The sequence below is a fragment of the Chitinophaga sp. G7 BAM 1005 genome (assembly GCF_057126945.1).
In genome coordinates, this window is sequence record NZ_CP181478.1 from 2,133,843 (window position 1) to 2,364,528 (window position 230,686).

General features: G+C 46.5%; 166 protein-coding genes (2 of these 166 only partly in view). 108 read left to right on the forward strand and 58 right to left on the reverse strand.

Features of this window, described 5'->3' with window-relative positions; genetic code table 11:
* The 3 genes in view from ACMXI2_RS08605 to ACMXI2_RS08615 are tightly spaced (at most 37 nt apart) and all read left to right on the forward strand, a layout consistent with a single transcriptional unit that may run on beyond the window.
* A protein-coding gene (locus ACMXI2_RS08605; RefSeq protein ID WP_483781279.1) for an outer membrane protein assembly factor BamB family protein crosses the window boundary here: on the forward strand, positions 1 to 950 show its 3' portion. The gene continues 1,192 nt to the left of window position 1, outside the view; only the last 950 of its 2,142 coding nucleotides appear in the window; its start codon lies off the left edge, out of view; the stop codon is at positions 948 to 950.
* A 34-nt stretch (positions 951 to 984) separates the two neighbouring features.
* Positions 985 to 1,899 (forward strand): sugar phosphate isomerase/epimerase family protein, encoded by a 915-nt coding sequence (locus ACMXI2_RS08610; RefSeq protein WP_483781280.1) that lies wholly within the window; start codon positions 985 to 987, stop codon positions 1,897 to 1,899.
* 37 nt (positions 1,900 to 1,936) lie between these two features.
* Positions 1,937 to 3,712, forward strand: coding sequence for an SGNH/GDSL hydrolase family protein (locus ACMXI2_RS08615; RefSeq protein WP_483781281.1), 1,776 nt, complete (start codon positions 1,937 to 1,939; stop codon positions 3,710 to 3,712).
* A gap of 6 nt (positions 3,713 to 3,718) precedes the next feature.
* Here the strand turns inward: ACMXI2_RS08615 and ACMXI2_RS08620 are convergent, their stop codons facing one another.
* A complete protein-coding gene (locus ACMXI2_RS08620; protein WP_483781282.1) occupies positions 3,719 to 4,006 on the reverse strand; it encodes an SDR family NAD(P)-dependent oxidoreductase in 288 nt (95 codons plus the stop codon).
* 266 nt (positions 4,007 to 4,272) lie between these two features.
* Between ACMXI2_RS08620 and ACMXI2_RS08625 the strand changes: the two genes are divergently transcribed.
* The 5 genes from ACMXI2_RS08625 to ACMXI2_RS08645 all read left to right on the forward strand — a co-directional run bounded on the left by ACMXI2_RS08625 (position 4,273) and on the right by ACMXI2_RS08645 (position 8,416).
* Positions 4,273 to 5,871 (forward strand): beta-N-acetylhexosaminidase, encoded by a 1,599-nt coding sequence (locus ACMXI2_RS08625; protein WP_483781283.1) that lies wholly within the window; start codon positions 4,273 to 4,275, stop codon positions 5,869 to 5,871.
* Between the two features lie 77 nt (positions 5,872 to 5,948).
* A complete protein-coding gene (locus ACMXI2_RS08630) occupies positions 5,949 to 6,443 on the forward strand; it encodes an anthrone oxygenase family protein (RefSeq protein ID WP_483781284.1) in 495 nt (164 codons plus the stop codon).
* Between the two features lie 38 nt (positions 6,444 to 6,481).
* Positions 6,482 to 7,276, forward strand: coding sequence for a DUF6597 domain-containing transcriptional factor (locus ACMXI2_RS08635; protein ID WP_483781285.1), 795 nt, complete (start codon positions 6,482 to 6,484; stop codon positions 7,274 to 7,276).
* An 84-nt stretch (positions 7,277 to 7,360) separates the two neighbouring features.
* Positions 7,361 to 7,732 carry a VOC family protein gene (locus tag ACMXI2_RS08640; protein ID WP_483781286.1) on the forward strand — a complete coding sequence of 124 codons (372 nt, stop codon included), beginning with the start codon at positions 7,361 to 7,363 and terminating at the stop codon, positions 7,730 to 7,732.
* Between the two features lie 81 nt (positions 7,733 to 7,813).
* Positions 7,814 to 8,416 carry a DNA alkylation repair protein gene (locus ACMXI2_RS08645; protein WP_483781287.1) on the forward strand — a complete coding sequence of 201 codons (603 nt, stop codon included), beginning with the start codon at positions 7,814 to 7,816 and terminating at the stop codon, positions 8,414 to 8,416.
* 31 nt (positions 8,417 to 8,447) lie between these two features.
* On the opposite strand, the gene ACMXI2_RS08650 is transcribed toward ACMXI2_RS08645, so the two are convergent.
* On the reverse strand, positions 8,448 to 9,677 hold the full coding sequence (locus tag ACMXI2_RS08650; protein WP_483781288.1) for a thioredoxin family protein: 1,230 nt from the start codon (positions 9,675 to 9,677) through the stop codon (positions 8,448 to 8,450).
* 343 nt (positions 9,678 to 10,020) lie between these two features.
* On the opposite strand from ACMXI2_RS08650, the gene ACMXI2_RS08655 reads away from it, so the two are divergent.
* Positions 10,021 to 10,947, forward strand: a complete 927-nt coding sequence (locus ACMXI2_RS08655) for an AraC family transcriptional regulator (protein ID WP_483781289.1) — start codon at positions 10,021 to 10,023, stop codon at positions 10,945 to 10,947.
* Between the two features lie 90 nt (positions 10,948 to 11,037).
* Here ACMXI2_RS08655 and ACMXI2_RS08660 read toward each other — a convergent pair whose 3' ends face one another.
* Complete coding sequence (locus tag ACMXI2_RS08660) at positions 11,038 to 12,075, reverse strand: aldo/keto reductase (RefSeq protein WP_483781290.1); 1,038 nt, start codon at positions 12,073 to 12,075, stop codon at positions 11,038 to 11,040.
* A gap of 227 nt (positions 12,076 to 12,302) precedes the next feature.
* Here ACMXI2_RS08660 and ACMXI2_RS08665 point away from each other — a divergent pair, with 227 nt between their 5' ends.
* The 3 genes from ACMXI2_RS08665 to cfa all read left to right on the forward strand — a co-directional run bounded on the left by ACMXI2_RS08665 (position 12,303) and on the right by cfa (position 16,200).
* Positions 12,303 to 13,259, forward strand: a complete 957-nt coding sequence (locus tag ACMXI2_RS08665) for a bifunctional helix-turn-helix transcriptional regulator/GNAT family N-acetyltransferase (protein ID WP_483781291.1) — start codon at positions 12,303 to 12,305, stop codon at positions 13,257 to 13,259.
* A gap of 110 nt (positions 13,260 to 13,369) precedes the next feature.
* Positions 13,370 to 14,650 (forward strand): L-fucose:H+ symporter permease, encoded by a 1,281-nt coding sequence (gene fucP, locus ACMXI2_RS08670; protein ID WP_483781292.1) that lies wholly within the window; start codon positions 13,370 to 13,372, stop codon positions 14,648 to 14,650.
* Positions 14,651 to 15,075: 425 nt separating this feature from the next.
* Positions 15,076 to 16,200, forward strand: a complete 1,125-nt coding sequence (gene cfa, locus ACMXI2_RS08675) for a cyclopropane fatty acyl phospholipid synthase (protein WP_483781293.1) — start codon at positions 15,076 to 15,078, stop codon at positions 16,198 to 16,200.
* A gap of 3 nt (positions 16,201 to 16,203) precedes the next feature.
* Here cfa and ACMXI2_RS08680 read toward each other — a convergent pair whose 3' ends face one another.
* The 6 genes from ACMXI2_RS08680 to ACMXI2_RS08705 all read right to left on the reverse strand — a co-directional run bounded on the left by ACMXI2_RS08680 (position 16,204) and on the right by ACMXI2_RS08705 (position 24,627).
* Positions 16,204 to 16,659: an SRPBCC domain-containing protein gene (locus tag ACMXI2_RS08680; RefSeq protein ID WP_483781294.1), complete on the reverse strand. Its 456-nt coding sequence runs from the start codon at positions 16,657 to 16,659 to the stop codon at positions 16,204 to 16,206.
* A gap of 94 nt (positions 16,660 to 16,753) precedes the next feature.
* The gene (locus ACMXI2_RS08685; RefSeq protein ID WP_483781295.1) at positions 16,754 to 18,022 is read right to left on the reverse strand and encodes a DUF5689 domain-containing protein; all 1,269 of its coding nucleotides are present in this window, start codon (positions 18,020 to 18,022) and stop codon (positions 16,754 to 16,756) included.
* Between the two features lie 28 nt (positions 18,023 to 18,050).
* Positions 18,051 to 19,502 (reverse strand): SusD/RagB family nutrient-binding outer membrane lipoprotein, encoded by a 1,452-nt coding sequence (locus ACMXI2_RS08690; protein ID WP_483781296.1) that lies wholly within the window; start codon positions 19,500 to 19,502, stop codon positions 18,051 to 18,053.
* A gap of 24 nt (positions 19,503 to 19,526) precedes the next feature.
* Positions 19,527 to 22,940, reverse strand: a complete 3,414-nt coding sequence (locus ACMXI2_RS08695; RefSeq protein WP_483781297.1) for a SusC/RagA family TonB-linked outer membrane protein — start codon at positions 22,938 to 22,940, stop codon at positions 19,527 to 19,529.
* A 9-nt stretch (positions 22,941 to 22,949) separates the two neighbouring features.
* Entirely contained in the window at positions 22,950 to 23,921 is a 972-nt protein-coding gene (locus ACMXI2_RS08700) for a FecR family protein (RefSeq protein ID WP_483781298.1), read from the reverse strand.
* 115 nt (positions 23,922 to 24,036) lie between these two features.
* On the reverse strand, positions 24,037 to 24,627 hold the full coding sequence (locus ACMXI2_RS08705; RefSeq protein WP_483781299.1) for an RNA polymerase sigma factor: 591 nt from the start codon (positions 24,625 to 24,627) through the stop codon (positions 24,037 to 24,039).
* A gap of 397 nt (positions 24,628 to 25,024) precedes the next feature.
* Here ACMXI2_RS08705 and ACMXI2_RS08710 point away from each other — a divergent pair, with 397 nt between their 5' ends.
* Positions 25,025 to 25,972 carry a terpene synthase family protein gene (locus tag ACMXI2_RS08710; protein ID WP_483781300.1) on the forward strand — a complete coding sequence of 316 codons (948 nt, stop codon included), beginning with the start codon at positions 25,025 to 25,027 and terminating at the stop codon, positions 25,970 to 25,972.
* On the opposite strand, the gene ACMXI2_RS08715 is transcribed toward ACMXI2_RS08710, so the two are convergent.
* Positions 25,957 to 27,717, reverse strand: coding sequence for a hybrid sensor histidine kinase/response regulator (locus ACMXI2_RS08715; protein WP_483781301.1), 1,761 nt, complete (start codon positions 27,715 to 27,717; stop codon positions 25,957 to 25,959). The two genes, ACMXI2_RS08710 and ACMXI2_RS08715, sit on opposite strands and share 16 nt — an antisense overlap.
* 282 nt (positions 27,718 to 27,999) lie before the next feature.
* Entirely contained in the window at positions 28,000 to 28,245 is a 246-nt protein-coding gene (locus ACMXI2_RS08720) for a hypothetical protein (RefSeq protein WP_483781302.1), read from the reverse strand.
* Positions 28,246 to 28,605: 360 nt separating this feature from the next.
* Between ACMXI2_RS08720 and ACMXI2_RS08725 the strand changes: the two genes are divergently transcribed.
* Complete coding sequence (locus tag ACMXI2_RS08725) at positions 28,606 to 29,559, forward strand: terpene synthase family protein (protein WP_483781303.1); 954 nt, start codon at positions 28,606 to 28,608, stop codon at positions 29,557 to 29,559.
* On the opposite strand, the gene ACMXI2_RS08730 is transcribed toward ACMXI2_RS08725, so the two are convergent.
* Positions 29,556 to 31,292: an ATP-binding response regulator gene (locus ACMXI2_RS08730; RefSeq protein WP_483781304.1), complete on the reverse strand. Its 1,737-nt coding sequence runs from the start codon at positions 31,290 to 31,292 to the stop codon at positions 29,556 to 29,558. The two genes, ACMXI2_RS08725 and ACMXI2_RS08730, sit on opposite strands and share 4 nt — an antisense overlap.
* Positions 31,293 to 31,501: 209 nt before the next feature.
* Between ACMXI2_RS08730 and ACMXI2_RS08735 the strand changes: the two genes are divergently transcribed.
* Positions 31,502 to 31,759, forward strand: a complete 258-nt coding sequence (locus tag ACMXI2_RS08735; protein WP_079467939.1) for a hypothetical protein — start codon at positions 31,502 to 31,504, stop codon at positions 31,757 to 31,759.
* Between the two features lie 96 nt (positions 31,760 to 31,855).
* Complete coding sequence (locus ACMXI2_RS08740; protein ID WP_483781305.1) at positions 31,856 to 32,935, forward strand: glycosyltransferase family 9 protein; 1,080 nt, start codon at positions 31,856 to 31,858, stop codon at positions 32,933 to 32,935.
* Positions 32,936 to 32,961: 26 nt separating this feature from the next.
* On the opposite strand, the gene ligD is transcribed toward ACMXI2_RS08740, so the two are convergent.
* The 5 genes from ligD to ACMXI2_RS08765 form a co-directional block, all read right to left on the reverse strand.
* Positions 32,962 to 35,547: a DNA ligase D gene (ligD, locus tag ACMXI2_RS08745; protein ID WP_483781306.1), complete on the reverse strand. Its 2,586-nt coding sequence runs from the start codon at positions 35,545 to 35,547 to the stop codon at positions 32,962 to 32,964.
* Positions 35,548 to 35,858: 311 nt separating this feature from the next.
* Positions 35,859 to 36,413, reverse strand: coding sequence for a hypothetical protein (locus ACMXI2_RS08750; RefSeq protein WP_483781307.1), 555 nt, complete (start codon positions 36,411 to 36,413; stop codon positions 35,859 to 35,861).
* A gap of 39 nt (positions 36,414 to 36,452) precedes the next feature.
* A complete protein-coding gene (locus ACMXI2_RS08755; RefSeq protein WP_483781308.1) occupies positions 36,453 to 37,415 on the reverse strand; it encodes a SphA family protein in 963 nt (320 codons plus the stop codon).
* A gap of 802 nt (positions 37,416 to 38,217) precedes the next feature.
* Positions 38,218 to 38,832 (reverse strand): outer membrane beta-barrel protein, encoded by a 615-nt coding sequence (locus ACMXI2_RS08760; protein WP_483781309.1) that lies wholly within the window; start codon positions 38,830 to 38,832, stop codon positions 38,218 to 38,220.
* Positions 38,833 to 38,853: 21 nt separating this feature from the next.
* Positions 38,854 to 39,480: a DUF4136 domain-containing protein gene (locus tag ACMXI2_RS08765; protein WP_483781310.1), complete on the reverse strand. Its 627-nt coding sequence runs from the start codon at positions 39,478 to 39,480 to the stop codon at positions 38,854 to 38,856.
* Between the two features lie 952 nt (positions 39,481 to 40,432).
* Here ACMXI2_RS08765 and ACMXI2_RS08770 point away from each other — a divergent pair.
* The 12 genes from ACMXI2_RS08770 (at position 40,433) to ACMXI2_RS08825 (ending at position 53,504) form a co-directional block, all read left to right on the forward strand.
* Positions 40,433 to 42,490, forward strand: a complete 2,058-nt coding sequence (locus ACMXI2_RS08770; protein WP_483781311.1) for a hypothetical protein — start codon at positions 40,433 to 40,435, stop codon at positions 42,488 to 42,490.
* Positions 42,491 to 42,506: 16 nt separating this feature from the next.
* Entirely contained in the window at positions 42,507 to 43,040 is a 534-nt protein-coding gene (locus ACMXI2_RS08775; RefSeq protein ID WP_483781312.1) for a hypothetical protein, read from the forward strand.
* A gap of 40 nt (positions 43,041 to 43,080) precedes the next feature.
* Positions 43,081 to 44,283, forward strand: coding sequence for a BamA/TamA family outer membrane protein (locus ACMXI2_RS08780; protein ID WP_483781313.1), 1,203 nt, complete (start codon positions 43,081 to 43,083; stop codon positions 44,281 to 44,283).
* Positions 44,284 to 44,300: 17 nt separating this feature from the next.
* The gene (locus ACMXI2_RS08785) at positions 44,301 to 45,014 is read left to right on the forward strand and encodes an outer membrane beta-barrel protein (RefSeq protein WP_483781314.1); all 714 of its coding nucleotides are present in this window, start codon (positions 44,301 to 44,303) and stop codon (positions 45,012 to 45,014) included.
* A gap of 5 nt (positions 45,015 to 45,019) precedes the next feature.
* Positions 45,020 to 45,874 (forward strand): hypothetical protein, encoded by an 855-nt coding sequence (locus tag ACMXI2_RS08790; RefSeq protein WP_483781315.1) that lies wholly within the window; start codon positions 45,020 to 45,022, stop codon positions 45,872 to 45,874.
* Positions 45,875 to 46,344: 470 nt separating this feature from the next.
* Positions 46,345 to 47,364, forward strand: coding sequence for a hypothetical protein (locus tag ACMXI2_RS08795; protein WP_483781316.1), 1,020 nt, complete (start codon positions 46,345 to 46,347; stop codon positions 47,362 to 47,364).
* Positions 47,352 to 48,419: a DUF481 domain-containing protein gene (locus ACMXI2_RS08800; RefSeq protein ID WP_483781317.1), complete on the forward strand. Its 1,068-nt coding sequence runs from the start codon at positions 47,352 to 47,354 to the stop codon at positions 48,417 to 48,419. Before ACMXI2_RS08795 ends, ACMXI2_RS08800 begins: the two co-directional genes overlap by 13 nt.
* 17 nt (positions 48,420 to 48,436) lie before the next feature.
* Entirely contained in the window at positions 48,437 to 49,249 is an 813-nt protein-coding gene (locus ACMXI2_RS08805) for a hypothetical protein (protein ID WP_483781318.1), read from the forward strand.
* Positions 49,250 to 49,280: 31 nt separating this feature from the next.
* Positions 49,281 to 49,841, forward strand: a complete 561-nt coding sequence (locus ACMXI2_RS08810) for a DUF4136 domain-containing protein (protein ID WP_483781319.1) — start codon at positions 49,281 to 49,283, stop codon at positions 49,839 to 49,841.
* 23 nt (positions 49,842 to 49,864) lie between these two features.
* Positions 49,865 to 50,842, forward strand: coding sequence for an HAD family hydrolase (locus ACMXI2_RS08815; protein ID WP_483781320.1), 978 nt, complete (start codon positions 49,865 to 49,867; stop codon positions 50,840 to 50,842).
* Positions 50,843 to 50,875: 33 nt separating this feature from the next.
* Entirely contained in the window at positions 50,876 to 52,000 is a 1,125-nt protein-coding gene (locus tag ACMXI2_RS08820; RefSeq protein WP_483781321.1) for a formylglycine-generating enzyme family protein, read from the forward strand.
* Between the two features lie 16 nt (positions 52,001 to 52,016).
* Positions 52,017 to 53,504: a DUF1254 domain-containing protein gene (locus ACMXI2_RS08825; protein ID WP_483781322.1), complete on the forward strand. Its 1,488-nt coding sequence runs from the start codon at positions 52,017 to 52,019 to the stop codon at positions 53,502 to 53,504.
* Positions 53,505 to 53,562: 58 nt separating this feature from the next.
* On the opposite strand, the gene ACMXI2_RS08830 is transcribed toward ACMXI2_RS08825, so the two are convergent.
* The gene (locus ACMXI2_RS08830) at positions 53,563 to 54,036 is read right to left on the reverse strand and encodes an RDD family protein (RefSeq protein WP_483781323.1); all 474 of its coding nucleotides are present in this window, start codon (positions 54,034 to 54,036) and stop codon (positions 53,563 to 53,565) included.
* 273 nt (positions 54,037 to 54,309) lie between these two features.
* Between ACMXI2_RS08830 and ACMXI2_RS08835 the strand changes: the two genes are divergently transcribed.
* From ACMXI2_RS08835 to ACMXI2_RS08850, 4 genes are all read left to right on the forward strand, one after another.
* Entirely contained in the window at positions 54,310 to 54,705 is a 396-nt protein-coding gene (locus ACMXI2_RS08835; protein WP_483781324.1) for a hypothetical protein, read from the forward strand.
* A gap of 76 nt (positions 54,706 to 54,781) precedes the next feature.
* On the forward strand, positions 54,782 to 55,600 hold the full coding sequence (locus tag ACMXI2_RS08840) for an MbnP family protein (protein ID WP_483781325.1): 819 nt from the start codon (positions 54,782 to 54,784) through the stop codon (positions 55,598 to 55,600).
* Between the two features lie 11 nt (positions 55,601 to 55,611).
* Complete coding sequence (locus ACMXI2_RS08845; protein ID WP_483781326.1) at positions 55,612 to 56,652, forward strand: cytochrome-c peroxidase; 1,041 nt, start codon at positions 55,612 to 55,614, stop codon at positions 56,650 to 56,652.
* A 12-nt stretch (positions 56,653 to 56,664) separates the two neighbouring features.
* On the forward strand, positions 56,665 to 57,591 hold the full coding sequence (locus ACMXI2_RS08850) for a transporter (protein WP_483781327.1): 927 nt from the start codon (positions 56,665 to 56,667) through the stop codon (positions 57,589 to 57,591).
* Positions 57,592 to 57,603: 12 nt separating this feature from the next.
* On the opposite strand, the gene ACMXI2_RS08855 is transcribed toward ACMXI2_RS08850, so the two are convergent.
* Both ACMXI2_RS08855 and ACMXI2_RS08860 read right to left on the reverse strand, forming a co-directional pair.
* Entirely contained in the window at positions 57,604 to 58,887 is a 1,284-nt protein-coding gene (locus ACMXI2_RS08855) for a sensor histidine kinase (protein WP_483781328.1), read from the reverse strand.
* A gap of 35 nt (positions 58,888 to 58,922) precedes the next feature.
* A complete protein-coding gene (locus tag ACMXI2_RS08860) occupies positions 58,923 to 59,597 on the reverse strand; it encodes a response regulator transcription factor (RefSeq protein ID WP_483781329.1) in 675 nt (224 codons plus the stop codon).
* Between the two features lie 287 nt (positions 59,598 to 59,884).
* On the opposite strand from ACMXI2_RS08860, the gene ACMXI2_RS08865 reads away from it, so the two are divergent.
* The 9 genes from ACMXI2_RS08865 to ACMXI2_RS08905 all read left to right on the forward strand — a co-directional run bounded on the left by ACMXI2_RS08865 (position 59,885) and on the right by ACMXI2_RS08905 (position 80,911).
* Positions 59,885 to 62,278 (forward strand): TonB-dependent siderophore receptor, encoded by a 2,394-nt coding sequence (locus tag ACMXI2_RS08865; protein ID WP_483781330.1) that lies wholly within the window; start codon positions 59,885 to 59,887, stop codon positions 62,276 to 62,278.
* 311 nt (positions 62,279 to 62,589) lie between these two features.
* The gene (locus ACMXI2_RS08870; RefSeq protein ID WP_483781331.1) at positions 62,590 to 64,017 is read left to right on the forward strand and encodes a hypothetical protein; all 1,428 of its coding nucleotides are present in this window, start codon (positions 62,590 to 62,592) and stop codon (positions 64,015 to 64,017) included.
* A gap of 109 nt (positions 64,018 to 64,126) precedes the next feature.
* Positions 64,127 to 64,654 carry a GNAT family N-acetyltransferase gene (locus ACMXI2_RS08875; protein ID WP_483781332.1) on the forward strand — a complete coding sequence of 176 codons (528 nt, stop codon included), beginning with the start codon at positions 64,127 to 64,129 and terminating at the stop codon, positions 64,652 to 64,654.
* 827 nt (positions 64,655 to 65,481) lie between these two features.
* The gene (locus ACMXI2_RS08880) at positions 65,482 to 65,643 is read left to right on the forward strand and encodes a hypothetical protein (RefSeq protein ID WP_483781333.1); all 162 of its coding nucleotides are present in this window, start codon (positions 65,482 to 65,484) and stop codon (positions 65,641 to 65,643) included.
* Between the two features lie 63 nt (positions 65,644 to 65,706).
* Entirely contained in the window at positions 65,707 to 76,674 is a 10,968-nt protein-coding gene (locus ACMXI2_RS08885) for an Ig-like domain-containing protein (protein ID WP_483781334.1), read from the forward strand.
* Positions 76,675 to 76,702: 28 nt separating this feature from the next.
* Positions 76,703 to 77,701 carry a PorP/SprF family type IX secretion system membrane protein gene (locus tag ACMXI2_RS08890; protein WP_483781335.1) on the forward strand — a complete coding sequence of 333 codons (999 nt, stop codon included), beginning with the start codon at positions 76,703 to 76,705 and terminating at the stop codon, positions 77,699 to 77,701.
* 38 nt (positions 77,702 to 77,739) lie between these two features.
* A complete protein-coding gene (locus tag ACMXI2_RS08895; protein WP_483781336.1) occupies positions 77,740 to 79,332 on the forward strand; it encodes a tetratricopeptide repeat protein in 1,593 nt (530 codons plus the stop codon).
* Between the two features lie 257 nt (positions 79,333 to 79,589).
* Complete coding sequence (locus ACMXI2_RS08900) at positions 79,590 to 80,105, forward strand: hypothetical protein (protein ID WP_483781337.1); 516 nt, start codon at positions 79,590 to 79,592, stop codon at positions 80,103 to 80,105.
* A 32-nt stretch (positions 80,106 to 80,137) separates the two neighbouring features.
* Entirely contained in the window at positions 80,138 to 80,911 is a 774-nt protein-coding gene (locus ACMXI2_RS08905; RefSeq protein WP_483781338.1) for a hypothetical protein, read from the forward strand.
* Positions 80,912 to 81,367: 456 nt separating this feature from the next.
* On the opposite strand, the gene ACMXI2_RS08910 is transcribed toward ACMXI2_RS08905, so the two are convergent.
* Both ACMXI2_RS08910 and ACMXI2_RS08915 read right to left on the reverse strand, forming a co-directional pair.
* A complete protein-coding gene (locus ACMXI2_RS08910) occupies positions 81,368 to 81,739 on the reverse strand; it encodes a response regulator (RefSeq protein ID WP_483781339.1) in 372 nt (123 codons plus the stop codon).
* Between the two features lie 152 nt (positions 81,740 to 81,891).
* Complete coding sequence (locus tag ACMXI2_RS08915; RefSeq protein ID WP_483781340.1) at positions 81,892 to 82,560, reverse strand: 4'-phosphopantetheinyl transferase family protein; 669 nt, start codon at positions 82,558 to 82,560, stop codon at positions 81,892 to 81,894.
* 292 nt (positions 82,561 to 82,852) lie between these two features.
* On the opposite strand from ACMXI2_RS08915, the gene ACMXI2_RS08920 reads away from it, so the two are divergent.
* The 6 genes from ACMXI2_RS08920 to ACMXI2_RS08945 all read left to right on the forward strand — a co-directional run bounded on the left by ACMXI2_RS08920 (position 82,853) and on the right by ACMXI2_RS08945 (position 88,166).
* Positions 82,853 to 83,632, forward strand: coding sequence for a COG1470 family protein (locus tag ACMXI2_RS08920; protein ID WP_483781341.1), 780 nt, complete (start codon positions 82,853 to 82,855; stop codon positions 83,630 to 83,632).
* Between the two features lie 6 nt (positions 83,633 to 83,638).
* On the forward strand, positions 83,639 to 84,658 hold the full coding sequence (locus ACMXI2_RS08925; protein ID WP_483781342.1) for an ABC transporter ATP-binding protein: 1,020 nt from the start codon (positions 83,639 to 83,641) through the stop codon (positions 84,656 to 84,658).
* Positions 84,600 to 85,625, forward strand: a complete 1,026-nt coding sequence (locus ACMXI2_RS08930; protein WP_483781343.1) for an ABC transporter permease — start codon at positions 84,600 to 84,602, stop codon at positions 85,623 to 85,625. The genes ACMXI2_RS08925 and ACMXI2_RS08930 overlap by 59 nt, the downstream gene beginning before the upstream one ends.
* 108 nt (positions 85,626 to 85,733) lie before the next feature.
* A complete protein-coding gene (locus ACMXI2_RS08935) occupies positions 85,734 to 86,423 on the forward strand; it encodes a potassium channel family protein (RefSeq protein ID WP_483781344.1) in 690 nt (229 codons plus the stop codon).
* On the forward strand, positions 86,401 to 87,417 hold the full coding sequence (locus tag ACMXI2_RS08940; protein WP_483781345.1) for a bestrophin family protein: 1,017 nt from the start codon (positions 86,401 to 86,403) through the stop codon (positions 87,415 to 87,417). The genes ACMXI2_RS08935 and ACMXI2_RS08940 overlap by 23 nt, the downstream gene beginning before the upstream one ends.
* Before the next feature lie 5 nt (positions 87,418 to 87,422).
* On the forward strand, positions 87,423 to 88,166 hold the full coding sequence (locus ACMXI2_RS08945) for a hypothetical protein (RefSeq protein WP_483781346.1): 744 nt from the start codon (positions 87,423 to 87,425) through the stop codon (positions 88,164 to 88,166).
* Between the two features lie 8 nt (positions 88,167 to 88,174).
* Here ACMXI2_RS08945 and ACMXI2_RS08950 read toward each other — a convergent pair whose 3' ends face one another.
* From ACMXI2_RS08950 to ACMXI2_RS08965, 4 genes are all read right to left on the reverse strand, one after another.
* Positions 88,175 to 90,094: a sialate O-acetylesterase gene (locus ACMXI2_RS08950; RefSeq protein ID WP_483781347.1), complete on the reverse strand. Its 1,920-nt coding sequence runs from the start codon at positions 90,092 to 90,094 to the stop codon at positions 88,175 to 88,177.
* 68 nt (positions 90,095 to 90,162) lie between these two features.
* Positions 90,163 to 90,912 (reverse strand): SDR family NAD(P)-dependent oxidoreductase, encoded by a 750-nt coding sequence (locus ACMXI2_RS08955; protein WP_483781348.1) that lies wholly within the window; start codon positions 90,910 to 90,912, stop codon positions 90,163 to 90,165.
* Between the two features lie 28 nt (positions 90,913 to 90,940).
* On the reverse strand, positions 90,941 to 93,091 hold the full coding sequence (locus tag ACMXI2_RS08960; RefSeq protein ID WP_483781349.1) for an alpha-glucuronidase family glycosyl hydrolase: 2,151 nt from the start codon (positions 93,089 to 93,091) through the stop codon (positions 90,941 to 90,943).
* Positions 93,092 to 93,269: 178 nt separating this feature from the next.
* Positions 93,270 to 94,310, reverse strand: a complete 1,041-nt coding sequence (locus tag ACMXI2_RS08965; protein WP_483781350.1) for a LacI family DNA-binding transcriptional regulator — start codon at positions 94,308 to 94,310, stop codon at positions 93,270 to 93,272.
* 166 nt (positions 94,311 to 94,476) lie between these two features.
* Between ACMXI2_RS08965 and uxuA the strand changes: the two genes are divergently transcribed.
* The gene (gene uxuA / locus ACMXI2_RS08970) at positions 94,477 to 95,640 is read left to right on the forward strand and encodes a mannonate dehydratase (protein WP_483781351.1); all 1,164 of its coding nucleotides are present in this window, start codon (positions 94,477 to 94,479) and stop codon (positions 95,638 to 95,640) included.
* Positions 95,641 to 95,865: 225 nt separating this feature from the next.
* Here uxuA and ACMXI2_RS08975 read toward each other — a convergent pair whose 3' ends face one another.
* The 4 genes from ACMXI2_RS08975 to ACMXI2_RS08990 form a co-directional block, all read right to left on the reverse strand.
* Positions 95,866 to 97,251, reverse strand: a complete 1,386-nt coding sequence (locus ACMXI2_RS08975; protein WP_483781352.1) for a RagB/SusD family nutrient uptake outer membrane protein — start codon at positions 97,249 to 97,251, stop codon at positions 95,866 to 95,868.
* 11 nt (positions 97,252 to 97,262) lie between these two features.
* Positions 97,263 to 100,484: a SusC/RagA family TonB-linked outer membrane protein gene (locus ACMXI2_RS08980; RefSeq protein ID WP_483781353.1), complete on the reverse strand. Its 3,222-nt coding sequence runs from the start codon at positions 100,482 to 100,484 to the stop codon at positions 97,263 to 97,265.
* A 96-nt stretch (positions 100,485 to 100,580) separates the two neighbouring features.
* A complete protein-coding gene (locus ACMXI2_RS08985; protein WP_483781354.1) occupies positions 100,581 to 101,621 on the reverse strand; it encodes a FecR family protein in 1,041 nt (346 codons plus the stop codon).
* Between the two features lie 87 nt (positions 101,622 to 101,708).
* Positions 101,709 to 102,269, reverse strand: coding sequence for an RNA polymerase sigma factor (locus ACMXI2_RS08990; RefSeq protein WP_483781355.1), 561 nt, complete (start codon positions 102,267 to 102,269; stop codon positions 101,709 to 101,711).
* A 300-nt stretch (positions 102,270 to 102,569) separates the two neighbouring features.
* On the opposite strand from ACMXI2_RS08990, the gene ACMXI2_RS08995 reads away from it, so the two are divergent.
* The 10 genes from ACMXI2_RS08995 to ACMXI2_RS09040 are packed head-to-tail and all read left to right on the forward strand — an operon-like array spanning position 102,570 to position 113,240.
* On the forward strand, positions 102,570 to 103,202 hold the full coding sequence (locus tag ACMXI2_RS08995) for a hydrolase (protein ID WP_079467887.1): 633 nt from the start codon (positions 102,570 to 102,572) through the stop codon (positions 103,200 to 103,202).
* Between the two features lie 52 nt (positions 103,203 to 103,254).
* Positions 103,255 to 104,619, forward strand: coding sequence for an alginate export family protein (locus tag ACMXI2_RS09000; protein ID WP_483781356.1), 1,365 nt, complete (start codon positions 103,255 to 103,257; stop codon positions 104,617 to 104,619).
* An 18-nt stretch (positions 104,620 to 104,637) separates the two neighbouring features.
* Positions 104,638 to 105,399, forward strand: a complete 762-nt coding sequence (locus ACMXI2_RS09005) for a M17 family peptidase N-terminal domain-containing protein (RefSeq protein ID WP_483781357.1) — start codon at positions 104,638 to 104,640, stop codon at positions 105,397 to 105,399.
* 11 nt (positions 105,400 to 105,410) lie between these two features.
* A complete protein-coding gene (locus tag ACMXI2_RS09010) occupies positions 105,411 to 107,291 on the forward strand; it encodes an amidohydrolase (protein ID WP_483781358.1) in 1,881 nt (626 codons plus the stop codon).
* A 10-nt stretch (positions 107,292 to 107,301) separates the two neighbouring features.
* A complete protein-coding gene (locus tag ACMXI2_RS09015) occupies positions 107,302 to 107,736 on the forward strand; it encodes a DoxX family protein (protein ID WP_483781359.1) in 435 nt (144 codons plus the stop codon).
* Positions 107,737 to 107,742: 6 nt separating this feature from the next.
* The gene (locus ACMXI2_RS09020) at positions 107,743 to 108,216 is read left to right on the forward strand and encodes a Dps family protein (RefSeq protein WP_483781360.1); all 474 of its coding nucleotides are present in this window, start codon (positions 107,743 to 107,745) and stop codon (positions 108,214 to 108,216) included.
* Positions 108,217 to 108,260: 44 nt separating this feature from the next.
* Complete coding sequence (locus tag ACMXI2_RS09025; RefSeq protein ID WP_483781361.1) at positions 108,261 to 108,956, forward strand: YoaK family protein; 696 nt, start codon at positions 108,261 to 108,263, stop codon at positions 108,954 to 108,956.
* Positions 108,953 to 111,226, forward strand: coding sequence for a tetratricopeptide repeat-containing sensor histidine kinase (locus ACMXI2_RS09030; protein ID WP_483781362.1), 2,274 nt, complete (start codon positions 108,953 to 108,955; stop codon positions 111,224 to 111,226). The genes ACMXI2_RS09025 and ACMXI2_RS09030 overlap by 4 nt, the downstream gene beginning before the upstream one ends.
* Entirely contained in the window at positions 111,223 to 112,587 is a 1,365-nt protein-coding gene (locus ACMXI2_RS09035) for a sigma-54-dependent transcriptional regulator (RefSeq protein WP_483781363.1), read from the forward strand. Before ACMXI2_RS09030 ends, ACMXI2_RS09035 begins: the two co-directional genes overlap by 4 nt.
* Before the next feature lie 35 nt (positions 112,588 to 112,622).
* A complete protein-coding gene (locus ACMXI2_RS09040; RefSeq protein WP_483781364.1) occupies positions 112,623 to 113,240 on the forward strand; it encodes a TMEM175 family protein in 618 nt (205 codons plus the stop codon).
* Between the two features lie 2 nt (positions 113,241 to 113,242).
* Here ACMXI2_RS09040 and ACMXI2_RS09045 read toward each other — a convergent pair whose 3' ends face one another.
* Entirely contained in the window at positions 113,243 to 114,922 is a 1,680-nt protein-coding gene (locus ACMXI2_RS09045) for a sigma-54-dependent Fis family transcriptional regulator (RefSeq protein ID WP_483781365.1), read from the reverse strand.
* Between the two features lie 163 nt (positions 114,923 to 115,085).
* Between ACMXI2_RS09045 and ACMXI2_RS09050 the strand changes: the two genes are divergently transcribed.
* The 10 genes from ACMXI2_RS09050 (at position 115,086) to ACMXI2_RS09095 (ending at position 129,183) form a co-directional block, all read left to right on the forward strand.
* Positions 115,086 to 116,084 (forward strand): alpha/beta hydrolase, encoded by a 999-nt coding sequence (locus ACMXI2_RS09050; RefSeq protein ID WP_483781366.1) that lies wholly within the window; start codon positions 115,086 to 115,088, stop codon positions 116,082 to 116,084.
* Between the two features lie 63 nt (positions 116,085 to 116,147).
* Entirely contained in the window at positions 116,148 to 117,047 is a 900-nt protein-coding gene (locus ACMXI2_RS09055; protein WP_483781367.1) for an alpha/beta fold hydrolase, read from the forward strand.
* Between the two features lie 158 nt (positions 117,048 to 117,205).
* Positions 117,206 to 117,757, forward strand: a complete 552-nt coding sequence (locus ACMXI2_RS09060; RefSeq protein ID WP_483781368.1) for an RNA polymerase sigma factor — start codon at positions 117,206 to 117,208, stop codon at positions 117,755 to 117,757.
* 107 nt (positions 117,758 to 117,864) lie between these two features.
* Positions 117,865 to 118,791 carry an ABC transporter ATP-binding protein gene (locus ACMXI2_RS09065; protein WP_483781369.1) on the forward strand — a complete coding sequence of 309 codons (927 nt, stop codon included), beginning with the start codon at positions 117,865 to 117,867 and terminating at the stop codon, positions 118,789 to 118,791.
* Between the two features lie 7 nt (positions 118,792 to 118,798).
* Positions 118,799 to 121,075: a Gldg family protein gene (locus tag ACMXI2_RS09070; protein WP_483781370.1), complete on the forward strand. Its 2,277-nt coding sequence runs from the start codon at positions 118,799 to 118,801 to the stop codon at positions 121,073 to 121,075.
* A gap of 54 nt (positions 121,076 to 121,129) precedes the next feature.
* On the forward strand, positions 121,130 to 122,245 hold the full coding sequence (locus ACMXI2_RS09075; RefSeq protein ID WP_483781371.1) for a FecR family protein: 1,116 nt from the start codon (positions 121,130 to 121,132) through the stop codon (positions 122,243 to 122,245).
* A gap of 30 nt (positions 122,246 to 122,275) precedes the next feature.
* Positions 122,276 to 126,046 (forward strand): SusC/RagA family TonB-linked outer membrane protein, encoded by a 3,771-nt coding sequence (locus ACMXI2_RS09080; protein WP_483781372.1) that lies wholly within the window; start codon positions 122,276 to 122,278, stop codon positions 126,044 to 126,046.
* A gap of 11 nt (positions 126,047 to 126,057) precedes the next feature.
* Positions 126,058 to 127,455, forward strand: a complete 1,398-nt coding sequence (locus ACMXI2_RS09085; protein WP_483781373.1) for a RagB/SusD family nutrient uptake outer membrane protein — start codon at positions 126,058 to 126,060, stop codon at positions 127,453 to 127,455.
* A 142-nt stretch (positions 127,456 to 127,597) separates the two neighbouring features.
* Entirely contained in the window at positions 127,598 to 128,533 is a 936-nt protein-coding gene (locus ACMXI2_RS09090) for a ring-cleaving dioxygenase (RefSeq protein WP_483781374.1), read from the forward strand.
* A gap of 11 nt (positions 128,534 to 128,544) precedes the next feature.
* The gene (locus tag ACMXI2_RS09095) at positions 128,545 to 129,183 is read left to right on the forward strand and encodes an alpha/beta hydrolase (protein WP_483781375.1); all 639 of its coding nucleotides are present in this window, start codon (positions 128,545 to 128,547) and stop codon (positions 129,181 to 129,183) included.
* A gap of 92 nt (positions 129,184 to 129,275) precedes the next feature.
* Here ACMXI2_RS09095 and ACMXI2_RS09100 read toward each other — a convergent pair whose 3' ends face one another.
* The 6 genes from ACMXI2_RS09100 to ACMXI2_RS09125 form a co-directional block, all read right to left on the reverse strand.
* A complete protein-coding gene (locus tag ACMXI2_RS09100) occupies positions 129,276 to 130,688 on the reverse strand; it encodes a TlpA family protein disulfide reductase (protein WP_483781376.1) in 1,413 nt (470 codons plus the stop codon).
* Between the two features lie 15 nt (positions 130,689 to 130,703).
* Positions 130,704 to 131,738: a TlpA family protein disulfide reductase gene (locus tag ACMXI2_RS09105; RefSeq protein ID WP_483781377.1), complete on the reverse strand. Its 1,035-nt coding sequence runs from the start codon at positions 131,736 to 131,738 to the stop codon at positions 130,704 to 130,706.
* Between the two features lie 10 nt (positions 131,739 to 131,748).
* Positions 131,749 to 133,137 (reverse strand): RagB/SusD family nutrient uptake outer membrane protein, encoded by a 1,389-nt coding sequence (locus ACMXI2_RS09110; protein ID WP_483781378.1) that lies wholly within the window; start codon positions 133,135 to 133,137, stop codon positions 131,749 to 131,751.
* A 19-nt stretch (positions 133,138 to 133,156) separates the two neighbouring features.
* The gene (locus ACMXI2_RS09115) at positions 133,157 to 136,414 is read right to left on the reverse strand and encodes a SusC/RagA family TonB-linked outer membrane protein (protein ID WP_483781379.1); all 3,258 of its coding nucleotides are present in this window, start codon (positions 136,412 to 136,414) and stop codon (positions 133,157 to 133,159) included.
* 304 nt (positions 136,415 to 136,718) lie between these two features.
* Positions 136,719 to 137,717 carry a FecR family protein gene (locus tag ACMXI2_RS09120; protein WP_483781380.1) on the reverse strand — a complete coding sequence of 333 codons (999 nt, stop codon included), beginning with the start codon at positions 137,715 to 137,717 and terminating at the stop codon, positions 136,719 to 136,721.
* Positions 137,718 to 137,805: 88 nt separating this feature from the next.
* A complete protein-coding gene (locus ACMXI2_RS09125) occupies positions 137,806 to 138,402 on the reverse strand; it encodes an RNA polymerase sigma factor (RefSeq protein WP_483781381.1) in 597 nt (198 codons plus the stop codon).
* 119 nt (positions 138,403 to 138,521) lie between these two features.
* Here ACMXI2_RS09125 and ACMXI2_RS09130 point away from each other — a divergent pair, with 119 nt between their 5' ends.
* The 3 genes from ACMXI2_RS09130 (at position 138,522) to ACMXI2_RS09140 (ending at position 141,884) form a co-directional block, all read left to right on the forward strand.
* Positions 138,522 to 140,582 carry a tetratricopeptide repeat-containing sensor histidine kinase gene (locus tag ACMXI2_RS09130; protein ID WP_483781382.1) on the forward strand — a complete coding sequence of 687 codons (2,061 nt, stop codon included), beginning with the start codon at positions 138,522 to 138,524 and terminating at the stop codon, positions 140,580 to 140,582.
* A gap of 95 nt (positions 140,583 to 140,677) precedes the next feature.
* Positions 140,678 to 141,058, forward strand: a complete 381-nt coding sequence (locus ACMXI2_RS09135; RefSeq protein ID WP_079467858.1) for a helix-turn-helix domain-containing protein — start codon at positions 140,678 to 140,680, stop codon at positions 141,056 to 141,058.
* 70 nt (positions 141,059 to 141,128) lie between these two features.
* On the forward strand, positions 141,129 to 141,884 hold the full coding sequence (locus ACMXI2_RS09140; RefSeq protein WP_483781383.1) for an SDR family oxidoreductase: 756 nt from the start codon (positions 141,129 to 141,131) through the stop codon (positions 141,882 to 141,884).
* Positions 141,885 to 141,967: 83 nt separating this feature from the next.
* Here the strand turns inward: ACMXI2_RS09140 and ACMXI2_RS09145 are convergent, their stop codons facing one another.
* The 3 genes from ACMXI2_RS09145 to ACMXI2_RS09155 form a co-directional block, all read right to left on the reverse strand.
* Positions 141,968 to 143,329, reverse strand: coding sequence for a DNA/RNA non-specific endonuclease (locus ACMXI2_RS09145; protein ID WP_483781384.1), 1,362 nt, complete (start codon positions 143,327 to 143,329; stop codon positions 141,968 to 141,970).
* Between the two features lie 30 nt (positions 143,330 to 143,359).
* Positions 143,360 to 143,761 (reverse strand): nuclease A inhibitor family protein, encoded by a 402-nt coding sequence (locus tag ACMXI2_RS09150; protein WP_483781385.1) that lies wholly within the window; start codon positions 143,759 to 143,761, stop codon positions 143,360 to 143,362.
* Positions 143,762 to 143,884: 123 nt separating this feature from the next.
* A complete protein-coding gene (locus tag ACMXI2_RS09155) occupies positions 143,885 to 144,724 on the reverse strand; it encodes an AraC family transcriptional regulator (RefSeq protein ID WP_483781386.1) in 840 nt (279 codons plus the stop codon).
* Positions 144,725 to 144,862: 138 nt separating this feature from the next.
* Between ACMXI2_RS09155 and xylA the strand changes: the two genes are divergently transcribed.
* The 8 genes from xylA to ACMXI2_RS09195 all read left to right on the forward strand — a co-directional run bounded on the left by xylA (position 144,863) and on the right by ACMXI2_RS09195 (position 161,630).
* Positions 144,863 to 146,191 carry a xylose isomerase gene (gene xylA, locus ACMXI2_RS09160; protein ID WP_483781387.1) on the forward strand — a complete coding sequence of 443 codons (1,329 nt, stop codon included), beginning with the start codon at positions 144,863 to 144,865 and terminating at the stop codon, positions 146,189 to 146,191.
* 178 nt (positions 146,192 to 146,369) lie between these two features.
* On the forward strand, positions 146,370 to 148,346 hold the full coding sequence (locus ACMXI2_RS09165) for a family 43 glycosylhydrolase (protein ID WP_483781388.1): 1,977 nt from the start codon (positions 146,370 to 146,372) through the stop codon (positions 148,344 to 148,346).
* Positions 148,347 to 148,751: 405 nt separating this feature from the next.
* Positions 148,752 to 151,889: a SusC/RagA family TonB-linked outer membrane protein gene (locus ACMXI2_RS09170; RefSeq protein WP_483781389.1), complete on the forward strand. Its 3,138-nt coding sequence runs from the start codon at positions 148,752 to 148,754 to the stop codon at positions 151,887 to 151,889.
* Positions 151,890 to 151,900: 11 nt separating this feature from the next.
* Complete coding sequence (locus ACMXI2_RS09175; RefSeq protein WP_483781390.1) at positions 151,901 to 153,778, forward strand: RagB/SusD family nutrient uptake outer membrane protein; 1,878 nt, start codon at positions 151,901 to 151,903, stop codon at positions 153,776 to 153,778.
* A gap of 47 nt (positions 153,779 to 153,825) precedes the next feature.
* A complete protein-coding gene (locus tag ACMXI2_RS09180) occupies positions 153,826 to 156,642 on the forward strand; it encodes a SusC/RagA family TonB-linked outer membrane protein (RefSeq protein ID WP_483781391.1) in 2,817 nt (938 codons plus the stop codon).
* Between the two features lie 21 nt (positions 156,643 to 156,663).
* Complete coding sequence (locus tag ACMXI2_RS09185; protein WP_483781392.1) at positions 156,664 to 158,433, forward strand: RagB/SusD family nutrient uptake outer membrane protein; 1,770 nt, start codon at positions 156,664 to 156,666, stop codon at positions 158,431 to 158,433.
* A gap of 54 nt (positions 158,434 to 158,487) precedes the next feature.
* Positions 158,488 to 159,441, forward strand: a complete 954-nt coding sequence (locus tag ACMXI2_RS09190) for a DUF5627 domain-containing protein (protein ID WP_483781393.1) — start codon at positions 158,488 to 158,490, stop codon at positions 159,439 to 159,441.
* Positions 159,442 to 159,473: 32 nt separating this feature from the next.
* Complete coding sequence (locus ACMXI2_RS09195) at positions 159,474 to 161,630, forward strand: endo-1,4-beta-xylanase (RefSeq protein ID WP_483781394.1); 2,157 nt, start codon at positions 159,474 to 159,476, stop codon at positions 161,628 to 161,630.
* A 60-nt stretch (positions 161,631 to 161,690) separates the two neighbouring features.
* Here the strand turns inward: ACMXI2_RS09195 and ACMXI2_RS09200 are convergent, their stop codons facing one another.
* Complete coding sequence (locus ACMXI2_RS09200) at positions 161,691 to 165,800, reverse strand: hybrid sensor histidine kinase/response regulator transcription factor (RefSeq protein WP_483781395.1); 4,110 nt, start codon at positions 165,798 to 165,800, stop codon at positions 161,691 to 161,693.
* A 320-nt stretch (positions 165,801 to 166,120) separates the two neighbouring features.
* Here ACMXI2_RS09200 and ACMXI2_RS09205 point away from each other — a divergent pair, with 320 nt between their 5' ends.
* The 9 genes from ACMXI2_RS09205 (at position 166,121) to ACMXI2_RS09245 (ending at position 178,979) form a co-directional block, all read left to right on the forward strand.
* Positions 166,121 to 168,097 carry a family 43 glycosylhydrolase gene (locus ACMXI2_RS09205; protein WP_483781396.1) on the forward strand — a complete coding sequence of 659 codons (1,977 nt, stop codon included), beginning with the start codon at positions 166,121 to 166,123 and terminating at the stop codon, positions 168,095 to 168,097.
* Between the two features lie 30 nt (positions 168,098 to 168,127).
* Positions 168,128 to 169,201, forward strand: a complete 1,074-nt coding sequence (locus tag ACMXI2_RS09210) for a glycoside hydrolase family 43 protein (protein WP_483781397.1) — start codon at positions 168,128 to 168,130, stop codon at positions 169,199 to 169,201.
* A gap of 34 nt (positions 169,202 to 169,235) precedes the next feature.
* Positions 169,236 to 170,336, forward strand: a complete 1,101-nt coding sequence (locus ACMXI2_RS09215) for an endo-1,4-beta-xylanase (protein WP_483781398.1) — start codon at positions 169,236 to 169,238, stop codon at positions 170,334 to 170,336.
* 441 nt (positions 170,337 to 170,777) lie between these two features.
* The gene (locus ACMXI2_RS09220) at positions 170,778 to 171,395 is read left to right on the forward strand and encodes an RNA polymerase sigma factor (protein WP_483781399.1); all 618 of its coding nucleotides are present in this window, start codon (positions 170,778 to 170,780) and stop codon (positions 171,393 to 171,395) included.
* A gap of 48 nt (positions 171,396 to 171,443) precedes the next feature.
* Positions 171,444 to 172,412: a FecR family protein gene (locus ACMXI2_RS09225; RefSeq protein ID WP_483781400.1), complete on the forward strand. Its 969-nt coding sequence runs from the start codon at positions 171,444 to 171,446 to the stop codon at positions 172,410 to 172,412.
* 163 nt (positions 172,413 to 172,575) lie between these two features.
* Positions 172,576 to 175,713 (forward strand): TonB-dependent receptor domain-containing protein, encoded by a 3,138-nt coding sequence (locus ACMXI2_RS09230; RefSeq protein ID WP_483781401.1) that lies wholly within the window; start codon positions 172,576 to 172,578, stop codon positions 175,711 to 175,713.
* Between the two features lie 11 nt (positions 175,714 to 175,724).
* Positions 175,725 to 177,140 (forward strand): helix-turn-helix domain-containing protein, encoded by a 1,416-nt coding sequence (locus tag ACMXI2_RS09235; RefSeq protein ID WP_483781402.1) that lies wholly within the window; start codon positions 175,725 to 175,727, stop codon positions 177,138 to 177,140.
* Positions 177,141 to 177,157: 17 nt separating this feature from the next.
* Entirely contained in the window at positions 177,158 to 178,498 is a 1,341-nt protein-coding gene (locus ACMXI2_RS09240) for an alkaline phosphatase family protein (protein ID WP_483781403.1), read from the forward strand.
* Positions 178,499 to 178,592: 94 nt separating this feature from the next.
* A complete protein-coding gene (locus ACMXI2_RS09245) occupies positions 178,593 to 178,979 on the forward strand; it encodes a hypothetical protein (protein WP_483781404.1) in 387 nt (128 codons plus the stop codon).
* Positions 178,980 to 179,013: 34 nt separating this feature from the next.
* On the opposite strand, the gene ACMXI2_RS09250 is transcribed toward ACMXI2_RS09245, so the two are convergent.
* From ACMXI2_RS09250 to ACMXI2_RS09310, 13 genes are all read right to left on the reverse strand, one after another.
* Positions 179,014 to 179,721: a hypothetical protein gene (locus ACMXI2_RS09250; protein WP_483781405.1), complete on the reverse strand. Its 708-nt coding sequence runs from the start codon at positions 179,719 to 179,721 to the stop codon at positions 179,014 to 179,016.
* Positions 179,722 to 179,819: 98 nt separating this feature from the next.
* Positions 179,820 to 181,913 carry a xanthine dehydrogenase family protein molybdopterin-binding subunit gene (locus ACMXI2_RS09255; protein WP_483781406.1) on the reverse strand — a complete coding sequence of 698 codons (2,094 nt, stop codon included), beginning with the start codon at positions 181,911 to 181,913 and terminating at the stop codon, positions 179,820 to 179,822.
* 18 nt (positions 181,914 to 181,931) lie between these two features.
* Complete coding sequence (locus tag ACMXI2_RS09260) at positions 181,932 to 182,372, reverse strand: (2Fe-2S)-binding protein (protein WP_483781407.1); 441 nt, start codon at positions 182,370 to 182,372, stop codon at positions 181,932 to 181,934.
* Positions 182,373 to 182,602: 230 nt separating this feature from the next.
* A complete protein-coding gene (locus ACMXI2_RS09265) occupies positions 182,603 to 186,736 on the reverse strand; it encodes an insulinase family protein (RefSeq protein WP_483781408.1) in 4,134 nt (1,377 codons plus the stop codon).
* Entirely contained in the window at positions 186,733 to 187,914 is a 1,182-nt protein-coding gene (locus ACMXI2_RS09270; RefSeq protein ID WP_483781409.1) for a DUF4369 domain-containing protein, read from the reverse strand. Before ACMXI2_RS09270 ends, ACMXI2_RS09265 begins: the two co-directional genes overlap by 4 nt.
* Positions 187,915 to 187,936: 22 nt before the next feature.
* On the reverse strand, positions 187,937 to 189,391 hold the full coding sequence (locus ACMXI2_RS09275) for a RagB/SusD family nutrient uptake outer membrane protein (protein WP_483781410.1): 1,455 nt from the start codon (positions 189,389 to 189,391) through the stop codon (positions 187,937 to 187,939).
* A gap of 19 nt (positions 189,392 to 189,410) precedes the next feature.
* On the reverse strand, positions 189,411 to 193,004 hold the full coding sequence (locus tag ACMXI2_RS09280) for a SusC/RagA family TonB-linked outer membrane protein (protein ID WP_483781411.1): 3,594 nt from the start codon (positions 193,002 to 193,004) through the stop codon (positions 189,411 to 189,413).
* A gap of 116 nt (positions 193,005 to 193,120) precedes the next feature.
* Positions 193,121 to 194,332 (reverse strand): FecR family protein, encoded by a 1,212-nt coding sequence (locus ACMXI2_RS09285; protein WP_483781412.1) that lies wholly within the window; start codon positions 194,330 to 194,332, stop codon positions 193,121 to 193,123.
* 62 nt (positions 194,333 to 194,394) lie between these two features.
* Entirely contained in the window at positions 194,395 to 195,003 is a 609-nt protein-coding gene (locus ACMXI2_RS09290; protein WP_483781413.1) for an RNA polymerase sigma factor, read from the reverse strand.
* Between the two features lie 415 nt (positions 195,004 to 195,418).
* Positions 195,419 to 197,107, reverse strand: coding sequence for a hypothetical protein (locus tag ACMXI2_RS09295; RefSeq protein WP_483781414.1), 1,689 nt, complete (start codon positions 197,105 to 197,107; stop codon positions 195,419 to 195,421).
* Positions 197,108 to 197,117: 10 nt separating this feature from the next.
* Positions 197,118 to 198,797, reverse strand: a complete 1,680-nt coding sequence (locus tag ACMXI2_RS09300) for a RagB/SusD family nutrient uptake outer membrane protein (protein ID WP_483781415.1) — start codon at positions 198,795 to 198,797, stop codon at positions 197,118 to 197,120.
* 12 nt (positions 198,798 to 198,809) lie between these two features.
* Positions 198,810 to 202,196: a TonB-dependent receptor gene (locus ACMXI2_RS09305; protein WP_483781416.1), complete on the reverse strand. Its 3,387-nt coding sequence runs from the start codon at positions 202,194 to 202,196 to the stop codon at positions 198,810 to 198,812.
* Positions 202,197 to 202,447: 251 nt separating this feature from the next.
* A complete protein-coding gene (locus ACMXI2_RS09310; protein WP_483781417.1) occupies positions 202,448 to 203,602 on the reverse strand; it encodes a FecR family protein in 1,155 nt (384 codons plus the stop codon).
* A 178-nt stretch (positions 203,603 to 203,780) separates the two neighbouring features.
* Here ACMXI2_RS09310 and ACMXI2_RS09315 point away from each other — a divergent pair, with 178 nt between their 5' ends.
* The 3 genes from ACMXI2_RS09315 to ACMXI2_RS09325 all read left to right on the forward strand — a co-directional run bounded on the left by ACMXI2_RS09315 (position 203,781) and on the right by ACMXI2_RS09325 (position 207,074).
* Entirely contained in the window at positions 203,781 to 204,413 is a 633-nt protein-coding gene (locus ACMXI2_RS09315) for an RNA polymerase sigma factor (RefSeq protein ID WP_483781418.1), read from the forward strand.
* Between the two features lie 300 nt (positions 204,414 to 204,713).
* Positions 204,714 to 206,282 (forward strand): DUF6119 family protein, encoded by a 1,569-nt coding sequence (locus ACMXI2_RS09320; protein WP_483781419.1) that lies wholly within the window; start codon positions 204,714 to 204,716, stop codon positions 206,280 to 206,282.
* A gap of 516 nt (positions 206,283 to 206,798) precedes the next feature.
* Entirely contained in the window at positions 206,799 to 207,074 is a 276-nt protein-coding gene (locus tag ACMXI2_RS09325) for a hypothetical protein (protein WP_483781420.1), read from the forward strand.
* Positions 207,075 to 207,156: 82 nt separating this feature from the next.
* Here ACMXI2_RS09325 and ACMXI2_RS09330 read toward each other — a convergent pair whose 3' ends face one another.
* The gene (locus tag ACMXI2_RS09330) at positions 207,157 to 207,972 is read right to left on the reverse strand and encodes an IS3 family transposase (protein ID WP_483782389.1); all 816 of its coding nucleotides are present in this window, start codon (positions 207,970 to 207,972) and stop codon (positions 207,157 to 207,159) included.
* Positions 207,973 to 207,995: 23 nt separating this feature from the next.
* On the reverse strand, positions 207,996 to 208,283 hold the full coding sequence (locus ACMXI2_RS09335; protein WP_111580750.1) for a transposase: 288 nt from the start codon (positions 208,281 to 208,283) through the stop codon (positions 207,996 to 207,998).
* Positions 208,284 to 208,400: 117 nt separating this feature from the next.
* Between ACMXI2_RS09335 and ACMXI2_RS09340 the strand changes: the two genes are divergently transcribed.
* The 3 genes from ACMXI2_RS09340 to ACMXI2_RS09350 all read left to right on the forward strand — a co-directional run bounded on the left by ACMXI2_RS09340 (position 208,401) and on the right by ACMXI2_RS09350 (position 210,504).
* The gene (locus ACMXI2_RS09340) at positions 208,401 to 209,129 is read left to right on the forward strand and encodes a hypothetical protein (protein ID WP_483781421.1); all 729 of its coding nucleotides are present in this window, start codon (positions 208,401 to 208,403) and stop codon (positions 209,127 to 209,129) included.
* Positions 209,130 to 209,374: 245 nt separating this feature from the next.
* On the forward strand, positions 209,375 to 209,734 hold the full coding sequence (locus tag ACMXI2_RS09345) for a hypothetical protein (RefSeq protein WP_483781422.1): 360 nt from the start codon (positions 209,375 to 209,377) through the stop codon (positions 209,732 to 209,734).
* Between the two features lie 89 nt (positions 209,735 to 209,823).
* Positions 209,824 to 210,504 (forward strand): hypothetical protein, encoded by a 681-nt coding sequence (locus tag ACMXI2_RS09350; RefSeq protein ID WP_483781423.1) that lies wholly within the window; start codon positions 209,824 to 209,826, stop codon positions 210,502 to 210,504.
* 441 nt (positions 210,505 to 210,945) lie between these two features.
* Here the strand turns inward: ACMXI2_RS09350 and ACMXI2_RS09355 are convergent, their stop codons facing one another.
* Positions 210,946 to 211,098: a hypothetical protein gene (locus ACMXI2_RS09355; protein ID WP_483781424.1), complete on the reverse strand. Its 153-nt coding sequence runs from the start codon at positions 211,096 to 211,098 to the stop codon at positions 210,946 to 210,948.
* Positions 211,099 to 211,300: 202 nt separating this feature from the next.
* Entirely contained in the window at positions 211,301 to 212,233 is a 933-nt protein-coding gene (locus tag ACMXI2_RS09360; RefSeq protein WP_483781425.1) for an ATP-binding protein, read from the reverse strand.
* A 331-nt stretch (positions 212,234 to 212,564) separates the two neighbouring features.
* On the opposite strand from ACMXI2_RS09360, the gene ACMXI2_RS09365 reads away from it, so the two are divergent.
* The 14 genes from ACMXI2_RS09365 to ACMXI2_RS09430 form a co-directional block, all read left to right on the forward strand.
* Entirely contained in the window at positions 212,565 to 213,386 is an 822-nt protein-coding gene (locus ACMXI2_RS09365) for a hypothetical protein (RefSeq protein ID WP_483781426.1), read from the forward strand.
* A gap of 263 nt (positions 213,387 to 213,649) precedes the next feature.
* Complete coding sequence (locus tag ACMXI2_RS09370; RefSeq protein ID WP_483781427.1) at positions 213,650 to 215,596, forward strand: ATP-binding protein; 1,947 nt, start codon at positions 213,650 to 213,652, stop codon at positions 215,594 to 215,596.
* A 176-nt stretch (positions 215,597 to 215,772) separates the two neighbouring features.
* Entirely contained in the window at positions 215,773 to 216,411 is a 639-nt protein-coding gene (locus ACMXI2_RS09375; RefSeq protein ID WP_483781428.1) for an alpha-ketoglutarate-dependent dioxygenase AlkB family protein, read from the forward strand.
* 1,171 nt (positions 216,412 to 217,582) lie between these two features.
* Positions 217,583 to 217,906 carry a DUF6660 family protein gene (locus ACMXI2_RS09380; RefSeq protein WP_366520248.1) on the forward strand — a complete coding sequence of 108 codons (324 nt, stop codon included), beginning with the start codon at positions 217,583 to 217,585 and terminating at the stop codon, positions 217,904 to 217,906.
* Positions 217,907 to 218,100: 194 nt separating this feature from the next.
* Entirely contained in the window at positions 218,101 to 222,420 is a 4,320-nt protein-coding gene (locus ACMXI2_RS09385; RefSeq protein WP_298939061.1) for a CusA/CzcA family heavy metal efflux RND transporter, read from the forward strand.
* A 6-nt stretch (positions 222,421 to 222,426) separates the two neighbouring features.
* Positions 222,427 to 223,719 (forward strand): efflux RND transporter periplasmic adaptor subunit, encoded by a 1,293-nt coding sequence (locus tag ACMXI2_RS09390; RefSeq protein WP_298939060.1) that lies wholly within the window; start codon positions 222,427 to 222,429, stop codon positions 223,717 to 223,719.
* 18 nt (positions 223,720 to 223,737) lie between these two features.
* Positions 223,738 to 224,325 (forward strand): HD domain-containing protein, encoded by a 588-nt coding sequence (locus tag ACMXI2_RS09395; RefSeq protein ID WP_298939059.1) that lies wholly within the window; start codon positions 223,738 to 223,740, stop codon positions 224,323 to 224,325.
* A 1-nt stretch (position 224,326) separates the two neighbouring features.
* A complete protein-coding gene (cmoA, locus tag ACMXI2_RS09400) occupies positions 224,327 to 225,100 on the forward strand; it encodes a carboxy-S-adenosyl-L-methionine synthase CmoA (protein ID WP_483781429.1) in 774 nt (257 codons plus the stop codon).
* Complete coding sequence (locus tag ACMXI2_RS09405; protein WP_298939057.1) at positions 225,069 to 225,791, forward strand: methyltransferase family protein; 723 nt, start codon at positions 225,069 to 225,071, stop codon at positions 225,789 to 225,791. The genes cmoA and ACMXI2_RS09405 overlap by 32 nt, the downstream gene beginning before the upstream one ends.
* Positions 225,792 to 225,832: 41 nt before the next feature.
* The gene (locus ACMXI2_RS09410; protein WP_298939056.1) at positions 225,833 to 226,714 is read left to right on the forward strand and encodes a bestrophin family protein; all 882 of its coding nucleotides are present in this window, start codon (positions 225,833 to 225,835) and stop codon (positions 226,712 to 226,714) included.
* Between the two features lie 33 nt (positions 226,715 to 226,747).
* The gene (locus ACMXI2_RS09415; protein ID WP_298939055.1) at positions 226,748 to 227,203 is read left to right on the forward strand and encodes an MgtC/SapB family protein; all 456 of its coding nucleotides are present in this window, start codon (positions 226,748 to 226,750) and stop codon (positions 227,201 to 227,203) included.
* Complete coding sequence (locus ACMXI2_RS09420) at positions 227,200 to 228,177, forward strand: hypothetical protein (RefSeq protein ID WP_298939054.1); 978 nt, start codon at positions 227,200 to 227,202, stop codon at positions 228,175 to 228,177. The genes ACMXI2_RS09415 and ACMXI2_RS09420 overlap by 4 nt, the downstream gene beginning before the upstream one ends.
* A 5-nt stretch (positions 228,178 to 228,182) precedes the next feature.
* Positions 228,183 to 230,219: a heavy metal translocating P-type ATPase gene (locus tag ACMXI2_RS09425; RefSeq protein ID WP_298939053.1), complete on the forward strand. Its 2,037-nt coding sequence runs from the start codon at positions 228,183 to 228,185 to the stop codon at positions 230,217 to 230,219.
* Between the two features lie 95 nt (positions 230,220 to 230,314).
* Positions 230,315 to 230,686, forward strand: the 5' portion of a protein-coding gene (locus ACMXI2_RS09430; protein ID WP_298939052.1) for a restriction endonuclease. 483 nt of this gene lie beyond the right edge of the window; only the first 372 of its 855 coding nucleotides appear in the window; it begins with the start codon at positions 230,315 to 230,317; its stop codon lies beyond the right edge, outside the window.

Genomic DNA, 230,686 nt, shown 5'->3' on the forward strand with positions numbered 1-230,686 from the left:
ACACATTGATACCGGATTCGTCTTACGCGGATATCAGGGCGCGGCTGGCATCCTATAAAACCGGCCGGCTTTTCATGCAGCCTTCCAAACAGGGCACGGTGATCTTTCCCGGCTTCGATGGCGGTGCAGAATGGGGTGGGCCGGCAGCAGACCCGGAAACGGGCATCCTATATGTAAACGCCAGCGAAATGCCCTGGGTGCTCACGATGGTGGAAACAAAGGACCCGCATATCCCGGTTACGGAAACACAACTCCAGGCAGGTAAACGGTTGTATACCGCCAATTGTATGTCGTGCCACGGACCGGAGCGAAAGGGGGGTGGTAATTTCCCATCTCTCTTAAATATTCATACAAAATACACAGAAACAACGTTAGCGCAACTGGTAAATACCGGCAGAAGAATGATGCCCGCGTTCAAACAACTGGACAGCATCGAACAGCAGGCGCTGGCTGTTTTTTTACTGGATGTAAAGCCGAAACAACAACAACCGTTTACAGCGCCGCGGAAAAACGTAGACGCATATACGAATTTACCTTACCGCAATACCGGTTATAATAAATTTTTAACGAAAGAAGGATACCCGGCTGTAATGCCGCCCTGGGGCACACTGAGCGCCATTGACCTCAACACGGGAAATGTGTTATGGAAAGACACCCTGGGCGATTACCCCGAACTGAAAGCAAAAGGTATCCACAGCGGTACAGAAAATTACGGGGGCCCCGTGGTAACCGCCGGCGGACTCCTGTTTATTGCGGCTACCGCCGATAGTAAGTTCCGGGCGTTTAATAAAAGAACAGGACAGCTGTTGTGGGAAGTTGATTTGCCCGCCTGTGGTTTTGCCACACCGGCAGTATATGAAGTGGAAGGAAAACAATTTGTGGTGATCGCCTGTGGTGGTGGTAAACTGGGAAAGAAGCCGGGAGATACATACCTGGCATTTGCCCTTTAATAGCAATCATTCAACAATCAAAATATCTTTTATTATGAGCATTTCAAGAAGAAATTTCCTGTTGAAAGGGAGCCTGGCGATCGCCGGCTCAGCACTACTGTCAAAGGATCTGCTGGCTGCCGCTGTACGCAGGCCGGTGCTGGGCATACAGCTGTATTCTATCCGCGATGATATGAAAAAAGATCCGTCGGGTACGCTCAAACAGATCGCGGCTATGGGCTATAAAAATGTAGAACATGCCGGATACAGCTCACGGAAATTTTATGGGTACTCCGCCGCAGCATTTAAAAAACTCCTGGACGATCTCGGGTTATTGATGCCAAGCGGACATACCGTAATGGGCAAACAACATTGGGATGCCGCAAAGAATGACTTCACGGACGAATGGAAATATACCGTGGAAGATGCTGCCATCGTAGGACAGCACTATGTGATCAGCCCGTGGCTGGATGAAAGTCTGCGTAAAAACTACGACGACTTCAAAGCCTATATGGACGTATTCAATAAAAGCGGCGCCTTATGTAAAAAATCAGGTATGAAGTTCGGCTATCATAACCATGATTTTGAATTCAGCCAGCAACTGAACGGACAAAAAATCTTTGACCTCATCCTGCAAAACACCGATCCTTCCCTGGTAGCGCAGCAACTGGATATTGGCAATATGTATCACGCCGGCGGTATCGCATTGGATATTATAAAGCAGTACCCTGGCCGTTTTGAGCTGATGCATGTAAAAGATGAAATTAAAACAGACAAAGGTGAAATGGGCGGTAAATACGAAAGCACCGTATTGGGCAAAGGTATTATACCGGTGAAAGAAGTAATTGATCTCGGTAAGAAATCCGGTGGGACCAAACATTTTATTATTGAGCAGGAGTCCTACCAGGGACAGGCCCCGCTGGATGCTGTGCGCGACGACCTGGTCGTAATGAAGAAATGGGGTTATTAAAACCAGTAAAATAATTTTTAGGAACAACGATTGTGTTATGAAGATGAAAATGATGCCCGCTATTGCGGCGCTGCTGTTATCCGCAGGCATGAGCTTTGCGCAAGCGCCCCGTGCTTTTAAAACATGGACACCAGCCACCACCGACAGTGTATATGCGCTGGAAGGACAGGGATGGAAAACAGGACTGAAAAACTATTACGACCGCCTGCCGGCTATATCAGAAAAAGAAGTACGGCCGCCGGTGTGGAACTTGTCTAACAACAGCGCAGGACTCAGTCTCCGCTTCAGAACAGACGCGGATGAAATAGTGATCAGGTATACCGTTTCCGGGCCTGCGGCCCTGCCACATATGGCCGCCACCGGCGTAAGCGGGGTAGACCTCTACGCCAAAAGCATCGACGGACAATGGATGTGGTGCGCCGGGAAATATAACTTCCGCGATACCATCGTATACCGGTTTACACGCCTGAAAAAGCATGATCAATATGTAAAGAATATCGATTATACGCTTTACCTGCCGTTGTATAATTCCGTAAAGTGGCTGTCTGTTGATGTACCGGAGGAAAGCATATTAAAACCCCTGCCCGTACGTAAAGCCGCGCCCATTGTGGTATATGGTACCTCCATTGCCCAGGGCGCCTGCGCATCGCGGCCCGGTATGGCCTGGACTAATCTCCTTTCCCGGCAGCTGGAAACGCCCGTGATTAATCTCGCGTTCTCCGGCAACGGCCGCCTGGAGAAGGAAGTGCTCGACCGGGTGGCCGAACTGGATGCCCGTCTCTTTGTGCTGGATTGCCTGCCCAATCTCACCGGCGCCCAATACGCCGGCGCTGAGCTGAAAAAACGTATCACCAATGCCGTTACATTTTTGCAGCAGCAACGGCCCGGCACACCCATCCTGCTCACGGAACACGACGGGTACACCGACGGTGAAATGGACTCCACCCGCAAGGCCGCGTATACGCAGGTGAACATCACCCTGCGCGAAGTAAGAGACTCCCTGTTGAAAGCCGGCGTGAAAAATATCAGCCTGCTCACAAAGGAAGAAATAGGGCAGGACATTGAAAGCATGGTAGATGGTACTCATCCCAACGACATTGGCATGATGCACTACGCTAACGCCTATGCGGAAAAAATCCGTGAAATTTTTCATGAAGAAAGTGGTAATACGGTTACCACCACGCCCATCACGCAACGCCGCGATGCCGCTAACTACAACTGGGAAACCAGGCATGAAGAAGTATTGGCCTGGAATAAAGCACACCAACCCAAAGTAGTGTTTATAGGCAACTCTATCACCCACTTCTGGGGCGGCAACCCCGTGGCAAAATTGCGTACGGGCGCCAGCTCATGGGATAAATATTTTGAACCCAAACAGGCCGTGAATATGGGTTTTGGCTGGGACCGGGTGGAAAACGTATTATGGCGTGTACAGCACGGCGAGCTGGATGGTATTAGGCCGGGCTATATTGTATTAATGATTGGTACCAACAACCTGCAGGCAAACACCGATGAGGAGATTGCTGATGGCATCAGGTACCTGTTGCAGCAAATACGGGCCAGGCAGGACGCTGCTAAAATTATACTGATGGGCATCCTGCCCTGCCGCAATAAGGAAAGCAGGGTAGTACGTATCAATCAGCTGATCGCAAAACGCGCCGCCGGTAAAAATATCCGGTATGTGGATGCGGGAAAACTGTTCCTGAAACCGGACGGAAAAATTGAAGAACAATTGTTTACCGATGGGCTGCATCCTAATGAAACGGGATATGAGAAATTAGGCGCGCTGATCAACAGCTTCCTGAAAATGTAATGTGAATCAGCGCCGCAGGTGATCATCCTGCGGCGCTTTCGCTTTTCCCTTCGAGCCAGTTTTTGAATTCAGAAACCCTTTCACGGCTAATAATAACATCAGTATCAGTAAAACGGTGCCTCTTACATTGAGCATAATAATATCGTCTATCCGTTCCAGTGAGGTGTGGGTAATGGAAGAAGTACCGCCGATGCCGGCGTTGTTGATCAGGAAATTGATGTCGTGCCCGCACGTAATGATCTGCAGTTGTTGTTTCAGTACATCGGCGATGAGCGTGTATTTAATATCTGGCATACATTTTATTTTCAAGCAGGCTTTTGAATTTTGTCATGGTCCTGAACAGGTTATCATGAATAATAGGATCGGATACCTATGCCACTGGTATACCAGCCGGCCATTGATTACCTGTTGAACTGTAGGATTAAGCCGTTGACCTGTAACTAAACCGGGGATATGAATAATAGAGAAATATTTATATATCATTTTATGGAGAAGTACTGGCGATATTTTATTATTTTGTTCGCCGGCGCGCCATTTGCTCCTGAAAATCAGCTTTGAACATGAAAAAATACCTGCTGGCCATCGCCATTGTATCTACTGCTATTCCCGTTACTGCACAGCAAATATGCCCGGTGATCCCTTTGCCCGTAAAAGCAGAGAAGGGGCGCGGCGTTTTTGAAATCAACGCACAATCCACTATCAGCTGGGAAGACACTTCCCTGATTTCGCTGGCTACCTGGCTGCAGCAGGAACTGCTCCGCCGTTATCATATCAATGTTCCGCTGCAACGGAAGTCCGGCAGCACCGTTATCTTACTGGAAAAGAAATCCGCTGCTAACATAGATGCCTATACGCTTATCATGAATAAGCAAACCGCCACTATTTCGGCAGGCGCACGGGAAGGCGTGTTTAACGGTATCGTCAGCCTGTTGCAGCTGACCGCTGTGGCGCCGGCATCCGGAAAAGCTTTACACGTATCCTGCTGGAACATTACCGATGCCCCGCAATACGCATGGCGCGGCCTGATGCTGGATGAGTCGCGGTATTTTTTTGGTAAAGAGAAAGTGAAGTCCATCCTCGACTGGATGGCGTTTTATAAACTGAACCGTTTTCACTGGCATTTAACAGATATGCCCGGCTGGCAGCTGGAGATCAAAAAATATCCTTTGCTCACCACCGTTGGCGGCATCGGCAATATCAGTGATCCCCAGGCGCCTGCGGCCTATTACACCCAGAACGATATCCGGGAAATAGTAGCCTATGCGAAAGCGCGGTGCATAGATATTATTCCTGAAATAGATATGCCGGGTCATGCCGGGGCCGCCAACAGGGCTTATCCTGCATTCGACGGTGGCGGTACGGCAAAGTATCCGCAGTTCACCTTTAATCCCGGCAGGGAAGGAACTTACTCCTACCTGGCGGATATACTAACGGAAACGGCTCAACTGTTTCCCGCAGGGCTCATTCACCTCGGCGGCGACGAAGTAACCTTTGGCAATGCCGGCTGGGACCAGGATACCGGTATCATCCGGTTAAAAGAAGCACACGGCCTGAAAGACCGCAAACAGGTAGAGGATTATTTTATTCAACGTATGGCCGATACCGTTTTAAAATTGCATAATAAAGTAATGGCATGGGATGAAATAGCCACCGCCTCCCTGCCGGCCGACAGTACCATTGTATGCTGGTGGCGTCACGAAAAGCCGGAGAACCTGGCAATGGCATTCAAGAAAGGGTATTCCGTAGTACTATGTCCACGGTTACCGTTTTATTTTGATTTTGTCCAGGACAGCAGTCACAGAATCGGGCGCAGATGGAAAGACGGTGAATTTAATCCTTTACAATCTGTATACGATTTCTCCGCTGCTGCTGTTCCTGCCACACGGGGGAATGAATCCCTGATATCAGGCGTGCAGGCATGCCTGTGGTCAGAAACCATTCATAGTAACAACCGGCTGGATTTCCTGCTTTTTCCCCGCATTGCTGCGCTCGCGGAAACCGCCTGGACCCAATCCCCGGCAAAAGACTTTAACGGCTTTAAAACCCGTTTAAAAGCGCAGCTGCCGCTATATGCAAAGGAGCATCTCTATTACTTTGATATTTTCCAGCCGGGCAAACACCATGAGTCGGGCAAAGCGGCTGCTGGTTATATTGACTGATGTGTCGGTTTTGTTCTATTTCCGGAAATGGGAGGGAAGTAATATTGCAATGGGATTAAAAATACCCGGTTAGCGTAATGAAGACTTTTATACTGGCGCTTGCCACCATCACCACCGCCCTGGTAGCGGGTTTATTTTATGCGTTTGCTGTTTCCGTGAATATTGCATTTGCGCAATTGCCGGATGCTGCCTATATAACAGCTACCCAGGCAATCAATGTGGCCATTGTGAACCCGGCCTTTATAGTGAGTTTTTTAGGCGCGCCGGTATTGTTGCCGCTGGCTACCTGGCTCAATGCCCGGCCTGCTTTTACCCGCCGCAGCGGGTACCTCCTGGCCGCTACGCTGATATTTGTGATTGGTTCTTTCGGGGTAACGGTACTCGCCAATATTCCCCTCAACGATAAGCTGGCGGCCTTTCATACAGAAGGGGCTTCGGCGGCGCAACTGCATGATATGCGCGCGGCGTTTGCCACGCCGTGGAATAACTGGCATCTTGTGCGCACGCTGGCAGGGATTGCCGCATTGGTATTGCTGGTGATGGCCTGTTTACAACGCGATGCCAAAAGCTAATCACGCGAAGCTTAAATGCTTTTTGTAAATTTAGGGTAATGCATTACCAAACCATTCCACCACCACCCCATCTTGCACACGTCATCCGGTTCTTCTGGGTGCTGGAAGGGAACACGGGTTACACGCATTACAATATGGCCGATGCCTGCGTGGAGCTGGTGTTTCATTACCGCGGGCTGTTCGATGAAATAGCGGATAACGGCGATACCAGTAAATCGTTTACCTCCGGCGTGCAGGGCGCCACACACATCCTGCGCAGGTATATCATTAATGCAGGCTTCAGTATTTTTGGTGTGTATTTTTACCCGCAGGCCATTCCATTGCTGTTTAATATCTCCGCCGCGGATCTCGCCAATACTACCGCTGAATTAAGATACCTGCTGAAAGGTGAAGGCAGCATCCTCGAAGAAAAGATCATGCTGGCGAAAAATAACCGGGAGCGTTGTGATATCCTTTGCCGGTTTACAGAGCAGCGGCTGGCAGCCAGCCGCGTAGCGGATCTGCCGGTTTTTGCGGCTATCAGGGATATCATTCATCACCGGCCTTCCATGAACATACAGTCTCTTTCACAGGCATACTATTTGTCGGAGCGGCAGTTTGAGCGCCAGTTCAAACAGTACGCAGGACTATCCCCCAAATTGTTTTCAAGGATTGTCCGTTTCCAGTCGGCCACCGCCTTTTACAACCGGCAGGTGATGAGCCTGGGCCGCCTTGCGCTCGAATGCGGGTATTATGATCAGTCGCATTTTATCAGCGACTTCCGCGCTTTTTCAGGTATGCATCCCAAACAGTATTTCTCCGGCCGCTCCGGGGCCACCGACTGGCGCGACTAACAAGAATGTCGGTTTCTTCCAATTTTATCAGGGGATACTATTGCAATTTTGTGCAAGAGACGTTTAACCTTAAAATAAAATGTTATGAAATTACCAGAAAGACATCAACAGGTAATGCCGTATCTGATCCTGAAAGATGCAGAAGGCTTTTTTGATTTTACCGGTAAGGTATTTGGAGCAAAAGAGCATCACCGGAGCTACAGGGAAGGTACCAAAGAACTCATGCATGGCGAAATCAGTATCGGCGGCAGTGTTATTATGTTTGGCCAGTCAAACGCCAACTGGGGTACCGACAATGCAGGACTGTTCATTTACGTGGAAGATGCCGATGCTACTTTTAAAAAGGCGCTGGCAGAAGGCGCTACAGAAGTAATGCCGGTAACAAAGCAGTCGTACGGCAAATCCGGCGGTGTAAAAGATCCGTTTGGAAATACCTGGTGGATTACAACGCCATAAAGGATAATTTTTTACATGGAAAGGACTGGCAGAACGCTGGTCTTTTTTACATTTGCTAACTGAACCCAAATCACTCCAATCATGTTATCTACCGTTATTACCGAAATAAAAAAAGTAGAACATGGCTTTAAACATATCCTGGAAGCAGGTGATAACTTACTAAAAGACACCAGCCAGGATCACCTGAAAACAGCCGCCATACTGATAGCCGGGGAAAGCTACCAGGAACGTATGCTGGGCACGTGGTTGCTCGGACTCCTCTCTCCGGCAAACAATAAGGCATTAACATGGCTGAAAACAAAAATAGTGGCAGACGATAACTGGCGAGTACAGGAAATGCTGGCCAAAGCCTTTGATCACTATTGCAGCAGTATCGGCTATGAAAAAGCACTCCCGGAAATCAGGCTATGGCTGAATGATCCGCATCCCAACCTGAACAGGGCCGTGGTGGAAGGGCTCCGTATCTGGACCGCACGCCCTTATTTTAAGGAACATCCGCAAACGGCCATCCGGATGATCAGTAAACTGAGATCGAAGGAAAGTGAATACCTGCGTAAATCTGTGGGAAATGCTTTAAGGGATATCAGCAAAAAGCACCGGGAACTGGTGCTGGAAGAGGTGGAAGGGTGGAACCTGGAGCAACCGCGTATCGCATTTGTTTATAAACTTGTTATGAAGGAATAAGCGGAGGGAATTCCCTCCGCTTATGTTTTTGCTATTCCCAGTATTTCTCCCCCTTCTTCATTTTCTCCAGGGTAGTTTCGTAGTTTTTCTTTTCGTCGCCGCTGGCTTTGTTCAGGGCTTTTTCCTCCCATGCGAGGGCGTCTTCTTTTTTGCCGGCTTTATACAACAGGTTGGCGTAAGTGTCCATGAACGCAGGTACTTCGTTGTCTTTGAATGAGCGTTTGCTCCATTCCAGGGCCTGTTCTATACATTGCATGTCGTTGCATTTTTCGAAGATGGTCCATGCATATTCGTTTAATGCCTGGGGATCAGCTTTGTGGCCATATTTTTTCATATAGGCAACAATGTTAGCCACCGCATTATCCGCATCTTTTACATAGCTGAAGTATTGCACTTTGGTTTTCAGGAGTAATTCTTCCGCGAAGGCAGGATATTTTTTTGTCAGGCTGCTTTCAAGGGTAGCCCAGTCGGGTTTGCTGCCATCTTTCTTCATCAGCTGCGGATATACTTCTTCCTGTGCTACAATGCCCATTACTTTTTCTTCTGCCTTACCGGGTCCCAGTACTTTATTTACTTTATCGGCATGGTGCAGGAACATATCAAACCCTACATCTTTGCTGCTGTTGGTAAATTTAGTGATGAAGCTGAGGTTTACAGGAGTGTAAAGATCTTTCTGCTGAGCAAGATATTCTTTGGAAATGATGGACGCATTTTCCTGGTCATATTTGTTCAATGCCAGCAATGCCATCTGGCGAAGGAAGGCGGTATCTTTCTTTCCTTTTTTATAAAGATCCAGCTGTGTGTAATATTGTGTGGCCGGGTTCAAGGAAGCAGCGCATCTTTCAATGAACTGATCTGCTTCGGCGCCGCCTATCTGGCGGTCAACAATATGCCCGTCGGGTGCAAACACCAGGAAGGTGGGATATGCACGGATGGCGTAGTCTTTCTCAATTTGTTTGGCGGCAGCATACCAGCTTTTTACTTCTTCATTGTCTTTGTCCGTTTGATCCATCTGTACCTTTACGCTGATGTATTTATCATTCATAAAGCTGCCTACTTTTTCCTGCGGGAAAATATTGGCCGACATAAACTTGCAGGGACCACACCAGGTAGTGAAACAGTCCATGAAGATGTATTTGTTTTCAGCTTTGGCTTTGGCCTGCACATCGGCCCAGCTGCTGCCATGCTCGAAATGAATGCCTTTGTCCTGCGCTGCCGCCAGTAGTGGCAACAGGAAGGCGAGGAGGAGTAGTTTTTTCATAATGCTGTTTATTGGTTTTGATTTGTAGGCCACTAATTTAACGCAGTTCAGGAAGAAAACCGGGAGTGAAGCCAATTAATTTGACAGGATAAGTTGGGGTAAAGTCATTAGCCGGCGGCGTTTGCACCAAAAAGTCATCCGGCAGGACGACTTTTTTGGTGCAAAATTGTATTACCCCGGTGGATGTTATTTGAGGAAAAAAGATGGTTTCCGTCCATGTATGCCCAATATGGTAAAGATTTGACATTCAATTGCAAAATTTCGTACTTATCTTTAGCACATTCGTACCTTTTTCTGAGTTCGGTTAAATTATACTAACTTGTTGTAGCTAAAAATATTAGCCATGCCGGTAAAACATTTTGTACAGCCGATAGACCTGACACATCCGAAGCAACTGCAACGCCTGGTCGAGAACAGGCGGGTTTATAACCTGAATAATTGTGAACTGAATATATTTGAAAGTTATCAGCAGGATTACCGGGTGCCGCTTACTTTTGGAGATTTTGTCATTACAAGCATGGTGCAGGGCAAAAAGATCATGCATCTTTTCGATCAGCCTTCCTTTGAATATCAGCCGGGAGAAACCGTAATTGTACCGGCCAACGAAACAATGGTGATTGATTTCCCCGAAGCCTCGGCAGAAAATCCTACACAGTGTATTGCCCTTTCGGTGGATGAAACCTATATCCGCAGCACCCTGCAATATCTCAACGAATATTATAACGGCGAGTACACCGACAAAAATGACTGGCGCCTGCAATTCAACCAGTACCATTTTAATAATGATGTGGACCTTACAGACCTGATCAATAAATTAATCCGTATCTGCAGCAGCTCCGACCTGTCCAGGGATATTTACGCCGATCTTAATATGAAGGAACTGCTGATCCGTATCCTGCAGAGTCAGCACCTGCAGCTGATCGCAGATGAAATGGATACCAACAGCAACAACAGCCGGCTCCATTTTGTGCTGCATTATATCAATGAACATCTCACAGAAAACATCTCTATAGATACGCTTTGCCGGAAGGCTTACCTGAGCCGCAATATCTTTTTCAAGTGGTTTAAAGACCAGTTCGGCATTACTCCCCTTCAGTATATTAACAGGGAAAGACTAAAGCTGGCAAAGCAGCTGCTGGCCGACCGCAACAACAGCGTGGGCCAGGTAAGTATGCTTTGCGGTTTTAATGATACCAACTATTTCATCCGCCTCTTCAGAAGCGCGGAAGGCATTACTCCCGGCACCTATCAGCTGATCTGCACCCGATGATATTTCCCATTTTTATGTAAAGGGTTCTCCGTGCCCACTGCCATCTGTTTAAATAAATGCGGAGGGAACCACTCCCTCCGCTGAAAAATATTAGTAGAAAACCGGCGGCGGATTCAGCGTAAGGTTCTGCCGCTGATGCCAGTAAGGATAAATGGTAGGGACTTCACTTGCCGTATCCAGCTTTTTAAGCTGGTCGGTGGTCAGATTCCAGCCGGTGGCGCCGAGGTTTTGGATCAATTGCTCTTCATTACGCGCACCGATAATAATGCTGGATACAGTAGGACGCTGCAGCAGCCAGTTCAGCGAGATCTGTGCCACCGTTTTGCCCGTTTCAGCGGCTATTTCATCGAGTGCATCAATGATGTTGTAAAAAACTTCCTCATTTACCACAGCCTCCGGTACAGGACTGCCTCCCTGTGCTATGCGGCCGTTCTGCGGCGGCGGACTGTTACGGCGGTATTTACCTCCCAGTCTGCCTGCTGCCAGTGGCGACCATACAATGGCGCCCACTTGCTGGTCAAGGCCCAGCGGCATCAGCTCCCATTCGTATTCGCGGTTGGCAAGTGAATAATACACCTGGTGCGCCACATAACGGTTCCACCCATACTTTTCTGCGATGGACTGCGATTTCATCAGGTGCCAGCCGGAGAAGTTGGACGCGGCAATGTAACGTACCTTGCCGCTTTGCACAAGGTCGTCCAGCGTACGCATGGTTTCTTCCACAGGCGTGTTACCGTCAAATCCATGCATGTGGTAAATATCGATATAGTCGGTTTGCAGCCGCTTCAAACTTCCTTCTATCTGCCGCAGTAAATGAAACCGCGATGAACCCTGGTTATTGGGACCCTTTCCAAAAGTGAAGGTGGCTTTGGTGGAGATCAGCAGCTGATCCCTCTTGCCGGCAATGGCTTTGCCCAGGATCTCTTCCGAAAGCCCATCGGAGTAAATGTCGGCGGTGTCGAAAAGGTTTACGCCTGCATCAAGACAAAGATTCACCATGCGGGTGGCTTCATCCGCCAGTGTGCTGCCCCAGGCTTTGAAAAAATCATTACCGCCGCCAAAAGTGGCAGTGCCGAAACTCAGCACCGGTACCTGTAAACCGGATGCGCCTAATTGTCTGTATTCCATCAGATAAGTTTTATTACGGTTGTTATGAAAGTGTAAATATCGGGGAAAAGCAGCAGGACTGATTTGTATATTCAGAGTATAAAATTGTATTTTTATGAGATAAGGAAGTCACCAGGTGAGTCCCTCCTCTTTCCACAACCGCTTGCTGGAATAGTACTCAAATAAAAATTTGCTGCTTTTAAACTACTTCCTATATTTGCGTAACTGATTACGTAATTTATTACAATATGGAATTCTTCAACAAAACAGGCAAGGTAGCGCTCGGAAGCAGATTACGCATGCTCACAGAAAAGATCACAGAAGATGCCGCACAGATCTACCAGTTGTATAACATCGAAATGCAGCCGAAATGGTTCCCGGTATTCTATGTACTATCCGTAGGAGAAGAAAAAACAATCACCGCCATCGCAAAAGAAATTGGCCATTCCCACCCGTCGGTAAGTAAAATTATCGGCGAAATGGGGAAGAAGGGACTGGTAGTGGAAAAGAAAGACAAAACAGATGGCCGGCGTAATATGGTAAGCCTCACCAAAAAAGGACTTGAAATTACCGTCAAAATACAGGACCAGCTCACAGATGTAAACACCGCGATAGAAGCCATTTCCGCCCAAACCACGCACGACCTGTGGAAGGCAATGGAAGAATGGGAATACCTGCTGGAACAGCAATCCTTACTCAGTCGCGTAGTGGAAGCGCATAAAAAAAGAGAAGCGGAAAACGTGACCATAGTGGACTATCGGCCTAAATATAAAGCCGCCTTCAAAGCACTGAATGAAGAATGGATTGCCAGGTGGTTTAAACTGGAAGCGGCAGACCATAAATCACTCGATCACCCGGAAGAAAATATCCTTAAAAAAGGCGGACATATTTTTGTGGCGCTTTATAACGATGAACCTGTAGGGGTTTGTGCATTAGTAAAAATGGACGACCCGGACTACGATTACGAACTGGCTAAAATGGCGGTATCTCCCAAAGCCCAGGGAAAAAGCATTGGATTTTTATTAGGACAGGCTATCATCGCAAAAGCAACATCACTCGGAGCGAGGAATATTTACCTCGAAAGTAATACCATCCTGAAACCGGCCATCAGCCTGTATAATAAGCTGGGCTTTAAAAAGATAGCCGGCAGAGCTACTCCATATGAACGTTGCAATATCCAGATGGAACTGATATTGCCGGTTTGATTTAACGGGCAGATGATTGGAGTTTATAAAAATGGAAATGTATATTAGAGCTTCGGATGCATGCTCTAACCATCATTCCACGTTATAAAAAAATTTTAAAAACTCTGATCATGATATCACCCGACTCCCTGGAACAGGAAGCCTTAGAAACCGCTAAAAATTCCAATTCATCTGCCGCGTCCTTACCCGCAAAATTCACGGAGAATAAATATGTCATCACCCTCATATTCGTTACCTCCCTGTTCATGTGCTGGGGGATCGCATTAACAATGGGTGATGTACTGAATAAACATTTCCAGAATGTACTCGGATTATCCAAATCCCAGTCCGGCCTCGTACAGTTTTCTATCTTCGGCGCCTACGCGCTGATGGGTATCCCGGCAGGATTGTTTATTAAAAAGATGGGATATAAAAACGGTGTGCTACTTGGGCTCACACTCTATGCCCTGGGCGCCTTCCTGTTTGTGCCCGCCGCCAATGCAGCCTCGTTTGGTATTTTCCGCGTAGCCCTCTTTGTGCTGGCTTGTGGAATGGCCACACTGGAAACCGTGGCGCATCCGTTCATGGCTGCTTTGGGCGATCAGCGCACCAGTGATCAGCGTATCAATTTTGCACAGTCGTTTAACGCGGTAGGCGCTATAGTAGGACCAACGCTTGGTTCCTATTTTCTCCTCAGCGCAGGACATAATGCCGGCGAAGAATTACTGTCTGTAAAACAATTATACATCTATATCGGCGCAGTTATCGCAGCCATTGCTATTGCATTTGCTATGGTGAAGGTACCGGCGTTGACAGATCCGCATGATGGGCCCGCAGATGCAGGCGGCGTGACAGGCGTACGCAAAAAATTATTCCAGCAGAAGCATTTTGTATTTGCAGTCGTCGCACAGTTCTTTAATGTAGCCGCACAGGCAGGCACCTGGGCCTTCTTCATCAACTACGGACATGAAGTGATGCGGTTCTCTGATCAGAAAGCGGGTTACTTTATGACAGTGTTTATGGGCATGATGCTGGCCGGAAGATTTGCAGGCACTGCACTGATGCGTTATATCGCACCTAACAAACTGCTCGCCGCTTTTGCACTTGGCAACATCCTCATGTGCATCCTCGCGGCGCAGGGCTGGGGCTGGACTTCCTTCATCGCCCTGCTGATGATCAACTTCTTTTTCAGTATCATGTATCCTACTATTTTCAGTCTTGGTTTAAAAGACCTGGGACCGCAAACACAACAGGCTTCCTCTTTCATCGTAATGGGAATGTTTGGAGGGGCCATTTTTCCATTCATCATGGGCCGTATCGCAGATACCAATATCGCTACAGCCTACTACCTGCCCATTGTATGCTACATCGTTATTTTCCTGTTTGGTTATAAATTATATAAACTCAGATAATGGGTATCCGTTACCGTTATACATTACTCGGGCTGCTGTTACTTGGCAGCCCTGCTTTTGTAATAAATACTATCTCTGTCCAACCAACAATACCAGCATATACGCAGCGATGGCCGGCCGGAGGGCCCCTTCAAACTGCTGAATGGCGCCGATACCCTGCACGGACCTGCCGCTATGGGCGGATAAAATGAAGCAGTGCGGAGGTCACGAAAACAGTATCATGCAATCACCACATGTAGATCATCTCTCCGGAAAAATAAGATACCTGCGGGTAACAATACTCAGCGGTATACCCGGGCTATGGGAGTTTAAAGTATATTGATAAATGCGGGGCTCCATATAAGCGCCACCTTTTTATTCCCCGAATTCTGCTAAACAATGGCATGTCATTGGGTGTTAAATCTCTGGACCAAAACCGGTTGGCGATGTTCCGTAAACCTGAATATATGGTCACCCGTTTGCTGGCAGCCGCAGGTGTTGCAGTAAATGGCCCTCATTCCTGGGATATAACAGTTTATGATCCTTCCTTTTACGCGAACGTATTGGGCCGGGGCTCATTAGGACTGGGAGAATCCTACATGCAGGGATGCTGGGACAGCCTGCAGCTCGATGAGTTTTTCCACCGGGTATTGCGCGCGGGTATCGACAGCCAACTACCTGAAAGCATTGGTTTTAAAACAGATGTCTTGCTGGCGCGTCTGCTCAATTTCCAGTCGCGGACAAGAGCGTATCACAACAGCCATAGTCACTATGATACCGGCAACGACCTGTTTGAGGCGATGCTCGACAAAAGAATGACATACACCTGCGCCTTCTGGGAAAATGCCGCTACGCTTGATCAGGCGCAGGAAGATAAGCTGGACCTTACCTGCCGCAAATTAAACCTGCAGCCAGGTATGCAGGTGCTCGACATTGGCTGCGGCTGGGGAAGCTTTGCAAAATTTGCTGCAGAAAAATACGGGGTGCAGGTAACCGGTATTACTATTTCCACCGAACAGGCGGAGTTGGCGCGGGAACGCTGCAAAGGCTGGCCTGTGGAAATCAGGCTGGCAGATTACCGCACACTGAATGAACAGTATGATGCCATCGTATCACTGGGTATGTTTGAACACGTGGGGTATAAAAATTACCGGTGCTATATGCAGGTGGTGCATCGCTGCCTGAAAGAAAAAGGGCTGTTTCTCCTGCACACCATTGGTGGCAACAGCGCCCGCGCCTTTACCGACCGGTGGCTGAATAAATATATCTTCCCCGGCGCCATGATCCCAACCATACAGTTGATAGGGAAATACATAGAAGGATTGTTTGTGATGGAACATTGGCAGAATTTCAGTGTTGACTACGACAAAACTTTAATGGCCTGGTACAGTAATATCTCCAGAAATTATGATCAGCTGAAAGCAAAATATGATAATACCTTTTTCCGCATGTGGAAATATTACCTGTTGTCCTGCGCAGGTTCTTTCCGCGCAAGACAAAGCCAGCTATGGCAGGTAGTGTTGTCTAAAAATGGTGTGCCGGGCGGTTATCACATTAGCAAACCAGCCTGATTGTTATTCCGCTTTCATATAATCAAACGCTCCCTTTCTCAGGTTAATATTATACTCGAGGTAAGCCTTCAAACAGGCAAGAAAATTAGCCCAGCCTTCTGTATTTCCCTTCAGCCACTTAATTCCTTCTTCATTATTTTCCATACTGCCTTCGGTAATCTTCACCAGGGTGGCGTTTCCAAATCTTTCGGAAAACAGGATGTCTACCTGCAGCTGATGATCTTTAGCGCCTTCCCATTGAAAGGAGATGAGTGCATCCTTCTTTACCTGTAATACCTGCACCGGAACAATCACATCAAACTCCGGGAATTTCCAGATCACCTGCTTTCCTTCTTCCATTGGTCCCGATCCGTTGGCAATAAAATAGTTGGACATCTTTTTAGGATCAATAACAGCATCAAAAACTTCGGAGATGGGCTTGGAGATCTGTATCGTTGCAGTTGTTTGTAATGGCGCCATAAAATACAGTTTTGAGTGAACCGAATGAATGATAAATATACAAAAAAAGAGGCCGCCAGGGGCCTCTTCTCTCATTATCTGTAACAAGTGCCGGTTAATAATTCAATTGCTGGAATACGGCAATATCTTCAATGCTCAGGCGGCCATTCAGAATATCTACGCCATTGGTGGCGCCTAAGCCGAGCTTGCAAATACGGAAGCGTACAGGCCCCTTGATATCCATTAAAAAAGTGGCGGTTTTTGCCGACGGCCCGGCATCTTTGATGTTATTACCAATCACAGTCCAGCTTGCTCCCTGGTTGGTGGAATACTGTAAATTCCAGGTACTGCTGGCATCTGTATAGTACGAGCCATACGACAACGTTACTTTGGAGGCGCCATTGGGCAAATCATAGTTCATCTGCACATACGCGGGCTTAGCCAGGTTTTGCTGCATACGGATACATTGTTTACCGGTTGGATTAAACCGGTCACGGTCTTTGGTAGTGGCCAGTATGGCCTGGTCCAGCAGCCATAAACCTGTTTTCAGGTTCACGGTTGCGGCGGCATAACTGCCCTTCGCTGATGCATCCGGCGATTCAAAATCTTCCGGGTAACCATTGTATAACGGACCGCTGGCATTGCTTACATCACTACTGTTACGCAGGTATAACTGTTTAACAACGGCTGCGCCGTTGCCGCTGTTATACAACGGTATGCCGGTAAAGGTAGCACTGGCGGGCATTTTATCGCTCGCAAAGGTGGCGCTGGTTTCGGTATGCAATACAATGGAAGAATCCAGTCCGTCGTACAATAACTTATCCCCGGCATACACATCGGTAGGGACAGGTAATTGTTTAAAGTCGGCGTTTACCTTTACCAGTGTGCCTTCATAGCTGGCAAAGTTAGCAGAGAGATCGGAAAGAGAAGTGGATTTTACCACTATCTTAACGCCCTTCTTTAACAGCGTAATTTTATCAGTTCCAATGCCTGTAAGCTGAAGCGAGCCTTTATTGCTCAACAGCGTACTACCGATAACGTTAACAGCCACGGAATCGCCTGCACTCACCGGTGCAGCAGCATTCCCGCTCAGCGCAATAGTAATGCCCCGCATATTTCCCCTGCCGATATCCTGTATCACAAAATTGCCCGCCGGCAGGTTATGGGAGCTGGTATCAGAAATCACCACACCGGTGATCCGCTCTGCACCCATCAGCTCACCGGTGGTAAGTTGTAAGGCTGCTCCGCGGTAGGTGCTGCGCAATACTTCCACGGAAGCCACCGGGCTTGGGGTGCCATGTGCATAGTCAATATCTTTTTTTAAACAACCACCCAGGGCCAGGCATGCTAACAATGCCGCCGCGGGAAAATGTATATGTTTCATTCGTTGTTATATTTATCTGCTTAAAAAATCAGTTCTTGTTCCACCACACTTTTATGTTCAGATCATCACCACCCATCGCTTCTACCGCTTTCTGGTAGTTGGTGCGGTTCAGCGACTGCACATATACCGGGTATTTGAAGCGGGAAGGCATTTCACCGTTATTCCGCAGGCCGGGACCTTTGGGCAGCACGGGATGGCCGGTACGACGGTATTCATGCCACTGCTGAAAATCAGTAAAGAAGAGGGCATAATATTTCTGCAGCATAATCATCTCCATCTTGTTGTCGTCTGTGAGCGCATTATTCCATTTGATGCCTTCTTTATCAAGATAACCTGCCGGCATAGCCACACCCCATAGCGTAATACCAGCTTCCACACCTTTATCGTAATAGATTTTAGGATCTGTGGAGATATAACCCTTCATCGCCGCTTCTGCCAGTATAAACTGTATTTCTGCGTAGTTGATGATGTTACCCAGCAACGGTTCATTTTTCAAAGCAGCCAGGTAATAGGACTGGCGTACCGGGATATCGCCGGGTGCATAACCGCTCGGTATACCTTCATAGGTACCGTTAACGGTGGAGGCCCATTTGGCAATACGCGGATCACCCCATTCTTTCAGGTTGTTGATGAAAAAAGTAGACAGGCCATTGTCGCCGTTAAAGTCAAAGTCGCGGTAAGAATTGAAGGCCGAAGTATACGGCGGCACCGTCGTAAACCGCAGTATCGCCGACTCATCGTTGTTGCTGAAGATGGGGTAATTGGCGGCATTGGTTTCTACGATCTCTTTGATTTTGGCGGCTGCATTCATGTCCGTTTTACCGGATACGCGCAATAACAAACGCAGGTAGAGCGAGTTGCCGAATTTTCTCCATTTAGCCGGATCGCCATTGTACAGCGGGTCCATCGGCTTGTCGTCGGCATTCACTGCCTGGCCGGCGGCCAGCAATGTATTGGCATCTTCCAGTTTACGGAACAGGTCTGTATAGATATCTTTCTGCGGATCAAATTTAGGCTGATAGATAGTATCGCGTCCGCGGTTGGCTTCTGTGTAAGGCACATCGCCAAACATATCGGTGAGCAGCGAGATGGTCCATACATCCATTATCTCACCAATACCCATATACGTAGATGACTTGATCACCTGTCCGCCTTTATACATATCCAGGAAGTTGGTGCGCTCCTGGTACCAGTTGTTCCACATGTTATCGGATTCACCCGGGCGGATCACATAACGGTGAATTTCATCCGAGTTGGTAGTGGTAACGTGGTCCTGCATCAGCTCATTGGTGAGGCGCAGGGCACGTGTCTGGTTATTGTTCACCACATTATACAAAGCAGGCGCCAGCAAGGTTTCAGGTGTTGCCACCGGCGCTGTATTGGGATTGTCGTTGATTTTTATGAAGTCTTTTTTACAGGCAGCAGTGCTTATACTGATGACTGCAAGAAGAGAAAAAGTATTGATCCGGATATTTTTCATGATGCATCTTTTTGCGGTGAAATATTAGAATGAAGCAGTAAGGTTAATCCCAAAGCTCCGGGTGGAGGGGAACTGACCGATTTCAAAACCGGCGCTGATATCTCCATCTCCCAGGGTACCAAATTCGGGATCAAACGATGGCCAGTTGGTAATTACCAGCAGGTCGCGTCCGTAAATACCAATGGTGCCTTTGGAGAAGCCTATCTTCCGCAGGAAAGAAGGTGTCAGTGAGTAATCGAACCGCGCTTCCCGCAATTTGATAAAGTCGGTGCTGAAAAGATTTGATTCAATATTATCACGCTTGAAATGCTCTGAATAATAGGTTTGAATATTAGCTGCTACTACATCGTTGGGGCGATAGGTACCATCTTTGCTTACCTGTACGCCGTCGCCAATAATACCGTTGTAACGGCCGGGGATCGTCTTTTTCAGCTTGCCTTCTTCTGCCAGCACGGAGTGCGTGAGGGAATAGGCTTTACCACCGGTTTGACCGTCAAACAAAAAGCTGAAGCGGAATTGTTTGTACTGGAAAGTATTGTTGATGCTGGCCTTCCAGTCGGGGTTAGTATTTCCCAGGTATTGAGCCGTTTCTGTCAGCAATGGGTACCCCTGCGAACTATAGATGATCTGACCATCCGGGGAGCGTTGGTAGCCCAGTCCGTAGATATCGCCCATACGGCCGCCGGGACGGGCTTCAATGGAGCCACGGCCCGCAGGTCCGGTAGACATCACAAACGTTTCAATACCATCCGGCAGAGAGCTGATACGGCTGCGGTTAGCTGCAAATGTACCGGTGGCAATCCATGTAAGCCCGTTGGCCTTTTTTACAGGAGTACCGTTGGCTTCAATTTCAATACCCTTGTTAATAACCGTACCCGCGTTCACGATAGTACCCTTAAAGCCGGTGGCTTTATCCAATGGCGCCTGGATGATCTGGTTATTGGTATTGTTCTGATACAGGGTAACGCCAAAGCCTATACGGTTTCTGAAGAAACTGGCATCCACACCGGCTTCTACACTGATGGTTTTCATTGGCTTCAGATCCGGGTTGGCAATGTAGTCCGGGTTGGAAAGGCCACTCAGGAACAATTCCTTCAGGTAACCAAAACGGGTAAAGTAAGGCGTGGTGCCGCCACTGCCTACACCGGAAACGGATGTACGAAGTTTCAGCAGGGAAATGGCTGCGGGCAACTTCAACATATCCGACAGGATGGCGGAGGCATTTACAGAAGGATAGAAGAAAGAAGTATTATCGGTAGATGTTTCCGATGCCAGCGTACTGCTCCAGTCGTTGCGCGCCGTGATATCCAGGAACAGGTAGTTATTATAACTGAACTGTGCCAGGCCATAGAAGCTGTTTACAGCATATTGAGAACTGTAGGGAAGCGTAATCAGCGTGTTCTTACTATTGGCAAAATTATATACGCCCGGGTATCTCAGCTTATCCGCGCGCACTTCATCACGGTTGTAAAAGTTGCGCATCTGGCTGCCGCCTACGGATACGGTAGCGTTAAATTTACTGCCCAGCGTACGGTTGTAACGTAACAGGAAATCACTGTTCAGCTCACGGGAATAAATGTTCTGCGTTCTGTACATCCCGTCTATAAATTTCTGTGTGTTTTTCGGCCGTTGCTGGGAGCGGCTTTCGGTGCTGTAATCCAGAGAGGTACGCACCATCAGGCTGAGATCTTTTGTGAAATTATAGGTGGCGGAAACATTCCCTATCACACCATTGCGGTTCACTTTATTGAGCATTTCATACGCCTGCAGGTAAGGGTTGTCGAGTAAACTGCTGAAGGGCCGGTTCTGCGCCAGCTGCTCCTGTCCGGGTAGCCAGTATTCCTTGAACCAGTCGAGGTTGGCATTAGGCACCATTCCCCGGATAAAATACATGATGGTTTGGTTATTGTAACCGGAAGAAGGCAGGTTATCGCTTTTTTTGTTGGTGTAATTCACCTTTGTAGAAATCTGCAGTTTATCAGATACTTTATGATTTACGGATAGCGCTACGGTGTTCCTGTTATAACCGGTATTGGGTACAATCCAGTTGTTATTAAGATTGGTATAGGATAAACGGATATTGGTTTTATCATTGCCGCCTTCCAGCGTTACGCTGTTGGTAAATGTTTTGGCGGTTTCAAAGAAATCTTTACGGTTGTTTTTATAAGGTACCCACGGTGTTCTTTCTGTGCCGCCGGTATGTGTAACCGGGTTGTATTGATAGTACATTTGTCCGTTGAACTTTGGTCCCCAGGCGGAGCTGGTGCTGCGGGTGCTGCTGCCGTCAGCGGTGGCGCCGTAGGAATACCAGGTATCCTGACCGGAAGCGCCCTGGCCGTATTCATACTGGTAATCGGGCCAGCGGTTAATGGTTTCAAAGGTAGCATTGGAATTAACGGTAACGCCTAAACCCTTTTTAATTTTACCGGTTTTAGTGGTAATGATGATAGCGCCGTTGGCGCCGCGTGCGCCGTACAATGCTGCTGCACCCGGCCCTTTCAGTACCGACACGCTTTCAATATCATCGGGGTTAATATCATTCAGGCTGGTACCGAAATCGGTGGGAGAGTCGCTGTCCAGGTACGACCCGCTGCCGTTGCCCGTTTGCTTACCACTGCTGCCATTGATGATCACGCCATCGACTACAATCAGCGCTTCGCTGCTGCCGGTGATCGTGTTTTCACCACGCAGGATAATTTTGGTAGAACCAGCCGGTCCGCCATTGGATTTCAGCATATTCAAACCGGCTACTTTACCGGTGAGGGCATTGGTCCAGTTATTACTCATGGCATCTGTGAGCTGTTCATTGCTCACTTTGCTCACAGCATAACCCAGCGCTTTTTCATCGCGTTTAATGCCCAGTGCCGTTACCACTACGCCTTCCAGCTGGGTAACATTCTGCTGCATATTAACTTTGAGGTTAGTGGCGTTGCCGGCTACAGGGAGTGTATAAGGATCAAGACCGATAGCCCGGAAAACTACTTTACTGCCGGTGGGGGCCTTCAGGTCGAAAATACCATCTTCCGCCGTCACTGCTACCATCCTGCCGTTTACGCAGATGCTCACGCCGGGTAAGGCGCCGTCGTTGCCGGCGCCCATTACCACGCCTTTTACGGTGACGGTTTCTGCTGCGGTAGTATTTTTATTTTTTATGTAGATGTTATTATTTTGCCACTTTACTTCCAGCCCGGTTTGTGCTTCGATGAGCGACAGCAGCTTTTCGAGCGGCACATTTTCTTCCGGCAGCTGTAATGGGTGTGGTGCCGCCAGGATGTTGTCGTCATACATCACAGCGATCTTTTCTTTTTGCTGTAGTGTGGTGATCAGCTCCTTCAGGGAGATGTTTTTCCTGTTTAACCGGATCATACGGGTGGCCGTTTGTGCCCAGAGAGAACCGGTTAGTAACAGGCAGCAAAGTCCGCCAATAATTTTTTTCATATTGGTTGTTTATTTTTTGTGATTGCGTTTTAAAGAAAGAATGATACTGTCTGCCGTAATTTTATATTCTACGCCGGCCAGGAAGCTTAAACCTTCCAGTACAGGCTGAATGCCATTGTCCTGTACACTACCGGTAAAGGATACACGATGTGGTGTTCCACGGATAATCACATCGCGGTTATACCATTGCGATAGTTTGCGTGCGATGCCGGGCAGATCATCGTTTTCAAATACCAGCAGGTTATCTCTCACCCCGGTAATATGATCCAGCGAGGTGCTGTCGCTCAGCAACGTATGCGTTACGGGGTCATATTTAATCCGCTGCATCGGCAGCAGGTTGATGTTGAGTTGCGCTGCCTGCACATTGATCTTCCCGGTGGCCACGGCGATTTCCTGCATTTCATGTGCGCGTGCATGGATGCTGAAAGAGGTGCCAAGTACGGTTACGGTAGTTTGATGGGTGCTGATGCGGAAAGGCTTATCCGGACTGCCGTTCACATTAAAGAAGGCGGCTCCGTTCAGGATCACCTGCCTGTTGGAGCTATTAAAGGCGTGTGCATCATACTCCAGGGAAGAGTTGTATTGCAGCCACACCCGGGTGCCGTCGGGCAGCGTGATCACCTGTTTGTTTTTACCGGTGGTCGCTAATTTTACCGGTTGCGTGGCAGGCGTATGTTGGTGCTGCCATAACCAGCCTATACCCATAGCCACTGTTACCAACGCTGCGGCCGCACTATACAGCCACCACGGGCGGATATTTTTTACACCGGGCATTTCTTCATTCATCGCAGCCTGTACCTGTTCCCAGTGCTTGTCTGCAGTTTGCTGATCAGCAGCGCCTTCCAGCTGTTGCTTTCGTTTTACCAAAGCCACCAGGATGTCGCGGTTCCTTTCCGATTGCTGCAGCCAGGCAGTTACCATCTCCCGTTCTGCGGCATCTGATAACTCATAGATATAGCGGAATAATATTTTTTCGTTCAATGTGGACCCTTTATTACAGAGGAGGCGGCGGCCCGGGGAAATTCCTGTGAATGTGTGTTAAGGAATTATTAACAAGGGAAAATGCAGGCTGGGTATGTCTTTTAGGGAGATGTGATTATGCAGGCAGCATCAGTATCAGGGTACCTATCATCAAACCTGCTTCGCAATCGTGTACCGTTAACCGCCGGGTTTTAATTGCTGCCTGTAATAAGCGGATCGCGGCATTCAGCTGGTACTCTACTTTTTTGGGTGTGATGTGTAAGATATGCGCTATCTCTTTATTGGTGAGTCCCAGCAGTTTCAGGTCTATAATTTCCTTCTTTACCGCATCCAGCAGGGATAACAGCTGATGCAGCTTTTCCCTGGATTCCTTCCCTGCCAGGGCGGCATCGGGCGTATGTGTGGAGAGCGCCTGATCCAGGTGATCGTCGCTGATAGTGAAGGTACGTTGTAATTTATCGGCGTGTTTTTTACAGCTTCGCCGGGCGGCTACCAGCAGGTAATTCTTCATACTGGTATTAACCCGGATGCCTGCACGCTGCCGCCACAGGTTGGCAAACAGTTCAGCCGCGATATCCCGTGCCGCTTCATAATCGCCCGTAAATGAATAGCAATAGCGGCTCACCAATACAAAATACTCATCATACAGCACCTTAAAGGTTTGCTGATCCCATGCCGCGCCATTTATTACAGATACCGGTTCCATATAAGGCCGCAAAACTAGAAAAGCTCCTTTTGAATTACGAAGGAACAGCGGGAAATTAATATAAACTTCACATAGCAGGCAGCCCGTTTTTCCACGTCTTCCCCGGCACATGTCCCGCTGCGCCGGGCTATCCCATTTGTGCTATTTCCCCCCGTCCCAAAATCCAATCTGCCCAAATGGGGGCTTTTTCGTAATATTAGTTTGTCCAATTTAGCTTTTTGGATAATCTTCAATATCAGATAACATTATTATCCTATATAATATAACTCTGAGTTTTGTCTGTAGAATCAGGTGCACAGGAATATTAGCAAATAGATTGTTGCATCCGCACTGAATAACCATTACTACGCCTAAATATTAGTTATCAATCTTTTATTCACTTTAAAAATTAACATTTATGTCAGATGCTTTAACTTCCTGCGTCACTATCCCGGGACAGTCTAAGATTAATTCCTGTTATCAGGATACTCAGAATGATACCTTGAAGTGGGTACAAAAATTTGATATTGCCCCAAAATTTAAACCCCTCAGTTGGTACTCCAAAGCCCGTTTCGGGTTCCAGGCAGCCAGGGAATACCCTGATGCCACCTATGCACAGGTAAGTCTCGCCGGAGATTTGTTATCCTGGCTGTTCACAGTAGACGACAGCTGCGACCGCGGTTCCTCCGACGCAGTAACCGCATTGGAAATGAGACGTCAGCTGGAAATATTCATCTCCATCCTCGATGATAAACATATCAGGGACGACAATAGCCTCAGTATCGCCCTGAAAGATATCCTGCGGCGTTTCAGCGACATCAGCAGTCCTTTTTTATACCGCAAATATTGCATGCATATGACCGACTATCTTAATGAATGTTTCTTTGAGATCGACATGCAGATCGATGGACTCATGCCCTCTATCGACCGGTATTACAAGGAAAGGCCCTACACCGGGTTTTATATCATGTTTCCGCTGGTGGCCATTTTTGAAAAACTGAACCTGCCGGATGAAGTGTATGACCACAGCAGCATCCAGGAAATAGAGCTTGTCTTAAACCTGCTCGGCTGCCTTTCCAATGATTTGCATTCGATTGTCCGCGAAGCAAAACTGGAGAAGCCAGGTTTTAACCTGATCTTTATTGCACAAAAGGAACTGGATCTGGCCAGGGAAGAGGCAGTGCAGTATGTGATCAATGAACACAGGGCACACCTGCTCCGGTTTGAACAGCTCCGTAAGGAACTTCCTTATTGGGGTAAGTCTGTTAATATGCAGGTGGACCGCTACATACAGGGCTTATATACCATCGTGAGAGGCTATGATGACTGGGCGGTAATTGATACCGGTCGTTACGAAAATATATGATGAGGTAAATACTTTGCTAATTCAAGGTGTAAGTCGCTGATGAAAACCGGTTTCGTTATGAAACCGCAGGCGCCTGTCGCCAGCATCTCATCTTTCAAAAAGGCATCTCCTGAAATGATCAGTACGGGGGTGCCTTTTAATTCAGGATCATTTTTTACGTATTGCAACAGATCCCTGCCATTAAAGCCGGGCATATTCAGATCCGAAATGATCAGGTTGGGTTTTTCTGTATGGATCACATCAATCACAGATGCATGCTCCTTGCATAATACCGGGTCTATCCCCATTTCTTTCAGGAACTTTATCAGCAATTCAGCACTCAGCAGGTCGTCTTCTATGATCACCACTTTTCCTCCCATAAAGCAACCCTTCATAAATTTAGGAGGTAGCTGCTGCCTGGTTTTTCCCACACCCGCTTCATAAGGAATATTAAAGGTAATGGTAGTGGTAAAAGGAGAGGAGGGATCAACGGGGTCCAATGCAATTTGTCCGCCGAAAAGGCCGATCAGGTGTTTGGTAATAGACAAACCCAACCCCGTTCCTTCAAACTGCTCCCGCTTTGATACAAACCGGTCGAACATCTTCGTGGCAATGTCCGGATCTACCACTCCCTGGTTCTTTACTTTAAAAATGATCTGGTCTGCTTCTTTTGTACAGCTGAGGTAGATCATTGAATTACCACTGGCAAACTTCACCGCATTGGACAGGATATTATTCAGGATCTTGGTTAACAGCAGACTGTCACTGCTGACCGGTTCACCCAGCTGCCTGTCGAACTGCAGGTCAATTTTTATTCCCCTGGATGCCGCCAGGTAACTGTTAACCGCTATACAATGGGATACGCAATCCTTTAAATTTATGGCTTCCTTCATCACGGGATAAAAATTCCCGGACTCAATCCTCGACATTTCCAGCACATGATTAATGATGTTACGGGCCAGGTAACAGGAGGCAAACAACTGGTTAATTTCCTTTCTTTCTGCAACCGAATATTTGGACTTCCGCAATTCAAACAGCTGGCCAATAGAGAAAATTGCATTCATCGGCGTCCGGATCTCGTGAAATACCTCCCGCAAAAAAATGCTTTTCTTTTCAGATGCCTCCCGGAGTTTCTGGGCCGATGCAAGCAAACTTCTGATCTGCGCCACATAAGACATCATCACACACAATATAAATACCAGCAGCGCAATAGTGGTAGACCACTTCATGGTTAACGATACATCAGGCGAAAGCTGTATCGGCTGGATAAAGTTATAATGGGCATTGGCTACCATCCACGCGGCAAATACCACGGTTGCTGCTATACAAGCCAACAGGGCGCCGCTTCTTTTGTACAGAAAAAAAGCAGAACTTAAATGGAATATGATGATGGTGTTGAATGCCAGCAGTAACTCCAGGGAAATGCTTGATCCCAGTACGGTGGACCAGTACGCAATAAAAATGGCATTCGTGCTCAGCATGAGTAAGTTTGCATTAAAATATTGCCTTACCTGGTTTAACCGGATAACGGTAAAAAAACTAAGCGTTTCCAGTGGAATACCGATTAAAAAAAACACCGAATTCTTAAGAAAATAAAAATAGCAGCCAATGCCGATAACCAGGGCACTTAATACAATGGCCATCGCATTGATAATAATAACCGGACGTTTTTCTTCCGCTTTTTCAAAATGCTGGGTTCCGGCAAAAATAGGTTTGATGAGTGTTGTTGTAATGGCCGCAGTTGTAGGATAGTTACCAGTTCTCATGTAATAATTATTTAGAGGATTAGGCAAGTTCGGGCTGTAAAATGATCATAGTTAATTTGCTTTAGCGTCATCCAATCCCGCTACCCGCAGAAATACCGGTACGGAATCGGGATACGCATTCAGGCATGGTCTGCAGGTTCTTCGAATCATATCAGGCATGTAGATTTTCATTGGGTTCAGGTAAATCTAACGAGATATGCATCGGAATGAGTTAATTGAATGTTAATATAAGCATATTTTTTTTCAAAAAAAGAATATTACATAAAATAAAATATAAATATGTTAGGCGTGCACCCCAACTTTTATATTGATGTTTTTGGAATACTGGTACAGCATGGCCGTCGATAACGCATCGTTGCTCCGGCACTCCACACAAACAGCCCCAGAGGCCTCCCATAGTTTTAAAAAACATTCACCGGCAAATTTCCGGTAAGGCTTCACTACATAAAACTCAAAAATAGCATCCCGGTCGCTGCGGTTATTTTGACCCCATACCGCCCCATAGCCTACAGCTGTCCCATCCAGCATGAACAGGTAAGTATCTGCCCAGCCATAGGCATGACACTTGTTGTAAACAAACTGAAAGGAGAAACAGGGAACGGAAAACCCGGATCTTCTGCAACGTCGTTTTTATTGCCTGCACTTTCATCGCCTTATTTGAATACCCGGTATGAAGGTATATAAAATGTAAAGCCCCATAAACTCTTCCCGGCTAAAACATTTTTATAGACTTTTGTCAGCGTGTATTTCGCTCATCCTTGCCGGCTGAGCTGCGTATTATGCTCAATGTCTGAATGTCAACCATTTATCCATTTTGATGCCCTTTATCCCGGTAAAAACCGGCTGGTCTCTTATACAGATTCTTTTTACTTAATAAACACTAAAAACATGGAAACACACACCCTTCACATTCCAGCCCTGGAATTTCCGACCCCTTCTGCCATAAGTCCGCTTGCGGAAGAGGTACAGGTACACACTTTCAAATGGGCCCATGAATTCTGTCTGGAGTCGCCCGAAAAACTCAAACGGTTTAACAAAGGCAAATTTGGGTGGTACGCCGCCCGGGAATATCCTGCCGCAAACTATGAAGAACTATGCCTGGTGGGCGATCTGATCACCTGGCTGTTTACCATCGACGACAAATGCGACCGCTTTTCCTCCGGCGCCCTGGAAGGCGCCTGGCTACGCAACATGCTGAACGGCTTTATCGCCATCATGGAACACGGGGAAAGCTCCGTGGAAACGCCCCTGAATAATGCGCTGACCAACATCCGCTCCCGCTTTCAACGCCTCAGCCCCCCGTTCCTGTATTCCCTGTTCTGTAAAGAAATGGTGTCCTATTTTGAAGAATGCCTATGGGAAACAGAAATGCAGGAAGGAGAGTATAGCCCCAGCATCCGGGAATATCTCCAGTGGCGACCCAAAACCGGCTTCTACATTATGTTCCCGCTGGTAAGCATCTTCGGGAAAATTGACCTGCCGGAAGAAGTATATGAACACTGGCTGGTAAAGAAAATAGAGCTGTTGCTGAACCTGACGGCCAACCTGGCAAACGACCTCCACTCCCTGGAACGGGAAAGGGAACTGAAAACGAAAGGACTGAACCTGGTACTGATCTATGAACAGGAACTGAGCATTTCCCTGGAAGAAGCCATTCAGCAGATTTCGGACGAATACCACCGCAATTTGCTCACGCTGGAAGAACACCGCGCCAGCCTTCCCTTCTGGAGCCCTGAAATAAATGCACAGCTGGATGTGTATATCGACGGCCTGTACATCGCCATCAAAGCCTATTTCGACTGGGCGCTCATCGATACCGAGCGATACAAAAGTAAAGTTTAGACTTTTATAGATTTAGACGGGAGATGTTTTATCATTTCAGTATGCAGATCCTCAAAAGAAAAAGGCTTATTAAAGAATGCATTCGCACCTGCCTTTAAAAGCTCCTCGGATTCATTACTGTATTTGTTGAAAGCATCTCCCGATATAACAATAAACGGGATGTCGGAAAACGCAGGAATAGCCCGCAACTGCAGCAAAAATTCCCGGCCGTTCATCACCGGCATCTGCGAATCAGTGATAATGATATCCGGCCTCTCCGCCAGTACGGCTTCCATCGCCTCCTTCCCGTTACAGCACAACAGGGCGGTTGCACCTCCTTTGGTCACAAATTTTTCGATCACATACCGGTTCATCTGGTTGTCATCCACAATCAGCACCTTCATCCCCTCAAATTCATCTTTCCCGATCTCAAATTTCTTTTCAGCGGTAGTTTCCGGATGCGCGGACCGGTAAGGAATAAAAAACTCAAAAATAGTATGATGATCTTCACTGATCACCCGGATCCTGCCCTCCAGCAACGTAACCAGTTGCTGCGTCAGATGCAGGCCGATGCCCGTGCCGGATGTAATATGGTTCCGCTCCGACTCATAGGGAAGAAATAGTTTCTCCTGCCGCTCAGGCGCTATCTCGCCTTCATTTTTAACACGGAAATAAATGTGGTTGCCCTCCCGGTAAACACTGATCACCACCTGTTCGCCCGGAGGGGAAAACTTGACGGCATTGGATGTAAGGTTATTGATGATTTTAATAAGAACGATTTCGTCACTTTCTATAAATTGCTGGGGCAACTGGTAGTTCAATACGATGCTAACGTTCTGCAAAGCGCCGGCGTACTGGTTCATTGCCATACACTGCTCAATACAGTTCTGCAGGTGAACAGTACCCATCCTGATTTCGAGGAACTTGCCGGCCTCAATCCGTTTCAGATCCAGTACGTTGTTTACAATGTCCCGCGATAGCTGGGCGGCGCCTGATAGGTTCTTCAGGTCTGTGCTTATTTCCTGCATGACGGGCGCCTGCTTATTTTCCTTCCGCACCATATCCAGCAGTTGCGCAATGCCGTAAATACTGTTCAAAGGTGTCTTCAGCTCGTGAAATGTTTCCCGCAGGAAAGCAGCATTGGTAGATAATACCTTGTTTGATTTGCTAAGATCATCCATCAGCCGGGTGATCTCCTTTATAAACTCGAAGATGACAAACAATATAAAAGTAAGCATACCACCGGTGGTACAAAGCCGCATAATATAAGCAGAAGTAGGGTGGATGTCTATCGGTTTGATAAAGCCAAAAAAGGTATTCAGCTGTGTCGCCACCAGCAATATGGCAATCGCCAGCAATAATCCTATTCTTGCCTTGTGCCGTTTGTATACCAGGAAAGAGCCGCAAATGAGGAAGACCAGTAGAAAAACAATCACCACTTCAATAGGGATAGCATTGCCCAATAGAATTGTCCAGTAACCTGCGGCTACATAATGTATGGCAAACATGCTGAAGTTGGCGCTGTCCTTCTTCCCCAAACCATTTAAAACAATCACGCCAAACATCCCGATACCCTCCAGTAATAATGGCAACAGGATCAGTAAACTGTGTACCAGCAGGTAAAAAACACCTCCAAGGATGAAAACGAGCATGCCGGTCAGAAATGCCAGGGAATTGATAATAATGAGGGTACGTTTCTCTGACTCCGTGGAATATTGGGTGCCAGCGTTTTTAATAATATTCAAAATATGCATGCGTCATTTTTGAGGGTTGTAGGCGTAGAAAACGTATACATTCTGGTGTACCTTTCATGATAAATTAAAACCAATATACGAATTACTGATAACATACGTAAAAGCCGGGTATATCCTGCTGACCCGCAAAACGCCAAAAGAAAAAGGCCAGCGGAAATAATACCTGTTTTGGTGTTATTCTTGATACCTTTCCTAAAAAACCTTTTGTTATGATACAGCACCTGAATGCGAATGTAAATGGTCAGTCGTATTCCCTGGATATCCAGCCGGATACCTACAACGGCCGTTCTGTGTATTACTTACTGAACAATAACATAGGAGAACTGTTCCATCATGCAGTACCGGATAACCTCATGCTGATGGAGAACGGTGATGGCTTTACCTGCTCCCCGCGGCTTACGGAAATGGAGGGCGGCTACATCGTACAACAGATCTGGGAGGCTATTCAACACAGTAAGAAACCGTAGTTCAACGGTAAAGAAAATGGATGCATCAATATGTATCCATTTTTTATGAGCGTAAAGTATTGTAGAGATTAATACTTGTTGTGTGAATTTTATTCTATGAATATACTTTGGAACGATTGCAGGAAAATACTCTGTGTCCGCCTGGATAATATAGGCGATCTGCTGATGAGTACACCGGCTTTCAGGGCATTAAAAGAATCCTTTCAATGTCGCCTCACTCTCCTGACCTCTGCCGCTGCTGCACCGGTAGCAGCGGATATCCCGGAAATAGATGAGGTTATTGTATTTAATGCGCCGTGGGTAAAGCATGATCACGTAGTGATGCCGGAAAACTACCAGCAACTGGTAGAAACACTGCGTAAGGAACATTTCGATGCGGCTATTATATTCACCGTATACAGCCAGAACCCATTGCCCACCGCCATGCTGGCTTTCGAGGCGGGCATCCCCCTGCGGCTCGCCTATTGCCGGGAAAATCCCTACCAGCTGCTTACCCATTGGATTCCGGATGAAGAGCCGCTGCATGCCATGCATCACCAGGTGGAAAGAGATATAAACCTGGTAGCATATACCGGCGCCAAAGCAGGGAGTACAAAGCTTTCGCTGCAAACGCATGAAACGCATTGGCCCGGTATCATTAAAAAAATGAGATTGTACGGCGCCGATCACCAGCGTCCCTGGATCATCATGCATCCGATGGTGCAGGACGTTAAACGACAGTACAACTTTCATAAATGGGTGGAAATCGGTCAGCAGGTAATCGCACATCACCGGTGCCAGTTGCTGATCACCGGCAACACAGGTGAAGAAGCTGCCGGGGATGCCCTGAAAGAAGCAATCGGCCCCGGCGCTATCAATTTTGCAGGGGCTTTATCTGTTGCGGAGTTCGCCCTGCTGATCCGCAAAAGCCCGCTGGTGATTTCGGTAAATACCGGCACTATTCATATTGCTGCCGCTACGGCTACGCCGGTAGTGGTGTTATACGCACTAACAAATATACAGCACACCCCCTGGCGGGTAAGAAGCGAAGTATTATATTTTGATATTCCCCCTGCACTCCAGAGCAAAAATGTATTGTTGCAATATTCCTATCACCAGATCCCTAAAAATCAGTTGAAGAAAGCTACTGTGGAAAACGTACTGAAAGCAGTGAACAAACTGATGCAACCTGTGTAGATACCCCTGCAAAAGGCCACCTTATCTTATAATAAATGCTGCAGTTTGTTCAGCACAGTTTTCATGTTAATACCCTTCCCCAGCAAACCTTTCAGCAGGTCGCCTTCTTCCGCAATCCGCTGCGGCATGTTGTAAATATTGAAGTCAGATACCTTTAATCCTTTCTTCACTTCTTCCCATCGCAAAGGCGCCGACACGGTTGCTCCCGGCCTGGGTCGCAGGGAGTAAGCCACCGCCATCGTTTGTATTTGCCGGTTCTGCATAAAATCGAGATAGATCCGGCCTTTCCTTTTGGCCGGCGTTCTCAATACACTGGTGCGGTCCGGTAATTGTTTATTGGCAATGTTTACAATCAGCTCCGCCAGCATTCTCGACTGCCCGAAGCTGTATTTAGCTCCCAGCGGAATCAGTATATGCATGCCCGTAGCCCCGGAGGTTTTTACAAAGGAGGACGCGCCAATCTCATCCAAAATATCTTTAATCACCAATGCGGTTTCAATCACCTCGTTAAAGGAATTGGTGTCGGGATCCAGGTCTATCAGGCAATAATCCGGTTCATCAGGATGCTGTATCCTGCTGTGCCAGGGATTTAATTCAATACATCCCAGGTTGGCCATGTACAAAAGGGTAGCCCTGTCTTTACAAACAAGAAATGATTTTGTTTCCCCATCGGATTCGCTGGCATAGGGAAAAGTCGGGATCCAGGCAGCTACCTTGTCTTCCACATTCTTCTGGTAAAAATTAAAACCCCTGATGCCTTCCGGGAACCTGTTGAGCGACTGTGGCCGGTCTTTCAGATAAGGCAGTATATAATCAGCGATGGCCGCGTAGTAGTTGATCATATCCCGCTTGGTGATGCCTTCATCCGGCCAGTATAATTTATCAAGATTCGTAAATTTCAGCAGTTTTCCATCTACCTTTATTTCTGCCTGTTGCTCCTCCTCCGGTAAAAATCTGCCCGCCTCTTTTTTCCGGTTGGCTATTTTTCTGCCGGCAGGAGGGGGAACAACTTTTACTCCCTTTTCATCTGCTGCTTTTTTATCTTCCCGTAATCCCATGAATACCGGCTGACGAAGAATTCCTTCCCGCGTTATTTCCGCAAACTTCACTTCACATACCAGCACTGGCTTTAGCCAGGTGGCCGGCATGTTTGTCTGCGGCGTTGTTTTAAACGGATGCTTTGGCGCGAGGAGCGACTGGAACTTTGCAAAAAGTTCTTTTAGTAGTTTATCATTAAACCCGCCGCCGGTATGACCAATATATTTCAGTTCTTTCCCTTCATACTTTCCCAGTATAATTGCACCGAAATGCTTGCGGCTGTTCCTGCCGGCCGTATATCCGCAGATGATGGCTTCCATCCGGTGACTGTTTTTTATTTTCAGCCAGCTCTCTGTTCTGCGCCCCATAATGTAGTTGCTGGCGGCTGCTTTGGCCATTACGCCTTCCAGTCCTTTATCTATGGCGGCGTTATAAAACGCGGTGCCTTGCCCGCTGATATGATTGCTGTACCGGATGATATCATGATCTGCTGGTATAATCTCCGCCAGGATAGCCTTTCGTTCTTCCAGTGGTAAATGCGTAAGATCTTTACCGTTATACCAGGGCAAATCAAAAAGGTAGTAAACAAGATGCGCACTTTTGCCGTGTTTGAAATAGTTCTGCAAAGCCTGGAAGTCGGGATTGCCTTTTTCATCTACCGCCACAATTTCGCCGTCTGTTACGGCCTTTACTTTCCATTGCTGCAACGCTGCTGTGATCACACTGAATTTCTCATTAAAAGAAAGCTGGTTCCGGGAAAGCAGGTCTACCTTGCCATTGTTGAGATACCCGATGGCGCGGTAACCATCCCACTTTATTTCATAGAGCCAATCCTCTTTATCAAATGGCCTGGAAGTAACCGTTGCCAGCATAGGTTTTATGCCTTTAGGCATCGGAGCGGTTTTGCCTTTTTTCAACAGCGCGGTAAGATTATCTGCTGGTGCAGTTGTTTTCTTAGCAGTGGTCTGCTTCCGGTTGCTTTTCCAGATCTTGTCCGGATTTTTTGCTATCTGCTCAATGGTTTTTCCTGAAATTACCGATTTGTTTTTGGTGGTAATATCTGTCTTCAATGCGTAACGGTCTTTTACTTTCATCAGCAGCCAGGCATTGTCGCCTCTGCCGGTAGCCTTTACCAACGCAAAAGCGCCCCTGAGTTTTTTTCCTTTGAGTATCAGTTTCAACTTGCCGCTGTGCAGCTGGTGCAGCAGGTTTTTTGTTTGGTGTTTTTTATCGGCGCCGTCAGCATCCGCCATTTCATAGGCGCCTTCATCCCATATGATCACAGTGCCGGCGCCATAGTTGCCTTCCGGAATAATACCTTCAAAATCCTTATAGTTATACGGATGATCTTCTACCATCATGGCCAGCCGTTTCACTCCGGGGTCCATAGAAGGGCCTTTGGGCACTGCCCAGCTTTTCAGTACTCCCCGCATTTCCAGGCGGAAATCGTAATGCAGGTGGGACGCATCGTGCTTTTGTACAACAAAGTGTAGCAACTGATCCTCACCTTTCCCACCCGTAGGTTCAGGTGTTTTACTAAAGCTTCTTTTCTGCCGGTATTTTTCCAGGCTCATGGCCAGCATATTTTAGATACTATATATACGCTTTCGGGATACATCCGGTTGTTCCAGTCCCTGATGTGCCAGAGGCCGATGGAATAAGTATCTCGCGTTATTATAACTATTGGTTTAATATACACAAGTAAATACTATGCCACGGAAGGGGAGACGGGTTGTTTATAGCTCATGCTGCTGTTCATACTGGCATGATTTGCCGATTTTTTTAGTGATAACATTTCATTTTTTTATTGTTATAAAAAGATAGGTTATGGAACTGTACGATCAAAAAAAGGAACCGGCGTACCAGGGCTTTTCTTTGGTCTGTGTTATTTCTTCTCTTTGACAAAATTACCGGCGTTATCAAAAAATAATCTCTTTTTATCACTGCCCTTATGAACGCCCACTTCTATCTGTTGCGCTGTTTTATCAGGCCGGATGGTTCTTTTAATTTTGTCGGAATCTATCAGGTATCCCTTATAGTTCTTCACAATATAAGTAGATACATTTTGCGGCAGCCGGGAATTGATAATCAGCTCTTTGGCTTCTATCAGGTGCCCGCTTTCATCATAAGAAGCCTCCAGGTTGCCGCCCCGTTTACCGGTAATATTGAGGACATACACATTGAAATCGCCGCTGCTTACCTCACTGAGGTTGTTTTCTGTTACCTCCCAGTTCGACTTATATGTTTTCAGCGGCATTTTCAGTACCTGTTTCAGGGTCATGTTGGGGAAGTTTTTTTTCAATGAGTCCTGTACAGATCTCGGAACAGCATTGTTGTTGATTTTTTTGGCGTCAACGATTACCTCGTCGTCCTGTGCCCGGAGGGCGCCCGTAATGCAAAATAGGAACAGCAGAATAAATGATAAGTGAAGTGCTTTCATGATATTAGATTTATGTGAGAAATGTGGATGGTATCCTGGTCATTTTTTTTCAAATGACTTCAGGTTATACGCAAGCGTGAGCATAAAAGTGTTGCCCTGTATCCTGTTCTGCGCGCCCATTTCAGCTATCCAGCGGAAGTTGAATAACGTTCTGATATGAGGCGCATAATAACTGCCCTCCAGGCCGGCGCCAAAGATCTGGTCTTTGGCTGGATCCAATGCGTAGCTGCCCGCCAGCGGAATTTTATCCGTGGTGGTTTTAAACTGCATATAGTACACAACGCCGGCATTGATGATACGGGGAACCGGACCGGCAGCTGCTTTTTTATACCATGTTTTGCCTAAGCCGCCTTCAATGCTGAGGTTATCACCGGTTTTAATACCGGCATCTTTCTTTTCGGAGTTGAATGCATACGATAGTAATGCAGAGAAGTGAATGAGTTTTGCTTTATCAAGAAAAACGGTGCTGCCGGCAGAGAATTCATTTGCCAGCTGTCCGAGCCCACTGTTGTCATCGCCCCCCATTTCATACTTTCCGCTGGGGAAATACAGGGCGTAGCCGAACAGGAAATCGGCATGTTTGGTATGCCACCCAAGCTGAACAGGCTGGAAATAAATGTCACTGAAAGCAAATGGCGATTTGGTGGTAGTCACCGTAGATTCCAGCCGGTTGCTGGCAAACGGAAACAATACCGATCCGCCGTAGTGAGCGCCCAGTATTTTTAAATTGGTTACCCAGTTGCCGCCAACACCGGTAACAAACATATTAAGACCCAGATTGTCTGTAATAACATCGCCCTTGCTGTTCTTTAATTTGGAGGCGGAATAAAAATATACAGGTACTATCAGTGCAAAGCCGGGAGGCGCCTGTGTACCGGATTGCAGGCCCGCATCGCCCAGTAAATGATCGCCTTTCAGCTGAGCAGATGCAGGAGCAAGTACACATAACAATACCGATAAAGCTGTTAGGAGAGGAGTGCGCGTAATCTCTTTGTTCATCATCTTGCAGAAGTTTAAAAAATGCAATAAAAGAGATGAGAGAGATTTGTATATGCCTGGGAGGAAAAATTCTACCTGCAAGGTAAACAGATATTTTTAAAGTGCCATAAATTTTTATAAAAAAAGAATAAAGTTGTATAACTTTTTCTGGCATCGTGATGTTATAGAAAGACAAGATTACAACAATCTTCCCTCGGCATATGCTATACTGGCAAATCATCTTCACTGTAACAAATACTTTGTCTTTTTATATACAGCCATCACGAAGTAGCCTAAGCATGTCAAAGCAACGGGTGGCCGGTCAGCAACTGGGTAACAGTTGCCCATCGCCTGAGATACTTAATCAATAATACAGGCAGAGCCGGTCCGGAAGATCACGGATGGTAGTGGGGTTGTATAAATCGTGCAGGCTCCGGGCCGACACTCTGCCCATTTTTAGCATCAGTCAATATAAAAACGGTATATAAAATGATTATTTCATCACGATACAAGTTCTTTACAACCCGCCATCGTGATTCATTCCTGTACGGTTTCTCAATAGTACACTAGCGTGGAATCTACAGGCGATGAAGATTGCGGGGTGTTCTCACCCTGCATGTTTTTTTAAATCACATTTTACCTCCTGAATACTTATAACGGTTGAGTGAATGAAAACGGCAGGGAATTTCCCCCCCTGCCATTATTTTTTTATGTATTTAAAGAAAATCTGCCGCAAATAAAAAGGCTGCGTCTTAGACAAGACACAGCCGTTCCTAAGCATAAACAAATTAGCAATCATCAATTCTTAAATATTCTTATTAATTTTTTAGTTGTTCAGGAATAGCCCGATATTGAAGTTGAAACTCTTGAGATTATCGTTCCGGAAGAGATCATTTTTGTTGGTAGCATAAGAATAGGCTGCTCCCAGTAAAATGCCCCAGTTACCGCCGTTAGGACGTATCAGCACCCCTATTTCAGGCCGTACTGCAAACCCCCAGTTGTTTTGCGTGTCCTCAAATATATTGTAGTAAATATTCTGCTCTGCATACTGCGTACCTATACCCAGGCCAACATAAGGCATGGCTTTTTTACCATAGTTAAAATAGTAGTGCGCGGTGGCCATAACAGGTACAGTATAAATCACGCGATCCATATCCGTTGTAATGGCCGAATTACCATCCTTGTAAACGATCGTTTGCGTAGGGATATATTGCTCATAGGAATTCCAGCTCACCGCAATGCCAAATGATACAGGCGCCTGTTTCAGAAAATGACGGTACTCTGCTTTGCCGCCGGCGAAACTGGTTTTGTCGAGGAAGTCGTTGTTGGTGGGTATCGCTATTTCCCAGGATAAACCAAACAGGTTATTCATTCTGCCCTGGGCAAAGCTGCTCCCGAAACCCAACGTAAGCACTAATCCCAGTATAATATACTTTTTCATAATTTTCTTTTTAATAGTGAACTATTGGGCACTCAGGTATGTCGATTGAACAAATGCCTGATCAATACCATCCAGCGCACGTTGCAGGTTAGTGGATGCTGAACTGCCTAAAGCGCCGTTCAGGTTCATCGTCCAGGCAACATCCAGCTTCTGGTTTGCCTGCGCATTTTTCACATCAATGATTTCTGCAATCACACTACCGGTAGTGACAGAGTAGGTAGTAGCCCAGGGATAATAATAAGGATAGTACCAGCCCCAGTCCCAGGGATCCCAATAGCCTGGATAACCCCACCAGTAGCCAGGGTAAACAATACCTACGGTTACATCTTTCACTGCTACGGTATTAATACCCAGATCCGGGTTCCTGTTTCTGCCTACATAAGTATAACCTCTTGCTTCCATGTTCTTCCTGATCTGCGCTACCAGCGATTTTGCGGTATTGTCTGTCAGGATACTGTCCTTGGGATTACTGCTGATATAAGCAACGGTATCTGAAATATAGAACGTCTTATAGGTGTTGAACTGAGCAGCCGGGTCCTTATCTGTTTGCACAACAAAGTTGCCCGAAAGCTCCGAGAGATCCGGCTCTTTCCGACAAGCAGCAAATATTACCAGCGCTGTTAACAGGAGATGATTAAATTTTTTCATTGCGGTTATTTTTGAGTCATTACAATAACTATCCCTTCGGATACTGCTGATCCGTTACCATTGGAAAATACCTGCTATCGTTGCATGTACAGGCATGCCACAGTGATTATGGACCCTGGTGGATGGTGGAAGTAAAAGTATTTGCATTCATAGTTATGCCTTGAGTTGTTAAGAATACATCAATTATTTTTTTATCCATCAGTATAAACGATACGCTGCCGTATCTTATCCTGGAAGATAAAAAGCCGTGTTCTACAGATGGCCATTGCGGCTACATCGTAAAAGGCAATGTTTGATGATGCTACATAACTATGCTTAGGGATATGCTATTTATTGCTTTGGTTTTGTTGTTTATTTTTAATTGTTAAGTGTATTACGGTAAATCCGGATAGCGCCTTTTAATAATGTCTTGAATGGTGCTTTTGGTGACAATGTTCTTATTCTAACACAGCGGATCGCAGAAATGTTTAAACATATTGATTTTTATTTTTTATAGATAATTTCGGTGTTTTGGATACCAGAGAAACAGCACCAACCACATAATTGTTTAGCTGATTTTTAATATTTTTATTTTTTGGCAGATATAAAAGAAGCGATTATCTTGCAGATATCACTCCGGTTATTTTTCTCCTGAGCATTCCGCATAACAGCAATTCATCTCCCTTATTCAGTAATATTTATTTTCAGTAATGATTCCTTTCCGTGTGTGTATGATTACCTTGTATTGTTTACTGGCAGAGCATTACAGAAAAAATTAGAATACTTCTTTTTCGTAACGTGGAATTTAAAAAGGTATACATGCGGCGTGTTCACACGCTGCATTATTTTTCTTCTTCACGGATTTTTCCAGGCATAGACAATACATCATCTAACCCATGTTCATGCAAATGATTTATTCATTTCCCGGACATGACAGCTTTTTTCTTTTTCAAAAAACGAAAAGCAAAAGCATATGATGTTATACCGCATATTTTTATTGATGTGCTGCCTCAGTAGCTTCTCCCTCCGCACAGCAGCGCAGCGGTGGCCTTATCATATCACTGCCTCACAGGGTACCATTACCGTGTATCAACCCCAACCACAATCATTCCGTAGTAATAACCTGTCTGCTATTGCAGCCATATCCTTTCAGAAAGCAGGCGCAGACCCGGTTTTTGGGGCAGTATGGCTGGATGCAAAGGTGGAAACAAACAGGGATACGCGCATCGTTACTATGCAGGAACTGAAAGTGGAAAACGTAAAGTTTCCGGGGAATACAGATACCACAAAAGTGTTACAACTAAAAAGTTTACTGGAGCAGGAATTACCAAAGCACGATCTGCACGTAACATTGGATGAGTTGCTGAGCGGGCTGGCCGAAAATAATCCCGCCGCCGTTGCTGCACTAAAGAATGATCCTCCGAAGATCATTTTCAAAGAACAAAATTCTTTACTGGTTACTATCGACGGAGAACCGAAAACGCAACCGGATAAAAGTCTCGGAATGTCGCGTGTAGTGAATACTCCTTTCCTGATTGTACAGGAGAAAAGCGGTCACCCTTATTATCTGTTTATAGCAGGGAGATGGTTCAGCGCATCTAACCCCACCGGCTACTGGGCCTTTGTAAAGAATCCTCCGTCTGCCATACAAAAAGCAGGAAAGAAAATAACGGCTGATAATAAGGAAACACCTATCCCGCTGGACTCGCTGCCGCAGATCGTGGTAAGCACCGTACCCGCAGAATTGCTTCAAAGCAGCGGCACGCCCGACTTTGCACCTGTTGCCGGTACCTCGCTGCTCTACATGAGCAATTCCCCCGATAACATCTTCCTGCAGATCTCCACACAGGAATATTATGTGCTGCTGTCGGGCCGATGGTACTTGTCGCGCAGCCTGCAGGGCCCGTGGGATTATGTAGCGCCTGACAAGCTGCCGAAAGACTTTGCCCAAATACCGGAAGGAGCCAGAAAAGATGTGGTGCTGGCCAGCGTGCCTGGAACACCCGCCGCAAAGGAAGCGGTGATGGATGCACAAGTGCTGCAAACAGCCAAAGTAGACCGTAAAAAGGCCACAACTACGGTGACCTATGATGGGGCGCCAAAGTTCGCCGCGGTGTCAAATACGGGGCTGGAATACGCCGTTAACACGGCTTCCGTCGTTTTGAAGGAAGGCAACATGTACTATGTAGTGGATAAGGGCGTATGGTTTACCGGCAACACCCCCAACGGCCCCTGGACCGCCGCCACCAGCAGACCCGCAGACGTGGATAAAATACCTCCGGACTCACCGGTGTATAATGTAAAATATGTGTACGTGTATGACGTAACCCCCGACGTAATTTACATGGGTTACACACCGGGTTACACCGGTTGCTACGTAATGGGACCCACGGTGGTATACGGCACGGGCTATGCCTACGCGCCGTGGTACGGCAGTATGTATTATCCCCGCCCGGTTACCTGGGGATTCGGGATGTCATATAGTCCCTGGACCGGCTGGAGCATCGGCTTCGGTGTAAGCGTAGGGTTCTTTCATTTTGGTATCGGCTACAACTTTGGCGGCGGATGGTGGGGACCACCCATTTATCGCCCGCCGTTCTTTTATCCTTATCCGCATGTATATGGCCGCGGATCAGTGGTGATCAACAACATCCATGTCAATAACTTTTATAATCACACCAACAATATTTACAACCACCGCACAGACGTGGTAACAAGAGATCGGAATCTCTCGGGCGCTACACAGGGCCGCATCTCCCGCGCTACCCAGGGCAATTTATCAGCCGTTACCCAACGCCCTGACATCCAGGCCGACCACAACGGGAACGTATTTCAAAGAAACAATTCCGGCGGCTGGCAGCAACGGGAGGGCAATCAATGGCGCCCCGCTTCAAACGGCGCAAGCCGCCAACAAATGGAACAACAGTTTCAGCAAAGACAACGGGGCTGGCAGCACAACGAAAACTTCCGGCAATCGTTTCAACGCCCGCAGGGAAACTTCCGCTCCGGCGGATTTCAAAGAAGACATTAACTCTAAAACGTAGTATATGAGAACACTGATTTCCTGGTTGCTGATGATGAGCATCACGTATAGCGTTACTGCCCAAACCGCTATTACAGTAAGTAACAACATGGTGGAAGATGATCTTGTAACCACCATCTTCGGAAAAAACAAACTCTCCCTGCTGGCCGATAACCTGAAGATTTCCCCGCTGGAAGAAAGGGCTTTTGAAGAAGCATTCCTGGAATATGAAACAGAAAAAAGCCCCTGGTTGTCGGAAAGAATCGCCCTGCTGAAGATGTACAACGAGGAATTTACATCGCTCGACAACGCAAAGCTGAATAGCCTTACCAAACAGCTGATCAACAACGACCTCGAATTTGGCCGCCTGCAGATGCGCTACTTCCGGAAAATGAACAAGGTGCTGGGCGCTACCCGCGCAGCCAAATTCTTTCAACTCGATAGTTATATAGAACAATCCACCCGTGTATACATCCAGCAGCAACTGCCCTTTATCAAAGAACTGGAATCAGACAAGGCAGGAACAGTGCAGCATATAAAAGGCCTCACTCACAGGTAATGGGAGTATACCAGGCATTATCTGGTTTAAATGAAGCGGCATGCATATCACATCTTCCTTAATAAAAATAAAATGGCTGGTCCTCCAGTGGCTGATCGCAGGGATCTCCCTGCCCGCAGCTGCACAGGACTCCCTGCCAAAGGAAATAAAACCTCCCAAAAAGAAGATCAGTCTGCACGATTCATTGGATCATGCCATTGATTTCAGCGATTTTATGATCGATGCAAACGGATTTATACCCATCCCCATCCTGATTACAGAGCCTGCTGTTGGCATTGGTGGCGCTGTTGCACCCGTGCTCCTGAGAAAAAGACATCAACCAGCCAGTTACAAAAAACATAAGAACATGGCTGCTATACCACCTGATGTTACCGGCGGATTCGGTTTTTATACGGCTAACAAAAGCTGGGGAGGCGGCGCCGGCAGAAGTGGTACCATCATCCCCTGGGGTGTGCGCTATAAAGTATTTGCGGCCTACCTCGATATGAACATCGATTTCTACAAAACACTCCCCGTAAAAGGAGAAACAGAATTTGGCGTGAACATTAAAACCATCCCGTTTTTTTTACAAGTGCAGAAACAACTCGGCTTCTCTAACTGGCATGCAGGTGTCCGGTACATCTTTACCAAAACCACCGCCAAACTGGAAGAATCTATTCTGCCGGATTCATCATTTAAACCAAAGGAAATGGATAATATCAGCAGCATTGTGGGTGTATTCGTGGAATATGATAAAAGGGATAATGAATTTACACCCGGTAAAGGCACCAAATTACACGTAGGCGCCAATTTCTCCAGCCATATTTTCGGAAGCGATTTCGATTACACCAACCTGGAAGCATATGCTTATCACTACATCCCCATCGGCAGAAAAAAGAAATGGGTATGTGGCCTCCGGGCAGACATGCAGCAGGTGTTGGGCGATATTCCCTTTTATTACAAACCATCCATCGATTTAAGAGGTATTCCCAAAGGACGTTACCAGGGAGATGTAAACATGCTCATAGAAACAGAGCAGCGATGGAACGTTGCCAGGCGCTGGAGCGCCGTATTTTTTACCGGTGTGGGTAAAGCGTTTGATGATTATCCGGATTTCGGATCAGCCTCCTGGGACTATAGCTATGGTACCGGTTTCAGGTACCTGATGGCCCGCAAATTTGGCTTATACATGGGCGCAGATATTGCCAGGGGCCCGGAACAATGGGGCTTTTACATACAGTTCGGCAGCGCATGGCTGAAGTGACCATTTAAATTTCTTATATGCCTTATTTAAAAAAATACAGTCTCGTAGTATTCCTGTTATTGATAGGTTGCCAGGCGCTGAAAGGCCAGGCACTGATCGCATTGCTGTTTGGAAAAAAGATCACCAACGACCGCCTGAAGCTGGGAATTATACTCGGCGCCTCTTCCAGCTGGCTGGAAAATGCCACGGGGCAACACACCCGTAACGGGTTTGCTATCGGCGCCTATACCAGTTATGATTTTAATGATAAATGGCAGGGCGTAATGGACATCGTGATGAAATCACCCAAAGGAGCAAAAAACATCCGGTATGAAAATACATTTATTACCCCTGATGATCCGCAACTGGTTGGAACGGAAATAGACCGCAACATTACTTACATCACTGTAACGCCATTGATACGTTACAAGTTCAGCCCTTCCTTCGGACTGGCGATAGGACCACATATCGGCGCAAGAACAAACGCAAAAGACACTTATCAGAAATCAATGGATCAGGGCGACCTGTCGTACCGGTATAACAATAAAGACCATACGCACCTCGCCGATGCAGGCGCCACCTTCGATGTGCAGTATGTATTAATGAAAGGCAAAGGCCTGCGGCTGAATGCACAATTCAATTTCGGGTTCGTGAATATTTATAAAGACACCGACATGAGCGCGTATAACCGGCAGGTGCTGCTGGCAGTAGGAATCCCCATTGGCGGTGGCAATAAATCAGGTAAAAAATAATTCTTATGAAAACAATGATCCTCCTGTTTTTATTATTGATCGGTGGAACGGCGGTCTTTGCACAAGCCACTGACGACACTCATCATAAACACAAAGCTACGCCTCCGTGGTATGTAGACCGATTCCGTATTGCTGCAGGCTTCTTTGTACCGTTTAATCACACCAGCATCAGTATAGGCAATACCTCCGGAACCCGCGGTACAGAAATCAGTTTTGAAAACACATTGGGATATAACACTGCCAGCTATACGTTTCTGGGCGACTTCCAATGGCGCGCCGGGAGACGATCCCGTTTCGATCTGGCCTATTACCGCATCCAGCGTAACACGGCCCATGTGCTCGACCGCAATGTTACATTCGGTGATCATATCTACCCGGTAGATGCAGGCATCACCAGCTTTTTTAATACAGATATTTACCGCTTCTCTTACGGTTATGCGTTACTGAGCAAACCAAAGGCAGAAGCCGGCATCATGATAGGCGCACATATTATAAAAGTAGACGTAGGACTGGCAGGCTATGCGAACAGCGCAGGTTTCGCCGCCAGCGATAGTTACGGCTTCACCGCGCCACTACCCGATATCGGTATCTGGGGCGGCTACACGTTTGCGCCGCGATGGGCCATAACAGGTGAACTAAGTTATTTCTCACTGGACATAGATAATATCGACGGACGCATCATTGCAGCCAACCTGCAGGTGATGTACCGCGTGGTGCAACGCCTCAGCGTTACCGCCGGTTACACCGGCTTTAATTTTAAAGTAGATGCCACAAAGAAAAACCTGGTAGGACACCTGGTATGGGGCTTCAACGGACCTTCCGTATCTGCAACCTGGTCGTTCGGACATAAACCCTGGTAATTGAAATATACACAGGATCAATTCAAAAAAAAATAAACAAAAGATCTGGTGTTTATAAGACAAAGATCCCCCTCTTAAGTATAAACCAAATTGCATCATCCCAGTTCTTTATTCCAAATGGACAGAAAGTTGAAGTATTATTTTTTATATCAGAACTTTTTTCTTTTATGAGATGTTAATATTCAGACAAGGGAAACATATTCCCTTCCACGCAGCAGCAATCCGTTGCGAAACCGGGTATCACACCCGCTGCATCCTGAGCATATCAAGCAAGCATCATCCTGACATTGATTCCTTTTAGTGTTGTTATTTGCCGAACCGGCATGCCCCGTCATGCCACAAACGCCTGGATGTTCATGCAAAATTTTTCTATCGTCATAAGTCTAAGATTAACGGATACAATAGTTGGCAAAACCTATGTAGCCGGCAGGGAGTTCTCTCCCTGCCATTCACTTTAATTCATACCTGCCATGTGGAAACATACACTCATATCATTTTCATTGGTACTGCTGGAAGCCACGGCAATGGCCCAGGCAGGAGCCGGTATGAAAATAGGTGACAAGGACAAACATTACAAAGACAGTTTGCGCCGGGCCGGGTACCCCTATCGCTTCCCTATACTCGGAAGCAGGATGGTGGAGAAAGGCTTCAGCGTTCAATACCCTGTAGGAGCCATGCTCAACCTCAACGGTGGGCAACAGGAGGTTAATATCACAGATTTGAAGGTGGGCTTTAACGACATGGAGCCGGTACCACTCGACTTTATAAAGTTTGGCGATGTAAAAGCGCATATGCAAAGTGTAACCACCCGGTTGGATCTCTGGATACTACCCTTCATAGACCTCTATGGTATTATAGGCCTCGTGCAGGCGAAAACAAATGTAAATATCAATGCACCCTTTCAGTTTTCCAGCGAAGCGGATTTCAAAGGATATACGATGGGGCTCGGCACCACACTGGCTGGCGGTTATCATGGTATCATCACCATCACAGATGTTAATTACACCTGGACGCATCTGGACAAGCTGGATGATGTGGTAAAAGCATTCATGGTAACCCCCAGGATAGGATATAATTTTCAGTTTACAGAAAAACCTGGAAAGTCCGTAGCAGCATGGATAGGAGCCACCGGTTTTTTTGTAAATAAAGGCACCAGTGGCTCCATTGATCTGGCAGATCTCAAACCCACAATGGACCCGGCCCAGGCACAAAAGATCATCGACGAAACAGAGCAATGGTACCAGGCATTACCCCGCCCGCAACAGGTAGTAGTAAAGCGTATAGCCCAGGCCGTACAAAACAAAATGAATAATCTTCCTGATGATATCACTATTAATTACTCGCTGAAGAAAAACCCGGTATCTAACTGGAGCATGGTTATAGGCGCACAGTATCAGTTTAATAAAAGATGGCAGGTTAGAACAGAAGCCGGCTTCCTCGGCGGACGAAAATCGCTTTTGTTATCAGGAAACTACAGATGGCGCTGGTGAAATGGGTATATACCATACTACTATTTGCGGCCGGTTGTTTCACGATGCCTGTTTTAATATATGCGCAAACGTTACACCCGGAGGAAAGCGACCTGATTGAATTTATGGATGGCGACCGGGTTAGGGGTAAAGTAAAACAAATCCAGCGGGGAGAACTCTCCCTGGACCCCGATAAACTGGAAGACCTGGTAACTATTAAACTGAGAAATATAAAATCAATTACAGCGCGCAGGAAGTTATACCGGATAGAAAGTGTGGCGAACATCAGGTACCTGGGCATCCTGGAACCTGGTCGTGGCCCCGGATGGGTAAAGATCATACAGGAAAACGATACCACCGAACTGTTCATTGAAGACCTGGATAATATAGAAAACATGGATGATAATTTTTGGAAACGGCTCGATGGATCTGCCAGTCTTGGTTTTTCGTACTCCCGTTCCAGTAATATAGGCCGTATGAATGAGAGCCATAATATGACCTACAGTACAAAGAACTGGTTGTTCTTAACATCGGGAGACCTGATGTATACGATCGACAATGAGTTTAAAGGAATAGAAAAGGCAGATCTGGCCGTGCAGGCATATATCGAATTCTGGAAAAATTGGTTTGCCTTGTCTTCCGTTCAGTTCCAGCGCAGCACAGAATTAGGGTTGAGTGCACGTATGCAGCTGGCGGAAGGAGCAGGACCCATACTCATTAAAAACCGGAAGAATGATTTAAGGGCAGCTGCCGGGTTTTCTATTCAAAAGGAATACAGCACAGACAGTACAAATACGAATCGCGCAATCTCTGCTGAAATTCCGCTGTTTGTGAATTATTACCTGTACGAGCTGGGCACGCCCTACCTCACTTTGCAGGCAACTAATTCATTGTTCTTTAGCTTGTCGCAGAAAGGCCGCTGGCGCGTTGATCAGAGCATTACACTGTATTGGAAAATTGTAACGCACCTGAACCTGAACGTACAGTTTTATTTCGATTATGATAGCAACCCACCGGATGTAAGCGCACAGAAAGTGGATTTCGGAACGGTGTTCAGCATAGGATATTCATGGTAATATTTAACTCTCCTCAAATGAAATGTAACAAACTACTGGTACTGTGCAGTATACTGCTGACACCCGCTTTAATCAGGGCGCAACAGGCGCCTCCTCCCGGCGGCGCCCTGTCGCAGGAGGAAATTGCCAAATCCAATAACCCCCTGGCGGAACTGAACCAGATCAGTTTTCACGACTATATAACCATGCACCAGCGTGGCACTACGGAAGTATCCAATACCATGAACCTCAGAGGAGTAATGGTAGCCGGGCGGCAAATCATCCGTGCCACTATTCCGTTTACCACGCTGCCGGCAGACAATAAGATGGGCTATAACTCCGGCCTGGGCGATATCCAGCTCTTTGACGCAATCCGCTTTTCCAAAAACGGCGCTTCCACCGATCTGGCCGTAGGCCCTATGATTGTATTCCCCACCGGCAGTAATGATTATCTCGGTACAGGCAAATGGCAGGCCGGCGGCGCATTTATCGCCATACATCATATCCCCGGCGGACATGTACTGGGTTCACTGGTTACTTATCAGCATTCGTTTGCCGGTCAGGCAGACCGCGCAGAGGTGAGCGTACTGGCTTTTCAGCCAACGGTGACCTTCAACATCGCAGCAGGATTGTATGCACGGAGCGCCGGCGCTACCTGGACGTTTGATTTTGAAAACCACCGCACCCTCGTTCCATTTGGGTTAGGCATGGGTAAAGTATTCAAGGCGCATCATACAATGGTGAATATTTTTATAGAGCCACAACTCACTGTATACAGCGAAGGCGCCGGCCAGCCTGCCTACCAGGTGTTTTTTGGAATGAACCTGCAGTGGGCAAAAAAAGCTAAATAATTCTTTTACAACCTCACATAAACTGAATATCATGAAAAAAGCACTCCTCTATTCTGTCATCGCACTATTGATGCTGGCGGCCTGCGGACCCACGTTGAAAGTAACATCAGACGTGAACAAACAGGCCAGCTTTGCCGGTTATAAAACTTTCGCCCTGTATAATCCCGCCGGTCAGAAAAGCCCGGTCAGCGAATTAAACAGGGATCGTATCAATAGTGGCGTGGTTGCCGCTATGATAGCCAAAGGCTATACCCAGTCTGATACTACCGGCGCCGACCTGCTCGTGAATCCAATCACCATCGCCAAACAAGGCCAGAACGTAACAGCTAATACCGACTACTACGGCTACGGCGGCTTCTACCGGCCTTACTACTGGGGCGGCGGTATGGGTATGGCGTCCAGCAACACTACCTTCTCTGTAGATAAATACATTGACGGCTCCCTCATTATTGACGTGATAGACCGCGAAAAAAGAAATCTGTTATGGCAAGGTGTAGGTAACAGCCAGATTGATGGACCCATCAAAGATCCGGATACAAAGATCCCTGCCGCCGTAACAAAGATCATGGCGAGCTTCCCGGCAAAAATGTAGCATGCAGCAATAAAATAATTGTTATGGTAACAACCCACATGAAAGCATGGTGGTGTTTATCTGTCGCATTGTTCTTTTCCCTCCGTCTATCGGCCCAGGAGGACCCGTTGCCCTCCTGGAACGATGGTGCAGTAAAACAATCCATCATCAGTTTTGTAAAAATGGTAACCACGGAAGGAACAACACAATTTGTACCGATAGAAGACCGCATCGCCACCTTCGATAACGATGGCACGCTATGGGCGGAGAAACCCATTATACAGGGACTCTTCGCCGTGTTCCGCGTTCATCGCATGGTACAGGCCAACCCGGCCCTGAAAAGCAAAGAACCGTTTAAAGCAGTGTTGGAAAATGATAAAACCTGGTTTGCCAAAGCCGGGGAAAAAGGACTGATAGAACTGATTGATGTTACGCATACCGGTTTAACACAAAAAGAATTTGCCGCGGAAGCAAAACTCTTTTTTGAAACAGTGAAGCATCCTTCGCTCAATGTGCCATTGTCGCAGGTACTATACCAACCCCAGCTGGAACTGTTAATGTATCTGCGCATGAACGGATTTAAAACATTCATCTGCTCAGGCGGCACCGTTGAGCTGATGCGCGCCATCAGCAGGCCCTGGTACGGCATTCCGCCGGAACAGGTAATAGGAACGGAATTCAAATACCGGTACGTGGACAGCGCCGGTGTGAACGATATCTGTCGCCTGTCCGGCATCAGCACCCTCAACGATAAACAGGAAAAACCCGTCAATATCCAGTACCATATTGGCAAAAGACCTATCCTGGCATGTGGCAATGAAGGCGGGGAAGGCGATGTGTATATGCTGCGTTTCTCCCAGGGAAATACTTATCCTTCTCTTCAGTTGCTGGTGAATCATGATGACGCCACACGCGAATTCCGGTATGAAGAAAAGAGTAATAAATCGCTGGGCATGGCTGCAGAATATCACTGGCAGGTAATCAGCGTAAAGAAAGACTGGAAAACAGTTTTTAATAAGTGAGGATTGTTTTTTTATCTGTTAAAGAAAGTTGAAATGATGATTAGAAGCAGATATTTTCCGTTACTGTTAATAGTTATTTCCTGCAACCGGCAACAGCCGGAAAAGCAGGCAGCCGACCTGGTAGGAAAGGCGGTCTGCTGCGCGGCGCCGTCAAGGTATGCCGCCGCCGCAGATAAAAAAGATCCAGCTAACATGGTATGGGTCGCCGGTGGACAATTTATGATGGGCACCGATGAAAAAGATGCTTACGACCAGGAAAGACCCGCACATCCCGTGAAGGTAGATGGCTTCTGGATAGATAAAACAGAAGTCACCAACGAAGACTTCAAAGCTTTTACAGACGCTACAAAGTATATAACGGTAGCTGAACGGAAACCTGTATGGGAAGACATCCGCAAGCAATTGCCCCCGGGAACTCCCAAGCCCGACGACAACCTGCTGGTACCCGGCTCCCTGGTATTCATCGTCCCGGATCGCCCGGTAAACACAGACGATATTTCCAACTGGTGGAAATGGGTGGCCGGCGCCGATTGGAAACATCCCGAAGGCCCCGGCAGTAATCTTGATGGCCGCTGGAAACACCCCGTAGTGCAAATTGCCTGGGAAGATGCCAACGCCTATGCAAAATGGGCCGGCAAACGCCTGCCCACAGAAGCAGAATGGGAATACGCGGCGAGAGGCGGACAGGCGGAAAAACGCTACGCCTGGGGAAATGATTTTAAACCCGGTGAACATTATATGGCCAATACCTACCAGGGCCATTTTCCGGATAAGAATTCAGGAGAAGATGGATTTACAGGAACCGCCCCGGTAGCCAGTTTCCCGGCCAATGCCTACGGACTGTTTGATATGACCGGTAATGTATGGGAGTGGACCGCCGACTGGTACGACGCTTCTTTCTATAAAAAAATAAACGTCCGCGCCGTACAGGTAGACCCGCAGGGCCCTGCCGGTACCTACGATCCGGATGACCAGTACGCCATCAAAAGAGTCACCAAAGGCGGCTCCTTTTTATGCGCCAATAACTATTGCGTAAACTACCGCCCCAGCGCCAGAAGAGGCACCTCCTGCGATTCAGGGGCTTCTCATATCGGCTTCCGCTGCGTGAAAGACAAGGAAAACGACAAGGGGAAAACAATACTGGTGCAAAATAAATAACACTAAAATACGAATCATGAAAAATGTATTAAGTGGCTTGCTGGTTGGCCTGACTCTGTTTTCCTGTAACTCTCAGAAAAGCACTACACCGGCATCGAACAACAGGCAAAATAATGTAGTAACCGCCGGCGATCCCGATACAGCTGCGGTATACATGGATAAGGATATTCCCGCCAGGAGATCCATTAATACCCTGTTCGATAAAATGGATTACCAGGAGGCCGTACAGTGCTACCTGTGGGGGCTGCCCATCGTTGCTTTTGCAGAATGGCAGCACGTTCATTTTGATGTATTCGGGGCCGGCAGCAACGACCTCGTATTTTATAATACCTATGAGGATAAGCTGGGTATCTTAACCGCAAATGCGACCACCCCATATATCATAGATTTTATAAACCTGGCAAAAAATGGCCCCACCGTTATCGAAATGCCCCCAGGACATACTGCAGGCGGATTAGCGGATTTCTGGCAACGGGAACAAACCGTGATTGGTGAAATGGGCCCCGACAAAGGCACCGGCGGTAAATATGTTTTAGTGCCACCGGGACAAAAAGACTTTAAAGCCCCCGGATTTTTTATTATTCCCTGTAACACCATGAATATGTTCTTCGGCTTCAGATCGCTCGACCCCGATCCTCAAAAAGCAGCAGCACTGGTGCACGCTGTTAAAATATATCCGTATGCACAACGTGCGAATCCTGCGCCTACAAAGGTAGTAAGCCCTTCCGGCAAAAAGTATTTTGGCGGACAGCCGGATGGACTCGCCTACTGGGAAAGGCTGCACGCTATCATCCAGGAAGAACCGGTAGAGGAGCGCGACCGGTTTTTTATGGCATGGCTGGATAACCTGGGCGTCAAGAAGGGTAAACCATTTGCCCCCACAGAAAGACAAAAAAATATACTGATCGCGGCCGCGGAAAGAGGAAAACAAATGGCGATGGTAAATTCATTTGCCAAACGTTTTGATAGCGTATATCATTGGCCCGACCGGAAATGGGATTATGTGACAATCATCGGCGATCCGTTCCAACGCGCAGTCAACTACGATGAATTTTTCCAACGTACTTCCTACTTCTTTGAAGCCGTTACCTACTCTAAAGCCATGACCACTAAAATACCCAATGTAGGTCAGGCTTACCTCGGCGCCTATGAAGATAAAAACGGAGAATGGCTGCTGGGGGACCTTAATTATACATTACATATACCCGCCAATCCACCGGCCGTAAACTTCTGGTCGCTCACGGTATACGACTCTAATACCCGCTGCCTGATAGATAATCCACAACAGAATGCAGATCTTTCTTCCCGGAAAGACCTGATCAAAAACAACGACGGTTCTGTGGATCTTTACTTCGGTCCAAAAGCGCCGGAAGGAAAAGAAAAGAATTGGGTGCAAACTTTACCCGGTAAACACTGGTTTGCCTATATGCGCTTCTATGGCCCAACCGCAGCATATTTCGATAAGAGCTGGAAGATGGATGATATTACGCAAGTGAAAGAGTAACTACATCTCAGAAAAATAAAACAAAAAAGCTCCGTTATCATGACGGAGCTTTTGCATACTATTTCCCTGCCGGTAAAATCGATTTCTTGACATCAACTACATACGTATCCGTCCACCGGTCGTGCCACGGATGACACCAGCTGCCAAATGCACTGAATGCATTGAACGGAACCGCACGGCTCAATCCCCTCAGGAAAGCGGTTTTCCCCGATATCTCCGTACCATCTTCATTTACGGCACGGGTGCCTGTGATAAGTTTGCCGAGCGACTTCCCCTTGAATATCGCTTCTACTGCACCCATATAGATGCCATACGCCAGCATGGCGAGCAACCTGTCCAGGAGGTTTCCACCCGGCGAATCTGCATAGTCCAGTAAATCCGGATATGCAACAGTAATAGGTATCGTCACAGCTATCAGGACAAGATAAAAGCTGAGCAGGTCTATGATGTAATTAGCAAGGCGCCGGCCATGACCTGCCATCTCAAGCGATGCTTCATCGGTGAATATGGATTCTTGTGTTTGTAATTCCATAGGTTAAAAGGATTTGATAGTAAAATAAGAAATAATAATCTGATTTTATTGCTCCGGAAGAATTAATTCAACTTCGTCTTTATAATTTCCCTGATCTTCACTTCAACATTATTCAGCACAAAACATACAGATATCTGCGGAAGCAGCGATTTAATCGCCGGAAGCCATTTTTTATTTAAAAAAGTCCCTTTATCTAAATGATTGTCCCGTTCATTTTCAGGCAAACATTTATGAAATAAATAACTTTGCCCCGGAATTTAACCCACGTAAGGAATGAGGAAACAAATGATAACGGTACTTTTAATGCTGATCTGGCTTTGCCAGCTATCAGGCCGTTATGTGGTGATGATTGGGTTTTATGTAAACCAGGAATACATCGCCAAAAATTTATGTATTAACCGCAATCAACCACAACTGCATTGTAACGGTAAATGTCACCTTACCAAACAACTCCGTGAAGAAGACCGGAAAGAACACGAAAGCCCCTGGAGCAAAACAGATAACAGGAGCGAAATATTCTATGCCCATCTCCCTGGTAATAATATTTTCAAACCCGCATTCACTGCTGTGGATACAAACTACCCGCTATGTTTTAATATAGGCGTTCCCGTTGATCAGCCATCAGCCGTTTTTCGTCCACCCATCGCGGGAGTTCCGCATATGCTTTAAAAGCCTGCATCCCTTGCAGGCAGGGCTATCTATTGCCCGTGCCATTCATAATTATTTCTTCATAACACCATTTAACATGTATCGTATCAGGCAAATTATACTCACCATCCTGGTGATCAGCAGTGGCATATCCGCCTGCAAAAAAGACAATACCACCCCGGTAGCAGATGAAACCGTGAAAGCCACCTTATCTATTCAGTTTGATAACATCGCAGGCGATAAAAATCTCCAGCTGAATACCGGCACTTATATCAACGCAGCAGGAGAAACCTTTAAAGTAGACCGCCTGAAATATTTCATCACCAATATTAAAGTGAGAAATGCAGGCGGACAGGAATATATCGTTCCCAAAGACAGCAGCTATTTCCTCGTATCAGAATCAGAAGCAGCATCGCAATTTGTAAAAGTGCGTGTACCGGAAGGAGAATATACGTCCCTGAGTTTCATCCTGGGGGTAGATAGCCTGAGCAGTGTAATGGAGGTGAGTAAGCGCACCGGCGTGCTCGACCCTTCCGCCGGAATGGACGATGGCATGTACTGGAGCTGGAACATGGGATACATCTTCTTTAAAATGGAAGGCATCTCTGATGCCGCCCCAACAGACCCCAGCGGGCAACACAAATTCCGGTACCACATCGGCGGCTTCGGTGGATACAGCGCACCTACCTTAAACAATAACAGGACCATTACTATTAACCTCACCGCCGGCGGCGCAGCAAAAGTGCGGCAGGGCAGGGAAGCGAACATCCACCTCATGGTAGACATCCTGAAAATGTTCAATGGCGCTACTACCGTCAGCATTTTAACCAATCCCACGGTGATGTTTGGCGACTTCAGCGCAAAGATCGCGGATAACTATACACATATGTTCCACCACGATCATACGGAGAACTAAAACTAACGGTCATGACTAAACTAAGATGGGGTATCTTCCTGGTACTCCTTTTACCGGCATGCAGCAAAAGCGATGAACTAAAGGAACCGGCCGGCACATTTACCGGTTTTCAGCAGCCCGCAGGATTCCCTGCGCCGGTATATAAACTGGTCAGCAATCCCGTCACCAAAGAAGGCTTTGAGCTTGGACGCAAGCTGTTCTATGAGCCGCGGCTTTCCCGCAATAACACCATTTCATGCGGCAGCTGTCACATTCAAACCGCGGCCTTTACCCATCACGGGCATGATGTAAGTCATGGTATCGACGACCGGCTGGGCAGCCGCAATTCTCCGCCCATCATGAACCTGGCATGGAATACTACCTTCATGTGGGATGGCGGTGTTTTTGACCTCGACCTGCAGCCGGTAGCGCCCATCACCAACTTCGTGGAAATGGATGAAACAGTGGGGAACGTGCTGAATAAACTACGTCAAACATCGCCTTACCCGGCGCTGTTCAAAAAAGTATTCGGCACAGAAGAAATCACCACCGCCCGGATGATGAAAGCACTCTCGCAATTTATGGTAATGGTGGTCAGCGACCAGTCGAAATACGATAGCGTAACCCGTAAACAGGCCACCTTCACACCGGCGGAACAACAGGGCTATACCTTGTTCCGGCAGAAATGCAGCAGCTGCCACCAGGAGCCGCTGTTCACCGATCATTCCTTCCGGAACAATGGTATCGGCATCGGTCCCAACAACGACGAAGGCCGGTACCCGATCACGCTGAACCCTGCCGACCGGTATAAGTTCAAAGTGCCCAGTCTGCGTAACCTCGCTTACACCGCCCCTTATATGCACGATGGCCGCTTTTATACGCTCCAGGGCGTACTAAATCACTACGCATCGGAAGTGCAGGACGGCCCAACACTCGATCCCCTGATGAAAATAAATACGAAGCCCGGAATTCCGCTCAGTGCAGCAGAACAGCAATCACTGCTGGTATTCCTCAACACACTGAACGACCGGTCTTTTGTTAAAGACAAACGGTTCTCAGAAGAATCACAATAAAATATCCAACTAATGAAAAAAATACTACTGTTGATGATGGGTATAGCCACCGGCATCTATGAGGCCAGGGCCTGTGATATCTGCGGCTGTGGCGTAGGAAGCTACTACATCGGCCTGCTGCCGGATTTTAAAAAGAAGTTCATCGGTGTCCGGTACCAGTATAAAACACTGCGTTCTCACCTGGGGCCTGGAGGCACAACTTCCTATCTTACTACCAACGAAATCTACCAAACAGCAGAACTCTGGGGAGGATGGAACATCGGCAAACGCTTCCGGGTGCTGGGGTTTATACCGGTTAATTTCAACAGCCGCGAAAACCAGGGCGCCACCCTGCGTAAATCCGGTATCGGCGATATAGCAGTGGTAGGCTACTACCAGCTACTGGATAAACAACATACTACCGGCAATGGTAAACTGTTGGTACAATCGCTATGGATAGGAGGGGGCATAAAAGTACCCACCGGGAAATATGAGCCCGCAGAGCACAAGGAAAATGAAGACACACCTAATAATTTCCAGCTGGGCACTGCCAGCACCGACTTCACTCTAAATGCCATGTACGATGTGCGGCTAATGGACTTCGGCGTAAATGCGAATGTAAGCTACAAGATCAACACCGCTAATAAATACGACTACCAGTATGGAAATAAATTCACGGCAAACATACTGGCCTATTATAAAATAAGAACAGCAGAAAAAGTAACGCTGGCGCCCAATGCAGGCATACTGTACGAAACAGCCGAAAAGGATACGGAAGCAAAAAAGTATGCAGTGGATATTTCAGGCGGGCATTCGCTCCTGGCTACGGCGGGGCTGGAAGCCACTATGGGCGTTGTTTCCGTGGGAGGTAATTTTCAACCCGTTATTTCACAACAGCTGGCCGATAGCCGGATTAAAGCCGGAAATCGTGTAATGGTACACGTTACTTATTTGTTTTAGTCCGCATATAAATTATGCCCACGCGATGGTAAACAGGTGAAAGCCATTTTCGAAACGATAGCTTTCCTGCCAGCCATGTAGCTGGCAAATCTGGCGCACAATAGCCAGTCCCAGACCGGTGCCGGTTGTGTTGGGGGAGGAAGTGCCAAAACGCCGGAAAAGCATTTTCTCCTCCAATGGCATGGCGCCTGTATTGGATATTTCCAGCAATTGTGCCTTCAGGGTAATGGTAACCGTATCTTTCGGATGACTGTGCCGCACAGCATTCATGATCAGGTTGGTGAGCATGATCTCTGCCAGTATTTTATTGCCTGATAACACAACGTCCGGTGCAATGTGTTTTACTACCTGCAGTTGTTTGTCTTCCAGGAAATCGTCCAGTAACGAAATATGATTTTCCAACAGCGCCGATAAGTTGATGGCTTCTTTCCCGGAAAACTGGCTGTTCTCAATTTTGGCCAGTAGCAGCAGGTTTTTATTGATGCGTGTTACCTTCGACAACGATTGATGCGCCTCATCGATGAGCGCAGATTGTTCGCCTGTGATGGGTTTGCTCTGGTGCAGCAGGTCCAGCTTGAACTTCACAATAGATAACGGCGTTTGCAATTCGTGCGATGCATTTTGAGTGAACTCCTTTTGTTGTTTGTATACCGCAATATTACCCGCAATGAGTTTTTCCAGGTGATGATTGAGCGTCTCAAATTCTTCAATCCCGGTTTTTTCAAATTCAATGGCATATTGCTTGTGAAGGTCAAACGACTGGATCTTTTGCAGGCTGCTGTAAAAAGGACGCCACAATTTTTCCGATGTTCGGTTATTGATAAAAATAAGACCGCCCAACAGGATCAGGAAGAAAAGAAATGCCACACCTGCAATGGCGATAATGGTTTCATGCGATTCTTCCATATTCACTTCCTGTGTAAGCCGGAGTACTTTTCCATTGATCGTAAAGTAGGTAACCAGCCCCTGGAACCTGTCCCGGCCCTTTGCGGGGATGTATTTATTTTTCCGGTAGATGTTATACGTGGAGTCCGGCCGCAGTGCGGCAACAGGTTGTAATTGTGTTTCCGGCTGCAGTTTATTCCAGAGTGCCACGCTTTCAGTGAGTTCTTTATCAGTAAGGGAAAGTGCCTGCAGGTTTTGCCGGGTGGTGGCGCTTACAATGCGGTTATGTTCTTTTAATTCATGTGCCCATATGAAATCTATAATAGCGTAATAGGCGGGAATGCTGCACGCCAGCACAATTCCGGCGTATAGCACAAATGCCCTCATCGATTTATTAAGCAACTTATTCATAGCCTTGCAGGATGCTTTAAGGCTGCTAAGATAAACTATACTTCCCACCTGTACCCGGTGCCGTAAATAGTTTTCAGGTAATGACTGCACCCTGCTTCGCCCAGTTTCTTTTTCAGGTTTTTGATGTGGGCGTAAATGAAGTTATGATCATCGAGCATCCCGGCAATGTCACCCGACAGGTGTTCTGCCAGCGCGTTTTTAGAGATAACTTTATTTTTGTTGCCGATGAAATAGAGTAACAGGCCAAATTCTTTTTTGGTGAGAATCACCGGTGCATTATTGATGAGCACTGTTTTCGACAACAGGTTAATGGTGAGTTCATTTTGCCGGATAATATTGCTGTTATTGAATTTCCTTCTCCTGATAATAGAAAAAATCCTGGCCGATAGTTCCGGTAAATGAAAGGGTTTGGCGAGGTAATCATCCGCCCCGGTTTGTAGTCCCTGTATCTTATCTTCATAAGAATCTTTCGCGGAAATGATAATAATGCCTTCTTCCTTATCCCTTTTTTTTATTTCTTCCAGCAGCCTGATGCCATCGCCGCCGGGTAGCATCAGGTCCAGCAGGATGCATTCATATTCAAACATTTCTATTTTTGCCAATGCCTGTTGGTAGGTACCGGCATATTCACATACATAATTTTCACCTGACAAATAAGAGATAATGCTTTGTGCCAGCTGTATCTCGTCTTCTATAATCAGTAATTTCATGGCACTAAATTAGGTTTCAATTCTGAATAAATTCTGAATTTATCCACTGCCAGCATGGACTTGATGCCGTGTAGTCATCCTGTTTATCTTTCTTTATAATTCTTAATTAATTGTATAACATGCATTTATGAATTGTATTGTGTTTTTATTTATCTTTCAGGAGATGAATAACGGCGGGATCGCCCAATTTATAGGAGTAAATCACGGTACACAGGGGAGTGGAACTTTTCCCGATCCGTCTGAGCTAATCGATGGGATTGATTTTTCTTTGCACAAAATTAATCTCGTTGAAACATTTATACCTTATTCTCGGCCTCATTTTTATCAACCTTACTGTACTGGCACAAACGGGTGTCATTAAAGGAAAGATCAGCTCCGCCGACGGGCAGCCTGCAGCATTTGTAACGATTGGATTGAAAGATACTAAAAAGGGTACCCTGACAGACGAAGCTGGTCAGTTTACATTGAAAAATGTAAAGCCCGGTAACTATACACTGGTCATCTCTTACACCGGCGCTAAAACACTGCATCAATCCGTAACTATCGGCACAGATGAAGTAACCGCCGTAAATATAGCACTGGAAGCTACCGCCAGCCAGTTAAACGAAGTAGTGGTAGATGGCACTAAAACCAGAACGATTAATAAAAGACCGGTAAGCATCGGGAAATTACCGGTACCGGTAATGGATCTGCCGCAAAGCGTGGCGATCATTGGTCATGAAGTACTGGAAAACCAGCAGGCACAACGCCTCAGCGATGTGGTAAAGAACATCAACGGCGTATACATGGCCTCCATGAGAGCTGGTACACAGGAAACATTTAACGCCCGGGGCTACGGATTTTCCAGCACCAATACCTTCAAGAACGGCGCCCGCGTTAATTCCGGCGCTATGCCCGAAATGAGCTCTCTCGAAAGGGTAGAAGTGCTGAAAGGCAGCGCGGCCATCCTGTATGGCAACGTATCTCCCGGCGCTGTTATGAACATGGTTACGAAACAACCCAAATTCAATTTTGGTGGTGAAGTAAATCTCCGTGCCGGCAGCTACGGATTGCTGAAACCCGCCTTTGACATATACGGCCCTCTGTCGTCCAAAATAGCCTACCGCGTAAACGGTACCTTTGAAACCGCCGACAGCTACCGCGATCAGGTACACTCCAAACGCTACTATGTAAATCCCTCCCTGTTGTTCAAACTGAGCGACCGCACGGAATTAGTGGTGCAGGCAGATTACCTGAAACACGACTTCACACCGGATTTTGGTACCGGTTCCATCGGCGATACGGCATTGATCAAAACGTCGCGCAACACTTTCTACGGCGCTCCCTGGCAGTATGCACACACGCAGCAAACCACTGCATCTGCCAACATCAAACATAAACTGAACGATAACTGGGCAATCACCGGTAACATTGCTTACTCTAAATATTACCGGGACTATTATTCCATAGAAAGGATCCAGGCGAAAGGCGACAGCACCTGGGCGCGCCCGCTGGGAAGAAATGGCACCAATGAAGATTACTACGCCGCACAGGTGGATTTAACCGGCAAAGTAAGGACCGGCGCCATAGAGCATACGATCCTCGCCGGCGTGGATGCCGACAGGTACCTCACAGGCACTTATGGATACACCGTACCATCTATCAACAAAACAACCGGTATCTATGATATCATCAATGTATACGAACCCAATAAATTCCCGCGTCGTACCGATATGCCGGTAGATACACTGAAAACGATTCTCAATGCACCGGTTAACCGGTTAGGCGCTTATGTACAGGATCTGATCAGCATCTCAGAAAAGATCAAAGTACTGGCAGGTGTGCGTTTCTCTTACCTGCAAACAGAAGCCCCGGTTACCTACAACTTTAAAGGTGGTAAAACCTCCGGTAAATCTAAATATGATCACGCATTTTCACCCCGCTTCGGCCTGGTGTATAAGCCTGTTGCATCTACGGCTGTATTTGCAAGCTACTCCACTTCGTTTACCCCTAACAGTGGTCAGGATATCTATGGCGCAAACCTGGAACCATCCATTATTGAACAGTATGAATTGGGCGTGAAAAACGATATTCTGAAAGGACGTTTGTCCGTTAACGTTACTGCCTACCGCATCCGGAATAACAACTATGCACAAATGGCAGCGTTTAAGAGCGATGGTACAATTAACAGCAACACCAGTGTAAAAACCCTGATCGGTGAAACCCTCAGCCAGGGCGTGGAACTGGATGTCGCAGGTCATCCCGTAGCAGGTCTGGATCTCGTAGCAGGCTACAGCTATAACAGCATGACGATCGAAAAAACGCCTGGTCTTACCGGCAGCTCCATAGAAGGAGAACGCCTGGTAGGTAACCCGAATCACACCGCCAATGCAAGCGCATTTTATACTTTACAGGAAACAAAACTGAAAGGACTGAAAGTGGGTGTTGGATATTACTACCTCGGTCAGCGCTATGCGGGCTGGAACAATACTATCAATCAAACACAAAAATACAACCGCCTGATTTCTGTTCCCGGCTTCTCTACCCTCGACCTGAGCGCAGGATATGTTTTCAAACGCTTTGCAGTAATGGGTAAAGTATCCAATGTTACCAATACTTATAGCTACTACGTACACGAAAACTATAGCATCAACCCAATACCGCCTACCCAGTTTACCGGAACGGTGTCTTACAAGTTCTAAGAGATCGCCTTCGGCGATTTTAAATTGTCTTGGAGCAGGATTACGCTGATTATACTGATTTTTTTGATTTTTATTTTTTTGATTTTATAAAGGATTAAGGGAGATATAAGCGGATATATTCGCTTTTATCTCCCTTAATTATTATTAAATCATAAAAAATCAAAAGAATAAAAATCAAAAAAATCAGTATAATCAGCGTAATCCTGCTCCAAGACAATTTAAAATCGCCGAAGGCGATCTCCTCCCCAAACAATTTCCCGCCTTAGTTGTTCAGTAAGGAACCGTCTTATTCACCCGTTAAGTACAACATGATGATCAGAGTAATACTCACCTCTATTCTTTTTTTATGCATAAGCCAATTGTTGTTTGCCCAGGATGCCAATTATTGGTCCGGTAACTATGGCCCCGGTGGCTTTTTTACTCCCGGCGCTGTTATCGCCAACAACAGGGACAGCGGCGTCCTTTTTTATAATCCCGCATTGCAGGCGCTTACCAGAAAGAAAACCGCTTCTATCTCAGGAACAGTGTACCAGGTGGAATCCATCAAGGTTAAGAATGGCGCCGGTACCGGGAAAAACCTGCATTCACGTATTACCTCCAGTGTCCCCCAGATGTTATCCGGTATCGTATCGGTGGGCCGCAGGAAACCCCTTTATATAGGCTATGCACTTACACACACCTCTGTGCTGAATTACAATGTATCGCAGCAACAGGATACAAAGCTCAATGTGGTAGGTGGCAACGGAAATCCCGCGTTGGAATATTATATCGGCCAGTATAATTTTCAGAACATTACCCGGGAAACATCTGCCCTTATCAGCTCGGGATTTAAACTTTCCAACCGCTGGGCAATCGGTTTTATGGCGGAAGGACAATCCCGCTCTCAGCACTACAGCGAAAATTTCACCGCCCGTGCGCTGTTGGGCGACAATACCTCCAGCACCATGCCGCTGGCCAGTAATGAGGGCGCCTACCAGGTAGATTATCATCACATCGGTTTGAAATTGAGGGTTGGTTTTAGCTATGAAGCAGAGAAACATCATTTCGGACTATTACTTTCTTCCCCCCTTATTCACCTGCAAGGAAAAGGAACTTTACTGAGTAATAATGCTATCGCAAATGTCCATTACTTAGATCAGGAAGCCATCAACCTGCTGGCAAACACCCGGCAAACAAATCTGAAAACAAACTATAAAATGCCCGCCAGCATAGCTTTAGGCTATGCATACGACTATCGCAAAGGTCAGGTATATATGGCGGCAGAATACTTCCTGAAAGTAAAAGATTACAATATTCTTACCCCGCGTCCTGAAATTTTTGAAAGACCAGACACCGGGAATAATAATTCAACTGCCATCGCATTGCTGGAAATGCGGGAAGGCAGAAGAGCTATTTTTAATATGTCCGTTGGCGTTAGCTACCTGCTGAAACCACAATTAACGGGCTATTGTTCCTTCAGAACTGATTTTAATTATGCTGATAGAAAAGATACCAATGGATTTTCACCTAATACATCTACCTGGGATAACTACTATTGCCAGCTGGGAGTAAACATCAAAAGAAGCCGATACAATCTCCGTACAGGTATTTTATTGGGTTACGGCCACACCGGCAACTATCAGCAACCCATTAACTTCGATGATCCAAAAGAGTCTAACCTGCTGACTGGTGTCATTGGCACGGTACCGGCTACACGAATGACTGCTGCTTTGATGATCGCCTTTATTCATAACCTGTAAATATCCTTTACACGAAAAATGGTTTCGTAGCGTTTGATAAATACATTTTCAACCCAGGCGAAGATGAGCAGACAGATATCATGGTGAAAAAAAATTTAAATTCTGACAAATGAGTTTCAATACACAACCCATATTAGAAAACGAAAAAGTGATCCTTTACCCGTTGGAAGGAAAAGATTTTGAAGCTTTATACGCCGTAGCATCAGACCCGGAAATATGGCGGCAGCATCCGAATCAGGATCGTTGGAAAAGAGAAGTATTCCAGGTGTTCTTCGACGGGGCAATGCAAAGCGAAGGAGCATTTAAAGTAGTGGATAAAGCCACAGGGAACATTATAGGAAGTACACGGATTTATAACTATGATGAACAGGACAACAGCATATTCATAGGCTATACATTTTACGCTACATCGTGTTGGGGAAAGGGTATTAACCAATCAGTAAAAACGATCATGTTGGATTATGTTTTTCAATTTGTTGAAAAAGTTTATTTCCATATCGGAGCCGGCAATATCCGTTCACAAATTGCCATTGGCCGTATTGGTGCAGAAAAAATTGCAGAGGAGGAGGTGATTTATGACGGAGAAACGCCCAGGTTAAATTTTGTGTATGAAATCAGTAAAGGAAACTGGAGATGAAGTGATTTAAGGAAATCTCCCGCTAGTGGTGACCCCGGAAACGATGCTAAATATTTTTTGATGATTAGCAGTAAGATGGATGCCAGTTAGTGGTCGTTATCTCTCTGTTTGCCCAATTGTATCTCTCTGTTCATTTTGTTCATTACTGCCAATTATTATTATTGTTTGTTGGACATTTTAAATGTTTTTGTATATTCGTACAGCCTTCGATGTAATGCAAATAGAGCTTACTGTAAAAGTGCCTTACCACTCTGCTATTCTTCAATTTAATGTCGCTATGCATTTAAAGATGTATTAACCTAAAGTGTCTCTCCCTTTGATTTGGGGGCTGGATTCGCTTTTTCTTTAACAAACCGTTTTTATGAAAACCTTTTAGCAAATCATCATCAGCAATGAAGAACCCGACCGCGACAGCTAATTGTCTTAATGTTTATTGTTACTTGAGTAAGTAACAGGTTATTGTTATTGTCATGTGGATAGTTTCGTTTATACTATAACGTTATATGTCTACCCTGTTTAGAACAAGGAAAGCTATTATTTAACCTTGTGATTTGAATGGCCGGAAGGTCATACTGGCTATGTATTGCCGCTGCTGCATTAGTGGAGCATCCGGGGATGCAGGCAGGACAGGAGTTTTTTGCCTTGTGAAATCAAAATCATTGAAAAATATACAGTATAGTCCAGGCATAGTAAACACAATGCAGTGATATGAGGAATAAATACATCCGGATCTTGTCTACGTCATTGCATAATAACAGGAATTTTCTGTAAAAGCTATTCTATTACACCCATTGAAATCAATTTATTGAAAAGATAAATCCCATTATATGAGAACCATAATCTTATTCCGCATTGTTGTGGTGTTGCTCTCCCTGTTTAATTTTTATACGCAGCATAATGCTATTGATACTGGCACTGATAAACCCTGCAGTAGTCCACGTTCAGGAGATATTACCCATCATGATGATATACTTATTCCGGAGCGATAGTCGCCGTGCCGGAATGCTCCATCTAATAATGAAACCGTCTTCCCTCATCAAACTTTTATGATAATGATCCAGGATAATTCTACTCTCAGTAAATCACGGATTGACGTTAAATGGTTATTATATTTATTCGCCGGATCCCATAAAACGGCCAGCAGCGTTTTCGTTGCCATGTTGTTACACTGTATATTCATTTATAGCGTAAATGCACAATCTTCCTGGACGGTGCAAACAACAGCCACTCCGCCGCAAGGCAGTCAGTTTAATTGTCAGACATTATATATATCCTACGGGGCGAGTAATATCGTCGGCCTGGTAAATGATGCAAATGGCAGCCCTTCACTGACCAATCCCGTTGGCCGCTTTGTGGCTACTATTGGCGCACCTAATGCCGCTCCCGCGGATGGTTTCAGCTATTGGGTGGGCAGCCTCGCAATAGGCGTCGATCCTGTAAGCGGACAACCCGCAGCCTTCGGAACTACCTGGGGACATGGCGGACAATCGAACAGACCTATTTATAAATTAGTCAACGGAGCAGCTACAATTACGGACTCCATTTATAACGGATTGAAACGAACCACCCCGGATTTAGATCCGTGGGGTGGATTATCCTTTAACAGCGTAGATAGAAAATTATACGGCGTTGTAAATAACTCGCAACAACAGAATGCTGACTACGTAGTGTTTAGAATGGATCTGAAAACGGGAGTAGTGGAGAAACAAGCCATTTCGTTACCAGGTGCTACAAATGCGCTTCAAAGTTTGGTGCCGGATATGTTTTTTGATCAGGCTGGCGCCGGATATCTCGGCGCTAAAACAAATGCAGATCCCGGCAATAACTCCTGGACCATATACCGGGTGGACTTCACTAAATCTACCTGGGTAGGAGAGCCCTTTATTAATCTCACCGGGCTGAATAGTTTTGACTTCTACGGCGCCGCTTATCTCAATGGTAATATCTACCTGGGAGCCAGTGCCGGCGCTATTTATCAGGTGCCCTTCCAGCGGAATCTGCAGGGCATAAATCTCACTGCTGCTTCTCCACGTATCGCTAATTATACAACAGGCATTGAAACGCCTCCGAATATGTCGCCGTCAGTAGACGGCTTTGCTGTTTCAGATCTGGGCTCCTGCGCATTGGCGCCGGTACCGCCGGTTCAGCCTAAGTTTGCATGTACGTCTGTTATAGGTTACCTGGTACAAGGTACCGTAGCAAGCGCCTATGAAGTGAATTTGGCCACAGGTACATCCACATTGGCTAAAGCAGGTCTGATAAATGATGTAGCAAACCAGGAGATAAATGCCATCGGTTATAACATAAAAGATAATTATGTCTGGGGCCATCGGCCCAATACGAATCAGATTGTTCGCATTGGCAGCGACTGGTCGGTTGAGTTAATTACCATTCCGGGGCTGCCGGCAAATGTCAATCTGTATATTGGAGATGTAAGTAGTAATGGGGTACTGTTTTTATACAACGGTCAGGCCAATACTATTTACAGGATAGATGTAGACCCGGCCTCGCCGACATATCTTCAACTGCTGCCTGATCTGACCACTACCTCTTCCAATATCTTCGACTGGGCATTTAGCCCCGTCGATGGAAACCTGTATACAATAACGGCCGGAGGTGGCGCCGGAGATGCTGCATACCAGTTACTTCGTTTTGACCCTTCCTCCGGCGCCCGTACAATCGTAGGCGCCATCACCGGCGGCGGTATCCAGATAGATAATCCCAACGCGCAATTCGGCGCAGTTTATATGGACGATGAAGGTAGCTTGTTTATGAGCGCTAATACATCCGGTAAGATCTACCGGCTCCGCAATCCCCATACCGGTAATCTGACTGCCGAATTTATAGCCAACGGGCCCAGCTCAACACAAAATGACGGCGCCCGTTGTCCATTGTCGCCGATAGGCGGAGTACCTCCGAAAGCAATAAATGATACTGCCGTTACAGATGTGAACGTACCGGTATCCATTGGTGTGCTGACAAATGATATCGCCGGGGATTCTCCTGTAAATACAGGTAGCGTTGCTATCATCACCCAACCGCAAAACGGAACCGTAACCATTGGCGCAGCTGGTGTGCTGCAGTATACCCCAACTAACGGTTACGTGGGTACGGATAGTTTGAAATATACTGTTGCCGATACAACTGGTGCTATATCCAATATAGCTACCGTGTATATCACTATTAATCCGCCGAAAGCGGTTGACGTGGCCATTGTGAAAAGTGGCCCGGCAATGGTGTTGCCTAATGGCGCTTTAAGTTATAAATTGTATGTCACTAATGCCGGACCTGTTAATGTTAGTAATGTAGCAGTAACAGATTCGACAGTTGCAAACTTTACAGCTACCAGTGTTACATGTGTTGCAGGAAGTGGGACAGGAGGAAACGCCGGTTGTCCGGTTACACTCTCTGTTGCAGCTCTTCAGGGTGCTGGATTGATCATACCAACATTACCTGCGGGTAGTTCAGTAGAACTAACAGTAACAGGTACGGCAGGAAACACCGGAACGATTTTTAATTCAGCTGCAGTAAGTGTTTCCGGAGGCTTAACGGATTCTATTCCCGGAAATAACAGAAGTACGGCTATAACTGCAATTAGTCCGGCCTGTACGGGAACACAAACCATTTATATGCTCGATCCGCAAGCTACGCTTGCAGCAGCAGGTGCAGTAGGCGCCAATGGAGGAACTGTAAACCTGGTGTATAACCTGACAAGTGGTACCGCCATACCCGGTATAGGTAACAGCTTTACGGTACCTGTGCAGTATTCAGATTTTAACCAGCACTTCGCAGGCTCCAACCATACCTGGGGTAATTATTTTGCCTATGCGCCTAATGATTGGGATGGAGTTAGAAATACGCCGGCCTTTGGTATAGTACCCAATCATGCAAGTCAGTTTGTTGGGCTACCTGCAAACAATACCACACAGGAGCCAACTACTTCTCCCAACGTAACGGACCTGTTTTTTACCAACTATTTGGCAAACAATACCCTCACGCAGTTGGGTACCTTTAATATCACAATAGGTACATTGCCTGCTCCTCCGCCAGGAGTAACGCTGATATCTGATACCATACGCATATTCTCCTCCAATAATTTAAGCACCAATGGCAATGGTAATAACCAGGCCGGTTTCTGGGTGAAACTAATTGCGCAAACAGGCGTGCATACATTCAGCAACACAGCTCAAACTGATCCGCTCGTAGTTGCTTACGGTAATACCTATACGTATAAATACAGTTCTTTCTCAGATGGAACAACTCCAACTGGCGCCGACAGGGGAGTAATAATTGATTACGGTAAAGTAGTATTCTGTACTCCGCTGGATCCTGTTGCTAAGAGCGATACGGCCGACACAGATGTTAATAAACCGGTGCAGATAGATATATTGGCCAATGATTCAGCTACCGGTGCACCAATCAATAAAGACAGTACCGCTATTACACTGCAACCTCAGCATGGTACTTTAACTGTTGACACGAGTGGTAAGATTACTTATACGCCGGCAACAGATTACACGGGAACAGACAGCCTTAAGTATAGGGTGAAAGATACAGCCGGTGCAGTATCTAATATCGCTACGGTGTATATCACGATTCATGCTCTTCAGCCTCCTTTTGCATGTACTGCCGTTTTAGGTTACCTGGTACAGGATACCGTAGCAAGCGCATATGAAGTGAATCTGGCTACAGGCGTATCCACACTGGTTAAATCAGGCTTGATAAATGACGTGGTGAATCGGGGCGTAAATGCCATCGGGTATAACGCAAAAGACAATTACATCTGGGGACAGCGGGGTAATACCAATCAGCTCGTTCGTATCGGCAGTGATTGGTCAACCCGGTTATTCCCAATTGCAGGATTGCCTTCAAATCCGAGTGCATACATCGGAGATGTAAGTAGTGATGGAGTACTGTTCATGTACAGCGGCACAGCCAATATTATTTACAGGGCAGATGTAAACCCGGCTTCGCCTACTTATCTGCAACTACTACCTAATCTTACCACTACTACTTCCAATATCTTCGATTGGGCGTTCAGTCCTGTTGATGGAAACCTGTATACCATCAGCGCAGGTGGTGGCACAGGAGATGCTGCGTTCCAGCTCCTCCGCTTTAACCCTTCCACCGGGGCCCGCACCATAGTAGGTGTTGTAACAGGCGGCGGTATTCAGGTAGATAATCCCAACCCACAGTTTGGAGCTGTTTATATGGATGACGAAGGGAGTTTGTTTGTGAGCGCCAATACGTCCGGTAAGATCTACCGGATCCGTAATCCACATACTGGCGGTATCGTAGCGGAATTTATGGCGAACGGCCCCGCTTCCACCGGAAACGATGGCGCCCGTTGTCCTTTATCATCCATTGCGGGTACACCTCCTAAAACAATAAATGATACGGCTACCACAGTTGTTAATATACCGGTGCTGATAGATATATTAGCGAATGATTCAACATTTACTTCACCACTGAATAATGATAGTGTTACTATCATCTCACAACCACAACATGGTACTGTGAGCGCTGATACCAGTGGTAAAGTTACCTATACGCCAGCCGCAGGTTACATAGGAACCGACAGCCTGAAATATACAGTGAAAGACACCAGCGGACTGGTATCCAATGTGGCTACCGTGTATATCACCATCGATCCGCCGCCACAGCCGGTATTTTCGTGTACCACATCTTTGGGCTACCTGTTCCAGAACAGTCCTACGGATGCCTTTGTGGTAAACCTGGCAACAGGAACATCTTCACTCGGTAAGAGCGGGCTGCTGGGTACCACCAATGCAACAATGAATGCGGTTGGATATAATGTGAAAGATAATTACCTGTGGGCCTCCCGCATCGGCACCAATGAGATCGTGCGTGTTGGCAGCGATTGGTCTGTGAGAACATACCCGATAGCTGGCTTCCCGGCTAACAGCAATTCTAATATAGGAGATGTAAATAGCAATGGCGTGATGTATTGGTATACAACCAGCACAACTACCATCTACCGGATCGATCTTGATCCGGCATCCGCCACCTACCTGCAGTTATTGCCTTCACTGACAACAACAGCTACTAATATTTCTGACTGGGCATTTAGTCCGATAGATGGTAATCTTTATGCGCTCAACAATAATAACAACGATCCAACGAATGCTTTCAATTTATACCGCTTTAATCCGGCTACAGGCGCACGTACTAACCTCGGAAAAGTTGCCGGTGGTGGTATACAGGCCGCTGGTAATCTTGCCTTCGGCGCTGCCTATATGGATAACGACGGCAACTTGTATGTAAGTAATAATGAAACCGGTAACATTTACCGGATCGCCAGTCCGCATACAGGAGGCATCGTTGCCAGCCTTGTTGCTCAGGGGCCGCTTTCCGGCAATAATGATGGTGCCCGGTGTCCATCTACACCGATAGTAAATCCGCCGGTGGCAGTAAATGATATCGCCAGCACCCCTGTTAATATGCTGGTGCTGATAAATATACTCGCTAATGATTCGGCATCCACTTCACCGCTGAATAACGATAGTGTTGCTATCATCACACCACCACAACATGGTAGCATAACTGTTGACACCAGCGGTAAAGTTACCTACACGCCGGCTCCGGGTTATACAGGAACAGACAGCCTCACATATACCGTAAAGGATGCAGCTGGCCTGACTTCTAACATAGCTACTGTAGTAATCACAATAACCGCAGCACCAATGCCACCGGTAGCTGTGAACGACTCAACAACTACCCCTCTGAATACCCCCGTAACAATACCGGTATTGTCTAACGATTCCACAAAAATGAATCCGATAGATACCGCCGGTGTTGTTATTATCCAACAGCCTAAACATGGTACGGTAACAGTAAACCCTGACGGCACAGTCACATACACACCAACGAATAACTACGCAGGTTTAGATACATTGCTGTACACCGTGAAAGATACCAGCGGCTTAGTATCCAACCCGGCCACTGTAGTCATCAAAACCTCTGGCGTAGCGCCTACACCGGTTGATGATGCAGGCGCCACACCGCCAAACACACCAGTGACCATACCGGTGCTGAACAACGACGGCGGTCCGCTGGACAGCACCACGGTAACCATCGTAACGCCACCAACACACGGTACGGTAGTCGTAAATCCTGATGGCACCGTGACATACACGCCAAACCCAGGATATAGCGGTCCGGATACACTCACCTACACGGTGAAGAGTCCAGACGGTACCACATCAGTACCTGCGAAAGTAGTTATCACTACCACACCGGCGCCAATACCACCGGTAGCAGTGAACGATTCTACCAGTACGCCACTGAATACGCCAGTAACTATACCAGTACTGAGCAACGACTCGGCGAAAACATACCCGATAGCACCAGCTACGGTAGTGATCACGCAACAACCTAAACATGGTACGGTAACAGTAAACCCTGACGGTACAGTCACATACACACCAACGAATAACTACGCAGGTTTAGATACATTGCTGTACACCGTGAAAGATACCAGTGGCTTAGTATCCAGTCCGGCCACCGTGATCATCACCATACCAGGCGTAGCGCCTACACCGGTTGATGATGCAGGCGCCACACCGCCAAACACACCAGTAACCATACCGGTGCTGAACAACGACGGCGGTCCATTGGACAGCACTACGGTAACCATCGTAACGCCACCAACACACGGCACAGTAGTCGTAAATCCTGATGGCACCGTGACATACACGCCAAACCCAGGATACAGCGGGCCGGATACACTCACGTACACGGTGAAGAGTCCAGACGGTACCACATCAGTACCCGCGAAAGTGATCATCACCGTAACCGCAGCGCCAGTGTCGCCGGTAGCGGTAAACGATTCTACCAGTACGCCACTGAATACGCCAGTAACTATACCAGTACTGAGCAACGACTCGGCGAAAACATACCCGATAGCACCATCTACAGTAGTAATCACGCAACAACCTAAACATGGTACGGTAACAGTAAACCCTGACGGCACAGTCACATACACACCAACGAATAACTACGCAGGTTTAGATACATTGCTGTACACCGTGAAAGATACCAGTGGCTTAGTATCCAGTCCAGCCACCGTGATCATCACCATACCAGGCGTAGCGCCTACACCGGTTGATGATGCAGGCGCCACACCGCCAAACACGCCAGTAACCATACCGGTGCTGAACAACGACGGCAGTCCATTGGACAGCACTACGGTAACCATCGTAACGCCACCAACACACGGCACAGTAGTCGTAAATCCTGATGGCACCGTGACATACACGCCAAACCCAGGATATAGCGGTCCGGATACACTCACCTACACGGTGAAGAGTCCAGACGGTACCACATCAGTACCTGCGAAAGTAGTTATCACCACCACACCGGCGCCAATACCACCGGTAGCAGTGAACGACTCAACTACCACGCCGGCGAATACACCGGTAACCATCCCGGTACTGGGCAACGACTCAACAAAAACAAACCCGGTTGATCCATCTACAGTAGTAATCACGCAACAACCTAAACATGGTACGGTAACAGTAAACCCTGACGGCACAGTCACATACACACCAACGAATAACTACGCAGGTTTAGATACATTGCTGTACACCGTGAAAGATACCAGTGGCTTAGTATCCAACCCGGCCACTGTAGTCATCAAAACCCCTGGCGTTGCACCTACACCGGTTGATGATGCAGGCGCCACACCGCCAAACACGCCAGTAACCATACCGGTGCTGAACAACGACGGCGGTCCATTGGACAGCACCACGGTAACCATCGTAACACCACCAACACACGGTACGGTAGTCGTAAATCCTGATGGCACCGTGACATACACGCCAAACCCAGGATATAGCGGTCCGGATACACTCACGTACACGGTGAAGAGTCCAGACGGTACCACATCAGTACCCGCGAAAGTGATCATCACCGTAACCGCAGCGCCAGTGTCGCCGGTAGCGGTAAACGATTCTACCAGTACGCCACTGAATACGCCAGTAACTATACCAGTACTGAGCAACGACTCGGCGAAAACATACCCGATAGCACCATCTACAGTAGTAATCACGCAACAACCTAAACATGGTACGGTAACAGTAAACCCTGACGGCACAGTCACATACACACCAACGAATAACTACGCAGGTTTAGATACATTGCTGTACACCGTGAAAGATACCAGCGGCTTAGTATCCAGTCCGGCCACCGTGATCATCACCATACCAGGCGTAGCGCCTACACCGGTTGATGATGCAGGCGCCACACCGCCAAACACGCCAGTAACCATACCGGTACTGAACAACGACGGCGGTCCATTGGACAGCACCACGGTAACCATCGTAACGCCACCAACACACGGCACAGTAGTCGTAAATCCTGATGGCACCGTGACATACACGCCAAACCCAGGATATAGCGGTCCGGATACACTCACGTACACGGTGAAGAGTCCAGACGGTACCACATCAGTACCCGCGAAAGTAGTTATCACTACCACACCTGCGCCAATACCACCGGTAGCAGTGAACGACTCAACTACCACGCCGGCGAATACACCGGTAACCATCCCGGTACTGGGCAACGACTCAACAAAAACAAACCCGGTTGATCCATCTACAGTAGTAATCACGCAACAACCTAAACATGGTACGGTAACAGTAAACCCTGACGGCACAGTCACATACACACCAACGAATAACTACGCAGGTTTAGATACATTGCTGTACACCGTGAAAGATACCAGTGGCTTAGTATCCAACCCGGCCACTGTAGTCATCAAAACCCCTGGCGTTGCACCTACACCGGTTGATGATGCAGGCGCCACACCGCCAAACACGCCAGTAACCATACCGGTGCTGAACAACGACGGCGGTCCGCTGGACAGCACCACGGTAACCATCGTAACGCCACCAACACACGGCACAGTAGTCGTAAATCCTGATGGCACCGTGACATACACGCCAAACCCAGGATATAGCGGTCCGGATACACTCACCTACACGGTGAAGAGTCCAGACGGTACCACATCAGTACCTGCGAAAGTAGTTATCACCACCACACCGGCGCCAATACCACCGGTAGCAGTGAACGACTCAACTACCACGCCGGCGAATACACCGGTAACCATCCCGGTACTGGGCAACGACTCAACAAAAACAAACCCGGTTGATCCATCTACAGTAGTAATCACGCAACAACCTAAACATGGTACGGTAACAGTAAACCCTGACGGCACAGTCACATACACACCAACGAATAACTACGCAGGTTTAGATACATTGCTGTACACCGTGAAAGATACCAGCGGCTTAGTATCCAGTCCGGCCACCGTGATCATCACCATACCAGGCGTAGCGCCTACACCGGTTGATGATGCAGGCGCCACACCGCCAAACACGCCAGTAACCATACCGGTACTGAACAACGACGGCGGTCCATTGGACAGCACCACGGTAACCATCGTAACGCCACCAACACACGGCACAGTAGTCGTAAATCCTGATGGCACCGTGACATACACGCCAAACCCAGGATATAGCGGTCCGGATACACTCACGTACACGGTGAAGAGTCCAGACGGTACCACATCAGTACCTGCGAAAGTAGTTATCACTACCACACCTGCGCCAATACCACCGGTAGCAGTGAACGACTCAACTACCACGCCGGCGAATACACCGGTAACCATCCCGGTACTGGGCAACGACTCAACAAAAACAAACCCGGTTGATCCATCTACAGTAGTAATCACGCAACAACCTAAACATGGTACGGTAACAGTAAACCCTGACGGCACAGTCACATACACACCAACGAATAACTACGCAGGTTTAGATACATTGCTGTACACCGTGAAAGATACCAGTGGCTTAGTATCCAACCCGGCCACTGTAGTCATCAAAACCCCTGGCGTTGCACCTACACCGGTTGATGATGCAGGCGCCACACCGCCAAACACGCCAGTAACCATACCGGTGCTGAACAACGACGGCAGTCCATTGGACAGCACTACGGTAACCATCGTAACGCCACCAACACACGGCACAGTAGTCGTAAATCCTGATGGCACCGTGACATACACGCCAAACCCAGGATATAGCGGTCCGGATACACTCACCTACACGGTGAAGAGTCCAGACGGTACCACATCAGCACCCGCGAAAGTAGTTATCACTACCACACCGGCGCCAATACCACCGGTAGCAGTGAACGACTCAACTACCACGCCGGCGAATACACCGGTAACCATCCCGGTACTGGGCAACGACTCAACAAAAACAAACCCGGTTGATCCATCTACAGTAGTAATCACGCAACAACCTAAACATGGTACGCTAACCGTGAATCCAAATGGTACGGTCACTTACACACCAACACCAGGATACAACGGCCAGGACGACTTTAAGTACACCGTGAAAGATAACAAAGGCACGATATCCAATCCGGCTACTGTTGTTATTGAAGTAACACCGGTGATCGCTCCGCCTGTAGCACAAAGAGATAGCAGCTCTACGGTTACGAATAAACCGGTAGTAATACCAGTGATCGATAATGATTCCGACAGTATTGGAATAGACCGCGGCAGCATCATCATCACAGAACAACCTAAACACGGTACGGTAATCGTGAACCCCGACGGCACCATTACCTACACGCCGGATCTGGGTTACACAGGACCAGACAGTCTGAAGTATGTCATAAGGAATACAAGTGGCGTATCGTCAAACCCGGCTACGGTTGTGCTCACGGTGGAAAGCGAAGCATTGTCTGTACCAAATGCACTCTCGCCAAATGGAGACGGTAAGAACGACAAGTTTATAATAAGAGGACTGGAACGTTATCAGGGCGTAATACTGGATATCTACAACAGATGGGGTAACCAGGTATATCATTCCACTAACTATAGTAATACCTGGGATGGTAACGGACTTAACGAAGGAACTTATTATTATATTCTTAAAGTGAAAGATGCCTCCGGCGAGAAAGCCTTCAAAGGCTGGATACTATTGGTACGGTAATCATTCGCACAACACTAAAAATTATTCTATGAAAAAGGTAATCATCATCGCAATAATTGTAATAATAAGTTTTGCCGCACACGCACAGCAAAACCTTCAGTTCAGTCAGTACGCATTCAACGGCCTGAGCGTGAACCCTGCTTATGCAGGCTATAAAGAGATGTGGTATGTGAACGCAACGTACCGCGACCAATGGACCAGTTTCCCCGGAGCCCCTAAAACGGGCTCCGCATCTCTCGATGGCGTTACAAATGCTCCTGAAAACAGGGTAGGACTCGGCCTCCAGTTTATGTACGATAAACTGGGGCCGCAAAATACGCTGTCGCTCTACGGAAGCTACGCCTATAGAATACCATTGGACGAAACTGGCGACAGACGCATCTGCATCGGTCTCGGCGGAGGCTTCTCCCAATATTCAATAGATGGAACTACCTTAAAATACGGCGATGATAACGACGTGGCACTGCCACAGGGAAAAGTGAATAAAATTATCCCGGATTTTCGTTTCGGCGTGTATTATTTCACACCAAAATATTATGCAGGACTCTCTGTAATGGACCTCATGTCTACCATTACAGACGGTACCCGCTACAACTGGAATGGAAATGATTACTCCACGATCCGGAAAACAAGACATTACTATCTCACCGCAGGCGCCATGTGGCCCTTGTCAGAACAGGTATCTTTTAAACCTTCCTTTCTGGTGAAAGAAGATTTTAAAGGCCCCACCAATTTCGACCTGAACGCCTCTTTCCTTTTGGCAGAAAGAGTGTGGGTAGGCGCCTCCTGGAGAACCGGTGTGCAGATATGGGACAAACCCCATCTGCAGAACAACCTGAGCAAACAAGACGCCGTTAGCTTCCTCGTTGAATTTTTTGCAACAGAAACCATCAGGATAGGCTATGCATACGATCATACCTACAACGGCCTTTCCAATTACGCGGGAGGCTCACACGAGATATCCATAGGCTTCGCTTTCCCATCCAGGAAAAACCTGGTAAGAACATTAAGTCCGAGGTATTTCTAATACTGTATTCATTCATTTATCAGACAAATTGTACCAATATGAAGAAAATTCTCCTTACTATAATTGGGGCATTGATGCTGTTGAACGTTTGGGGACAGGAGCAGAAGCCTATGAGAAGGGTGGCAGATGAATATTTCATGCGTTATGAATATGGCGAAGCTGCTATCCGCTACGAAGATATCCTCCGTCACCGGAAAAAAGCCGATCCTGATCTGCTGCAAAACCTCGCTACCTGCTACCGCAAAATGAATCAGTACCAGGATGCCGCAGATACCTATGCAAAGGTAACCGCCGGTACAGACACTAAAGTGGAAAACTACCTGTACTATGGCGATATGCTCAAAAGCCTCGCCCGCTACGAAGACGCAAAAACACAGTATAATCAATACATACAAAAAGGTGGCTCGCAGCCAATGGCGCAGGACAGGATCGCCGGCTGCGAAGCTGCCATGATGTGGAAAGCACATCCCACCGGTCACATCATAAAAAATGCCCGCAGCATCAATAGCACTTACGCGGAATGGGGTGGCGTCTATTTTAAAAATAATATCCTGTTCACGTCAGATACCTTACGTAAAGATGAACTGGACAGCCGGAGCCGCCGCAACAAACAATCCTACGGATGGACCCTACAGGACCAGGCAAAACTATACGCACAGGACACCCTGAGCAACGGCGCTATCAGGATCAGGGATCTGTCGCCGGTACTGAACAGGTTTAAATATCACGTAGGACCACTGGTATTTACCAATAGCTATGATACCGTGATATTCACCGTCACAGACCCTTCCAAACCCCATCTGAAAAAAGTAAAACACTGGCCATTGTATGGTACCCGGCGGCTCATGATGTACCGCTCTGTCAACAAAGACGGCGCATGGCAGCCCGCTACCTCTTTCCCCTATAACAAACCCGATCAGTATTCAGTAGGACATGCTGCCCTCAGCAGGGATAATCATATTCTTTACTTCGCTTCTGATATGCCGGGTGGAAAAGGAGGTACCGATATCTGGTATTGTGTAAGACAGGCTGACGGCACTTTAGGAACGCCTATGAACTGCGGCGATGCCGTCAATACCCCGGAAGATGAACAGTTCCCCACCATCGATGAAGAAGACCATCTGTATTTCTCCAGTAAAGGCCACCTAGGGATGGGAGGCTTCGATCTGTTCAAGGCAGAAGGATCAAAAGATCAATGGTCTAAACCGGAAAACCTGGGCTCCCCCCGTAACTCACCCGGTGACGATTTTTATTACATCACCCACGGACCCAATGCGCTGTTATCTTCCAACCGTGCGGATGGAAGGGGAGATGATGATATTTATTACATGCAGCTTCCACAACCATACACACCGCTTACAGCAGTGCCTATGCTTACCATCAAACTGGAAGGCAGCATTTGTCCGCAACTGAGATTCCCCTGCGTGTATCTGTATAACAGGCAACGGAACATCGGCTGGTGCTTTGTACCCGGCCCCGATGGCCGGTTTGATGCCATGTTACAGGAAGAAACGGATTATGTGATCAGAAGCTACCAGGGAGGCGTGGTGCGCGACAGCCTCGAGTTTAATACCCGTGGCGTAAAAGGACCTGTCACCCTTCAGAAATCCCTTTGCCCCGCTAAACCATAGTCACCAATCAACTCAATAATAAATCATGTAACTGTAACTTTTATTCATTGCGCGGCCTCAGGAAAATAACAAATTGTTGTACATAGCATACGGCAATTTGAGGAATAGCATTATGGTAGAGAGCTGTCTTTCCAGACAGCTCTGTTTTTTCTACCACCTGGGCCGGAAGCTGCTTCATCCGTAAAAACCGCCTCCCGTTAACGGGTTCTGCAAATTGGCATTCCATTTGACTCTACACGGTTATAAATAACAAGGTCATGAAAAAGATATTGATAGTCACTTGTTTGGCCATAGCCGGTTTGTTCATTGGAAATAACGGCTATGCGCAGGTAAGGGTAAATGTAAACGTTAATATTGGCAGCCAGCCTTTATGGGGCCCTGTTGGTTACGATTATGCAGAATACTATTATCTGCCCGATGTGGATGCCTACTATTACGTGCCCGAACGACGCTTTATATACCTCAACGGCGGACGATGGATCTTTGCACCGTCTTTACCGGCCAGCTACCATTACGATTTAAACAGGGGATATAAGGTAGTAGTCAATGAACCTAAACCATACCTTCATCCGGATGTGTACCGCAGCAAATACGGAAGGTATAAAGGTAACTATGGCAAACAGCAGATCATCCGTTACAGCAACGATGAAAAATATTACGTGGTAAAAGGACATCCAAAGAATGGTAAATACAAAGAAGGAAAAGATAATAAGGGCTATAAAGACAAAGGCAACAAGGGTAATAACGGAAAAGGACATGGCAAAAAAGACTAGTTTTTCTCATTTTAAAACAAAAGTTAACCTCTATGGCAAAACAAACAGGGTTGCTCCGCTTTACCGGTAAGCTGGGCAATATCATCGGATACCGGAGGAACGGAAACTATTTCGTTCGCACCCTGCCGGAAGCAGTACGGCAAACCGCCGCTACCCGGCAGGCTTCACGGAATTTTGGCGCCGCCAGCAGGAAAGGAAAACTGATCCGGCGGGCCATCGTCCCACAGCTGCATATTCACCACGACGGCTCGCTTGTTAACCGCCTGAACAAAGCGTTGATACAAACAAACAGTGAATCGCTCCGTGGCATCGAAGGGTTTCGTATAAACCGCCATACCGGTACAGAGCAGTTCTTCTGTCATCAGCCGGTGGTGTCGCAACACGGAGTGGTGTACATACCAGCGCAAACTTTACCATCGCAGGAAAATTTCTCCCACCTGGAAATCACCGTTACCGCTGTACGTATCAGTTTTACAGAGCGGCGCATCACAGGCCATAGCAGCACAACAGCCACCATCGGCTTAAACCAGCCTTTCAGCGGCATGGAGCTGGAAACCGCTACCCCGGGAAAAGGAACGCTGCTGGTCATCTTACAGGTAAGAAGCTTTAAAGGAACAGATGCAACAGGAAACCGCCGCTTCTTTGCCGCGGATATAATGGCTGTATTGCCGCCGGCGGCCACCAGACAAAAACGTTTCAAGGCCAATGGCGTTCCGGATGTAAGAAAGCTATTGTCCCTTCAGCCAGAACCCCATTGCAGTATTCCCCGCCCCAAACACCCGGAGGTTCAAAGGCAGCGCGAGTGAAGCAGCTTTTTGTTCTCATCGGAAATGTTTTTTTTTGACAACGAAGCAGCTTTCTTCGTGAATCGTTATGCGCATAAGTGCCAAATCACCCGGTTCTCAATAGGCGGATACGCTATATCTACAAAAATTCTCCCCGAAAACTACATTTTTAGTCTCCTTTTTACCGGTTTATTGAAAGCATCTTATCTAAAAGACAACTCCTGATCAAGTCCACCCTGAAAGCACGTTAAAGCTAATCCTGCTTCGTATCTCCCCCTATCTCACCGTAGCTCCCCGGCTATCCCAAAGTAAACTAATCAGTATAATCAGCCTGATCCTGTTCAAATCCAGGCCTCATGATTTTCCTGTCCCTGGTGGTTTGGTATGCCTGGACCTGTCCCTGCCAGAAAGCATAGCATAAAAAAAGCTATAAAGCTAATGATTCGTTAGCTTTATAGCTCATACAAAACAGCTTAATTATTTGCTGGTAATATTTGTATTAATGGCGCCATGCACCTTCGCCAGTAATTCAAACCCTGAGAATGGTTTCCTGATAAAATCATCACCCGGACATGCTTCCATAACGGAATCAATATCTTCCGATGCGGAAATGATCAGTATGGGTATTTGCCTGGTGTCAAAGCCTGATTTCAGGCGCCTGCATACTTCCTGTACACCAACATCCGGTAACTGGCTGTTTAAGATAAACAGATCTGGTTTCTCAAATGAACCCTCCAATAAAAGCTTTGCATCATTCAAAAAAAATATCTGGTAATGCCTTTTAAGCAATGATGATAAAAGCAATTTTGTATCAACATCGCTTTCTGTGATGAGGATCTTCCTGGTCATAGCAATACGATTTGATGTGCAGGTACTTAAACCAATACCGCACCAAAAAAAGCAGCCTATTTTCCTGATGTTTGAATATCAATTATTTAAAGAGGATGATAAAGGTATGGCTTTAAGTGTTTTGTGGAGATGATATGCTACACACCGGGGTGTTACACGTACATCGATACCAGTTCACTGATACTCACGGCATGGGTATTAATAACAGTATTCATTTCACCCGATGCCAGGTGACAGATATAGCCGGGCATGATGGTTACGGGGTTCAGTTGCCAGGTGTGCTGATGATAGGAAACGGTATCCTCCATGATATTCAGCTGATGCAGTTCTTCATTCAAACCGGTGCCGGCGGCTTTTAATACCGCCTCTTTCCGGGTCCAGTACCGGTAGAAAATTTCAGGCGCCGCCGGATCATTAAGGATGGCGTTCCATTCTTCCGGGGCAAACTGCTGGTGGAAATCTTCAACGTGCAGCGGAATGGGCTTTTCAATATCAATACCCACATATCCTTTGCCGGCAATGGCACATACGGCAATATTACCGGAATGGGAAATATTGAAATCGGGCGCCCCTTTAATAAACGGGCGTTTGTAGCGAGTGTATCCGATATCAGAAAGGGTACAGTTGAGGTGCTGGCGCCGGAAAGCGTATTGCAACAAATGCTTTCCCAGCAAAGCAGCATGCGCGTCTTCCCAACGTTTGTACCGGTATATACCCGGCCTGGTATCTTCAGGCAGCACGGACACCAGCCGGCTGAAAGTGTCTGCCGGCAATGGGGTATCATAACAACTATAATAAACAGAAATGTGGGTCTTCGGCATTTTTATTATCAGGTTTAAGAAGAAGACTTGCAGATGCAGCACCCGCAATCTACCCCGTAATTTTCACATTTTTTTTGCAATTGCATTTAATATTTCTTACTAAATTGACGGCCGTTTAGAAACATCGGATCACTATTCTCCACCGCTGTATGGAGAAGTAAATAGCTATTATTTCATCAGAATATAATTATTATTTATTAATCTAATGTTAGCAATGTCAGCACGGAACAACCACCATCGCTTGCGGATTAAGCTGAATCCGCCTTTTCTCTTTTGTTTTTTTCTTGTATCCATGTTATGCAGTAAACAGGGACTTGCCCAGGTAAACAATCATTTGTCACCACCTTTTACGGCAAGGCTCATCAACATTGAAGCCGCTACCAATACCACGTTTACCTACAACACCAGGCTTCATAACGGATCTGCCGCATCCCGTGTCTATCAACTTTCTGCAGGCCTGCCTCCCGGATGGAGTTCATCCTTCAAAGTGGAAGGCGTACAGGTAACGTCGCTGAATATCGATTCAGAAAAGACCCAGGACATCACCCTGGAAATTAATCCTGCTATAGAAACAAAACCCGGTAAATACAATATCCCGGTGCTGGCTGTTACCGGAACAGATTCTGCCCGGTTAAACCTCGAGGCAGTAGTGAAGGGCGCCTACACGGTAACACTCACCACGCCATCCGGACGGCTCAGCGATGAAGTAACCGAAGGAAACCGGAAAGAGATCCACCTGCTGGTGAAGAATACGGGCACTATTACGCTCGACAATCTCGACCTCTCCGGGCAGGCGCCTCCGCAATGGGAAGCCGCTTTTGTTCCTTCCACTATTACCCGCCTGGAACCCGGAAAAGATGCAGAGGTGATCGCCACACTGAGCGTGCCCGATAAAACGCTCGCAGGCGATTATGTTACAAACTTTGCTGTTAAAAACCCCAATGCCTCCGCTACGGCAGCTTTCCGCATGACGGTAAAAACATCTGCGCTCACAGGATGGCTGGGCATACTGGTGATAGTGGCTGCACTTGGCGCCGTTTATTACCTTATCCGTAAATATGGCAGGAGATAGCAGCTTATGGAACATCCAATTATTGAAATGAATGGGCTGACCAAATACTACGGCTCTTTAAAGGCCGTGGACAACCTGCATCTGTCCATCGGGAAAGGCGAAATATTCGGGCTGCTCGGACCTAATGGCGCCGGCAAGTCAACCACCATATTAATGCTCCTCGGCCTCACAGAACCCTCTGCAGGTGAGGCGCGTATCTGCGGCATCAACGCCTCCCGGAATCCTATCCCGGTAAAACGCAAGGTTGGGTATATGCCGGACAGCGTTGGTTTCTACAATGAATTAACCGCATTGGAAAACCTTGCCTACATTGGGCGGCTCAATGGCATTCCTGAAACAGAAGTGACAGACGTTGCGCGGAATATGCTGGAGGAAGTGGGCCTCGGCGCAGCCATACATAAAAAAACAGGCGCCTTCTCCCGCGGTATGAAACAGCGGCTCGGCCTGGCGGAAGTACTGATCAAACAGCCCGAAGTGATTATCCTCGACGAACCTACGCTGGGTATTGATCCTACAGGCGTCCGGGATTTCCTGGAACTCATCAGGCAATTAAACGAGCGTCAGGGCCTCACCATATTGCTGTCGTCCCACCATCTCCACCAGGTGCAACAGGTGTGTAATCGTGTAGGCATATTCGTAGCAGGACGGTTACTGGCGGAAGGCAATATTGAAACGCTGGCCGCCAACTTATTCCAGGCTGCGCCCTATGTGGTGCAGGTAACCGTAAAAACACCGGTTGGCGATACGGGCACATTGGAAAAGGAACTCCTGCAAATGCAGGCGGTGAGTAAAGTAACTGTCGATGGGGCAGTAGTGGAGATCTCCGGCCAGGAAGATATTACGCCCGGCATTGTACGTTTCTTTGTAGGCAAAGGTTTTGATGTTACCGGTGTACAACAGAAAAGCTATGGCCTCGATGAAATCTATCAGCAATATTTTGAAAATAATTTAAAGGAAAATACATCCAATGAAAAGTCAGGTGGCTTATTTCAACGGTCCTTTTTCGGCAGGTTCAAAAAACGTTGAGAAAAAACAAAGCAGCGCAACGAATCCATTTTTTGTGATGGTGCGCAAGGAAGTAGCCGACCAGGTACGCAGCTGGCGATTTATCATTTTAGCTTTGCTGATACTGCTTACGTTCCTGGGCTCTATGTATGTGTCTTTGACCAATATCAGCAAGGCGGTTTCAAATGCGGGGGATCCCGACAGGTTGTTTCTATACCTGAAGTTACTCACCACAACGGATGGCACACTTCCTCCCTTCCACGTATTTGTTGGTTTCCTGGGGCCGTTGCTGGGGATTAGTCTTGGCTTCGATGCCATTAACTCCGAACAATCCAACGGCACCCTCATCCGGCTGATGGCGCAACCGGTTTACCGCGATTCGGTGATCAATGCAAAATTTGTGGCCTCGCTGATGGTGGTCAGCACCCTTTTCCTGTCATTGAACTTACTGATGATCGGCGGCGGCCTCATTATTACCGGGGTAAGGATAGAGCCTTCGGAGGTGATGCGTATCGGGTGTTTTGTGGTGTTAAGCGTTATCTATGTATCGTTCTGGCTTAACCTTTCCATCCTGTTGTCTGTAAAGTTCCGGCAAACGGCTACCTCCGCGTTAACGGCCATCGCCATCTGGCTGTTCTTTACAGTCTTCTACCAGGTGTTGCTGAATATCATCGTAAAGGCATTCCTGCCCGATCCTGATGTGCTGAGCCAGGACCAGTTGCTGGCTTACAACAGGATCATCTTAACCTTCCTGCGCTTTATACCAAGCCAGCTGTATACGGATGCCACTACCACATTGCTGATGCCTTCTGTCCGCAGCCTGGGGCCTCTCACAATGGAGCAGATGGCCGGGGCTATTCCTTCACCGCTTTCCGTGCGGGAAAGCCTGCTGGTGGTATGGCCGCAGGTAAGCGGTTTGATTGCAGCCACCGTGGTGTGCTTTGCGCTTTCTTATTATCTTTTTATGCGGAGAGAAATACGTACCTGAGTATCCGGGAAGAGATTATTAAGTTGGGAGACTTTGATTTTTAATTTATATTTATCGTCAGTAGCAAGTGAACAGCCGCCATCCGGACATTAGATAAGCATTATGCTGATGATCGTAAAACAATTCTTACAGAAGTATAAATATGAAGTGTTGCTCATTGCACTGATGCAGCATTTATTTATTGGTATCTTTTTAAAAGACCTGCCCTTTTATACAGAAGTAATCTGGCCAATCAATATGCTTATCCTGGGCCTGGCAAGCGTGGGCGTTTTTATTGGAAAAGGCGAATGGAAAAATATCACCCGGAATGCCCTGTTCCTGCTTGTACTGGCTTTACCCATCGGGTTGCGGATTTTTGGCCGCTATCCCGGGTATTTCCTTTTTCTCAATGTGGCCTACGTCATTTTTTTTACTTTTATCTTCTGGCAGATAGTCGGATTCCTTATCAGGCCGGGCTACATCAATGCCGACATCATTTCTGCTTCCGCCTGTGGTTATTTGTTGCTGATTGAAATATCTACTTTCCTGTTGCAGTATTTCCTGTACCAGAACCCCGCATCATTCAAAGGGATTGATATGTCAAACCCTGCCGCCACTTATATCGATCTGGTTTATTTCAGCAGTATTACCTTAACAAGTATCGGTTATGGAGACATTACACCCAGTGCGCATTATACAAAGCTGATCACCTCCGTTTTTGGTATTGCAGGACAGTTTTATACCGTGGTACTGGTAGGAATAATCATCAGTAAATTTTCTTCAAAAAATAGCACAGATGAACACAGCAAGCCGTTATAAATTACAACACTTCATTCCGTGGACACAAACGAAGATTTACACAATGCTTGTTTTAAGTATTGTTCCTACGTTGTTATTTTATTTTTTTAACTGGAAATGGCTCGCTATTCCCTGGGTGCCGGTGGCATTGCTGGGTACCGCCGCAGCTTTCATCTCCGGGTTCAGAAATACACAAACCTATAACCGTACCTGGGAAGCCCGGCAGATATATGGAGCCATCATAAACAGCAGCCGCGCATTTGGCATCATGATAAGGGATTTTATAAGAGTAACAGACAAAAACCAGGAAGCTGCATTACATCAGCAAATCATCTATCGCCATTTTGCATGGCTTACAGCACTTCGTTTCCAGTTACGGGAAATAAAAAGCTGGGAGAATGTAAAAACAAGAAGCTATAACCGCGCATACCTGAAATACTATAAAGTACCGGAATGGGAAAGCAGTTTGGAAGAAGAATTAAAAGCGTTTTTGCCGGAAGAAGAACGGCAGCAGATACTGTCGTCCAAAAACAGGGCTACCCAGATCATTGCCCTTCAATCAGCACATTTGAGAAGTTTGAATGAAGCCGCCAATATTTCAGATTATAATTATGTTGCCCTGGAAAATCAGTTAAGAGATTTATACGATCACCAGGGTAAAGCAGAACGCATCAAAAACTTCCCGTATCCACGGCAGTTCTCCAGCATCAACCTTTATTTTACCATTGCCTTTTGTGCCTTGTTGCCTTTAGGCTTTATCGGCGAATTTTCAAAGCTGGGAGAAAAACTCGGAGACGGCATTATCTGGCTCACCATCCCCTTCAGTGTATTGATTGGTTGGGTATTCCTGGTATTGGAACAAATAGGAGAAAGTACAGAAAATCCTTTTGAAGGAAATGCCAATGACGTCCCCATTACACAGATCAGCCGGAATATTGAAATAGATCTAAGAGAAATAATGGGCCGGAAAGATTTACCTGCTCCCATCACCGCTATTAATAACATCTTAATGTAATAAATATGAATAACGAGCATCTTAATACCGTGAGAAAATGGTATCCCCGGGCGCTGACTTCCATAGATACGGTTAACCGTTTACTGGATACGATTGAAAAACACCTGGACTTAAAGCCGCATCAACTGATGCATGCCGATAGTATGTGTTGCGATGATGTGAATGCCATACAGTACCCCCCACGGGCATACGAAATGCTTGGACCATTTCATCTCGGCGGATTGGACGGCTTCCCTTTTGCCGGCATTACGGGAATGAACGCATTTGCCCACCACGTACCGGAAAACGGCGCGGTAATCATCTTCTATGCGCCGCACATCGGTATCACTCAGGATGGCGCCATTGGTGAAATCAGCCGTATCGGGCAATCCAAAAACTCCGCCTGCTGTGGGGCTGCCAAAGGAGCGTTGAACAAACTGTTAAACAACGAAATCATCGATGGTAATATCAGTTCCCTGGATTTCCAGATGAACACCATTGAACAGATTTTTCTGCATAACAAATACCGCATCACCACCGCAAAGAACCAGGTATTTGAAGCCACGGAAGTAATGTACGAAGCCATTGACCAACGCATAGAAGTGCTGGTGAAGGAAACCGGCTATCCATGTAAATACGTGATTCTGGCAGGCGCCATTTTTATTAATGGCGACAAGGATATGGGCTCATTCTGTCAATACAAAAAATTTGATTACATTAACCTTGAAACAAAAGAAAGAAGAAGCCTGATGAAAGAATATTATGAATAATGCCTCCCTTACTCATCCGTTCTGAAGGGGGATGCAGGCAGTTGCTCCCGGTTATATAAATTAGGGTTCACCGGGTTGTCGGACCACGCATAACGAACGTACATGGGTACACTGATTTCATCACTCCATACTATAACTTTATTACCTTCTATTTTCGCACCGGCCCATACAAATTTTTTATCAGCGCCTGCAATCTCAAAGGTGGAGGGCATCTCATCGTCATTGGTGATCAATCCACTGCCGGTATCGGTGAAGCTAACAACCATTTTATTCCCTTCCACCACGGATGATTGATAAAGCGGACCGCTGGAGGTAATATTTTCTTTATAGGCCACTTTCATGGCGGCAACGGCCAGGCGTTCGCCCACGTCTCTTTTATTATCAGGATGAATGTCGTTCCATTCGCCCAGGTCAATGGCTACCGCCATCGCCGTATTGGGAACAGACAACGCCTTGAATTGTGACTCTCTGAACATGGCCCAGCTGCTTTCTGTTGGCAAATAGGTATAATCCATAAACCCCGGCAGCTGTACATAGAGAAAGGGGAGCGGCCCCTGGCTCCATGCAGTTCTCCAGTCGCTGATCAGGGCCGGTAACAGTTTTGCGTACAGTTTGGGTTCACCGGCATTGCTCTCGCCCTGGTACCAGCAAAATCCTTTTATAGTATAATTGAGTTCCGGAAATACCATCGCGTTATACAATGCCGCCGGTTGATTTTGCCGGTTGATGTTCCCTGTAAAATTTTCGCGGGGCATTGGCGGAAAAGCCGCGCCCACTTTATAGTGCCAGTCGCCTTTTAAATCAATGGTGTCCGTACCTGAAAAAATACAGTAAGGTTTATCCGGTACAAAACCACCTTTACCGCCGTTATTGGTAACACGTACCACAAACAGGTTTTTACCCGCTTTCAGTACCTCCGCAGGCACGTAGTACCTGCGTTGCGGATACAGGTAAGTGGTGCGCCCCACCTGTTTGCCGTTGATGTATAGTTCATCTGCATCCACGATCCGTCCCAGGAAAACTTTGGCAGGTTTGCCGGCCATAGCGGCAGGGATTTCAATTTCCCTGCGGTACCACACCACGCCATTCAAATCCTTAATGCCCTGGTCTTCCCAGTAACCGGGAATATTGATCCTGCGCCATCCTTTAGGAATATAGGCGGCATCGTACCATTTATAAGTGCCTGTCAGTCCTGCGTCTGCCGGAGGTTTGGCGGTGTTTGCCGGCAATCGTTTGAAACTATTGAGATAAGCGGTGTCTTTATTTTTCCGGATCGTTGCAGTTGGCGCAGGGAATGCTTTCAAACCTTCTTCACTCATCCATGCTTCAATCGGTGTGCCGCCCACGCTGGCATTAATGATGCCTATCGGCACTTTATATTTTTCATAGAGCTTTTTTGCAAAGAACCAGGCTACCGCTGAAAATGGCCTGATATCTTCTCCTATAGCAGGTTTCCAGTAACCGGCAGGTAAGTCGGGCAGAGGGCCGGATAAGCCGGTACCCGCGGGTACCAGGAACTGCCGGATCTGCGGGTAATTCGCGGCAGCAATTTCGCCGGCATAGGTTACGTCGTGAATATTCAATTGATGCACCATGTTCGACTGCCCGCTGCAAAACCATACATCTCCAAACAAAATATCATGCAGGGTAATTTTATTACCCGCAGTAATCTCCATGTTGTACGGGCCGCCGGCTTTAGTGGGTGGTAAATGTACCGCCCAGTTGCCGTTTGCATCCGCTTTGGTTTGATATGTTTTACCATTGAAACGGATCTGCACTTTTTCATTGACAGCTGCCCATCCCCACAATTTTATTTTTTCATCCCTTTGAAGGATCATACTGTCGCGGATAAGCCGGGGCAATTTCAACTGCGCGGACCCGCTGAATGCAGCGAGGAGGAATAACTGGATGATGATTATTTTTTTCATACGATGATATACCGTTATTAAAAATTGTTGCTAAGAAAGATATTGTTCGTTTCATCGGTTAAGGGTTGCTAAAAACCAATACTGTTTCCGCCATCTACGGGCAACACTACGCCCGTAATAAATTTTGCGGCATCACTGGTGAGGAAGTAAGCAGCCTCGCCTATGTCGGCAGGTTGCCCCATTGTTCCCATCGGCGTTCTGCCAAATACCTTTGCTTTTCTCTCCGGGTCGCTGTCCAATGCCTTTGCGGTCATGTCGGAATAAATAAACCCCGGCGCAATGGCGTTTACCCGTATGCCTTTGGGCGACAGCTCCACGGCCATCGCCCGGGTCATCCCGTCAATAGCGGTTTTGCTGGCGGAATAGGCAATCACTTTAGGGATGCCATACTGCGCGGCCATAGAGCTGATGTTGATGATGCAGCCCGCCTGCTGCTGCAGCATGTTTTTTACCACTTCACGGCTCATCGTGAAAACGGCCGTAAGATTGGTAAGGATGATGTGCTGAAAGTCTTCATCCGTTACTTCCGTGAAATCCTTTTTCATATTGGCGCCGGCGTTGTTCACCAGTATATCTATCGGTCCATAGCGGTCAATCACTCCCTGTACAAAACCAGGGATGGCAGCAAGATCGGTTACGTCACATGCCATCGCATGACACAGCGCTCCCAGTTTTTGTTGGGCTGCATCCAGTCTTTCCTGGTTTCTTCCGGCAATCACCACCTCAATGCCCTGCTCCACAAACTTTTCAGCGATGGCCAGCCCAATGCCTGAACCGCCGCCCGTTACAATAGCTAATTTTCTTTTTGTTGCCGTCATCTTCTTTCGCTGGTTTAATATGCTGTGGCTAAATACCCGGTGCAAACGGGAACCGCAGACTTTTATAGTACTCCAATGTTTTACCTGGTTGTTCGTATGATGCCGGAATGGGCATGTTGCTGAAAGTCTGGAAATACAAGATACAGGCATTTCTCCACCAGATAGCTTCCGTATGTTGAATTTTCAGCAGCATGTTTACCTGTTCAAATCGCTGTTTATCTACAAATGGCTGTAAACTTTTCCAGGTATCCTGCATCTTTCCTGCGCGTTCAGCGCCTTTGTAGTATTGATAGCATAGTTCTTCCCATAAGTTCTTCCCGCTTTTCATCCGGAAATTCCAGGGCACATGATGAAACCACAACAGGTATTTTTCGTCGCAGGTGTGTATGTTCTCCCATTGTTCTCTTGCCGCCGGCTGATATTGCGCAAGCGCATTGCTGCCGGTTGCTGTGCGGTTAAAGCCGATGCCCGCGCTGTCGGCTTTGTGATAGTAAACCGGGTTCCATTCAGGACGTTGCTGGTTATTTACCCAGGGCGCGGGGCCGTAGTGGTGACTGGTACCCATGATATGATGCAGCCCTACCGGGTTGGAATATTGTACAATGATATCGCGGCTTTCCAGCATTAACCGGGATGCGGTTTTCAGAAACCAGGGGTTATTGGAATACGTCATCCGCAGCCATTCATCCGCAATCTGTTCGCTGGAAATGGTGTGATCCCACGCCAAACGGCCAAGTGCATACCAGTTTGCCTGCGCAAATGGATGGCCGCACCAGTTGATGTCATTGCCAATATTAGCCACGCCGGCCATGCCGGTTAAAGGATGATGATCCAAACTCCCGTCGATCACTTTTGCTACGGTGCTGCCTTTGCCTTCAGCATAGGTATCGCTTTCCAGCGTTTCTTTAAACAAGGGCGCGAGGAATACAAGGCTTGTACCCTGACCGAGGTATTCCTGCGTTACCTGGAATTCCATCATCAGCGGCGTTTTGGGCATGGCGCCAAACAACGGGTGAAAGGGTTCTCTTGGCATGAAATCAATGGCCCCGTTTTTCACCTGTACCAATACGTTTGGTCTGAACGTACCATCAAGTGGAACAAAGTCGTCGTAGGCTTGCTTATGGCGGTCCAGCGGGTTCTCATTGCTGTAAACAAACGCCCGCCATATCACTACTCCTTTAAAAGGAGCGATAGCATCTGCGAGCATATTGGCGCCGTCGGCATGGGTGCGTTTATAATCCTGCGGGCCTGGTTGTCCTTCACTGTTGGCTTTCACCAGGAAGCCGCCGAAGTCAGGAACATAGGTATATATTTCTTTTATTTTTTCCTGCCACCAGTGCTGTACGGATGCATCCAGCGGGTCAGCGGTTTTTAGTCCGCCTATCTCCATAGGAGCGCTGAACCTTGCGGTGAGATAGATTTTGATCCCGTAAGGCCGCAACACATCCGCCAGTGCTTTTACTTTTTCCAGGTAGGGTTGGGTGAGCACAACAGCGTTCGCATTTACATTGGTCACTACTGTGCCGTTGATGCCTATGGATGCATTTGCCCTTGCATAGTCGATATAGCGCTGATCAATATAACCGGGCAGCATATGCCAGTTCCAGATAGAAAAGCCGGCGTAGCCTCTTTCCACGGTTCTGTCGGGGTTATCCCAGTGATCCAGCATGCGGAGACGGATCTTGGGCGCTGAAATAATATTTAATTGTTGAACAGGTTGCTCCGTTTGCAGGAGCCGCAGAAAATGAAAGGTGCCATACAGCACGCCTTTTTCCGTGTTACCGCTGATGAGGATACACCGTTTGCCATTCAGTATTTTTGAGAGAATAACGAATCCTTCTTCACCGGCTTGTTGCAGTGGTACAGAAATCCCGGCGTTGCTGATCAGCGGAGAGGAGCGGGGAGTACCTGCAATGATGGCGCCGTGGCCGTTAACGGTGGCGCCATGATCTATTGTTGTTTGAAGCAAACCCTGCAAACCTGCAGATAGTTCATTGCTTACAATGTTCATCGTTGCAGATGATCCGCCGGTAATGATCGTGGTAATATTTTCGCGGTAGGATTGCAGGAGTGTTTTATTTCCGACAGGTTTATATCTCAGCCAGAGATCATAACCATTTTCTCCTTTTGTTATAAGGACGCAGCAGAGGCATAAAATCAATAACGTGTGGTTTTTCATACAGACGACAAACTATTTTATGGAATCAGTTTCTCAATAATGTCTTTCTGATAAATGCTGCCGGAACTGCTCATCATAATCGTGGAATAATTCTTTAGTGCCGGGTCCGGAAAGGTAGCAAATTACCTATTTTACGCATTATTTTCGCAATCGGTTGCGTAAATATCACAAAAAAAATCTATTCCGGTAATTTTTTCAGGGAAGAAGCCCTGATAACCATTTCCGCGCGGAGTGTAATGGCATCGGTGGTATACAGGTTGCTGATACCTTTAAGATGGTTGATCAAATAGGTGGCGGCGGTATCGCCTATACTGTTGCCGGAATAGTCCATAGTAGTAAGATTGGGCTCAATTACCCTGCTGATAGGGTCGTTGTTAAAGCCGGCAAAGGCAACATCCTCCGGGATGCGCAGGCCTGCCGCTTTAAGGGCCAGCATGCAATACACGGCGGCCGTGTCGTTGGCGGAGAAAACGGCATCCGGGCGTTCACCAGGAGGCAGGTCCAGGATATACCTGGCGGCATCTGCGCCTGCCTGCTCTGAAAGCGTACCGGATAAATAGAGCTTTTTCGTAAAGGGCAGGTTGTGGTCCTGCAGTGCTTTCTTGTAGCCGTTAAGTCTTTCCTGGTACACATTCCGCAGTAAATTTCCCCCCAGGTGCATGATCCGTTTGCAGCCTTGCCCTATCAGGTGTTTGGTAATATTATAGGCGGCTTCGTGGTTATTGATGCCAACGGAGGTGCTTTCCTCATGGGGAAACACGCGGTCGAAGAACACCACCGGTATTTTCCGTTTAAAGAAAGGCTCCAGGTGGTTGATGTCCTGCGCATTGGACGACAGGGAGATCAGGAGTCCGTCTACTCTTTTATTAAACATCGTGGCCGCATTGCGTTTTTCCTTCTCCACATCTTCCAGCGATTGCGCAATAATAAGGGTGTAACCATGCCGGTTGGCGGCATTTTCCATGCCGGCCAGTGCCGACGACATAAAGTGACTGTTCAGGCGTGGCACCAGCACGCCCAGCGTGTGGGTATGCCTGCTCCTTAAACTGCTGGCAAATGTATTGGATTGATAACCAAGCATTTTTGCAGCCTCCACAATCTTTTTCCGGGTGTTTTTGCTGATCATAGGGCTGTTTTTCAACCCCCTGCTCACCGTGGCGGCCGAAACATTCAGGTATTTGGCTATGTCGTATATCGTTACTTCCCGGTCTTCTGGCATTTCAGTACAGCTTGTTGCTCAAAGGAAATGAACTTTTTCTGAATAAAAAAATGCAATCGGTTACGTAGATATTGTTTTTTCCTATATTCGTTTTGCAGGACGAGTCATGACCATCAGCCAGTAATCAAATAAAGGGCTGGTACATCTTCAGAAAAATATAATTTGTATGTTAATGCATGAAACGATGCGCTGGTTTGGGCCGCATGATATTGTTAGTTTAAAGGACATCCGCCAATCCGGTTGCGCAGGTGTAGTTACCGCGCTGCATCATATCCCGGTGGGAGACGTTTGGCCGGTAGCAGCAATACAACAACGGAAATCCCTCATTGAAGCCGAAGGCATGAGCTGGACGGTAGTAGAAAGCCTGCCCGTAAGTGAGGATATAAAACGGCGCAGTGGTAATTATCCTGCGCATATAGAAAATTACAAGAAAAGCCTGCAACACCTTGCCGCCTGCGGCATAAAGGTGATTACGTATAACTTCATGCCTGTATTGGATTGGGTCCGTACTGATATCAGCTACACCATGCCCGACGGCAGTAAGGCCCTCTGTTATGAACGCGCTGCCTTTGTAGCGTTTGATATCTTCATGCTAAAAAGACGGCATGCAGAAAAAGACTATAGTGCAGCAGAAATTGAAGCGGCAGAAAAATGGCTGCATACACATACGGAGGAACAAAAAAATGAAGTATTCCGGAACGCGCTGCTGGGGCTGCCGGGCAGCACCGGTCGCTTTGCACCGGAAGAAATTCTGGCGGCACTGGAAACCTATAAAGATATCAATGCATCAACATTACGGGAGCACTTATTTTATTTTTTGAGAGAAGTGGTGCCGGTGGCGGAACAACTGGAGCTGAAAATGGCGATACACCCTGATGATCCGCCTTATGCAGTGTTGGGGTTGCCCCGTGTTGTCAGCTCAGAACCCGACTTGCTTGAAATTGTGCGGGCCGTTCCTTCACCGGCAAACGGACTGTGTTATTGTACCGGCTCACTGGGCGTACGACCCGGTAATGATCTTACCGGAATCATTCAGCGATTGGGAGCACACATCCATTTTCTACACCTGCGCAACACCCGGCGCGATGCGTCCGGGAACTTTTATGAGGCAGATCATTTAGATGGAGATGCTGATATGGTGGCTATTGTGCGTGAGTTGTTGTTGCTGATGAAACAACGGAATGTTTCCCTGCCGGTACGGCCGGATCATGGTCGCCAGATGCTGGATGATTTGGCTAAAACCACTTATCCGGGCTATTCCTGTATTGGACGGCTGAAGGGGCTTGCTGAACTCCGGGGGCTGCAAATTGGTCTTGCCAGCGTGCTATAACCGTGCCTCGTTATCCTAAATAGATAGACTATTCCACTGCCTTCTTACAAAAAGTTTTCAAAACAAGAAGGTAATCCTGCCTGCAAATCTGTAGGGGCCCGTGGCTGTCAGCAATGCTGCAAGTCTTCATGCTGTCAATTACTAAGGTGAAGGATAGCTAAAAATACGACACCGGTTACTCCCTGGAGAAGTAACCGGTGTCGCTTATAACATTCTTCTGCTTTATCAATCATATCCCGGGTTCTGCGGGAAGGTAGCTTTGTTATTCATGATATCTATTTCCTGCTGTGGTATGGGGTAAATGAGACGGAAGGCCGGCAGGCTCACCTTTTTATTGGCCAGTATTTCGGAAACGGCGCGGTTGGTACGCAGCAGGTCAAACCAGCGGTCGCATTCAAAGGGCAGCTCCAGGCGGCGTTGCCGGTATATTTCATTCCGGAAGCTGGCCTGGTCCGGCAGGTTGGTGGCTGTTAGCTGCGGGAGACCGGCGCGGGTACGTATCATGTTCAGGTAAGTGAAGGCATTGCCTGCGGCGCTATATCCCTGCTCATTGAGGATCTCTGCCTGCATCAGCAATACGTCTGCAAAGCGCAGTACCGGGAAGTCGTTACCGGCGTTTCCGTTGATGGGTTCGTCCAGGAATTTACGCGGCATCATGTTGGCGTTGCCGGTTGGCTTAACAGATTCCGACAGCGGTTTGCGCAGATCTGCGTTGTCATAGGCTTTCAGCAGTGTGGTATCTACCGTGATCGTTTGTGAATTGGCGAACCAGAAGCCATGATCCTGGTTGGCTACACCCTTTGCATAGCGTACGGCGAACAGTATTTCCGCATTGTACTTATTGGTAGTGCTGAATACATCTGCTACTTTGGGTAGCAGCGTAAATACGTTACTGTTTATTACATCCTGCAGCACGGTTTGAGCAGCGGCATATTTTTTCTGGTAGAGATATACCTTGCCCAGCAATCCTTTTGCCGCACCGCTTGTAACACGCCCCAACTCTGTAGCAGCGTATGTTGCGGGTAAGTTAGCGGCGGCGAAAACGAGATCTTCTTCTACCTGTTTGTAGATAGATGCTACGTCGTCACGTTTAAGGCTTGCAGCATTAACCGGATCTGTGGCGGTGGTCAGCAATGGTACTGCTCCCCACAACCTAACCAGGTTAAAATAATCCAGCGCCCTGATAAAACGCGCTTCTCCCTTAATCCGGTTTTTCAATGTTTCATCCATGCTGATGCCATCAATAGCAGCCAGCAATGTGTTGCACCGGAAAATGCCGTTATATACGCCTACCCATGCATTATAAAAGTTGGTATTGCCGGGATTATCTGAATAGCGGTTGATCTGGTAGTTTTGACCCGCATTGGAAGAAGGATCCTGGTCTGTAAAGTTGTCCGCGCGGGCTTCCATCAGTATTTCAAAGGTGGAGCCGTATTGACTGCCCTGCGCAAGCGAAGCATAACAGCCGTTTACCGCAGTTACTGCATCGCCGGCGGTTTTAAAGAACTGGCCCGGCGCGATGGTAGACACCGGGTTGAGATCCAGGAACTCTTTATTACAGGAGGCAAAAATTAATACCAGTACCGGAAGATAAAGTTTATATTTTTTCATGTTTTGCTGCATTAAAAAGTGACGTTAAGACCAATCATGTAAGTACGTGCCAGCGGGTAGGAACCGTAGTCCTCTCCGGCTGTAAGCGCGTTTTCTGTACGGTTGCTGATCTCTGGATTGAATAAAGAATATTTGGAGAAGGTGAACGGGTTTTGAACGGCGCCATAGATCCTTGCAGATGAAATGCCCGCCCTGCCCAGCAGCGCGGTGGGGAAGTTATAGCCGAGTGCAATGTTCCTGACCCTCACATACGATCCGTCTTCCACATGCCAGGAGGAAGTGATCCCGTTACCGCCTGTAGCCAGCCTGTTGGCGCGGTTCACTTTGCCATTACCCGGATCTTCCGGAGAAACATAATGATCCTTTACCTCGCTGAGGTTATTGAAGTTACCCTCCACATTGGCGATGTAACGTCTGAAGAGATTGAGGATCTTGTTACCCTGGCTGCCCTGGATGGAAATGCTCAGATCTACATTTTTATAACGCACCGTATTGCTGAATCCAAAAATGTATTTTGGCTGGAAGCTGCCCACAATAGCTCTGTCGCTGGCATCTATCTTCCCATCGCCGTTGATATCCTTAAATTTAAGATCGCCCACGTGTGTAGGATTGCTGGTTTTAGCGGATGTGTCCAGGTCGCGCTGATCCTTGTAAATACCATCTGCTACGTAGAGATAGTAAGAGCCAATTGTTTCACCGATTTTGGTAATGAAATAAGTATTGCCGGTGCCGCCTGTGGCAATGATAGGAGCGCCTGAAGAACCCAGCCTGGTCACCTTATTGGTGTTAAAGGAAATGTTGGCATTTCCTTCGAGTTGCCAGTCCTTCCCGATCTTTTTGTTGTAAGACAGTGATATTTCCACCCCTTTATTGTTTACCGCTCCTATATTCTGCAGATAGGTACTAAAGCCGGATGCGCCGGGAACAGGCAGGTTGAGCAACAGCTTGGTGGTTTTCGCATTATAATAGTCAACCGTAAAGTTCAACATCTCGTTAAACAAACCTATTTCCAACCCCAGGTCAAAGCTGGCCATACTTTCCCAGGTGAGGTTGGGGTTAGCCGGACTGGTAACAGATACTCCGTTTACCAGCGTCTGGTTCCCCAGGATGTAGTTACTGTTTGCATTACTCATTTGTGCCAGCGATCCGTAGTTCGGGATCTGGAAATTACCGGTAAGACCATAACTGCTCCTGATCTTTAAAGAACTGATTTGTTTTACGCTGCGGAAAAAAGGTTCATTGGAAACCTGCCATGCGCCTGATATGGCGGGGAAGGAAGCCCACTTGCGGTTGATACCGAAACGGGAAGATCCGTCGCGTCTGATAGAGGCGGTCAGGTAATATTTGTTGGCGTAGCTGTATTGCGCCCTGCCCAGCCAGGAATTGAGGCTCCATTGTTCCAGGCTGGAACCGCCTGCGTTTACCTGGCCCGCGTTGAGGGTGGTAACGATATCCGTGGGGAAGTTGTTGGCAGTAAGCGTATTGTGTTCCTGGTTTTCTTTCTGTACAGTAAACCCGGTGAGTATATCTAATTTATGTTTACCAAACGTTTTATTGTAGGTAAGCGTATGTTCGGTAAGCCAGTTGGTGTACATATCCGTGTTAGAGAAACCTGTTGCTACAGATGGCAGCGTACCGGAAGGAAGCGGCAAATTGGACGGCCGGTAATAATCCCTGCGGAAGCTGTTCAGGTCTGTACCTGCAGAAATGCGGTATTTCAGATTTTTAATGAATTCATATTCCATATAGGCATTCGCCGTTAAGCGAAAGTTTTTGATCCGGTCTTTCACCAGGGACGCTACTGCCACGGGATTCAGCTGGTTGGTTTGTCCGTATCCCCACACATTCACCGAGTCAGCAAAGGTGCCATCCGGGTTCCGTACCGGGAAAATAGGAGCATAACCCAGTGCCAGGGCAATTACGCCGGAATTAGGTGCAAACCAGGGGCCTTCGGCATTCACTAAATGGTTATCTGTATAAGAGGGCGTCATGTTCACACCAAAGCGGAATTTTCCGGAGCCGCCATCCACGCGGAAGCGGCTGGAATAGCGCTTGTAGTTGTTGTTGATCACAATACCATCCTGGTTAAAGTAGTTGGCAGAAAAATAATAGGAGAGACTTTCGTTGCCACCGGATACGCTAACCGTATGACTTTGCATAGGCGCCCGTCTGAAAATTTCCTTTTGCCAGTCGGTATTGGTAAGCCCGGGTTTACCTTCCAGGTAAGGAAGTATTTGTGGTGGAATCTGCGTAGAGGGATTTTGTGGTCTTACACTGTTTGGGTCCGTTGGTTTGCCGGTAGGCACGGCATCCAGGTAAGCGTTGTTATGACCTTCATACACCAGTTTAGCATAATCATATGCATCGAGTACATCTACATGCTTGTTTACTTCCTGCAGGCCGTAACTGCCGTCGTAATTAACAGTCATTTTACCGGCTTCTCCTTTCTTGGTACGGATCAGTACCACGCCGTTAGATCCCCTGGAACCATAGATGGCAGCAGATGCGGCATCTTTCAGTACATCGATGGATGCAATATCATTCACATTAATAGATGCCAGCGGGTTAAAAGGCTGCTGATAATTATTTACACCGGGAGAAGCGTTGCGGGTATCGTTGGTAATAGGTACGCCATCTATAACAAATAATGGATTATTACCGGCGCTGATGGAACCTACGCCACGCACGCGGATAGAAACGTTCCCGCCGGGTGCGCCATTGGTTTGCATCACCTGGATACCGGCCATTTTACCGGCCAGCGCCTGGTCAAAAGAGGTAACTGCCTGCTGTTTCAGGTCAGATGAACGCAGTGAGGACACGGAGCCTGTCAGCTCTTTCTTTGTACGCGTACCATAACCCACTACCACCAGTTCATTCAATCCTTTGCTGGCTTCTTTCATACGGATCAGCAACAGGTTGCTGTTCCCGTCTTTTACCTGGAACCCGTTTAACAGGTTGTTCTCATAACCAATAAAACTAAACGTAAAATCATAGAAGGCGCCGGGTTTCATCCCTTGCAATCTGAAAACCCCTTTTTCATCTGTGGTGGTATTTATCTTATCGCTGCCATTACGCTGTTTAACCATTACAGACACGCCAGGCAGTGGTTCGCCACTTTCACTCATAACACTACCTTTAATAGTTACGGCGATATTTGTATCCTGCGCATGGGCATGCAGCATACAGATGAACACTAAAAGCACAGAGAGGTACCTTTTTAATAGTCTGATCATTTTTTGACAAGTGTTAGTTAGAGTTTAGAAATAGATAGCCTGGCACGTGCACATGCTGCAGGTGTTAATACATTATATAACTGTAGATGAATGATTTTATCTGATCTTCCTGATTGACATATTTCCCTCTCCCGGCGTAAGTTCCAGGTTGTTTAGCTGACAAATAACTTCCAGGATATTCTGTAATGAATCTGTTTTCAATATCTGGCCGGTGAAATAAGCGCCGTCAACATCGCTGTGCTCATAACGGATGTTGATGCCAAAAGCAGTTTCAAGTTTACCGAGTACGCTGTCCAGTGGCGCATTATTGAATGCCATCAGTACCGCATGTTTTGTGTAAGCATTTCCTTTGGCAGAACGTGCGGCCGCCGGCGCTTTCGCTACTGAATACTGATGCAGGGTACTGTCGAAATGAAATTCTTCACCAGGTTGCAAATAGATGTCTTCTTTAGTAGTTCCATCTTTTGTACGTACCAGTACTTTACCCGTTTCCAGTTTTACGGTTACCATCTGCGGATGCTGCGCATCTACTGTGAACAAGGTTCCCAATGCCATCGTAACAGTATTGCCGGCATACACAGTAAACGGATTATTCCTGTTTGCCTTCACACTAAAAACAGCCTTACCCTGCAGGGTGATATTGCGTACAGCGCTATCTGCATAAAGTAAAGCGGCGCCGGGTTCCATTGTTACCAGGGAACCTTCCGGCAAAGTGATGGTCACTGTTTTGAGGGTAGTGTTGCGGATGAATTTCAGGTGCTGCTGCGCTACATCAATATTGTTATGTCCTTTTTTCTGCAGATGGATGTACATGGTTGCCAGGCCCGCCAGCAGCATCAATCCGGCAACAGCTGCGGCGTATGGCAGTAACCTGCTACGCAGACTGCGTACCGGCAAACGCTGTATATGCGCCTCCTGCACTCCCATCCTGTTGTGGAGCTGCATTAATATGGAGGCGGTTTTTTCAGGTGTCAGCGTTTGCTCGCCGGTGGCCACTGTGCGGTCGAAGGCTTCCCGCAGTGATTGCCGCAGCACTGCATCTTCTTCCTGCTCCAGCATTGTTTCCAGGAGTACCACGTCAGACGCGGTAGCCTTTCCGTCTTTTATTTTCTGTATCAGTGCAATAATATGTTTCATGTCTTTCAGGTATAAAAAGTAAGAAGAGGGGAAAAAGAGGGGGGAGATGAAGGTTACGGAATTGTTAACAAAAAGGAGGCGTTCCTGTTACAGGTAAATAGTAAGGAAGATTGCTCCCAAAACCGGTATGGTAGGCTGGTTAGCGGCAATGTAAGATCGGATGGACTCGGAGGAGGACTGAAGATATTCTTTTACCGTATGATGTGAAATGCCGAGGATCCGGGCGGCCTCATTGGCGGTTTTACCTTCCAGCCGGCATAGCTGGAACACTTTCTTTTTGCGGGGAGAAAGATTTTCGATAGCCTCGTCAATCAGCGTCAGCCGGCTTTCCCGGAGGCCTGGACTATCATCTTCCATTGTATCACGGATAGCAGGATATACGGACAGTTTTGACTTTTCAAGGGCCAGCTTCTTTAAGTACTGTAATGATTTATTATAGCTAACCGCAAACAGCCAGTTGCCGGCGCCCTGTGTAAGGTCCAGCTGGTGGCGGCTGTCCCAGAAGCTGAGGAATACTTCCTGCAGGATATCTTCCGCAATATCATGACGGTCAACCAGCCGGCAGATGTTCTTAAAAACGGCATGGTGATACTGATGATAGATGCTATCAAATGCTATCACGTCTACAGGATTTAAAAAGGAACTCAAAGCGGTGATCATTTATTTTATCGAAAGTAGCAGGACAATGTTACTCCAACGTTAAATCCGGGAAAGGCAAATACAAAATAAAAACGCCGACTCATCGGGAGAAACTTTAAAGATGATTTGGAGAAGATATTGAATGCCCGGTGAACAGAAATACTTCTTCCGCCCTGTATTTATGTACGATCATAAATTTACGATATGTCGTATGTTTTTTATTAAATAGATGCGATTATAATATTGATTATGAGTTATTTGTGAGGTGGCATCTTTGTTGTCTTACCGCGCGCAAAAACTATTTAATTTATGAAACCATCTCCCAATCTATTATCTCCCGAAAACCATGCGCTGGTATTAATTGATTTTGAAGGCCAGATGGCTTTTGCCACCAAAAGCATTCCACTCAGCGAACTGCGAACCAACACTGCTATTGTTGCAGGCGCTTCAAAGATCTTTAATATCCCTACGATTGTAACAACAGTGGCCGAAGAGAGTTTTTCAGGCCCGGTATTTCCTGAAATAGAAGAATTTTACCCACAGGCTACTTCAGGATATATTGACCGCACATCCATGAATACCTGGGAAGATGAAGCAGCGTATAAAGCCATTACAGGCACGGGGAAAAAGAAGCTGGTACTTGCGGGCCTTTGGACGGGCGTTTGTATCGTAGGCCCTGCGCTGTCGGCAATAGAAGAAGGTTATACCGTGTATGTTATTACCGATGCCTGTGGCGATGTTAGCCCTGAAGCGCATGAGCGGTCCGTACAACGCATGGTACATGCAGGCGTTAAACCTATTACCTCCATTCAGTACCTGCTGGAATTGCAAAGGGATTGGGCAAGGCAGGAAACTTATGTAGCAGTTACTGATCTGATGAAAAAGTATGGCGGCTCCTACGGTATCGGCATTCATTATGCCCACCACATGCTCAAACACTAATTATCTTCTGTAAAATCCTTTACCAGCTTTGCGAGTTTCCAATTTCTATTTATTGCAAAAGTCAGCGGTGCTGATCATGCTCTTGCTGATCGGCCATGCAGGTTATGCGCAATCGTTTAAACTGATGCGTTTTGATGAGAATTATGCCTACCTGCGTGATTCTGCTTCCACTTTTTATCATAAGATAAAGTATACCTCACTCTCTGCTAAAAATAACGTGTACGTTTCTTTTGGCGGATCGGCGAGGTGGGAATATGTTGATTTTCACGATGAAGATTGGGGGCGGCTGGGAACAGGTCACAATAATTTCTTATTGCAGCGCTACGACCTTTATGCCGACGTTCACTTTGGAGAAAAGATCCGGGTGTTCACGCAGCTGCGAAGCGCCTGGGAAGGAGGTCGTAAAAACGGTCCCAGGCCGATTGATGAAGATCATCTGAATATCCAGAATCTCTTTGTTGATGCACAGCTGTATAAACGGAATACAAAAAGTCTCACTGTCCGCGCCGGCCGCCAGGAGCTGGACTATGGCAGCGGGCGACTGATCTCTGTCCGCGAAGGACCCAACCTGCGGCTTTACTTTGATGGTCTTAAACTGATGTATGCTGCTGCGGGTTTTACCGCAGACGCATTCGCTATGGCGGCGGACACCGTGAACACAGGCGCGTTCGACAATAAAACCAGCAAACAGGTGAACCTGTGGGGACTATACGCCAAACGCATTTTTCCCCGGGCAGGTAACCTCGATATTTATTACCTGGGCATCCGGCGGGATCTCGCGGTTTTTGAAGAGGGAGCTGCAAAGGAAGTAAGACATACACTGGGCGCCAGGCTTTGGAAATACGGCGGCGGCTTCATCTACAATTTTGAGGCGGCCTGGCAGTTTGGGAAGTTTGGCGCTGCTGATATCAACGCCTGGACCGCATCCGCAGATATCGGCTATATGTTTGAATCTGTAAAAGCCAGGCCAACGATCAATTTGCGTAATGACTACATCTCCGGCGACCGCAACAAAGGAGACGGCAAACTGGGAACCTTTAACCCGCTGTATCCCAAAGGTGGATATTTTGGATTCAGTCCGCAGATAGGCCCCGTGAATCTCATTGACATCCATCCTTACGCCACGGTGAATCCTGGCTCCCGCCTGGTGTTGCAGGCAGATGTGGTGTTCAACTGGCGTTATTCCCTGCAGGATGGTGTATATCGCCCCAGTGGCAATTTTAACCTCGCAGGTTCATCTTCCAAAAAAAGATATATCGGCACCGCTTACCTGGCTAGTGCTGTATACACGCTGAACAGGTTTATCTCACTGAATGCCGGTGTACAATATTTTAAGACAGGCGCTTTTATAGATGATCTGATCAAAGATCATAAGGACGGTTTATTCATTAACACCAGGGTGGCGTTCAAATTTTAATGAAAAAAAATATTCATCATGAGAAACTATAAGAACAATCGTGGTTTGCGGGCAATAAAAAGAAGCCTCTTGCCGGTACTGTTTATGTTGCTGTCGGGAACAGCCGCCTACGCCCAACAGGCTGTAACCGCAGATACCACCGTGAAAACAACGCCGGTGGGCACTTCAAAGATCTGGGGGAAGGTAGACGGCATCGCCTTTGAAGGGCTGGTACAGGGCCCCTCTGCCGCAGAATCTCCTTTGCAGGTGGCCTGTGTATTCGAGTACACGGAAGGGGATATTTTTAATCCGCCTGCATTGCCGGCAGCACTGAATGGCATGGTGCACCTCGATGAGGCACTGCACGGACAAATTACGGAACTGCGAAAAACCGGGAAGTTTGCCGGGCATGCGTTGGAAACCATATTGATTACCCCCGCCAAAGGCGCGCTGAAAGCGCCCCGGTTATTATTGATCGGTATGGGCAACCGCAATAATTTTACCCCGGACCTTATGACCTCAGTGGCAAGTGTAGCTACGCGAGAAGCACTGAATTTAGGAGTGAGCAGTTTTTCTTTTGCCAGCGACATCAAAGATGGCGGCATCGATTCTCCTACCGCCCTGGTTGCGGGCAATGTCACTAAAGGCATCATTGAAGCATACAGAACGCAGCTTTATCTCCATAAAAATAATTTAGCGGCCCCCAAAAAAATAACCAAAGTAATACTGCTTGCTGGCCCCGCATTTTTCGTCACAGCCGGCGAAGGAATCAAAGAAGCCATTGCTTCATTTCATAACTAAAACAGACTACAATGAAAAAGGCCGATTTAGTTCTTTATAACGGTAAGGTCCATACCGTAGACCGGCGCCAGCCTGCAGCAACAGCAGTAGCTATTAAAGAAGGCAAATTCATAGCTGTTGGGGACGACGCTACGGTGCTGAACGGGTTTCAGGACCAGGACACCGTACTGATTAACCTGGAAAACAAAAGGGTGATCCCGGGATTAAATGACTCACATATCCATTTAATCCGGGGCGGACTAAATTATAATCTTGAATTAAGATGGGATGGCGTTCCCTCCCTGGCAGATGCGCTGCGGATGCTGAAAGTGCAGGTTGCGCTGACGCCTTCGCCACAGTGGGTAAGAGTGGTAGGGGGATGGACTGAATTTCAGTTCGCGGAAAAAAGAATGCCCACCCTGGATGAGATCAATGACATTGCGCCGGACACGCCGGTGTTTATCATGCACCTGTACGACAGGGCATTGTTAAACCGTGCAGCGCTGCGCGCAGTTGGATTTACAAAAGATACGCCTGCGCCGCCGGGAAGCAGGTTGGAAAAAGATGCGAAAGGTAACCCCACCGGGCTGCTGATTGCAACACCCAATGCCCTGATCCTGTATTCCACACTCGCCAAAGGACCGAGGCTGTCGTACGAACACCAGGTAAATTCCACCCGGCACTTCATGACCGAGTTAAACCGCTTTGGCATCACCAGCGTGATAGACGCTGGTGGCGGATTTCAGAATTTTCCGGATGACTATAAAGTTATCAGCGACCTCAATGAGAAAAAACAACTGACGGTTCGTATTGCCTACAACCTTTTCACACAAAGGCCCAAACAGGAACGCGAAGATTTTGAAAACTGGACCAACTCCGTAACCCTTCACCAGGGAGACGACATGTACCGTCACAACGGCGCCGGTGAAATGCTGGTGTTTTCTGCCGCCGACTTTGAAGATTTTCTTCAGCCGCGGCCGGAGCTGGCTGATACAATGGAAGAGGAGCTGGAACGGGTAGTAAGGTTACTGGTAGAAAAGCGCTGGCCTTTCCGTTTACACGCCACGTATAACGAAAGCATTACCCGGTTTTTAAATGTATTTGAGAAGATAAACCGGGAGATTCCTTTTGACGGACTACCCTGGATCTTCGATCATGCTGAAACCATTGATGAGCGCAACATCGACCGGGTAAGGGAACTTGGCGGGGGCATTGCCATTCAGAGCCGGATGGCTTTCCAGGGCGAATACTTTACCGATCGTTATGGAGCCGCCGCTGCTGCACATACCCCGCCTGTTAAGCAAATGCTCCAGGCAGGTGTACCGGTGGGCGCAGGAACGGATGCCACGCGGGTGAGCAGCTACAACCCCTGGGTGGCTTTGTATTGGCTCACAGCCGGTAAAACCCTGGGAGGCCTGCAACTGTATGGCGATGCCAATAAACTGAGCCGGGAAACCGCACTGGAACTGTATACAAAGGGGAGCGCATGGTTTTCCGGCGAGCAGCAAAAGAAAGGCAGTATCAGGGTAGGACAATTTGCCGACCTGGCAGTACTGGACAGCGACTTTTTTGAAGTACCCGATGAAGAGATTAAATCCATTGAGTCCATCCTTACCATTGTGGGCGGAAAGATTGTATACGCCAAAGATGATTTCGCCACGCATGCTCCGCCAACGATACCTGTTTTGCCTGATTGGTCGCCCGTAAAAAATTACCCGGGTTACTATAAAGATGCTGCCATTGTTGCCAAGGCATCAGGCGCTGAAGCAGTGGCGGCTGCCGGGATACACAGCTGCAAAGGCAGTTGTGATGTTCACGGCCATCATCATGATATTGCCCGTAAAAGCAACATCCCGGTTAATAATTACACCGCATTCTGGGGCGCGTTTGGCTGCTCCTGTTTTGCATTTTAACGCGCATATTATGAACGATATTATCATATCCATCCTTTACTCCGACCTGGGCAGCACCTGGAATAACGCTGCCATGCTGGTGTTCCGCTGCCTGCTGGCACTGGAGCTGTTCAGGGTACACGGCATGAAAAAGTTTCGCGTGGTGGACGGGCAAAAAGAGCATGTACCTAACCCGCTCCATTTACCGGAGAAACTCAACGCATTGGTGGCCACATTTTCAGATACCGTGGTGCCTTTCCTGTTGATGCTCGGCATTGGCACCCGGTTGGTGATCCTGCCAACAATAGGGGTTACCGCCATCGGTTACTTTGTAGTACACCGGAATGACAACCTGGAAGTACGCGATGTACCCTATATGTACACGCTCTCCTTACTTTTTTTACTGGCGCTCGGCGCCGGGACTTATTCTTTGGATAACTTTTTATTGCTTCAACTATTTAATTAAAAGAAAATGATCACACGCATTGGCATTAAACCAGAACACCTTTCCGGCGTAGCCCATTCATTGGGAAAAATAATGGCAGATGAATTTGTTCTCTACACCAAAACACTCAAAGCTCACTGGTGTGTAACAGGCCCGGATTTTCACAGTAAGCACTTATTTTTTGAATCGCAGTACGGGCAGATGGAAGAAATGGTGGATGATATGGCAGAAAGGATCAGGTCTTTAGGACATTTTCCACCGGCCACACTAAAGGAATTTTTAAGTCTGACACACCTTACGGAACAGTCGAGGGAAAAAAATGATGCGACCGGGCATATCAAAGAACTGCTGTCGGATCATGAAAGTATATTGATCCACCTGCGGGAGAATATAGACGGGTATGTAACCGCGTTTCATGATGCAGGAACCAGTGACTACATCACCGGGTTAATGGAAAAGCATGAAAAAATGGCCTGGATGCTCAGAGCGCACCTTGAATAGGCGGCTGCTGATCAAAAGGAATTTAAACATCACAAAATTAAAACATGACAGAGGCTACACACAATATTAACTGGGTAACATTTTTACTCGCATGGGTAGCAGGCTTTTGTGATACAGCCACCTTTGTATCGGGGGATAGTATTTTTTCTGCACACGTGACCGGCAATTTTATTGTGTTTGCTGCGCAGATTGCTGCGGGGGGCGATAACATGGATTCGTGGATGAAATTAGTAACGTTCCCCGTGTTTGTACTCGCTGTAATGGCCGGTGGATGGGTGGTTGAGCAAACGCAGAGAAAGTACAAAATACTTCTCGCAGAGGGCATTATATTAATGATTTGCGGAATTGGTGCTATCTTGCTACCCATGTTAACGGGAGGGGAAGAAAAAGTAATGATCTATTCAATTGTAATGACTACCGCGGCAGCAATGGGGTTGCAAAATGCTTTTGGGAAATTATTTGCCAAAGAAACACACGGACCAACCACCATGATGACGGGGAATGTTACCCAGGCGTCGCTGGATCTGGGAAACCTGATCCGGAAGGGGCGGAGTGGCGATGCATTGGCATGGAAGGATTTTCAGGGCCAGGTGTTCACCATCGGGGGATTTTTAGCGGGTTGCGTGATAGGCGCAATAATGGCAAAATGGCTGGGCCTTAGCGCTATTTTGCTGCCGGGTGTGGCAATTGTTGTTTGTTATTTGCAGGGAGAAGCAATGGCGCGTAAATTTGAGCAATGAGGAAAGGTGTTCCCGGAAAAATATGGATGGCCATCGGACTGGCTGTGATACTCCCGGTCATTGCGGGCGCGCAATCAGCTGGTCCCGAAAGAATAGGCCGGTTGGTGCAAAGCAGCAAAGGAGATACGTCTACCATTACAGCATGGATGAAGATGGGAGAGTCGTTCCTGGATAAACCGGAATCACTGGACTCCGATATGAAAATGGCTTTTCGTATCGCGGGCCAAATGGAAACATTAAGTAATGAACTAAAATACCCGGTGGGGCTTGGGCTCAGTAAACTGTTACTGGCAAAAGCCTACCGGGAATCCGGACGTGCCGGCGATGGAAGAAAGACGAGTGAAGAAGCAGTTCGTCTTTTAAGTGCTTACGGAACACCCGGGTTAAAGGCACAGGCGATAGTGGAATTAGGAGGTACCTATTCCAATTCTGGAGAAGATCTTCCAACAAAAATCAGCCTGTACAGGCAGGGCATAGGTATTTACCAGAGTTTGGGCGACAGTCTTTCTGCAGCAAAACTGAATGAGTTTGTGGGAGATCTGCTACTGCTGAACGGGCAGTTTACACAGGCGCTGGAGGTGTTAACCGCAGCTTTAGCCGTTTACCAGCAAACCGGTTATCCGCGCTTACAGGGAATTTATTCGATTATGGCGGAAACTCATCACGAGTTAAACAATTTCGCCCAGTCACTCCAGTATAATTTGCTGGCGGTAGAAGCCGGGGAGAAGATGAAGGATACAGGACCACTGATGGCCACCGTTTATAACCGTGTTGGACTGAATTATTACAGCATTAAATATTACGATCAGGCAATTGATTATTTCAATAAAGCCCTGGTACTGGCCCGGAGCAACCGGGATACCGTGACTATTAAAACCATGCTTATCAATATTGCGGACGCCTGTCGTAATAAGGGTATGTACAGAAGAAGCCTTGACACATTGTTTGTCAGCACACGATATGGGGCCTATACCAGTGAGATGGAACGGATGCTGGAACCAATGATCTATATGAAGGTCTATGTGGCGCTCAGGGAGTTTGATAAAGCGGACTATTACTTCAGGCGCCTGGTAAGCTCTTATCAGCATCACCGGATATCCGACAGAAGCAGCCAGCTTTTGCGCCTGGCGATTATTTATTATCTGCAGGCAGTTGACCGCTTTACTGAAACAATTCCCTATCTCAGGAGTTACGCCTATTACAGGGACAGTATATCATTGGGGCTGGTACGGCAGGTAGAAGGCGAGTACCTGTCCTACAGAACAGACTCGGCGATGGGCAATCTTTCCTCAGCTATCAGCCATTTCAGGCAATATAAAGTACTTTCCGATTCCCTGACCAGTGTTGCACAGGCTAAACAACTGGGAATGCTGCAATTGCAGTTTGAAACCAGGCAAAAAGATAAGAATATAGAATTACTTACGCAGAAAAGTGAGTTACAGGAAGTGTTGTTGCAGAACGAAAAAGTATCCCGGAATGCTTTCGCTGCGGGCGTTGCCATGCTGGTGCTTTTTTCCGCGTTAATGTATAACCGCTACCGGCTCAAGAAGCGTTCCAACCTGGAGTTGGAAAGCAAACAACGGGAAATAAACGATCAGAATGAAGTGTTGAAAAAAGTGGTGGAAGAAAAGGAATGGCTGTTGAAAGAAGTACATCACCGTGTTAAAAATAATCTGCAGATTGTGATCAGCCTGCTCAATACACAATCTGAATATCTTGATAACGCAGACGCAATAGCCGCTATCCGCAACAGTCAGCACCGTATGTACGCCATGTCGCTGATTCATCAGCGGCTTTACCAGGTTGATAATCTCGGGAAGATTGATATGAAATGGTACATCGGGGAACTGATTGGGTACATGCAGGAATCGTTTGAGAAAACAGATAGAATTTCCTTCACTACAGAAACCGATCCGCTGTTGCTCGATGCCATTCAGGCGGTGCCCATTGGGCTGATCATCAATGAGGCGGTGAGCAATTCGATCAAATATGCGTTTCCGGCGGAGCACCGGGGTAACATTCGTGTTTCATTGAAAAGTACAGGCGAAGCGGCTTGTTTGCTGCTGATTTCAGATGACGGCATTGGCTTTTTGCAGGAACAGGACCCGCAGCACACGCAATCGCTGGGAATGAGCCTGATGCACGGACTTTCCGGCCAGCTCGATGGCAGCTTCAGTATATCCTCTGCCGCCGGCAGAGGAGTAAATATCAGGTTATTATTTCAATGCAGGACCTTTAGTACCATAACAGTTAAAACGTCCGCAGGATGAGTTTAAAGGAAAAAATATTGATCGTGGAAGACGAGTTTATCGTTGCCAACGATCTGCGTATTATGCTCGCCAAAGCTGGTTATACCATGTGTGGTATTGCATCTTCTGTTGAACAGGCCCGGGAGCTGATTGCGCTTAAAAATCCCGACTGGGTGCTGCTCGATATTACGTTGAAGACGCCTGTGTCAGGGATTGAACTGGCCAAAGAATTGTTTCTGCAGAAAAAACCATTTTTATATATCTCCGCAAATACAAATCAGGCTACGCTGGAAGCCGCGAAAACAACGCAGCCATATGGATTCCTTGTGAAGCCATTCCGCGAGCGGGATTTGCTGGTGATGCTGGACATTGCCAGGTACCGTTACAGTGCAGAACATAGTGCTGTTCAAAACAACCAGGCTGTTGTAACCGATAATGAAAATAATTTCCCTGATATTATTGGTAAGGGCGCTGCATTGAAAAAAGCCCTTGAAAAGATCGGTGCAGTAGCGCGTAGTAATAGCTCCGTATTGCTGTTGGGAGAAAGCGGAACCGGTAAAGAAAGGTTTGCACAGGCTGTTCACAGGGCCTCCGGCCGGAAAAATAAACCCCTGGTAACGGTCAATTGTGCAGCGTTGCCGTTGTCTCTTTTGGAGTCAGAACTATTTGGCCATGAGCGGGGAGCCTTCACCGGCGCTAATCAGAAACGGATTGGTAAGTTTGAGCAGGCTAACGGAGGTACTATCTTCCTGGATGAAATCGGCGAACTACCCTTGGACGCACAGGTGAAGTTGCTGCGCGTATTACAGGAAAGGGAAGTGCCCCGCCTGGGCGGCGATATGCCTGTACCTGTAGATGTGCGGGTAATTGCGGCAACGAATCGTAATCTTGAAAAGGAAGTGGCCGAAGGAAGGTTCCGGCTGGACCTCTATTACCGGCTGAATGTTTTTCCCATAGAGCTGCCGCCCTTACGCGAAAGGACGGAAGACATCCCATTGCTGGCCGCCTATTTTCTCAAAAAATTTGCGCTGGTGTTGGGAAAACCAGTACCTGAAATCAGCAGGGAGGCCATGCAATCGCTGATGGAATACCGCTGGCCGGGCAACATCAGGGAGCTTGAACATATCATTGAACGGCAGGTTATTTTGACCATGAGCAATAAGATCACCGATTTTGATCTGCCGGTATATCTCGAAAAAAATACCGGCTCCACTTCTTTTGAAACGATGGAACAGATGGAGAGAAACCATATCATGAATGCGTTAAAGCTGTGCAAAGGCCGGGTTTCAGGCGTTAATGGCGCTGCCGAAATGCTTGGGTTACCTGCGCAGACAGTGTATTCCAAAATGAAAAAACATGGAATTGAATCCGGTTATAAATAGTATTTGTTGCACAATTATTTTTTGAATTCAGCAACATGGAGAAAGAAACAACGAGGATAGAAGCCTTCAGTGATGGGGTTTTCGCCATTGCTATCACTTTACTGGTATTGGAACTGCATGTGCCATTGATGGAGGAAACCGGGGGAGGAGATTCACTTTTGAAAAAGCTGGCGGCGGAATGGCCTTCTTTCCTGGCTTTCAGCCTGTCTTTTTTCAGTATTTTTATTATGTGGGTCAACCATCACAAAATCTTCAAGCAGATCTACCGGCGCAATACCCCGCTGATGTTTGCCAATGGGCTTATCTTATTCCTTGCTACCTGCGTTTCCTATCCTACCGCATTACTCTCCAGCTATTATCATACGGCATCGGTTCATGTTGCAGTGGCCATCTACACCGCTTTATTTGTATGCATTAACCTGGCATTTAACCTGCTTTGGTGGATTGCGAGCCAGGACAGGCAACTATTAAGACCGGATATAACTGATGAAGGTATTAAGCGTATAAAAAGAAATTACCTATATGGCATCCCGGTGCATACGCTGGCTTTTATCCTTTCTTTTGTGGAACCCACCGCCGCTTTATTTCTTTGTGTTGCCTTATGGATTTACTGGGCTTACACCTCTGGTAAGCTTGAACTTAAAAGGAAGTAGTTTCAGACTTCCCCGTCTTCTTTGCCGGTAACGAAATGTTCTTTTTGAATGCCTAGTCTTTGCATTTTTGAAATAAGGGTGGTAGCCGGCATCTTTAACTTTGTAGCAGCGCCATTGAGGCCTGAAATTCTTCCCCTGCATACTTTAAGCACCTTCAGGATATACTCCCGTTCTATTTCTTCCAGCGGCCGGATCTGAAAGGCTTTGTCGTTTGAGTTGCCTTCAATACCTATTTGTTCCGGAAGCTGGATCATTTTAATGATGCTTTTATTAGTCAGTAGTACCGTACGTTCGATCAGGTGTTCGAGTTCACGGATATTACCCGGCCAGGCGTAGGAAATTAATTTTGCCATCGCTTTTTGAGAGATGCCCGAAATTTTTTTTCCGGAATTCCTGGCGAAGCGTTCTATGAAATAAGAGGTGAGCGCGGGAATATCCTCTTTACGTTTCCGCAAAGGAGGGAGGGTAATGGGGAATACATTTAATCTATAGTATAAGTCGCTCCGGAAGCGGTTTTGCGATACTTCCTTTTCCAGGTTTCTGTTCGTTGCCGCGATGATTCTTACATTCACGCTAATTGTTTTTCCGCCGCCAACCCGCTCTATTTCTTTTTCCTGCAACGCCCTTAATAATTTCACCTGTAGCTCTGGCGGCAGTTCCCCGATTTCATCAAGAAACAAGGTGCTGTTATTGGCCAGTTCAAACTTTCCGATCCGGCGGTCGGCTGCGCCGGTAAAGCTTCCTTTCTCATGTCCGAATAATTCGCTTTCGATCAGGTTTGCCGGCAGGGCGGCGCAATTTACTTTGATCATGAGCTTTCCGCGGCGGGGAGACGCCTCATGTATGGCGCGGGCAACCAGTTCTTTGCCGGTGCCGGTTTCCCCGAGTAAAAGCACGGTTGCATCTGAGGGAGCTACCTGTGAAATTAAACGAAAAACTTTTTGGATTTCGGGTGAATGACCAATGAACCCGGAAAAGCGGTTGCCCGATTGTTCCTCTATCAGGTAAGCCTTTTCTTCTTCCAGTTGTTGCCGGTATTGGTTTATTTCTTCGATCTGTTGTTCTATTTTTTCATTTGCCAGCACATTGCACATACCTGTTCCCAAAAGATCTGCCACACCGGAGAGCAGGTTGAATTTTCCAGGAGAAAATGCGCCTGCTTTGTTTGAATAAAGAAATAACACGCCCCTGTCCTGGTTAGCATTTGTAATTTTAACCAGCATCATTTCTTTGATGCCGAGTTTATACCAGTAGTGAACATAGGGAGCGATATCTTTTTGTTGGGTGAGTTCAGCAAGTTGAAAGATCACAGGTTGCCCGGCAGACAGCGCGATATTGAAAACCCCGTCATTCACGGGATGCTGGCGGTGAATGATGGGACTGTCCACTTTATCATTCTCCAGTCTTTTATCGCGGCTATGTAAAAAAGGATAGTGCGTGTCTGCACCTTCAGACAATAAGCATAAAGTATAATACTGGCTGTCAAACAGATCCAGTATTTCGTTATTGATAATGTTCCAGAGGTCGGCGCGGCTGCGCACAGCAGCGATTCTGCCTGCCACGCAAAGTAAACTTACCTGTTCGTTTTCTTTTTGAATGAGTTGATTTTCAAAGACGGCATTTTTGTCCGCATGATTGCCTTCGTCTATACCCATTGGACCAGTGTGATTGGTTTTCTGCATGACCGAAATTACTGAATTTCAGAGAGCCGCACAAGGATGCAGTATCATAATATTACGACATGCCGTATTTTTTGAAATTAAATAATTTTATAAGTTTTTGATTGTTAGTTAGTTGAAGGTGGGCACACGGTTTGACTTGCCTGAGCAAAACAAATCAAAAACTATGAGTACAAAAGAACCTACACTACAGGTACCTGCCGTAGAAAATGATCCGGCCATTTCAAAAGACATCAAAGCTTTTTTAAGCGTGTTGAATGTACCGGGGGCGCCGGGATTGGAAACCCTTTTTGTAAACGATGCCCGCCAGGTGTTAATCAACGCGCAGGCCTCTGTGGATGTTGATTATTCCGGCATTGAAGAAAGTGAGCAAACCATCAGCGCCGGTGGTTTTTCAATCAAATTAAATATTGTAAAGCCGGCGGGAAACAAGGAGCAACTCCCTGTTTTTATTTTCATTCATGGCGGCGGATGGGTATTGGGCGATTATCCCACGCATAAAAGAATGGTGAGAGACCTGGTGGTATTATCCGGGGCAGCGGGTGTTTTTGTGAATTATACGCCTTCGCCGGAAGCGCGTTATCCCCAGGCGGTTAATGAAATTTATGCAGCTACCAAATGGGTGGCGGAGCATGGAGCCGAAATTGGCGTAGATGGTAGCCGTCTTGCTGTTGTGGGCAACAGCGTGGGAGGCAATATGGCTGCTGTAACAGCCATCAAAGCCAAAGAAAACAAAGGACCTGAGATCCGTGTACAGGTGCTGTTCTGGCCGATTGTTGACGCCGGCTTTGAGCATGATACCTATAAACGATTTGGACAGGACCGCTTTCTCACCACGCCTTTAATGAAATGGATGTACAATCAGTACACTACCGATCAGGCGGAGCGCGAACAGGTGTATGCATCTCCACTGAACGCTACTGTCGATCAGTTAAAGGGACTTCCTCCTGCTTTAATACAGGTAGCCGAAGCAGATGTGCTCCGCGATGGCGGCGAGGCATATGGCCGCAAACTCGATGAAGCAGGCGTGGTGGTAACCACCGTTCGATACAATGGAACGATCCATGATTTCGGACTATTGAATGCTTTGGCTAACACTCCCCAAACAAGATCACTTTTTGTTCAGGCCGCGGCAGAACTCAAAAAATATCTGGGGCTGAAGTAAGCGACGTTCTGCACGTCAGTAAACCCGTTGAAATCATCTCTGGTAATTCAAAAAAAAAATAACATGAAATTAATTTTCTCAGTAGTTACTTCCCTCGCGTTTTTGCTGGTGGTTACCGTTAGTTCCGGTCAGAATAAACCAGCGGCCAGGGCCGAATATATTGAAGTGGAGCCCAACGTAAGATTGCATGTTACCGATCTCGGAGAGGGAACGCCTGTTGTGCTCATTCACGGATATCCTTTAAGCGACGCCTGCTGGGAATACCAGTATCACGCCCTGGTGAAAGCCGGCTACCGGGTTATTGGCATTACTTTGCGGGGATTTGGCTTATCGGATAAGCCTTATGGCAAGTATAACTATGATCAGTTTGCAACAGATATCAAAACCGTACTCGATAAGCTGAACATTAAAGATGCCATCCTCGGCGGGCACTCTATGGGCGGAGCGATATCGCTGCATTATGTGGCCAAATTCAATGCGGCACATGTGAAGAAACTGGTATTGTTTGACGCGGCAGCTCCCTGCCACACGAAGAAACCGGACTATCCTTATCCATTGTTTACCAAAGACCAGATTTCCAGCTGGATTGAGTTACACAACAACAACCGCCCGGCCTTATTTGATGCCGTAGCGGCAAAGTTCACGCTGTCGCCAACTTCGCTGACACCTGGCCTGGGTAACTGGCTGGGAGGTATTGAAGCGCAGTCTTCTCCATACGCCACTGAGCAGGCGCTTATTGCACTCAGGGATGAGGATCTGAGATCAGATCTCCCAAAAATAAAAATACCCACACTCATCTTACATGCCACGCAGGACAGCATCGTATCTTACGCATTGGCAGAGCAGATGAAGGCCGGTATTAAGAACTCCACACTGGTACCCTTTGAAAAAAGTGGCCACGCTGCGTTTGTGGAAGAAAAAGATAAGACCAATGCTGAGTTGATCAAATTTATCAAACAATAGCAGGAGTATTTTCAGGAAATGTAACGGGGACGGCCATCTGGCAGGGTCCCCGTTATATTTTATTGCGGGAAACCAGGCCGGTTTACGATATATTTATTATAATTGCAGGACTGGTCTATACGCATATGGTTAATTACAGCAATTATTCCGATCCTGATTTGGTCTTATTACTTAAGGAAGGAGACCGGAATGCCTTTGCAGAAATTTATCACAGGTATAAACTTATACTGCACCACCACGCCTGGAACAAAACCCGGAACGACGTTGAAGCGCAGGATGTGATCCAGGAGATTTTCTCTAATCTCTGGGTAAAAAGAGAAGCCATACAAATTGAGAGTAACTTATCCGGTTACCTGTACAGCAGCGTAAGGAATCATATCCTTAACCTGTTTGCGAGAAAGCAACTCCAGCAAAAATATATTGACTCTATCAGGGATTATTCCCAAAACGGGACCGCTATCACTGATCATAAGGTACGTGAGTCTATGCTGGCGGAGGTGATCGGGAAAGAAATTGCAGCACTTCCGCCAAGAGTAAGGGAAGTGTTTGAGTTAAGCCGGAAACAGCACCTGAGCCATAAACAGATCGCTGAAATCATGGGCACTACCGAGCAAACCGTGAAGAAACAAATGTCTAATGCCTTAAAACATCTCCGTAAAAAAATAGGTTTCCTCCCTTACCTTTACCTGCTCTGGATGCTGAAGCACTAGTGGCTGCTGGTCCGTTTAAGAATATTTTTTCCCTGCCCATACCACTTTTAGTCTGCTAACCTGTCTTATGATGCATAAAGCACTTTTTTAAAGCTAATCGTAAGAAATTGGACAACAGCATTGTAAAAGTATCACACCTGTCTCATAGATACAGCCGGGAATGGGCCATCCGGGATATTAATCTTGAAATCAGCCAGCTGGGCGTACTTGGCCTGCTCGGTTCCAACGGCGCCGGCAAATCAACCACTATGAACATCCTGTGCGGGGTATTGAGTCAAACCGAAGGTACGGTTCAGATAGACGGCATTGATATCAGGAAACATCCCGAAGAAGCTAAAATGAGAATAGGTTTCCTCCCTCAGAACGCCCCGCTGCACCTTGATTTGACCGTTGGTGAATACTTAACGTATTGCGCTTACCTGCGCAACATCCATCGCAGGCATGTAAAAGCGGCAGTTGCCTCCGCTATGGAGAAATGCGGCGTTGCCCATTTCCGCACCAGGCTTATCAGGAACCTCAGCGGCGGCTACCGGCAACGGGTGGGGATCGCACAAAGCATTATACACCGGCCCAAACTGGTGGTGCTGGATGAGCCCACAAACGGGCTGGATCCTAACCAGATCCTGGAAGTACGCAAGCTGATCAAAGAGATTGCCGCTGAAAGGGCCGTTATTTTTTCGTCTCATATTTTATCTGAAGTGCAGGCCACATGTGATGATGTACGTATGATTGAAGGAGGAAGAATGGTATTTGCAGATACCATGAAGGCTTTCAATAATTACATTTTACCTAACTCCCTGCGCGTTTATATGCACAATCCGCCGCCAATGGAAAGGATGGCGGCCATACCCGGGATTACCGGCGTGGAACCCTTAAATGACGGCGGTTTCAGGATGCATTTCGATACAACTTCACTGGTGTCTTCTTCCATCATTCAACTGGCCGTTGATGATAACTGGCAGCTTACCGAAATTATGCTGGAAAAAAGCAGCCTGGACGAAATTTTTGCACAGTTATCAAATAAAACTTCCTGAACCTGTTATGACTAAAATATTTAAAATAGCTAAGCTGGAACTTAGCATACTTTTTTATTCCCCGGTTGCCTGGCTGGTGCTGGTGATTTTTATGGTGCAATCCGGGATGGGCTTTTTCGGAATGCTTGGCAGCTTCCAGGAATTGTTTATGATGGGAGAGAAAGCAGATAATTTAACACAGCTTCTCTTTCCCGCTACCAACGGGTTGTTCGACAAAGTACTGCAAAATCTTTATTTATATATCCCGTTGCTTACAATGGGATTGATAAGCCGGGAAATCAGCAGCGGGTCCATCAAATTATTACTGTCGTCCCCGGTGAAGATCAGCGAAATCATTTTGGGTAAATACCTGGCCATGATCTATTACGCGCTGATGCTGATGGCTATCCTGGGCATTTACTGCCTGATTGGCGTGTGGGTAATTAAAGATGCTGATATGGGTTTGATTGGCGCGGGATTATTGTCTTTATTCCTGTTAACAGCCACCTATGCGGCTATCGGCCTGTTTATGTCGAGCCTTACGGGTTACCAGGTGGTTGCCGCCATCAGCACCCTTGCTGTGTTTGCGGCCCTGAAGTATATTGGAACGGTTGGTCAGCGTATTGATTTTGTAAGAGATCTTACCTATTTCCTGTCGTTATCAGGACGAACAGAAAGCATGTTGAACGGATTGATCACCTCTCGTGATATCGTTTATTACCTGCTGATTATTTTGCTTTTCCTGGGTCTCACTATTTTGCGGTTTAAAACAAGCCGCGAGTCCAAACCCTTTGCCATACAGGCTGGCAGCTATGTGACGCTCATGGCATTTGTGTTGCTGGCAGGATATTTAAGTGCAAGACCCACCGCTATCCTGTACCGGGATGTTACCGCGCAAAAATCCCAGACACTGACACCGGCCAGTCAGGCTGTTGCCAAACAAATTGAAGGCTCCCTGGTGATCACCACTTATGTAAATCTCCTGGACCAGCATGTATATGCCGGGTTGCCGGTATCACGAAATACGGACCTGTCCCGTTTTGAAGATTTCCGCAGGTTTATACCCGGTATCAAAATGAACTATGTTTATTATTATGACGCTACTGATCTTGCCGGTAATCCCAATATGATTTACCAGGGAAATATTAGCGGTTTGAATACAAAACAGGTGGCCGAAAAAGTGGCGGATAATCTTGAAGTTAATCTTGATGGTTTTTTAACTCCCGGCCAGATCCATAAGATCATTGATCTTGCGCCGGAAGAAAATACTTTTGTCCGCCAGCTCAGCTACCGGGGCCATACCAGCTTTCTCCGGCTGTATAATGAACAGAACCAGTTCCCGGAGGAAGCAGAGATTACCGCCGCTATAAAAAAGCTGGTTGTGCCACATCAGAAAATAGTTTTTATAGAGGGAGATGATGAACGTAGTATCCGGGTAAAAGGAGACAGGAGTTATGATTTGTTCAGCAACGCCAGGAAAACGAGGAAGTCGTTGATCAACCAGGGTTTTGATGTGTTGAGCGTAAACCCGGATGCGGCAGATGTGCCTCCCGGCACAACCCTGCTTATACTGGCAGATCCGGCCAAACCTTTTAGCAGCCATGCTGCCTCCAGGATACGCAGTTATGTAGATGCTGGGGGCGATATGCTGATTACAGCGGAGCCTTCACACAGAGAAGTGATCAATCCTTTTCTGCGTCAGTTTGGTGTTCAGCTATCCGCGGGGATGATGGTGAACCCTGATAAAAATGCGCCGGCAGATCTTATCCAGGGCCGCATTGCTGCGGAGAATAACGAATACCTGGATCAACTGATGTACCTGAATGCCTCGGTGGCGATGCCTTCTGCGGCTATGCTGGAGTTAACGGGGAGTGATTTCACTGCCGACACTGTGCTGCAAAGCAGCGCCCTGGGCTGGAACAAAAAGAATGGATTTGATCCTTCATCGTCTTCAGTATCCTATCAGCCGGAACAGGGCGATCAGAAAGGGAGCCAACCGTTAATCGTCCTGCTCAAACGTAAAGTGGCCGGCAAAGAGCAAAAGATCCTCATCAGCGGAGATGCTGATTTTATGAGTGATAATTCTATTCCGCAAGCCTATAATTTCTCATTTATTAATGGCATCTTTAGATGGTTCAGCGATGGCCTGTTTCCTGTAAGGGTAAGCCGCCCGGCGCCACAGGATGATGCCATTTTAACCAGCAGAAAGGAATTGTCGGCTTACCGGTCAGGTGCGCTGTGGGGCGTGCCGGCATTGATGATCGCCTGTGCTGCTGGGCTTTTGATCAGCAGAAAAAGAAAATAAAAAAGATATACCTCCTGTGGAGATGTTGATTGTCTTACATAATATACGCAAGTTATGAGCGAACTAACCGAACAACAAATCCGGACGATGCTGGAGCATTACAGGCTTGGGAAAGCCACTCCGGAGGAATTGGCATTGTTGGAATCATGGTACTTAACCTACCGGGAAGAGGGCGCCGCGGCGCCTGATTTGATGGCGCGGCTTGCGGCTGTTGACCAGGTATGGGAGCGGCTGGAAAATGAATACCGGCCCGTCAGACGCCTGTCCGGATGGCGGCGTAACCTGGCGGCAGCAGCAGCAGTTGCTGCTTTAGTGATTGGAATAGGCGCTTATTTTCTTTACCGGTCTGCACAGCCGCCGGCAATTTCTGTTGGCCAGCTGGCGGAGAGTAAAAAAGATATTCCCCCGGGTACCAACAAAGCAACATTATCTGTGGCGGGCAGTGGTATGATGGTGCTGGATTCTTCCAGAACGGGTATTGCGGTGAATGGCGATGATGTAAGGTATGATGATAACACAAAGATAGATGCTGCTTTAAGTGAGGGCATCCGGATGCTGACCCTGCAAACACCTAAAGGAGGCACCTACCGGCTGATATTGCCCGATAGCTCTGTTGTTTGGCTCAATGCCGCTTCGCGTTTGGTGTTTCCTTCCAGCTTCAGGGGGCAACAGCAGCGGGAAGTGGAGCTACAGGGAGAAGGCTATTTTGAGGTGGCAAAAAATAGGGCACAACCCTTTATTGTAAAAAGCCGCGGACAAAAAGTAGAAGTGCTGGGAACACATTTCAATATCAACAGCTATGCCGATGAGGCGCTTACCAAAACAACCCTGCTGGAAGGCAGCATACGTATCGGTAACATAGTACTGAAGCCCGGAGAGCAGGCGCAACGAAGTGACGCAGGGATTAAAATCATCCTGGTGGATACAGATGAGGCCATCGGCTGGAAAAACAATTATATCGTTTTCCAGGATGAAAAGATCCAGTCGATCATGCGTAAAATAAGCCGCTGGTATGATGTGGAAGTAGTGTATGAAGGAACGCTGCCAACGGATGATTTTGGCGGAAGGGTAAGTAGCCGTGCCTATGTTTCACAGGTGTTGAGAAAACTGGAACTGACCGATAAAGTACATTTTAAAATTGAGGGAAGAAAAATTATCGTCACCAAGTAATAAATCGCTGCGGGGTTAAAAAATAGCCAGATGTGGTTGCACACAACTGGCTGGCGCCTGGCAGTATTGTCAATAAAATTCCTGATTGTATCAACTATCAACCAAACAAGACAAATGTATAAAAATTATGCGATGAAATCCGGCATGCATCATCTGCATGTCCGTAAACTCCGGCTGCCTATGCGATTGACGTCATTCTTACTGTTTATTATGCTCTTCAGCGCGTCGGCCAGTTTTGCACAACAGATATCACTCAGGGAAAAAGAGGTAGCTCTCCGGGTGATCATTGCAAAAATCCAGCAGCAGAGCAATTATGATTTTGTGTATACTACCCAGCTATTGAAAAATACCGGTAAAGTAAGTATCAACATACAGGCTGCTGATATCAGAACGGTATTGGATCTTGTTTTAAAAGACCAGCCACTGTCTTACACCATTGACGATAATACCATCATACTGAGAGAAAAGCCGGTGGCCACCCCGTCCCGGGCCATCAATTTTGTGGATGTTACCGGGTTCGTTTCCAACGGCCAGGGTGTGGGGCTTCCCGGGGCAACCATCCGGCTGGCAGGTACACAGATATCGGTGGCAACGGACCAGGGAGGGCTTTACCAGATACTAAGGATACCCGACGACGGCCGGCTGATATTCTCTTACATTGGGTACCAGTCCGACACCATTGCTGTAAAAGGAAGAACAGCCATCAATGTGCTGTTAAAACAATCTTCCATTGAAATGAAAGGCGTGGCCATCGTTTCAACAGGTTTACAGGAACTGCCCAGGGAGAGAGCCACAGGATCTTTTGAAGTTATTTCCAAAGAACAGCTTCAACATAGTAATGATCCTAATCTCATCCGGCGCCTGGAAGGGATTACCACGTCACTTGATTTCCGCAACGACCTTCGCCCCATCAATTCGGCCTCACCCAATGCAAGGCAATCTCCCCTGGCCAACCTCACCATTCGTGGTAAAAATACCCTGAATGATGCGGTAAGCGCAGACCTGAACGGCAACTACAGCGGCCAGGTCCTGGTGGTGATAGATGGTATTGCCAGTCCGTATTCTATCGACAGGGTAAACCCTAATGATGTGGAGAGCGTAACTATCCTGAAAGATGCCGCTGCAGCATCCATCTGGGGCTCCCGTGCAGCCAACGGCGTTATTGTTATCAAAACGAAGCGCGGGTCTTATAACCGTGCGCCGCGGGTTACCTTCAACAGCAACATTAACATCACAGAGAAAGTAGACCTGTTCTACAATAAAACGATGAGCGTTTCTGATTATATAGATGCACAGGCGGCTTATTTTGAACAGCAGAACCGGCCATTGCCGGATCTGAGTATCTCTCACTTATATGGACAGGAAATAAAATCACCCATAGCAGAGATTGTGGATGCCTGGAAGTTTAAAGGCACACTTACCGATGCGCAGGCAAACGCACAACTGGATGCTTTAAGAAAGAATGATATCAGGAGGGACTATGATAAATACTTTCTGCGCAATGCCGTTACCCAAAGTTATTCCTTAGCAGTGGACGGCGGCGCCGAACGCTTTAACTACCGCCTGTCCGGCGGATGGGACAAGACAATCAACAATACAAAAAATTCGGACTACGACCGGATTGCACTCGGTTATTCCATGTCCGTTAAACCCCTCAAAAAACTCGAATTACAGGGGAATATTGCTTATAATGTTCAGAACTACCATGAACAGGCGGCGCAAAACAGGATAACAGGAGCCACTGATGCCACCTTTTATCCCTACTCGCGCTTAGCCGATGACCAGGGCAATTACCTGGAACTTGCTAAGATTTACCGCCAGGGTTTTGCCGCTGCGGTGGAAAAAGAGTATGGTGATAAATTTCTAAGCTATCGCTATGTGCCGCTCAGCGATATCAATGAAGGATACAACAAGCTGAAATCGCAGAACCTGAACCTGGGCATCAACGCCAATTACAGGATATCAAAGGGCCTAACCGCGCAGCTGACCTATAACTATAACACCGGCAGAAATAATGATAATACCCTCTACCGGCAAAACTCATTTTATATGAGGAATATGATCAATTATTTCACTACTTCGCCGGCCTCTGTAGACCCAAGGACGCTGGAACCGGTGGAGCCCTATAACCGCCAGCTGCCTTTAGGCGGCCAGTACACCATCCTGCAAACAACTTCCAACAATCATGCCTTCAGGGGGCAGTTAAACTTTGATCATACCTGGAAAGAAAAACACCAGTTATCGGCCATTGCAGGTTTCGATATGGCCCAGTCCTATAGCCTTGCCGGCAGCAATGGCTACTACGGCTATGATGAAGGTACCTTATACACCAATAATAAACTGGATTTTAAAACCATGATACCGATCGCTTTTGCAGAAGACTTCAGCGGGTACAATGGTGAATATATTCCCAATCTTTCCACCGGGTTTATCGACAACAAAGTGCGTACCCTCAGTTATTACGCCAATGCAGCCTATACGTTTGATGCCAGGTATACCTTTTCAGCAAGTGTACGTAAAGATCTGTCCAGTGAATTTGGCCGCGGCACCAACCAGAAAGGAACACCGTTTTATTCTGTAGGCGGCGCCTGGAATATTCACAATGAAAGTTTCTACCACTGGGAGCTGGTGCCTTCGCTGACCCTGCGAACCACTTATGGTTATAACGGAAACGTAAACCCATTGATTATTGCAAGGCCATTGATCACCTATTCTTCACTCAATGGCGCCAATAATCTTCCATATGCGTATACTTCCTTTGGTACCGGCATCACCAACAGCCAGTTACGTCCGGAACGGACAGGCGTGCTCAATATCGGTGTAGACTTCCAGTTCAAAGGCAACAGGCTTTCCGGTAATATCCAGTACTACAGCAAAAAAACAACCGACCTGATTGCCGGCGGTGCGCTGGACCCCAGCACAGGATATACCAATATCAACTACAACACCGGCAACCTGCAGGGGCATGGCGTGGAGCTTACATTAAACTCGCTGAACCTCAGCGCAGGCTCATTCAAATGGAACAGCAACCTGTTGTTTGCCTACAACCGGGTTAAAGTAACGAAACTGTTTGCAACGGCCACCAGTCAGGCTGGCGCCGCGGTGAGCAACAGTTCAGGTTCTTATAACGAAGGCTATGATTTGTCGCGGTTGTTTGGATACCAGTGGGCGGGGCTGGACCCCAAAACCGGTGACCCGCGCGGATACCTGGATGGTAACGCAGTAACGATATCCAATTCTATTGAAGGCGATAACAATTATAAAGCTATTCAAAACGCGCCGCTGGGTACCCTGAAATACTTTGGCAGCGCCGTTCCGGTGTACTATGGTTCTTTCAGGAATACTTTTAGTTACGCTTCTTTCGCTTTATCTGCCAACCTGCTTTACAAGTTTGGTTACTATGTACGCCGGCCTTTGGCACAGGTGGTTAACTATGGCAACCTGTATTCCGGTAATAGTTTGCAGGGAGAAGAATACAACCACAGGTGGCAACATCCGGGCGATGAAACGGGTACTAATGTACCGTCGGCCGTTATGTCGACAGGTAATCCTAACCGGGACAATTTTTACTATTACTCGGCTATCAATGTGGTGAAAGGGGATCATATAAGGTTACAGGAGATCAACCTGTCTTACACCCTGAAAGTAAAGCCGGGCGGCCGTATCAAAGATCCGAGGATTTATACCAATATCAGCAACCTGGGTATCATCTGGCGCGCCAATGATAAAGGAGTAGATCCGGAAGTATTCGATTATCCTTTACCGCGCACCTACAGCCTGGGATTTTCAACTAACTTTTAACTGTACGAGTCATGAAAAATTACATAAAATATATTCTGCTTACGGTGTTTGTACTCACTGCTGCCGCCTGTCAGAAATATGTGGACATCAAAAAAAGCGGGTCCCAGTCTTTTATTGAAACAACAAAAGATTGCCAGCTGATACTGGATAATTATGATCTGTTCAATATTAACTACCCAATAGACGGGGAGATTGCCGCAGATGATTATTACCTGGATGATAACCGTTATAATTCAGATGTGATCACACTGGAAGATAAAGCGCTGTATACCTGGCAGCCTAATGCTATCCGCGCTGCGTCAACACAGTGGGTGGCATCTTACAATAAGATCTATCATTGCAACCTGGTGCTGGAAGCGCTGGAAAAAATTAAGGGAACAGATCAGCCGGCAGTGATCAACAACCTGCAGGGCAGCGCCTTATTTCTGCGTGCTTATGCTTTATGGCCGCTGGCGCAAATGTATATGAAGCCTTATGGCGCCGCTACCATGCAGGAACCGGGTCTGCCCATTCATACCCGTTCAGATATCAACGATGTTCCGGGCAGGGGAACGGTTAAAGAAACATATGACGCCATTGTAAATGACCTTACCCGGGCGGCCGGTTTGCTCAGCAACACCTCCAGTATCTCTTCCCGGCCAAACAAAGCGGCCGCACTGGCCATGCTCGCCCGTGTTTATTTGTCGATGGAAGATTATCCCAACGCCTTATCCGCTGCAGACGCCGCACTGAAGCTCAAAAGCGATCTGCTTGATTATAACACACTCGAATTGGGCAGCTATAATCCTTTCCCACGTTTCAATAAGGAAGTAATATTCCATGCGGTTATTGATTACCAAAACAGCGTACTGGAAGTAGGCTTTGGCGACGAAAATAAAGCGTTGATTGACCCGGTGATAATCAGCGTCTATCAAAACGATGACCTGCGGAAACAATTACTCGTTAAAGAAAACCTGGATGTGCCGGTACCTTCAGGTACTTATCGCTTTATTGGTAACTACGAAGGCGCAGTGGGTTCCGCTGCTTTGTTTAATGGTCTGGCGGTAGATGAGTTATACCTGATACGGGCAGAATGTTACGCCCGCGCGGAGCAGACAGCCAACGCCGTGAGCGACATGAATACTTTACTGGCCACCCGCTGGGTGAGCGGAACATATCCCGGCTTTACCGTGAGCAACGCAGCCGATGCCCTTAAAAAGATTCTGCTGGAACGTCGTAAGGAATTGCTGATGAGAGGACTCAGGTGGACGGATTTGCGAAGGCTGAATAAAGACAGTCGTTTTGCAAAGGATCTTTCCCGCGTGGTGAATGGAACGATGTATACCCTGCCGGCCAATGATCCCCGTTACACGCTGTTGATACCGCAGGAAGTGATTACCAATTCTAAACTGCCGCAAAACAGCCGATAGCCTGATACCCAATAACAGCGCGCTTCACGTGAATTCATAAATTTACGATATACAGTATTTTTTTGAAAAGCTCATTTGTATTAAAGTGCTGATTTAAAGAGGACTATGCGATGGTATGCTTCTTGAATACCAGCCTGTTATTATGAACAACAGTATTTTAGGATTGCACCATATTACCGCCATTGCCGGTAGTGCACAAGGGAACTTAAATTTTTATACCAGGACCATTGGCCTGAGGTTGGTGAAAAAAACAGTCAACTTCGACGATCCCGGAACTTATCATCTTTATTATGGCGATGAAAGTGGATCTGCCGGAACGATCCTTACGTTTTTTCCGTGGGAAGGAATCGGGCAGGGACGTGAAGGAGCCGGGATGGCTACTGAAATAGGGTATGCTGTTCCGGCAGGAAGCCTGGAGTTTTGGTTAGACCGGTTTACAAAGAAGCAGATAAAGACCAGCGAAATCGCCGAACGTTTTGGAGAGCAGTTTCTTTCTTTCCGTGATCCGGATGGTTTGTCGCTAAGCCTCATTGTTCCTAAAACCGAAGATAACAGGGCGCCCTGGGAAACAGATGAGATTAAGAAAGATAATGCTACCAGGGGTTTCCACAGTACCACCCTGACGTTACGGAAAATTGAGGAAACTGCGAAAGTGCTGACTGATATACTGGGTTACCGTTTTCTTTTGCAGGAAGGTAACAGGTATCGCTTCATTACAGACGCCGTGGATACCGCTGCTATCATAGATTTATTGGAAGTTCCGGATGGACAGAGGGGTATAGGCGCAGCAGGAACGAATCACCACGTGGCTTTCCGTGTAAAAGATGAACAGGTGCAGATGGAAGTCCGGGAGAAGGTATTAAGCAGGAACCTCCAGATTACGCCAAAAATCGACAGGGATTATTTCTTCTCTTTGTACTTCCGGGAGCCGGGTGGGGTGCTTTTTGAGATCGCCACAGAGAACCCGGGCTTTACAGTTGATGAACCTTTAAATGAGCTGGGTACCCATTTGATGTTGCCTCACCAACACGCGCATCTGAGAGAGGATTTAGAAAAAGTACTTCCAAAATTGAGTTAAAGCAAAAAGATATGCAGGAAATACTGAAATCGGGAAAGCGCCTGGAGGCCGCAGAAAAGGTTTTGATTATGGTACATGGCCGCGGGGGCTCAGCGGAGGATATTTTATCGTTAGCTACGGAATTGAATACAGCAGCATTTGCGCTTATTGCTCCCCAGGCAAAAGGTAATAGCTGGTACCCGCAATCGTTTTTGGCGCCCAGGGCAGCAAATGAGCCGTTTCTCTCTGGTTCCCTGAGTTTTTTGGAAGATATCGTGCAGGATCTTGAAGAAAAAGGTTTCTCAAAATCACAGATCTTCCTGTTGGGATTTTCGCAGGGAGCCTGTCTTACACTGGAATTTGCGGCATCCAATGCGGCGGGATTTGGTGGTATAGTAGCTTTTACCGGTGGGCTTATAGGCGATCACGTTGACCATAGCAATTATAAGGGTAATTTTGACGGTACGCCAATTTTTATTGGAAGCAGTGACCCCGATTTTCATGTACCGGTGAACCGGGTAAAAGAAAGTACTATATTGCTGGAGGCAATGGGGGCAAAAGTTACTGAAGTCATTTACAAAAATATGGGTCATACGATCAGCCGCCAGGAAATAGCGCAGGTAAATAAATTAATTTTTGCTGGTGGTAGGGCTGGTATTGCAGTTTTTTAAATTAAGGCAACCGGTGAGGTAGTCACAAGCTGCTAAAAGAAAGAGGGACTGATTTTCTTCAGCCCCTCTTTTTTCATTTATAACCGTTTATGCTAACCATGCCTGGCCAAATCAATCATCATACTCATCTCTTCCACAAAAGCATCATTCCCCGCAGAAGTTCCACCCAGGGAGCGGAAACGGATCATACCATTTTTATCAATGACAAACTTTGCCGGGATGCCCTGCAGCTTATATCCTGCGGCAGCCTTATTAGTTTTAGCCACCGGATCTTTTAAATCCATCAGCAAATTAAAAGTGTATTTGTTGGTTCGCAGGTAGTTGTCTGCACTTTTTACAGGATCGGCATCTGTTTCCCAGGTATGAATAAAAAGAAATACTACACTGCTGTCATCTTTAAACTTATTCACTGCGGCTTGCATGTTGGGAAAGGAGGCTTTACAAGGGCCGCACCAGGTTGCCCAAAAATCAAGAACAACTGTTTTTCCTTTATAATCGGAGAGGGAAACCGTTTTCCCTTTTACATCTGTTACAGAAAAATTGAAGGCAGGTTCTTTGATCATTTTTTTGGCCAGGTCAGCGTTAATCTTCTCTTTCAGCGCGTCATAAAGTGCACGCTCGTAGGCCACAAATCCCTGATCACTTCCTTTTACCGCGATATAGGCGTTTTTAAACTGCGCCTTTACTTCCTGTGAAGCCCTTCCGTTTTTGATGCTTTGCTCCATTAAGGGGAACGCTTCGGGAAACTCCCGGTTGGCTACCAATAAGTTTAGATAGGTGTCATTAAATGCTCCATCTTTTTTATCGTCCTGTGCATACGCCTGCCGTGCATATTTCAGTCCATCTTTATACTTTTTGTTGGCATACAGGATAGCCGCGTATTGCCTGGCGTAAGCATAGTAGTCAGCCGATTTTTTATCGGACCTCCGCATTTCATCGCCAATAGATTTTTTGATCAGGCTTTCTGCGAGCACGTACTCTTTCCGTCCATAGGTTTCCCTTGCCGCATAGGAGAATGCTTTGGTTTTATAAACCGTGTCCCGGATCTGGTTCAGGTATTGCATCACCTTTCCGGGATTGTTTCTGAAAGAAACCGCTACATAATATTTAGCTGCATCGAAAAAGAAATGTCCTTTAAGTGTTGGATTTGATCCAAACCTGGATACAAACGACTTGTACTTTATCTCATTTTCAGCGGCATTGGTTTCGTTATAGATCTCTCCCAAAGCCTCGCCAAAAGCAGCAAATCCATGAGGGAATTTCCGGATAGAAAGTCGTGTGATGGAATCTCTCTTATTTTGATTCTGCGTAGTATTGTAATAAGAAACCAATAAGTTCAGATCTTCTTCCACATTGCTTTTGGAAAGTACTTCCAGGCTTTTTTGCAGCTGGATGGAATCTTTCTGGTTTAACAGTTCCGTGAGCTTAGGATCAATGGGGCCACGATTTTGCGAAAACGCGGCCGTTGTGATCAGTAATAGGAAACATATTTTCAGATACTTCATTTTCTGTGATTTAAATTAATGATCGGTTTTTTTGACTTCTGCAGCATCAGCCTTTTTCAGCAGTTCACCGGCTTTTTCTTTATTCCCTGCTTTTACATACAGCTCCGCCATTTTTTTATAGGTGGCCGGAAAGTCCATACTCCAGGGGTAAAGATCGAGCTGCGACTGGTAGCAGTCGGCTGCCAGTATATACAAAGATGCCGGCAGGTTGTCTTTTCCTGTAACCGCGTCTGTAACAGTTGAAAATCGGGGATAGTCGTTGTGTTTGAGCCATTCCTTTCCAAATTCCACTGCCTTTTCAGGGTTTGTTTTAGTCAAAGTATAAAAAGTATAATGGCCGGTATAGGGATAGTATTTGAGTTCCGGATTTTTGGCAAGAATTGAATCAATTCTTTGTAGTGCGCCAATAGGGTTTCCCGGGTTCCCCATGAAAGGATTCATAATTGGTACAAGGCTGTTGTCGATGGCTGACAGCCGTTGCCATTCCTTTCTTTTTTCGGCAGCATCTTTAATATCCCAGGTGCCTGAAACGATCTGTGGTAGTACTTTGTCCAGGTTTTTGGGCGGGCCGGCCCAGGCAACCCTTCCTTGCTGGTCCACCACAAATGAATAGGGAATTCCCCGCTCGCCGTATGCTTTCATCCAGTTCTCCGCCATCAGGTTACCCTGTTCGGCGGCTAAGTTGTAGTCCATCTTTTCCCCCATCCCGGCAACAAATTTTTCTATGATGGGCAAAGTGGTTTCTTTGCGTTCATGAATGCTTACACCCAGTACGGTCACTTCTTTTTTATATTTCTCCGCCAGCTCCGACAGGTGAGGCATCCCGGCGATACAGGGTTTACACCAGGTAGCCCAGAATTCAACTACATATACCCTGTTCTTTTCAAAGGCGGTTATCTTGTCGCCCTTGAGCCAGCTGGAAATGTACAGGGCAGGGGCGGGCTCTCCCAGCATTTTAAGTTTCACCTCACTTTGTTGAGCCTGCGCTCCTATAGTGCAGCAAATGACTGCGGTTAGCAAACGTATTTGCCGTTTTATTTTTGTTAGCATGACTATCGGATTAATTGTAACCTTGATTTTGAGTAAGGTTTTTATTGTATAAAATCTGATTGGCCGGTACCGGGAACAACACAGCAGTGGATTTCCAGGTTGGTTTTTGCGGACCAAGAACGGCGTCGGCCCTGCCTGTTCTTCTTAAATCAAACAGGCGATGGCCCAGTTCAGCAAACAGTTCATGCGCCCGTTCTTTTTCAATTGCCAGCAGCATGGTGCTTTGGGTAGTGGCCGTTGTACCGGTAAGTCCTGCACGGGTTCTCACTACATTCAGATCTTCTGCTGCGCTGCCCACCCCGGTTATTTTACCAAGTTGCGCCCTGGCTTCTGCCCTGATCAGGTATTGCTCTGCCAAACGAAGCAATACATTAAATTCATTTCCGGCAGTGGCGTCACGTAGCTTATATTTATAAGGATAGTAATAGGTAATGTTACCTACCGGCAGTGGTTTAAGCCACTTAGCCATGCGCTGATCGTCAGATTCAAAGCTGGCGGCCAGTGTTGGATAGATCACATAGTTAGGCGTGGTGCCCGACGGAACAAAATTACGGCCGAAAACAGAATAGCCGTAAAAAGTAAAACGCTGCCAGATCACTTCGTTGCTGGTATTCAGGAAAGCACTGTCCAGGCTTTCCAGTTTATAAGTGTTGTTATTGATCACTGTGGTTGCCTGCATCTCTGCATTTGCGTAATCTTTGATATATAAATATACCCGTGAAAGAAGCGCGGTGGCGGCGGCTTTGTTGGCCCTTGCCCGTTGTGCGGACGGATATGCATCTGCCAGGTTGTTCTGCGCGATTTTCAGGTCGCTGATGATCATCTCGTATATTTCCGCCTGTGGCGCCCTGGGCAATGTTAAATTCACACTATTTACAGTGCTGGTTACCTTCGGTACATCTCCATATAAATTAGTGAGATAGAAGTAAGTAAAGGCACGCATAAAATAGGATTCACCAAGCAATTGCTGCTTCACGGCAGCAGATACACCGGTAGAGCTGTTGAGTCCTTCAATAGCCGAATTAGCTGCAAAAATAACCGCATACGCGTAATTCCAGGTATTGTTTACATATCCGCTGGAGGTAGAGATGGTATTGGTTTTAAACTCGTCCAGGTAAGTAGCTGAACTCAGGTAGATATCATCCGCCGCTGCGCCACCGAGGGCGGTGGCAGCACCCAGTAAAGAGTTTTCCGTGCTTCCGCTGGCGGGCAGCAGGTTACCGTTGGCATACAGGCCCAGAACAGAACTCAGCGCTGTTGCATCATTGAGGAAAGCTTTATCAGCACTCACCTGGTCAATCGGCACATCCACCTCAATAAATTTTTTGCAGGAAGCGGTGGAGAGCAACACTCCCGGTATTAAAACCAGGCAGATCTTATGTATGGAAAGTAATTTCATGTTGATGTTAGGTTTAATGTTAGAAAGAAGCGTTCAAACCAAAAACAATGGTACGCAGCGCGGGCATTCCCGGTCCTCCCTGACCAGCTCCCATTTCAGGGTCGAATGCATTTTTGTATTTCGATATCGTAAAAACATTTTGTGCCTGGGCATATACTCTCAGATTAGCCAGTTTTGCAGCCGTAATCCAGTGTTTTGGGAAATTATAAGCCAGGTTCACATTCTTTAGCTTCAGCCAGGACGCATCGCCATAAAACGCGGTGGAGCTGTTATAATAGAAGCTATAAGCATTATATGCCGGATTACTTGAATTGGCCGTTGGCGCGCCAAACTGCGTATTGTCTTTAGGCTGTTTCCAATGATCCAGTGTAGTGGTGTTTTGGTTGTTCATAGAGCCGAGAGATCCTGTTACGCCATTGATATATCCATTCTGATGTTTGAACTGGAAGAAGAAGCCTAATTCAAAGCGCTTATAGGTAAAATTATTACTTAAACCGCCATAATATGGATTACCAATAGGCGTTGGTTGCTGATCCACCAGGTAAGAGGGGATGCCATTGGGATTGGTGGTTTGGTAAGTAACCATTCCCGTAGCAGGATCTATCCCGTTAAAAATGTATTGCCTGCTAAACGGCACGGGGTAGCCTACCATAAACTGATTGGCATAGAAGCTCAAACTGGCGAGGTTATCGAATTTGGAAATCTTTGATTTGTTGATGGTGAAATTGAATGAAGTAGACCACCTGAAATCATTTCTTTCAATGTTCTTCGTATTCAGCTCAAACTCAAGTCCCTGTGCCTGGATGGTGGCAGGAAAGTTTCCGAGATAGCTTGTAAAGCCAACCTGGCCGGGCGTTGAAATATACAACAGCTGGTTACCTACTGTATTCCGGTAGGCAGCGGCGGAAAACTGTATCCTGTCTTTCAGGAAGCCCAGTTCCAGCGCCAGTTCTGCTTTTTTGTTACTTTCCCATTTGATATCCGGGTTGGCGAGCCTTGATGGATTTTGTACCGTTACTCCCTGATATCCGCTGGTAGATCCGCTGGCCGTATAGGTAGACAGGTTCTGATAATTGGGGATTTGATCATTACCTGTAACACCATAACTGCCGCGTAATTTACCAAAGCTTAAAAAGGAGAGATGATCTTGCACAAACGACTCCTCTGAGAATACCCAGGCAGCGCCTATCGCCCCAAAATTTCCAAATACATTATTCAGTCCAAAACGGGAGGAACCATCTCTTCTCATGGTGCCGTTCAGGATATATTTACCCTGCCAGTTGTAAGTGATTCTTCCAAAAACAGAGCTGAAATTATAATTATCGTAGGCGGTTCTGGCAGAAAGCGTTCCTGCTGCCGCCATACTACCCAATAAGGCATCGTTGCTGTAGTTGTTACCAGTAGTGGTGTTGGTGATGCTGGTATTGGATTGAAAAGTGGCGCCCAGTAGCGCCGCCAGTTTACCCTTTCCAAGATCTTTAATGTATTCCAGCTGGGGTTCTGCAATATAGGATCTTGCGGAAGTGGCTCCAAAAACAGCACTGCTAACCACTGCATTATAAGACGGATTAACCGTTGAAGATGGGACCTGGGTATTCTGGTCAAAATTTAAAGAAGTATAACCCAGGTTTGCTTTCAGGCTCAACCCCGGAAGAATCCTGTATCTCAGGCTCATATTGCCGATCAGGTTTGCTGTGGCCGCCTTGTATTTCTGTGCCAACAGTGCATATGGATTATACTGTATAAGCGGAGAGAAGTTGAATGCCCCGGTAGAAGTATAAGGATCATAGTTAGGAGGAAGATTATAATAACTGCTTAGATCTCTTGTTGGTAAATTGTTTTTATCATAAGAATAGGCGGCAGATATTAACGCATAAAACCGTTTGTCTTTTGAAGTATGGTCAACGTTCAGTCTTGCTGAAATCCTGTCTTCCGCAAAGCTTCCGGGGAAAACAGTGCCCTCATGATGATAACCGGTACTAAAGGCAAAATGGGTATCTTCATTGCCGCCGCTTAATGTTCCCTGTGCATCCGTGTAGCGCGAGGTGCCGCCCAGCAGGTCATCCTGCCAGTTTCTGAACTTAGTCTGGCTCCAGGTGGTTAAGTCAGGGGCATTAGCCGTAGTAGGTGTTACCTTGTCATTGGCAAAGGCTTCTTTACGGAGGGCTAAATACTGTTCGCCATTCAGCATGTCTATTTTATTGCCTACTTTGCCGATACCGGAACTTACATTAAGATCCAGTTTGGTTTTACCGGCTTTCCCTTTTTTAGTAGTGATAAGAATAACGCCGTTGCCCCCTCTGGCGCCATAAATGGCTGTGGCATCTCCATCTTTCAATACATCTATACTCTCAATATCCCCCGGATTCAGGCTGTTCAGCGGGTTTACGGTACCATTGGAGCCTGTTTGGTATACGCTTAAACTAAAATTAAAAGGAACACCATCTACCACGTACAATGGTTCCACGCCACTATTGATGGAATACTGTCCGCGTATTTTAATCGAAGTTCCTGAACCAGGTAATCCGCTGGATTGGGATACTTCCACGCCGGCCATCCTGCCCTGCAGGGCATTGATCACATTGCCAACGGGTTGCTCCTGTATGGTTTTTGCATTCACCCTTGCAATGGAGCCGGTCAGGTCTTTACGGGTAGAGGTACCGTAACCGATAACTACCACCTCGTTTAAACTGCCTGCAAGCGGCGAAAGCACTACTCTGACGGAAGTTTGGTTTCCCAGGTCAATCTCCTGGGTTTTATAACCGATATAACTAAAAAGAAGTGACCTGCTGCCGGTTTCAGGAATTGTGATATTAAAATGGCCATTCTGATCGGTAGCTGTACTGAGGCTGTTGTTGTTTTTCAGACTGACGGTAACGCCGGGTATCGGGTCGCCGCTTTCATCCATCACAATGCCCATCACCCGGATATCCTGCGCGGTTACAACAGGATTTTTCTCTGCCGGGGAAATCAGGATCTTGTTGTTTAGCTCTGTTATCCTGAAATCTTTGGGATCAAAGAGCAGGTCTAATATCTCTCTGACAGAGCGTTTTCCGAGTGGGAGGCTGAAGTCTTTAAGGCCGGCCAGATCTTTATCGCGGTATACAAACCTGAAATCAGTTTGCCGTTCTATCTTTTTAATGGCTGAAAAAACGGACTCGTTATGGAGTTCTACCATCACTTCTACCCTGGCCGTGCTTTGCCCGTTACCAGGCGTTGCCGATATCAGTTGAACCGTTGCAAAAGTGATAATAGCTGTAATCAAGCTTAAACGCATAATCTGACGAATTACGTATCGTGAGTTATTAAAAGTAGAAAGGCCAGGACAGACTTTTCCTCCCTCTGCTGGTTGTGCAGAAAATTTCATAATTTTAGATGTTTAAATGATTCTCCAAATTGTTTAACGATTTGCTCCAATTAGCGTTGAAGCAAAACAATTACAGCTCCCTGTTTAGCGACAGGGAGTTTCTATCAAATGCGCAGGTGATATAATTCTTTCCTCATCTTTTGGTTAATAATGATTAATTGCTGACTCGCAGCCTGATAATTGGTTGATTAGTGAATTGGTTGGTTGTTGATTGTTAATTATTGCAATTTTTTCCGGAGATGATAATTTCTCCTGGCAAGGTTTTATATTCTGCATCATTAAAGGAAGTAATGACTTTAATGATTTCATCAAGACTTTCTCCTTTTAAGAAGGTAGCTGTAAAGCGGCAGTTCTTTCCCTGGTCATTTAAAAAGCTGATCTTAATATTAAACCTTTGAGAAAGTATGGCGGCTGCCTCTTCCATCGTAATATTCTCAAAAAACAGGTCGTTTTGCTGCCATTGCACTATTTCTTTCGCCTGCACTTTAACCAGGTCAGGTTTTTTATCACCGGCATGAAAAACCATCTGTTCATTGGGTTCAAGGATACCCAATACTTTATGCTCGTCGGCTACGCTGACCTTGCCCCTGGTAACTGTTACAATAATCTCATCGTCGTTATTCAGCGCTTTTATGTTAAAGGCGGTTCCTAATACGGTTGTTTTTAATTTTCCTGATTGTACAATAAACGGGCTGGCCGGATTGTGCAGAATATCAAAGTAGCCTTCGCCTTTCAGCGTCACCGTCCTGGTGGCGCCGGTAAATTTTTCAGGATATTCCAGTGTACTATTGTTGTTCAGTATTACAGTGCTTCCGTCTGGTAGTATAATCTTTTTATGTTCTGATCTGGCAATGGCATTTACCACGGGGAAACGATCAGCCGTGTTTTGTTGGCCGGAATACTTTGGATAAAAGAAAGTGGTTCCGAAACAGAGCAGGATAAATGCTGCCGCCCAGCCCATCCAGGGCCGGAGCCATCGCATCCGGGATGGCTGGTTTGACTTTACTACCTGCTCAAAAATCCGGTTGGCCGCCTGATCATCCAACACTAATAGCTCAGTGCCGTCATCCCAGGTTTTCTCCATTAAATCCTTTATTTCATCAAGATCATTGTCCTTGTGCCCTATGAATTGCATAAGTTCTGCCTCTTCAGCACTGGTAATGTTGTTGCCGGCATATTTCTTAATCAAATATTCGATTCGCTCTTTTTGCATAAAACTCTTGTTGAACAGGTTGTTCAAAGCCCTTTATAATATCTGACGAACCAAAATTGAAAAAGGAGTAGGGAGAGAGAAAAAATAATTATTTGCATATCCCGAGCAGCACCAACGAGATCAGGGGCAGGGAATTACCATCCTTAAGATGTGCTTTTAATGTTTTTACGGCTTCCCTGAGATGTACCTTTACGGTTAAAGGGGAAATATTAAGTTTTTTTGCTACATCTTTTTGTTTTAGTCCTTCCAGGTAGCACATCTGATAAACGAGTTTCTGCTGTTTGGGCAGCTGATCTATTGCCATCGCCATATAAGCCCGGGAGTCTTTGAGCATGATATCCTCTTCGGTGGCATTGTCCTGGTCAGACCATTTATGTTTACCCTCATTGATGGTTTTGTAATCCAGCGCCCGTTTTCTCAGGGCGTCTAAGGTGAGATTATTGGTAACGGTCCTGATAAATCCCCCAAAATTGCCTATTTCGGTTAAACCTTCTCTTTTTACCCAGATCTTTACAAATACTTCCTGTACAATTTCTTCAGAAAGCTCCTTTGATTTCAGGTACCTGAAGGCATAAGTAAACACCCGGTTTCTATAGGCATCGAAAATTAGGCGAAATGCTTGCTGATCACCACCGGCTACTTTTAATAACAGCGATTTATCCTCCCCTAATTCTCTGTTTTGCATACACAAAGTTAACATATTAACCATAAATTTTCAGGGTATAAAGGGTTCATTTCCCGGCGGTGATCTTATTTCCCGCCAATTTGTTAAATTGTAGCAGGCATCACCTTTTAATTCATCCCATGTCCGCAAAAACCACCGGTTGTTATTCCCTGTTGCTGCAAGTGTTGGTTCTGACAACCTGCTGGCTCAGTTCCTGCAGGGAGGAGCCTGCCCGGGAAATCCCGGATCATCCCGAACTGGTGGACGCCATCCTTGACAGCACAAATGACCTGTTAAACGTGGGTAAGATCCAGGAGTCCATCCACTACCTCGATTCCGCTTTTCAGCAAATCCATTCCCCGGGCCCAATTGATCAGTGGGAGAAATATAACCATAAGGTCAATTTCTACCTGAACTATGATTTTAACCTGGAAAAAGCCCGGTTAAATGCGGATAGCATGATTTTTATCTTAAAGGGCAAAGCGCAAAAATATAAGACCGAATATGCCAATACGCTTTTCGCCAAAGGACATGTTTTGTTAGCAGAAAGACGGTATGCGGAGGCTTTTAAGTACTATTATGATGGGAGAACTTTCGCCCACCGGCAACTGGACAGCTGTAGTTCTTTTGAGTTTACCGGTAAGCTGGGCCTGGTCAGGTATAGCCAGGGACAGTATTTGAAAGCGATTCCTTATCTGAAGCAGGCGCTTAATGAAAATGCGACCTGTAAGACCAATGACAGATTCAATACGTATTTCTCATTCCGGCAAAGCACATTAACCGCCATTGCACTGGCTTATGAACTGGCGGATATGCCTGATAGTGCGATTTATTATTACCAAAAAGGGCTGGCATTTATTGACCAGAATGCCCATAAATATCCTGAGAAAAAGAATTTTATTGAAACAGCCCGTGGGGTGATCTATGGTAATCTTGGCGGCGCCTATGCCAAACAGCATCAGGACAAGGAAGCGGAGCACTATTTGAAGGAAAGCATCATCATCAATAGTAGTCCAAATCATGATTTTCAGGACGCCCAAACGGCAAAGCTGAAGCTGGCAGATCTCTATGTGAGGTCTGCCCGGTTCAAAGATGCGAAAGACCAGTTGGATCAGCTGGAAACATACCTGGGTAAAGAGGGGAATAACCCGACATATGAAAATATTCGCCAGAGATGGTACAAAGTAAAATGGAATTATTTTGACAAAACCGGCCAGTACCAGCTGGCCTATCCATTTATAAAGAAATTTCAAAGGGCCCAGGATTCTGTTAACAAGGTCAGTGCCGGGTTAAGGGACACTGACATGGATGCTATCTTCAAAGATACAGAGCAGCAATATAAACTGGCCTTGTTAAAAAAAGACAATGAGCTGAAAACAGGTTATCTGACCGGTTTTGTGGTTTTTTCTCTCATGGTGGTTACTATCCTCGGGGGAGTATGGTATAGCCTGAGACGTTCTAAAGAGCTCAACAATAAACTGGCCCAGAAAAATGAACAATTACAATTGGCGCTTGATTCCCTGGAACAAAGTCAGCAGGAGAATACCCGCATCATGAAGATCGTTGCGCACGACCTGAGAAATCCAATAGCAGCGGCAGTCAGCATTGCCACCTTCCTGCTTGAAAATGAGCAGCTGCCGCCTGAAGAGAGAGAAATGCTTGGGCTGATGAAAACGTCCAGTCTTCATTCCCTGGATATGATAGCCGACCTGCTGCATATGAACATCACCGCAAAAGGATTAAAGAAAGAGCCTGTTGAAATACATACCCTGCTTCGTTATTGTGTTGACCTGTTAAAGTTCAAATCAAGTGAGAAGCACCAAATGATCACGTTACATACAGAGGAAATGGTGATCAATATAAACCGGGAAAAGATCTGGAGGGTGATCAGCAATGTAATTGTGAATGCGATGAAATTCAGTCCCGAAGGATCTGTCATCAATGTAGCATTGCTTGACCGGCAGGATACTGTTCTGATCAGCGTAGCGGATCATGGCATAGGAATACCTGAGAATTTAAGGAACCAGGTTTTCAGTATGTTTACAGACGCCAAGAGGCCGGGAACTTCAGGAGAGCAGTCTTTTGGTTTAGGGTTGGCTATTTCCCGGCAGATTGTAGAGGCGCATGAAGGTAAGATCTGGTTTGAAAGTAATGCCGGCGCGGGCACGACTTTTTATGTGGAGCTACCGAAAAGGAGATAAAAAAGACCTACAGCGTTAATTGCCGGGCGTTAGCGTTTTAACCAGCCAGGTATGGATTTATAATCTTTAGATACTAAATTTGTAAAAAAGTAATAATGGCTGATACTGGTAATAAGCGGATAAAAAGGAGTGAGGAAATAACCAGTCAGTACTTTGTGTTTTTAGACAAGCACATTGATGACCTGGTGCAGGGGAGAGTTACAGAAATGATGGAGCTAAATGAAATTGCTTCCGAATTATGCGTTTCGCACAAGCACCTGACGGATACCATCAAGCAAACAATGGGCGCTCATCCCTGTCATTTCTATGATCAGAAAATTATAGAAAAGGCTAAACAACTTTTGCAGGAAACAGACGCTTCTATTGCACATATCGCTATGACCCTGACTTACGACCCTTCCAATTTTTCAAAATTCTTCAAAAAATATGTACGGTTGACACCGGATCAATGGCGGAAAAATAATCTGCCAGGTTGAAACTTCCGAAAAGTTCACCACGATAAACCTGTTTAACATATAGACCTTTACCATAATTAAAACAATTAATATGGCAAGAAACGATTTAAAAGGAAAAGTGGTTTTAATCGCCGGTGGCGCGAAGAACCTGGGAGGACTATTAAGCCGTAATTTTGCAGCGAAAGGAGCAAAACTGGCAATTCACTACAACAGCGCGGCTACAAAAGCTGATGCAGAAAAAACACTGGCTGATGTAGCCGCTTTAGGAGCTGAAGCGTTCCTGTTTCAGGCTGACCTCACTGATGTAAATAACATTGTTAAATTCTTTGATCAAGCCATTGATAAATTTGGCGGAATAGATATCGCTATCAACACCGTTGGTAAGGTTTTGAAGAAACCTTATGTAGACACTACTGAAGCGGAGTACGACAGCATGGCGGACATTAACTCCAAAGTAGCATATTTCTTTATTCAGGAAGCGGGAAAAAAATTGAATGACAATGGTAAGATATGTACCATCGTTACCTCTCTGCTGGCGGCATTTACCGGGTACTATTCTACTTACGCCGGAATGAAGGCGCCGGTAGAAGACTTTACCCGTGCCGGATCCAAAGAGTTTGGTGTTCGCGGTATTTCGGTATCGGCTGTAGCACCCGGACCAATGGATACGCCGTTTTTTTACGGGCAGGAAAATGCAGAGGCCGTGGCTTATCATAAAGCGGCTTCCGCATTGGGTGGACTTACGGATATCAAAGATATCGCTCCCCTGGTTGAGTTCCTGGTTACAGATGGTTGGTGGATTACCGGGCAAACCATTTTTGCCAACGGTGGATATACGACACGTTAATAGAGCAGGCAAGGGGTTGAGGGCAATAGGAGGTTGAGCCTTCTATTGCCCTTTTTATGTGAGGGAATGGATGGCTGTTATTTTTATTGCTGGTTATCCGTCTTCGTTTCCAGGCTATCCTGTAAACTTACGCGCAGACTTGATAACAGGTTATAACCCGTAGCATTTTCAATATCACGTACGGTTGTCCTGTACTGTGTCCAGTTGGAGTTAATGCTGTTGGTGTTGGGCGTATTCACCGCAATCACCCGGGTTGATCCGTTAATCCTGCTCAGGTCATTGTTGCCTGCCGGCAGTACCACTACAACTTTCCAGATATTGGCCGGAACTGTTACATTCCCGTTGTTGATGGTATTGGTAACACCGCCCAGGGAGCCGGTGCCGCCCTGGCCATAATTACCATCGATCACGTATACCTCATTGCCGGCATTAACAAGGCTGCGGGTATAGTTCTCCAGGTTAGCCCACGTCTGCTGGTTGTTATTAGGCGCCTGCGGCATCATATTCGTCATGAGGAAGGTGGCTGAATTGGCTTCGGTGGTGGATGTTCTGTCACCGGAAGGGCAGTTGTGGCCACGGTCAAATCCTGAGCCGCTGTAGCTGCTGTTTTGTACCTGGTACCATCCGGCAGGCAACGTGTTGTCTGCCCTGAAATCATTGCTGCGGGAAACGGAGCCCAGATCGGATGATTGTATGTGCCAGCTTACCCAATTGGGAGTACCACGGTTACGGCTATATGATAGCGCATAGTAAGTTTTTACCATCAGGTAATTATTTTCTGAAGAGATATCTGCCAGCGCGTTGCTGGGGTTGCCCAGTAACATATTGTCGTTGTCACCTGCTGCGGGAGGCGGATTGCTGCCGCCATCGCCGGTAGTAATGGAAATATCATCAATGTTAATCCTGTTTGAGCCACCGGATACTTTCCGGATGCTGATCCGCAGACTGGCGCCTGTGCTAAAAGTAAAGGTAGCTGTCTGCAGGCTGCCGGAAGTAGTAACGTTGCTGCCCTGTTGCTGCCAGGTTCCGCCGTTATCACCGGAGATCCATAACTGCCAGTCGCTGTTACTATCCGACCCATAGCTGCCATGATGAACCGTAAGGGTAACAGTACCTGCTCCGCCGGCGATATTAAAGTTGGTCGTCAATGTGCCGGTGTTCCTGATCCGTACTGATTTGGCGCCATTTTTCAGATCGGCCGACAGGCTGCCAATCAAGGCATCCTCCAGTGTCCAGGAGCCGCTGGACAGGTTTACAGTACCACTTGCATAGGCCGTTTTACTGCCGGATTCAAAATTTTCTGTCAACAGGGTAGTCAGCTCTGTGGTCGCCTTACGTTGTGAAGGGAGAGTTTCCCGGGGTTGAATAGCTGCTTCTTTTTTACAGGAAGCGAACAATACACCGCCAAAGCATATAACAAGGATATGCCTGATGAAGGGTTTCATAATGCAGGTTTTTATGGATTATCGGATTGCTTAGGATTCTATCGCTGTTGTGATCAATGCTATGCAGGTACCGTCTGCCTGGTGTCCGGTGATATAAACAGGAATGCTGGCTCCTGCTTCTACACGGGTTACCTGGATATTCGTAAGGTTTTCCCGGAGGAATTGCCGGAGCGCTTTAAACTTTTGTGCGTTGGCAACAATCGGTGCGTCATTTGGATCAGCGGCGGTGGTGATATGGTTAAAAAATACTTCTTCTTCCACAGTCTTCAAAACATCCGGTGAAACATGATGCAATGCGGCTATTTTACCATGTACTTCAGCGGGTGGTAAAACGCCCCATTGCTCAATGGTTAGCGGATACTCCGATTCACTAAAGTATAAAATGCCGGCTGTTTTATCGGTTAACTGTTTTAACAAAGCAATGTTTTCCATAAAATGAAATTAGAAATTATCTCCGCATATTTTTATCATGAGGGCAATGATAATAATACGTTAATAAAGGTATGCCGTGATGGTAAAGGGACTCAGCAATAAAGTGTTAAGCTGTTCGTAAACTCAGTACAAATACGTTCTCCGGTACTCGCTCGGCGTTTGCTGTTTTACTTCTTTGAATTGTTTACTGAAATGCGCCCAGCTTTTATAGCCACTTTCATAACAGATATCCAGGATCGGCTGCGTAGTGGCAGTAAGCAGTTTGCAGGCATGGCTGATACGCAAATCTCTCAGGAAATCGAAGTATGTTTTTTTGATATTTTTCTTGAAGAACCGGCAAAAGTTGGGCACGCTCATATTAGCAATAGCTGCCACTTCCTCAAGCGTCACTTTTTCGAGATAGTATTTAAAAGAGAAGTCAATAATTTTCTCGATGACGGGGTTGAGCACATTGCCCGTATCGGTGAAATCTTCTGTCAGTATTTTATATTGGGTTGAATGACCTATTCTATGCAGGCATTGCAGTAAAAGTATCAGTTTGTCAAACCCTTTTTCGTGGTGTATCTGCTGCATGCTTTCCGATACTTCCTTTTTCAGGGCGTGTTCCAGTTGTATACCGTTGTTCTTTTGCAACAGGGATTGTATGGTTTTCATTTCTGCCATTTGCAGCAATCCGTCTCCCCAGCAATCCCTGGTGAAATGTATCACCAGGGCGGCGCCCTTCATTTTGGGATGACTTTTTCTGAACCAATGCGGAAGATTACCAGCCATAAAGAATACATCGTTCACCGTGTAGTCGCTTACATAGTCGCCGATCATGGCGGTCCCATGCCCTTTTAATATCAGGATCAATTCGTATTCAGGATGCTTATGCCAGTTGGTTTCAAACTGCGGCGTTTCATAAATACGGCAGGCAAAGCTCTGACTTGAATCGTTGGTGATTTTCTGAAGAATCGTTTTCATGCAGACTTAAGATAATCCATCTTATCATATAAATGGATAAATTTATCAAATTATTGATAAGATAGCATATTTTCTTTCAAAAATAACGGTTGCCAGCCTTTTAAATTCCCGTCATATTTGCGTTATTAAAACACGGATATGAAAATAATTACAGGAAAGAAAGAATTTTTTGCAGGCATTCCTGCCATTCAATTTGAAGGACCACGTACCGATAATCCTTTGGCTTACCGCTGGTATGATGAGAATAAAGTAGTGGCCGGCAAACCGATGAAAGAGTGGTTACGCTTCGCTGTCGCTTACTGGCACTCCTTTAACGGAACCGGCGCCGATCCCTTTGGTGAAGCAACGCATATTTTTGAATGGGATAAGAACGCAGATCCCGTTGCCCGCGCAAAGGACAAAGCGGATGCCGCTTTTGAACTGATTACCAAACTCAATCTTCCTTACTATTGCTTCCATGATGTAGATGTGGTTGACTACACAAACGACATCGCGGAAAATGAAAAGCGCCTGCAAACGCTTACGCAGTACCTGAAGCAAAAGCAGGAGGAGAGTGGTGTTAAGTTATTATGGGGTACCGCCAACCTGTTCAGTCACCGCCGTTATATGAATGGTGCGGCCACCAATCCCGATTTCCATGTACTGAGTCATGCTGCAGCCCAGGTAAAAGCTGCGCTCGATGCTACGATCGCACTCGGTGGAGAGAACTATGTTTTCTGGGGCGGCCGTGAAGGATATATGAGCCTGTTAAATACAGATATGAAGCGGGAAAAGGAACACCTGGCCAGGTTCCTGCAGGCATCAAGAGATTATGCCCGCAAAAATGGCTTTACCGGTACCTTCTTTATTGAACCCAAGCCCTGTGAGCCTACCAAACATCAATATGATTATGATGCAGAAACGGTGATCGGGTTCCTTCGTCAGTACGACCTGCTGAACGATTTTAAGCTCAATCTCGAAGTAAACCACGCAACACTGGCCGGCCATACTTTCCAGCATGAACTGCAGGTAGCTATAGACGCCGGTTTGCTCGGAAGTATGGACGCCAACAGGGGCGATTACCAGAATGGATGGGATACCGACCAGTTCCCCACCAACCTCAACGAGCTTACAGAAGCCATGCTGATCATCCTCGAAGGCGGCGGCTTTAAAGGTGGCGGCATCAACTTCGATGCGAAGATCAGGAGAAACTCTACCGATCCTGCGGATATTTTCTACGCTCATATCGGTGGTGTGGACAGCTTTGCCCGCGCCCTGATCACAGCCGATGAAATCCTGGAGAAAAGCGACTACCGCAAAATCCGCCAGGAACGTTATGCCTCTTTCAATGTGGATACTGCAAAAGCCTTTGAATCAGGAAAGGCTGGCCTGGAAGAACTGCGCGCCTTTGCTATCGCCCAGGGAGAACCGGCGGTAAGAAGCGGCAGACAGGAGTACCTGGAAAATGTCATCAATAATTACCTGTAAAGTTCTTTTATAAAAAAACATTCCTGACTCCGCCGGTACTTAACCGGCGGATTTTTTTTGCACGAAATGGATGACGGACTACCGGATAAAACATTTTTACCCTTCATTTCAACATTTGTACCTGCCGGTTGGAGGAGTGCGGAATTATCTTACCGCTACAAAAAACCACGTTTGCCAAATGGTACTAAAATCTATTGTTCTTGTCTTTTTATTTTCTAGCCTGACGATACAAAACGGGCTGGCCCAACAAAGAGGCCCTGGCAGGAAGCCGCCCGCTGAAACAGATTCCACACATTTTTATTCGGCAGTGAATACCTATATCAATCCCGTGTTGCCAGGAGATCATCCCGATCCAACCCTGCTGAAGGTGGGAACAGACTTCTATCATTGTGGCTCTTCTTTTCATTTCAATCCCTACCTGCCCATCTATCATTCCAAAGACCTGGTACATTGGAAAGTGATCAGCCGTGTATTGCCGCCGGCCAATACTGGTATGGTGGCAGATCGCCCCGGCGCCGGCATATGGCAGGGAGCCATCACGTATTTTTACGGCTCTTATTGGATCTATTTTTCCTCCGGCGGACAATGGTTTTCCAGGGCATCAACGCCACAGGGGCCGTGGACAGCCCCGGTGCGGGTGAAGGATAATGCTCAGACAGGCCCGCTCGGCTATGATAATTCCATTTTTGTAGATGACGACGGAAAGCCATACATGGTCATTAAAAACGGCCAGAAAGTGAACCGCTTGCAGGCGCTTGGCCGGGATGGCCAACTCACGGATTCCGTGATCAACCTGGATTGGATGAATGCGAACCTGCAATACAGCTGGGCGGAAGGCCCGGTAATGTGTAAACGTAATGGGTATTACTATTACTTCCCGGCCGGCGATGTATCCGGTGGTCAGTATGTTTTGCGCGCAACAGCCCTCACGGCTGATTCCACTAAGTGGGAGCGGTTGGGCGATTTTTTCAAACCAAGCCCTGACCCAAACAATACTTTCGCCCGTCCCAATCATATTTCAGCGCCCCTACAACTGGCGGATGGTACCTGGTGGACGATCGGGCAGAGTTATCAGAAAAAAGATCAGGATGATTGGTCTGGTATGGGACGACAAACTTCTTTATACCAGGTACTATGGGAGGGCGACCGTCCCTGGGGCGCGCCACCGGTTAGCGGCCCGGTAGTAAAGCCGGCACTGGATAACGACAACACTCCCTGGCGCAGTGTACGTACCGATCATTTTGATACAGACAGCCTGGGCGCCTGGTGGCATTTTCTGACAAAACCCGCAGCAGCACAATATTCCCTGGCGCACCGGAAAGGTTGGATCCGTTTATCTCCTGACAGTGGGAGAACCCACCTGCTGCAAAAGGAAACAGACCATTTCTATTCAGCGGTCACCCGGGTGGATATTGGCGCCGATGTACAGGCAGCGAATGGCGGTATTTACCTTACCAATGGAAATCAACGTGTGTATGCCCGCCTTTACTATGCGCACGGGCGCATTGTTTTTCAGTTGGATTCCGCGTTGCGGGAGCTACCTTATAATAAAGGAGAAAACGTTTGGCTTAAACTGGAAAGGTTGGAGCATCAGCTGAGCGGCTTTTTCAGTACGGATGGTAAAAACTGGACATCCGTTGGAGGCCCTGTCAGTGCAGTACCTTTGGATAAAGCCCAACCAAATTTTAACAGTTGGGTAGGTACAAGTATTGGTTTGTTTGCGGAGGATGGCCCGGTTGATTTCGATTTTTTTGTTTGTAAAGATGGATTTTCCGCCTTGCCTGCCATTGGAAGCAGCAATCAATATGGAACGCATAAAGTAAAGAGAGGCGATGATTGGGTAGTCACTAATTTTTCGGCACACGGCGGTTGGCTGATGATATCGGGAGTAGATTTTGGTACCACCGGGGAAGCCAAAGCAATTGAAATAATGGCTGCTGCTACTAAAAGTGGCGAGCTGAAAGTGCTGGTAGACGACCTGAAGAACGGCAGGCAAATTGCCGGTGTTCCGATTAAACCCGGCCAGCTTTCCGGGCGGGCTCCTTTGCGGAATAAAGATCTTTCCGGTCAGCACGACCTTTTTATCCGGTTCCCGGCAGGCGCCTCACAGGAGATATTTATTAAGCATATCCGGCTGTTAAGAACGGAGAAATAATAATCCGGATTTAGGACCGTACTGGTTGCTGACCAGCATCTGTGCTTTATTTAGACATTATTGCCATCCTTTTGGAGATTCGTGCCATTCGTATAAACATGGTTATTGTAGATTCGTCTGTTGTTTTTTGTTTCAGCTCCACCTGATCGACTGACAGCTTTACCGTTATGAAAAATTGTCAATTTAACACTAAATGATTACTTATGAAATTTGAAAGTCCCCCGGGGTACCACGTCCCGTTATAATCATTTTCAGTTCCATCACTTAATGGGTAGCATCCGATAAATCACTTTAGGGGTCCTGCTTTTTATCACATCTCATTGTTCCGCCGGATATGTCGGCGTGATAGTCCTGTAATGGCTGTCAGAACCCCTCATTGCCCTAACATTAAATATTTTGAATTCCATGTTTAAAATGATTCTTTCGCAAAAGTCGTGGAAATGGCTTGTTGTGACAGCAGTAATGCTGTCAGGTACGCTCCCCTGGTCCCTGCTGCAGGCCCAGGATACACGGGTGGTACAGGGAGTAGTGCTGGATGAAAAAAAGACGCCCATTCCCGGCACAACAGTACAGATAAAAGAAACGAAGATCAGTACCAGTACTGGTAATGATGGTAAGTTTCTCCTGCGCGTTCCTGCCGATAAACACCTGCTTATTTTCAGTTTTATAGGAAAAACACCGCAGGAAGTAAACATCCGTAACCAATCAAATATTGCTGTCACCCTGAAAGACAATGTTTTTGGTCTTGAAGATGTAGTGATAGTAGGTTATGGCCGGCAGAAAAAGGAGAGCGTTGTGGCCGCCGTTTCACAAACCAATGGTAAAACGTTGGAACGGGCTGGTGGCGTGTCGAATATCGGCGCTGCACTCACCGGAAATGTACCCGGTCTTATTACGGCCCAAAGTACCGGTTTACCCGGAGAGGAAGATCCTCAATTAATCATCCGCGGGCTTAGTACCTGGAATAACAGTAACCCTTTAATATTGGTAGACGGCGTGGAACGACCAATGTCAAGTGTCGATATCGGCTCTGTAGAAACCGTAACGGTTTTAAAAGATGCTTCGGCAACGGCGGTATTTGGTTCACGTGGCGCCAACGGCGTTATCCTCATCACCACTAAACGCGGTAAGCTGGGTAAAGCTTCTATCCGGGCTACGGTGAACAGTGTTGTGAAAGCGCCTTCCAAATTGCCCGGAAAGGCCGATTCCTACGACGCTTTGCGTACTGTTAATGAGGCCATAGAGTACGAACTCGCATTAAAGCCTGAAAGCTGGAACAACTATTACCCGCAGGCTATTTTGGATAAATACCGTAACCCGGCAAACCTGGAAGAGGCCGAACGTTATCCTAATGTGGACTGGGCAAAAACCTTATTCAAGGATTATGCAACGTCACAAAATGCAAACCTGAATATCAGCGGGGGTACCCGTTTCGTAAAATATTTCACCAGTGCGGATTTTCTGCACGAAGGCGATCTTTTTAGAATATACGATAACAAGCGTGGCTATAAACCCGGTTTTGGTTTTACCAGGTTAAATGTCCGCTCCAACCTGGATTTTCAATTGACCCCCTCCACACTTTTTAAGGTAAATCTCTCCGGATCATATGGCGTACGGAAAAGTCCGTGGGGATTTTCGGGTAACCAATATGGCTCCTGGATCGATGCTTACAGTACGGCGCCGGATGTATTCCTGCCGGTGTATGCGGATGGCTCCTGGGGTTACTATGCGCCAAATGAAGGACGCGCAGAAAACTCGGCAAGGAGCCTCGCAGTGGGTGGCATTCAATACCAAACCACTACACGCATCACCACCGACTTCACGGTAGAACAGAACCTGGATAAGCTCGTGGACGGATTGAAATTCAATGCCACTGTTTCAATGGACAATACTTTCGTTGAAAGCGACAGGGGAGTGAATGACCTTTACCATGATGTACAACGTAAATGGATAGACCCCGCAACCGGAAATGTATTTTACAAGAGTGCTTTCGATGGCGTAACCAATTTCGATTTCCAGGAAGGTATCAAGTGGGCGCCGGCAGCAGGCGCTGTTACAGATAATCAACGGAGGTTGTTTTATCAGTTGCAGTTAAATTATGCAAAAACCATTGCGGATGATCATAATATAACCGCAATGGGACTGCTGAACCGCAATGTTACGGCCAGTGGCAGCATGATACCCTCGTACCGCGAAGATTGGGTATTCCGTGCCACCTACAACTATAAAAACAAATACACGATCGAATACAATGGCGCTTATAACGGTTCGGAAAAGTTTGCACCTGATTACCGGTTTGCCTTCTTCTCTTCAGGAGGCGTGAACTGGATTTTATCCAATGAGCACTTCATGGAAAACGTAAAATTTCTGGACCTGTTGAAGTTCCGCGCCTCATACGGACAAACGGGTTTTGATAACGTGGCGGGCCGTTTCCTATACCTGACCGAGTGGGCTTATGGCGGGCAGTCGCGGTTGGGTACCACCGGTGAAGGAGCAGAGCAAAGTCCGTACAACTGGTACCGCGAATCTACCGTGGGTAATCCGAATGTGCAATGGGAACAGGCGGAGAAAATTAATGTGGGAGCCGATTTTGAATTGTTCAAAGGTTTCATAAAAGGTAAGGTGGATTTCTTTGAGGATAAACGTTCCAAAATATTGCTTGCCAACAGGTCGTCTGTTCCGTCTTATTATGGTACCACTCCTCCGGTGGCTAATCTTGGCCGCGTAACGTCGCGCGGATATGAGCTGGAACTGCACTTCAGCTATCCCATCGCAAAACAGCTCCGGCTTTGGTCAGACCTGAACATGACCCATACCAAAAATAAAATCATCGAAGCCGACAATCCAGAATTGCTGCCGGCTTATCAGAAATCGGAAGGCATGCAGATTGGCCAGGCTTATTCTTATGTTAGTCAGGGTTATTACAATACCTGGGACGAGCTTTATGGCAGTACCATGCACAATACCAACGACAATCAGAAGCTGCCTGGCAACTATTACATCGTTGATTACAACGGCGATGGCGTGATCGATGCAAGCGATAACATCCCCTATGGTCATAGCGGCTGGCCCACAAACACCTACAACGCCACTTTGGGCGTGGACTGGAAGGGGCTGAGTGCTTTTGTTCAATTCTATGGCGTGAATAACGTAACCCGGCAGGTAGTATTCAACAGTTTGGGTTCCCAGGGACACACGGTTTACAACGAAGGCAGTTACTGGTCGAAGAACAATACCAACGGAGATGTACCAATGCCACGATGGCTGTCCACGCCTGCAGGTTATTACCGCGGTACCCAATACATGTATGATGGTTCCTACCTGCGGTTAAAGAACGCTGAAATCGCCTACACACTCGATAAAGGATTTATAAAGAGGGCCGGCCTTGAATCGCTGAGAATATATCTTAACGGCAATAACCTGGCGGCATGGAGCAAGATGCCGGACGACCGTGAATCAAATTTCGCAGGTACCGGCTGGGCATCGCAGGGAGCTTATCCTACGGTGAAGCGTTACAATCTCGGCGCCAATTTTACTTTCTAAACATAACCTTTATGAATAAGTATACAAAGATGTTGCTTGTACTTGCCGGGATAGTGATGGTACTTGGCCTGGCCTCCTGCAAGAAGTTCCTGGATAAGGAACCACAATCTATCGTGTCTGAAGAAAATGCATTTAAAACCTTTATCAGTTTTCAGGGCTTTACCGAAGAACTCTATCATTGCATACCGGATTTTACCAATGCTTACTGGACAAATTCCTGGAACTGGGGAGAAGATGAAATTCAATCTACTGCACGTGATTTTCACTTTATAATAAAAATAGACAATGGTGATTTCTGGGGCTGGCAGTCGCAATTCGACGGCTGGCAGGCTGGTTGGATGGACCGGAATAATACCAGTACCAATGATGACCGTTTTGCAAAGTCGATGTGGAAACTGGGATGGTACGGTATCCGGAAAGCCAACATGGGCCTGGCAAATATTGATAAGCTAACAGATGCTACCCAGGAAGAGAAGGACCTGATTAAAGGGCAGTTGTTGTTTTTCAGGGGATGGTTCCATTTTATGTTCATCCAGTATTTTGGTGGGTTACCCTACATCGATCAGGTACTTCCGGGCGATCAGAAGCTGACCTTACCACGTCTCAAATACAGTGAGTGTGCAGATAAAGCGGCCGCCGATTTCAGAGAAGCGGCAAACCTGCTGCCTGTAAACTGGGATAATACTACCGCAGGCAAAAGAACGCTGGGGAAAAACCAGCTGCGTATTACCAAGATCATGGCGCTGGGTTACCTGGGAAAAAACTATTTGTGGGCGGGTAGTCCGTTGATGAACTATGTATCGGGCGGCAGCAAAACTTACAACGTAGCGTATTGCAAAAAGGCGGCAGAAGCATTTGGCGAGTTGTTGCAACTGTGCGAGTCCGGAGATGCGCCTTACAAGCTGGTAGAATTTTCAAAGTACTATACTAATTTCTATAGCACCGGTCAGAACTGGTTAATGCCAGGCAGTACAGAAGCTATTTTCCGTAGTCCTTATTATGGCGCGCATGGTTCTACCTATGGTACCGCCAAACAATATGGCCCGGCTCTGATCACAGAAGAAGCCATCACCTTCGTTCCTACGGCTAACTATGTTGATTATTACGGCATGGCTAACGGCCTGCCCATTAAAGACATTACAAAGGCAGACCCGGAGTCAGGATATGACCCGGCCTACCCGTGGAGAGGCAGGGACCCTCGTTTTTACAATGATATTGTTTTCGATGGGGTTAAATGTGTGCAGGGCGCAACTACCGACGAAGGAAACCGTTATGCCAATCTTCATACAGGCGGAACTTACCGCGATATCAGCAGCGGCAGTCGCTCCGGTTATCTGCTTTATAAGTTTATTCCCATAACTGCTAACCGGTTTGATAATGGCTGGACTTACGACAAGGCGCTTAATATTCACCTGCCCTATATGCGTTTGGCAGATATATACATCATGTATGCAGAAGCAGCTGCGCAGGGCTACGGCGCCGCCACCGGCAAAGCCGGTAATTATGCTAAAACAGCAGTAGACGCTATTAATGTGATCCGCGACCGGGCCGGCGTTGGCCGCGTGGCTGCCAGCTTCACCGCTTCCCTGGATGGCTTCATGAGTGAAGTGCGCCGCGAGCGGGCGGTGGAGCTGTCTTTTGAAGGCCACCGTTTCAATGACCTGAGAAGATGGATGTTGCTGATACAAAGTCCTTACACGCTGAAAAAATCTGTGGAGTTTGACCGGTCGCCATCGTTCAGTACCGCAGACCCAAAGAACAACCGGGTACTCAATTTACGCGAAGCCGTAATCCTGGAGCGCAGGTATTCTGAGAAACATTACTGGCTGCCGTTAAAAAATTCAGATGCCAATATGTACCTGGAATTTTCACAAAATCCGGGTTGGTGAAACGTGCAACCCTTACATGTATCGTTTACTGTTAATTTCAAAAATTCATGAATCAGATAAAAGCATTAATAGTATCTGCGGCGCTGCTGAGCGGGACGCCGGTTTTGCAGGCGCAGGATACCACGGCAAAAACTATCTCCAATATGCCTGAGGGGAAGGTACAGGTGGCGTTCCGGAAGGTGGATAGAAAAGACTTGCCAGGAGGCGTTTCGGTGGTAGACGTGGCATCACAACTGAAGCAAAACTATATGACTACCAGCCTGGAAAATATGGACGGCTGGGTAAATGGTTTTAATGGAAATAGTATGTGGGGCATGGGTAGCTATCTGCTTGTAATTGACGGCGTACCCCGTGAAGCAGGAAATGTAATGCCCACAGAAATTGAACAGATCTCTTTTCTCAAAGGAGTGAATGCCGTAGCCCTTTATGGCAGCAGGGCTGCAAAAGGAGTAGTGTACATTACCACAAAAAGAGGAAAACCGGGCAATCAGCGGATCGACATCCGGGCAAATGCCGGCGTAAATGTTCCTAAAGTCTATCCCCATTACCTGGGATCGGCCGAGTACATGACGCTTTACAATGAAGCACGCCGTAACGACGGTTTGGCCGAACTATATAGCCCGGAAACAATTTATAATTATGCCGCAGGTAAAAATCCATACAGGTATCCTGATGTGGATTATTACTCCGGCAAATATCTTAAAAACACCTTTGGCAGATATGATGTAACAACAGAGATCTCCGGCGGAAATGAGAAGGCGCGGTATTACACCAATATTGGTTACCAGACTTCCGGTTCGCTGCTCAACTTTGGCGAGGCGGTGAGCAATGGCAGATCCGATCGCCTCAATTTGCGTGGTAATGTGGATGTTAATCTCAATCAATATATTTCCTGTAATGTAGATGCCACTGCTATTTTTTATACCGGCAGGGACGTTAATACCAACTACTGGGAAAGTGCGGCCACTTTGCGCCCGCATCGTTTTGCCCCGCTCATTCCTTTGGATATGATCGAAACAACTGATGATGCATCCAACGTATTTGTGAAGAACAGTAATCATATTATTGATGGAAAATATCTGCTGGGTGGAACACAACTGGACCAGAATAATCCGTTTGCTGCCATCTATGCAGGTGGAAACAACCGTTATATCAGCAGGCAGTTCCAGTTCAACACGGGCGTGAATGCGGACCTGAGGAATTTACTGAAAGGCCTTTCCTTCCGCTCTACCTTTGCCGTTGACTATAACACTTCCTATAACCTGGCATTCAACAATACTTATGCCGTGTATGCGCCCACCTGGAATACCTATTCCGGCGTGGATCTGATCAGTAGCCTCACGCAATACGGGCAGGATGCTACTTCCGGTGTACAGAATGTAAGCAACAGCTGGTATCGCCAAACTATTGCCGCCAGCGGTCAGTTCAATTATGTGAACACAATAAACAACAAGCATAATCTTTCTGCCGTGTTGCTGGTGAATGGCTTCCAGCAATCTGAATCCGCCATGTACCACCGCACCAGCAATGCCAATCTCGGTTTGCAGCTGGGCTACAACTTCAACCGCACATACTACATCGATTTCAGCAGCGCCGTGATTCACAGCGCGAAGCTGCCGGAAGGAAACCGGACCGCTTTTTCACCTACCGTGTCGCTGGGATGGCGACTCAGCAACGAACCCTTTATGAGTGGTGTAAGGGGAGTGGATGATCTTCGCCTGACGGCTTCCGCCGGGGTGCTGCATACCGACCTGGATATTACGTCTTACTATTTATACCAGGGCGTTTATACTACCCAGGGAAGCTGGTTTGGCTGGAAAGATGGTACCGGTGTACAGGCCACAGAATCCAGGCGGGGCGCGAATCCTGATATGCGTTTTCCGAAAAGGGAAGAGATCAGCATCGGTCTGGAAGGTTCTTTCTTCCATGAATCAGTAAAACTGGATGGTAATTTCTTTCTCAACAAAATCACCGGTAACATCATCCAGCCCAACGTGTTGTTTCCTTCTTATTTTACCACCGGCTGGCCGGTATCTTCTTTCATCCCCTATATAAATTATAATGACGATAAACGGATGGGTGTTGATTTCAATCTCAACCTGAATAAAAAATTGTCCGACATCAACTATTCCATCGGGCTGGTAGGTACCTACTATAAAACGATCGCCACAAAACGAGCGGAAGTTTATGAAGACAATTACCAATACAGGCAAGGCAAGCCACTGGATGCAATATGGGGGCTTCAGCACCAGGGCTTCTTCCAGGATGCAGATGACATCAAGAATTCTCCCTCCCAAACTTTCGGCCAGGTAAAGCCGGGTGATATCAAGTATAAAGATCAGAATGGAGATGGAGTAATTGATACACGCGATGAAGTGTACCTGGGCCGTGAGGGCTGGTTTGGCTCACCTCTTACCTTAGGCGTAAACGTGAGTGTGAGATGGAAGCAGTTCTCTTTCTTTGCGCTGGGCCAGGGCCGCTTCGGTTCCTACGGAATGAAGAACAGCTCCTGGTTCTGGGTAGATGGAGAGGATAAATATTCCGAAGTGGTAAGAGACCGCTGGACACCAGAAACAGCCGGGTCAGCGAAATACCCGCGTCTGACCACTTTCAACAGCGACAACAATTTCCGCAATTCGGATTTCTGGCTGTACAAAGCTAACCGTATCGACCTGGCTAAAGTGCAGATCTCTTATGATATGAGCGATCTGATTGGCAATAAAAAAATTGTGAAGGAAATGGGTGTGTACGTGAGTGGCTTCAATTTACTGACGCTTTCTGCCGAACGTAAATTGATGGAGATGAATATTGGCAGTGCGCCTCAAACCCGCTTATATAACCTGGGAGTAAAAGCTATGTTCTAATCTAAATTAAGATTCCACTTTATGAAAAGATATCCAATCATGCTGCTGGTATCCGTTCTTTTGCTGACCAGTTGCAAGGATCTGCTGAAACCGGAAATTGAAAATAACCTGGAGCTGAATCCGGGAAATTATAACCCCAATGATGCAGGGCTCCCGTTTGGCGTGCTGCTCAACGGGTATAACCGCATCCCCACAAATTCGTGGTCGTTTAACGATGTAGCTACAGACGATGCAGTAACAAATGATCAGAACAATACGTTCCTGAAAATGGCAAACGGTCAGTGGACCGCCAATAATAACCCGCTTGACCAGTGGAGCAATGCCTATGCCGCTATTCAATATCTTAACATCACGCTGCGTGATGTTGACACCGTGAAATGGACTGCTGATCCGGTGGTAAGCAAATTGTTTGGTATGCGGATAAAGGGAGAGGCGCATGGCTTGCGTGCCCTGTTTTATTATCACCTGTTGCAGGCGCATGCCGGCATGTCTGAAAGCGCCGCTATGCTCGGTGTACCTATCAATCTTGAAGTACAAGGGTCAAATTCCGATTTCAATAAACCCAGAAGCGATTTTGATGCCTGTATAAAGCAGATCTATAGCGACCTGGCCCAGGCAGACCAGCTACTTCCCACCGACTACGAGAACATTGCCAATGCCTCGCTTATTCCCGCAAAGTATGGTACTGTAACAAAGGAACAATATGACCGTGCCTTTGGTTCCGCTTTCCGTGGATTTCTCACCGGCCGTATTGCGAAGGCAATCCGGTCGAAAGCGGCATTGCTGGCTGCCAGCCCGGCTTTCAGCAGTGGTACTACCACCACCTGGGCAGATGCGGCAAACTATGCCGGTGAAGTAATTGCCGGGAAAGGCGGGATAAGCGCTTTATCTGCAAATGGCCTTAACTGGTATTCCAATGCTTCCGAAATTGCCGGATTAGCCGATGGGGCAAATCCTTCCGAAATACTCTGGAGAAATAACTATGGCGACAACCGCGACCTGGAGCAGGCTAACTTTCCACCGAGTTTGTTTGGCAGTGGCCGCATCAATCCAACACAGAACCTGGTAGATGCTTTCCCAATGGAAAATGGATTTCCGATTACGGATGCAGCCAGCGGTTATGATCCTGCCAATCCTTATGTGGGCCGCGATCCCAGGCTGCGGATGTTTATCCTGGTTAACGGCGGCACCGCTGGTCCCAATAATTCAGTGATCTCAACCGCGGCAGACGGGGCCACCAATGATGCGCTGAATAAAGTAGAAACTTCTACCAGGACCGGCTACTACCTGCGCAAGTTGTTACGCCAGGATGTTAACCTCAATCCTAATTCAGCCAACAATCAACGCCATTACAAACCACATATCCGGTATACCGAAATTTTTCTCAATTACGCAGAAGCTGCCAATGAAGCCTGGGGCCCAACAGGCGCCGGCGCCTTTGGCTTCTCCGCTTACGATGTGATCAAAGCTATCCGTAAGAGAGCCGGTGTAGGAACTACTAACGGAGACGCCTACCTGGAAGAAATGAAAGGCAGCAAGGAGCAGATGAGAGCGCTGATCAGGAATGAGCGGCGAATAGAACTGTGCTTCGAGGGATTTCGCTTCTGGGATCTTCGCCGTTGGAATGCAGATCTCAGCGAAACTGCCAAAGGAGTAAGCATACGTAATAACAATTACGCAGTTATTAACGTGGAAAGCCGGCAGTTCCAGCCGTTCATGATCTATGGCCCTATTCCTTATGGGGAGATGCTAAAGTTCGGGTCTTTGGAACAGAACAAAGGCTGGCGCTAACAGGGTGCTCCTGATACTTAAATAATTTTTCTTTGATTTTTGAAATTAACAAAGATGAAAAAGTTTTTAATACCCATCATGCTGCTCCTTGTTTCAGCAGCATGCAACAAAGAGGTAGTATTCCCGGACTATGAATACCAGACGGTGTATTTCGCTTACCAGTACCCGGTGCGAACCATTACTTTCGGGGAAGATGTGTTCAGTACAGAACTGGATAACCAGGGCAAATGTAAGATCATGGCCACCACCGGAGGTGTTTACTACAGCAAAAAAGACCTGCATGTTGGCATTGCGGCAGATAATTCCCTGTTGGGAAACGGGTTGCTGTTCGGCGCCGGAAAAGACGAGATCTTACCCATGCCCGCCAGCTATTATTCGTTGGCCGCAAACGAAATTGTTATCCCCGAAGGCGGTCTCACCGGGGGAGTAGAGGTGCAGCTGACAGATGCCTTTTTTAATGATCCCCAATCGATCCGCAATACCTATGTGATCCCGCTGCGTATTACCAACAAATCGGGTGCGGATTCCATATTGAGCGGGAAAGACTTTATCCTCTACGCTATCAAATATGTAAACACCTGGCACGGGAACTATCTGCGCAGGGGAAAAGATGTAGTGTCCGGAAGCGTAAATCAAACGATCGTGAGGCATAAAGAATATGTTGAATCGGATGAAGTAAATAAACTGAACACCAGATCCCGGAACGAGCTGGAATTCCCGGTAGTATATAAAGACAAAGACGGCGTTAATATTTACTGTACGCTGCTGCTTACATTCGATGATAATGGCAAATGTACCATATCCGCCGCCAATGGAAGTTTCACGGCCACAGGAAGCGGCCAGTTTGTAAAAAGAGGGGAAAAGAACAGCTGGGGTAGCAAAGACCGTGATGCACTTTATCTCAATTACCAGGTTACGTTGCCCGGTATGCAGGTGGCTACCACAGATACTTTGGTGTCAAGAGACCGGGCTGTAACAATGGAAACATTTACACCGGTAAGTAAATAATTATTCTGTCCGATATAATTAAAGTAATTGATATGAATCGACTTCATAAAATAGCTGTCAGCTTTATTACGTTTGTTGTCATTACTTCCTGTAGTAAATATAAAGCGCTTGACTTCAGCGTGGATAAGCCTGAAAGTATCGCTGCCCAGGAAGATATAGATGCTTACCCGGCGCTGAAAAGCTACATTAACCGCGTGGCTCAACCCGGGTTTAAGTTAGGCGTGGCACTCGGTTTACAGGAGTATCTTGATAAAGGAGTGATGTACCGCCTGGCCAACAGGAACTTCGATGAAATTGTTTTGGGTTATGAAATGAAACATGGCGCTGTAGTGCAGGCCGATGGCAGCTTAAACCTGGTGAAAGTAAAATTACTGCTTCAAAATGCGGCCGAATCAGGGATGCAGGTATATGGTCATACCCTGATGTGGCATGCCAATCAGAATGCCGGCTATCTGAAGGGATTGCTCAGTCCTTTGCTGGTAACGTCTCCCGCTTATCAGAACGACTTAAACCTTGCAGGGTTGAAGGACAAAAGCCTTGCCGGCTGGACCCCGGCAAATCCTGGCGCTGGCATTTCAATAGCAGATGGAGAAGGGATGGGTACCGGAAACAAAGCCATTAAGCTGGTATCAAAAGGAGGCTCGTCGGCAGCTGCGGACCTGCAGCTGGTTACTCCGAATGTGGTGGTAAACAAAACACATAAGTATGAAGTAGTGATGTATATAAAGTCAGATGCACCCGGCGAAGGAAGGATCTCTTTTGAAGGACTGAATAACAATACGCCTTCGATAGACTGGACCAAATCAGGTACGCCTGCAGCCACCTTTACCACCAGTATTTCATGGAAAGAAATCCGCTTTACGATAGATGATTTCTCAACGGATAATATTAAACTGCATTTCGACCTCGGATATAAAGCCGGCGTAACGTATTATATCGATGTCAACAATTTGTATGTATACGATACGCAAGGCGCACCGGTAGTCAACAACCTTGTTGCCAATGGTGATTTTGAATCCGGAAGCGGCTGGGGAGGCTGGGGAGGCAGCTCCTCCCGTGGCGTAACTGCCGATGGCATGGGTGTTGGCAACAAAGGCAAAGCTTTTTACGTAACCAATCCCGCAAAAGCTGCCAATTACTGGGATGTGCAAACCAGCTATGACTTTGCAGCCCCGCTGGATAACGGGGAAACTTACGAATTAAGCTTTTGGGTGAAAGGAACAGCCGGCGGCATAATCCGGCCGGAGCTGCAAAGCGCCAACTACTCCTCCGATGGATATGGCCAGGTAACGGTTACTACCGAATGGAAGCAGGTGAGTATTGCTACTACGGCAACTGCTGCCGACAGAACACGATTGATCTTCAGCTATGGCGAATTCGCCGGTACCGTTTATATCGATGATGTGGTACTGAAAAACGCCAAAGCTACAGGCGGCACTACCACGATCGTGGAAAAAACAGCCGCGGAAAAAAAGTACATCCTGACAGCCGCACTTGATAAATGGATGAATGGCATGGTGGAGGCGGGGAAATCTACGGTGAAGGCATGGGATGTTGTAAATGAACCAATGGATGATGGCAATCCTTATGAACTAAAGACAGCCGTTGGCCGGCCGAATACAGCGGCTGATGACTTCTTCTGGCAGGATTATCTGGGTAAAGACTATGCCGTAACTGCGTTTAAAATGGCCAGGCAATATGGCAACGCAACAGATATTCATTTTATCAATGACTACAATCTTGAGTACAGCCTGGACAAATGCCGCGGCCTGATTGCATATGTGAACTACATAGAAAGCAAAGGCGCCAAAGTAGATGGTATTGGCACGCAAATGCATATCAGCACCACTACCAGTAAGGAGAATATTGCCGAAATGTTTAAGCTGCTGGCTGCTACAGGTAAACTGATAAAAGTATCTGAACTGGATCTTGGCGTAGGCGTAAAAACAACAGAGGCTACAGCTGAACATTATAAAGCCCAGGCCGACATGTATAAGTACGTAATTGATAAATATTTTGAACTCATTCCTGCAAAGCAACGTTACGGCATTACCATCTGGAGTCCTTTAAACAGCGGGGCGAATTCCTTCTGGCGGCCAGGTGAGCCAATAGGACTTTGGACAGAGGCATATGTACGGAAGCTTTCCTACGCTGCAGTGGCGAAGGCGCTTGAGGCAAATGCGAAATAACAGTAAACCCCTATCCTGTTTTTGATAGCAAGTCCCCGGCCAGGTAAGCCGGGGATTTGTTTATTCACCGGTAGCACCTTTTTTAACCCGTGCTATAAATTCGGACGGGAGCATGTTGTATTTATTCTTAAATGACTTGGCGAAATAGTTAGGCGTGGAAAACCCTACCTGGTAAGCTATTTCGGCGATAGTCATGTCGCTTTTTTGCATAAGGGTCATCGCTTTTTCGAGCCGGTAGGAGCGGATGTATTCAACAGGTGTTTGGCCTGTCAGTTCCAGCAATTTATTATACAAGGAGCTTCGGCTCATTCCCACTTCTTTACTAAGGCTCTCCACGGAGAGCTGCGAATCGGTCAGCTTCTCTTCGAGGTGACAAACGATTTTGTTTAGCAATTTCTCGTCTGCCGACTCTTTCTGCACTTCCGGGGCATGTATTTTTATTTGTTTGGTATAGGTGTTTTTCAGGGTATGGTTCAAATGCAGCAGGTTCCGGATTTTCGCATGCAGTATTTCAAAATTAAACGGCTTAATGAGGTAATCGTTGGCGCCGGTTTCCAATCCTGAAATCTGTTGCGTTTCATTGGTAAGTGCGGTGAGCAATATTACCGGTATATGGCTGGTTCTTTTGTCTGATTTTAATTTTTGCAGGAGACTGATGCCATCCATTTGCGGCATGGTGATATCGCTGACAATCAGATGTGGATGCAGCGCCAGTGCCTTTTGCCAGCCATCTTTCCCGTTGATAGCTTCTATTACCTTGTAGCTGTTGCGGAGGTTGTCTTTAAGATAGAACCTGAAATCTTCATTATCTTCCACCAGTAAGATGGTTGACATTTCTGAGAAACTTTGCGCCGCGGGAGATATGCTGGATATCTCCTGGTGCTCTGGTATTCCTTGCTGCGTTTCTTCCGGGTGTGATGAAGGAGGAATATGTTGTTCGGCTATTTTTAACGGAAGTTGTATAAAGAATGCAGCACCTTGCCCGGACTCGCTTTCCACTTCGATATTTCCTCCATGCATTTTTACAAATTCCTTTGTAATGGATAACCCTATACCTGTGCCCTGGTTAAGGATAGCAGAACTGGTGTTGGTTTGGAAGAAGTGATCGAATACCTTCTCTCTTTTATCTTTGGGGATACCGATACCGGTATCTTTCACAGTGATGAGCACCCATTGCTGACCGGGATCAGCGGGCTTTTCCAATAGCTGTAATTCAACTGTTACCGCATCTTCCTCCAGGGTAAACTTGAATGCGTTTGAAAGTAGATTGAAGAGAATGCGTTCCATTTTATCGTGGTCGAAGAAAGCATACAAGGATTTTGGACCGCTGGTGAAGGTGAAGCGGATCTTTTTCCGTTCGGCAAAATCACTGAAGGAATCAGTTACTTCCTTTATGAAGGCTACGAGTTCTCCTTTTGCCAGTTGCAGCTTTAGTTCATGTTCTTCCATCTTCCTGAAGTCCAGCAGTTGATTAACGAGATTAAGCAGCCGCCTGGAATTTCGTTTGATCATGTTCAGTTTTTCAAGCCTGTTCCCGGTTTTTTCATCGGTAATTAGCTGTTCCACTGGTCCCAGGATCAATGAAATAGGGGTTCTGAAATCGTGACTGAGATTAGTGAGGAATTTAATTTTCATCCGGTCCAGCTCACGGACACGCTTTATCTCCTGTTTTTCCTGTTCTGCCAGGAACTTTTTTCTTATCCTGGTAATTCCCCGGTACCGGCTATACAATAGCAGCGCGCAGATAACGGATAAATAAAACAGGTAAGCATAAATGGTTCGCCAGAAAGGCGGCCGCACATAGATCTTTATCGTAGTATCTTTTGTATTCCATATGCCGTCGTTATTGCTTGCTTTTACATGAAAGATGTACTCTCCCGGGTCCAGGTTCGTGTAGGAGGCGGTGTTGATGGTGCCGGTATAGTTCCAGTCTTTGTCAAATCCCTCCAGTTTGTAGGCGTAGTAATTTTTCCTGGGAATCGTATAATTCAGTGCCACGAAGCTAAGGGCGAAATTCTGTTTGTATTCAAGCCGGATATCACGGGCAACTGAGATGTGATCTTTGATGGGACTGTCTTCACCAGGGATCACTGATTTATTGGATACTTTTAAGTCCGTGAGGAGAATAACAGGTACATTCCTGTTAACCGTTAACGCGGAAGGGGTAAAGTAATTAAAGCCTTCGAGTCCGCCGAACATGACATCTCCGTCAGACAACTGTAACCCGGAAGTATGTACGAAATTATTATTTTGCACCCCATTGTAATGGGTATAGTTCCGGAATTCTTTTGTGGCGAAATTAAAGCTGCTGATGCCGGTGTTCGTACTCAGCCAGAGGATGCCGGCTTTATCTTCAACAATCTGGTAAATGGTGGTGTTCTGAAGCCCGTCTTTTTCCCCGTAATTGATGAACCGCCCGGTGGTTTTGTCGAAAAGGCTCAGCCCTCCGCCATAGGTCCCCACCCACATATTTCCGCGGCTGTCGCGTAATATCACCTGTACTTTATCGCCCGACAGCTGGCTGTTGCTTTGGGTATAGATATTCCATTTGCCGGTAGCGGGTTGATACACGCCAACGCCGCCACCGTGTGAACCAATCCAGATATTTCCTGCTGCATCTTCCTCAATGGTTCTGATGTATCCATTAAACGGGAGCTTTTTTTCATCCGGTATCCCGGGTCTTGGGTGCGGACTAAACCTGGCAACCACTTCTTCATTTCTTAATATATTCACTCCCTCACCATTGGTGCCTACCCAAACATTGCCCTTGCTATCTTCCTTTATACAAAAAACATCACTGGCGTTCAGGTTATCCGGGCCGGTTCCTTTTACCAGGTGTTTGTAATTACCGTTGGCGCCGTTGGAGATAAGCAGGCCATAGGCATAAGTGCCGATGTACAGTTTTTTATTCCGCGTATACTGAAGCGCCATGATAGACACGTTATTGTTTGCCGGAAGCGGGATATTAACCGGCTGGGCTTTCCCGGTAGCGCGATTGAATCCGAACAAACCTCCGCCGTCGGTGCCAATCAGGATTTCTTCTTCGCTCTTTTCTGCAAAAGCACTTACTATCGACGATTTGCGGTTGGGTGTATGAAAGATAGTACCGGGTTTGAAATTGAAGAGGTTCAGGTTTTTATCGTATTTATCGATACCGCCGCGAAAGGTGCCAATCCAGTAAATTCCCTGCCTGTCGATATAGGTGCATCTTATGGACTGACTGGTAAGGCTGTAAATGTTTCCATTATCCGGAAGATAGCGATCAACGGCTTTTGTGCTGGTGTTAAGCACGATCAGTCCTTCCTGTGTGCCGATCCATAACTGTCTATCATCGTCGGGCTCAATACAGTTCACCTGCACATTGTTAATGAAAGCATTCCCGGTTGATGGAGTGTAGGGAGTAAACCCGGAGCCATCGGGTTGCATAACGCATAGCCCTGCGGAGGTGCCCACCCAGATCTGGCCGCTTTTATCGGCTGCGATAGCATTTACGTCGTTATCCTGGGGACTGAACTTCGCGGTATTAAATATCAGCTTTAAGCTACCTGTTGACGGGGAATACCGGTAGAGGCCAATCGTGGTACCAATCCAGATTTGCTGTTTACTATCGGCCAAAACACAGCCGAGCGTTTTGGTGGCCTCCTGGCTGTCTTTTCCCGTATCAAGTTTAATCCTGGAAATTTGCCGGGTGGCCGGGTCGAGTAGGAACAGGTTTTCGAACTGCGCTATCCATACCCTGCCTGATGTATCGCTGCAGATGTCCATGATAACCGCATTTGTGGGGAGTTCGGGGCTATTTGCGTTTACGGGAAAGTGCGTAAAAGCGTCCTTTTTGCGGTCGTACAGGCTAAGGCCGCCGTCACTGGTACCAATCCAGAGATTACCGTTTTTGTCTTCGTGGAGTGCCAATACCTCGTTTGCCCTCAGGCTGGAAGGGTCGCCGGGATTGTGCCGGTAGACGGTAAAGTTGGTACCGTCAAATTTGTTCAGACCGTCGTCGGTAGCAAACCACATAAGGCCGTAGTGGTCTTTGATGATGTGGTTCACCGCATTGGATACCAATCCATCTTTTGCGGCCAGTGAAGTAAAATTTATCTTCTTTGTTTGAGCCCAACCTATCTGAACCAGGAATAGTAAGAAACAGAGAAACGTGAATTTATATGTAGACATATTTGGCAGTCGTTAAAAACAAGATGTTGGTTGAATCTTTCGTACATGGAACTTTGCCGGAACTATTTCATCTCCCAATTTAAGTATTGTAATGCAATCTTAAAAGTGTTCCTGGTGTTATATATGCGTTGTCCCTATCCCTTGAGCGTTTCTTCCACTAAAAATGATTGTCTGTAAGACAATTGTGCTATCAATTTCAACAAATGAGCTATTGGCTGAAAGGGAGTCCGGGTATTTTTGTTTTGTTGTATTTTAAATGTAAGTGACGAAATGTCTAGTGTAGACAAAACGGCAGAAGATGATAGTATAATTTTTTGAAGATGCTTAAAGATCTAACCACGAAAGGTTTGAAAGAATTCCTCGTTATGGCCCTCTTGTTTATTGGTACTTCTCTTCAGGCGCAGCAGTCTGATAATGGAGATGGGACCTTTACCAATCCGATCATTTGGGCTGATTTTCCGGATAATGATGTTATCCGTGTTGGAGACACTTATTACATGGTAACCACCACGATGTATTTTTTCCCGGGTGTTCCTGTTCTTAAATCAACGGACCTGGTGAACTGGGAGTATGCTTCCAATGCGGTGCAGCAGTTTAAACAACATCCTTTCTATGATTTAAATGGCGGTAACCGGTATGGGAAAGGCCAGTGGGCCAGTAGTATCCGTTATCACAATGGAAAATTCCATATCCTTTTCCTTACCCTGAATGAAGGCGGCTTTTTATGTACCGCCACAAAAGCCGAAGGGCCCTGGGAAATACGAAAGCTGCCGAGGCCGTATTACGATGCAGGGCTCTTTTTTGATGACGACGGGCGCACCTATGTGGCGCATGGATTCTCTAAGATATCGGTAACAGAAGTGGACTCCAATCTCGCTCCCATCGGCAGAGATAGCGTGGTGTTTGACAAAGTGCAACGGCCCGGGCTGGAGGGAGCTCATGTTTACAAGATAAACGGGTACTACTACATTTACGCTACTTATGGCGGTGGGGATGGTTATCAGTGCTGCTTACGGTCAAAAAACATCTATGGCCCCTATGAAGAGAAAATTGTATTGAAAGATGATATGAACCTTCATGGCAGGGGCGTTCACCAGGGAGCATTGATTGAAACACAAAAAGGAGAATGGTGGAGTGTTATTTTCCAGGACAGGGGAGGCGTAGGGAGAGTGCCCACGTTGCAGCCGGTTCAATGGATAGATGGCTGGCCAATGGTAGGAAAAGATGGCCGTGCAGTAGTTACCCACGCCAAACCCAATACAGGTGTAGTTTCGCCCGTGCATGTTCTCCCCACCAGCGACGAATTTAATGCCGGTAAGTTAGCCATTCAGTGGGCCTGGAATCATAATCCAAACGACAGCGCCTGGTCGCTCACTAAACGAAAAGGCCATCTGCGGCTAATTACCAGCGGTATTGCCGGTGATCTTCCCCAGGCAAGAAATGCTTTAACGCAACGGATGTTTGGTCCGTTTTCCGATGCCACCACGGAGCTGGAGGTGAGCCGGATGCAGGTGGGAGATATCGCAGGTCTTGCTGTATTGCAGATCCCTCACGCCTTAATAGGGGTTAGCGCTGCAGAAGATGCAAAGTTTATAGTAATGAAGCATGCCGGGAAAACCATTGACAGCATTGCTTTAGGGAAAAGGAACCGGATCTTCTTAAAAGCGTCTGTAAACACAATTAAAGACCAGGCTCATTTCTATTATAGTTTTGATAACCGCGCCTTTATTCCTCTCGGGGACACGCTGAACATGAAATTTGACCTGAAGATGTTTACAGGAAACAGGTTTGTGCTGTTTAATTATGCCACCGTCCGGCCAGGCGGTTATGTTGATTTTAACTGGTTCCGGATGAATACCCGCCAGGGTCCCCCCAATCTCTTTAAAGCTTCTTCATTGGTTCAGGCAGAAATGTATGATGACATACACCTGGCACATGTAGCTGCCAGCAAGGATTTGAGCCATCCCGGCGATCAGGATATCGCCCATTTAGCCGATGGCGCCTGGATCAGGTTTAACCAGGTAGATTTTGAGAATGGGTATCAATATCTCCTGTTGCGGATGGCTCCCGGGCAGGGGCGTGTTGTGGTGTATGCTGATAAAGATACATTGAACCCCTATGCGTCTGTAACGCTGCCTGCTGCGTTGACTAAGGAATACACCACCATTAGTATCCCTGTTAAAAAACTCACGGGAAAACATCAGCTGACATTTAAGTTTACCGGGGGAGCAACGGGCGTTAACTGGTTTTCTTTTACCAATAAGATCTCCGGAAGAAAGGAGCATGCAGGTTTATAAGCTACTTATTATTCATCTAAACTAAAGAATATGTATAGAATATCGTTCAAGTACCTGTTGTCAGCGGGCGTTGTTTTTTATATGGCTGCCTGTAGCCCGCCCAATGCCGGACGCGTGGTCACTGAAGGAACTGCCGGTAAATATGCATCCCAGCCGCTGGTGTCTCATATCTATACTGCCGATCCTTCTGCCCATTATTTTAACGGCAAAATATTTATCTATCCCTCTCACGATACTGCTACCAAAACCACAGAGAATGATAATGGCGATCATTTCAGGATGGCCGATTATCATATCCTTTCTATGGATTCCATCGGGGGCAAGGTAACAGATCATGGTGTTGCTTTGCGGGTGGAAGATGTGCCCTGGGCTTCACAACAGTTGTGGGCGCCGGATGCCGCTTTTTCACAGGGTACTTACTATCTCTATTTCCCTGCAAAAGATAAACAGGGGCTTTTTAAAATAGGGGTGGCTACCTCTCAGCAGCCAGCGGGTCCGTTTACAGCAGAAAAAGATCCGGTTAATGGAACCTATAGTATTGATCCAAGTGTATTCAGGGATGATGATGGTTCGTTTTATTTATACTTCGGAGGTATCTGGGGCGGGCAATTGCAAAACTGGAACAACAACCGGTATGATTCTTCCGCGAAGCTGCGCGATAAAAATGAGGTAGCCATTCTTCCCCGTGTGGCAAAGCTTTCCCCGGGAATGAAAAGCCTGGAGAGTGATCCGGTAGAAGTGAGCATAACGGACAGCAGTGGTCGCCTGTTCCTGGAAAAAGACAACGACAAACGTTTTTTTGAAGCTGCCTGGATGCATAAGTACAAAGGCAAATACTATTTCTCCTATTCAACAGGCGATACCCATAATATTGTGTATGCGATCGGGGATAGTCCGTACGGGCCGTTTAAATACCAGGGGGTAATACTGAAGCCTGTTGACGGCTGGACGAATCACCACTCCATTGTTCAGATCGGCGATAAATGGTATTTGTTTTACCATGATACGCAGCTGTCGGGCAAAACGCATTTGAGGAATGTGAAGGTAACAGAGCTGAAGTACAATAGTGACGGTACTATTCAGCCTTTGAGCGCATTTAAATAACACCGGGATCATCATTTAATGAAACAATCTTCATATGAAATATACCAGCTATGCCGCCATTACCCTGATCGTTATCTCGGTAAGTTTTTGCTGCTTCGCCTACCGTACACACCAGGCTGCTGTTCCTGAAACGGCGGGACTAAAAGATTACTACAAAGATTATTTTCCCATAGGCGCGGCTGTTTCGGCCCGTGCCCTGCGAACAGATGAAGCAGGTTTACTTGTCCGCCAGTTTAATAGTCTCACGCCCGAAAATGCCATGAAAATGAGCGTTATCCATCCTGAGGAGCAACGCTATAACTGGAGGGATGCCGACTCCATTGCGGCCTTTGCCCGTGGAAACGGGATGAAGTTACGGGGGCATACCTTAGTATGGCATAAGCAGGTCGCCGAGTGGATTTTTAAGGATACCAACGGGCAACAGGTATCTAAAGAAATATTGCTGCAGCGGTTGAAGGATCATATTACTACCCTTGTAAAAAGATACAAAGGCACGGTGTATGCATGGGATGTTGTGAATGAGGCGATCAGTGACCATAAAGACGAATTTTACCGGAACTCCGCATGGTACCGGATCTGTGGCGAAGAATTTATTGAGAAGGCATTTCAGTGGGCGCATGAAGCAGATCCGGAGGCATTGTTGTTTTACAACGACTACAATGAAATTAACCCGGTAAAGCGGAAAAAAATAATACAACTCGTGAATGGCCTGAGGAGCAAAGGTGTGCCTGTTCATGGTGTTGGCCTGCAGGGCCACTGGGCAATAAATGAGCCTTCAAAAGCGCAGCTGGAAAAAACATTTGAAGATTTCCTCCCCCTGGGTCTGAAATTACAGATTACAGAATTCGATATCTCCGTTTATCCGAAAGAGCATGAGATGCGGGAAAGACAAGCCGACGACAGCGCATCCGTTTTCACTGCTGCCAAAGAACAACAGCAGATCGGGCAATTCAGTATGTGTTTTGATATTTTCCGGAAGTATAGTAATGTATTGACCGGCGTAACATTCTGGAATATATCTGACAGATACAGCTGGCTTGATAATTTCCCTGTACGTGGCCGGAAAGACTATCCACTTTTATTCGACAAGGATCTGCAGCCCAAGAAAGCGTTTTGGTCTGTTGTCCGGTTCTAGCGATCGGTCTTGCTTTATTGCGGGGCCGGCCGGTTTCCGTATGCGGTTATTGAGCTGCTTGCATGTGATACCTGACACCTAAGCAGGGTTTTTAGTACCCCTGTTATACGCAGACCCGGATTATACCCGGTGATAAAACAACTATAAGCCATATATAAGCCGTATCTGATAGATATGGCTTATATATGGCTTATCTATGGGTTATATATGAGTTATCTATGGGTTATCTCTAAATGGCTTATGCCTGGGTTTGGTATTCAAACTGGCCAGTTACAGGTGGGGGTATTTATAGCTAACGTTAGCCCGCTGATATACCAAAAACCTGGTTACAGTAGACCGGCTCAACCGTATCATCTTAACCCGGTTAGTTTATCTTTCTCTTCTTACCGGTTGCTTTCTTAATATTCAGTTCACATCATCTCTCTATGTTTGTCTACGGATATGGAAAAGCTATCAGATCACAGGTTGCTCTTATTGATTCAGAAGGGAAATCATGCTGCTTTCACTATGCTGGTCAGGCGGTACTGGGAGTGTATTTATGACTATACAAGGTCCAGGATAAAGCAGCGGGTAGATGCACAGGATATTGTACAGGATATTTTCGTTGGTTGCTGGAGTAACCGCGAAAAGTTGTATGTCGGAGAAAATGGCCGTTTTAGCAGCTACCTTTATCAGGCAGCCAGGTATGCTATAATAGATTACTTTTCAAAACCAGGTACTACTATTTATAATGATATACTGCTGGAATCGGCCACAGACCAGCAAATGGAGAGTAATTCCGAGACGCGGCTGTATATGAAAGAACTGGAACTTCACCTGCGCCAGGAAGTAGAGCAGTTACCCGATCGCCTTAAAATGCCTTACCTGCTTAGCCGGGAGGGAAATCTCAGTATGAAAGATATTGCAGGGAAATTGTCGCTTTCAGAGCAAACGGTAAAGAATAATATTACGCTTGCGCTTCGGATTCTGCGTAAGCGCCTGCACGAAAATGAGCATTACCTGGGCTGCATGATGGTGCTGCTGGCCATGCCATCTTATACCGACTTAATAATTCCATAACATACTTTTGCGGTACCTGCATATGCCCGGGGAGATTATACTCTCTGTATGGAGCATCAACAACAGCAAAGTAATGATATAAAGGCGCTGCTGAAGCGTTACCTGGAGGGTACTGCATCTCCCGCAGAAAAAGAACGCGTGGCTTACTGGTATAGTACGCTCAACGACCAGTCGTTAGTATCCCTGTCGCCCGCGGAGCGGGATGCGCTCGGGCAAACAATCCTTCTTAACATACAGCAGAAAACGATAGTCCCGCCAGGAGGGGTAAAAAGAAAATGGATTTCATATGCCGCCGCGGCATTGTTGCTGTTGGCCGGTACCGGAGGTTTTATGTATGCCAGGTACCATCGTGCAGCGCCGTTGATGTTTGTTCATACGGAAGTTGGAAGTACCAGGCAGGTTGTATTACCCGATAGCAGTACCGTAGTGATGAATGCCGGCAGTACGCTGGAAATCCCTGCCGGATTTGGACGTCATGAAAGAAACGTTACACTCACGGGGGAAGCCTATTTTGATATCCGGCCAGATCCGGCGCATCCTTTCAGGGTGCATCATGGAAAATTAACCACTACCGTGCTGGGAACAGCGTTTAATGTACGCGCTTACCCCGGGGATGAAAATGCCAGAGTGGCCGTAGTTAGCGGCAGGGTACAGGTGGAAATAAAGGAAACGGCTATACGTCGTTTTTTCCTGGAACACCATGAATCGCTTCAATATGACATCCCGGGTGGCATTGCGTTGAAAGGACGGGAAGATACCGCCCGGATAGGACAGTGGCAAAGGAAGGTCCTGGATTTTAATGGGTATACCCTGGCGGGAATGGTAGCCGAGCTGCAACGTCAATATCCTGTTGCTATACAACTAAATACTACACCGTACGATACCACACATTACAACATCATTTTCCGCCAGGAGAAAATTGATAACATTCTGAAAGTACTCGCCGGTCTTACCGGCATCACTTATAAAGATGAGAAAGGAAAAATAATCATTTACAGCAAAACCTATGCAAAGTAACATGTAATAAAAAACCGGAAGTGCTACCAACACCTCCGGTCTGCACCTGTGCCGGTAAGGGCACAGCATTTTTAACAGCTTAAGTAACATTAAAAACAGTACAAAAATGAGAAAAATTTACACTGGTTGCATCAAACCGGTCAAAACTCTTTTTTCTTTAAAAATGAGATTAGCATTTTTTTTCGCATTTCTTTCCACTTCTATGGCCTCGGCCACTAACATAGAAGGGCAGACGATGGAAAAGATCCGGGTAGATATCAACGCGAGGAATCTACCGATGAAAAAGGTATTGCAGATGGTAGAGCAACAATCTGCTCTCACAATCGGCTATGACCTTAGTATTATTCCTGCCGACAGTAAGATCACCTACATGGCTTCGGGCAAAACAGTAGCAATGGTACTGAAGGAGTTGTTAAGCGCTTTCGCGGTTGACATTGTGGCGGTGAACGATAAATACCTGTTGATACAATCCAATGGGCAGCAGCAAGCCGTAAGGATTACCGGCCGGGTAACAGACAATACCACCGGGGAACCATTGCCGGATGTAAGTATCAGTATCAAGGGAAGTTCTTCCGGCACACAGTCGGATGTGGATGGCCGTTTTTCACTGGGCTTTCCTGCCAATAAAGAAGAAGCGACCCTGGTAGTGTATTTCCTGGGCTTTAAAAAGAAGGAGCTGGTGCTGAAAAAAGCAAACAGCAGTGGCCTCAATATTCAACTGGAAGAAGACAGGCTGGGACTTGATGAAGTGGTGGTAACCGGGCAGGGAGTGGATATCGCCAAACGCCGCCTGTCGTCCAATATAGTCAGCATCGGCGCCCGCGATATTGCAGATGTGCCGGTGTCCCGTTTGGACCAGCTGTTGCAATCCCGCCTGCCTAATGCGCAGATAAAGCTCACAGGTGGCCAGGCAGGCGCTACTTCCCTTATCCGCGCAAGAGGCGTTAACTCCGCTTTTGTAAACTCTACGCCAATAATTTATGTGGATGGGGTAAGGATGGATAACCTCAATACAGCATCGGCGCTTGGCGGCGGAAGCACGCAGGGGGCGGCCATCAGCGCTATAGCGGATATCCCTATGGATAATATCGATAAGATAGAGTATATCAATGGAGGGGCCGCTACTACGATGTATGGTTCTGATGCTGCCAATGGCGTTATCCAGATCTTTACCAAAAAAGGAGGCGCCGGTACCGCTTCCATTAATGCGGAAACCCAAATGGGCGTGGAAACGCCAACGGCAGATTTCCTGCGGTTCAAACGCACAAAGGAATTGCTGATGCAAAATGGATTCTACCAGAAGCATCATCTTGGCATCAATGGTGGCCAGGATAAATTTGGCTACAGCTTCTCCGGTAACTATCTCAACTCCCAGGGTACAGAGATATTTAACCAGAACAGGAACCGTAAAATTGATTTCAGCACCGGGTTCAGGGCAGGATTGGGAGAGAAGGTGACATACGAAAGTTCATTCACCTTTGTAAACAACAAATATAAACGCAACCGCAATGGTAACCAGGGAGGCTATACAGGGCTCTGGTTCACAGAAAGCGGTGCTTCTGCTATTACCGGCCCTAAGTTTAATCCCGATATAGATAACCTGTCTGATGATGATTTTCAGAAGATGAAAGCTTATGTACGGGAAGCAGAGCGGCTTCAGGATAACGATATTACGGTGAACAGGTTTCAAACTTCCCAGTCGTTCAAATACCGCCCGCTGAAGAACCTGGTGTTTAAAGCTACCGGTGGTATCGATTACCGGGTGCAGAAGAACCAGGTGATCACCACCAACCAGTACCTGTCATTTACTACCGGCAACCCGGTTAAAGACCAGGGAAGCATCACTAATAATGATCGTAAGTACCTCGGCATAACGCTCGAACTGAACGGACAACATGAATGGAAAACCGGGCAGTTTTCATTTGTTACAACAGCAGGAACGCAGTTCTTTCGTAATGAAGACCAGCAGATCGCTTATAATGGCGCCAACATCCGGGATGGAGCCAGGAATATTAAGGATGCTGCCTCTAAAACGAGCGACGAATTTTACCTGGAAGTAGTGAACTATGGTATTTATCTGCAGGAAAATATCGGGTTTAAAAACAAACTGTTTATTGACCTGGGGATCCGCGGTGATGGTAACCCAGCTTTTGGCCGTAACATAGGCATACAGTATTATCCCAAAGTTGGATTTTCCTATGTGCCAAGTGCAGAGCCGTGGTTTGCGGGTATGACACAGGTAATCTCTTCCGCTAAAATTCGCGGCGGATATGGTATTGCAGGTAACCTGCCTACTGCTTTTGCCAATGAAAGAACCATTGCGTTTCAGGGTTATAACAGCGACCAGGCCGCGTTCTTTGGTCAACCAGGCAACGACAATCTGAAACCTGAAAAAACACATACGCTGGAAGCCGGAATGGATCTGGGTTTTATAAAAGACCGTTTATTGGTTTCTGCCGGTTATTACAATGCGAAAACGCATGATGCACTCTTTTATGTGCCGCCAACGCCTTCTACCGGTCAATCGATGTCGCAGTTATATAACGTTGGAAGAATATTGAACCGTGGATGGGAGTTGAGTATTACCGCCATCCCGGTAGAGACAAAGAATTTTTCACTGCGCCTGAATGCCTCGCTGAACACGTTATATAATAATGTAGAAAGTTCAGGCGGCGTGGCTCCTTTTAATATTAATGGTTTCAGCGCAAGAACCATACAAACGGTTGTACAGGAAGGTTTTCCCGTTGGTTTCCTGAGAGGGAACGTTGGCGTGTTCGGCGCAGACGGTGTATTGCAGTCGACTACCGCACAGCAAAATCTTGGCACCACAATTCCTGACTTATTCGGAAGCCTCGGCCTGAACCTGCGTTACAAACAGTTTACTTTTTTTGCTAACGGCGATTATCAGAAGGGCGCCTATGCCAACTCTTTCGACCGCCAGTTCAGGTTCAACTATGGTGCAGATAATGAAGGAATACCTCAGGGAGAGATAGACAAGAACAAGCGTACCAACTGGTTGAATTTTACCAACATGTTTACCGAGAAAACAGACTATATCAAAATCCGCCTGATTGGCGGCACCTATACCTGGAAGCCGGCCATGTTCAACCGGGTGATTAAATCCGCAACCGTGGGTTTCTCCGCCGTAAATCCACTGAATTTTGCTGCTTCTTCATTTGATCCTGAAGCAACCATCAGCGGCAGTGCGCAGGGGCAGGGAGGCGCTACTACAGGTGGTATTTCCTATGCCACCTATTCTGCACCAAGACAATTCTTAGGCACTTTACGTTTAAATTTCTAAAAATGGCAATTATGAAAAGATATATAACCGCCATCCTGTTGTCAGGAATTGTGGCACTGGACAGCTGTTCCGTACTGAATCCGAATGTTACAGAGCCGGGTTTCCTGGCTAATCCGAACGCCGCAAGCAGCTGGGTAACCGGGTTACGCAGGCAGCTGGCACTGACGATGAACCAGGTAGTGGTGTCTTCAGAACTGGTGTCTGATAACTATTATAATAACCGCACTTTAAGCAGTAAGGTGTTCGATATTCCGCAGATTGATTTCATCGACCTGGATGTAAACAATATGCAGGTTCATGTACAGCGTTTGCGGGAGATGTCGGAATATGGACTGGAGAAGGTATTGCCTGCTGACCCGGCGGCCACCGCTGCTGATTCTGCAGAAGTATATTTCAGTTGTGCCTTTGCACATATACTCAGCGGAGAATTGTTTGTAGGGCTTCCCGGCAGCAACACCGGTCCTGTATTATCTCCTGACGAGCATTTAAGAATAGCGATCAGCCAGCTGGATAACGCGATTACACTCACTAAGAATATTACGGAAACCGGCGCTTATACGCTGCTCAAAGCCAGGGCCTATTACGCGCTGGGGGACGCAGCCAATGCGGCCAAATTTGCCGCCGCCACAATGAGCAACAACACCCTGCTCAGGCAGGTGAAATATGATGGGGTAAATAATGTGCCGAATGATATGCAAACGTATCTTTTCTCTTCAACCAACAATGAGTTTGCCCCCTTGCCGCGTTTAGACTTCCTGGATCCGAAATATTTCCATACTGGTCTTGCTGCAAATGATCAGAAGCCTGTTACCATTGTAAAAGCAGAAGAGGCATGGTTGATCCAGGCTGAAACCCTGATCGCCGCCGGGAAGCTGACAGAAGGGCGCAACACCCTTCAGGAATTATTAGCGCTGGTGGCCACGCGGCCGGTTGTGATGGTGGATGATAAGAAGGAGACCCGCAACGGCGGCAATCGTAAAGATTACCCGCTTACTTCCGTAAAAGTGATGTTTGACCCCACCGATTCTTTGCGCAGCAACTATGTACTGGATCGTCAGGTTGGTAACGTTAAAGTATATACGGTTTCAGGTACGCTGGTCACGGTAAATGACCTGGATGCAGCAGTTACTGAAGATCAATTATTGTATATCCTCTACCGGTTGCGCCAGGAGATCTTTATGGCAGAGGGAAGACGTATGACGGATCTTGGAATCAGGTTCCCGGTTTCACAAACTGAGCAACTGAATAATCCCAATGTGAAATCAGAACATATAAAAGCGCAGATACCCTCATTTATACCACTGAACCGGGGGATGGATGATTTTACCTACGATAAGGAAAAAGGTGTGGTAACGATGAAGTATGATATGAATGCAGTGCTGGTAAAAAACAAACATGCAAAGGAAATTTTCCCTTTTATCAATTAACAAAGTAATTAAATTATATGAGAGGACTTATTCTATTCGTTAGTACGTTGCTGGTACTGGCAACGGGTGCAATGGCGCAAAAAGCAAAGTATGTAGTGATGATCAGTATAGACGGGTTCCGCCCGGACTTTTATCTCGACAAATCCTGGCCGGCTCCCAACATGCAGCTGTTAAAGGAAAAAGGAGTGCATGCAACCGGGGTAAGAGGGGTTTTTCCTACTATCACCTATCCATCCCATACTACGCTGATCACCGGCGTAGCTCCTGCAAAACATGGCATTTATTACAACACGCCCTTCGAGCCGGAAGGCGCCAGCGGGCGTTGGTATTCGGAATCATCGGCTATCAAAACAGAAACCCTGTGGGATGCCGTAGGGAAAGCGGGGATGATATCAGCGGCTGTTTCCTGGCCCGTATCTGTAGGGGCGCCGGTGACCTACAATATACCTGAAACATTTTCCCCGAAGAATCCGGGCGACCGCCGCGCTCCAACCAGTGAGCAATCCACGCCAAAGGGACTTTTTGAAGAGGTGCAGCGATATGCTACCGGCGAGTTGCAGCCGACCGATCTGAATCTCCACTACCTGGGTATGAACGAAACATTGAGCAGGATGGCCGCTTACCTTATTGGCCGCTATAAACCTAATCTTTTAACGGTACATCTGCCATGCACAGATGAGGTACAGCACCGGGAAGGGAGAGCAGGCATAAACGTGCCCACGGCAGTAGCTTCAGCGGATCACGGTATCGGCACCATATTGGAAGCAATAGAAAAAGCGGGCATCGGCGATAGCACTGCTATAATTATTACAGGGGATCATGGGTTTGTGGATATCCATACTTCCCTGGCTCCGAATGTGTGGCTTGCACAGAAAGGGTTGACTGGCAATAAAAATAATCCCGGCAGCTGGAAGGCGATGTTCCACAGCGGCGGTGGTTCAACTTTCCTTAAGCTGAAAGATAAAAATGATCAGAAAACATTGCAGCAGGTGAAAGATTTGCTCCATGAGTTACCGGCAGGTATCCGCAAACAATTTTCAGTCATTGAACAACCGGCGTTGTCAAAATCCGGCGCCGACCCGGATGCGGTCCTGGCGCTTACTGCAGTGCAGGGAATTACCTTCTCTTCAGGCTTAAATGGAGAGGCGGTTAAGAAGGTCAATGGTGGCGCCCACGGCTACTTTCCTGATTTCAGGGAGATACAGACCGGCTTTATAGGGTATGGCGCCGGTTTTGAAGAAAAAGTAACCGTGCCCGTACTTGGCCTGGAAGATATAGCCCCCTTAGTAGCGAAACTATTGGGTATAACCCTTAAACAGGCTGACGGAGTGCTTTATCCGGGCATGCTGAAGAAATAGTACAAAATACGGGGAGAAGAACCGGTAATTCTTCTCCCCGTATTTAAGGTCTATAATTATTTTATAGCCTCATAAATTTTTTTTAGATTCATTTATGAAGAAGAAACTCCTTTACTGCTTTTTATTTCCCCTGATTATTGCCTGTAAAAAGGATAGTGCTGAAGCGACGTCCAATTTGCCCGAACCCGATACTGCTGTTATTGGAAATTCCTATGCGATTGTAACGGCTGCAAGTAGTATAGCATTGGACTCTGGGACCGTATACAGGTTGGGTTTGGCGCCTTATGCGTCTTTCTTTAAATTTGACCGGAGCGTGAAAAATGGTGACTTATACTTCGAAGCAATTGGAGAAAGCGCAAAGCAATTCAGGCCATTAAAGTTTTTCATATTAAATAACGGAACAGGAAAGGTGATTGCCATTGCAACTCCTTCCGAAGCGGAACTGGAAAAGTTTAATGAAGAATGGCACGAGGGTAATTGATAACCTGTCTGACGGGATCACAGGCTCATAAAAATTAAATATTGTCCTGTCTCCAGCTCACAAATTCTTCCAACCTTTGCCGGTTGATGACCTGGTTATTCCATACCCAGGCATCCGGCTCCTCTACGCGGGACAGACTAGCGTCTGACTGCATGGCCAGCCATTGAACAAATGCCTGCCGGGAATTGAAGGTGTGCACAGGTTCCAGCCAGCCGTCCCATATAGCTGCGTATACATAATTTCCATCAACGTTCTTTTCCAGTCCCATACCACAGTAGTCACGATGGCTGTAGCAGAGAGCGCCCTGCGAGAGTGCGGCAGCCACCTGCTCTGCCAGTTCAAGGCCATAGGGGATATTCCGGGCCAGTAACATTTGCTTAAGCTCCTGCAGGCGGCGGGCTTCTTCGGTCTTTTGGTCACGCGCCTCTTTATCCTTTTGTGCAGATGCCTGTTGGTGGGAGATCGTGCTATAGACAAAGCTATTACGCCCCAGGTCTATATCAATGGTGAAGGCTGCGGTATCCGTAGCCACTGTCGACTGGTAGCGATCCAGTAGTTTATTGATGTCGCGTTCCTGTTCCCAGAAAAAAAGGTTTTTACCATCTGCCCTTTGTCCGCGCAGGGCAAGGAGGAAGGAGGGGACCAGGCGGCACTCCAGGCGGCCGGTGATACATTGAGAGGCTTCCAGTTTGTTTCTCAGGGCTTCGTTGAGCTGTTCTGTGATCATAGAAAGTTGTTCCATAATGAGGGGTGGTTAGTGGTTGGCCTGTGCAATTCGCCGGGAGGACACTGGTAATAGTTATCAATGCCGGCGTATATTCAATACACCCGTCATCATTGTTAAGGTTTTAATGTCATTCCATGTGGCAGCAACGGCAGCGTATACAGCTTTACACCGGTAACATCTGCAATCGCATTACGGATGGCCGGTGCAACGCCAACGATCGGCGCTTCGCCTGCTCCTGCAGAAGGAATATCCTTCCTGTTAAGGAGCACGATATCCAGTTCCGGAATATCCCCAAACCTGGGCACCCGGTAGCTGGAAAGAGATGGGTTTAAAATGCGCCCATCCTTAAAGTCGACAGCTTCAAACAAAGCACCACCGAGTCCCTGCAGTACGCAGCCCATCACCTGGTTTTCCAGGTGCAGGGGATTCACAATGGCGCCGCATTCAAAAGCCACCACGAGGCGGAGCACCTGCAGCTGCCCGTTGGATTTATTGTAGACTACTTCCGCGCAGGTTCCCACATAGGCGTTTTTTATAAACGCCCCCGCAATGCCATAACCATGACCAGCTTCCTTTTGCCGCGTCCAGCCAAACTTAGATGCTGCAGCCTGTAACACCTGCTTTAATCGTTCATCTTTTAAATTATTAAGCCGGAACTGGAACGGATCCTGTTTTAATTGCCGGGCCAGATCGTCCATCACGCTTTCTATGGAAAAGACATTGGCCGTAGCTGCAAGGCCGCGGTAAGAGCCTTGTTTCAATGGTGTATCAGACGGATGGTATTGGATGTGCCGGTGTGTTACTTCATACGGGACTTCAATGCCTGCGCCGCCGGAGTTGTAATTATGAAACTCCCAGGAGGTCAAAAGTCCTTCCTTGTTGGCGCCTGCAGCTACTTCTATGAGTCCTCCCGGTCTGAAGTAAGCCCATTTGAATTCTTCTTCGCGGGTCCACATCACTTTTACCGGTTTACCAACAGCCCTGGAAAGGCGCGCGGCTTCTACTGCAGCTTCGCCGCTGTGTTTCCCGCCATAAGCGGAGCCGGTGTCCGGCATCATTACACGGATATTATTTTTCGGGATGGACAATATCTTCGCCAGCTCTTCCTGTACACCAAAAGGCCGCTGTGTGCCAGTCCATACCGTCAGCTTTTCATTTTCCCATACTGCCAGTGCTGCCCGGGGCTCTAATGGCACATGGGCAATATATTGAACTTCAAAATGTTGTTGTACCTGTACCGGGGCAGCCTGGAAGGCTTTGTCAACGGTTTCTCCGGCTTTTTTTTCCTCGTCCTGCGAATGTGTTTTAAGATAAGTGAAAATTTCCGCCCTGGAAGGCTGCGCGGTAGTTTTCCAGCGGGCTTCTATCCTGGCCAGTGCATTGGCGGCTGTTTGAGGATCGGGGGCGGTTACGCCGATGAAGTTATCTTCTTTGACAACATGCACACCAGGAGAGATCTTTGCGTTTTCAATATCCGCAGCAACCAGGGAGGCGCCGTAAGACGGCGCACGGAGCATTTTTCCGTACACCATGCCTGGCATCGTCATATCCGATACGTATTTATGTTTTCCTGAAACAAAGCTTTTCGCATTCACCTTTGCCACCGGAGTACCAGCCACACTCCATTTTTCGGCAGGGGTGAGCTGCACCTGCTCGTTTACGGCTAAGAGGATCTTCTTCCCTTTGGTGAGGTCGGCAAAGCTCATCGTTTTGCCGGAGGCGGGGTGGATAACCTGGCCGTTTTTAGCTTCCACCGTTTGTTTGGCTACGTTCCACTGTTTCGCCGCCATGTCCGTTAGTACCTCTTTTAATGAGGCGGCGGCTTTCCGCAACTGTGGCCCCATAACAGGGGTAGTGAGGCTTCCGTATGTGCCGTGGTCGTAGGGGGTAAGCAGGGTATCTCCCATAATCATTTCAATGCTGCTTACGGGGACGGACAGTTCTTCTGCTACCGCCTGCGATAAAGAGGTACGGATGTTTTGTCCTACTTCCACCTTGCCGGTGTAAACGGTTACTGTTCCGTTTTCCAGGATGTGGATCCAGGCGGCGATAGCATCGTCGCCGGGGGAAGCGAGAGCGGCGTGCTTTGACAATGCGTTCAGATCAGAATAGGTGAGGGCTACTGCAATACCGCCGCCCAGCAGTTTCAGGAAATTCCGCCTGTTGATCCCTTCTACGGGAGTTTGCGCTGTGCCTGAATTTTTCATAACCTTAGGTTTTGAACGTTAAGCTTTGCTGATGGCATTTATAATACGTGGATAAACGCAGCAGCGGCAAATATTTCCCTGCATCGCTTCTATGATCTCCTGCCTGGTGGGGCTGGGATTTTTTGTTTTTAAAGCGACTGCTGAAATGATCATGCCGGAGCTGCAATAGGCACATTGGAAAGCATCTTCATCAAGGAATGCCTGTTGTAAAGGATGCAGCCGGCCATCTTTTTCCAATCCTTCTATAGTAGTAACAATTTTGTTCTCTACGCTTGCTACCGGGGTTATACAGGAAGGCGTAGCGTGACCGTCTATCAGCACCTTGCATGCGCCGCAGGCGCCTTCTCCACAGCCGTATTTACTACCGGTGAGGTTTAAATTTACTCTTAAGGCATCAAGAAGGCTGGTGTTAGCCGGCACGTCCAGGGTATAATCTGTGCCATTTACATTGATTTTCATAAGAGATAATTTAGAATGACGGGAAAACCATTTTTATTCTGTCACTAAACTTAATCAAAATAGGGTATTTCTGCAAGCCTATTCAATTTGTTAGCGGAAAGGGATCTCTTTATGGCTCCGGTCGCACAAGTAAGTGGAGCATAAAAGAACTCAAAGGCTTCGGTAAGGGTGGCCAGGATAAGCCACCCTTTTGATTTTTATGGATATTCGGCCTTCATTTCTCCTGGTATTCAGATCTTTTCCGGTAATAACACGAATCGGATCATGTTTTTGCCACTCAGGTAGTGGGCGGCCGCTTTTTTAAATGAGGTCGATGTCAGTTTATCAAGATATTCACGGTAATGATTGATTTCAGCTACATCTTCACCGTTTTCATATTGTGTACTCAAATAGCTTAACCAAAAATCATTGGTGTTCAGGGCGGCTTCTGTTTGTTTGATAAAGGCCGTCTTGAACTTTTGCATATCTTCAGCACTGGTTCCGTCTTCTACAAGTTTTTTCATAGCTTTCTCTACCAATGATACCAGGTGATCGACATTGGCAGGGGCGCAACCGAAAGAAATGGTGATACCAAATCGTGAAACGGGATACTTCACCGTTGAGGTACGCACCGAAGGGCTGTACACTTCGCCGGCTTCTTCGCGGAGACTTTCCAGTAACCGATATTGCAATACTTCGCCCATAGCATTTAACAGCAACCTGTTCATCGGTGTGAGGTCGTCCCGGCCACCCAACATTATCCTGACAGTCGCTTTTTCTTCACTGCCTTTAAATATCTGTTTAGTGATGCGGCCAGCAGGTACCGTTGCTTTGTAATCTATTGCCTTTTGTTTACGTTGGAGGGATGGCAGCGAACCCAGGTATTTTTCCAGTAATGGCCGGATCTTTATGCTATCGATATTGCCTGCAAATATAAAGGTGAAGCCATCAGCGTCCGCGAACCGGTCGCGGTAAATTGACACAATATCAGACAGCTTTACACGATTTACCTGTGCAATCGAGGGTGTGGCGCTACGTGGACTATAACCACTCATGAAATTATTGATAGTATCGCTAAACACATTGGAGGGATCGGCATAGCGGTTCATCAGTGAGGCTTTCATACCGTTGATGGCATTGGTGAACAGCTGGCTGTCGGCCCGCGGACTGGTAAATTGCAGATAGGTTAACTGCAACGCCGTTTCCAGGTCTTTGGTGGAAGCACTGCCAAAGATGCCCTGGGAGCGGGGACCGATGTATATGCCTGCATTGACGATTTTATCGTTGAGAATGCGTGCCAGATCAGCCGGACTAAATTTGCCGATGCCAAAACCGCTTAGCAGGCGAGCCGACAAGGTTGCCGCAAGGTAAACGGAATCAGGGTAGCGGGAGGTACCACCGGGCGCAAATGCGTTGTAGCTGATCTCATCATTTTTAAACTGAGTAGGCTTCAGTACAACTTTGATCCCGTTACTTAAAGTAAGCTCCTCGGTTCCCATTTGTTTGTTGCGGCGGGACGAAACGATTTTTCCCGGCGTTGGGTTGTGGTCCAGTAACGATTTCACCGGAGAATCTGCCTCCTTAACTGGTTCCAGATTTTCTTCTGCCACTTCGTTCAGCCACCCGCGTACTGCTACCTCATCCGGCAGCCGGCCTTTTTGTTTGTCCGGCGCCTGAATCAGGATATCCTGATTAGCGGACCCAATATAATGGGGAATGAGCGCATTGATATCGGCAACAGTAAGAGTGCCGATATTGGCTTTTGCAAACTGGTGTTCCCAACTGAGGCCCGGGCTGGCCGTACCGTGTAAGAAATGAGCCTGGTATTCGGATACATAACTACGGGAGGGTGTTTTGCTTGCTTCCAGCATGGCATTTTCCAGGGAGCGGAGATAGGACAGGCGAGCCAGGTCCAGTTCTGCAGGAGTAAAGCCATATTTGGTTATGCGGGTCAGTGAACGCCAGCCCTGTTGCACCGCCTGTTTTAACATTCCATCTTTGGCAGTCACTTCATACGAAAAAGCATCGAGCCCGCCCAACAGAGGTTGAATGCTTGCCCTGATTGATGTGAATCCCGGATCTGGCAGGGGATTGAGTTCGTTCTGCATTCTTCTGCCAAGCATACTGTTAAACAGGGTCCGCTTCATGGAAGCAATAAAATCAGCCTCGGAGCTTATCTGCTGGCCCTTCTGTTTCACCAGGATCTGTAATTGTGTATCGGTGAGGTCCGGATCCGTTTGAGCCAAAAATTGATTTCTACCTGTCAGCGGTACCTCGTAATGAGTCCGCGGAGGTGCGCCCGGAGGAGGACGCAAACCGGCAAACATGGTCCGCACGGTCTTTTCCATTTGATCAACATCGATATCCCCCACCACGATCAGCGCCTGCAAGTCCGGACGGTACCAATTGCGATGAAATTGCACCAGGTCTTTGCGGGTGAAATTTTTCAGCACCGTATCAGTACCAATAGGCAACCGCTCCGCATACCTGGACTGATTAGTCACTATCGGCAAAAAATTATTTCTCAGCCGCTCAGCCGCCCCTTTGCCAAGACGTTTTTCTTCGACTACCACCCCGCGCTCCTTTTCAATCTCCAACGAATCCAGTGTAGCGGCATTAGCCCAATCCCGCATGACATATAAACCTGAATCAACCAGGCTGGGATCAGTGGTGGAAAGTGGCAACTCGTATACTGTTTCATCGAAGCTTGTATAGGCATTAAGGTCTGCACCAAAACGAACGCCTGCCTTTTGCAGGTAGGTTACCAGCCGGTTACCCGGAAAGTGGTGCGTACCATTGAAGTTCATATGCTCCATAAAGTGAGCCAGCCCGCGTTCATGCTCCTGTTCAAGAATGGACCCTACCTTATTGACCAGGTACATCAGTACCTGGTTTTTCGGTTGATTATTGCGGCGAATATAGTAGGTGAAACCGTTAAGTAGCTTCCCGGTTCTAACGGCGGAGTCCAGCGGTACAGCTCCCGGCAATACCGGGTGGTCTTTGCGGTAGCGCAGGTATTTTTCATATTGAGGTTTATTGAGCAGGTAACGCAGGTAACGGAGTTGCTTTGCTTCCAACTGGCCATATTCCTTCGATTTATCCGTTACCGGTGACCGGTACAGCTTCATCAGCTCCCTATAGTAATCCGGTAACGAGTAGAATAGTTTACCAGCCTGGAAGCCCTTAAGATCAGCAGTTGCTTTCAGCTGGTCCGTGTATGCCTTCATAAAGGACTCCTGCGTACTTCCCTTGAGGGCAGTCTCGTATTCAGGCTGCAGATTGCGGGAAAGCACATCTGTAATCATCTTTTTTTCAGCATCATCAGCCTCCGGTGAGCTGTATTCGTTTTGTGTGGCTGCTACCGGATCGGGAGGTCCCATCAATTCCAGGAATTTCTTTTCGAGTGCTTCGTGGCTAACATTGACGGTCACAATTTTGCCTTGCTGGTCAAAGAGTGCCAGGTAAGGGATGCCGCTGAAACGGTAGGTCTCCATCAGGTGTACGCCTTTGTCCAGTACCCGTCCCTGGCGCCAGGTCATTTCCTCCTCCGTCAGCGCCTTTTTCCATTCTTCCTCTTTGGCATCCAGTGAAATAGCCAGCACGTCAAGCCCTTTATTTTTATATTCGTCGTAGAGCTTTTTGATCCCGGGGATGCCAGAGCGACAGGGGCCACACCAGGAAGCCCAGAAATCTACCAGCACGTATTTGGATCCGGTCAGAGCTGCGGAGAGCTTCTTTTTCCCGCCCGTTGGGGTCACGAAGTCAAAGTCCGGCGCCGGCGAACCTTGCTGTAATCTCACGGCTGCAGCAGCATAGGCTTTCACTGCGGCGTTAGATGGATTTTTCCTTAACAGGATTGGGACGATCTCGGCAATGAGGGCGGAATCCGCTTCAAAACTGAAGAAACTTAGCGGATAGAGTACACCGGGCTGGGTAGCGTTGGCACGGATCAGCGCGGTCAGTTTTTCACTGAAAGACTGGAACGCCTGCCGTGGATTGGTTCGGTAGTCTTTTGTCCGTTGTGCGATGGCCAGATTCACCTGGTGCGCAATCCGGTTATCGGCATCATTAGCAACAATGGGCATTCCCTGCTCATCAATATCTATCACCAGGTTTTTTCCCGTAGCCCAGAAAGCATATTGTCCGCCCATTCTGTCGCCCACCAGGTAAGCATCTTCCCGTTTCAGGTGTAGGTTGGCTATGTATTGTCCGTCACTACTGATGTTGGCAGAATCTATCAAAACAGGAATCTGGTTCCGTCTTTCAAAAAAATACAATTGCCGGATGCCCGCCGGATGCCTGACTTGTCCATGTACACTCATCTTTACCTGGGCATGTGCTAAAGGCGGGCATAGCAATGCTGTGATCCACAAAAGCTTTTTCATTTATCTGTCTGTTTTTGTTTTATCAAGTACTGAATGGTGGCTGCGAGGTGTTCGTCAAAAGCTAGTCCGCCAGCCAGGATTTTGCCTTCTGGTCCAATCAGGTAACCTTGCGGCAGCCGTCTAATGCCCAGGTCAAACGCTTTGGCGGTCTCACTTTTCGCACCGGTGCCGGTAACCCCATCCAGATCAATGACATTGATCCAGGAAGATTTATAGCGAGACAAGGTTTGCGTCCAGAAATTCCAGTCCGGCGAAATGCCAACAGCATAGATTTGAAGAGTGGAAGGATCTGCCTGTAGCCGGATCTGCTCTAAAGATTGCATAAACGCGGGCACTCCGCCGGAAAGCGTTGTCCAGAAACCGAGCAAAACATATCTGCCACGCAAAGAGGACAGTGATATCTGCTGCCCGGTGGTATCGAGCAGGTTTATATCAGGAGCCATTGTCCCCGGAGCAAGGCGCCGGGCTTTTGCGATCCTGGCTGCGAACAGCTTTCCCTGGTAAGACTCACGAATGGGAATGGTAAACCGCTCGAACGCAGTTTGTGCTTCGGGCAGTTTCAGCGCCTGGGTTTCATACCTCAAAGCAAAAAGGTTGAACGCCACAAAACAGTCCGGATAGCTAACGATAAAGTTGCTGTCGGCAAGGGCGCTTTGTGTGCGTACCGCCGTCATGGAATCCCTGACCAGTTGGACACCCATAGAATCTTTGGCTTCATAACGTGCCTGGCCGGAGCGCATCAGCGCCTCGGTCAGGGATTCAAAATGCCGATGCAGGCTGTCGAGGATCCCGAAAGACGCCTGTTCTTTGCCATTGGCAATCTTTGCTGTTTTGAGCCCTGCTTTGCCTTCGATGGTATTGACGCCTGGTGAGAGGTAAAACTCCCGTTGATCCAGTGCCATGTATTGGTCGTAGGTAATTCGCCCGTAAAGCGGGTTAATAACGATAACAGCCTGAGTGGGAGAGGTGATCTTGCCTCTCAGGGTGAACCTGCCGTCTTTAAAATTAACCGAGTCTTTCACCATTTCCCCCCGGTTGGGATAAGTGATTCTTATCATTCCCTGTTGATCTTTTCCCAGCTCACCGCGCACTGTAAATTCGTGCTGGGCAAACAAATGATTGCCGGTGCAGAGCAATACAATAACAGCCCGGCATGCGGGCATTAGCCACTTTTTCATTATAAATTGATTTTATATGGTTCTATGGATTATTCTCCAGCCCCGGGTTTACGACCATGATATTGGGTGGAATGCGAAGCGTCAGCCTGTCGGGTTGACGCAGGGTATACGTTTGGGTGCTCCCGTTCTGCTGGTAAACGCTATGGGTAAACGCCTGATTAGGAAACAGTGGATCCACGCTGAGCCGGCGCATATCGAACCAGCGATAGCCTTCTGCCGCAAATTCACGGATGCGCTCATCGAAGATGAATTTTATCAGCGCAACTTTATCTGTCGCTGTAGCAGAAGGGACGGGAGCATCTGCTTCGGGCATCCGGTGTTTCCGCAGCATTTCTATATCGCCGCAGGCGCCAGTCAGATCATCCATCCGGGCCTTGCATTCTGCACGGAGCAGGTAAAGTTCGGCAAGGGTGACACCAAACCTGGAATACATGACGCCATAGCGACGCAGGCGGCCGGACGGGTTAGGCGACCAGTCAGGATAATCGGCTGAATAGAATAATAACCGAAGGTCTGTTGGAGCAAACAGGGCTGCTGTTTCCGGTTTGATGATAATACCCATGCTACCGGATGCGAATTGATTGCTGAAGGTTTTGGCAAGCACTGATTCCGTATAATCGTTCAGATTTACATAGGCCGAATTAGGACCATTCATGCCAATAGGGAGAAAGGAACCACCTGGCGCCAGCTCTTTGTTGTAATCGTAAAGCCTGGTTTGAATGGGAGAGGCATTGGCGTCATCGATAGCTATATTAAACAGCGGTAAGGCATCAGCGCTTTTCCCCATGAAAAGGTATATTTTCCCAAGGATGGCTGCTGCAGCGGCGCGGGACATCCGGCTTTTGACTTTGGAACGCAGCGGCAGCACCGTGATGGCGGCGTTCAGATCAGCGATCATAAAGTCGTACACCGCCTGAACCGTGCCGCGGGAAAAAGAGTTCTGCATTACGTCTGCGGTAGTAATGATGGGAAATCCCGGATCGGCCGTTGCTGTAGAAGCCTGGTAGGGCTTTGCATAGAAATTGATCAGCTGGAAATATATCCAGGCGCGGGTAGCCTGGGCCTCGGCCTGGATATATTGTTTTTCGGGGCTGGTCCCGCCATCCGCGTTCATCACTTCGTTGATGACTTTATTGCAGGTATAGAGATTAGAAAGAAAACTTCGGAGATCACTTGCGACATCCGATTCCTCATAAATCACATCATCCCACCTGAATAACCGCTGTACATAGGGATAAGCATTAGCATAATAATTCTCTTCCGCGGCTATTTCATCACCCATCAGCACCGGTACCTGCCATCCGCCTCCCTGCAAATAGTTGTAGAAGTTGGGAGAATTCATCAGAAGTTCGTAGTCTGTTATTGTTGAAGCCACCTGCTTTCCTTTAGGTGTCACATCCAGGAACTTGTTGCAGGAAACGGTCAATACAGCAACTGTGCAAATAAGAAGACTATATGGGAAGAATTGCTTTTTCATTTTTTTCATTTTTATCTTATCAGAATGAAATATTGGCGCCCAAATTATATGCATGGCTAAAACCGGGCAGCAGACGTATGCCTTCGGCCAGCATGTGATACTCCGGATCAATGTTGTCCTTGTTGGCCTTCCAGAGCATATAATTGGTTGTTTGCACAAAGACCCGGGCGTTGCCAAGGTGCATCGCCTGAGCAATGCGGGCTGGCATATTCCAGGCCAGCGTAACATCCCGGAGCTTGATATAAGAGGCGCTGACCACGTTCACATCTCCGAGCGCGTAATATTGGATATCGCGGCGGAAGAAGCTTTCATTTTCATTGGAGATATAGGAGGGAATTGAAGTAAACTGTTCATCACCCGGTTTTTTCCACCTGTTTTCAAAATCAGTACGGATGTTGCCATTGAATAATCCTTGTGCGCCCGTAAGTCTGCCGGTATAAAAGGTATTGACATCCCGCCGCATCACATGACCCAGATTGAAGATAATGTTGGCGTCCAGGGAAAAAGCTCCATAGGTGAACATGTTGCTGATGCTGCCGTTGAAGGGTGGGATGACAGTGCCCATGTATTGTACATCTTCCACTTTTGCCACATTCCTGGATTTGGTTTTCGTTTTGTCGGAGAGCCAGATCATCGGGTCGCCCATATTATCAAGGCCGGCAAACCGGTAAGCCCAGAGAGACTGCATGCTATAGCCGATGATGTAGTTGGCCCTTACACGTGAAGAGGCAGAGTTGGCAAAAACTGAGGGTGGGGTATAGTCCACCAGCTTGTTTTTATTATAGCTGAAAATCAGGTTGGATTGCCATCTGAATTTTGCTGCGTTGATATTGACTGTTTTCAGGCTGAGTTCTGCCCCTTTGTTTTCCATTTCTCCGATATTACCGCTGATACTGGTAAACCCGGTTAAAGGATTGGCGCTATAGCCGCCAAGTAAGTCGGTTGTTTTCTTTTGGTAAAGATCTATTCCAACACTGATACGTTGTTTGAGCAGGCTAAAGTCCAGGCCAATATTGGTAGTGCGGCTCATCTCCCAGGCAAGCCTGCGGTTGGCAGGCGTGATGATATTGAGAGAAGGCCCTCCGTAGCTTGGCCAGGAGTCGCCCATCAGGATATCATAAGAAGCGGCGCCTCCACTATAGGGAGAGTTGCCTGTGATGCCATACGTTGCACGTAACGCCAGATCGCTTACCCAGGCGACATTCTCCATGAATGGCTCCCTGCCAACCCGCCATTTGCTGCCTACGCTCCATACCGGCCTGTTTTGTGTAGCCCGGTCGGTTCCAAACAGGTTGCTGTGATCCATGCGCCAGCTCATATCGAGGTTGTACTTATGGTTAAATTCATAGTTCACCAGGGTGAAATAGGAAACAATGCGCCTTACATCTTCTGTTTTATTGAAAGGCAGCTCCTGGAGCCGGTTGGCCCAGGGAATCATCGTACCCATCACTCCATTGCTAAGCATTTTATAATCCAGGGCCGAATAGGTTTGCAGTGCATTGTTGTAGCCACGTACTTTTGTGCCGGTCATAATCATAGCCTGTTCCTGGACATCCTGCCCTGCCTGTACGCCCAATTGGTGATTGCCTGTTTGATCTTTGAAGCTATACACCAGCTGATTTCTTACCGTCCAGTTACGAAGTTGCTGGTTAGCTGTGCTATAGGCGCCTCCTGTGGTGGGCAGATAATACACGGGTGTTGAAGCAGCTGTGGGGGCCACTGTAAACCCTAACAACTCTTTGCGGAGTGCAAAACCTGCGATGTCGTCATAGCTGCTGCTATTCACCTGGTTGCGGATGTAGCCGTAGTTTCCCTGGAAGCTGAGACCTTTTACAGGCAACGCAATCTCCAGGGTACCGGATACATTGATATTAAGGGCTGTTGAATTGGAATTGCCCTGGCTCATTTCCTCCAGTGGGTTATAGTCTAAATTAAGCCTGCTGCGGGTAGCGTAGTCGTTGCGCAATGAATCAGACCAGCCTTGTACAAAGGGCATCGACAGGGACTGTCCTTTGGAATCACGGAACAGCTGGTAGGGAATAAAAGAATGATCTACCTGGATGGGTCGCTTGCTGCTCACCTCATTTTGGCTTAGTGCGGTAATCAGTGTAGCCTTGATGATTTTATTGGGAGTAAACTGCTGGTTAAAGTTCATCCGGTAGGTATTGTTGCGCTCACCCGGGCGATTGCTGGTTACATTGGTATAGGCCAAAGATCCATAGAATGAATAGTTACTGGTACCGGCAGAAAGAGAGAGGGTATGGTTGGTGATGCTGGCATTGCGGTACCAGATGTCACTGATCTGGCTGGCATTACTAAGTGCAGCAAGGCTATCAAGAGAGGCATTTTCCTGGGCGTTGCTGATATGTCCACGGTAACGGTCATACATGATCTTTTCATGCGGTGTAATGACGCCATTTGACAGGGTGTTCCAGGGATAATTCACCGGGTCGAACAGTTGCCGGGCCACTCCGATATACTGGCTGCTGTTCATCATGGGCATATAATTAAAATCGGGCCGGCCCTGGATGTTAACCATCCCGCTGTAATTGAATCTTAACCTGTTATTCTTTGTACCTGTTTTGGTGGTGATGACAACCACGCCATTTGCGGCACGCGCGCCCCAGATGGCAGCAGCGGCAGCATCTTTGAGCACGGTTATATCGGCGATATCATCGGGGTTAATGCTCTCGATATCGGGCGCCTGTATGCCGTTGACCACATACAGCGGATCGGGATTGAGCTCAATGCTGGCCCTGCCGCGTATCAGGCTTTGCTGGCCGCTGGTGCCGCCGTCCCGGGTGGTATTGATCACCCGCGCTCCGGGAATCACCGTCATACCCGGTACCAGACCTTCAAGCCGGGCGATAACATTCATTGTGCCTGCCCGCTGGGAGAAAATATTCATGTCGGGTTTGGCAAAAGAACCGGTTGCCCGTTCCCTGGACAGGGTTTGGTAGCCGGTATTTACTGTTACGGTCACTCCCTGCAGCGCAAATTCTTTTTTGCGTGCAATAATAGTGACGGATAACCTGCCGTCCAGGGCAAATTCCATCGGCTCCATATTTACCGCAGTAATGACCAGTATTGCATTGACAAACGCGCCAGGCAGGGTAAAATCGCCGTACCTATCGGTTATCGTTCCATAATTGACATTTTTGATTTTGATGCTGACGCCGGGCATTGGCTCACCTGCCTCATTACTAATATTGCCATGAACGTTCTGTTGAACTTCTACGGTTTGATTGGTGGTGTACTGCACTTTTTCGCGCACGAATATGGTTCGTGCGCTGGTAATTTCCCAGGCCAGATCCTGGTTGCGGAAAATTGTCTGCATGGCTTGCTGAACAGACACATTTTTCAAATCTACAGCTACCGGTTTACCTTTCTGACGTACCATCTTTACATCATACACCAGGTTATATCCACTTTGTTTACGAACCTGTTGCAGTACATTATCCAGCTGTTCATTTTTTACCTTCATCGAAATCTGTGCCCGTGCGGACATACAGAAGAGAAGCATAGTAAACGTAAGTAGACCGGCCATGTGAATAGGCGTTTGCAGTAAACTTTTTACGATAGGTAACGGATGCTCGTCACAAAATTTCCTCATAATTTTGGTTGTTGGGCATTTGAATAAATGATTCTTCCCTGTATTATCCGCATAACTTCTCAGATGCGCCCGGGATAAACCCGGAGCGATACGCATATGGTTGGTTGACCGGATAGTCAGGGAGTGATTGTTAGTCTCCGGTTTTTCGCGTCCAGCGAATAGTTGATTTTATAAACCTCCAGGAAGTGTAATACTTCCGATAGAGGAGCGTTTCTATTGACAGAGAAATAAAACGTCTGGTCCTGCAGGGAACCTCTTATATCTACAGTAATATTATACCATCTTTCCAGCGCGCGCATGATCGTTGCTACATCTGCATCATGAAAAGCGATGTTGCCGTGGATCCATGCAAATGTCTCTTCCATATCGGCATTTTTAACCAACCGGATTTGTGATTGCCCCTTTAGTAATAATGCCTGCTGGCCGGGCGTAAGGCGTTGCGTTTGCCCGGTGCTGATTAAATGTACTTTTACAGCGCCTTCCTCAAGGGTAGTGGCTACAGCAGGTTCGTTATCATAAGCGCTGATGTTGAAATGAGTGCCCAATACTTCCACCTCAGTATTGGCAGCCTTCACCTTAAAGGGGTTTCCGGCATCTTTGGCAACCTGGAAATACGCTTCTCCAGTTACGGTTACCCTGCGGGCGCCTTGTGCAAAGGATGTTGGATAGGTGATAGACGAGGCGGCATTGAGCCACACTTTGGTGCCATCCGGCAGTGAAAGTTGATACTGACCTCCTTTGGGAGTGGCCAGCGTGTTGAGTGAAGCCTGGCCAGAGCCTTCGGAAGATCCGTTTTCATAACGGATCTGTCCTCCTGCTGACTTTATCACCTTTACATTGCCTTGCTCCGTTAACTTACCAATTGCTACGCTATCCAGCAGAATCGTAGTGCCATCGGCAAGGGTGAGCCTGGCCGTATTGCCGCCCGGAGCCACGTCGCTGATGGCCACTATTGCAGGCTGGTGAGCAGAATGCCGGCTATTCCGCCACAGGAGGAGCGAGGCCGATCCTATCAGTAGTAAAGATGCAGCGGCTGCATACATCCATTTGCGGTAATTATTCCTGTTGAATTTCACAACGGACGGCTGGTCTGCTATTTTTTGCTGTACCCGTTCCCATAACGGACCTGCGGAAACCCGCTCCCATGTGGCCATATTATCTGTGAACCAACCGTCATCCATTATCTCTGTCATTGCCTCGCGGTTCCACGAAGATGCGGCCAGCCAGTCTTCTAACCGGTGTTCATCTTCCGTCGTCAGTTCCTGACCTGCGCATTTTTTATATAGTATGCGTAAAATTGCTCTATCGACCTGTATTGCTGGCTGCATATAATACTAAAACAACCATATTGGCAAAACGCAACAGGAATTTATTTTTTTTAGTAAAGACCTCAGAAATTATGTTTCCCGGATTGAATTATAGGGAAAAGGGCCATAAACAGACCCAGAAGTTTGCGTTCGCGGAGTATATGGCGAAGCTGGGACATGGCCCTGGATTTTTCCATGCGGACATGCGCCGGGCTCATCTGAAGCTGCTGGGCGATCTCCGCAGCCGGTAATCCATCCCTGTAAGTCCATTCCAGTATTAGTCTTTGCCGCTCAGGAAGTTTGCTCATCTCAGCAAAAATTATTTGCAGTAACTCTGCCTGCAACACCTGGGTTTCGATATAGTTATCCATTTCCTGTGGCTCGGATTGGAGAATTTTAGCCGCATTGGAAACTACTTCCTGGTGTTTGAGGATATTAAGGCATTGATTTCTGACGGTAGTATATAAGAAAGATTGTATAGCGGGGAACGCGACGAAATGGGAATGACGGTCCCAAAGTCTGGCAAAGGCGGTGCTGACAACATCCTCTGCTTCTTCTGTGCTTCCGGTAATCTTCCGGGCAAAAAAGCAAAGGGGTTGATACAATAAATCGAACAATTTCCTGAATGCCTGTTGGTCGCCGGCCTGTAAAAGCCGCACCAGTTCCTCCTGTTGTAAATCTCCCCCGAACAATATTACAGATTTTAGATCTCCGCTAAAATTAATCAAAAAATGCGGCTGCAAACTAACTTTTTGTGCAGGCGATGTTAATCAGGCATTATGTTCAATTTTTTGACGAATCGTCCCAAATACCCGGTATACATTTGAATCGTTTTGACGGGGTACCCTTTTAAAAGCCTACAAAAACATCAATGATAAATTCGGCAGCCTGGGAAATGATGTTATTTATTGTATCGCCGAGGATAAAAACAGCTCTGAGATCGTGCGAAGAAATGAAATATCTTTTTTAGATTTTGTTCATGCTTTTGTCGGTTTGATCCTAAAAACAGGAGAGAGGGGGAATGGCGGGAATATTATGCCCAATGCGATATAGGCCCGCTGATGGCAGGTCAGCGGGCCTATATCATGGCATACATAGCCTGAAAGTTTATTTAGAATGCTTAATGTCTGCAAGGTTCAGCTGTATCACATTCTTTTCCGGTTGCAGGCGGAACACCGCGCCGGTAGAAGGCTTTGAGAAGCTGCCTTTGCTGGCGGATAAATGATAACTAAATGCTTCAAAGCTGCCGTCGATCTGTTGCGGTGCAATGTTTGTGAATGGCAGCCTGGCGCCTGGCGCAGTTTCCAGGTCAAGATACCAGCTGAGTGACTGGTTACCTGTTAGCTTTATGGAAACGGTTTTCTCTTTAAGCGTCACCTGTAAAGTTCCACCCTGGCTGAGCGGCCACGATACCAGGACCGTTTCTTTATCCAGGTTTTTGAATATGGGATCTCCGCCTTTTAATGTTACTTCCTGTCCGTTAACCAGGGCCTTTAACCGTAAGCCGGCCAGTTGTCCTGGTTTACTCCATAAATACCCGTCTACAACGGGTAGCGTAAAGAATGTGCATTCATTGGAGGTAGCTACCTGTGTGGTATAGATATCGGGAATATTTTCATTAAAGAGATGTATATCCCGGATACGGAAACTGCCGTCTTCCCATAATATATTCATCCTGTAAAAGCGGCTGTTATACCACAAGGTCTTACGGTTGCTTCCTTCCAGGTCTTTCGTAACGGAGAACGAGGTAGGTGGTGTTACTTTGTAGTTTGCTTTGAACCATTGGCCGGATTGCTCCATTGTTTCCAGCCTGATCTTGTGCTTATCTCTAAGACTGGCGATCAGTGGCATCTGTATCTCAAAGCCTTTGGCCATAGCATCCCAGGTGAAAGAGTTTTCCTGTCCTGCCTGGGTGTAGTTAAAGTTCAGGGCGGGATCGTCCGTGAAAGTGCGGAAGAACCAGTTGACCCAACTTTGGCTGCCGCCTGCCTCGGGATACACGGGCTCCAGGGTGATCACGCCCTGTCTTTGTGTATTGATGCCCTGGTCATACTGGCGGATAGGGTCACTTCCCAGCATCCTGAAAACCGGCACGGGGATCTGGCTGGCGGCGTTCTGGGCTGGCATATAGGAATTGATCTTACTTGGATAATAGGCCTGGTTCCAGTAGCCACCCCATAATGTATAACCATCGGTGCCATACTGGTCTTTACAATTTGCAGAAGCAACGATCCTGTATTTGTCATACAGGTACTGTAAGGTATGTGCATCGATAAACCAGGAGGCAACGGACCGGGGATAATAACCAAATATGCTTTTAAAGTTTTCCATGTAAGCATCTGCTATCTTTTCCCGTTCGGCAGGCGTATAGCCGGTGCTAAAGCCCACATCTGCGTGCCAGTCCCAGGGATAACGGCCCCTCCATTTCAGCCCGGCCTTTTCTATCAACGGTTGGGGAAGCTCCCACCAGGCGCCTATCTCAAATGAATCCCTGGGCAAGCTCCTGAGTAGTTCCTGGTAACGATGGTCCATCAGGGCATCGTACTGCAACAGGAATGTTCCTGTGAGATGATATTGTCTCATGATGTTCACCTGTTTTACCACGGTCTGGTAAAGTACATCTTCCGTGATACGTTGGTCCCGTGGCTCCAGCAGGCGGATGAAATTAACGATGTTGACAATCTTCGGTTCCTGGGCGGCGGCTGTTTCAGACAGGCTGGTGAAACCTATACCTGCCAGCAGCAGCACTGCTATTGTTTTTATCCTGATCATATGTGTTATAAAGTAGTTACGCATGTTTATGGGGCTACCAACCCGGATTTTGTTCAAGTGTTTTTCCATTAGTGGTATAAAAGGCTACTTCTTTTGTTGGCAGCGGCTGTAAGTAATCTTTGGCCGGGTCGAATTTCCGGTCTTTTTCCGCAATAAGAAAGCCATTTGCATCTACTTTGGATAAGTAGGAAGGATCGCTGTAAGGCGCCCGGGTGGCCCAATCGGCGCCGGTGATTTTGATACCTTTTATATCCTGCCGTAATTCGGTTTCCGCTGTTTTCCAGCGCCGGATATCATCATACCGGAATCCTTCAAGAGCCAGTTCTATGGTGCGTTCCCGCCGGAGTTCCGTACGCATGTCCAGCTGATGAGCGGCAACAAAAGCGTTGCTCAGATGCGGCATGTTCACCCTGTCCCGCAACTTGTTTACAGACAGGTTGAGATCATTATCAGTGATAACGCCATTCTTTTCAAATACTGCTTCTGCATAAATCAGCAGTACTTCCGCATAGCGGATCAGGTGACGGTCAAAATCAAACAGGCTGGCATCCCCGAGGCGGCCGGAATTATTGGCTACCGGGTCTTCGGACATATACTTGTACAGTATATACCCCGTATTAAAGTTACGCTGGGGCTTATCCGGCCAGTTGGCTACCTTGGTTACCGGGTAGAATACCCGGTTGGTTAATGTGCCGGGAATGATCATCGTCATGGTCATTCTTGGGTCCCTGTCCTGGTATTCAGAAGTGAATGTGCTGTAGCCATGAAAGACGGTACCGGCGGCTGTGATGGGTAGTCCGTTCCTGTCGAGGTACATATCTACCAGCTTACGTGATGGATTATAACCATCCTGGTCATACATATAAGGTGCATCCTGTCCAAGTATGTTGCGGGCAAACCGCCTGTCCAGTATAGACTCTTTTGAATCATCGCCAGGTTCCAGGAAAAGATAACGATAGCTTTGTGCGCCGCTGCCGGTGTACAGCGTGTAGGCGCCGCCGTTAATCACTTCACCGGAGCTGGCTATGGCTTTATCCAGGTATTTAGTAGCGCCGGCTTCGCCGCGGAATTTCTCCCAGGTTCCCTCAAAAAGGGCTACCCTGGCAGATAAGGACAACGCAGCACCTTTGCTTATTCTGCCGATATCCGGAGCGGAGAGGTCCGATTGCAAAGGCAAATCGTCTTTGGCTTCATCCAGGTCTTTTAAGATCATGTCGGCTGTTTCCATACGGGTAGCACGCGGCGTAAATAATTCGGGGTCGCCGGTGGACAGTACTTTGGTAATAAGCGGAATGCCGCCATAGATTCTTAGCAATTTCCAATAGTACCAGGCCCTGAAAAATTTTGCTTCGGCTACATACCTTTTTATTTCTGCGTCTGTAGTTCCGGCGCCTTTTTCAATGATATTATTGGCGGACCTGATATAGCCGTAGCTGTTGTTCCATTGGTCCGATGTTTCTGATGGCTGCAGGTTGCCGTTGCTAACGGAATTAGGCACATTGAACGCAATATCCGATTCGGTATCTTCTTCACCGAACCTGTCCAGTCCATTATACAGATTGTTGGCGGCCAGTTTGAAGTCATTGCCCGTTTTCCAGAAGGTGGCGTCGGTAATACTATCCTGTGATACCAGGTTAAGATTCTTGTTGCAGCTGCAGCAAACGACAGCGAACAGCAACAGGTATGTTCTATAGTGAGAGAGTTCAAATTTCATGATGCGCTTCAATTAAAATTTTACATTTAAGCCTAGTGAATACACCTTGTTGAAGGGATAGGTTCCCTCGTTACGATACCCGTCTTCCGGGTCGAAATTCCCGCCCAAAGTGCCTTTTGAGAAGGTAAAGAGATCCTGCCCGCTGAAGTAAACGCGGGCTGATTTTATCCTGGCCCTTTTGGTAATGTTCTCAGGAATGGTGTAACCCAGTGTGATCACCTTAAACCGGAGGTAGGCTACATTCTGGAGCGTGAGGGCAGAGGCGCGGTAGTTATAGTTCTTCACATCGTCGTATCCTAAATTGCCAGGCAGGTACCTGGGGTATTTTGCGTCCGGCCTTTCGGGCGACCAGGTTTTGTTATAGTAATATTCCAAAGTAGGCCAGAAGAATGTATTAGGCTGGTTAATGGCGCCTTCATAGATTACATCCCGTTTGCCAACACCCTGGAGAAAAATCTGTACATCAAAATTTTTGTAGCCTGCGCTTAAATTGGCGGAATAGGTATACCTGGGAGTAAGATTGCCCAGATATATCATATCGCCGGCCAGACCTTTGGTTTTGTCTCCAAAGGCGGTCAGCTTTCCATCACCGTCTACATCTTTATACATTACATCGCCAAGTGAGATCCGGGAAGGGATGCCCTGCAGTTTTTTGTAATCATCCAGCTGTTTCTGCGTTTTAATAATACCATCATACACATAGCCGAAATAGGAGTAAATAGGATAGCCTTGCCTGTACTGGTTCAGCCCTTCGCCGTAATTATCTGTATTTTTCAGTTCCACCAGTTTATTCTTACTATCGCTCAGCTGCAATGACACGCTGTACCTGAAATCATTTACCTGGTCTTTCCAGGTGATCATCATTTCAAAGCCTTTGGTATCCAGTTTACCCTGGTTGGTCGAGGGAGGCGTGGCGCCAAACGATGCAGGCACTGCTACCTTTACGAGCATGTCGTTGTTGATCTTGTTATAGTAATCGAAGGAGAAGGAGAGCCTTGATTGCAACACGGCTGCGTCGATACCGATGTTACGGGTTTCTATGGTTTCCCATGTCCTGGTAGATGATGCAGGATTGGCATTAGCACCCGGCAGGCCGGCATTGGGAGAACCAATGGGATAGTTGCCTCCAACGGAGATGAGCGGGATATAATCATATAGTCCCAGTTCTCCTATATCCTGGTTACCCATTTTACCATAGGATAATCTCAGTTTCAACAGGTCGAATACATTGATTTTTTTGATGAACTTTTCTTCAGACAGGTTGTAGGCTATTGCAGCCGAAGGAAATACGGCGCTCCACCGTTTTTCTGGTGAGAATTTCGAGCTTCCGTCTGCCCGCGCTGTAAAATCTACGATCAGTTTTTCCCTGAAAGTATAACTTAACCTGCCGAAATAGGAGGCCAGGGCCTCGTTGGTCAGGTACCCGGTAAAATTTGCATAGGCCGCCTTGGTTTTGTCTGCCAGGTTCAAAGTAAAGATGTCGTTACTGATAAAGTTATAACCGTTGGTAGATTGGCCTTCCCTCCTGGTTTGCTCCAGGGAGGCGCCGCCGGTAAAGTTAATGCTATGATCCCGCGAGAGCTTCTTATTATAATCCAGGTATGCCTGGTGAAGCTTATTCAGTACTTTATCATTGTTGTAATTGGCAGAGTTAGGAGTATTACGCACATCCTGTACTTCTCCCTCCCAGTTATGACGGGTAATGGTACGGTTGGTAGTACTGCCATTTTCATAATCGAGCCTTACTGCAGTCTGCCCGGTGAGCTTGAGACCTGGAATGATGGTATAGTCTATTTTAATATTTGCACCAAACCTGGACATGTTGCTTAATTGTGTACCGCCTTCTTCCAGGTACTGTGCGGGTCCTTCATAACCCTGGTAGCCGTAAAACTGTCCTGCCTTATTATAAACAGGCTGATAGGGGAATTGCCTTGTTACATTTGTCAGGGCGCTTCCCAGTAAAGTAGGTGTTACCACTGCCCTGTTATCGAAATAGGAGCGTGTTTCCACAGCAAAATGATTATTGAGGCGGAAATCATAATTGAGGCGGAGATTATAGCCGTTTGATTTATTTTCTCCAAAACTTACGATGCCATTATCCCGGTTGTATCCGGCAGACAACAGGTAGCTGTTATTTTCCCCGCCGCCGGAAACATTGATATTGTGCAGCTGCTGGGTAGCGTTTTTGTAGATGACCTTATTCCAGTCTGTATACCCGTAAAAGCCGGGATAACTGGTAACGCCATAGTTCCAGCCGTTGGGATCCGGCGGTGCATTGGCAGCAATTTTGTCAAACACTTCCTGCGGAAAGCCGTTGATACCCACATTGCGCAGGCCTTCATCCATGAACTTTGCAAACTCCATTGTATTTTGCATCTTCCTCAGATAGGTAGGTGTTTTGTAACCAATATTGGCGGTGTAAGTAATAGCAGGAGGGCCTTTTTTACCACGTTTGGTGCTAACGATGATCACCCCGTTGGCCGCCCTTGCCCCATAAATGGCCGCCGCTGCATCTTTTAAAACAGTTACTTCCGCAATATCATTGGTGTTGATAGTATTGATGTCTCCGGGGATACCGTCGATAAGCACCAGCGGGGCATTGCCGTTTACAGATGAATAGCCTCTTACCTGGAAACCATAGTTGGTGCTGCCAGGCTGACCGCTTGCCTTCGTGATAGTAAGTCCTGGTATCGTGCCCTGTAATGCATCATAGCTGTTATTTAGCGGTCTGCTTTCAAACACATCAGATTTTACAGTGGTGATAGCGCCTGTGATGGCTCCTTTTGTCCTGGTTCCATAACCAACCACCACTAATTCATCCAGTTTGGCATCTGATCGGGCCAGCTTTACCTGCAATGTTGTTCGCCCGCCTACAGGTACCTTCTGTGTCTGGAAACCTACATAAGAAATAACCAGGACGACATCGGATCCTGGCGCGTCCAGGGAAAAGAAACCTTTTTCGTCTGTACTGGCGCCTATGGTAGTTCCCTCCACTGCTACAGATGCGCCTATTAATGGCTCACCGTTAGTTTCATCTGTAACGGTGCCGGTTATTCTCTGTTTTTGTTCTTTGTAATCACTGTTATTATTCCCTGGCAGATGAACAGGCCGGGCCATGATCAATACTGTTTTATTTGAAATGGAATAACTAACCGGCTGATCGTTGAAACATTTGTCCAGTACTTCTTTCAGGTCTGCATTCTTTATGTTCAGGGTAACAGGTTTTACATTTTTTATCACCTCGTTGTTGTAAAGAAAATCGTAGTCTGTTTGCTTTTTGAGTTGGGCAATTACTTCTGTGAGCCTGGCATTGCTGACCTTAACAGAGATTTTCTGCGCAAAGGTCTCCGCCTTTAACTGGATGACGGCTACAACTATTAAAATGGCGGTAAGCTTCATTTTTAAGTGGAAATTGAACTGGGCATAAGAATGCCTCCTGAATAATAATTCAGTAAATTTTTTATACATTTGGTTGTCAGGTTTACGTTAATGTTATGATACAGCGTTAATCAGGATGCCTGGCAAAATAGCCAGGGACGCTTCCGACGTTCCTGGTTTTTCCGGTGATCCAACGTGGAAATGTGTTAGTTCTGTTTTTTCAATAGTGCTTCTTTTTATTGGTTTGTAAATATTGTTGCGGTATTCCAGGTTTACTTAACCTGTGTTGTTACGGTCACTTTCCCGGGAAAGAGTTTAAAATGTACGTGGCCGATCCGCTCCAGGTTAGTAAGTATTTCCTGCATATTGGATGAACGTGAAAAGGTACCTCCAAATCTTTCATTGCCCGGTAGTCCGCTATATTCGATATCTACATCGTACCACCTGCTTATTATCTTCATAATACTTTTTATATCCTGGTTATCAAACAGGAAATAACCATTCTTCCATGAAATGGCGTCCTCTGCATGTACGGACTGAATGTCCAGTAAACCGCTGGTATTTATGATCCTGGCCTGCTGGCCCGGCTTCAGCACACCGGCAGCGCCGGATGTGGTATTGGTCACCTTCACGCTGCCGGTCAGCAGGGTAGTGCTGATATCAGGATCATCGGCGTAAGCTTTCACATTGAAATGAGTGCCCAATACTGTGATCGTTTGTTTGCCGGTACGTACTTTAAACGGCATATCATCCCGCAGGGCCACTTCAAAATAGGCTTCACCGCTTACCGTTACGGTCCGTTCCTTTCCGTTGAAGGCAACAGGGTAAGAGATGGAGGACGCGGCATTGAGCCATACCTGTGTACCGTCAGATAATGTAAGATGGTATTGCCCGCCCCTGGGAGTGGATAAGATATTCAGCACAGGCGCCACAGCCGGCAGCTGTTTTGGATGGTCATACACCAGCTCCCCATCTGCTGTTTTATTAATAGCCACTGAGGCATCTTCTGCCAGTTTCCCGTTTTGCGCTTCCCTGAGTACGATTTGCTGTCCGTTGGACAACGTCAGTGTAGCCCGGTTACCGCCAGGCTTAAATTCATCAGCCAGGCCTTTGGAAGCTGGCATTTCCGTTGCGCCGGGCTTTTTACCCGGCGCAACGCCCAGAAAATACAGGGCACTCCCTACGAGCAGGAGCACCGCAGCAGCTGCAGCCGGTAATTTCCACCGGCGCCCGCGGGCAGGTGCTGCATCCTGCAGGTGCAAAGATTGCCATACTTCGTTTTTAAGCCTTCCCAGTTCTTCAGCAGAAACATCCAGCGGCTCCGGAAGTCTCTGGAGATACCAGGTTTCCAGTAAGGCCAGCTCTTCCTCCGTAATGGCGCCTTTTTTATATTTCTCCAATAATTGCTTGATTTCCGGTGCTTGCATATAATTTCCGTATCGTTAATATATAGACAGGAAGCAATAGAGGGAGGGGGGTAAAAAAAATAAAATTATTTTAGCGGGGTAAGTATTATACTTACAATGGTATTGCGTTAACAGGCCGGGCGCCGGCTTGCCACTTATGATATAATCTTAAAATAGCTAAACCTTTTATTCCCACGGGATGAGTTTAATCATGGCAGAATACGATTGCATGAACGATCTCGAGCTGGTTAATTTGATCAAATCCGGCAATAAGCATGCTTTCGCCGAAATATACGAACGTTATTTTGGCGTACTTTATTTACACGCCTATCGCCAGCTAAGAGATAAAGATGAAGCTAAAGATCTTCTGCAAGAGCTGTTCTCATATCTCTGGAGCCACCGGGAAAGTCTCACACCTGCTTCCAATTTCTCCAGCTACCTTTACACATCTGTAAGAAACAGGGTATTGAATATCCTTGCCCATAAATATGTTGAAGATAAATTCCTGTTATCGTTACGGCATGCGGGCAGCAAAACGGAAGCCGCTACCGATCACCTGGCACGGGAACGCCAGCTGGCTATGATCATAGAAAAAGAAATACAGTTATTACCGCCCAAAATGCGGCAGGTATTTGAATTGAGCCGGAAAGCAAACCTGTCACATAAGGAGATAGCGGCAAAGCTGGAGCTGAGTGAGCAGTCTGTAAGAAGCCATGTGAAAGGAGCGTTAAGATTATTGCGGACGAGGCTGGGGCTGTGGATGTATCTGTATATGATTGCCTGCGCGATCTATAAGCTCTGGGGTGGATGTACATACTTCATTCTCAAATAAGTAATATTGGTTTATGGTTTAAGGATACAGTTATTGGTCCAATTAAATAATCATCTCTTGTCTTCTCACTTTCAGGATGGTAATTACGGTTTTCCGTAAATTATTTATCTCCAAAAATTCCATTTTGCAGGTGATATAAATTATTAATCATAGCTAGATATCAAGTTATCTGCATTGGCATTTACTTCACATGATTCAGGGAAAATTAGCATGGATTCTTAATCCGATGTATTCTTAAATCGAATTATGTTAGCCAACAGATTCTAATAAATATGCCGGTATAGCATTAACAAGTAAATAATGAAACTAATTGTTAGACTTTCTAAACCAGGAAGAACAATACGCCAGTTGTTGAAAGATGGCCACGGGCTTAAAGGCCCAATCACTCCCTGGGGAGGTATTGAAGACAGCGCGCTGTATTATGGGCGAGCCTATGCAAATGACCCCAGTTGGGAGGGGTTTGTTAGCTCTGGTACTAATGAGCCATTGGATGATCTTCATAACGAGGGGTCCGTAGCGTTAATCTTTGTTCCAGTAGAAGATCGGTTTTTGGTTTATAGTTTCGGCCATACTATTTCTAAATTGAACATAGCGCCCTTTGAAAGGGACTTCGGATTGAAGGTCGTGCTCAACAAAATAGATCCTAAAAAACTTAAAAGTATTGATTCTAAAACAATCGATGCAGTCATTACCAATAAACGAACGCAGCTCAGTAAAGAGAATAAAATAGATGGCTTTGGTTTTGAAATTGATAAGGACATGCTCAGAAGTGTCGCAGGCAAAGCGAATGAAGATAGTTTTGGTAGCATGTTGTCTGGAAGTGACTCGCTCACAGTAAGCTGTAAAATCGTTCCTGCTGGTGTAGCCGCCAAATCCGGGGAGCTATTAGCAGCCTACAGAAGTAATAATTATCAGCAAAACTATAGGTGGATCGATAATATTCAGCCTGTTAAAGATGAACCGATTATTGCTGAATTAAATAAGAAGCTCTTAGTCCAGGTAAATAAGTCTCTAAAGGGAAGGATTGACCCGGCTTTGCAGTTGGCAAGTCCTGAAGTAATTGATTTTGAAAATATAGATCATTTTCGGGTTAAAGGGTATAAATCCAGGGAAGAATTTTCGCTACCGGAGGTAACGACTTTGCTAAAGGACATGGAGGCTTTCAACATTGACGAGGTTGAACTGGATAATTTAGAACGTTATAGAATTGAGGCTGTCGATGGTAATGATGCCACTGTAAGCGCCTGGCCGGTCTATGATTGGCTGATTACAGAGGTATCCCATAATCGCAAACATTACGTTCTTTCAGAAGGAACCTGGTTTGTTATCAGTAGTGACTTCCTGAAAAAGATAAACGATTCATTTGCAAATTTAATAGCGGATGTAAACGAGTATACGAAAGTTGGAACTACCGCCGACAAGAATGAAAGGGAATATCTTGCTAGTTATGCTGAAAGTGTTGGTGAAATTATCTTAGACAGAGGTTTGTTTCAGGGATATGGACCTCATGATACAATTGAAATTTGCGATATTTTCAACCGTAGTGGAGATTTCGTCCATATAAAGGATGGCGGGGCTTCTTCGAAATTAAGTCACCTGTTTAATCAAGGTTATGTTTCTGCTAGTACGTTAATTTCAGACCGGCAGTTCCGGCAGGGTGTTGTGGATAAATTGCACACTAAGCCTGCATTGGCAGCCCTGATAAAAGACCCTGTTGTTGCGGCAGATCATACGGTAGCTTACAGGATACTGAAATCCGGGAAGATGTTTTCGTTACCCTTTTTCTCTAAAGTAGTACTGAGGGAAATGCATAGGAAAATAAAGATGATGGGGTTTAAATTCCGACTGGAGTGGGTGCAAAAGAAGTAGTACTATAAGTTTTGTATGTGATTCGTGCTAAACCGAATAGGATTATTATTCGGGGAGAATATTTCCTGTTAAATGAAATCAATAACAGCACCCTTCAATAGGCGCCTAACGGGTGAATTGGTTTCTTGCTAAGTAGAGGAATGATTAGGGAGGATTTAATAATCTTAATTAATACTAATATACGAGAGTATAGTAACGTATTATGAACTAATAATTGCTAAGAGCATTAATAAAGCGACGGATAATTTATTTGATCTGATAATAAAAAAGCTGTATTATGCAGGCAATAAGTAGCTTAAATGATATATTGATAGTATTATTTAAAAGTAGTTTCCCCGGTTTTGAAAACTCGCTTTGTACGCCAGATAAAGACTATACCATAAGAATCAAATTACTCCCTGTTGGATTTGGCACTAAGAAATTGGACTAACTGAATATTGCGCCTGGAAATGTAAGTAGTAAGATGCCGCGCAGCACTACGTGGCCCTATACATGAAATTAATTTAACTCCAAATTATGAAAACAATCTTTTGTTTACTAATTCTCCAATTCGGAGTGTTATCAGCAGTGTTGGGTAACCCATCTTCTCTGAAGGATACAAGTAAAGTAGCCATTGACACTACTGGAAAATCAACAGATACCAGTATACAAAAAAAATCATCAACTCCTATTTCTCCCGTGGAAGTAGCAAAAATGAAAATGGACAGTGCTGATGTGGCGCTTAATGTTGATTCGTTAGGCATTGTAAGAAGTGTAGAAGAGTATAATGGTCCCCAATGTCAGGACCGATAATTTGTAGATCTAAGCTTTTTCAAGTGCTAACAAAATGGATGCGCCTGCGCATCTGTTTTGTTAGCACAAGCCCCGTCAGGGGCTAGGCAGCAATCTTTCTGTAAAGATCCGCTGGTGTTTTGTATCCCAGTGATTGATGGAAGCGCTCTGTATTATAAAACTCAAAGTACTGTTGCAATCCTTGATACAAACTTACTCCGTCTTCGTATACGTTCAAATAAATATTTTCATACTTCACGCTTTTCCATAACCTCTCAACAAAAATATTGTCAATCGCTCTTCCCTTTCCATCCATACTGATCTGTATTTCATGCTTTTTCAGGATGCTGGTAAATATTTCACTGGTGAACTGGCTCCCTTGATCAGTATTGAATATTTCAGGTTTACCACTTGTCGCTATCGCTTCTTCAACTACGCTTTTACACCAGTCTGCAGTCATCGTATTGCTGACACTCCAATTTACTACGTACCGGGTATGCAAATCAATTACCGCACAAAGGTACATGAAGCCTTTACGCATGGGCACATAAGTAATGTCCGTTGCCCATACCTGATTGGCCCTCGTAATCGCTAACCCTTTAAGTAAATAGGGGTATACCTTATGTGATGTATTCGGATCACTCGTACCAGGTCTTTTATATAACGTCTCCCAGCCCATTAGCTTCATTAAGCGGCCAAGCCGCTTGCGGTTGACGAAGTATCCCAGGCCACGCAACCAGATCTTTAACTTCCGTTCCCCGAAAAATGGAGTCTTATAGTACTGCTCATCAAGCAAGCGCATTATTGTCAGATTCTCCTCCGTTTCTGCAAGCGGCTGGTAGTATAATCCACTACGATGCAAGCTCAATAGCCGACATTGCTGACGAATACTTATTGATGGATTTGAAGATTCAATCATTTTTCTACGGGAGACTAGTGACTTCACCGCAACTTTTTTTTCAAAAAATCATTCTCCACCTTCAATTGACCGATTTGGGCATATAGTTTCTCCATTTGTGCCTCCTGGTCTTCGCTATTGCTGGTGGGAGCGTCAGAGTCAAATGCTCCAGCCAATTTCGCGGCAGCTTCCCGTTTCCACGTGTTTATTTGTGTTGGGTGTAGCTCATACTTCTTCGCCAGCTCCTCAATTGTGCTGCGCTCCTTCAGGGCTTCTAATACAACTTTTGCTTTGAAGTCCCCGGTAAATTTACGTCTGCTCTTTTTAGTCATTACTTTGGCAATTTAAGATGATTTTTTCTATCTTAAATACCGGACCTTTTTTCGGGGACCATTATAGAGCAACGAAAAATGGGGATAAAACTTTATGCTGACAAGACCAGGCACTTTATGCCTTCAGCGTTAATCAGTTTTGCTTTAATTTGTGGATTGGGCATCTATTTGCTCTTCACCACTCCTCTGTGCCGGGATCAAAGTTATGCTCCAAATACCAACGTGCTACGTCCTGTAAAGGATCGGCCGTTTAGTTATGCGCGGTTGCAACTTTTCTTTTGGACCATGATTATTTTTTGGTGCGAGTTCGCGTTTTACCTTTACACCGGAGTCTTATTGGCTTTCACCCCAACTGTAGTCATGTTGCTTGGAGGCAGCCTGGCGGTATCTGTATTTGGGAATGTGATAGATAATACTCAAAGGGAAAGAAATAACAGACCAGTACCCATTCTTCATCAAGATATTCTTCCTACTCGTGGTCTGTTAACAGATATACTTTCTGATGAAGCAGGTATTAGTATTCATCGACTGCAGGCAGTATTTGCTAACATTATTTTTGGCGTTGCCTTTATCTCCAATTTCTTCCATGCGCTAGGTGTTGGATATCCTCTTATGGATTTTGAATACTGGCAAATGACGCTACTGGGTATCAGTGCCGGAGGATATCTTGGCTTTAAGGTCAATGAAAATTCGAACTCGACTACTACGGCGCGGGAAAAAGAAGCCGTGGCCACGTTGTCTCAGAATGGAATGGCCCCGGAAATGGCTGCCGTTTTGCCTCCTGGAACTACGCCTGCCATTCTTCAGTTAAAGGCGGATCTTGAGAGAAAAGGGCTTATCCCCTAGTTACTATAATTGTTTGGGAGTAGGATTATTCTTTCTGACGAGGTTTTGACTTTGTTTTTTTAGTTGAAAATTGCCAGAGATATAGAACGGTCTAAGGCGATTTTCATTTTTAAGTTTCAAGTGTCAGCCCTTACATGATATGTACGTTAACTGATCCAAACAAATTAGTTAGCATCTTACCTACACATTAAATTAATACAAATTTAATAGTATATTATGTAGCGCCTAAAATCTAACCAATAATTTTGAACCTGAAGCTGGAGCGTATGAAACGTGCAAGGGAGGCGGAGATACGACAGGAGAAACAGCGACAGGAAGAAGAGCTAAAGGCGAAGCGTGAAAAGGAGCTGCTCGACTTTAAGTTGCTTTTGTTGCAGTCTCGCAGGTGGGATGATGCGGTAAGGCTACATAATTATCTGGATGCGGTTGAAAGGAGCAAAGGGCAGTCTTCTCCTCCGTCGGAGGGATTTGCTAATTGGCTTTCCTGGGCGCGGGAGAAAGTGGATTGGTATGATCCTTTGGTGGAGACGGACGATGAGTTATTAAATGATATAGACAGGGATACACTTCTTTTTAAGAAGAAAGAAGTCTTAGGGTGGTGTTGAAAATTGCTATTGTGGCAAGATAACTTTGAAGACCGATTTTCCGATGTCAGAAATGTTCAGTAAATTCTCCGTTGGCTAAATGAAATAACATGTATCCAACCCTGACGTTCGATTCATCAAAAGCAGATAAGATAATGCTTGATCTCTTAAAATATATTCACCAGTATTATCCCATTGGACTGCCTGAATATTATAACCAGCCCAGGGGAATTATGATAGAAAGGGGCCACATTGTAACCAACAAGATAAATGATTTGATTGAGGGAAAAGAGACGGCATGGTCGTTATTTGTAAATGAATTGAAGAAGCATGATTGGGAGCTATTGGACAAGGCTTATATCCAGTTTCCAAGCTATGTTGTACATATCAAACTTAAAACACCAGATTTTTCCACACCAGAAATTTTTCATAACCGGGAGCTTGTAGTGGTCGTATCCCTGTTATGTCCCTATTATACCATCTACTATTTAGATACCTATCGATTTAACACGATCCGGGCTGCACATCATAGATATGGCCCCATATTCAGGATTGCTTTTAAGGACTTATTGCCGGAGTTTTCGTTTGATCAGGAGGCATTATTGAAAGAGGTAGAGGAATTAATCAAGCGATATTTTCCCAACCATGCCTATGCTAGTCACGGCATGTTAATGCACCGTTATCTTTCTCCCGGAATTATTCTGGAGGGGCAAAGTGGTGAAGGGCCTTATCCGATCTATTCCTATTTGTTCGATCATACTTTTAACCTTGAGAATTTGGAGATTAGGTGAAGTTGGTTGTGATCACCTATGTACATGAATTGCAGAATTTTTATTTCTGGTTATTTTCTGCGCCACAGGGAAAAGATAATCTTGAAGCCCATCCATACTTTTATAAGATCATTTTTTGTTAATAGGAGTAGGTAGGGGCAGAAAAGATCAGGAACAGGTGCAACCGGTACAGCCATATTACCTTTCCTGGGATTGCCAGTTTTGGTGTCCACGGCACCTGCCATTATATGGCAAATTATCTAAGATAATTACACCTTTGAATATGCCGGTAGACGATGGGGCTTGAAATTGGTGCTAGGGATGGGGCCCATCAACATGATGAAATGGCCAGCGACTGGCTGAAAAAATATTTGAAGAGGATGATGAAGGAATAAGATTTATTTGAAGAATGCTATTACCACCCCTACAATTGCTGCTAAAGCTGAGACCCATGTTAACATCTTAATGGTCTATTTCAGGATAGGCGTTGGCGTGCTCGTTAATCACCCGTTTTACGCTTTCCCTGTTCAACTTACCAAGTCCCGCGCCGATTTTTGGAAGCGCGATTTTGGTTACCTGGTTTTCTGAGGTCAGGGGATGGACCTCGCTTTTCATACGTCGCCGGGATCAGTGGCCACGCAATTGGCAGAAAGAATGAGAATTAATTACCTGGGAAATGTAGGCATTGGCATCGTTAAACCTTCAGCGAGGTTTCATGTGACAGCTGCATGGGGCACTGTACAGGCACGATTTACACAGACGGATAGTTCCGGTGGTGACGGCAGGTACTGCCGGAGAGCAATCCTTTGGTATGGGATTAGCCGTTTCCAGGCAGATCATTGATATTCCGGCTGCGTGCCACATTCAACAGTACCTCATACATTTTTTCCAGGGAAACGGGTTTATTCAGAATATCATAAACATGCAATTGGGCCAGTCTTGTCCTCACCTCTGTCATTATATCTGCAGTAAAAATGATGACATGCGTGTCAGGATATTGACGATGCACAATTTCTGCAAGTGCATAACCATCAATGGAAGGCATATGCAAATCCAACAGCGCAACATGGTAGCTGTTATTCTCCAGCATAGTAAGCGCCTCCCGGCCATTATAGGCGCAATCCGGAATAAGGCCAAAATGTTCCAATTGTTTCTTAGCCACCAATACATTAATGTGATTATCTTCTGCAAATAAAATGCGCAGTCCGGTCAGTTTTTTTTTATGCTGACTAAGCATATTATTACGGGCGGCTGTAGCGGCGCTATGCCGGTCATTTGCCAGCAGAAACGACATTTCAAAATAAAACTCAGTCCCTTCTCCCGGCGTACTTTTTAGAAAAATTTTACTGTTGTGCAATTCCGCAAGCCTTTGTGTAAGCCAAAGTCCGGTGCCAGTATGTTTACCGTCGGATGCCTGTTGTAGTGGTTTTGAATTTTTAAAGATTGTTTCATGCGTTTCTTCCGGAATACCTCTACCCGTGTCTTTTACAGAAAAATAGATTGTTACCCGGTCTTTCGTTAGTGTCTTTAGCTGAAGCCCGATGGTGACGGCGCCCTTATCAGTAAACTTTATCGCATTACTAACAAGATTATTTAGGATTTGCTTCAGTTGCACCGGGTCGGCGATCAATGCATCCGGAATATCATTATTCATAAGGGTATTAAGCAGGATGCCTTTGCCCGCTGCCTGCGGCTTAAATTGATTTTTAATATTATCTGTCAGTTCAGATAAATTTATTGCTGCTTTCATAGTTATGGTTTATCGCGCTATTTTGATAAGATCCATGACATCATTGAATAACTGCGTCATTGGATATTGGTTTTTGAGGCATTATCCGGTCGAATCCTTTCCGTTGCGTAACATTCACTTATTAATTGAAAATACCCATTTTTTTACAAAGAATGTCTTTAATTAGCTGAAGAATAGCACCATGGCGCCTTTTTAAAGCCTATTCCTCCTCCCTTAACAACTAGTTAACACAGTTAACCCGCCGTTAACAAAAACCGGGAAGGATTCGCAGCAATTTTACATTGTTGTTAGTCACATTCTTCATGTTTAGCAAATCATAAATTTAAATGATATGAAAAAGAAATCTATTTTCAAAGGGGGAAGCTACGTGTTGTTGTTAGCTATACCAGCTTTACTGTTCTCATTTCGCCCTGATAGCGGCAAAACTACCGGTACTTTTCTACGTAAGATATCTTCCGGTGCAGGCGAGACAAAGTTCGAATATAATGCAGATAAAACCTTGAAAAAAATGCTGCAGTTCCGTAAAACAGAGAATGCCTCTTATACGGATGTGGTCCTCCCTGTTTATGAAAACGGACGCCTGGCCCGCACACTCTTCGCCGATGATGAAAACGCTACTACCGGCGATATATTCACCAGCTATGGTTACAACGCCAACGGCAAACAAATTGATATGGTAAAGTACTATCGCAATGGCGATGTTTTTACTTATGATTCGCTCGCATATAATGCAGCCGGCAACCTGGAAACACGTTATCATTTTGGCAAACATCCCTCTTCCAGTAAGTGGGAGAATACCGGCTACGAACAGTTTACCTGGGATCAGAATGGAAACGTAGAAAGGGTGGACAACTACGGTAAACAGCCGGGCTATAGCAAATTTGTTTGTACTTCCTCTTTGCATTACACTTATGACAAGGCGCAGAATCCACAACACGAACAACCTTCACTGGCTTTTGTGCTGGAAGCAAACGCTGTTAACCTGTCAGCACATAACGTACTGTCAGAAACAATCAGTTCTGCCAATTCATCCGGAAGCATTACCAATACATACAGCTACGCATATAATGCCGCTAAATACCCGGTACGCGGCACCTTTAACTCCGGTATGGATAACTCCATTGTGAAACTGGAATGGGTGTCACTGCCGTAAACAAGCTGCTGTTACCTAACAGGAAAATTATTGATTGACTGTTTTTTTCATGGATTAAAGAGAGGTTAAACAATGACTGCAACCCCTGGAATGTCAAATTCCGGGGGTTGCATCTTTTATGTTGACACCTGTAGGTGCACTGCCATGTATTTTTTAAATCAGACAAATTTCATACATTTAGTCAGGACCTGGCTGGTTATACCGGTAGGCCAGGTCTATTAACAACAGATATTTACCCCTCTGACAAATCCTGGTTAAACCGTATGAAAAATGAACCGAAGTCACCCCTGGATGGCGACCCCAATCTGCTGACAGCCTTTCAATATGCTCCAATGGGGGCCTTTTGTTTTGACCTTGCAGACAATTGTATTTTCATAAATCCTGCACTGGAGGAAATCTCGGGACTCACGCTTTCCCAGGCGCTGAATCAGGGATATACAAATGCAATCTTCCCGGAAGATTTAGGGGCGCTGAAGGCTGTCCTGAAGGCCAATACCAACAACCCCGGCCATCCCATATCACTTTCTTTCAGAATTAATCACCCTGTTAAGGGAATCCGTTATTGCCGGGTTAACTCCTGGGCGATACCTGGTAAAGACGGTATAGCGAAATACCGGATAGGTTATGTACAGGATGAAACTGATGAACTGATCCTGAAAAGTAAACTGGAGCAAAGCAATACACTGCTGGACTTTAGTCAGGCTTTGGGAAAAACCGGTGGCTGGGAATATCACATGGAGACGGGGGAGATATTCTGGTCCAGGGAAACCTATCGGATAAACGAGGTAGATGAAGATTTTATTCTCTCCATGGATAAGGTATACGGCCTGCACGATGAAGCGTCGCAGCCGATCCTGCAGGAACGCGTAAAGGAGGCTATTGAAAAGGGAACTCCCTATGATGTGGAACTCCAATTAGTTGCCAATGATTCTCATAACTGCAGGAAGTGGGTCAGAGCCATCTGCGTACCCATACTAAGTGATGGTAAGGTGGTGGCACTCAAAGGAGCCATCATGGATATTTCCGAAAAGAAAAGAGATGAACTGGCATTAATAAAAGCCCGGGAAGCAGCTGAAAAATCAGCGAAAGAGAGATTTGACTTTCTATCTACTATGAGTCACGAGATACGTACGCCACTCAACGGCATTATTGGTATTACCCACCTGCTGAAAATGAATTACCATCCTGCACAGGAAGAGTACATCGACAGCCTGTTATATTCATCAGAGCACCTGTTACAACTGATCAATGACATCATGGATCTTAACAGGATCGAAACAGACAACCTGGAACTGCGCTTTTCTGAGGTGAATTTATCCCAATTGATCCAGCAAATTAAAGTCCAGCTCAGTCAGCAAGCCATTCAAAAAGGACTTTGGTTAAATACTGTGGTAGACTTAAATATGCCGCATTGTATTCTGGCCGACCCTATCCGTATCAGCCAGATACTGAATAACCTGATCAGTAATGCGATTAAATACACAGAAAAGGGCGAAGTATCCGTATCAGTTCTGATAACAGCAGAAACGGACAAGGATGTAACTTTGCGGTTCTCCGTAAAAGACACTGGCATAGGCATTCCTCCGGAACTCCAGGAAATAATTTTCGAAACTTTCAGACATCTCCACACTACTACCTCCCACCAGTTGTCTGGCTCCGGTCTTGGACTGGCAATTACACGCAAGTTGATTGCATTGCAGGGAGGGCGGATCTTGTTAGATAGCAGCCCCGGAAAAGGCTCCAATTTTTATTTTGACCTGTCCTTTGAAAAAGTAGCTACTAAAACAACCGATGAAACATCACTGCAAAATCAGCTAGCAGCCTACGCAGGCAAATTTAGCTGGCTGCAGGTATTGCTTGTTGAAGACACTACTGTTAACATCATGGTAGCGGATAAGCAGCTAAAATATTTTGGGATCATTCCGGATGTAGCCACAAACGGCAATGATGCCGTCAACTTGCTGGAAAGCATCACATACGATGTAGCACTGATAGATCTTCATATCCCTGGTATAGACGGCTATGCACTTGGTAAACTCATCAGGCAGCAGTATCCGCACATTCAGGTGGTTGTTTTTACCGCTGATATCCTGGCGGATGTAAGAACCCGCTTTACTGGTTTGGACATCAACCATTTTCTCGACAAACCATTTCTTCCGGAAGAGATGTTAGCTGTTCTGCTTAAAATAACTCACGGGAAAAAGAAATAACAGGAAAGAGAGCGCCCGGCGCCCTGAAAGCGCTCTGCTGATTTCCCTTTGATACTTTTTGATACCCCAGCCTGGGTCGGCTCACCGTATTGTACTGGCGGTTACGGGGTAAATAGCCACCACCGGATAATGATGGAAAATGCTAATTATTTTAGTATTTCCCCTATCTTTGGACTATGAAACTTTTTGATAACACAGCGCTGTTTGATGAGGGAAAAAAACGTTTTATAGATTTTAAGTTGCCAGATACGCAGCTTTGCTTATGGGAGCAATTTTTTAGCAAGGATGCGTCAGATGCCTACTATCAGATATTAAAGAATTCAACACCCTGGAAACAGCATTTGCGGAAAATATATGACAAAGTAGTCCCTGATCCAAGATTGACTGCTTATTACGGCGGAGAAAATGGATTAGAATGGACAGACTGTTTACTTGGAATTAAGCGAATGGTTGAAAACGAATGCGGGATAGTTTTCAACAGGGTATTGCTCAACTATTACCGGGATGGGAAGGATTCAGTAGCATGGCATAGCGACACACTTCCTAAAGACGGAAAGCATCATCCCATTGCATCCGTTACTTTTGGAGACACCAGGTTGTTTAAAATCCGGAAAAAGACCACCAAAAATATAACGCAGCTCAACATTCCTTTAACCCACGGGAGCTTCCTGCTGATGGGGGAAACCATGCAGGATTTATACGAGCATCATATACCTAAAACCGCGAAAGATGTAGCTGGTAGAATAAACCTCACCTTCCGGATTTCAGACGCTTCAAAGCCGGTATATGTCGCGGATCTTAAAAGAGATAGTTAGCAGTTGACTTTTATTTTGAAAAACTCCTGCATTGGGGCATCTCTTTTTACGTTGTACATTTTATTGAAATTTCGATTATAAAATCTGTTTAGCATATATAAATCACCGATAACTCCTGGCGGCATCAAACTTACTGGCGGGAAACCACTGCTGGTCTCACCTGCAGTTAAGCAGGAAAAATTTTTCATCCTGGTAATACAGGACTTCATTTTGCGCAAGCCGTGTTTAAGAAGTCTACATTAAGAACAATGCAATAAGTACGGGCAACAGCCATCGGGGGAAGAAAGTCTATATGCCGTTAACATTAGGGGTTAGGGCTTAAAAATATCCCGGGTAATGCTAAATGCTGTGTCCCGGTCGGAAGTCCCGCTGTAAATGAAGGTCAACTTAGGTTTGTAATTTACACTGATATTTTATATTTTGAAACCAAAGGTGATTAACTAAAGATTTCCCTTGTAAACACATGCTATTCCATTCACCCGTCTTTGAAATCTGTAGAAGAGAGAACTTTAATGAATGCATATCCTGTAACCAAAATCATCAACCCTGCGAAGCAGCAAACGGGAGAAAGTCAAGAGATTTCTAAACGAAAGGAAGATTTTCGGCAAACTTTTAACCGCGTTTGTTCAAATTAAGTAATAAATTAATTTAAGCCATAACTTGAAATTCGATGAAACAAATTGATACGGGCGGAAAATAAAAAAGCCCGCAGATACAATATCTGCGAGCTTCTTAGCCTTAAACTGTAACAAAACGTTACAAGTCATTTGGCCATTTCGTCGTCCTGTCGGGACAATTTTCGAACCACTTTTTGGAGGATTTGAGGAAATTGGTTTCAGAAAAAAGCTATTAATACCAGCTAAATATGGGGGTTGAAAAACCCTGTATTTTTTATACAATGTTGCAAAAACATAATTTTTTTCGCTAATTATAGTTAACGTTTTTGTTACCATTTGTTTTGTGGTTCAGGATATCTGAAGAACGACTTTATGAAGCAAATCTGTTATCCATAGGGCATTTCTCCGGTTACTCGAACATTTTGTCGGCTATTAACTAACTAATCAGCTCGATTCTATTAACCACCCCATTTTAGAGAAAATAGTATCTATAAGGAAAAAAAGTGATTTTTGCAACAGTATTGCACGGATTTTTTTCTTAAATTTGCACTTGCATGAAATGGATAGCAACCATATTAGTAATTTACTTCACGGCACTTTTCGGTGCTCCGTGCAGCGATGCTAAGAATGTTTGTGCGGAACTAAAATCTCCATCCAAAGACCTTAGTCATAATCATAATCAAGACAAAGACGATAATTGTTCCCCGTTTTGCCAGTGCACTTGTTGCAGTGTTTCAGTAACCTCCTTTAAGTTTAACTTACCAGAATTTAATATCCCTTTACGAGAATTTAAAGCCAAAAAGGTTTCAATAAGGGATTGTTTTTTTGTTTCCAACTACTCCGGAAATATTTGGCAGCCGCCGAGATTTAACGCTTAATTTCTTTTAGATCGTGTCTTATCGTTTGATATGCATTTTGTGCATATCGTCCGTAACATCATTGCTTTTCGGCTTTGATCAGGTGTTGTACAATTTACGTATAACAATACACAGCACGCATCTTTCCCGCCTTTTTCCATTCTGAGAAAAGGACTACATATCTTTTTACTAAGCGTTAAATAACAAAATACACTGTGTTAGATCGTATTATTAAATTCAGTATAAAGAACAAAATCATTATTGGTTTAATGACTTTGTTACTTATAATATGGGGAGCGTGGAGTGCCACCAAATTGCCCATAGATGCCGTCCCTGATATTACCAACAATCAGGTTCAGATATTTACTACCTGTCCAACATTGGCAGGACAAGAAGTAGAACAACTGGTAACCTTTCCCATAGAGCAAAGTATTGCCAATGTTCCGAAAATCGAAGAAATCCGCAGTATTTCCCGTTTCGGACTTTCGGTGATAACCGTTGTTTTTGAAGAGGAAGTAGACATATACTTTGCCAGGCAGCTCATCAATGAAAGACTCAAAGAGGCTGTTGATAAAATTCCTCAGGGAATCGGAACGCCGGAAATGGCACCGGTCAGTACAGGTTTAGGCGAAGTGTACCAGTATATCATTCACCCTAAAAAGGGAAGCGAAAGCAAATACAACGCAAAAGACCTTCGCACGATGCAGGATTGGATCGTTGCCAGGCAATTATATGGTACTCCGGGTATTGCCGAAGTGAACAGCTTTGGAGGTCAATTGAAGCAATACGAAGTTGCTGTAAATCCCGATAGATTGAGAGCAATGGGTGTAAGTATCCCGGATATCTTTACAGCTCTTGAAAAGAATAACCAGAACACCGGGGGGGCGTATATCGACAAAAAGCCAAATGCCTATTTCATCAGAGGTATAGGTCTGGTAACGTCTTTAGATGACGTTAGAAGAATTGTGGTTAAAAATTCCGGAGCCGTACCCATATATATAAATGACGTTGCTGAAGTGAAATTCGGTAACGCAGTAAGGTATGGCGCTTTAACTTATAATGGAGAAGTAGACGCTGTAGGCGGTGTAGTGATGATGTTGAAAGGGGAAAACAGTAACGAGGTTGTTAAGCGGATAAAAGAAAAGTTACCTACTATTCAACAGTCGCTGCCTGATGATATTACTATCGAACCATACCTGGACAGAACTGATCTTGTGGGTCGGGCTATCAGTACAGTGGAAAAGAATTTGATTGAAGGAGCGCTGATAGTGATTTTTGTACTGGTATTGTTTCTTGGGAATTTCCGGGCCGGATTGATCGTAGCTTCTGCCATTCCCCTTGCAATGTTATTTGCACTTGGAATGATGAACGTATTTGGAGTGAGCGCCAACCTGATGAGTTTAGGAGCTATAGACTTCGGACTGATCGTAGATGGGGCTGTTATCGTCGTAGAAGCTACAATGCACCATCTTGGTCTGCGAAAATCGACGGCCAAGTTGACTCAAACTGAAATGGATGATGAAGTATTTACTTCGGCGTCTAAGATACGTACCAGTGCTGCTTTTGGAGAAATCATTATCCTCATTGTATATATCCCTATTCTTACTTTGGTTGGTGTTGAGGGCAAAATGTTCCGTCCAATGGCCCAGACAGTTGGCTTTGCCATTTTCGGAGCATTGATATTATCCCTGACTTATATCCCAGTGATGTGTGCTTTGTTTTTATCAAAGAAAACCAGTCACAAACGCACATTTAGTGACAAGATGATGGGGAAATTACAAAGTTGGTACCAACCATTGTTACAAAAAGCTATCCGGATTAAATATATTGTAGTAGGCGTCACCGTTGGCATTTTTGCAATTGCTATATTTTTCTTCAGCAGAATGGGTGGAGAGTTCATTCCTCAATTACAAGAGGGAGACTATGCGTTTCACTGTATTCTACCACAGGGAAGTTCCTTGAATCAGAGTATCGAAACTTCCATGCAGGCTTCTCGGATTATCAAACAATTTGATGAAGTCAAGATGGTTGTAGGTAAAACCGGCGCAGCCGAGGTACCTACAGATCCGATGCCTCCTGAGGCTACTGACCTAATGGCGGTCCTTAAACCTGAGGATGAATGGAAATCTGGACGAAGTTATACGGAACTCGCAGATGCTATAATGGAAAAGCTGGAAGTTATACCAGGTGTGTTCTTTGAAAAAAACCAGCCGATCCAGATGCGTTTTAATGAGCTGATGACGGGGATCAGACAGGATGTAGCAGTCAAGATCTTTGGTGAGAATATCGACACGCTGGCTTCTTATGCGAATAGAGTAAGTGAGGTTATTCAAGGTGTACCCGGTGCTACTTCTCCCCAGGTCGAGCGGGTTAGCGGGCTTCCGCAGATCAATGTTGAATATGATCGCACTCGAATTGCCAACTACGGGTTGACAATACAGGACGTAAATGACGTGGTGAGTACCGCTTTTGCTGGCAAAAGCTCGGGCCAAGTATATGAAAACGAAAGACGATTTGATTTGGTTGTCCGGTTGGATAGTGCACATAGAAGCAGTATAGATGATGTAAATAACCTGATGATACCTACAAGTACAGGCATACAAATACCGCTATCCCAGATTGCAAATGTTGAATACAAGTTGGGACCTGCGCAAATAAGCCGGGAAGCAGGAAAACGCCGTATTGTTATAGGGTTCAACGTTGCTGGCAGGGATGTGCAGAGTGTCGTGGAAGATATACAGCAACAGTTGTCAGCTAAAGTCAAGCTGCCTTCCGGATATTACTTCACTTATGGCGGACAGTTTGAGAATCTGCAAAAAGCGAGTGACCGCCTGATGATCGCAGTTCCTGTTTCGCTACTGCTAATTTTTATGTTATTGTATTTCACGTTTCACTCCTTTAAGCAGGCTACTTTAATATTTACCGCAATCCCCATGAGTGCCATAGGAGGTGTCTTTGCATTAATGCTTCGGGGGATGCCTTTCAGTATCAGTGCGGGTATCGGATTTATTGCCCTGTTTGGGGTTGCTGTATTAAATGGTATCGTGCTAATAGGAACGTTTAATCAGTTAAAAAAAGAAGGTTTGGATGATGTGTTCCAAAGGGTCAAAGAAGGTACGATGACGCGTTTGCGCCCGGTATTAATGACGGCAACGGTGGCCTCTTTGGGCTTTCTGCCTATGGCTATCAGTACCAGTGCCGGTGCGGAGGTGCAAAAGCCCCTGGCGACCGTTGTGATTGGCGGATTGATCACAGCGACATTTCTAACGCTGTTCGTATTGCCACTCCTATACATCATCTTCAACTCGAAACCAAATATCAAAGGCAAAGGCATGAAAACAATGGCAGTAGTGATCTTGCTGTTCTTGGGAGGCTTTTCATCTGTTAAGGCACAGCAACAACAGCGGATTTCAATAGATAACGCTATAGGTACAGCGTTAAAGGGCAATCAACAATTTGGTGTGAATACTGCTCAAATCAAAAGTGCTTCTCTAAATGTGAAGACGGCAACTGATATTCCCAAAACAGGTGTGTTTGCTGAAAACGAGGACTTACGTCCTTCCGATAACGTAGGTATTTTAAAAATAGGTTTGTCGCAAGGTATTGCCTGGCCTGGTCTATATGCAGCCCGGAAAAATTATTTCAGGGAACAACTCAAATATGCTGAACTCAATACCGATGTTTTAAATGCCGTTGTCAAAAGAGATGTGCGAACCGCTTATTATCAGCTTTGGTATTTACAGGATAAACAGGCTCTTTTTCAACGTTTGGACAGTATATATACAATGCTGTTCAAAACTACAGAAGTACGTGTAAGAACGGGAGACGTTGCAAAACTGGACCAGGTAGCGGCAGAGGCAAAGCTGCGGGAATTACAGGCTTTCCTTGAACAGAACAAGAAGGCAATGACGGTACAACAACAACAATTGATGATGCTTTTAAATCAAAATGAGTGGTTGCTCCCGGTGGCCGAACCACTTAAAAAAGTAGAAGTTGAATTGTTGGAAAATACCGCCAGCCACCCGGTATTGGCCTTACAGGAACAGAATGTAAATATTGCATCTTCCAATATTAAAGTTCAGCAGAATACCAATAAGCCGGAGTTTTCGGGTCGGTTCTTCAGTCAGCGGGTGTGGGGTGCGAAAGACCCTTTCTCCGGATTTTCGGTAATGGCATCCTTCCCATTGTTCGGAACCGGAGCCTACCGGAATAAAGTCAGGGTTGCAGTGGCTGAAAAAGAAGTACAGGAAAAGGCGCTGTCTTACCAAACTCAAGTATTCCAGACGCAAAGAGCTTCTGCAATCGCTGATATAGAAAAAAACTACACTTTGTTGAATTTCTATGAAACCTCTGGGTTAAAGCAAGCTGAGGAAATCATTAGTGCGGCAAGCCTGAGTTATAGAACCGGTGAAATAAGTTTTGCAGACCTGGGTCAATTTCTTAACCAGGCGATCAGTATCCGTCAAAATTATCTGGATGTTATGAATCAGTACAACCAATCTGCCATCCAATTCAATTACTTCAATAACAAATAAGATAAAATGAAAATCATAGGAAAAATATTAGTTGCAGTTATACTTGTATCTTCTTTATATAGCTGTGGTGGAAAGGAAAAGACCGGAGAAGGTAGTACTGCCGAAGCAAAAAAGGCAGAGGCCAAAGGCGAAGAAGGGCATGGAGAGGAAGAGTCCACAACCATTGCATCACTTACCCAGGAACAGATCAAGGCGGTTGGAATAACTCTTGGAAATATCGAAAATAAAAATCTCACTGCTTCTATTAAAGCGAATGGTGCGCTTAGGGTTCCCAATAATAAAAAGGCAAATGCTACTTCGCTTTATGGAGGTGTTGTTAAAAGTCTTCGTGTTCAGTTGGGTGATTTTGTCCATAAGGGCCAAGTTATTGCCACCATCGAAAATCCGCAGTTTGTTCAGTTGCAGGAAGAATATATTACCATCGATAGCAAGATTACCCTGGCGCAGCAGGAATTAAATCGTCAGAAAGAGCTTAATCAAGGCAACGCCGGGGCTTTGAAGAACCTTCAAAGTGCTACAGCCGATATCAATGCATTATTGGCTCGTAAGGCTTCATTGCAAAAGCAGATACAGTTAATGGGTATTAATCCGACAAGTATCAACCGGGATAATCTAAGAGCTGCATTGGTAGTTACAAGTCCTGTCAGTGGTACAATAAGTAATGAGTTTGCCAAGATCGGTAGTTATGTAGATGTGTCATCCCCCGTTGTTGAAATTGTAGACAACAGTTTGCTCCATCTTGACCTTCAGGTATTTGAAAAGGATCTCCCCTACATGAAAGTGGGACAAACGGTGAATTTCACCATCACCAATAACCCCCAGGTAACATATAATGCAAAAGTATTCAATATAGGTTCATCATTTGAAAACGAAAGCAAAACGGTAGCTGTGCACTGTACAGTGGTAGGTAATAAAACCGGACTGATTGATGGCATGAACATCACAGGAATGGTGAGTGTAGAAAATGTTATGGCACCTACGGTGCCAAATGAGGCCATTGTTGAGGCGGAAGGTAAATTCTACATTTTCGTTCACACAGACAAAGAACCTGAAGCCGGTCATGAAGAAGGAGGTGATGAACACAAAGAAGGCGAAAAACACGATCATGTTGCCGAGAACCAACAAAGCGAACCTAAAATGAACTTTGAAAAGATCGAAGTAGCGAAAGGCGTTTCCGAATTGGGATATACGGTAATCACTCCTGTAACTAATATTCCAAAAGACGCAAAAATAGTTACAAAGGGAGCCTTCTTCATTAATGCCAAACTGAGCAATGCTGGAGGGCATGACGATCATTAATCCTAAAATGATGAGGTTATGAATCAATTGATAGAGTCTGTAGAAAATTACGTTTTGCTTTTTCTAAAGCAAAAACTCTCATCTGACCTTGTGTTTCATAACCTGGCTCATACCAGTGAAGTAGTTAACGCAGCTTGGGAGATCGGGCAAAACAGCGATTTGGATAAATCAGAGATGGAGATACTTATCGTTGCTGCCTGGTTTCACGACTGCGGATACGCTTATGCTTATACCGGTCATGAAGAAGAAAGTAAAAAGATAGCAAAGAGTTATCTGGAAAAATGTGGTGCCAATACTGATTTTATTTTATCAGTATTGGCTTGTATAGAAGCAACGAAATTTCCACAGCGTCCAAGGACTATGGTTGAAAAAGTATTGTGCGACGCTGACCTTTTCCATTTTACTAAAACCTCATATCCTCATTATGCAAAAGCCATCAGGAAAGAGTTTGAAGTGTTTCTTGACAAGATATATTCGGAAGAAGAATGGCAGAAAGTAAACACGTCGCTACTTATGGCTCACAACTATTGCACCGAGTATGGAAAGTCTGTCCTGAGCAGATTTAAGGACGTTAATGTTGAATTGGTGAACAAGAAAAAAAATTAAAATGAAAGACGAAAATACTAACAACTTATCGGATGATGTATTTAAGAAAAAAGTTGATACCGCCTTTGATTTCGCATTTGATAAAAAAGTTGCATTGGTTTTTGATGACATGGTTAGTCGGTCGGTACCCTTCTATGGGGAGATGCAGCGAATGGTAAGTGAATTGGCAAAAAACCATGTACAGCCAAAGACAAAAGTGTATGATATAGGCTGCTCCACAGGAACCACCTTAATACAAATATCTAAACTGGTTCCTGAAAATGTAAACCTTGTAGGAATAGATGATTCCGAAGAGATGATTGTCAAATGCAGGGAAAAATTGAATAGTCTATCGCTTAACAGAGAAATAGAACTCAATATGGTTGATATTACAAAGGATGTACCTGTACAGGATGCTTCAGTTGTAACGATGGTACTGGTTCTTCAATTTGTTCGACCTATTAATAGACTGGAAATTGTCAAAAAGATATATGATGGACTTACCGAAAACGGAGTATTTATCATTGTCGAAAAGATCCTCACGGAAGAAGCTTCATTTAACAGGGAGTACATCAACTACTACTATGACTTCAAAAGAAGAAACGAATACAGTGAGCTTGAGATTTCACAGAAGCGGGAAGCGCTTGAAAACGTGTTGATACCTTACAAGACAAGCGAAAATATCAATATGCTGAAAAACGCGGGCTTTAAACAAGTCGAGGTGTTTTTTCGCTGGTATAATTTCACAGGAATAATAGCAAAAAATGATAATACAATTAGGAAATTTCTTCTTTAGGTACAGAAATGTAATTTTCATATTTCTGTACTTACTACTATTTGCCCCATCGATGGAGTTGTTTGGAGCGGAAAGATGGGGTGACAAATATTATTTTTATCCCATTGTTTTTGGCTTAATAATAACCATTTCCGGCCAGCTCATTAGGGGCGGCACCATAGGGTTAGCGTATATAATAAGAGGCGGGCAAAATAGAAAAGTGTACGCAGACGAATTGGTCACTACCGGAATTTTCAGCCATGTAAGAAACCCCCTTTATATAGGAAACATACTCATGTTATGGGGAGCCGGAATAATGGCTAATTCATTGTTGTTTACACTTGTAATAATGCCGTTGTTTGTTGGTATATATCAGTGTATTGTCCTTGCTGAAGAAGACTATCTCAGGAAAAAGTTTGGTCAGGGTTTTATAGACTACACCAAGAAAGTGAATCGATGGGTTCCCAGTCTTAAAGGTATCGGGGATACGTTTTCCTCAATGAAATTTAACTGGAGAAGATGGCTGATCAAAGAGTATGGGACACAGTTTGTCTGGCTTTTGGGCATAGCATTTATATTACTGTATAAGTATCCCGACCTAATCGGCAGAGATCAGGCGACCAGAATAAAGTATGCTGTAGTATGTTTTTTAGTCATTGGCACCTATTACCTCACGATAAGATTTATAAAAAAATCCGGGCGTTGGAAATGATGCCTGCGGTAAAAATGACAATATAAAATCACAATATTTTTATGTTATTAAATCGTAAAATATCAATATGGTACTTTGTCAATGAAATCAAAACACAGATGGTTTTGATCTGTGTTTTTGCGATATCTATCGGATTGTTGGATATGCATCCGACATTTAAAAAAACTTCATTGCCTCTAAGTGTTCCTGCTCTGGTAGGAACTGCGGTTTCCCTTTTGCTTGCTTTTAGAACGGCACAATCCTATGAACGATGGTGGGAAGCCAGAACAGTTTGGGGTGCTATCGTAAATGATTCACGAAGCTTAGTGAGACAGTTCATACAGTTTATTCCTGATGACCTCAAGTACGAAATCAAAGAATTTGCTGGCAGGCAAATCGTCTGGACCTATGCTTTGGGAGAGTCATTGCGCAGGCAGGAATTTTCCCCTTCTGTTCAGGCGTACTTAAATATTCACCAGATAAATGCTGCAAACATACCAAACGTTTTACTCAATAAACATTCCGAGACTATCAAGCAGTTAGCTGCCGCGGGAGCAATTACGGATATTCAACAGGTACAGTTAAATGAAACACTTGCAAGGTTATGCGATAGTATGGGTAAGTGTGAACGAATTAAGAATACCGTTTTCCCAAGATCATATAGCCTTTTGGTACATACATTAATCTATGTTTTCGCAGCTATTTTACCGTTCGGGTTGGAGGATTCGCAGCTTGCTGTCGAAATCGTAATGACCATCCTTATCCCAACACTTTTTATTGCCATCGAAAAAACGGCCATCATCATGCAGGACCCTTTCGAGAATACTCCTGTTGATACACCGATGACTTCTTTGGCACAAACAATAGAGATCAACATATTAGAAATGATCGGGGAAAAAGATATTCCAGTGAAGCCTCAAAACGACTCTTATTATGAAATGTAAGGTTATCATTATTAATCATTAACCATAAGCGAAATGGATATTCAATTTGAACTTTTACTTTCGGCTAAATTGTTACTGGCAGTTCTGCTGGGAGGTATTGTTGGCGTGGAGCGCGAAAGAGAACAACAAAACACAGGCATCCGTACTTTCGCCTGCATTTGTGTTGCCTCATGTCTGTTCGTATCTGTCGCCGCGCACTTGTCTGAAGATAAATCGGCAATTTCAAGAGTCTTGTCAGCGGTTGCCACGGGCTTAGGATTTATTGGGGCAGGTATTATTTTCCGGGATGAAAGAAATATGCCGAAAGGACTCACTACAGCCGCCGGATTGTGGGCGACTTCCGCGATCGGAGTAGCCATCGCCCTTAATATGTTTGTAATAGCTGTCTCATCAACGCTCATCATTCTCTTGATTTTTAGTATCAACAAATCTGCTCCTTATAGAAAATTTGTTGACAAATTATTTAACGATAAAGAAAAGCAACAATGAATCAAAACAATATCCAATTTGATATCCATCTAAATACGATATCCGTCCTCCTGGAGAGGGCAAAAACTACCGAAGACCCTGCTGTGTATCTCTTTGAGAACGATTTCAGGACACCGTTGTTTCAACTGGAGGCACTGGCCAGGATATATAGCTCCACCGGGCCTAACAGGAAGAAATTTGATAAGATGCAGGAAAAATTCAAGCTACTGGAAGATACGTTAGGTAGTATAGATTACTTTGATGCTTACGGCAAACTGTTTTTTAGCAATGAGAAAATACCGGGGGATGTTAAGTCTTATTTTTCCCGTAAAGAGGAAAAAACCGTAAGCAAGCTTAACAAAATACTCAAGAGCGAGGGCTGGTTAAACGGAAAGCAATTAGAAAGGATTAACAATGATCTTAAAAAAACAGGCTGGAAAAATAAAGATGAACAGCACAAACGTCTCCGGAAATTCTATAGGTCGGAAATTGAAGAGATAGTGGATTTCGCAAAAGAAGGCAAAGTTGCTTTTACCGATGTAGAATCGGGTATCCACGAGTTGCGCAGAAAATTGCGCTGGTTGAGTATATACGCACAAGTTTTACAGGGTTGCATAAAGCTCGTAGAGATTGAACAGGAAAAACTGGCCTTAGGGAACTACCTTACAGGTTCCGTATTAAACTCGCCTTACAATAGGTTACCCCCGGTGGAGGATAAAAAACTGCACCCGCTATTGCTTTCCCAATATAGTTTTTTCGCTCTTAGCTGGATGATTGAGCAATTGGGACTACTCAAAGACCGGGGCTTCGGACTACTGGCGTTGGCAGAGGCTATCATGGAAACCAAAGGCATCAAAAATGAAAAGGACGCAATACTTCAGGCGAAGAAGTATTTGGGCAACAAAGCTCCTTCAATTGATGATGTGTTGAAAGAAGGTAATCAGATTACAAAGCAATTTTTTACAGACAGAATATTAAAAAATCTTTTAAAATAGAAATCATGGAGCACAAACATCAATATGACGCGCAGGGCAGGCAGATCTGTTGCACCCAAACGGAAAAAGTATATACCAAGGCAGGCGCAAAAGACCTTGTAAAAGAGGAACATCATAAAAATGACGGACACGATCATGGCCATAGCGATGATGCTGGTCATGACCACGGTAATGTAAGTGAAAGTCCATTTAAAATGTTCCTTCCTTCCATCATTTCCCTGTTACTTTTGCTCGCTGCCATAGCATTCGATAACTGGATACCTCAGGAATGGTTTAAGGGGACTGTCAGGTTTATTTGGTATCTGATAGCCTACGCAATTGTGGGATTTCCTGTAATTAAAGACGCCATCAAAAGTATTTCAAAAGGTGAGGTATTTTCGGAGTTTTTGCTGATGAGCATTGCAACTATCGGTGCGTTTTTTATCAAAGAATACCCCGAAGGAGTAGCAGTAATGCTGTTCTATGCAGTTGGCGAAGTGTTCCAAACCCTTGCCGTATCCAGGGCACAAAGAAACATCAAGGCATTGCTCGACCAGCGGCCCGACGAGGTAACTATCCTTGTAGATGACCGTGCCAAGACCATCAAAGCGGAAGAAGCCCAGATCGGGGATATTATTCAGCTAAAACCCGGAGAAAAACTTGGGCTTGACGGTGAACTCCTTACCGACAATGCATCCTTTAATACAGCAGCGCTCACGGGTGAAAGTAAGCCGGATACCAAGAACAAGGGAGAAACGGTGCTTGCCGGAATGATCAATCTCAATACAGTAGCCCGTGTTAAGGTAACTACCGCTTATACAGATAGTAAACTTAGTAAAATACTGGAGCTGGTACAGAACGCCACCTCCCAAAAAGCCCCGACGGAGCTTTTTATCAGGAAGTTTGCGAAAGTGTACACCCCTATCGTGGTCGTTCTGGCAATAGGAATATGTCTTGTTCCTTACTTCTTTGTAGACAATTATGTATTCAATGACTGGCTGTACAGGGCTTTGATATTCCTTGTGATTTCCTGTCCTTGTGCATTGGTCATTTCCATTCCACTGGGATATTTTGGTGGTATTGGAGCTGCCAGCCGCAATGGTATTCTCTTTAAAGGAAGCAACTTCCTGGATACAATGGCTGCGATACAAAATGTCGTAATGGATAAGACCGGTACAATGACTGAAGGAGTTTTTAAGGTACAGGAAGTAGTGTTCAAGCCCGAATTTAATAAGGATGAAACATTGAAACTTGTTAATGCGATAGAGAGCCTGAGTACGCACCCTGTAGCAACCGCTATACACGAATACGTGGGAGATATTGACAGCTCTATTAAGCTCGAAAATACGGAAGAGATAGCAGGACATGGTTTGAAAGCGACAATAAATGGCAAGGAACTTTTGGTTGGAAATTTTAAATTGATGGATAAGTTCGGTATCAGTTACGATGTTGATCCATCAACCATAGTCTATACGACTATCGCAGTGGCCAGCGATGGAAAATTTGTAGGCTATATTACCATTGCCGATAGTATCAAGGAAGACTCGCAGCAGACCATTGACCTGCTTCACAAGCTCAATGTGAAGGTGACCATGTTAAGTGGTGATAAAACTTCGGTCGTGAAATTTGTAGCCGATAAACTGGGGATCGACAATGCGTTCGGTGATCTGTTGCCGGAAGATAAGGTCAACCGGGTAAAGGAAATCAAAGCTAAGAACGAAACGGTAGCCTTTGTGGGTGACGGGGTAAACGACGCCCCTGTAGTTGCACTAAGTGATGTCGGTATCGCAATGGGCGGACTTGGGAGCGATGCGACCATAGAAACAGCAGATGTTGTCATCCAGGATGACAGACCATCCAAAATCCCAATAGCCATCAATATCGGCAAGAAAACAAAAAAGATCGTTTGGCAGAATATTACCCTTGCCTTTGTGGTAAAAGGTATCGTTTTGATTTTAGGGGCTGGAGGTCTGGCTACTATGTGGGAGGCTGTTTTTGCTGATGTGGGCGTATCCCTGATTGCAATATTGAATGCCATAAGGATACAACGAATGAAGTTTTAGCCTACAATTATGGGTAAGAAGTTTTCGGTAATGAAAAACGTGTTAAGTAAGTCCTTAGAAGGGATACACCTCTTTAGATAAAAATGGAAATAGTTATGCAAAATACCATCAATGAAATATACATTACGAAAGCATCAGGCGAACGTGCGGTTTTTGACAGTAACAAATTGAGACAATCATTGTCCAGGTCGGGAGCGACTTCCGAACAGATTGAGGTTGTGCTGCAAAAAGTGCAGGACATCCTCAAAGATGGAATGGCTACGCAGGATATTTACAGGACTGCTTTCAAATGGCTGAAAAAAATGTCAAAGTCTGTCTCCGCCCGTTATAACCTGAAAAAAGCGGTGATGGCGCTCGGCCCTACAGGTTTCCCGTTTGAAAAACTTACAGCAGCCATTTTGGAATCAATGGGATACAGCACCCAAACAGGAGTGATTGTTCCGGGACATTGTGTAAAGCATGAAATA

Excerpts from the sequence above, each read along its gene's own strand:
- ACMXI2_RS08610 (WP_483781280.1), top strand. The coding sequence starts at position 985 with ATGAGCATTTCAAGAAGAAATTTCCTGTTGAAAGGGAGCCTGGCGATC.
- ACMXI2_RS08615 (WP_483781281.1), top strand. The coding sequence starts at position 1,937 with ATGAAGATGAAAATGATGCCCGCTATTGCGGCGCTGCTGTTATCCGCA.
- ACMXI2_RS08620 (WP_483781282.1), bottom strand. The coding sequence starts at position 4,006 with ATGCCAGATATTAAATACACGCTCATCGCCGATGTACTGAAACAACAA.
- ACMXI2_RS08625 (WP_483781283.1), top strand. The coding sequence starts at position 4,273 with ATGAAAAAATACCTGCTGGCCATCGCCATTGTATCTACTGCTATTCCC.
- ACMXI2_RS08630 (WP_483781284.1), top strand. The coding sequence starts at position 5,949 with ATGAAGACTTTTATACTGGCGCTTGCCACCATCACCACCGCCCTGGTA.
- ACMXI2_RS08635 (WP_483781285.1), top strand. The coding sequence starts at position 6,482 with ATGCATTACCAAACCATTCCACCACCACCCCATCTTGCACACGTCATC.
- ACMXI2_RS08640 (WP_483781286.1), top strand. The coding sequence starts at position 7,361 with ATGAAATTACCAGAAAGACATCAACAGGTAATGCCGTATCTGATCCTG.
- ACMXI2_RS08645 (WP_483781287.1), top strand. The coding sequence starts at position 7,814 with ATGTTATCTACCGTTATTACCGAAATAAAAAAAGTAGAACATGGCTTT.
- ACMXI2_RS08650 (WP_483781288.1), bottom strand. The coding sequence starts at position 9,677 with ATGAAAAAACTACTCCTCCTCGCCTTCCTGTTGCCACTACTGGCGGCA.
- ACMXI2_RS08655 (WP_483781289.1), top strand. The coding sequence starts at position 10,021 with ATGCCGGTAAAACATTTTGTACAGCCGATAGACCTGACACATCCGAAG.
- ACMXI2_RS08660 (WP_483781290.1), bottom strand. The coding sequence starts at position 12,075 with ATGGAATACAGACAATTAGGCGCATCCGGTTTACAGGTACCGGTGCTG.
- ACMXI2_RS08665 (WP_483781291.1), top strand. The coding sequence starts at position 12,303 with ATGGAATTCTTCAACAAAACAGGCAAGGTAGCGCTCGGAAGCAGATTA.
- fucP (WP_483781292.1), top strand. The coding sequence starts at position 13,370 with ATGATATCACCCGACTCCCTGGAACAGGAAGCCTTAGAAACCGCTAAA.
- cfa (WP_483781293.1), top strand. The coding sequence starts at position 15,076 with ATGTTCCGTAAACCTGAATATATGGTCACCCGTTTGCTGGCAGCCGCA.
- ACMXI2_RS08680 (WP_483781294.1), bottom strand. The coding sequence starts at position 16,659 with ATGGCGCCATTACAAACAACTGCAACGATACAGATCTCCAAGCCCATC.
- ACMXI2_RS08685 (WP_483781295.1), bottom strand. The coding sequence starts at position 18,022 with ATGAAACATATACATTTTCCCGCGGCGGCATTGTTAGCATGCCTGGCC.
- ACMXI2_RS08690 (WP_483781296.1), bottom strand. The coding sequence starts at position 19,502 with ATGAAAAATATCCGGATCAATACTTTTTCTCTTCTTGCAGTCATCAGT.
- ACMXI2_RS08695 (WP_483781297.1), bottom strand. The coding sequence starts at position 22,940 with ATGAAAAAAATTATTGGCGGACTTTGCTGCCTGTTACTAACCGGTTCT.
- ACMXI2_RS08705 (WP_483781299.1), bottom strand. The coding sequence starts at position 24,627 with ATGGAACCGGTATCTGTAATAAATGGCGCGGCATGGGATCAGCAAACC.
- ACMXI2_RS08710 (WP_483781300.1), top strand. The coding sequence starts at position 25,025 with ATGTCAGATGCTTTAACTTCCTGCGTCACTATCCCGGGACAGTCTAAG.
- ACMXI2_RS08715 (WP_483781301.1), bottom strand. The coding sequence starts at position 27,717 with ATGAGAACTGGTAACTATCCTACAACTGCGGCCATTACAACAACACTC.
- ACMXI2_RS08720 (WP_483781302.1), bottom strand. The coding sequence starts at position 28,245 with ATGCTGGATGGGACAGCTGTAGGCTATGGGGCGGTATGGGGTCAAAAT.
- ACMXI2_RS08725 (WP_483781303.1), top strand. The coding sequence starts at position 28,606 with ATGGAAACACACACCCTTCACATTCCAGCCCTGGAATTTCCGACCCCT.
- ACMXI2_RS08730 (WP_483781304.1), bottom strand. The coding sequence starts at position 31,292 with ATGCATATTTTGAATATTATTAAAAACGCTGGCACCCAATATTCCACG.
- ACMXI2_RS08735 (WP_079467939.1), top strand. The coding sequence starts at position 31,502 with ATGATACAGCACCTGAATGCGAATGTAAATGGTCAGTCGTATTCCCTG.
- ACMXI2_RS08740 (WP_483781305.1), top strand. The coding sequence starts at position 31,856 with ATGAATATACTTTGGAACGATTGCAGGAAAATACTCTGTGTCCGCCTG.
- ligD (WP_483781306.1), bottom strand. The coding sequence starts at position 35,547 with ATGAGCCTGGAAAAATACCGGCAGAAAAGAAGCTTTAGTAAAACACCT.
- ACMXI2_RS08750 (WP_483781307.1), bottom strand. The coding sequence starts at position 36,413 with ATGAAAGCACTTCACTTATCATTTATTCTGCTGTTCCTATTTTGCATT.
- ACMXI2_RS08755 (WP_483781308.1), bottom strand. The coding sequence starts at position 37,415 with ATGATGAACAAAGAGATTACGCGCACTCCTCTCCTAACAGCTTTATCG.
- ACMXI2_RS08760 (WP_483781309.1), bottom strand. The coding sequence starts at position 38,832 with ATGAAAAAGTATATTATACTGGGATTAGTGCTTACGTTGGGTTTCGGG.
- ACMXI2_RS08765 (WP_483781310.1), bottom strand. The coding sequence starts at position 39,480 with ATGAAAAAATTTAATCATCTCCTGTTAACAGCGCTGGTAATATTTGCT.
- ACMXI2_RS08770 (WP_483781311.1), top strand. The coding sequence starts at position 40,433 with ATGATGTTATACCGCATATTTTTATTGATGTGCTGCCTCAGTAGCTTC.
- ACMXI2_RS08775 (WP_483781312.1), top strand. The coding sequence starts at position 42,507 with ATGAGAACACTGATTTCCTGGTTGCTGATGATGAGCATCACGTATAGC.
- ACMXI2_RS08780 (WP_483781313.1), top strand. The coding sequence starts at position 43,081 with ATGCATATCACATCTTCCTTAATAAAAATAAAATGGCTGGTCCTCCAG.
- ACMXI2_RS08785 (WP_483781314.1), top strand. The coding sequence starts at position 44,301 with ATGCCTTATTTAAAAAAATACAGTCTCGTAGTATTCCTGTTATTGATA.
- ACMXI2_RS08790 (WP_483781315.1), top strand. The coding sequence starts at position 45,020 with ATGAAAACAATGATCCTCCTGTTTTTATTATTGATCGGTGGAACGGCG.
- ACMXI2_RS08795 (WP_483781316.1), top strand. The coding sequence starts at position 46,345 with ATGTGGAAACATACACTCATATCATTTTCATTGGTACTGCTGGAAGCC.
- ACMXI2_RS08800 (WP_483781317.1), top strand. The coding sequence starts at position 47,352 with ATGGCGCTGGTGAAATGGGTATATACCATACTACTATTTGCGGCCGGT.
- ACMXI2_RS08805 (WP_483781318.1), top strand. The coding sequence starts at position 48,437 with ATGAAATGTAACAAACTACTGGTACTGTGCAGTATACTGCTGACACCC.
- ACMXI2_RS08810 (WP_483781319.1), top strand. The coding sequence starts at position 49,281 with ATGAAAAAAGCACTCCTCTATTCTGTCATCGCACTATTGATGCTGGCG.
- ACMXI2_RS08815 (WP_483781320.1), top strand. The coding sequence starts at position 49,865 with ATGGTAACAACCCACATGAAAGCATGGTGGTGTTTATCTGTCGCATTG.
- ACMXI2_RS08820 (WP_483781321.1), top strand. The coding sequence starts at position 50,876 with ATGATGATTAGAAGCAGATATTTTCCGTTACTGTTAATAGTTATTTCC.
- ACMXI2_RS08825 (WP_483781322.1), top strand. The coding sequence starts at position 52,017 with ATGAAAAATGTATTAAGTGGCTTGCTGGTTGGCCTGACTCTGTTTTCC.
- ACMXI2_RS08830 (WP_483781323.1), bottom strand. The coding sequence starts at position 54,036 with ATGGAATTACAAACACAAGAATCCATATTCACCGATGAAGCATCGCTT.
- ACMXI2_RS08835 (WP_483781324.1), top strand. The coding sequence starts at position 54,310 with ATGAGGAAACAAATGATAACGGTACTTTTAATGCTGATCTGGCTTTGC.
- ACMXI2_RS08840 (WP_483781325.1), top strand. The coding sequence starts at position 54,782 with ATGTATCGTATCAGGCAAATTATACTCACCATCCTGGTGATCAGCAGT.
- ACMXI2_RS08845 (WP_483781326.1), top strand. The coding sequence starts at position 55,612 with ATGACTAAACTAAGATGGGGTATCTTCCTGGTACTCCTTTTACCGGCA.
- ACMXI2_RS08850 (WP_483781327.1), top strand. The coding sequence starts at position 56,665 with ATGAAAAAAATACTACTGTTGATGATGGGTATAGCCACCGGCATCTAT.
- ACMXI2_RS08855 (WP_483781328.1), bottom strand. The coding sequence starts at position 58,887 with ATGAATAAGTTGCTTAATAAATCGATGAGGGCATTTGTGCTATACGCC.
- ACMXI2_RS08860 (WP_483781329.1), bottom strand. The coding sequence starts at position 59,597 with ATGAAATTACTGATTATAGAAGACGAGATACAGCTGGCACAAAGCATT.
- ACMXI2_RS08870 (WP_483781331.1), top strand. The coding sequence starts at position 62,590 with ATGATCAGAGTAATACTCACCTCTATTCTTTTTTTATGCATAAGCCAA.
- ACMXI2_RS08875 (WP_483781332.1), top strand. The coding sequence starts at position 64,127 with ATGAGTTTCAATACACAACCCATATTAGAAAACGAAAAAGTGATCCTT.
- ACMXI2_RS08880 (WP_483781333.1), top strand. The coding sequence starts at position 65,482 with ATGAGAACCATAATCTTATTCCGCATTGTTGTGGTGTTGCTCTCCCTG.
- ACMXI2_RS08885 (WP_483781334.1), top strand. The coding sequence starts at position 65,707 with ATGATCCAGGATAATTCTACTCTCAGTAAATCACGGATTGACGTTAAA.
- ACMXI2_RS08890 (WP_483781335.1), top strand. The coding sequence starts at position 76,703 with ATGAAAAAGGTAATCATCATCGCAATAATTGTAATAATAAGTTTTGCC.
- ACMXI2_RS08895 (WP_483781336.1), top strand. The coding sequence starts at position 77,740 with ATGAAGAAAATTCTCCTTACTATAATTGGGGCATTGATGCTGTTGAAC.
- ACMXI2_RS08900 (WP_483781337.1), top strand. The coding sequence starts at position 79,590 with ATGAAAAAGATATTGATAGTCACTTGTTTGGCCATAGCCGGTTTGTTC.
- ACMXI2_RS08905 (WP_483781338.1), top strand. The coding sequence starts at position 80,138 with ATGGCAAAACAAACAGGGTTGCTCCGCTTTACCGGTAAGCTGGGCAAT.
- ACMXI2_RS08910 (WP_483781339.1), bottom strand. The coding sequence starts at position 81,739 with ATGACCAGGAAGATCCTCATCACAGAAAGCGATGTTGATACAAAATTG.
- ACMXI2_RS08915 (WP_483781340.1), bottom strand. The coding sequence starts at position 82,560 with ATGCCGAAGACCCACATTTCTGTTTATTATAGTTGTTATGATACCCCA.
- ACMXI2_RS08920 (WP_483781341.1), top strand. The coding sequence starts at position 82,853 with ATGTTATGCAGTAAACAGGGACTTGCCCAGGTAAACAATCATTTGTCA.
- ACMXI2_RS08925 (WP_483781342.1), top strand. The coding sequence starts at position 83,639 with ATGGAACATCCAATTATTGAAATGAATGGGCTGACCAAATACTACGGC.
- ACMXI2_RS08930 (WP_483781343.1), top strand. The coding sequence starts at position 84,600 with ATGAAAAGTCAGGTGGCTTATTTCAACGGTCCTTTTTCGGCAGGTTCA.
- ACMXI2_RS08935 (WP_483781344.1), top strand. The coding sequence starts at position 85,734 with ATGATCGTAAAACAATTCTTACAGAAGTATAAATATGAAGTGTTGCTC.
- ACMXI2_RS08940 (WP_483781345.1), top strand. The coding sequence starts at position 86,401 with ATGAACACAGCAAGCCGTTATAAATTACAACACTTCATTCCGTGGACA.
- ACMXI2_RS08945 (WP_483781346.1), top strand. The coding sequence starts at position 87,423 with ATGAATAACGAGCATCTTAATACCGTGAGAAAATGGTATCCCCGGGCG.
- ACMXI2_RS08950 (WP_483781347.1), bottom strand. The coding sequence starts at position 90,094 with ATGAAAAAAATAATCATCATCCAGTTATTCCTCCTCGCTGCATTCAGC.
- ACMXI2_RS08955 (WP_483781348.1), bottom strand. The coding sequence starts at position 90,912 with ATGACGGCAACAAAAAGAAAATTAGCTATTGTAACGGGCGGCGGTTCA.
- ACMXI2_RS08960 (WP_483781349.1), bottom strand. The coding sequence starts at position 93,091 with ATGAAAAACCACACGTTATTGATTTTATGCCTCTGCTGCGTCCTTATA.
- ACMXI2_RS08965 (WP_483781350.1), bottom strand. The coding sequence starts at position 94,310 with ATGCCAGAAGACCGGGAAGTAACGATATACGACATAGCCAAATACCTG.
- uxuA (WP_483781351.1), top strand. The coding sequence starts at position 94,477 with ATGTTAATGCATGAAACGATGCGCTGGTTTGGGCCGCATGATATTGTT.
- ACMXI2_RS08975 (WP_483781352.1), bottom strand. The coding sequence starts at position 97,251 with ATGAAAAAATATAAACTTTATCTTCCGGTACTGGTATTAATTTTTGCC.
- ACMXI2_RS08980 (WP_483781353.1), bottom strand. The coding sequence starts at position 100,484 with ATGATCAGACTATTAAAAAGGTACCTCTCTGTGCTTTTAGTGTTCATC.
- ACMXI2_RS08985 (WP_483781354.1), bottom strand. The coding sequence starts at position 101,621 with ATGAAACATATTATTGCACTGATACAGAAAATAAAAGACGGAAAGGCT.
- ACMXI2_RS08995 (WP_079467887.1), top strand. The coding sequence starts at position 102,570 with ATGAAACCATCTCCCAATCTATTATCTCCCGAAAACCATGCGCTGGTA.
- ACMXI2_RS09005 (WP_483781357.1), top strand. The coding sequence starts at position 104,638 with ATGAGAAACTATAAGAACAATCGTGGTTTGCGGGCAATAAAAAGAAGC.
- ACMXI2_RS09010 (WP_483781358.1), top strand. The coding sequence starts at position 105,411 with ATGAAAAAGGCCGATTTAGTTCTTTATAACGGTAAGGTCCATACCGTA.
- ACMXI2_RS09015 (WP_483781359.1), top strand. The coding sequence starts at position 107,302 with ATGAACGATATTATCATATCCATCCTTTACTCCGACCTGGGCAGCACC.
- ACMXI2_RS09020 (WP_483781360.1), top strand. The coding sequence starts at position 107,743 with ATGATCACACGCATTGGCATTAAACCAGAACACCTTTCCGGCGTAGCC.
- ACMXI2_RS09025 (WP_483781361.1), top strand. The coding sequence starts at position 108,261 with ATGACAGAGGCTACACACAATATTAACTGGGTAACATTTTTACTCGCA.
- ACMXI2_RS09030 (WP_483781362.1), top strand. The coding sequence starts at position 108,953 with ATGAGGAAAGGTGTTCCCGGAAAAATATGGATGGCCATCGGACTGGCT.
- ACMXI2_RS09035 (WP_483781363.1), top strand. The coding sequence starts at position 111,223 with ATGAGTTTAAAGGAAAAAATATTGATCGTGGAAGACGAGTTTATCGTT.
- ACMXI2_RS09040 (WP_483781364.1), top strand. The coding sequence starts at position 112,623 with ATGGAGAAAGAAACAACGAGGATAGAAGCCTTCAGTGATGGGGTTTTC.
- ACMXI2_RS09045 (WP_483781365.1), bottom strand. The coding sequence starts at position 114,922 with ATGCAGAAAACCAATCACACTGGTCCAATGGGTATAGACGAAGGCAAT.
- ACMXI2_RS09050 (WP_483781366.1), top strand. The coding sequence starts at position 115,086 with ATGAGTACAAAAGAACCTACACTACAGGTACCTGCCGTAGAAAATGAT.
- ACMXI2_RS09055 (WP_483781367.1), top strand. The coding sequence starts at position 116,148 with ATGAAATTAATTTTCTCAGTAGTTACTTCCCTCGCGTTTTTGCTGGTG.
- ACMXI2_RS09070 (WP_483781370.1), top strand. The coding sequence starts at position 118,799 with ATGACTAAAATATTTAAAATAGCTAAGCTGGAACTTAGCATACTTTTT.
- ACMXI2_RS09075 (WP_483781371.1), top strand. The coding sequence starts at position 121,130 with ATGAGCGAACTAACCGAACAACAAATCCGGACGATGCTGGAGCATTAC.
- ACMXI2_RS09080 (WP_483781372.1), top strand. The coding sequence starts at position 122,276 with ATGTGGTTGCACACAACTGGCTGGCGCCTGGCAGTATTGTCAATAAAA.
- ACMXI2_RS09085 (WP_483781373.1), top strand. The coding sequence starts at position 126,058 with ATGAAAAATTACATAAAATATATTCTGCTTACGGTGTTTGTACTCACT.
- ACMXI2_RS09090 (WP_483781374.1), top strand. The coding sequence starts at position 127,598 with ATGAACAACAGTATTTTAGGATTGCACCATATTACCGCCATTGCCGGT.
- ACMXI2_RS09095 (WP_483781375.1), top strand. The coding sequence starts at position 128,545 with ATGCAGGAAATACTGAAATCGGGAAAGCGCCTGGAGGCCGCAGAAAAG.
- ACMXI2_RS09100 (WP_483781376.1), bottom strand. The coding sequence starts at position 130,688 with ATGAAGTATCTGAAAATATGTTTCCTATTACTGATCACAACGGCCGCG.
- ACMXI2_RS09105 (WP_483781377.1), bottom strand. The coding sequence starts at position 131,738 with ATGCTAACAAAAATAAAACGGCAAATACGTTTGCTAACCGCAGTCATT.
- ACMXI2_RS09110 (WP_483781378.1), bottom strand. The coding sequence starts at position 133,137 with ATGAAATTACTTTCCATACATAAGATCTGCCTGGTTTTAATACCGGGA.
- ACMXI2_RS09115 (WP_483781379.1), bottom strand. The coding sequence starts at position 136,414 with ATGCGTTTAAGCTTGATTACAGCTATTATCACTTTTGCAACGGTTCAA.
- ACMXI2_RS09120 (WP_483781380.1), bottom strand. The coding sequence starts at position 137,717 with ATGCAAAAAGAGCGAATCGAATATTTGATTAAGAAATATGCCGGCAAC.
- ACMXI2_RS09125 (WP_483781381.1), bottom strand. The coding sequence starts at position 138,402 with ATGCAAAACAGAGAATTAGGGGAGGATAAATCGCTGTTATTAAAAGTA.
- ACMXI2_RS09130 (WP_483781382.1), top strand. The coding sequence starts at position 138,522 with ATGTCCGCAAAAACCACCGGTTGTTATTCCCTGTTGCTGCAAGTGTTG.
- ACMXI2_RS09135 (WP_079467858.1), top strand. The coding sequence starts at position 140,678 with ATGGCTGATACTGGTAATAAGCGGATAAAAAGGAGTGAGGAAATAACC.
- ACMXI2_RS09140 (WP_483781383.1), top strand. The coding sequence starts at position 141,129 with ATGGCAAGAAACGATTTAAAAGGAAAAGTGGTTTTAATCGCCGGTGGC.
- ACMXI2_RS09145 (WP_483781384.1), bottom strand. The coding sequence starts at position 143,329 with ATGAAACCCTTCATCAGGCATATCCTTGTTATATGCTTTGGCGGTGTA.
- ACMXI2_RS09150 (WP_483781385.1), bottom strand. The coding sequence starts at position 143,761 with ATGGAAAACATTGCTTTGTTAAAACAGTTAACCGATAAAACAGCCGGC.
- ACMXI2_RS09155 (WP_483781386.1), bottom strand. The coding sequence starts at position 144,724 with ATGAAAACGATTCTTCAGAAAATCACCAACGATTCAAGTCAGAGCTTT.
- xylA (WP_483781387.1), top strand. The coding sequence starts at position 144,863 with ATGAAAATAATTACAGGAAAGAAAGAATTTTTTGCAGGCATTCCTGCC.
- ACMXI2_RS09165 (WP_483781388.1), top strand. The coding sequence starts at position 146,370 with ATGGTACTAAAATCTATTGTTCTTGTCTTTTTATTTTCTAGCCTGACG.
- ACMXI2_RS09170 (WP_483781389.1), top strand. The coding sequence starts at position 148,752 with ATGTTTAAAATGATTCTTTCGCAAAAGTCGTGGAAATGGCTTGTTGTG.
- ACMXI2_RS09175 (WP_483781390.1), top strand. The coding sequence starts at position 151,901 with ATGAATAAGTATACAAAGATGTTGCTTGTACTTGCCGGGATAGTGATG.
- ACMXI2_RS09180 (WP_483781391.1), top strand. The coding sequence starts at position 153,826 with ATGAATCAGATAAAAGCATTAATAGTATCTGCGGCGCTGCTGAGCGGG.
- ACMXI2_RS09185 (WP_483781392.1), top strand. The coding sequence starts at position 156,664 with ATGAAAAGATATCCAATCATGCTGCTGGTATCCGTTCTTTTGCTGACC.
- ACMXI2_RS09190 (WP_483781393.1), top strand. The coding sequence starts at position 158,488 with ATGAAAAAGTTTTTAATACCCATCATGCTGCTCCTTGTTTCAGCAGCA.
- ACMXI2_RS09195 (WP_483781394.1), top strand. The coding sequence starts at position 159,474 with ATGAATCGACTTCATAAAATAGCTGTCAGCTTTATTACGTTTGTTGTC.
- ACMXI2_RS09200 (WP_483781395.1), bottom strand. The coding sequence starts at position 165,800 with ATGTCTACATATAAATTCACGTTTCTCTGTTTCTTACTATTCCTGGTT.
- ACMXI2_RS09205 (WP_483781396.1), top strand. The coding sequence starts at position 166,121 with ATGCTTAAAGATCTAACCACGAAAGGTTTGAAAGAATTCCTCGTTATG.
- ACMXI2_RS09210 (WP_483781397.1), top strand. The coding sequence starts at position 168,128 with ATGTATAGAATATCGTTCAAGTACCTGTTGTCAGCGGGCGTTGTTTTT.
- ACMXI2_RS09215 (WP_483781398.1), top strand. The coding sequence starts at position 169,236 with ATGAAATATACCAGCTATGCCGCCATTACCCTGATCGTTATCTCGGTA.
- ACMXI2_RS09220 (WP_483781399.1), top strand. The coding sequence starts at position 170,778 with ATGGAAAAGCTATCAGATCACAGGTTGCTCTTATTGATTCAGAAGGGA.
- ACMXI2_RS09225 (WP_483781400.1), top strand. The coding sequence starts at position 171,444 with ATGGAGCATCAACAACAGCAAAGTAATGATATAAAGGCGCTGCTGAAG.
- ACMXI2_RS09230 (WP_483781401.1), top strand. The coding sequence starts at position 172,576 with ATGAGATTAGCATTTTTTTTCGCATTTCTTTCCACTTCTATGGCCTCG.
- ACMXI2_RS09235 (WP_483781402.1), top strand. The coding sequence starts at position 175,725 with ATGAAAAGATATATAACCGCCATCCTGTTGTCAGGAATTGTGGCACTG.
- ACMXI2_RS09240 (WP_483781403.1), top strand. The coding sequence starts at position 177,158 with ATGAGAGGACTTATTCTATTCGTTAGTACGTTGCTGGTACTGGCAACG.
- ACMXI2_RS09245 (WP_483781404.1), top strand. The coding sequence starts at position 178,593 with ATGAAGAAGAAACTCCTTTACTGCTTTTTATTTCCCCTGATTATTGCC.
- ACMXI2_RS09250 (WP_483781405.1), bottom strand. The coding sequence starts at position 179,721 with ATGGAACAACTTTCTATGATCACAGAACAGCTCAACGAAGCCCTGAGA.
- ACMXI2_RS09255 (WP_483781406.1), bottom strand. The coding sequence starts at position 181,913 with ATGAAAAATTCAGGCACAGCGCAAACTCCCGTAGAAGGGATCAACAGG.
- ACMXI2_RS09260 (WP_483781407.1), bottom strand. The coding sequence starts at position 182,372 with ATGAAAATCAATGTAAATGGCACAGATTATACCCTGGACGTGCCGGCT.
- ACMXI2_RS09265 (WP_483781408.1), bottom strand. The coding sequence starts at position 186,736 with ATGAAAAAGCTTTTGTGGATCACAGCATTGCTATGCCCGCCTTTAGCA.
- ACMXI2_RS09270 (WP_483781409.1), bottom strand. The coding sequence starts at position 187,914 with ATGAAAAAGTGGCTAATGCCCGCATGCCGGGCTGTTATTGTATTGCTC.
- ACMXI2_RS09275 (WP_483781410.1), bottom strand. The coding sequence starts at position 189,391 with ATGAAAAAGCAATTCTTCCCATATAGTCTTCTTATTTGCACAGTTGCT.
- ACMXI2_RS09280 (WP_483781411.1), bottom strand. The coding sequence starts at position 193,004 with ATGAGGAAATTTTGTGACGAGCATCCGTTACCTATCGTAAAAAGTTTA.
- ACMXI2_RS09285 (WP_483781412.1), bottom strand. The coding sequence starts at position 194,332 with ATGCAGCCAGCAATACAGGTCGATAGAGCAATTTTACGCATACTATAT.
- ACMXI2_RS09295 (WP_483781414.1), bottom strand. The coding sequence starts at position 197,107 with ATGCGTAACTACTTTATAACACATATGATCAGGATAAAAACAATAGCA.
- ACMXI2_RS09300 (WP_483781415.1), bottom strand. The coding sequence starts at position 198,797 with ATGAAATTTGAACTCTCTCACTATAGAACATACCTGTTGCTGTTCGCT.
- ACMXI2_RS09305 (WP_483781416.1), bottom strand. The coding sequence starts at position 202,196 with ATGAAGCTTACCGCCATTTTAATAGTTGTAGCCGTCATCCAGTTAAAG.
- ACMXI2_RS09310 (WP_483781417.1), bottom strand. The coding sequence starts at position 203,602 with ATGCAAGCACCGGAAATCAAGCAATTATTGGAGAAATATAAAAAAGGC.
- ACMXI2_RS09315 (WP_483781418.1), top strand. The coding sequence starts at position 203,781 with ATGAGTTTAATCATGGCAGAATACGATTGCATGAACGATCTCGAGCTG.
- ACMXI2_RS09320 (WP_483781419.1), top strand. The coding sequence starts at position 204,714 with ATGAAACTAATTGTTAGACTTTCTAAACCAGGAAGAACAATACGCCAG.
- ACMXI2_RS09325 (WP_483781420.1), top strand. The coding sequence starts at position 206,799 with ATGAAAACAATCTTTTGTTTACTAATTCTCCAATTCGGAGTGTTATCA.
- ACMXI2_RS09330 (WP_483782389.1), bottom strand. The coding sequence starts at position 207,972 with ATGATTGAATCTTCAAATCCATCAATAAGTATTCGTCAGCAATGTCGG.
- ACMXI2_RS09335 (WP_111580750.1), bottom strand. The coding sequence starts at position 208,283 with ATGACTAAAAAGAGCAGACGTAAATTTACCGGGGACTTCAAAGCAAAA.
- ACMXI2_RS09340 (WP_483781421.1), top strand. The coding sequence starts at position 208,401 with ATGCCTTCAGCGTTAATCAGTTTTGCTTTAATTTGTGGATTGGGCATC.
- ACMXI2_RS09350 (WP_483781423.1), top strand. The coding sequence starts at position 209,824 with ATGTATCCAACCCTGACGTTCGATTCATCAAAAGCAGATAAGATAATG.
- ACMXI2_RS09355 (WP_483781424.1), bottom strand. The coding sequence starts at position 211,098 with ATGAAAAGCGAGGTCCATCCCCTGACCTCAGAAAACCAGGTAACCAAA.
- ACMXI2_RS09360 (WP_483781425.1), bottom strand. The coding sequence starts at position 212,233 with ATGAAAGCAGCAATAAATTTATCTGAACTGACAGATAATATTAAAAAT.
- ACMXI2_RS09365 (WP_483781426.1), top strand. The coding sequence starts at position 212,565 with ATGAAAAAGAAATCTATTTTCAAAGGGGGAAGCTACGTGTTGTTGTTA.
- ACMXI2_RS09370 (WP_483781427.1), top strand. The coding sequence starts at position 213,650 with ATGAAAAATGAACCGAAGTCACCCCTGGATGGCGACCCCAATCTGCTG.
- ACMXI2_RS09375 (WP_483781428.1), top strand. The coding sequence starts at position 215,773 with ATGAAACTTTTTGATAACACAGCGCTGTTTGATGAGGGAAAAAAACGT.
- ACMXI2_RS09380 (WP_366520248.1), top strand. The coding sequence starts at position 217,583 with ATGAAATGGATAGCAACCATATTAGTAATTTACTTCACGGCACTTTTC.
- ACMXI2_RS09390 (WP_298939060.1), top strand. The coding sequence starts at position 222,427 with ATGAAAATCATAGGAAAAATATTAGTTGCAGTTATACTTGTATCTTCT.
- ACMXI2_RS09395 (WP_298939059.1), top strand. The coding sequence starts at position 223,738 with ATGAATCAATTGATAGAGTCTGTAGAAAATTACGTTTTGCTTTTTCTA.
- cmoA (WP_483781429.1), top strand. The coding sequence starts at position 224,327 with ATGAAAGACGAAAATACTAACAACTTATCGGATGATGTATTTAAGAAA.
- ACMXI2_RS09405 (WP_298939057.1), top strand. The coding sequence starts at position 225,069 with ATGATAATACAATTAGGAAATTTCTTCTTTAGGTACAGAAATGTAATT.
- ACMXI2_RS09410 (WP_298939056.1), top strand. The coding sequence starts at position 225,833 with ATGTTATTAAATCGTAAAATATCAATATGGTACTTTGTCAATGAAATC.
- ACMXI2_RS09415 (WP_298939055.1), top strand. The coding sequence starts at position 226,748 with ATGGATATTCAATTTGAACTTTTACTTTCGGCTAAATTGTTACTGGCA.
- ACMXI2_RS09420 (WP_298939054.1), top strand. The coding sequence starts at position 227,200 with ATGAATCAAAACAATATCCAATTTGATATCCATCTAAATACGATATCC.
- ACMXI2_RS09425 (WP_298939053.1), top strand. The coding sequence starts at position 228,183 with ATGGAGCACAAACATCAATATGACGCGCAGGGCAGGCAGATCTGTTGC.